The organism is Deinococcus rubellus, from assembly GCF_025244745.1.
Lineage (GTDB): Bacteria > Deinococcota > Deinococci > Deinococcales > Deinococcaceae > Deinococcus > Deinococcus rubellus.
Genome location: NZ_CP104213.1, coordinates 1953850 through 2179447, shown reverse-complemented (window position 1 = coordinate 2179447; position 225598 = coordinate 1953850). Strand labels below are relative to the sequence as shown.

The window sequence follows — 225598 nt, the reverse complement described above, 5'->3', positions numbered from 1 at the left end:
GCATGGACATCGCGGTGCATGTCCAGTCCGCAGTTGGCACACAGGTAGGCATGGCCGATTTTAATTTTCTGGCGATGCCCACACTGGTGACAGTCCTGACTCGTATATTTCGGGTCAACCCCGAGAACTCTCCGACCAGCGTTCGCAGCTTTGAGGGAGAGGATGTTGATGAAGCTGGCCCAACCCGCGTCCAGTACACCTTTGGCGGTACGGGAACGGGCCAGCCCGATGATGTTGAGGTCTTCGTGAAACACGGTGTCGTGGTGATTCACCAGAGTGCGGGCCGTCTTGTGGTGGAAGTCCCGGCGACGATTGGCGACCCGGCGATGCTCAGCAGCGACCTGACGCTTCAGCGCCTTGTGGCGGCGGCTGCCCCGCTTCCTCTTGCTGGCGGCCCGCTGAAGCAGGCCAATTTTGCGCTCCGACTTCTTGAAGTGACGGGGAGCCGGAACGAACTCGCCGTCCGACGTGATGAGGAAGTTTGGATTCGTGCCGAGGTCAATCCCAATCACGTCACCCGTCGCGGGGAGGGGTGCAGCTTCGACCTCGCAGGCAAACACGATGAACCACTTGTCACCCTCCCGCTTGACGGTGGCCGTCTTGACCTGCCCTTCAAGCGGACGGTGGAACGTGCAGCGCACGTTCCCAATCTTGGAGAGGTCGACCTTCCCAGAATCTTCCAGGGGCATCGCCCCCGTCTTACCCGCTTGCGGGTAAGTAAAGGAGTCGTAGTGGTTGCGCCCTTTGAACCTCGGATACCCGGCAGTCTGTTTTGCCTTGACCCGCCGAAAGAATCCCTTGAAGGATTTGTCCAGCCGCTCTATGACGTCCTGCAACACCTGGGAGTGGATTCCCTTGTACTCCGGCAGGTCGGCCTTGATTTCAGTCAGGGCGCGTTTCTGTTCGTAGTAGCGGACCGAGACGCCGCTTTTCTTGTAGGCTCCCCTGCGTTCCTCAAGGGCCGCGTTGTACAACTGGCGGCACAGGTACAGCGTGGTATCCAACGCCTTCTCCTGCGTGACGTTCGGGAAAAGCCTATATTTCATGGCCTTAAACCCCATCGTCTTCCACCTGCCCTTTGCGCTGCCCTTCGATGTACCGCTGAATCACCTCGGCGGAGATGTTGCCCGCCGACCCGACGTAGTAGGCATTCGTCCACAGGTGGCCGCGCCGCTTCAGCTCGGGGAACTCCTGAAGGAGAAGCCGAGCTGAGACGCCCTTCAGAATCTTGGCGATGTCGGACGGTGCCCATTTCGGCGGGCAGGACACGAACACATGCACGTGGTCCGGCATGACCTCCATGCCCCGGATGAGCCAATCCCGTTCAGCGCAGGTAGCCGTGAAAATCTCCATCAGGCGGTCACGGGACGGGCCGAAGAACGAACGACGGCGGTACTTCGGCGTGAACACCAGATGGTAGTTCAAATTGAAGTGTGCATGTCGTGTTGAACGCTCTCCGGCCATATGCACATGGTAGCAGATAAACCACTAGATTTCTAGCCCGTGCGGTGCTTTAGCTTTGCGGCACCTGCGGTGCCGAGGGCTTATATCCCCGCCCTCAAGGACGGGGATATAAGCCCTTTTCTCTAAAACGACTTGAACGCAGTGTCTCAGGCGACAGGGACAACAATGTGCCCGAGCCACGCACCGACATCACCAAGCTCAAGAGCGACGTTGCCAGCGTGGATACCGCCGCCTCTGACCGCCTGGATACCATTGAGCAGACCAGCCGGATTCAGGCGGCAAGGCAGGAGGGGCAGATGAACGTCATCACATATCTGGGCGGCGGCTCACCTGTTTCACTCATTGCGCTGATTTTGACCATCTTCAAGCCCACGACTGGACAGCACCCATGAGTTTGCATGATGCCTGGGTGGGTTGCGCTTTTTTTGTAGGTGTGTGTCGGTGCTAATGGGCTTGCTGGCCTCGCAACCTTGCAGAGCAGCATCTGGCGGCCCTCACCGTTCAGCTACACCGCTAGCGTGTACTTGCCGACTAAGCCGGAGGGTTGCCCAGGTGGGGTGGTGACGTGGCAGCCGCGCTTGATTGTTCGCAAGACCCCTATGCGGCTGATGGTGGCGCGTACCCTCTGGGACGTCTGAGAGGGCCGACACTCAAGCCGGACGTTGACCCCAAGTATTTCATCTGGACGCGCAACTCGGTCAGACGCGTAATAGCACGTTTGGGCAGTATCCGTCGCCTGCCGATTTGGAGCTGGACTTCCTCTATCGTATCAAGCACCCCAAAGAAGTGGCACTGATATATCCGATCGGCAGGACAGAGTCATCAACAGACCGATTTTGCTCTATTTCAGAGTACAGATATGGTAGAGAATAGTTGGAGAAGTAGCACTGGTATCATAAAATGTCTTCATGAAGAGATTGTTCCCTGAGGAAGTGCCGTAAAATTGATAGGTTAAGCCATCCTGGGAAAGCTTTTCCTTGATGATATTGAATCCTGGTTGATGAATGGCTTGCTGTCCGCCTTGGATGAATATTTTGGCGAACTCCAAGCTGAGTACAGTTTTTTTCTTGACAATATAATCGGTAGTGCAGCTCTTCCCTGAAAAATCCCTGGCCTCGCCAGTGATCTGTTGTTTAAGAGCGGTTGTCACTGTGAGGTTTTCTGCGGCAGCCAGGCCGCCAAGCAGCACACAAGTTGCCAGGAATTTGGAATTCATGGTCTCTAGCTTACGTCACCGAGGCGCTTGGCGGGGTCGGCGGGTAGCTCGCGTTCCTCACATTGGCTCCTCAGGTGCAGGATGATCATTTTCACGATGCCACCTCATCCAGCAGTGCATTCACTGACGAAGTCCCTACCCTGGCTGATGCCGGAAGCGGGGGCTTCGCGTCATCCTGCACTCGCTCAGGTAATCTTCCGGCTCAATACCTTCCATCACGAGGGCGATCTCCTCACTGATCTCAGCGCGCAGCACCTCAGCCCGCTTCTTCTCCGGCTTCCAGTTCTCGAAACGGATTCTCGCCTGACGCGACATGGCGATCCTCATCTCGAGATCTGGATACTTGTTTCCCGCCCACATATCCAGACCTTCTTACAGAAACGCGGCGCTCTTCTCGCTATCCCATTCCCGAACATGGGTAGTTGCCGTGCCGGTTTTGACCTTGATTAGGTGTGGGCAGAACAAAACGGATCAACATATTTCTGGGCATGACTTAATGGCAATAGGCTGACTGGAGAAGGGGACATGCGTAGTTCATGCGTAAAAGGTTCGCCGCCTTCCAACTTTCAGCGAATACTACAGAACTTCTTTTTTCGTGTCTTGCCCTCCCAGACGGCGAAAAAGTAACCAGAGACTCCCGGGAGTCATGTGGCGTAACTGAGATGTTGCAGTTTACGTTAGAAGCCCCAAATCTGCGTCCTGGACGGCATGAATTCGATTGGTCTCTCGATAAAGTTCAGAAAGCCGCACATAGCTGAAGAATTTCCACCTCACCTGCTGAGCAAGTGTGCCCCAATCTGGCCAAGTGGGATCGCCCGGATCCGGGCGATCCCACCATTCGAAATGGCAGAGCAGGAAGCTCAGCAGACTCAGACAGAGATACCGACGCACGCCAAGTTTCTTGGGCAGAACGGACGCCCTTGAGGACGCCTGCCCGCTTGCTGTATTGGCCGAATTTTGCGAAGCCAAAACGACTCTTGAGGGTCTTGAAGAGTGCTTCGATTTTCCAGCGCCGTCTTCCCGTTCGCTTGATGACTGGTCCGGTGCGCGGCACCGTAGAGACAATGAAGCGCTGTTCCTGAGCATCGCCCTTTCTGGCAGGCAGCCAGATCCAGCTCACCCACAACGGCACACCAGGCAAGTCGTGAAGCTCAATTCTTCGCCCTGGAGTCGTAATGTCTCGAAGATGCTGCCCGGTCGTCGTTTTGCGGTCACCGCGCATCCCGACAAAGCCAGCGAAATTCAGCGCGATGACGCCCTGAAGAAAGTCTTTGCTACTGAACCCGCCATCGGCCAAGAGATGAATCGTTTTGCTGCTGGTTCGGACTTCCCATGGAAGTCCGTGAAGGAGTTTCAGCGCCAATTGCGTTGGGGAGGGCTCCCCTTTGCCCCGCCAGATCAAGAACGACCAGGGAAGCCGCAGGTCACCACAGCAGATGTACAGCAGGACGACGTGGACGCCACGCACACCATTTAAGGTATGCATCCAGTCGCCCAGCCCAGCAAAGTTGCCCTCTTTCCCAAGCGAAGTCAGATCAATGATCAATTCGACACGCGGAGGACGGCCTCGGCACGTCTTCCGAGACTTCCGGAATTCGCGCAGGGCATGGCCTCGCATCACTCGGATCAAGGCCTTGAGACTCCAGATATACTGGTTTAGAAAACGGCTGAGGGCAGCGGGAGACTTGACGGTCGCTAAGCTTGGATGGGGCTTCCCCAGCGCGGCAAGGAATAAACACAGCAGCACCTGGACACTGTCCAGGTGCTGCTTACGCGTGAAGACTTTGAGGGTGTCAGCGTAAAGCTGTCCAGTACGGGATTCTTTTGAGTTCATACCCCCATATTGAAGTGCAAACCCGTGCTGGACAGCCTTTTTACAAACTGCAACATCTCAGGTAACAAGCATGACTCCACTTTACATGCGGCGAGTCGGGGGTTCGAATTCCTCACCGTCCACCACGAAAAAGCCTCGCCTTAGAGCGGGGATTTTTTGTTGCCTCGCCCAGCTTCAGGGCCGCAGCAGGTACATCAGCATCAGGAGCCAGCCCAGGCAGCACATCAGCAGCCAGGTGGGAATCAGGTAGGGTCTGGAGCGGTAGCCGGTCTGGACATGCTCACAAAACCCCAGCGTACCCCCCACAGAAAGCAGGACGAGACCGAGACTTCCCAGGACGTCCACACTTCAAAGTATTCGATAGATCTTTGAGAAACCTCTACACAGTTCTCATAAGGCGTCTTAACCCGCTGGGGGGAGAACACTTATTTGGTGCCGTGAAGTTGAATGGCGTCAATCTCCTCATAAGCACTCATGTTGTGGTTGGGGTCAATGACCACCTTTACTGCCTTGACCAGATAAGTGGTTTTTGGAAAGGTGGCGATGAAGTTCACAGTGTAGTTTGGTTGTGTTTTGTCCTGTCCGGCCCAAACCTGGTGCAGCGCACCCGCCGTATCGATGGCAAAAATCCTGGTGACGAAGCCGTTTCCGAAGGTCTCACGCACCAGCACCGCGCTGGCGTAGACCGGTTCCTTGAAGCTGACCGTGATGGACTGCGCCACGCCGTTCTGTGTGGCCGAGGCCCAGGCTGTGCCGTTGTCGCCGTAGGTCATGGTATTGGGTTCGCCGAGTACCTGCTTGGCCGCCCAGCTGTCCGCACCATATTCCGAACTACGGGTCACGACGGCGCTGGCCCACTGCTTGAGCAGGGTGTCCTGGGCGGAGGCTGAGCTGAACAGGGTACTGAGGAGGATGGCAAGTATCGGACGGTTCACGGCTCTCCTTTTGATGCGGGGGATGAGATCATCCGCACGGTAAAAGAAGAGCCGTCAAAGTGGCGTCAAACTTTTTCGATCTATACTTTGGCCTCAGCGTCCGCGCGGGTCGAACACGTCACGCAACCCGTCGCCGATCAGGTTGAAGGCCAGTACCGTCAGCAAGATGGCGACGGCGGGCGCACTCGACGCCCAGGGAGCCTGCGAGATGTAGTTGCGCGTCTCGGAGACCATCGCGCCCCACTCGGGGGTGGGCGGCTGCGCGCCGAAGCCGATAAAGCCCAGGCCCGCCGCTGTCAGGATGGCGCTGCCGACATCGAAGCTGCCCTGCACCAGTAGCGGGGCCAGCGAGTTGGGCAGCAGGTGCCGCAGCGCCACCCGTCCCTGTGAGCTGCCCAGGGCGCGGGCCGCCTCCACGAACTCGCGCTCGCGTAAGGCCAGTACCTGGGCGCGAATCAGGCGGGCGTAGGTCGGCCACGACACCAGCGCCACCGCGATCATCACGTTGGTGAGACTCGGCCCCAGCGCCGCTGAGATCGCCATCGCCAGAATAAGGCTGGGAAACGCCAGAAAGACGTCAGTGACGCGCATCAGCACCTCGTCCCACCAGCCGCCCAGCAGCCCGGCCAGCAAGCCGATCAGCGAACCCGACACCAGCGAGGCCAGCATCACGCCGACGCCCAGACTCAGCGAGATGCGTGCGCCGTTCAGCACGCGGGTCAGCACGTCGCGGCCCAGTTGGTCGGTGCCGAGCCAGTGTGCGGCGGACGGCGGCGAGAGCCGGACAGCCAGGTCCTGCGCGCCGGGACTGCCCAGAAACAGTGGGCCAATCAGTGCGGCGACGAGCAAAAAGAGGAGCAGAACGAAGCCCAGCATGGCCCCGCTGTTGCGCCTGAGCCGCCGGAGCGAGACGTTCTCGCTGCGTTTTGGAACGCGTTCCAGGGTTGTGGTCATGAGAAGCTGATCCTGGGATCAAAGGATGCGTAAGCGAGGTCCACCAGCAGATTGACCAGCGAGTAGGCCAGTCCCGCCACCAGCGTCACGCCCATCACGGCCGGGAAGTCGAGGCTGATGGCCGAGGTGGTGGCGTAGCTGCCGATGCCCGGCCAGGAGAAGATGGTTTCGGTCAGTACCGCGCCGGTCAGCAGGCTGCCGAACAGGCTGCCCAGCACTGTCAGCAGCGGCAGGGCGGCATTCTTGAGGGCGTGTTTGATGATGACTTTGTTCTGCGCCAGCCCCTTGGCGCGGGCGGTGCGAATGTAGTCTTGCGAGAGGACTTCTAAGAGCGCGCTGCGTGTCATGCGGGTCAGCAGCGCTGCCGAGAACGCGCCCAGTACCAGCCCCGGTAAGATCAGGTGGCGCAGGGCGTCCACGAAGACTTGCGGGTCACGGGCGATGATGGCGTCAATGGTGACCAGCCCGGTGTGGACCGGCGGCGGGAGGCTGTAGGCGTCCAGTCGCCCCGGCCCCGGTAGCCAGCCGAGGCGCTCGTGGAAGATGTTGAGCGCCAGAATCGCCAGCCAGTAGACTGGGGTGGCCCCGCCCAGGAGCGCGAAAATGCGGGCCAGCAAGTCCGGGGCTTTGCCGTGTTGAAGGGCAGCCAGGATACCCAGCGGCAGCCCGATGATGAGCGAAAAGACCACCGCGCCGAGGGTCAGTTCCAGGGTCGCCGGAAAAAACTGCTGGAGGTCGGCGGTGATGCTGTTCTGGGTTCTGAGCGAGGTGCCGAGGTCGCCGTGCAGCAGTCTTCCCATGTACACGCCGTACTGCACTGGCAAAGGTCTGTCGAGGCCGTTCTTGACCCGGAATTCCTGAAGCTGCTCCTCACGGGCATTGTTGCCCAGCGCGGCGGCAGCGGGGTCCGCTGGGAGGGCGTGCGAGATGAGGAAGGCCGCCAGCGTGACGCCCCACAGCACAAAGACCATCAGCGCCAGTCGCCGGAGAATGTAGATCAGCAAAGGGATCTCCTTGGGCTATGGCCCGTGAGCGAAGGATAAGAATACACATCAATACGAAAGCGGCGAACTCCGAGATGGGCGCTCTGAAGAAGCCCACACCCCAAAGCCCGCCGCTCAGAGCGACCTGATTACTTCTTGCTGACCTTCTCGAAGCGCACGTCACCGTTGGCGTTGCGGCCAAAGCCCACCACGCTGGCGCTGAGTACCACTGGCTTGTAAGGCTGGTACAAGATGACGTAAGGGCCGTCTTTGGCCACCAGGTCAGTGAGCTGCTTGTAGAGGTTGATTCGCTTGGCCGGGTCGGTTTCGATGGCCGCCGACTGGGCCAATTTACTGGCCTGGTCGTTTTGCCAGCTGTTGCGCCAGGCCAGCGACTTGGCGTTGTAATCGGCCAGTGGAGTGCCGTTGCCGTCGGCGTCGGCATAGTCGGGACTCCAGGCCACCTGAATCAGCGGGGCTTTCTGGGCACGGTAGGTGGTCAGGAGTTCGGAGTTGACCATCTGTCTGATGTTGGCCTTGATACCGACCTTGGCCAAATCCGATTGGATTTTGGCGGCAAGGTCTTGACAGGGCACGCCGCCCGAGCAAGAGCCGGTGCTGACCAGAAAATCCACGCTGAAGCCGTTTGGCTTCCCTGCTGCCGTCAGCAGCTCCTTGGCTTTGGCCGGGTTGTAGGTATACGGTAAGGCACTGTTGGACCCGGTCAGTCCAATGGGGATGATGGTCTGGGTTTTGCGCCCCAGGCCTTGCAGCAAGCTCTTGATGATGCCGTCCTGATCGATGGCGTAGCGCATCGCCTCACGCACGCGGGGGTCTTCAAAGGGTGAACCTTTGGCCGAGTTCATCCCGAGGTAAGCCAACTGGAAGGTGCCGGTCTTGAGGCCCTTGAGCTTGGGATTGCTGAGTGCGGCCTTGAAGGCGTCGGGGGTGTAGTCCCAGGCCACGTCGATCTCACCGGAGTTGAGGGCCGACTGCTGGGCCGAGGATTCCAGCATGTAGCGCATGATGACCCGTTTGATGTTTGGCGATTTCCTGAATGCGTTGGTATTGACGTCCAGCGCCACCTGCGCGCTGCGGTCCCAGCGGTTGAGCATGAACGGCCCCGACCCCGCCGAGTGGTCCTTGAGCCAGCCGGTGCCGAAGTCGCCGCTCTGCTCATGTGCTTTGGCTTCAGTCGAGTCAATCACGCCGCCCACGTTGAAGGTCAGCAGCGCCAGTACGATGTTCGGGTTGGCGGTCTTGGGAATGTCCATGACCACCGTTCTGGCATCCGGGGCCGTCACCGAGCCGACTTTGATGTTTGCCACATCGGTCAGCAGGAAGCTCGACGGCGTCTTGAGCTGAATGACCCGGTTGAGCGAGTACACCACGTCGGCAGCCGTCACGGGCCGCCCGGTACTGAATTTGGCGTCGCGCAGCTTGAAGGTGAGGCGCGACCCGCTGGCGGTGGGAGTCACGGTCCAGCTTGATGCCAGACGTGGCCGCAGGGTGGTCAGGTTGTTGCCCTCGTAGGCGACCAGGGTGTCATACAAATTGCCTGCGACCAGCGAGCCGGTGAACTCGTACGAGACGCCAGGATCGAGCGTGATCAGATCCGAGAAGTCGCCGCCCAGGACCAGGGTACTTTCGCGCCCCTGAGCGGCGGCCAGCGGCAAGCTGAGAGCGAGGGCGAGCGCCAGGGCGTGGCGAAAGGGGCGTCTTTCTTTGGCTGGGTGCATGTCGGGTCCTCCCTGAGAACGGTGAATCGGTGAACGTGGCACGAAGGAGCAAAGAAATGAGGGGAACGGTCCAGAACCACCGGCCCGCCCCACCGAACTCCGGGCAGCCTGCGCCCGGTTGCGCCTCATTGTGCCACTCTTCACCAATCCGATGTTCAGTTCTGGTCAACACCGACAGTCGGCGGCCCGGCCCCGGCGTAAACTGAGCGGCGAGATGACCCAGGTGCCTGCCGTTCCCGCTTCAGCGCTGAATTTCCCGCCGCCCGGCGGCGAGCTGCGCGTGCTTCACCTCGAAGACAACATTCTCGATCAGGAACTGGTCGCCATTACCCTGGAGACTGCCGACCTGCCGTGGGTGCCACTGCTGCGCCAGGTCGAGACGCCCGAAGCGTACCTGGAGGCCCTGAGCGAATTCAGGCCGCATCTGGTCTTGTCGGACTTCTCACTGCCCGGCTACGACGGTCTGTCGGCCTTCGAGGCGGCCCGGCAGGACACGGCCTACCTGCCCTTCATCATCGTGACCGGCGCGATGGGCGAGGAGGTGGCCGTCGATACGCTGCGCCGGGGCGTCACCGACTACGTGCTCAAGCAGCGCCTGGAGCGGCTCGCGCCCGCTGTGCGCCGGGCCATCGGCGAGGCTGTCGAGCGCTCGCGGCGCGAACTGGCCGAGGGAGAGATCCGGGCGCTCAACGCCGCCCTGCAAATTCGCTTGCGGGAAGTTGAGCATCTCAACAAGGTGGCCGAGGAGGGCCGGGTCAAGCTCGAAGACACCGCCCAGCAGCTCGAGGAAGCACTCAAGCTCCAGAAGACCTTTCTGGCTGAGACCAGCCACGAACTCCGCACGCCGCTGACGGCCCTGCTGGGCTACCTGCGCCGGGTGGAGCGTGAGTTCGCAGTGGCGGGCGCAGCCCCCAGCCAGACGCTGAGTGACGCCCAGCGGGTGGCCGAGAACATGACCCGGCTGGTCAACGATCTCTTGCAGCTCTCGCGCGGCGAACTGGTGCAGAGCATCGAGCCGCATTTCGTGAATCTGGGCGAACTCCTGAAGGCGGTGGGGCGTGACTACAACGTCGCCGTCAGCACGCCGGAACTGGAGATCGTGGGCGATCCGGGGCGGCTGACCCAGGTGTTCGTCAATCTGGTGACCAACGCCGTGCGGGTCAGTGGCGGGGCCGGGCAGGTGGGCCTGGAAGCGCGCGAGGAAGACGGTCAGATCAAGGTCTGCGTCATCGATCACGGTCCCGGTATCAGTGACGAGATCAAGCCGCGCATCTTCGACAAGTTCTTCCGGGGCAAAGAGGCCGGGTCGGCGGGCCTGGGCCTGACCATCGCCCAGCAGGTCATCACCGCGCATGGCGGTGTCATTGGGGTGCGTGATACGCCCGGCGGCGGGGCCACCTTCGAGGTCTGCCTGCCCTCGCTCGACGACGACGAGGACTGGGACGGCCACTGGGCTGAGGTCTCCTGGGACGACGCGGCCTCGCCGGACGAAGTCGGGCAGGATGGAGCTCGACAGGGTGAAGACGTGCCAGAAGGCGAACCGGATGCTGGTTAAACTGGCCGCAGCGGCGCTAGGCTGAGGCCATGACCGCATCCTCCAAGAGTCCGGCTGAGCTGGCCGCCAAAGTGGTTCCAAACAAGACCATGCAGATTACCTGGCTGGGTGAACAGCGCTACCTGGGCGTGTCGGCCTCAGGTCACCAACTGCTGATCGACAACAGCCCGGTCAAGATCGGGGTCAGTCCGATGGAAGCGCTGCTCGGCGCGCTGGCGACCTGCACCGCCTACGACGTGGTCGAGATCATGAACAAGCGCCGCACGCCGCTGTCGCACTACCGCATCGAGGTGGAGGGCGAGCGGGCGCAGAGCGACCCCAAGCGCTACACCCGCATCACCGTGCGCCACATCGCCGCCGGGGCCGGGGTCAGCGAGGAGCAGTTGGTGCGTGCTGCGGCACTCAGCCACGAGAAATACTGCTCGGTGGCGGCCAGCCTGAGCAGTGAGATCGTGGTGGAGGCCCGGCTCGGGGAGGCTTCCGAGTTGGGCTAATCACCGGGGCATTGCTCTGGCCAACGTGCCGCCAACCTAAACCCGCTGCGCTAAACTGCACCGCAATGAACGGTGTTCGGCTTTTTCGTTTTTCGTTTTTCCGGCGCTTTGTCCGCCGCACCTCTACGGACTCTACGGACGTGGGCGCTTGACCGGCGGCGCGTCCCTGCCTGCCGTCAGCCCGGCCAGCACCCGCGAGCGCCTTCTGTCGGAGGGTGCGCAGCTCTTTGTGGCGCGCGGCTATCACGGCGTGAGCATGCGCGAGGTGGCAGCGGCGGTGGGTGTCACCAAACCGGCCCTCTACCACCACTACGCCGACAAGGAAGCGCTGTTTCTGGCGATTCTCGACGGTGCACTGGCAGGGCTGTCGGGCGTCGTCGAGCGTGCCCGGCAGCCGCGCGAGCTGCGTGGGCAACTCCAGACGCTGATCTACGAACTGCTGATCAGCGCTCCGCAGCAGCGGGTGGGTCTGCAACTCGCCTCCGAACTCAAGCACGTGTCAAGGGAGCGCCGGGCCGACTTCGAACAGCGCTACCGGGCGGTCTGGATGGGCGGCCTGGGCCGCTTGATGGAGGAAGCTGCCGTGCGCGGCGAGCTGAGAAGCGACCTCTCCGGCCCGCTGCTGACGCGGGCGCTGCTGGGGCTGCTGTACCCGCTGGTCAGTGGCCCGCCCGCCCCTGACCCGGACGCGACGGCGCGGGCGCTGGTGAGCTTGTTTCTGGACGGTGCCGGGCAGGGCTGAGTCGCTCAGAAAGACGGTGATCTGCTCGACTCTGAGGTCCTTCGGTTTGCGCTGACTACTCGGCCTTCTGCTTACGACTCCTGCGCCCGCTCGCCGCTTTGTTGACGGCTTCGTTCAGAAATATGCCTGCCGACGGACACAGCCCACTCAGCACACACGCCTCGCAGCGGGGCCGCTGGGCCTTGCAGGTTTCGCGCCCGTGCCGGATGGCAGCCACGTGAAAGGTGTAGCGTGCCTGCCAGGTGCGCGGCAGCACCTCGTCGAACCACTTCTCCACCTTCACCGCGTTCCAGGTGCCGGGCGTGAGTTCCAGCCGCCGACTGATGCGCCAGATGTGGGTGTCCACCGGCATGGCGGGCCGCGCCAGATCGAACAGCAGCACGCACGAGGCGGTTTTCATGCCCACACCTGGCAGGCTCTCCAGCAGGGCGCGTACCTGGGCGTCGTCCATCTCGCGGGTGTCCTTGAGGCTCAGCGTGCCGCGCGTGTTCTCCAGCCGCTCAAGCACCTGAAAGATGTAATGCGACTTGACGCGCGACAGTCCGCCGCCCGCCGCCTTCAGCACCGCCTCGATGCCGTCCGGACCGTCGGCCAGGGCCGCTTCCCAGATCGGGTAGGCCGCCTTGAGCGCGTCGAACTGCCGCCGGGTGATGGCAGCCGTGTTCTGCTGTGAGAGGATGGTGCCGATCAGGCCGTCTGTCGGCTCGGCGGCGCGTCTGGGCACGGGCGGGGTGGGCAGGTAGCGCTCGGCCAGGCGGCGGGCGATTTCTGGCAGGCTGTCCGGTGGGGGAGCCTGCTCGGCCAGCGTGGGGCACGGTTTGGTCGGGCGTGGTGGGGCTGGATGGGAGGGAGCTGGGGCGGGCACGCCTCACGCTAACAAGCTGGCCCGCCAGGATAGGCGCTGCCGGACACGATTGTGGCCGGGTGTGCAGGCTCAATGTTCCGTGCCCGTTCTACCTCGCCCGCAGGTTCGTCACGTTGCCCGCGCCGTCTTTGGCCTGAATGTCGGCGTACTCGCCGCTGGTCTCGGCATAGAACTCGGTGCTGGTGCCGGGGGTGGTGTTGATCACGCTGCCGTCCACCGACACTTGGGCCACGCTGGCGTTGTCGGTCACGACGCCGCTTACCCGGATGACCTTGCCGTCGCGCTCCAAGCTGGTCACCCGGATGACAGGCGGGGTGGTGTCGATTCTCAGCGGCAAATCGAGCGTGGTCTTGTTGCCAGAACTGTCGAGCGCCACCAGGCTGAGGGTGCTGGCGTTGCCCTTGAGGCTGGTCTGGTAGGTAAACGGCGCGATCTTGCTGCCCGCCTTGATCGGCACCTTCTCGCCCTGGACCAGCAGCAGGGCGACGGCGCGGTCATCGAGCACGTAGCCCTTGAGGGTAAAGCTCTTGTTGGCACTGATTGCGCCGCCCTCGGGACTGATGATGATGATGTGCGGCTTGAACTGATCGACCTCGCGGGCGCAGCCGATCAGCAGCAGCGGCAGGGCGGCGAGAAGCAGGGAAGGGCGCAGCATTGAGAAGCACTATAGAGCAGGTGAATGAGGACGCCCGGCCCCGGCGGGGCGGCGCTATCATGCCCGGCGATGCTTTGGACGCTCCGTTTTGATCCTTCACTTTCCTGTGCCCGGCCATGCCAGATGAAACCAGCCCAGATGAAACCAACCCAGATGAGACCGGCCCAGTGACCCTCCCCGAAGGCACCCGCGACGTGCTGCCGCCCGAATGGGCCTGGCGCGAATATCTACGCGCCCAGCTCTCGGGCCACTTCGCCCGGCACGGCTACCGGGGCGTGGACGTGCCGACCCTGGAATTTCAGGACGCCGCGCACCCGCAGGACGCCGCCGCCTTCAAGCTGATCGATGTGGGCGGCTCGGTGCTGGCCCTGCGAAGCGAATTCACCACCGCCATTGTCCAGCTGGCCCGCAGGCGCTTTCCTGAGGGACCGTTTCCGCTGCGGCTGCAATACGCGGGGCGGTTGTGGCTGCGTGCCCAGGCCAGCGAACTCGGTCACCTGCGCGAGTTTACCCAGGTGGGAGCCGAACTGATCGGGGTCCGCAGCCCGCAGGCCGACGCCGAACTGCTGGAGGTGGCCGAGTCGGCGCTGCGGGCCGTCGGCGTGGCCGCGCAACTGGAAGTCGGTCATCCCGGTTTCGTGGACGGCCTGCTGGAAGACGCGGGCATCATCGGCGCGGCGCGCGACGCTCTGCACGACGCGGTGGACCGCAAGAGCGGCCCCGATCTGGCGGCGGGACTCAAGGCGCACAACCTCAATGCCGACCTCGGCCACACCCTGCACGCGGTGATGGACCTCTACGGCGGCCCCGAGGTGCTGGCGATGGCCCGCGCCCTGCCGCTGGGCGCTCGGGCGACGGCGGCGCTGGACGACCTGGCGGCGATTGCCCAGGTGTTCGGCCCCAACAGACTGCTGTTTGACCTCGGCATGAGCCGCCGTTACGGCTATTACAGCGGCTACACCTTCCGGGCCTACGCGGCGGGTCATCCTCAGTCGCTGCTGGGTGGTGGGCGCTACGGCGGGCGGGCGGGCGGGTGGCCGGGCGCGGGCTTCGCGGTGGGTCTGGAGCGGCTGACCGAGGTGGCGGCCCGCCATCTGCCGCCCGAGCGTGAGGCGGTGCTGGCGCTCGACGAGGCCGGGGTGCGCCACGCCCAGGCGCTGGGCTTGGTGGCCGAGCGGGCCTGGACCGATGACGCAGCGGAGTTGCGGCGCTACGCGGCGGCGCGGGGACTCCGGCGGATGGTGCGCGGTGAGTCGTTTTCTTCAGTCGAGGAAGAAGCGTGAATCCTGCGCCCACATTCAACCCGGCGGGGCTGACGCTGGCCCTGCCCAAAGGCCGCATCTTCGAGGAGGCCATTGACCTGCTCGCCCGCGCCGGGTTACCCCTCTACCTGCCCGAAAAGAGCCGCGCCCTGAGATTTGACATGAACGGCGTGCAGGTTCTGGAACTCCGCAATCAGGATGTGCCGGTGTACGTGGACCTGGGGGTGGCCGACGCGGGTGTGGTCGGCAAGGATGTGCTGGCCGAGAGCGGCAGAAGCGTCTACGAACCGGTGGATCTGGGGTTCAGCGCCTGCCGCCTGAGCCTGATCCGCGAGGTGGGAGTCTTGGGGCCGATCAACCGGGTCGCCAGCAAATATCCGCGCCTGACCCGCGAGTATCTGGCCCGCCGGGGTCTGAGCGCCGAAGTCGTCAAGCTCAGCGGCAACATCGAACTCGCCTGCCTCACCGGGCTGGCCGACGCGGTGGTCGATCTGGTGCAGACCGGCAGCACCCTGGTCGCCAACAATCTGGAGGAACGCGAGGTGGTGATGCACTCCACTGCCCGCTTCGTGGTCAACCGCACGGCGCTCAAGCTCAAGCGCGAGATGCTGCGCCCCCTGATCGCGCGGCTGCGGGAATTGACAGAGGCGTGATTCCGGGCGAGGTCACCGCCCTGCTCACCGAGCTTCTGGCCGGGCAACAAGCCGTCCTCGGCGCGAACCTGCTGGGCCTGTATCTGCGCGGCTCGCTCGTCACAGGCGACTTTGACCCGCTGACCAGTGACGTGGACGCGCTGTGCGTCACCGAAACAGCCCTGAGTGCTGCCGAATTGGAAGCGCTGGCGGCGATGCACCTGCGTCTGGCTGCCTCGTCCAACCGTTACGCCCGTGAACTTGAACTCGCGTACTGGCCCCGCGCTGCCGCCCGGCGCTGGACGCCGGATGAGCGCTGGTCGACGCTCTACCGGGGCAGCGGTGTGCTTGAGGCGCAGCCGCACGGCGAAAACTGGGTGCTGGAACGCTGGGCGATGTTGAATGGTGAGAGCACAGTTCATGGCCCGCCGCCAGAAACGCTGTTTGAGCCGGTCAGCGCCGGGCAGGTGCGACGCGCCGTGCTGGGCCGTCTGCGCGACTGGCACGCCTTTGCCACCACGCTGGACGATCCGGGCTGGTCACACCGGGGCCACGCGGCCTACGCCGTGGAAACCATCTGCCGCATGCTGAACACCCTGCAAACCGGCCAACTGGGCAGCAAACCTGCCGCCGTGCGCTGGGCGCTGCTTAACCTGCCCGAACCCTGGCGCGAGCTGGTGGCGCGTTCAGCCGCCTGGAAAAACGACGCTGGAGTTGACCCCGAAACCAACACCGAGGTTCAGGGCTTCACTGTCTGGGCGTCACAGCTCGGAGAAGTTGGAGTCAATCGTTCCAGCCCCTGACGTCTACCCCGCCGAACACCACCTGACGCAATCCCGCCGAGAAGAAGTCCAGCCCCGGTGAGCTGACCGTGTTGAGCGTCTCCAATTGCGGCGGCGTCAGATTGATCTCCAGCGCAGCCAGGTTGTCCTCAAGCTGCGAGACTTTGCTGGCCCCGATGAGTGTGGACGCGATGCCAGGCTGCGCCACTGCCCAGGCCAGCGCCACCTGCGCAGGGGGTCGCCCGATTTCCTCGGCGACGGTGCGCAGGGCGTCCAGAATCTGCCAGTTGCGCTCGGTGAATTTGGTAAACGGTCCCGAAAATGGATTGCTCCCGCTCAGACGGCCCCGCTTGCCGTTGTCCTCGCCCTGCCTGTATTTTCCGGCGAGAAAACCGCCCGCCAGTGGACTCCACGGCACAATACCCAGACCGCCTTCGCGGGCGGCGGGGCGGTGTTCGCCCTCAATCTGGCGGGCCACCAGTGAGTATTCCATCTGCATGGCAACCGGGCCGGGGACGCCCCGCACCTGCGCCAGCGTCGCTGCTTTGATGGCGTACCAGGCGGGCATGTCCGAGAAGCCGAAGTAGCGGACGCGCCCTGAGCGCACCAGATCGCCCAGCGTGTGCAGCACCTCCTCCACGGGCGTCACCATGTCGTAGACGTGCAACCAGTAGAGGTCAACATAATCGGTGCCGAGGCGCTTCAAAGAGCCTTCCAGCGCCCGGTAGATCTGTTTGCGCCCGTTGCCGCCCGCGTGAGGATTGCCTTTCTCGGCGTTGAAGCCGAATTTGGTCGCCAGCACCACCCGGTCACGTGCGCTGCGCCCGGCAATGAGCTGGCCGACGAGTTCCTCACTGCGACCGCCGGAATACACATCGGCAGTGTCAATAAAATTGCCGCCCGCATCCAGGTAAGTGTTAAAAATCTGCTCGGATACGGCGTCGGACGATCCCCAGCTTTGGTTGCCGAAGGTCATGGTACCGAGGGCCAGTGGGCTGACGATCAGTCCACTTCGGCCCAATGTGCGGTAGTCGGTCAGGTTCATGGGTTCTCCTCTAGGGCTGCATTCCTCGAAACCACTTTCCCTTTCGGTGGTTGGTTGGCTCTCAGGGCATCGATCTCGGCCTTCGGCCTGACCAGAATAGACCTGAGCGCCGGCCTTCCTGAGCATTCGTGCGGCTGCTCGGTCAGATCGTCTTCATGAGGGCAAGCTAGCCTGCCGCCATGCGCCGCTCGTCTGCCCTGCTCCCTGCCTTGCTGCTTCCCGCCCTGACGCTGGCCGCCTGCGTCCCCACCCAGAGCCGAGGCCCGGACTACTCGGCGCTATCGGGCAACTATGTGGGCACCGCCAGTCTGGGACCGATTCCCGCGCCGTATCAGTTGCTGCTCAACGTCAACGGACGCACCGGGCGGGCCGACGGTGTGCTGACGCGCACCAGCAACGGCAACGTCTACTCGGCCAGCGGCACCTTCCGTCCCTTCGATGCCAACAGCGGCATGATCGATCTCAAGCTCTTCAGCACCAGCCGCCAGGCCGGAACACTGAGTGCCCGCGTGCAGGGCGACAAGCTTGACGGCTTTCTCAAGACCGGCGTGCTGACCTTCACTGTCAAACTGAGCCGCAGCCGCCCGCCCCAACCCAATCAGACCCAGCCCAACCAGACTGTGCCCGTTTCTGGCAATACGGGCACGCGATCCGTGCCGACGCCGAGCAGCAGCGTCACCGTGGAAACCACCCAGACCGAGACGACCACCTCGGTGCCGGTCTACGTGATTCCCACGCCGGTCACGCCGCCGCATCCCTGAGCGGGCAACAGCAAACAGCGCGCAAACGGTCCTGGCCCGGTTCGCTCAACACTGAATGCTGCTGTCACTGGCGTGGGCAAAATTACTGGGAGCGCCCCCGCACCCTCCGGAAGGCGAGCCAAAGAAAGCTACCGAAAAGAGCGGCCATGATGAGCGCGCCGACGAAGGTGTTGGCGGCCGGTTGAAGCCTGGCAGGCAGACGCCCCACGGTGAGGAGCAGGGCGAAGATGACGGCCCACAAGACCAGATAAAGGACGGACGGACTGCGCCAGCTGAAGTTGTAAACGCGCACCCGCCGGATCTGCGCCCTGGTGTGTGGGCTGAGTTTGCGTACCCGGTAGAGCGTGCGAGCCCAGACGCCCAGCGCCGCAACAGGCACCAGAATCACGGCCTGGGGAATGATCACTACGCGCCAGGCTGGAGAGCGCTGGGAAAACGGAAACGGCAGGTAATCGTGGACCAGCGTTTTGAAATGCTCCTGTGCCCCGGCGTTGGCGGGATCGACCCTGACGGCTGCCAGCGCCGCCGTGAAGGCTTCCTCGGCGCGGCCCCGCCTTAAGCTGACCCGCGAGAGCAGGTGCAGCGCCGGGACGAAGTTTGGATCATTGAGGAGGAGCGTGCGCAGAATCTCCTCGGCTGCCCCGAGTTGCCGGAGGTCCAGCAGCGCCTGGGCCAGAAAAATCTGGGCCATGCGGTGCTGCGGTTCAAGCTGCAAGGCGGCGGTGGCGTGCGCCTGGGCCAGTTTGGGCTGATTCATCATCAGGTGCAGTTGCGAGAGCGAGGCGAGGGCGTCGGCGTTGTCGGGGTCGAGCCTGAGCGCTTCACGCATTGCCGCCAGCGCCGGTTCAGCGGCTTTCCATGCGCCCGACCAACGCCGGAAGCGTCCAAAGGTCAACCCCCGCACTTGGGCGTTCCAGAGTGAGAGGCCCAGGGTCAGGTACGAGTGACTGTCGGTGGGACCAAGGCGAACCGCGCGCTGCGCGGCTTCGAGCGCCTGCGGGTAGTCGTTCAGATCGGCGTAAATCTGGCTGAGCAGTCGCCACAACAGGGCGTCGTCGGGAGTGTGGGCCAGCGCTCTGGTGGTCTCGGCGGCAGCCTCGCGGGGGCGGCCCAGATCCAGCAGCGCCAGAATGCGTGGCCAGGCCTGCTCCGTACTGCTGAGTGTTTCGGGGGCGTCGAATTGGGTCACGGCTCAGGCCTCAGCGCCCGCTCGGTTTGCCGCGCAGGTGTGCCAGCAGGTCGTCGTACTCGCCGTCCTCGTTGGCGAACTGGGCGGCGTTCCTGGCGGTTTCGAACCAGGTGCGGGTGCTGGGCCGCACTTCTTTCAAAGCACGGATGAAGTCGGCCTGGCGAATGGGCCGCACTTTTCCCTGCCGGATGGCGTCCTGCATCGCCAGCTCGGTGGCCGAACTGACCAGATGGCTCAGGTCCGCACCGGAAAACTCCCCGGTTCTGGCGGCGATGGCGGGCAAATCCAGCGCCTCGGTGGGCCGCGAGCGCAGTTCGAGTTCCAGCAGGTGCCGCCGCGCCTCCAGGTCCGGCGGCAAGACCAGCAGGGTGCGGTCGAATCTCCCCGGACGCCTCAGCGCGGGGTCAACGTCCCAGGGGCTGTTGGTGGCGGCCAGCACGAACACGCCCTCGTTGCTGGCCTTGGCTCCGTCCAGCTCTGAGAGCAGTTGCCCCACCACGTTGGCGGCGCTGTGGCGCATTTGAGAACGGCGGCGGCCCAGCGCGTCCACCTCGTCCAGAAACAGCACGCAGGGTGCGCGGCGGCGGGCCAGCGCGAACACGTCACTCAGGTTGCGCTCGCTCTGGCCCAGATACATGTCCAGCACGTCCGACAGGCCCACGTTGATAAATCTGGCGTTCAGCTCACCGGCCACTGCCCGCGCGATAAACGTCTTGCCGCAGCCGGGTGGGCCGTAGAGCAGCAGTCCGCCGCGCAGGGCCGATCCGTACATCTTGAGCAGTTCGGGGTTACGAAGCGGCGCGAGCAGGGCGAGTTCCAGCCGCTGTTTGACTGCCTGCATGCCCGACACATCTGCGAGCGTCACGCGGGGCGTCTGCAAGTCCCAGCGCTGATCGGCGGCGTTTTGCTCGGCAGCGCTGCCGGGTTCCGGTTCGTTCGCCGGATCAGGGAAGACCTCGGCCCGCAGCGGCGTGTTCACAGGCGCGGCCACGCCCTGCGCCGTGCCCTGCACTACGCCGGTCAAGGCGTCGTGGAGGCGGTGGTAGCGCTGGGCGGCGTCGGTTTCGCCCGCCTCGTCGGCGGCCCAGGCGGCCAGGCGGAGCGCCCTCACATTGTCGGGTTCGCGGTTCAGGGCCGCTCGGGCCTGCTCAAGCGCGGCCTCTGCTTTCCCGGCTTGCAGCAGCAGATCGGCCAGGTGCAGACGCAACTCGGGATTGCCGGGGTCCTGCTCGGCGGCGAGTCTGAGGGCCGCGATCACGCTGTCATGCACCATGCCGCCCAGTTTAGAGGGTGACCAGTCTAGAGGGTGCCTGACCTGCTGCTGCTGGCCTCGCCCACTCAGACGCCGCCCCGGCAATCCGCTAAAGTGGAGGAATGATTGCTATTGTGACCGACTCGACGAGCGACCTCTCGGCGGAGTTGAGAGAGCGCCACCACATCATCAGCGTGCCGCTGTACGTCCTGTTTGGCGGTGAGATGCACCGTGACGGCATCGACATCAAGCTCGGTCAGCTCTTCAAGGGGGTCAAGGAAGGCCAGAAAATTCCTTCCACCAGCCAGCCCAGTCCTGCCGAGTTCGCTGCTGTCTACACCGAGGCCCTCAAAACGGCGGACGAGGTGCTGAGCCTGCACATCAGCGGCCAGCTCTCCGGTACGGTGGGCAGTGCCCGGCTGGCGGCCCAGGACTTCGGTGGCAAGGTCACAGTGCTGGATACCCACACCACCAGTATGGCGCTGGGCATGCTGGCGATTCGCGCCGCTGAGATGGCCCAGGCGGGCTGCAGCATGGCCGAAATCGTGGCGACCATAGAGCAGATCAGCGCCAAGGGCTACATCGTCTTTACCGTCGAAACGCTGGAGTTTTTGCGCCGCAACGGGCGGATCGGCGGTGCACAGGCCCTGCTCGGCGGCCTGCTCAACATCAAGCCGATCCTGTCGGTCAAGGGCGGACGGGTGGAATCGTCAGGGCGTGAGCGGGGTCAGAAAAAAGCCACCGCCAACCTGGTCGGTCAGGCCCGCGACTACATCAGCAAATTCGGCCCCTCGCGCTTTGCCTTCGTGATGACGCCCGGCGGTGACAGCAACGTCGCGGAGCTGCGCTCGGGGCTGGTCGGCGCGGACTATGAGGACAGGGGCACGTTTGATTTCGGCGCGGTGGTCGGCACCCATCTCGGGCCGGGCAGCTACGGCATCGTGATGGAACCTCTCAACCCTTAAATCGGTTATGACCCTTAAAGTTGGTCGCTACCTCTTGCTGGTGGGCGCGCTTGGTCTCGGTTACTCGGCGCTGCGCTGGAACGAGGCCCAGTCGGTGGCTTCTACCGCGCCCACCCTCGCCAGCGCCCAGATTCCCGCAACCCCGCTGGGCCGACCTTCTGTCCAATCTGCGGTAGATCAGACGCCGACCAGCCAGACAGCGGCGGAGCCGCCGCTCGCCGGGTGCCCGACGGCTCCGCCCGCCCTAAGAGCGCCACCGCCGCCCGCCGCGCTCAATGGTCAATTGGGGCTGTATGTGGCCGTGATTGATCCGCAAACCTTGCAGCCACTCCGGGCCGTCTCGTATTCGCCTGACAGTGAGTTTCCGCTGGCGAGTACCTACAAACAGGCGGTGCTGTGGGCGCTGCTGCGACAGGTGGATGCGGGCAAGCTCGACCTCAACGAGAAGTTCAGCGTGACCAGGCAAACCCAGAGCCTCGGTGCGTACCCCTTCGATGGCAGCACCGCCCGCCAACTGGCCGAGCGGATGATTCAGTTTTCCGACAACACCGCCACCGATCTGCTACACCGCACCGTCGGCTTGCAGAATGTGCAGAACGTGGCCGATGATCTGGGCCTGTGCCGCACCCGCCTGATTTTGCCGACCAAGGACTGGTGGGCAGCGCAGGCGGGCCTGTCGCAGACCTTCGACGGCACGAAACTGTGGGCCAGCGCCACCGGCAAGAAGCGGGAAGAACTCGCCCAGCTCATCGATGCCGACGCCCAGAAGTACCGGGCCGATTATGTGCAGCGCAAACTCAATGATTATTTCGATCAGCGCTACGACAGCGCCGACGACCTCAAGGTCCACAATTTCAGCACGCCTTATGAACTCGCCACCCTGATCGCCCACGAGTTTTTGCGCTCCGGCCTCAGCCCGCACTCGCAGGACATTCAGCGCAAGCTGATGGCGCTGGGCTTCGGCAAATCGGCCCTGCTGCCCATTCCCATTGCCGAATGGGGCGGCAAGGGCGGCAACGGCTGGAAGATTCTGACCTTCAGTGGTTCCTTCAAGACAAAAGGTGGTGAGCATGTGGTGTACGCCTTCATGCTGCACGGCTCGGCCCAGACCTACACCATGCCGCTGACCCGCCACGCCTTCGCCTGGATTCGCTCGGCGCTGGGTGAGATTCTGGTGGCGGGAGACGGGGGCAAGCCAGTTCAGGCGTCAGCAGTTCAGCCCTGAAACCAGGTGGCTCAGGGCTGAAGCATCACGGGGCTTATTTATTGGCGCTTATTTCTTGAAGGCCACGCCCTCGCGGCCAAACAGTCGGCTGGCGATGAGGGTCAGCAGGGCTGCCAGCAGCACGTTGCCGCCCAGACTCAGCAGCAGGTGGGGGCCGCTCAGGGCACCCTTGACCGTGTCGAGGATGACCAGCATGCTGCCGATCAGCGGCGCGGCATAGATGGCGTTACTGGTTTTGAGGAAATCGGCAAATTGCAGCAGGGTGGCGGGCAAGATGATCAGCAGGGTCAGCGGCGCGATGTAGGTCTGGGCCTCCTTCACCGAGCGGGCAAACAGGGATAAGGTCAGCAGCAGGGCGCTGATCAGCAGGGCCGCCGACGCCGCCGTGATCAGCACCGCGCCCAGCCCGCCGAGGCCCAGCGCCAGCGAGCCGCCGAAGGCCTGCTGGGTGGCGCTCTGCGCCGTGCTCTGCCCAGCAGGTGTGACCAGCAGGGCAATTGGGGCGCTGAGACTCAGGCCCAGCACGCTGAAGCCCGCCGCGATCAGGGCGGTGAGGGTGGTCGCCACCAGTTTGCCCATCAGCAGCGTGGAGCGCGGTGCGGGCGTGGCGAGCAGGGCTTCCAGGGTGCCGCGTTCGCGCTCTCCGGCGGTGGAGTCGGTGGCGGTGGCGGTGGCCCCGGCCAGAATGAACTGGAGCAAAAAGAGCGGGATGATAAAGGCCAGCTGTCCGCTGCCCGCTTCTGCCGCGTTGCTGGCGTCGACGGTGCTGAGGGCAATGGGGGTCAGAAGCGCTGGGCTGAGGTTGAGTTCGGCCAGCTTTTTGCCAACCAGACCTTTGTTGTAGTTTGATACCGCCGACCTGACCTTGCCAGCCGCGCCGCTCTCAGCCTTGAGGTTGCCGACCTTGTAGAACAGTTGCAGCTGGCCGCTGGTTCCCGCCTGGCTGGGCAGCGCCGACTGCACGTTGAGGGCCGCGTCCACGTCTCCGTTTCTCACGGCGGCGGTGGGATCGGTGACGGCAATCAGGCGCACGCCTTTTTCTTCCTTGCTGTCCTGGGTGAGCTGGCTCCTGAGCGCGGGCGGCAACGTGCCGACGACGCCCACCGTCTGCCGGGTCTGGGCCTGGCCGCCGAACAGGGTGCCGAACAGCAGCGGCAGCCCCACTGTGAACAGCGGAATCATGATCAGCGGTACCAGAATGGTGCTGGTCAGGGTGCGCCGGTCTCGCAAGGTGGTCAGCAGTTCCTGCTTGGCGACGGTCCAGACGCTAGCCACGCACAACCCCTTTCTTTTGTGCTGGGAGCAACTTCTGCTCAGACAAGAGCCGGAAGAAGGCCCGCTCCAGATTGCTCTCGCCCGAATCCTGTACCAGTTCGTTCACCGTGCCCACCTTCAGCACTTCGCCGCCGGAAATGACGGCCACCCGGTCACACAGTTCCTCCACCTCGCTCATGACGTGGGTACTGTAAACAATCAGGCGCTCCTGGCTGTGCAGGGCCGTCACCAGATCGAGCAGGGTGCGCCGCGCCAGCACGTCCAGGCCGCTGGCAGCCTCATCGAGCAGCAGCACGGGCGGGTCGTGAACCAGGGCGCGGGCCACCACGATCTTCTGTTTCATGCCGGTGGAAAAGCCGCCCGCCCGGATGTCGAGCAGGTCTTTCAAGTCGAGCTGCTGATTCAGCGTTTCAATGCGCTCCTCGGTGCGCCCGGCGCTCAGGCCGTAGAGCGAGGCGAAATACTTCAACGTCTCTCGCCCGGTCAGGCGGTCATGTAGACCCATTCCGCCGCTGACCAGGCCGATACTGGCCCGCACCTGCTGGGCCTGCCGCACGATATCGAAGCCGTTGACGCTGGCCGAGCCGGAGGTGGGGGAGAGCAGGGTGGCAAGTGTCCGCAGCAACGTGGTCTTGCCCGCGCCGTTGGCCCCCAGCAGCCCGAAGACCTCGCCGCTGCTGGCCTCCAGCGTAACGCTCTTGAGGGCCTGAAAATCGCCGTAAGTCTTGCCGAGCTGGTTGATCTTGAGCATCAAATTGCCGCCTCGTCGCTGAAAATGTCTTCTATCTTCATTCCGAACAGCCGCGCCAGTTTGAAGGCCAGGGGCAAACTCGGATCGTACTTGCCGGTTTCCAGGGCGTTGACCGTTTGCCGTGACACGTCCAGCTTGTCGGCCAGATCAGCCTGGGTCAGGTTGTGCTCGGCCCGCAGCACCTTGATGCGGTTTTTCATCTGGGGCCACACCAGCATGGGCGAGTCATTCATACGCCCCCTTACTGGAGTTGAGCGTGTTGAAGGTGGCGGAGAAGGCCAGCGACCAGGCAGCCGACAGCCAGAACAGGCTGAGCCAGTTAATCTCCAGGCGGCCCAGCAAGCTGAGGGCCAGCAGCAGCAGGAGGCCGGAGGAGAGGGTCAGTCCTGCAACGGCGTGCGCCTTGAGCAGGTTCAGGCGGCTGTATTCGTCGCTGACCCGGTACTGATACCCGGCCAGAAAGAGTTGCAGCGGCAGGAGCAAAAGCGCGTAGCTGCCGCCGACCTGGGCCAGACTCAGCGGCGTGGCGAAGTAGACGGTGATGAACGGGAACGACAGCACGGTGGGCAAGAGAACTTCGAGCCACTGGTAGCGCCTGATTCTGGTGGTGTGGGTTTCACGGGCCTGCATCATGCCTGCCCGCCCTTCGCCAGCACCGCGCCGCGCACCACGGCCGCCGTGTACACCAGCATGCCGAACACGTACACGGCCCATAACGGAATCACGGTGTTGGTAAACGAGGCCACCGCAAAGGCCACCATCACGACCATCATCGTCAGCAGGAAGGCGAAGGCGCAGGCCCGCTCCTGCTGGCGCTGAGCGAACTCGTCCATCTGGCGGTAAGCACGCCACAGCAGGTAGCCCATGCCCACTGGCAGGGTAGAGAGCAGGCCCAGCGACATGCCGTTGAGGAAGCTGTAGGCGCTGCCCTCAGCGCGGGACTTGAGCAGCGCCACGACGATGGCGACGGCAGCGATCAATACGCCGGCGGCTAACATGCTCCACATGCTCTGCCAGACGCGGCGCTCACGGTTGGAGGTTCTGGGTTTTTTCTGCTCGGTCATCATGTCATCTCTCCTTGTCCTGATGTCTAGTTCGCTTGACTTAAAGTAGGCCAAGCGAGACCAAAAGTCAAGCATGGTTGACAGGGAAGAACAAAAAAGCCCCAGCGCAGGGCCGGGGCGATGTGGGGCGAACGATCAGTCGTCCAGTGCCTCAAACCCCTTCAGCCCGTCAAACAGGCCGCGCAGCGGGAAGGTGGGCAGGCTGGTGCGCGTGCCACCAATCGAAAAGCCCTCGCTGCCGAGCATCCGCTTTTCCATCTCGCCGCGCTCCTCCTGCGACATCTGCCCCATGCGGCTGTTCGGGCCGGTCTGTGAACCGTGTGCCACCAGCGCGGCTTTCTTGCGCTCGGCCTGCGCCGACACGTCCATCTTCACGGCGACGGTGCTCTCGCTCACGCCGTAGATGTTGGGGTCGAGGTCTTGCCCCATGCGTGCCAGTCCTTTGGCCGCCTCCACGCCCAGGGCCGTGAAATACATCCGCATCAGCCCGCCGTCCCCGAGATTGCCACTGCTGAAAAAAGCGGCGGCGGCGGCCCGGTGAATAATCAGGTGGTCAATGTGCCCGTAGCCGCCGTGCGGGTCGAAGGTGATCAGGATGTCGGGCTTGGTTGAATCGATCAAATCGCGGATTTTCAGCTCGGCGGCAAACGGGTTGACATTCATCAGCGCCAGTTCGTCGTCGTAACGGGTGCGCTCGTAGCGGCCCGAATCGTGGTAATCCAGAAACACCGGGTCGGGAATGCCCAGCGCGGCGGTGGCCCGCCTGAGTTCGTCCTCGCGGTGCTGGCCGAGATCGGTGATGGTCATGCTGGGGTCAGTGATCTTGCCTGCCTCGCCGCGTGTGGCGCAGGCCAGCACCACCTTCACACCTTTCTGGGCGTAGTGGGCCAGCGTGCCGCCCACGCTGAAAGCTTCGTCGTCGGGGTGGGCGAAGACGGCGAGAATGGTCGGCTGCGTCGGTGTCATGGCTGGGATTCTAACGCGGACGCCCGCTGAGCTGGCCGCATCTGGCCCCTATTGCCCTGACATGCCCCGCGTATAATCCGCTCCCATGTCGATGCTGATGCCCAGAATTTCCCTGCCCGACGGCCCGCCGACGGACCCGAGCCAACTGAAAATCGCTGTGCTGTGTCACTCCGGCGCGGGCGGCTCGGGGGTGGTCGCTACCGAACTGGGGCTGGAGGTGGCGCGGGCCGGAAACGAGGTCCACTTCGTCGGCAACGCCGTGCCGTTCCGGTTGCAGGGCATGGGCGGCGCGAACGGGCCTTACTTTCACCAGGCCAGCTCGTTCGCCTACGCCCTGTTCGACCAGCCGTTTCCCGAACTCACCGCCGCCAACGCGCTGACCGAGGTGATCGAGGAGTACGGCGTGCAGCTCACCCACGCCCACTACGCCATTCCGCACGCCACCGCCGCTTTGCACGCCCGCAGCATCACCGGCAAAACCAGAGTGATTACTACCCTGCACGGCACTGACGTCACGCTGGTCGGCGCGGAACCGGCCTTTCGCCACACCACCCGCCACGCCATCCAGCAGTCCGATGCGGTCACAGCGGTGTCGCAGTTTCTGGCTGACCTGACCCGCGAAACCCTCAAGGTGGACGTGCCGATCGAGGTCATTCCCAACTTCGTGGATACCCAGCGCTTTGTGCGCGTCACCGACCCCACCATCCGCGCCCGTTTCGCCCACCCCGAGGAAGCGCTGCTGCTGCACGTCTCCAACTTCCGGCCCGTCAAGCGCGTCGAGGACGTGGTGGAGGTGTTCGCCAGGGTCGCCTCGGAGATTCCGGCACGGCTGCTGATGGTCGGCGACGGCCCCGAGCGCACCCGCGCCTTCGAGCTGGCCCAGCAGCTTGGCGTGATTGGCCGCGTTCACTTCCTCGGCTCGTTTCCTGACGTGCAAACCGTGATGGGCATCGCTGACCTGTTCCTGCTGCCCAGCAACAAGGAGAGCTTCGGGCTGGCGGCGCTGGAGGCCATGAGCTGCGAGGTGCCGGTGGTGGCCGCCCGCGCCGGGGGCATTCCCGAGGTGGTCGAGGACGGCGTGACGGGCCGCCTGGCCGAGGTCGGCGACGTGGACGCGATGGCCCACGCCGCCCTGGAAATCCTGAAGAACCGGGACGTGTATCTCAGCATGGGGCAGGCCGGACGCCGCGCCGCGCTGGAAAAGTTCCACCCCAGCTTGATTGTGCCGCAGTATCTGGCCGCCTACCGCCGGGTGCTGGGGCAGGTCGCGGCGGAGCGCTGAACTGTCTGTCGGGAAGCTGATTTTGGCGCAGTGGGCAACCCTTTCGCCCAATTTTGGAATTCAGTATACTTTTCTATATGAAGACTGTCGGGCCATTCGTGGCCGCCCGCTCGCTGGACACTGGCTTTTCCGGCGCGGCGCAGCCGGTCAAGGTCCTGCATGCGCTCGACCGTCTGACGGGTCTGCCCGCGCTGGTGTATCTGCTGCCGCAGGCGGCGGCGCTGCCCGAACTCCCAGAGACGCCCTCGCTGCTGCCCTACATCGAGGCCGGAATTCAGGGCGAGCAGGCGTATGTGGCCTGTGAACTGCCGCCGCACGCTGGGCTGGCCAGCGACCCGCTGCAAACCGCGCTGGGCGGTCTGCGGGCGCTGAATGCGCTGCACGAGGCGGGCCTGGTTCACGGCGGGGTGGGGCCACATCAGCTCTGGGAGTGGGACGGCGAAGTGCGGCTGGCCGGGGCTGCCCTGCCGTGGGGCGAGGCGCAGGGAGCGCTGGCCGCGCCGGAAGGCGGTGTCAGTCCCGCTGCTGACCTCTACGCCCTGGGCGTGACGCTGCTGCGGATGGGACCGTTGCCAGCGGGCCTGAGTGATCTGCTCAGCCCCTACCCAGCCCAGCGCCCCAGCGCCCGCGACGCCCTGGCCCGCTTCAACGCCGGACCGCCGCTGCCCACGCCGCCTGCGCCGCTGATGGTGCAAGCGCCGCTGCACCCGCGAGAAGTGCGCTCTGCCCCCCCGCCGGAAGCCCCGCTGCCGCTGATCGCTGACCCCGAGCAGCGCATCGCCCCACTGCCGTCTTCCTTGCTGCCGCCTGCTTTGGGTGCGGCTGAACTTCTGCCGGACGACCAAGCGGCGGCCGACTCCGCTGGACTGCCGGTGTTCGACTGGGGAGAAGTGGAAGCTGGAGAGCCGCCGCAGACTGTTGAGGCGGGTGCGGTTCCCACCGTTCAGGTCGCCCTCACCCAGTCGGACGCCCCTTCACCCGTTCCAGCCCAACCGGACGCCACCGAGTCGGAGATGCTGGACTTCCTGGCGGCCTTTCCCACTGACGACGCGCAGGCTGTCTCGGTGGAGGCTGAGCTTGTGGCCCCGTCTGCTGACGAGCTGCCTGCGCCTGGAGGCGAGCCTGCCGGGCAGCTTCTCGCCAGCGCCGACCCTACGCCGGGCCCGGTCCTATCCGTTCCATCACCTGTGGCGCAGCCCGCCGAGCCTGAGACCCAGGAGCTTCAGAGCGGTGAAGTGCAGGTTGACAAAGCTACGGGCGAAGAGACTCAGGTACTGGTGTTTTCGAGTGCCGTACCCGAGTCGGTCATCACCGCTGGGGAGGCTGCTCAGGTTCGGCCAGACCCGAGTGGCTCAGAGACGGCCCGACCGGATGTACAGCCGCCGAGCACACCCGCTCCGGAAGCGGCTCCTTCGGCTTCTTCCCGGCAACTCAAGTCGGTCAAAATCGGCTGGAGCCAGGACGGCGCATGGCAGGTCAAGAAGGGAAGTGAGGATGTTGCCGCAGTGGGAGCGCATACGCCCAGCCCGGCGGACGGACTGCTCCCGTTGGCGCGCCCGACGACCCGTGTGCCCAGCTCGCCTCACCGCCCCAGTGCCAACCGCTTCAATCCGCTGTGGCTGTTGGTGCTGGTGCTGGCCGCCGTACTGGTGATGCTGCTGGCCCAGCGCGCCTTTCGTTCGAGTGGCCCGGCGCTGAGCGCTGCCGCCTGTTGCACCGTCACGGCCCAGCTGGTGGGCAGCTCCGGCCAGAGTCTCAGCGCGCCGGTCAAGGTGAGTGTCGTCAGTGCTCCTGCTGCCAGCCGTCTCAAGGTCGGGGCGCTGATTGGTCAGGCTCCTGGCCCGCTGGCCCTGGATACGCCCGGCAATTATGCCCTGAATGTGGTCGGCGACGGCTACGCTGCCCAGACGGTGAACGTGACGGTCCCGACGGCACAGCCCCTGGTGATCAAGCTGAAGTAAGGGCGAGGGTTGACGACGGTTGGCCCAGGAACTGTTCAATCAAGCGGTCATTCCAGCCGCAGCGCCCGCACTTTCAGGTGTTCGGCCCCTGGATAGTCCTCGCCCGCGCCGAAGCGGGCCGTGAAGGACATGGCCCGGCCCGCCTGCACCGCGCCCGCGCCGAGGAGGCGCTCGAAGACGGCGGCGCTGACTCCGGCGTGGTTGATCAGCGCCAGCACCTGTCCACCCGGCGCGGTGACGGCGGCAGCCTGTGCCAGCAGCCGGGCATAGTTGCGCTCGCTGCGCCACACGCCTGCCTTCGAGCGCGCGAAACTCGGCGGATCGAGAATGACCAGTTCGAACAGCTCGCCGCGTTTGCCGAGCCGCCGCAGCCACTCGAACACGTCGCCGTACAGAAAGTCGGCATCGGGAGCGTTCAGACCACTCAGGGCGTAGTTTTCCTGCCCCCAGGCCAGTACCTTTCGTGACAGATCGAGATTCTTGACGCTGGCAGCCCCAGCGAGCGCAGCATTCAGGCCAAAGCCGCAGGTGTAGGCGAAGGTGTTGAGCACCCGGCCCGCAGGCGGCGTATGCTGCCGGACCCAGGTGCGGGCGCGCCGGGCGTCACTGAACAGCCCGATGCTGAGGTCCGCACTGGGGCGGATCAGGTACGGCACGCCGTCTTCCAGGGCCACCACCTCGGGCCGCCTCTCACCCCAGATTGGCTCCGGCGGCGAGAGGCGGCCCCGCTCCACATTGGCCGCATGCTGCGCTTCCGGGGGGCGGCGCTTGAGATAGATGCTTTCCAGGCCCGTCTCGCCGCAGGCGGCCGCGAGGCGCTGCTCCTGCTCGGCGCTCAGATCGGCGTACAGGCTCAGCACGCCCACCGGCCCGGCCCGGTCCAGCGCGAACAGCCCGGCGGTTTCGGTGGTGTGAACCATCCGGTAAAAAGTCGTCCCGGCGGTGGAAAGCTGGGCGCGCCGGGCACTCAGGCGCAGCAGGGTCGGGGTCAGGTCGGCGGGCAGATCGGGCACAGGGGCAGTCTAGTGCGCTCTGGGCTGCCAGCGAGAAATCGGAGAGAAGAAGGTGAAGCGCTTTTCTTTTCGGCAGCAGGGCTTAAACTCTTGGGGAAGAACCGGCGCTGGAGATGCTGAAGCCTGTGCCGGACCAAGCCGCCCGACTGCCACTCTTCTGGAGGACACTGACTTCTGTGAAAAGCCTGATGACCACCGAACAACTGCTGCAAGGTCTCAAACACTACCGCCGGATTGCCCGGCAAGACCTTCTGCGCGCCCCCGAAACGCCCTACCCCGACGCCTTTCGCACCCATGCCGAGGCGCGGCGTGCGGTCTACGGCGAACTCGAAGTCTATGCCGCCCAGCACGCTTCCGAGGACGTGATCGAGTACGCCCTGTCGCTCTACCGCAGCCTGCCGTTTTCCAGCGGCACGCCAGAAAACGAGTACGCCGAGATCAAGGGCCGCGAGAATGGCCTGGAGAACTTCTTTCTGATGGTGGCGCTCGATCCGCGCACCCGCCGCGAGGCCCGCAGCCAGCGGCCCAAACTCGGCGCGCTGCTCGCGGGCGCGGCCCCAGCCCAGGGCGTGTCTTCTGAAGCGTGAGCGCTGAGAGTGAGTGTTGCCCGTGAGTGATGACAGTGCCGACGCGGCCCAGCTCGCCGCCCTCGCGGTCCAGAACAGAGCCTGTCATGCCTGCGATCTGCGCCCCGGTTGCACCCAGGTCGTCGTCAGCGACGGCAACCCCGAGGCCCGGCTGGTCATCATCGGTGAGGGACCGGGCGGCGATGAGGACCGCACCGGGCGGCCCTTCGTGGGGCGCGGCGGGCAACTCCTCGACCAGATTCTGAAGGCGGTGCAGCTTGGCCGCAGCGACGTGTACATCACCAACATCGTCAAATGCCGCCCGCCCGGCAACCGCACACCGCTGCCGCTGGAAACCGAGACCTGCACGGCGCTGTGGTTGGAGCCGCAACTGGCCCTGCTGCGCCCGCGCGTCATCCTGGCCCTCGGCAACACGCCCACCCGGTACCTGCTCCAGACCAGCGCGGGCATCACCCGGCTGCGCGGCGTCTGGCACCACTATCAGCAGCAGGACGGCCTGTACTCGGCTTATCTGATGCCGATGTTTCACCCAGCCTACTTGCTGCGCAACGACACCCGCGCTCCCGGCGGTCCCAAAAGCCTCACCTGGAAGGACATTCAGGAAGTGCGCGCCGTGCTGAATGGCAAAACGCCCGAGGGCCTGGGCGGTGAGCGGGTTGATCCGGGGCAGGAGGCGTTGTTCTGAAGTAGGACATACCTGAACTTGCCTTCTAATGGTTTATTTGTTAAACTGATTTACATAACGAGCCTGCTCTGATTGAGCAGCGGAGGTAAATCATGTCCAACCCTGTCGTCACCACCGTTCCCTTCGAACTCGGCCTCTACAGTTTCGGCGAGCGCACGCCCGATCCCCAAACCGGCCTCACAGTCAGCGCCGAGCAGCGCTTCAAGGACCTGCTGGAAGAAATCGAGCTGGCCGACCAACTGGGCCTGGACGTGTACGGCATCGGTGAGCACCACCGGCCCGACTACACGGTGTCTTCGCCCGCTCTGGTGCTGGCGGCAGCGGCGGCGCGCACCAAGACCATCCGACTGACCAGCGCCGTGACCGTGCTGGGCACCGAGGACCCGGTGCGGGTATTTCAGGCCTTCTCCACACTCGATCTGATTTCTGGAGGCCGGGCCGAGATCATGGCCGGGCGCGGCAGCTTTTCCGAATCGTTTCCGATTTTCATCGGCGGTATGCCCCGCGACTACGACGAGCTGTTTGCAGAGAAGCTGGACCTGCTGCTGAAATTACGCGACTCGGAACGGGTGTCTTGGTCGGGCAAGTACCGCCCCAGTTTGCAGGACGTGGGTATCTACCCGCGCCCGGCGCAGGCCGAGTTGCCGATCTGGCTGGCAGTGGGCGGCACCCCGGGCTCGGCAGTGCGGGCCGGGCAACTGGGGTTGCCTTTGGCGCTGGCGATCATCGGCGGCCTGCCGGAGCAGTTCAGGGGCTTCACCGACCTCTACCGTGCCTCGGCGGCTGAGGCTGGGCACGGTCCGGCGAGTCTGCGGCTGGGCATCAACTCGCACGGCTATATCGCCGCCACCTCGCAGGCGGCCAGGGACGAGTCGTTTCCGGCCACCGCCGCCGCCATGTACGCCATCGGCAAGGAGCGTGGCTGGAGCAAGATGACCCGAGCCCAGTACGACGCGGCCAGCACCCTGCGCGGCGTATACTTCGTGGGCGACCCTGAAGAAGTGGCCGAGAAGATCCTCTATCAGCACCAGATTTTTGATCACCACCGCTTCCTGATGCAGATGAGCGTCGGTACCCAGCCCCACGCCCAGATCATGAACTCCATCGAACTGTACGGCACGCGGGTCGCGCCGCTGGTGCGGGCGGAAGTGGCCAGGCGGCAAGCGCCGACCCCCGTTCCAGCCTGAGTATTCCTGAGTATTGGGCCAGATCAGGCTATCTACGCCGCCGGCTGACCGCTGGCCTGCGGCAGACATCATCACCGCTGCCTTGCTAGCATGCCTCTCATGGCAAATCCCGAATTCCTGGGCCTGATCCACTCCTTGCAGGCCACCGCCGAGGCGGCGCTCGGCGACATCAACGCGGCCACCGCTTCGGCCAACCGTGACGGCCTGCTGGCCTCGGACCGTGCCCACCAGACCGCCGAGCGGAGTCTGAAACTGCTGACCATGCTGGCCGAGAAGACGCGCGGCAACCTCGACATGACCGAGGCCGAGGTGCTGGGCAATGCCGTGAACGCGCTGCGCCAGCGGCTGGGCAATTAGGGATGGAAAACTAGAGTGCGGGTCGTCGTTCAGCGCGTCACGCGGGCGAGTTGTGAGGTGGAGGGTGAACTGACCGGGCAGATCGGCGCGGGTCTGGTGGTGCTGCTGGGCGTGGCTCCAGCCGATACGCCCGACACTGCCCGCAGTCTCGCGGCCAGGCTGGTCAAGCTGCGCATCTTCAATGACGACGCCGGAAAGATGAACCGCTCGCTGGCTGATGTCGGCGGCGGGGTGCTGAGTATTTCCCAATTCACCCTGTTCGCTGACACGTCCAGGGGCAACCGGCCCAGCTTCCTGGGAGCCGCGCCGCCGGAGCAGGGAAGAGCACTCTATGCCGAGTTCAACGCGGCGCTGCGTGCGCTGGGCATAACGGTGGGCGAGGGCGTTTTCGGCGCGCACATGGTCATCTCGCTGGTCAACGACGGCCCGGTGACGCTGACGCTCGATACGGCCTGACCCGTCTCATGCTGCTGGGGGCGGGCTCGTCTGACCTGGCTCGTCTGGCTCCGCTCATCTGGCCCGACTAAACTCACATGATGAAGGCCACCCCGTTCGCCCTGGCACTCTCGCTCTCGCTGCTGGGCCTGAGCGGCGCGTACACCGTCCAGAAGGGCGATACGCTCTACAGCCTGGCCCGCGCCAACAACCTCAAGGTCGAGGACCTGCGCCGCCTGAACAACCTCAGTTCTGACTCTCTGGCGGTGGGTCAGGTGCTGCGCCTGAGCGCCAGCGAGGCTTTGCCCCCAGCGGCTCCGAATCCAGGCACCCCGGTCCCGGTTCTCCCGAAGACGTCTGCGCCGAAGTCTTCGACCCAGCCACCTGCGACCCGGCAGCCGACAAAACCGCCGCCCGCTCCTTCCGGCTTCACACTGACCCTGCCGTCTGCTTTTAGTCCTGTGCCCAGTCCGGCAATCCCTGCACCGCCCAAACCGGCCCCGGCCAGCGCCGCTCCGGAGTCGCCGCCCCGCCCTCCGGTCATGGTGCGGGTGGGCAGCAGCTTCGAGGTCGGTGGAGTCAGGGTCACGCTGCCGGAGCAGCTCAGCATGGGCGACGCCTTCAGCGTCAAACTGACCGGTAAGGGTGCCCAGGGTGCTGCCGTGCGCTTTCCCAGCGAACTCGGCGAGGACGTGCGCCAGCCAGATGAAACGCTCACCCCTTACGGCGCGGCGGGCGTCTATGTGGTGCCGGGCCGGGTGGTGCTGGGCAAGACCACCCCGGTCATCGTTGAGATCGTGGTGGGCGGTGAGGTGGTGCGCGGCATCATCCCGCTGCGCCCGAAGCCCGGTGGCCCGGTGGTGCAGCTTCACCTCTCGCCCAGGGTAGCAGCCAAGCTGACCGATCCCGGCAAGGCCGCCGAGGACGCGATGGTCAACAAGGCGTACCTCAGCCGGGGCCTGCCGATCTGGACCAAGCCGTTTGCCGCCGCCGTGCCGAACCCGCCGATTCCTGGCTCGTTCGGCCAGAGCCGCACCTACACCCCCGGTAGCCCGGTGACGTATCACTACGGTGCAGACTATCCAGCCAAGCTCGGCACGCCCATTCGCGCGGTCAACGACGGCACGGTGGTCATCGCTGGACTGTACCCGGTGCGCGGCGGGCTGGTCATGATCGACCACGGCGGCGGCGTCAGCAGCCTGTACTTTCACCAGTCCAAGATTCTGGTCAAGGTGGGGCAATCGGTCAAGCGCGGCGACGTGATCGGGCAGGTCGGCACCACCGGCATCTCCGAGGGACCGCACCTGCACCTGGAGATCCGGGTGCGCGGCGAGGCCACCCAGCCCGCCGACTGGATCAACCGTCTGTGGCCCTGAAGCTAGACTGAGGGTATGACCGATCGACTCACCGAGCAGCAAAAGCCCCTCTCCGAGACCCCCGATCTGGCCGAGATCAATGCCCGCAGCCAGGGCCGATTGCCGGGACTGCTGGGCATCGAATTCACCCACGCCGGGCGTGGCCTGATGCGCGCCCACCTCGATATCCGCCCCGAACTGCTGGCTCCCAACGGCTTTCTGCACGCCGCCAGCGTGGTGGGGCTGGCCGACACCGCCTGCGGTTACGGCACCATCCTGGCGCTGCCAGCGGGCGCGCAGAACTTTACCACCATCGAACTCAAGAGTAACCACCTCGCCACCGCCCGCGCCGGGCGCATCGAGGTCGAGGCCCGGCTGCTGCACGGCGGGCGCACCACCCAGGTCTGGGACGCGGTAGTGAGTGCTGAGGGCAAGACGCTGGCGCTGTTTCGCTGCACCCAGGTTATCTTGTACCCGCGCTGACTCTACTTACGCTGAGCCGGACTGAATGGGTGGGGGAGGGGATGTGAAGTTTTCGACCTTGCGATTCCGGGGGGGTTGGGGGGCGAAGGCTACCCTGAAGTTCGGCCCAGGGCTTACCTTGGTGGTGTGCCCACCGCCGCCGTGATGCTCAACCATCCCGATCCCCTCACCCGCGAGGTGGCGCGCGGCTACGCGGGCGGCGGATTCCTGATGGACAACGGGCGCGGCCTGGAGTGGTATTCCAGCACCCGCCGCGCCCTGGTGCCGCTGGGCGAGGTGCTGCACATTCCGCACAGCCTCAAGAAGCACCTGAGCCGCTTCGAGGTGCGCCTCAACGCCGACTTTCCCGGTGTGCTGGCCGGGTGCATGGCCCGCTCGGAAACCTGGATCAGCCCCGAGCTGGCCGGAATTTACCTGCACCTCAACAAGACCGGCCTGCTCCACAGTTTCGAGACCTGGCAAGGTGGACACCTGGCTGGGGGCGTGCTGGGCCTCTCGCTGGGCGGCGCGTTCGTCGGCGAGACGATGTTCCACGCCGTCACACACGGCAGTAAGGTGGCGCTGGTGCGGCTCTCACAGCACCTGACCCGGCGCGGCTTTGTGCTGCTCGACGCCCAGCTTCAGAATTCCCACCTCCAGCAGTTTGGTACCTACGAGATCACCCCTGCCGAGTACGCCGTTCAACTGCGCCGGGCGCTGGGCAAGGACGCTGACCTGTCGCTGCTGGACGGGGAGTGGCCCGAACCCGAACGGTCCAACCAGATTCAATCCAGCCACAAATAGTCCTGCCGCCGAGTGCTGCTTTCAGCTCCGGCAACACTCCAGACACAGACAACCCGCTGCCCTGAAGCCACGCACCGCAGTACCCTGAACCCTATGACCGCCTCCGCGCCCCAGACCGACCAGGCCGCCCATGACCCCACCACCGCCGCGCCGAAACGGGTGCTGATCTGCGACGAGATGAACCCCGGCAACCTCGACTTTCCCGGCTTCGAACTCGAATACGAGGGCAACCTGCCGCGCGAGGAAATTCTGCGCCGTCTGCCCGACTTCGACGCCCTGATCACCCGCAGCCGCACCAAGGTGGACCGCGAACTCATCGACGCTGCCGGGCCGCGCCTGAAGGTCATCGGGCGCGGTGGCGTGGGCGTCGACAACATCGACCTCGACTACGCCTCGCTGCGTGGTCTGCTGGTCCTCAATGCCCCCGAGAGCAACAACGTTTCGGCAGCCGAACTGGCGATCATGCACCTGATGGCCGCCGCGCGGGGCCTGACCCGCAGCGACGCCAAGACCCGTGCGGGCGACTGGGACCGCAAGTTCCTGGGCCTTGAACTCAAGGACCGCACCCTGGGCATCATCGGACTGGGGCGCATCGGCAGCATGGTGGCGGACCGGGCCCAGGGCATCAGGATGAACGTGGTCGCCTATGATCCCTACGTGCCGGAGAGCAAGTTCGAGCGCCTCGGCGTCAAGCGGGCTGCCACCCTGGACGAACTGCTCGCGCAGGTGGACGCCGTGACGGTGCACACCCCGTTGACCGACGAGACGCGCGGCATGCTGGGTGAGGCCGAACTCGCCAAACTGAAACCCGGCTCGATTGCCGTGAACGCGGCACGCGGCGGCATCATCGACGAGCAGGCGCTGGTGGCTGCCCTGAACAGTGGGCACCTCTTCGCGGCAGGCATCGACGTGTTTGTGGACGAGCCGCCCACCCCCGACCATATCTTCCTGCACGCTAAGAACCTCGGCATCACTGCCCACCTGGGGGCCAACACAGTGGAAGCCCAGGAGCGGGTCGGTGCGGAGATCGTGGACCGGGTGCTGGCCGCTCTGCAAGGCGACGTGAGCAAGGGAGCGGTGAACGCCCCCGCCCTCGACCCCAAGACCATGGAGGCGCTGGGCGGCTACCTGACCCTGGGCGAGAAGCTGGGGCGCATCCTGGCGCAACTGCTGCCGGGGGCCAGCGACATTGAGGTGACGTTCAGGGGCGACTTTCCCGCCGACCCCACCCCGGTGCTGACCAGCGTACTGGTGGGCTACCTGTCGGGCAGCACCGACGAGCGCCCCAACATGATCAACGCCCGCGCGCTGGCCAAGGAGCGCGGCCTCTCGGTGGCGGTGCGCGAGCAGACCGACAGTCCCGATTACCAGACCGAGGTGATCGTCAAGGTGACGGAGCACGGCGCAAAGGAGCGCACCCGCACGGTGGGCGGCACCGTCTTCGGCAAGTCGCCGCGCCTGACCCGGCTGCGCGACTTCCGGGTGGAGCTGGAGCCGGAAGGCTACATCCTGATCGCCAGCAACGAGGACAAGCCGGGCGCGGTGGCCAAACTCAGCAACCTGCTGGGCACCTGGGGCATCAACATCGCCGGAATGGCGCTGGGCCGCGCTCAGAAAGGCGGTCAGGCGCTCTTTACCCTGACCCTGGACGACGCCCTCAGCCCCGAGCAGCTCGAAGCGGTGCGGGCGCTGGACGTGATCGAGTCGGCTTATCTGGTTAAGGTGTAGAGGCCCGGTGGGCTGGGTGGGGCGCGTTCATGTCGGCGGTGTGCCTTCAGCGTCCCGTCCTCTGAAAAGTAGTGCCCTGAAGATGCCCAGGTGACCTGTGACGGCGGACTGGTCACTTCCCCGCACCGTTTCTCTGCTCTGGTATCATGCGGTTGACCGCTCGGCTCCTTCCTTCGCCCTTTGGGGCAGCCAGCATCGTTTCTCGGGTGAGGAGCGTCAAGCATGATCTGGATCACACTGCTGGGGCGCGGCGAACTGCGGGTTGGGGAAGAGAGTGTCCGCTTCCCGACCCGCCGCGCCCTGGCGTTGTGCGCTTACCTGGTGCTGGAGGGCGCGACGCTGCGCTCCCGGCTGGCGGCGCTGCTGTGGCCGGACCACGAGGAGTCCTCGGCCCGCGTCAATCTGCGCCAGGAACTGCGCCGCCTGCGGGCCACGCCGCTGGGCGCACAGCTGCACGCGTCGGGTGACATTCTGGCGCTGAGCGCCGACGTGATGTCCGACGCCGGGCTGTTCGAGCTGCTCAGCGGCCAGGGTGACTTTGCCGCCGCGCTGCCGCACTACGGCGGGCGGCTACTCGACGGCACCGAATTTTTCGACGCGCCGGACCTGGGTGACTGGCTCGAAGCCCAGCGCGAGCGGCTGCACACCCTCTGGACGGCAGCGCTGGCGGCCCAGGCGCAGGCGCTGGAAGAGGGCGGGCAACTGACGGAGGCGTTGGCACTGTGGCAGCGGCTGCTGCGAACCGACGAGCTGCGCGAACGCTGGCATGCCGAAACCATGCGGCTGCACCTGCGACTGGGTGAGCGCGAGGCGGCCCTGCGCCAGTTCGCCCGCTGCCAGGCGATGCTGAAAGACGAACTCGGCCTGACGCCGCTGCCCGAAACGCTGGCGCTGGCCGAGCAGGCCCGCCGCGCCGTGCCCGCACCCCACCTCAGCGTGCCGCCCAGACCGGCCCCGCCGCTGCCGCCGCTGCTGGTGGGCCGCGCCGACACTTACGAAGCGCTGCGGCAACGCCTGGGCACGCTGATCGTGGGTGAGCCGGGGATCGGCAAGAGCGCGCTGGCCCGCGCTGCCTGCGGCCAGGTCAAGGTGTTGATCCTGAGCGGCCACGAAGCCGGGCGGCACACCCCCTTTTCTCCGGCGACGGCGGCCCTGGAGCGCCACTTTGCGGGCCTCAGCGGCGAGGAGCAGGCCATCCTCGTGCCGATGCTGCCGGGCCGCCACCTGCCGCCGGACCCGGCGCTGCGGGCGGGCTTTCGCCGGGCGGTGGCGAAAATCATGGAGCAGCGCCTGGGCCGTGATGGGGTGCTGCTGCTCGAAGACCTGCACTGGTTCGATTCGGCGTCGTGCGAGGTGCTCGGCGGCGTGCTGGAGCGCTGCGCCGAGGTGGGCACCTGGGTGCTGGCCACCGCCCGGCCCCACGAACTGTCGCAAAATCCCGCCGCCCTGCGCCTGAGTGCGCCCCTGACGCGCCTGAACCTCGGCCCGCTGGGTCAGGCAGATTTGGCGGAACTGACCCGCGCCTGGACCCATGCCGCGCCGGACCCGAATTTTCTCATCTGGTTGCACGACGCCACTGCCGGGAATCCGCTGGCGGTGCGCGAAACCCTGCGGCGGCTGCGCGACACCCAGGGCGAGGGGCCGCTAAAGGTGCCGCCGGAAAGCGAGGCCGCTCCGGTGCGGGCGCTGATCTTGCAGCGCGCCCTGCGGCTGGGGGTGCAGGCGCAGCGGGTCTTGGAGGCGGCCAGCGTGTGCAGCCCGGCGTTCTCGGTGCGCCAGTTGGCCCGATGCACGGCGCTGGACGAGTGGACCTGCCTCGACCTGCTCGAAGATGCCCAGCAGGCGGGGCTGCTCGATGTCGAAGATCAGCAGTTTCGTTTCTCGCACGACCTGATCCGGCGGGCCATTCTCTCGTCGCTGAGTCCGGTGCGCGCTGCCCTGCTCCACCGCCACATGGCCGCCGAACTGGAGCGCGGCGGCGCGCCCGAGCAGGTGGCCCAGCACCTCGAAGCGGCGGGCGAGGACGCGTCCGGGTGGTGGTGGAAGGCCGCCTGCGCCGCCGAGCGGGTCTATGCCTACCCGCAGGCGCTCGCGCACTCGGAGCGGGCACTGGCGGGCCAGTTAACCCCGGAGACACGCCTGGCCTGCCACCGCCGCCGCCTGCTGTGGTGGCGCACGGTTGACGACCGCCCCGGCTGGAAAACCGAAGTCGAGCGCCTGGAGGCCCTGGCCTACCGCGAGGGTGAGGCGGGCTGGTGGCTGGAGGCGAGATTGGCGCGGCTGGAATGGCTCTTTCACGGCGGACGCTACCGTGAGGTGCTCGATCTGGGGCAGCAGGTGGTGGCCGACCCCAACGCCACGCCGGAGCAGCACGCCCGTGCCCTGCTCGAATACGCCAACGCTCAGGTGTATCTGGGCCAATACCACGAGGCCCAGCGGCATCTGCACGGGGCGCTGGACGTTCCCGGTGTGACGCTGGCCGAACTGCCGGAACTCTACGGACGGCTTCACCACTCGCTGACCGCCAGCGCCCTGGAAACCGGCGACCTGAAGATGGCCGCCGAACACGCCGAACTCGCGCGCCGGGGTTTCGAGCGGGCGGGCAGCCGGATGGGGCAACTGCGGTCACTGTTCAACAGCTTTGCGATTGCTGACCGCTCCGGTGAACTGGAGGCGGCGCGGGAAGCGGGCCTCCTGGCGCTGAATCTGGCGCGCGAGATGGAGGACCGACAAAGCGAACGGCTGGCCCTCTTCAATCTCACTTCGCTGGCCATCAAGGCCGAATCTGTGGAACTCGCCCAGAGTCTGATGGTGGAAGTGGAACTGATGACTGAGGGTGAGGCCGATCCGCGTACCGTTCAGTGGGCCAACCTCAACCGTGCCGAGATTTGCCGTCTGAACGGCGACCTGGGCGGGTCGGTGGCTTTCCTTCAATTGGTGCTGGCTCAGGCCGAAGCGGTGGGCGACACCCTCCACCAACTGGAGGCGACGCACATCATTGCCGAATTGCTGCTGGAATTGAGGCTCTTTCAGGAAGCCAGGCGCGTGATAGGACGACGTGAATTGCACGGTGACACTGAATCGCCAACGCGGCAGATGATCGAAGCGCGAATGCTGGGTTTCGAGGGTCATCCCTATGAAGAAGCTGTCGCTCTGGGGCACATACTGCACCGTAATGATCTCGACGGTTCCAGAAGCCGTGACCGGCTCGTTCTCCACCTCGCCAGAGCGCTGATCAACGCGGGGCATGGCCTGGATGCTCGGCAGTTGCTGGCGGAGGCGAAACTGGGTCTCACGCCTTCTGTTCAGGCGCGGAGAGTTGCGCTGGGTCTCTGGTTAGAAGCTGATCAAGGCACGGTTGATGCTGCCCGGCGTGTTCTGGCCGCCGGAAATATTCCGCCGATTGAGCGCCTTGAGCTGCTGGAGGCTCTTTCTACCGTCCACCAACCCTATCTCGGTCAGGCGCAGGAGCTGAGACGTTCGCTGATGGCCTCGCTGCTTCCGGCACTGGAAGTGGGATGGCCAGGGGGTCGGGCGTAGATCGCGGGAGCTGCGAAGAATAGACTGAGAAGTCGGGCAACGAAGGAGATTTATGGCTGCAAAGGGAAGGCTCGTCGGACTCCTCGGTATTCTTGTGACGGCTCAGGGCCTGGCGTTCGCGCAGCCTGCTACCGGAGTCACCCTGCGTTGCGTGCCGATCAGCAGGTGTGTCGCCACCTTGCGTGATCCCAGAATCGGCACCAACATCCGCCCCACTCTTGAACGTTTCGTGCTTCAACTGCCCGTGGACAGGACGCGCCGCATCCTCAACGTGCAGGTTATCGCCGACCGGGCCGGAAGGATCGATCTCAACACGCCCGAAGTGATCGTGCTCAATTCCCGGCGCTTCGGCCAGAGCGCCAGCCGTATGAAGTCGCTGATCGATTACCGCTGCCTGCGCGGTACCTCGAAAGGCGGAGCGACGGAATATTTCTGCCGGATGGTGAAGTAGGGCTCAGGCCGGGGTGTTCTCTCTGGGCAACCTCGCAGCTTTGCTGGCCTGGCCTGCCGCCACCAGCAGCACGTCCCAGACGCTGGAAAAGGGTGGGGCATAGCTCAGGTCCACCTCGGCCAGATCGTGCACCTTGCCGCGTGAATGCAGCAGCGCGGCAATCACGTCGATGCGCTTGACACTGCCAGGATGCCCCAGAATCTGCGCGCCCAGGAGTCTTCCCGTGCCGCGTTCGGCGGTCAGGCGCACATAAATCGGGGCGGCGTCGAAGTAGTACCCGGCGTGGTCGGTGCTCTCCACGTCCACGCTTACGGCGTCCAGTCCCAGGGCGTCGGCCTCGTGCTGGGTGAGGCCGGTGCGGGCCACGCCCAGACCAAAGGTCTTGAAGATGCCGCTGCCGACGATGCCGGGAAACTGGGCCTCGCCGCCTGCCATGTTGATCCCCGCGACCCGGCCCATCCTGTTGGCGGTGAGGCCCAGCGGTACATGGACCTTGCGCCGGGTGACGCGCTGGACGCTCTCGGTATTGTCGCCCGCCGCGTAGACATGCTCCACGTTGGTCTGCTGCCGGTTGTTGACGCGAACCGCGCCTGTTTTGCCGAGCCGTGCACCCGCTGCCTGGGCCAGCGCCACGTTGGGCCGCACACCGACGGCCACCATCACCAGATCGCAGCGCAGGAGGCCGCTACTCGTCTGCACACCGGTCACCCGTCCGTTTTTGGCGGTCAGGGACTCCACGGTCACGCCGCATCGCACGTCCACCCCGTTCTTTTCCAGCTCGTGGCGCACCTGCCGCTGATAGCCGAGATCGAGGATGCGTCCGGCCACCCCCGGACCGCGTTCGAGCAGCACCACGCTCAGGCCGCGTGAGCGCAGTGCTTCGGCCAGTTCCAGCCCGATGTAGCCGCCGCCCACGATGATGGCCCGCTTTGCGCCTTTCAGGCTGGCTTCTATGGCCTGTCCATCGGGGATGTCGCGCAGCACGTGAACGCCCGATGCCCCGGTGCTGGCCCAAGCAGGACTGGCCCAGTCGGGGCGCACTGGGGAGACCCCAGTGGCCAGCAGCAGGCGGTCATACGGCTCGGTGTGGGTCGCCCCACCGTTTTCGCGCACGGTGAGGGTCTGGGCCTTGCTGTCCACCCCGATGACCTCGTGGCGCAGCCGCACGCCGACGCCCTCGCCGCGCATCCGCTCGGGTGTGCGGGCGATCAGCTTGTCGAAGCCCTCGACTTCGCCGCCGATGACGTAGGGCAGTCCGCACGCGCCATAACTGATGTACTCGCCCCGCTCGAAGACCACCACTTCGGCTTCCGGGTTCTGGCGTTTGGCACGGGTGGCCGCGCTCATGCCCGCTGCCACACCGCCCACGATGACTATTCGCATGCGGGTAGAGTAACGCCCAGCGCGAACTTCACGCGGCGTGAGAACCCCAATCCTGCTGACGTGGCCCGGCGTGAAGAGCCTCCGGGTTCAGTATTTTTCGGGGCGACGGTGGAGTGCACCTGTCGACTGTCACTTGCCCAGCCTTCTGTCCGCCCTCGCGCACCAAACGCGCCACAATACCCTATGACCCCTCCTCCCCACATCCCGCTCAACCGCCCCCGCCTGATTGCGCCCGGTCCGGTGGAAGTCTCGCCCGCGACCCTGCTGGCGCTGGCCCAACCGCAGATGCACCACCGCTCCCCCGAGGGCCGCGCCAAGTTTCTGGAAACGCGCGGCAAACTCAGCCGGCTGCTGGGCGACGCGTTCGAGGCGGTGATCGTCACCGGCAGTGGCACGGCGGCCTTCGAGGGCGCACTGGTCAGCAGCGTTCCGGCGGGAGCGAAAGTGGTCAACGCTTCGGCGGGCAAGTTCAGCGAGCGCTGGGGCGAGATGGCGGCTCGGCTGGGCTACGACGTGACGAGCGTGCAAAAGCCCTGGGGCGAACTGCTCGACGCGGGCGAGGTGGCCGAGGCCTGCAAGGACGCCTTCGCGCTCACCATCACCCATTCCGAAACCAGCACCGGGGCGCTGCACGATTTGCAGGCCATCGCGGCGGCGGCCAGGGCGGTCAACCCTGATTTGCTGATCATCGTGGACGCGGTGACCAGTTATGGCGTGGCCGAACTGCGGGCGGCGGACTGGAATGTGGACATCATCGTTTCGGGGTCGCAGAAGGCCACCGCCACCCCGCCGGGCCTGGGCTTCGTGCTGTTCAGCCCGCAGGCCGAGGCCCGGCTGATCAAGGACACGCCCAAGGGCTTTTACCTTGATCTGGAGCGCGAACTGCGCGGCCAGAAGCAGGCCAACACCCCCCAGACGCCCGCCATCAATCTGGTGCACGCGCTGGACGCCTCGCTCGACCGGCTACTGAGCGTGCCGCTGGAGGTGCTGTGGGCCGAGAAGAAGCGCCAGAACGACGCCCTGATCGCGGCGGGCGAGGCGCTGGGATGCCGCTCATGGGCCAGCCGTCCGTCGCCAGCGGTGGCGGTGCTGGTGCCGCCGGAAGGCCTGGGCGGTCTACAGGTTGCCGCGCAGCTCGCCAGCATGAACCAGCGGGCGCTGCCGGGTCAGGCTCCCCACGAGGACACCGTGTTCCGCATCTCGACGCTAGGCTACGCCGACCGCTACGACGCCCTCTCGGTGGCGGGCATTCTGGAAGACGCCTTCACGGCGCTGGGCGCGAAATTCGAGCGCGGCGCGGCGGTGGCGGCGGCCTGGCAGGTTATTTCGAGTTGAGCGTGGATTGCCCCAGCACCGCTGCAAAGGCCCGCTCCAGCTTGCCGAGCAGCTCTCCGGCCTGAGCGTCGGTGAGGCTCAGCGGCGGCCCGAGCAGCAGGTGGTCGCCGCGCACGCTGTCGTCTGCGCCGCTGCCGGGGTAAACGATCAGGCCTGCCTCAAAGGCCGCTGCGCCGAGTCGGGCGGCCAGTCCCGGCGTCTCGAAGCTCTGCTTGGTTTGCGGGTCGCCCAGCACCAGACCCAGCATCAGGCCCGTGCCGCGCACCGTCAGGATGTGGGGAAAGCGGGTTTGCAACTCGCGCAGGCCCGCGAGTAGCCGTGCGCCGAGTTCGCTCGCCCGCGCCGTCAGCTGCTCACGCTCCAGAATGTCCAGCACGCTCAGGCCCGCCGCCAGGCTGATCGGATGCCCGGCGTAGGTAAAGCCGTGCTTGAAGGCCCCCGAGCCGGCCATCACTGCGGCGTACACCTCCGGTGATGCCAGCACCCCGGCCAGCGGCGCGTACCCGGCGGCCAGTCCCTTGCCCAACACCGTGATGTCGGCGCGGGTGTGCCACAACTCCAGCGCCAGCGGTGAGCCGCAGCGGCCCATGCCGCTCATGACCTCGTCGCTGATCAGCAGCACGCCAAACTCGTCGCAGATTTGCCGAATGCGTTGGTAGTACCCGGCGTTGGGCGAGAGTGCCGCGTCGGACGCGCCCACCACCGGTTCGGCCATGAAGGCGGCCACCGTTTCCGGCCCTTCGCTTTCCAGCACGGTCCGCAGGCGCGCAGCGTCGGCTTCACCACTCAAACTGGTGTCAGGTTTGGGCATCTTCGGCCAGGCACTTTCATTCATCAGCGGGGTATACAGTTCGCGCCGCGCCCCCATGCCGCTGGCCGCCAGGCTGCCCAGGCTGGCTCCGTGGTAGCTGGGCCGCCGGGTGACGATCTTGAAGCGCCCCGGCTGGCCGCGCTCCACCTGAACTTGCCGGGCCAGCTTGATGGCGCTCTCGGTGGCCTCGGAGCCGCCCGACACCGCCCACAACCGAAACTCCGGCAACCCGCAGAACTGGGTGAGCCGCGCCGCGTATTCCTCCAGCACCGGGCTGGAAAACTGCGAGCCGTGAACGAAGGCCAGCGTCCGCGCCTGCCCGGCCATCGCCTCCGCCACCTCCCCGCGTCCCTGGCCGATGTTGGCGACGAGTGCGCCCGACGAGCCGTCGAGGTACTGCTTGCCCGCCGCGTCCCACAGATAGGGTCCCTCGGCCCGCACGGCGACGGGATAGGTTTTGGATGAACGATAAAAGACGCTGGACGCGGCTTCTAGAGGAGTTGGCTTCACCATGTGTCACCTCCTCCTGGTGGGGGCCAGGCCCCGATGAGCTGGCGTACCACGATGATCTGCCCGAAGTGGTGGGCGGTGTGCAGGGCGAAGTCGGCCAGCAACTCCCCGATGGTCTCGTCGTGGTTGACCGGATTCTGGAGGTCGGGCCGCGCCGCGTGGCCGTCGATGCGGCTGAGCAGGTCGTAGAACTCGGTCTTGAGGTTGTCCCAGCTCTCAGCCTTCGTGGTGGGCCAGGTTTCGTTGGCGTGCTTGGGATACGGCACGGGCGCGCCAGTCTCGATGATGTCCAGCATCCAGCGGTTCCACCAGTTGATGTGCGCCAGCAGGTTCGCGACGCTGTGCGGCACACCATTCGGCACGGTCACGGCCTGGGCCGCCGTCAGGCCCGATAAGGTGGCTTCGACGCCCACGTAGGCCTGACCGCCCCGGTAGAGGCGCGGCAGCAGTCGGGCGAGGGTGGAGACGGGTGGGGGAGTGGTCATGGCCTTTAGTGTTGCAAAATAAAGCGGCGAGGTGGTCACTGTTTATGACAGCTCAACCGAACATCAAAAGTATGGGCGAACTGGGGTTGCGGGTAGACACGCTGGCCGACATACCTGATCTGATCGGCACGGCCTTCAGCGTGGACGGTCTGATCCTGACGGAAGCCGACCTCGGCCCCGAGTTCTTCCGGCTGGGCAGCGGCGTGGCGGGTGAGCTGTTTCAGAAGTTTGTCAACTACCGCATCCCGGTGGCGCTGGTGCTGGAAGATTTCTCGGCTTATGGCGAGCGCTTCTCCGAACTCGCCTACGAGCATTCGCGTCACCCGGCAGTGCGCTTCGTGACCTCGGAGGCGGCGGCGCGGGCGTGGCTGGGCCGCCGCCTCTCTCAGTAGTCACACTGCCCATTAGCCACACTGTTCAGTAGCGCTGCGCCGTCGTTTTGGTCTGCAAAAACCAGAACAGGTAATCCGGCCCGCCGACCTTGGCGTTGGTGCCGCTCATGCCGTAGCCGCCGAAGGCGTGGGTGCCCGACAGCGCCCCGGTGCATTTGCGGTTGACATACAGGTTGCCGACGTGAAAGCGGCGGCGGGCCTCGCTGATCTTGGCCGGGTCACGGCTGTAGAAACTCCCGGTCAGGCCGTAGTCCGAGTCGTTGGCGAGTTCGATGGCGTGCTGCCAGTCCCGCGCCCGCGTGAAGCTCAGCACCGGGCCGAAAATCTCTTCCTGAAACAGCGGGTCGGTGCTCGCCACGTCTCCGAAGATGGTCGGCGGCACCTTGTCGCCCTCCCACTCGCCGCCCAGCAGCAACGTGGCCGACGCTTTGCCCGCATCCACGTAGCCCCGGATGCGCTCGGCGCTGCCCACGTGAATGACCGGGCCGTAATCGGCGTCGTCTTCCGGTAATCCCGCTTTCAGCTTCCGGGCGTGGGCCAGCACCTTCTCCAGCACCTCGTCGTAGACGCTCTCCTCCACGATGGCGCGGCTACAGGCGCTGCACTTCTGGCCCGAGTAACCGAAGGCGGCCTGCGCGATCCCGGTGGCGGCGGCGTCCAGATCGGCGTCGGCGCAGACCACCGTGGCGTCCTTACCGCCCATCTCGGCCATGACCCGCTTGAGCCACTTCTGCCCTGGCTGGACTTTGGCGGCCCGCTCATAGATGCGGCACCCGATCTCGCGGCTGCCGGTGAAGGCGATCATCCGCACGTCTTTATGATCGACGAGAGGGTCGCCCAGCACGTCGTCCTGGCCGGTCAGAAACTGAATGGCGGCGCGCGGCAATCCAGCCTCGAACAGCAGCTCCACCATCAGCCAGCTGCTCAGCGGGGTCTCGCTGGCAGGCTTCCAGATGACCGTGTTGCCCGCTGCCAGTGCGCCCAGGCCCATGCCCAGCGGAATGGCGCTTGGAAAGTTCCAGGGGCTGATGGTGACGACCACGCCCAGCGGCTCATAGTGCGTCGTGACGTGCTCGTCCGGCATCGGGTAGACAGGTTTGCCCTCGGCCCAGCGCAGGGTTTCGCGGGCGAACACCTCGAAGTGATCCACGCTCTCGGCCACCTCGCCGTCGGCCTCAGCCCAGTTCTTGCCGTTTTCCAGGGTCATCACGGCATTGAATTCCAGGCGTCTGGCCCGCAGCAATTCCGCCGCCCGCTTGAAAATGCTGGCACGCTGAAACGGGTCGGAGTGCTGCCAGCTTTCAAACGCGGTTTTGGCCGCCTGGATGGCCGCGTCGCGCTGCCCGGCGGTGGCGTTCTGGAATTGCCAGAGGGCTTCTCCGTTGGCTGGATTGTGTACGGTGAATGTCTCGCCGCCCGTCACTTCTTGCCCGTCGATCAGCAGCGGAAAAACTTGTCCGACGTACTTTTTGCGCACATCGGCAAAGGCGGCACGCTGTTCGGCGGCCACCGTTTCGTCTTTGAAGTTGTGGTACGGCTCGTGCTCGAACGGCAAAAAGCCCTGGCTGAGGGTGCTGGTCACGGTGACGCTCCTTTGGAAGGGTGAGAAGGCAGACGGGTGTGGAGGTGAGAGGCTGTTTGAAGCCTACGGGATAGCAAATTCGCTAAGCTGCCCTGATGGATCGTCCGCTTTATCCCAGCGACCTCACAGATGCCCAGTGGAAACTCATTGAACCACTTTTGCCGCCGATAGGCGAGAGCACCTTCTGTGAAACCGTTCCCAGACGGGAAATCGTCAACGGGATTCGGTACGTTCTGCGAGGCGGCGTCCAGTGGCGAATGATGCCCCACGATCTGCCCAAGTGGGAAACGGTGTACTACCACCACAATCTCTGGTCGAAAACAGGCGTGTGGAAGGCCATCAATGCAGCGTTGGTGAAGATCGAGCGTGAACGCAAAGGGCGGAAGGCTCAGCCTTCCGCCGCTGTCGGTGATTCCCAGAGCGTCAAGACGACGCAAAAAAAGGGGATCGCGGCTGGGACGGCAACAAAAAGGTCAAAGGCCGCAAGCGCCACATCACGACGGATACGGACGGCAACCTGCTCGGTTGCCGCGTGACGACCGCGAACGTTGATGACCGTGAAGGTCTCAAGCTCGTCCTCAATACGTTCAAAGCGGACGCACCCTTCGTCAAAAAGCTCTACCTGGACGGAGGATACGGGGGTGGGCCTTTTAAAGCCTGGGCGAAAACCACCACTGGGATTGAGGTTGAAGTGGTTCGTCGCCCCGATGAGGGCATCACCCTCATCGGGGGCATCGCCCAGTTGCCCACCAACACACCGACTGAAGAGCAGTTTCGATTGGCTGCGGAGATGGCACGGCGAGGCGAGAAGGGGTTCAAGGTGGTTCGCAAACGCTGGGTGGTGGAGCGAACCTTTGCCTGGCTCCTCACCTTCAGACGACTGAAGGTGGATTACGAGGAGTGTATGCCAATCTCCGAGGGCTTCATTTATGCGGCTGGGAGCTGTATTTTACTGAATAGGTTGTGCGCTTGATGACGGGCGACGCACACGGTCATACCCCTAGAATCGGGCTTCAAACAGCCTCTGAGGCTAACACGCCGCCTCCGGGCCGTAAAGTGCGTTCTCAAGCGCAAAAAAGCGTTGCTCTCTGCACGTCTGTCGCTAGAGTGTTGGTGACAAAAACTTGTCAAATGCCAAGGTGGGCTTTCACAATGCCAGGTCTAGCCCAGGTCTGTGAGCCACCAGCGCAGAAAGTCTGGCAGCCGGGAGCGCCACGCCGGTTCGTCGTGCCAGTGGGCCATCCCGATCTGCAAATTAACCTGGTGCACGAAGGAAGCGCTGCGGGCGGCGAACCACTGCGTTTGCCGGACGGCGGCGGCAGCGTCCTCCACGAACAGGCCCTCGTGCGTGCCCATGTCCACATACAAGCGCAGTTCACGCGTGGGGTGATGCCCGGCGAAGTCCATCAGTGCGCCGTCCTGCACCCACAGGCTGGGGCTGAACACGCCGCAAGTGCCCCACACGTCCGGGTGGCTCAGCGTGCCGTAGAGCGAGGCCACGCCGCCAAAGCTGCTGCCCGCCTGCGCGGTGTGCTGCCGTTCTGGGCGGGTGCGGTAGCGGGCATCTATGTGCGGTTTGAGCGTCTGGGCCAGAAAGGTCTGGTAGGCGGGTGCGGTGGACTTGAAGTCGTTGTGCCGAATTGGAAACGGAACGTAATCGCTGGCCCGGTGCTTCTCTCTGACCGATACAGCCACCAGGATGCAAGGTAAACCCTCAGCTGCCAGCTGGCTTGCTGCAATATCCGCCCCCCACGTTTCACCTGCGAAACTGGTCGCCGCGTCAAAGACATTCTGCCCGTCGTGCAGGTACAGAACGGGCAGATGCTCGGTGCTCCCGGCGTACTCCGGCGGCGTCCAGACCAGCACCGTGAAGTCGTCGTCTAGCTCTGGGTTGTGAACCTTCAGTGTTTCGATGCCCGCCGCGAGCGTGGACGGTCGGCCCGCGCCGCTGTGCAAGTCCTGCCAACTCTCAATCCTGAGATGGTGGGTGGCCGCGCCCTCGACGATTGTGCGGCGCTCCGGCCTGCGTTCACCCCATTGATCGCCTTCCTCGCTCTCAGCGCTGCCCCGTGTGACCTTGTAAGTCAACAGTGCTCCCAGCGGAAATTCGGCCCGCAGCATCCCATTCACAAAGCGGTACTCCGGCCGGGCAGGCGCGTAGCCGGAGAGATTGGTCTGCAAGAAAAATTCGGCGTCGGCGGGCGTATCTGCTGGGACGTCCAGCACGAACATCTGTTCGGCAGTGGGCATGAAGAGGGCAAAGGGCATGGAGTGAGTTTAGGCGGGATAGGTTCAGGGCGCGGCCCGGCACGCCTGGTCCACCCGTTTGAGGAGCGTGGGCAGGCGGTGTGGCCCGGCCATCTGCCGAATAAAGCTTGCGGCCTGGGCTGGTTCGAGCCCAGCCGCCGTGACGAACAGCGGGCGCTGACTCTGCCCCCGCTCCACCGGCAGGGCGTGGGCCGAACCCTGAAAGGCAGTTTTGGCGACCCCGATCACCGCCACCCGCTGCCCCAGCGCCCTGAACAGATGCCAGCCCAGACCGGGCCGTCCGGCAGCGTCCAGGGTCACGTAACCGTCGATAATGACAACTTCAAGCTGGTCTGCCAGCGGTTCCAGCGCGGCCAGTAGACAGGGCAGTTCGCGCAGATAGAAAGCCCTCGGCTGGTAAGCGGCCACCTGCGGCGAGGTGTGAAGGATTGCCCTGGCTTCCCGTGCGTCTGACCAGTTGCCGAACAGCAGGGCGGCGGTGCGGGCGCTGCCGTCCGGGTGGTAATCCACGTCAGTGCAGGCCAGCTCCGGCAATGTCACTCCGATACGGTCACTTGGGCAGCGTCAGGCGTTTGCCTTCCAGCGGAGTGCTCAGCACGATGGAAGTGTCGCAGGTAAAGCCCATCTGGATCAGGTCACCCAGCAACTGCTCCAGTGCCGCCACATCCGGCAAGGCCACCTTGAGGATGCAGGAGTTGTCGCCCGTGACCGAGTGGCATTCCAGCACGCCGTCGTTGTTTTGCGCCCAGCGAACGAGTTCGGGGTCGCGCTTGCCGCTGCCCTGCACCCCCACGAAGGCGGTGATGGCGCGGCCCAGCGGCTTGCTCGCCACCTTCGCGCCGTAGCCCAGGATCACGCCGCTGTCTTCCAGCCGCCGCACCCGCTCGGTGACGGCGGGGGCCGACAGCCCGACCCGCCGCCCCAGTTCACGCATCGAGAGCCGGGCGTCTTCCTGCACTTCCTGCAAAATCCGCTGGTCGAGCGAATCGAGGGCGCTGCCAAAGACCTTCACTGTGAACCCCGCTGGCCTGCCGCCCGCACCCTGCCCGCCTCTGCCCCGCTCATGGCCGCCCCGTCATGACCGTCAGTTTAGCGCATCCCCTTTCAAATGCAAAGCCCAGCGTGCCGTTTGCCAGGGATTTGCAGTCCTTTTCCCCCCATTCGGAGTGCCGACGCGCCTTCCAAAAGTGGGCCGGGACGCTTAATCTGGAGAGCAAGAATTAAGAGGATTGGCGTCTCAGACGGCTCTGAGCGCCCATGATGTGCCGCTTTCGAGCAGGGCGGCAGAGGTGAACCGTATGCAATCAGCCCGACTCCACCCCCAGGCCACCACCGATTCGCAAGTGATGCTTCCACGCGGCCACCGCGCTGCCAAATGGCGAGATGTACCCGACGCCCAGTGGTTCGATTGGAAATGGCAACTCAAGAACCGCATCAACACCGTCTCGGAGCTGGAAGAGGTGCTGACGCTGACCGAATCCGAGCGGGCCGGTGCCAGTGCCGAGGGCATCTTCCGGCTGGATATCACGCCGTATTTCGCCTCGCTGATGCACCCCACCGACCCGACCTGCCCGGTGCGCCGTCAGGTGATTCCCACGCACCACGAGTTGGAGCCGTTCACGTCCATGATGGAAGACTCGCTGGCCGAGGACAAGCACAGCCCAGTGCCGGGCCTGGTTCACCGCTACCCCGACCGGGTGCTGATGCTGGTGACGACCCAGTGCGCCAGCTACTGCCGCTACTGCACCCGCTCGCGCATCGTGGGCGACCCCACCGAGACCTTCAACCCCGCCGAGTTCGAGGCCCAGCTCAATTACCTGCGCAACACCCCGCAGGTCCGTGACGTGCTGCTGTCGGGCGGTGACCCGCTGACCCTCGCGCCCAAGGTGCTGGGCCGTCTGCTGAGCGAACTTCGCGCCATTCCGCATATCGAGATCATCCGCATCGGCACCCGCGTTCCGGTCTTCATGCCAATGCGCGTTACTGATGAGCTGTGTCAGGTGCTGTCCGACCACCACCCGCTGTGGATGAACATTCATGTCAACCACCCCAAAGAGATCACCCCGGAAGTGGCCGACGCCTGCGACAAGCTGACCCGCGCCGGGATTCCGCTGGGCAACCAGAGCGTGCTCTTGCGCGGCATCAACGATCACCCGGTCATCATGCAGAAGCTGCTGCGCGAACTGGTCAAGATCCGGGTGCGGCCCTACTACATCTACCAGTGCGACCTCGTGCACGGAGCGGGCCACCTGCGCACCACCGTCAGCAAGGGTCTTGAGATCATGGAGAGCCTGCGCGGCCACACGTCGGGCTACAGCATCCCGACCTACGTGGTGGACGCGCCCGGCGGCGGCGGCAAGATTCCGGTCGCGCCCAATTACGTGCTCTCGCAGGGCGGCGACAAGCTGATTCTCCGCAACTTTGAGGGCTACATCGCTGCCTACACCGAACCCACCGACTACACGGGCCCCGACATGGCCGTGCCTGCCGAGTGGAAGCGCTCGGAACCCGGCCAGAGCGGCATCTTCGGCTTGATGGAAGGTGAGCGCCTCAGCATTGAGCCTGCCGGATTCAGCGAAACGCATCACCGCCCCGGCGAGACCCAGCACCGCCTGAATAGCCGGGAAGACAAGTGGGCGGCGTATGGGGTGGGAGTCAGCGACACGGTCCCGGACGGCCAGAGCAGCGGGCCAGTGCTGGTGCAGAGCGGGGACTGAGGCATCATCACTCCGTTACTCACTTCCCGCCTTTGTTTCAATCTCTAGGAGTTGCTATGACCACCCTTCTTCAGCCCCAGACCAAGCCCCGCCAGCCCGTCCTCGCCACCGCCCTCCCCGGCCCCAAAACTGCCGAGATCATGCAGCGCGACGCCGCCGAACTCTCCACCTCTTACATGCGTCCTTACCCCTTCGTGCCCGATCACGGTGAGGGTGTGTGGCTCACCGATCCGGACGGCAACACCATGCTCGACTTCTTCGCGGGCATCGCGGTGAGTACCACCGGCTACGCCCACCCGCATGTGGTGGACGCCGTGACCGCCCAGATGAAGAAGTTCGCCCACGTCTGCCTGACCGATTATCCACAGGAGATCACGACCCGGCTGGCCGAGCGGCTGGTTAAGCACATCGAGAAGCCGGGCGAGAAGTGGCGCGTCTTCTTCGGCAACTCCGGCGCGGAAGCCGTCGAGGCGGCCATCAAACTGGCCCGCAACCACACCGGGCGCAGCCACATCATCAGCACGCTGGGCAGCTTTCACGGGCGCACTTACGGCGCGATCACCCTGACCGGCAGCAAGACCAAATACAAGGCTGGATTCGGGCCGCTGCTGCCCAATGTGACGCACATTCCCTACCCCAATCCCTTCCGCCCGCCGCTGGGCAGCACGCCGGAAGCTTGCGGCGACGCGGTGCTGGCTTACCTGGAAACCCTGTTCAAGACGGTCATTCCGCCGAGCGAAGTCGCCGCTTTCATCATCGAGCCGATGCAGGGCGAGGGCGGGTACATCGTGCCGCCCGCCGGATTTCTCACCAAGCTGCGCCAGATGGCCGACCGGTACGGCTTTTTGCTGATCTATGACGAGGTGCAGGCGGGTACGGGCCGCACCGGGAAAATGTTCAGCTTTCAGCAGTTTACCGCCCAGGGTGAAGACTGCCAGCCCGACATCGTGACGCTCGCTAAAGGTATCGCCTCGGGCCTGCCATTGAGCGCCATGCTGGCCAAGGAAAGCGTGATGACCTGGGCGGCTGGCTCACACGGCTCGACTTTCGGCGGCAACCCGGTGGCGGCGGCAGCGGCCCATGCCACGCTCGACCTGCTGGAAGGTGTGGTCAAGCACCCCGGCTGCGGCGACTCGCTGATGCACAACGCCGCTGAGGTGGGCAGCTACATTCTGGCCGAGCTCAAGAAGATGCAGGCCGAGTTTGCCTTCCTGGGCGACGTGCGCGGCGAGGGGCTGTTTATCGGCATCGAGTTTGTCAAGCCCGACGGCAGTCCTGACGGCAAGTTGCGTGACGCGGCCAGCATGGCGATGTTCGAGCGCGGCCTGCTCAATCTCGACTGCGGCGAGAGCGTCATTCGGGTCAGCCCGCCGCTGATCCTGACCCGCGAGGACGCCCAGACCGGGCTGGAAATCATGCGGGCGGCGCTGCACAGTCTGAGCTGAGAATACAAAAAGCGAGACCGGGGCCAATACTTGCGGCCCCGGTCTCGTTCATTGCTCCAGTGCTATTCCAGCGTCACCAGATAGTCGTACAGATCTGGCCCGCCCGCGTGGGTCTCCACTTCCGAGTCGGGGAAGGCCTCGCGGATGCGCCCGGCCAGCGTGTCCAGATCGGCCTGGGTTTTCTGCGGCCCACCGAACACGGTCACGATCTCCTGGCCCTGGTGGCCCTGGATCAGCATCTCCAGCACGGCATCCTCGGGGCTGCCGCCCGAGTGCACCAGCTCGTCGTCTTGCAGGCCGATCACGTCGTTGTCGGCAATGTGCAGCTCCTTGCCCGCCGCCGTGGTGAGGGTGGTGGCCCGGCTGGCCCGCGTGACCTCGAAGGTGGTCACCGCTTTGGACGCCTCCTCCATCTGTACGGCCAGCTCATTCGCGTCCTGATCGGCTTGGAAGCTGAGCGCCGCGCCCATGCCCTGCCCCAGCGTGCGCGTCGGGATGATCACGGCGCGGCCCTCCAGCAACTCGGCAGCTTTCTGGGCGGCCATCAGCACATTCTTGTTGTTGGGCAGCACGATCACTTTCTCGGCGCTCACGCTGCGCACCGCGTCCACGATGTCCTGCACGCTGGGGTTGGCGGTCTGCCCGCCGGAGACGATGCGCGCCCCCAGCGACCGGAACAGCTTGACCAGTCCGTAGCCGCTGGCCACCGCCACCAGGCCCGAGGGCGGCACTTCCTCCTCGGCCCTGGCCGCCGCGCCCGCCATGCCCAGAATCTCAGTGTGCTGCTCGGCCATGTCTTCCACTTTGGTCTTGAGCATCTTGCCGTATCGGCCCACCGCCGCCAGCAGTTCGTCGGGCTGGTTGGTGTGGATGTGGCCCTTGACATAGCCCTCCGCGCCGACCACCAGCAGACTGTCGCCAAATGGCGAGACCAGTTCACGGATCATCTCGATCGGCTGGGTCGCCTCACTCATCAGAAACTCGGTGCAGTAGCCGAACGCCTCGTTCTCGAACTGCTGCTGGGCGTAGCTGCTGACCTCAGGCGCGGGCGGCAACTCGTCGCCCCGGAGCTGGCCGAGCATCCCCTCGATCAGGTACAGGTATCCTTGCCCGCCACTGTCGACCACGCCCGCCTGCTTGAGCGCTGGGAGCATGTCGGGCGTTCTGTCGAGCATGCCCTGTCCGGCGAGGAGGGCCTGCTCCAGCACCTGATCGGGCGTCTCGCCTTTCGCGCCCTCGGCCACGCCGCGCGCCACCGTCAGGATGGTGCCCTCCACCGGCTTCATCACGGCCCCGTAGCCGCTTTTCTGGGCGGCTTGAAGGGCGGCGATCAATGTCCTGGCGTCCACTTTGGCGGTGTCCTTGATGGTCTCGGCAAAGCCCTTGAGGAGTTGCGAGAGAATCACGCCGCTGTTGCCGCGCGCGCCCAGCAGCGCGCCGTAGCTGATGGCTCGGGCCACGCTGGGCATGCTGGTGGTGTCGCAGGTGTCGAGTTCGCGGCGCACCGACTGCATGGTGAGGTGCATGTTGGTGCCGGTGTCGCCGTCGGGCACCGGGTAGACATTCAGGGCGTTGACCTGTTCGCGGTAGACGCCCAGCCAGTCGGTGGCCCGGCGCAGCATGGCGGCCAGGTCGGCGGGCGAAAGGGCACTCTTGACCGAATTGGAATTGGCGCTCTCAGACACGGCGCACCCCCACGGCGTGCACGCGGGTGGCGCTCAGCTCGAAGCCCGCCTGGGTTTTCACGGTGTGCTCGACCCGCTCGGCGATGTTCTGGGCCACCGCCGGGATATTGACCCCGTAGGCCATCACCACGTAGAGATCGGCGCTGGTCTGGGCACCTTCCTTGACGATCACCACGCCGTCGCGGGCCTGGGCGCGCCCCAGCACGCGCTGGAGGCCCTCCTTGAGATTGGCTGGGGCCATGCCCACCACGCCGGGAATTTCATGGGCGGTCAGGCCGATTAAAGAGGCGAGGGCCGCCTCGCTGATTTGAATGGTTCCGTTCACGGTGCAGGCAGTATACGGGAGGAGCCGCTTGAAGGCGGACCAGACCCCTTGCTGGCATTTTCTTGCCCGCCGCCGCCCGAGTGGAGTAGACTGGCGGCTGTTGCCGAAGCGGCGCTTGGCAGTGCTGCGCGCCCCGGCTTAAGGAGTCCCCAACAGATGATCAGCGTAACAGACCTCAGAAACGGCACCAAAGTGGAGATGGACGGCGGCTTGTGGGAGTGCCTCGATTACTCGCACCTCAAGATGGGGCGCGGCGGCGCGAAAGTCGTCACCAAGTTTCGCAATATGGAAACCGGCAGCATCGTGGACCGCACCTTCAACAGCACCGAAAAGTTGCAGGACATCTACGTGGAAGGCAAGCCCATGCAGTACCTCTACAAAGACGGCCAGGACTACATGTTCATGGACATGCAGACCTTTGAGCAGATTCACCTGTCGCCGGTGCTGGCCGGTGACGCCGCCAAGTTCATGAAAGAGAACATGGAGATGGAAGTCACCATGTACGGTGACAAGCCCCTCAAGATCACCCTGCCCAACCAGGTCATCTTGCAGATCGTCGAGACTGACCCCGGCGTGCGCGGCGACACGGTGTCGGGCGGCACCAAGCCCGCCAAGCTGGAGAGCGGCGCAACCGTGCAGGTGCCGCTGTTCGTCGAGAACGGCACCTCGGTCAAGGTCGACACCCGCACCGGGGAATACCTCAGCCGCGCTTAAAGCCTTTTTCAATTCCGGTGCGGTCAGGCGGCGATTTTCGCACGCCTGGCCGCCTTCTTTGGGTGCGACCGGGTCGTCTATGCCGCACACGGTCTTCTCGCCGCTGCGACACTTGCGGGCCGCCACACCTTACAATCCGGTCTGAACCCCACCCGCCCCCACGTCGCCAAGCGGCGCTGCTCTGGGCGCTCCCTTTTTCTGGAGGCACATAACCATGAATCCCGAAGACCTGAAAAAAATACTGGACGCCCTGAGCGCCGCCGACGTGCGCGAGTTCGCCCTCAAGACCGGGGAATTTGATCTCAGTCTGCGCCGAGGCCCGCAGGCCATGCAGGGCGGCGCGGCCCTGCCGAGTGCCAGTTCTGGCAGCGCGGCTCCGGCAGCCAATCCCGTGACCAGTCACACGGTCAGCAGCCCGGCAGCCAGCGGCGAGTCGGTTCAGGCTGCACCCACATCGGCAGCCCCGGCGAGCGAAGCGTCCACGCCGCCCGCTTCTGTCCCGGCAGCTCCCGTCAAGGCGTCCGGCACTCCGCTCAAAGCCCCCATCGTGGGCACTTTTTACGCCAGCAGCAGCCCCGACGCCGCCGCCTACGTCAAGGTGGGCGATACGGTGGCTGCCGGACAGGTGCTGTGCATCATCGAGGCCATGAAGCTGATGAACGAGATCGAGGCTGAGACCGGCGGCGTGGTCCGCGAAATTCTGGTGAAGAACGCCGAGCCGGTAGAGTACGGGCAGACCCTGTTTTTGATTGAATAAATCCTGAGTAGAAGTGAGTTCTCAGTACTTCCCTTCCCACCTCCGAAGGAAAACCATGTTCAAGAAAATACTCATTGCCAACCGGGGCGAGATCGCCCTCAGGATCATGCGGACGGCCCGCGAGATGGGCATTCAGACCGTCGTGGTCTACTCGCAGGCCGACGAGGCCAGCCTGCCGGTGCTGCTGGCCGACGAGTCGGTGTGTGTCGGTCCCGCCGCCTCCAGCGCCTCCTACCTCAACATTCCCAATATCCTCTCGGCGGCGCTGATGACCGGGGCCGAGGCCATTCACCCCGGCTACGGCTTCATGGCCGAGAACCCTGATTTCGCCGAGATGTGCCGCGAGCACGGCATCGTCTTTATCGGTCCCACCCCCGAGAGCATGCGGGCGCTGGGGTCAAAAGCGGGTGGACGCGAAATTGCAGCGCTGAGTAATGTGCCAGTGGTGCCGGGGACGGGTGTGCTGGAAGGCACCGACGCGGCGCTGCTGGCGGCCAAGCAGATCGGCTACCCGGTGCTGCTCAAGGCCAGCGCGGGCGGCGGCGGGCGCGGCCAGAAAATCGTGCGCACCCAGGACGAGCTCAAGTCCGCCTTCGCCCAAGCGCAGGAAGAAGCGCGGCTGTATTTCAGCGACCCGGCCATTATCATGGAGAAGTTTCTGGAAGAATTCCGGCACGTCGAGGTGCAGGTGATGGGCGACGGACAGGGCCACGTCATCCACATCGGCGAGCGTGACTGCTCGATTCAGCGCCGCAACCAGAAACTCATTGAGGAAGCGCCCAGTAACCTGCCCGCCACCCTGCGCCAGGAGATTCTGGACGCGGGTGTGCGCCTCGCCAAGCATGTCAACTACGCTGGGGCTGGGACGCTGGAATTCATCGTGGACCGTGACGGCGGCTTTTACTTCATGGAGATGAACACCCGTATTCAGGTTGAGCACTGCGTTTCCGAGATGATCTCGGGCCTGGATTTCGTGAAGATGCAGCTTCAGATCGCGGCGGGCGAGGGGCTGGCGCTGACGCAGGACGACATCGTGCTGCGCGGCCACGCCATCGAGTGCCGCCTCAACGCCGAGGACCCCGACAAGGATTTTCGCCCGGCGGCGGGCAAGATCGAGGAGGTCTACTTTCCCGGCGGCCCCGGCGTGCGGGTCGATAGCCACATCTACGAGGGCTACGTCATTCCGCCGCACTACGACTCGCTGATCGGCAAATTGATCGTGTGGCACGAGACCCGCGAGCAGGCCATTCCCAGAATGAAACGCGCCCTGCAAGAAGCGGTGATCGGCGGCCCCAAAACCACCATTCCGCTGTATATCCGCATCATGGATAACCCCTTCTACAAGCGCGGTGCGGTGATGACCAACTTCCTTAAAACCCGCATGGACATGTGAACAGGGGCGAAATCACCGGGTCTTGAAGTTTTGTTGACCTGGCCTTGGTTCTGCTCAATTCATGCTTAAGGAGGAGGGACACCTTCCCTTCTGGGATCAGTGGGCACGGCAATCTGTCCCTGAGTTCGTTGGCCGCCCTATTCTTTGTGGGCAACAAAGAATAGGGCGAACTGAATGAAAGTATCTAATGTATTTTACATTCTGGACTTCGTTTCTATCATTATGTCGGACACCAACTGCATCAAGGGCAAGTCAGGCGGCAAAAGAGATGTGAGCGAGCAGGAAAAGCAGTTTGATGGGTTGTTCACCGGCCACTTGGCACTTACATTCTTCATTCTGGGCAAGACCGTAGAAGACCGCGAGGACAAGAACAAGTCGCTGGTCACCGGCGGCTGAGAAATGGGCCAGATAGAGAGATTGCGGGCGCTTCGGCACTCTTTTTTTGGTTCTATCCTGAACACAATGAACGCCCGTGATGCCCTGCTCTCCCGTGCCTGTGGTCAAAATTGGCCGTTTGGTCCGCTTTTAGCAGCTCTCAACCTCCCGGCCACCGCTGCGGTGCTCGACATCGGCGCAGGCGAAGGCGAGCTGCTCAAAAACCTGCGGCGGCGGGGCCACACCGGACCGTTGGTCGGCCTCGATGTGCATCCAGGGCCGGGTGTGCAATCAGGAGGAGCCGAGGCGCTGCTGTTTGCAGATGCTCACTTCGACGCGACGCTTCTGGTCCGAACGCTCCTGCATGTCACCAATCCCCAGCGGGCAGTAGCGCAAGCCATTCGGGTCCTGAACCCCGGTGGAATGCTGGTGGTGGCCGCGCAGGGTGCAGCGCATCTGGCGGGATTCTGGGCGCTCTTCGACCCGCCTGCGGCAGAATCGGCGGATACGCTTACCGAGCGGCTGCTCGTCCCGTGGCCGTGTGAGCGCCTGGACCTGGTGATTCCCGCAGTGCTGGAGCCGGAAATGGTCCGCTTATTGGCAGCGAGTTACGACCTGCCCGCCGTCAACGTATCGGCGGCCCTGCCTGACCGCTTACATCTGGCCGTGTTCCGGCTCATCTGTTGAACTGCGTTGAAGAACCACTCACACAGATAAAACAAACAAAAGGGCCCGGCTTCTCACCGGACCCCTTGGCGCTCTGCTGAACTTTACCCCTGACCGCTCTGGCCGTTGCCTCCCCGGCGACCCCGGCGGCGGCGGCGGTGGCGGGCCTCATCGGCAGCGCTGCTCTCCGCACTGGGCGCGGGTGCGGCGGCCTGGGGGGCAGCTGGTCGGGGGCGCTGGCCCTGGGCTTCGCCGCGTGGGCGCTCGCTGCGCCCCTGCCCGCCGCGCTGAGCCTGCCCCGAGTTCTGGCTGCGGCCCCGGAACGTTGGCTGGTTGCTCCGGTAGTTGCCCGATTCACGGCCCGGGCCTTCTTCCGGCGGCATATTATCGAGCGTCCAGTCGCCGAAGTACATGCGCTGCACCGTCACGTTGACCGGGCGCAGGTGCTCGTTGCGGGGCCGGTCCAGCGTCACCACCCGGCGACGAAAACCGCCGCTGGGCCTCTCATTGGGCCGCTCGCTGGAACGCTGGGTGCTGGTCTGGGTGGTGCTGCCCTGCGTGCTTCCGCGTGTGCCCTGAGTGCTTCGGCCCTCGCTGCGTGCTGGAGCCTCGCGGCGCACACTGTTGCCAGTACCGCTACTGCTGCTGGAGCTGTTGACGGGGCGCTGGAGTTGCTGGCCCTGCTGCTCGGGCGCAGCAGTATTTCCCTCGGCGCTGCTTTCCTCGGGGTCGCCCGGCTTGCGGGGCAGGAAACTGCTGAGTTTCTCGCGTTTTTGCGTCTCGCGGTCTTCGCGGCGGCGGGCGCGGGGGCGGGGGTCGTTGCCGTCCATACTGTTCTCCTGATTCTGATCAAACTGAGTGAAGTCAATCTGGCGGGCCAGCGGGTTGACGCCGCTGATGGTCACGTCCAGCGACTCGCCGATGCGGTAGATGCGGCCATTGGTGCGGCCCTTGAGGATGCTGGCGTCTTCGATGTAGAAGTAGTAGTCGTCGCCCAGGTTGGAGATGTGCAGGCGGCCTTCCACTCCGTTTTCGAGCGAGACGAACAGGCCCGAGGCGATGACGCCCGAGACCCGGCCCTCGAAGCTCTCGCCGAGATGTTCCTGCGCCCACTTGGCCTGGTAGTACTTGGTCAGGTCGCGCTCAGCGTCGCTGGCAGTGCGCTCACGCTCGGAGGTGTGGTGGCCCTGCTCGGTCAGTGGCGTGCCCAGTTCAGCACGCACCCGGTCCGAAACGGGGCCGCTCAGCGCCGCCTTGAGTGCCCTGTGCACCAGCAGATCGGGGTAGCGGCGAATCGGCGAGGTGAAGTGCAGATACTCGGCAAACGCCAGCCCGAAGTGCCCCAGGTTTTCCCCGGCGTACTTGGCCTGCTGCATGCTTCTGAGCAGCAAGGTGTTGACGGCGCTTTCCTGTCCGGTGCCGCGCACCGCCTTGAGCACCGCCTGGTACGCCTGCGGGGTCGGCTGGCCGCCGGGGAAACTCAGCCCCATACGGCCAATCGCCCCGGTCACGTCCTGAAAGCGGGCCAGCGTCGGTTCCTCGTGAATGCGGAAGAGGGTCGGCACATTCTTTTCGAGCAGGAAGTGGGCCACGGCCTTGTTGGCCAGCAGCATCAAATCCTCGATCATGCCGCGCGCGGTTTCCTCGCGGATGGGAATGAGCTGCATGTGGCCGTTCTTGTCCACATCCACCTTGACCTCGCGCAGCTTGAAGTCGAGACTGCCCTCACGCAGCCGTTTCTGACGCAGCTTGGCGGTGATTTTCAGGAGCAGATGCAGGTCGCCTTCCAGCACGCGGGCGTCACCCTGCAAGGTGGCCACCGCTTCCGAGTAGGCCTGCACCTCGTCGTAGGTAAGCCGGGCCTTGCTGCGAATCACGCTGGGCGTGAAGGTGGTGCTGAGGATCTCGCCGTCGCCGGACAGCTCCATCATGGCGCTCATGGTAAGGCGGTCCTCGCCAGGCACCAGGCTGCACACCCCGTTGCTGAGGTGCTCGGGCAGCATGGGCAGCACCTTGCCCGGCAAATAGACGCTGGTGGCGCGGGCATACGCCTCGTCGTCGAGCGCGGTGCCGGGGCTGACATAGTGGCTCACGTCAGCAATGTGAACGCCCACCACGAAGGTGCCTTCCGGGGTCGCCTGAATGTGAATGGCGTCGTCGAAATCCTTGGAATCGCTGCCGTCCACCGTGAAAATATGGTAATCGCGCAAATCGAGTCGGCCGCTCAGGGCGTCGTCGGGCAGGCGGGTGGGAATGGTGTCGGCCTCGTGCAGTACCTCCGGCGGAAACTCGTCGCGCAGGCCGTATTTGACGATGACCGCCTGAGTTTCGGTGGCCGGATCATCTTCATGGCCCAGCACCCGCACGATCTCGCCGTACACTTCGTCCTCGCCGGTATGCTCGGGCCAGAACAGCTGGGTGACCACCCGCGCTCCGTTGGGCAGCCCCTCGGTGCCGCCGGGCATCAGCATGATGCGGTGGCGGGCGCGGTGGTCGTCGGGCTTGAGAAAAGCGTAGGTCTGCTGGTGGTCGAGCGAGCCGACCAGCTGCGAGTAGGCCCGGTTGACGATCCGCACGACGGCGGCGCGCGGAGAATCGTTGCGGCGGTTGCCGCTGCGTCCGCGCTCGTTGTAGCGCTCGGTGCCGCCGCTGCTGCCTTCCGGGCGGATCAGCACGATATCGCCGTTCCAGGCTTCGAGCGTCTCACCCTCGCGGATATAGAAGTCGTCGCCGCCCGAATCGGGGATGACGAAGCCGAAGCCGCCGCTCGACGCCTGAAAGCGCCCGCGCACCAGATTCATGGCCTCGGGCAGACCGTAGGTGTGGCGGCGGGTGCGGATCACGTCGCCGCTGCGGGTCAGGTCTTCGAGCAGTCCGGCCAGATCGCGCCGAACGCCCAGCTTCTCGCGGCCCTGGCGGGTAAAGGTGCGCTCGAAATCGCGGACATGGACCGGGCGGCCCAGCTTGCGAAGCTGCGCGGTGATCAGCTCTCTGGCCTCGGCGCTGACGCCGTGCGTGCCGTTCTGATCGACATTGTTCTGATTGCTGCTGGAAGCTTCAGCACTGTCCTGATCGTCGTCCGCTTCATCCACCCGCTGCGTTTCCAATGGTTCGGCGGGGGTCAGCTCATCCAGCTCCTGAACCGCTGCTTTCGTCCGCGTTCCGCTGACGAGTCGCTGGCCCCTGGGCGGGCGTCCACGCCGGGGTGACGGGGCGGGCTGAACTCCAGCGTCCGCAGGCTCGGCACCGCTGCTCAGGTCCGCCGCCGCCTCGCCGGACTGGGAATCCGTGAGCATGGTCACGGTGAGATTCAGATCGGCGTGATCTGGCGCGGCACGCTCCGGCACAATTTTAGGCGGGCGACCCCGGCGCGGGCTGACCCGTTTGGGAGCACTAATCGACTCGGCGCTCGGGTTGGCTGACGCGGACAGTGGTTCGGCGGCGACTGGGTCCAACTGTGGGGCCAACTGGACGGGCTCCAGCGCTTCCGAAACAGGCAGTTCAGGCGTCGGTCTCACTTTTCTGGGCCGACCTGGGCCGCGTTTGACTGGGGTCGCGGGCACGGCGGCCTCGCTGACCTGAACTGGCTGGGGAGCCGGTACGGGTGCTTCCGGCAAGGTGCCTTCCAATAAGGCCACTTCCGGTTCAGTGCTCTGGATCAGTTTTTTGCGGCGTCCCGGCCTCGTCATTTCAGCGGTCGTGGGGGCCGCGTCAGGTGTGGGGGCGGCAGTGCTGGCGCTTCGTCTGCCGCGCCGGACGGCTGTGGCAGGCTCGGTGGGCAACTCAGTTGCGGCGACGGGCGGCTCAGCAATAGCCAGTTCGGTGATCGCCAGTTCAGTGATTTGCATCTTGCTGCGGCGGGTCTGACGCGGTGCCCTGGCAGCGGGCAGCTTGGTCGTCGGGGAGGCGGCCTGCGGCTCGGTGGCCTCGGCAGCGTCGGGTTTCTTGCGGCGGGGGGTGGTGGGTTTGTTCGTGATCGTGGCCTTGGAGAGCTTCACGCTCTGGGGGGTGGGGGCGGCGGGGGTCACTTCATCACTCACCGGATCAGTCCAGCTGGGCGAGGAAGCGGCGTTGCGGCGCGGCGCGGCCCGCTGACCATTGCGGCCCTGGCGGGGCGCAGACGGCTGTGGCGGTTGGAGCGCTTGTTCCTGCGCTGAGGCAACGTCGGTGGCGGTGGGCGCTGGGCGCTCCTGTTTCTTTCTCGGCACTTTGCACCTGTTTCAGGACTAGGGGCGCAGCCTCGGTGCAGTGTGACGCCTTCAGGGGGCGTCTGCGTTGCGGCGGTCTGCGCGGTCGTTTCGCTTGTCTGGGGCATTGCGCTCATGCGCGTCCTGTGCCCGGAAGCTCCCGCAGTTTAGCACACTGCTCCTCGCCTGGAGTGTTGACCTGCCTGGGGGCGGACGGTTTACCCGGGCTTGCGTCTGGGCCGCTGGGTCAGCGGGGCCGGGCTCAGTGTGGCTGGACTGACTGGGCCTGAACCGGTTGGGTCTGAGTTGAATGAAGCCGGGGCGAGGGCGGAGGGTGCGAACGGATTCTGGGCAAACGACTTCTCCACCGACTGAATTACGCTTCGCAACTCGGCAGGCGAGATCAGGCCCATTGCCATCGCGTGAAAAGCGGCGGCCAGCGAGTCGCGGGTCAGGACCAGTTCAGTGCCCGCCTTCTGCACCTCAACGCGCAGCTGCTGCACACCCTCGTCGCGGGCCGCGCCGGTCACCTTGCGGATGTAGACGGCCAGCACCCGCCCCGGATTGCGCCGGACCACCTCGGCGTAGATTTCGGGGTCCTGCTCGCCGCTGTCGCCGATCAGTACGAAGGGCAGCGCCGGGTAAGTTCGCATCAGCCTCTCAATAATGGTGTGCTTGTGGTGGCTGCCGCCGGAAAACAGCTCCGCGCCCCAGTCGCGCAGAAAAATCGGCCCCAGCGGCAGGCGGCGGTACTTGAGAAAGGTCCACAGCAGATCGTAGAAGTTCCAGGGACTGCTCGACACGTAAAAGATCGGATTGGCCCCGACCTTCTCGCGCACCAGCGCCCGGTAAAGCGCGCTCACGCCGGGAAACGGCAATCGGGTGCGGGCGTTGCCGGTCAGGACTGTGCCGAGCATCTGCGGTAGGCTGGTCACGTCCGACTTGAGCACCGTGTCGTCGAGGTCGCTGATGATACCGAATCTCGGCTGACGCACGACCCGGATCGGTGCGAAGGTGGTTTTGCTGCGGCCCTCGATGTAGAGCGAGGCTTCCAGCCAGCCGCCCATATCGGCCGCCACAGTCGTGGTTACTGCCTGGGCGCGCTCCCAGATCAGCGTGAAGTAGCCGCCGATGTCCGACACGGCGCTGACGGTGTGGCCTTCCAAGACGCCGTGAACGGTGACGCCGCCGACCTCGCGCGAGAGCAGCCGCCGCAGGATGCCGACGAAGTTGCGCCACCTCGGATCGCCGCGTTTCGGGGCCGCCAGGGTGCGCGGCAGCAGGACCCGCCCGGTGAGTTCGAGATGCTGCGGGGTCCCCCAGCCGGTGTACGGTGTGATGATGATGTCGCCCCTGCGGCGGCGCGGCTGGATGAAGGCCGAGAAGCGGGTGTCGGCGAGGGCCAGCAGCCGCTCGAAGGTGGGTTGCAAAAGCCTGCCGAGCTGCTTGAGGCTGAGTTGCCGCCGCACAAACTGCCCCAGCCGGGAGAGCAGCCGCGTTTGTCTGAGCGGCCCTGACCCCTGGTCTGAAGCGTGCTGGCCTGAATCCATGTCGCCAGTCTAGAGAGTCGGGTGCGGCTGAACGTAAGCAAAACGTCCAGAGAAGGCGGCAGTCCGTCAGCGGTAGCGCCGGGCCTGGATCAGGGGCACGACCTGGTCCACGATGCCAGGAAAAAGGGTGTCGAGCAAGGCGGGAACCCGGTACCAGCCGGGCACCACCACCTCGCGCCGGGGCCGCTCCAGCACGTCTGCGATGGCGCGGGCCACGATGTCCGGCCCCGGCATCGGCAGGCGGGCGCGGGCTGTCAGTTCGGTTCTGACAAAGCCCGGCGAGACGAGCGACACGTTCACGCCGCTGCCCAGCAGTTCGCGCCGCAGGGCCAGAGAGAAGCCGCGCAGCCCGAACTTGCTGGCGCTGTACAGGCCCTGAAAGGCGATGAGGCCCGCCACCGAGGCCACGTTGACCACCGCGCCTTGCCTGCGGGCGCGCATGGCCGGCAGCACCAGCCGGGTCAGCTCGATGGGCGCGTCGAGGTTGGTTCGCAGCACCCGCAGCGGGTCAGGGTCGTCCCACCAGGGGCCGGAGGCGATGCTCACGCCCGCGTTGTTGATCAGGGCGTCCACGTGCCCGAAGCGCAAGGTGGCCTGCCCGATCAGCCGCCGCCGGTCCGTGTCGTCGGTCACGTCGGCCTGCACTGCCAGTGAGTGCTCACCGCCGGGATCGAGTCGCTGGCAGAGCGCTTCGAGTTTGTCCAGTCGGCGGGCGGCCAGCACCAGCGCGTAACCCCGGCGAGCCAGTTCGGCGGCAGTGGCCTCGCCGATGCCGCTCGACGCGCCGGTCAGCACCGCCACCGGGCGGGGGGTGCAGTGGGAAGATGGGGGAGTCACGGCCCCAGCATACCCACAACCGTTCAATCATAAAGACCCACTTCAGCCGCCCGTCAGTCGCGTCCCTCAGACTGAAGTATGATCCGCCCCATTCGTTCGCTGGCCCGCCTGTCCTGCGCGCTGCTGCTCGGCACACTGCCCTGGCCGGGGCTGGCACACGCCAGTGTGCCTGCCGCGCCGCCCGCATCAATGGCCCCGGTCAGCCCACCCACCCGCGCCGCCCTGCCGGAACTCCAGCCGCTGCCCGCTGCGCCGAGCGTGTCCGCGCCGCTGGTGCCGTTCGCCACTCCAAAGCAAACGGTCCCGCGACAAACGTTACCGAAACCAGCTTCGACGCTGCCGCTCTCGACGCCGGTCAGCGCCGCTGTGCCAGGCGATCCGCTCTATTCGCAGCAGTGGAACCTGGCTGCCATCAACATGCCCGCTGGCTGGGCCGTGACGCCCGGCGAGGCCGTCACGGTGGCGGTGCTGGATACCGGCTATGTCAACGACCCGGAACTGGCCGGTCGGCTCACGAGCGGCTACGACTTCGTGTCGGACCCGGCCCGCTCCGGCGACGGCGATGGGCGCGATGCGGACGCCTCAGGCGTGGGGCAGTTTCGCTATCACGGCGAGGGGGTTGCCAACATCATCGCGGCGGCGCACGACTCACTCGGCATGGCGGGCATCAACCCGCGCGCACGTATCGTCGCCGTGCGGGTGGCGGGCGAGGACGGGTTGATCGCTCCGCAGGATCTGATCGACGGGCTGCGCTGGGCGGCGGGGCTGCGGGTCATCGGCGCGCCGCTCAACCTGCGCCCGGCCAGAATCATCAATCTCAGCCTCTACGCTGACTTCGTCGCCCTGACCGGCTGCGATGCTGGCGTGCAGCGGGCGGTGGACGAGTTGATGGCCAAAGGCGTGCTGATCGTCGCTGGGGCCGCCAACGACGCCGCCGACGCGGGTGGCTACAGTCCAGCAGGTTGCCGGGGCGTGCTGACGGTGGCCGCCACCAACCGGGCCGGGCGGCGGGCCAGCTATTCCAACTTCGGCGCGTCGGTGGCCCTTGCGGCTCCCGGCGGCGAGCAGAGTGGGCCACTCGTCTTCAGTTCGGTGGAGGGTGAGCAGCGCCGCAGCGGCACCAGCTTCGCCGCGCCGCAGGTGACGGGCGTGGCCAGCCTGATCATGGGCCTGAACCCAAAGCTGACGCCTGCCCAGGTCATCACTTTGCTCAGACGCACTGCCCAGCCGTTTGTCGGCGGCCGGTGCGATGCCGACCCGGCCAAGAGCTGCGGCGCGGGACTGCTTGACGCGGGCGCGGCGCTCAGGGCGGCGAAAGCCTCGTCAAGCGTTCCTGCCGGGCGATGAGGGCGGCGATCTGCCGGGCTTCTCCGGCGATGGCGTGCAGCATTCCGGTGGCCGCCACCCGGTAGCCGCAGGCGTGAACGTCGGCCGTAGCCGCCAGCGCCCGCGTGTAAGGGGCGGCGGGCCGGTAGCCGGTGGCGAGAATCACGGCGTCGATGTCGAGGGTTTCGCCGCTCGCCAGTTTCACCTGCCGCGCCCCGAACCCGGCGACGTCTCCCACGACCCTCACCGCGCCGGAGAGCACGGCACAGACGATGCCGGTGTCGATGATCGGCACGCGCCCGGTCTGCTCGATCTGCTGAAACGGCCCGAACGGCAGTAGGCGGAGGCCGTGACGGGGGAGGTCGCGGCACAGCCACCAGCGCAGCGGAAAGGTCAGTGCGTCGCGCAGCCGGGCCGGGAGCCAGTCGAGGGCCAGCGCGACGCTCAGGAGCGGCAGCCCCAGCGGGTCGCGCGGAATCACGTTGACCGGTCCCCGCACCGACCAGGTGACCTTCGCGCCGCAGCGCTGCAAGGCCAGGGCAATCTCATGCCCGGAGTTGCCTGCGCCGATCACCAGCACCTGTGCGCCCCGGAACGCCAGGCCGCTGCGCCAACGTGAACTGTGCATCACTGTGCCCACGAACTGCTCCAGACCAGGCCACTCGGGCATGACCGGCGTTGCGGCGTTGCCCGTTGCCAGCACCAGATGCCGGGCGCGGTACTCGCCCCGGTTGGTCTGCACGCGCCACACGCCTCCTTCCTCCCTGACGACGCGGCGGACCTCGGTGCCGAACTGCGGACTGAGCCGAAGGCGGCGCGCGTAGGTTTCCAGGTAAACCACCACCTGATCCCGGCTGGGATAGCGCCCGGTGGTTGCCGGGAAGTGGAGGTACGGCAGTGCCGAGTGGGCCTTGTCGGTGTGGAGCTGCAACGTATCGGAGTGTCGCCGCCAAGTCGCGGCGAGGTTTGGTTCGCGCTCAAGCAGCAGGGCGTTCACACCGCGCCGCTTCAGGCAGGCCGCCGCTGCCAGCCCGGCTGGTCCTGCCCCCACGATGACGGCAGGCCAGACGGTGGCCTGAGAGGAGGGCGAAGCGGCTGGAGACTCGGGCATAAAAATGACCTCCCCGGTACGGGCAAAACGGCGCGGCACTGCTGAAGTTGCAGTTTAGCAGTGCCGCGCGGCCCGGCCTGACCCGTTCATGGAAGCCCACTACACTGGGGCCCATGAAGTCCAATTCCTTCAATGTGTGGCTGACGGTGGCGCTGTGTGCCGGGTGGGCCATCTTGCTGATCCGGTTTGTAAGCCTTGCCCAGTGGCCGCTGGCGGCCCTCAGCGCCGTGCTGCTGATCGCTTACGGCGTGCGACTCTACAACCTGACCAAGCGGCCATAATTCAGACACCGACCGGTCTGAGCCATACCCTCAGCAGCGCCGGAACACCCCAGACGGCCACCAGCACCAGCAGGAAGTAGCGCAGGGCGCGGGCGGCTCCGCTCAGTGCGCTGGGCAGCAACCCGGCCAGGGCACTCAGACCCAGGTACACCCCGATCACGATGACCAGCCCGATCACGGCCACGCCGATGCGCCCGGCCCAGTGACTCGGTGGCAGGTAGCGCGGCTCGGCCAGCCAGAACCCGGCCAGCATCCCCAGGCCCCGGCTGTACTCCTCCGGCAAGCGGGTGGGCAGCAGACAGGCGATGACCAGCACCAGGGCAGGGAGCCACACCTTCGGTGCGAGGAGGCCGTGCCGCCAGTCGAGGGTCGCCAGCGCTGCGAAGAGGACCCCCAGCAGCAGGCCCACCAGCACATCGGATGGGTAGTGGACGTGCAGGGCCAGCCGCGAATACGACACCAGCCCGACCAGCAGGCCCAGCACACCCCACACCCAGGGCCGCCGGAGTTGCGCCGCGATCCCGCCCCACAGCGTCATGCTCATCTGGGCGTGGCCGCTGGGCAGACCGGGACCGCCCGCCGTGGCTTTGGCGACCGCGCTGGCCGCGCCCGGATCATTGGTAAAGGGGCGCGGCAGGTTCAGCCCGTACTTGAGCAGCGAATTGACGAGGTAGCTCAGCGCGAAGGCCACGCCCAGCGCCCGCAGCCCCGCGGGCCGCACCAGCCAGCCGTAGAGGGTCAGCACCGCGATGAAGACCAGGTCGGCACCGAATGCCGTGAAGGCCAGCCAGAAGGAATCCATGTGCCGCCCATCTTAACGGCGCGTGAACTCCTGCTCTCAACTGGCGGCTTCATTCTCCGGCGCTAGACTGCGGCCATGACCCAGCGCGCCGCTGACCTCGCCCACGAACACCGCTCGCCCTACGCTCTGGAGTTGCGAAACATCACCAAACGCTTTCCGCTGGTGCTGGCCAACGACAACATCTCCATGGAAGTCAAATGGGGCAGCGTCCATGCCCTGTGCGGTGAGAACGGCGCAGGCAAGTCGACGCTGGTGAAAATCGTCTACGGTGCGCAGCCGCCCACCTCCGGTGAGATCGCGGTGGACGGACAGGTGGTGAACCTCAAAGACCCCGCTGACGCCATCAAGCTCGGCATTGGGATGGTGTTTCAGCACTTCATGCTGGTCGAGCCGCTGACCGTCACCGAGAACGTGATTCTGGGCAGCGAACCCACCAGAGGCGGGGCCATCGACTATGCCCGGGCGCGCCGGAAGGTGGCCGAACTCATCAAGCAGTTCAACTTCGGCCTCGATCCCGATGCCCGCATCGAGGACCTGCCGGTGGGCATGCAGCAGAAAGTCGAGATTCTCAAGACGCTCTACCGGGGTGCGCGCATCCTGATTCTGGACGAGCCGACGGCGGTGCTCACCCCCTCGGAGACCGACGAGCTGTTCGAGTTTCTCAAGGGCCAGTACGCGGCGGCGGGCAACAGTGTGGTGTTCATCTCGCACAAGCTCCACGAGGTGCTGCACATCTCCGACACCATCTCGGTGATCCGCGACGGCAAGATGATCGGCACCATTCCGGCGCGCGGAGCCACCACCGAAACATTGGCGAACATGATGGTGGGCCGCGAGGTGGTGCTGAAGGTAGACAAGGAACCGGCCCAGCCCGGCGAGGTGGCGCTGGATATTCAGGACGTGGTCGTGGTCAACGAGAACCGCAAGAACGTCGTCGACCACGTGTCGTTTCAGGTGCGCCGGGGCGAGATCGTGGGCATCGCGGGGGTGGAGGGCAACGGCCAGAGCCAGCTCGTCGAGGCCATCACCGGCCTGATTCAGCCCCAGAGCGGCAAGATCACCTACGACGGTGTCATTGCCCACGGAGCCAAAGCGGTGGGACAGGCGGGCGTCTCGCACATTCCGGAAGATCGCAACGAGCGCGGCCTGGTGCTGGAGATGACCACCGCCGAGAACTTCATTCTGGGTGAGCAGGACCAGAAACCCTTCGCCGGGCCGCTGGGCCTCCTCAACCTCGACCTGATCGAGCAGAATGCCCGCGACCTCAGCGAAGCCTACGATGTGCGCCCGCGCTCGGCGGCCTTGCAGGCAGGTCGCTACTCCGGCGGCAACGCCCAGAAGATCATTGTGGCCCGCGAGATGCGCAAGAACCCCAAGATTCTGGTCGCCAGTCAGCCGACGCGCGGGGTGGACATCGGGGCCATCGAATTCATTCACGCGCAGATCGTGCTGGCCCGCGACAAGGGGCTCGCGGTGCTGCTGATCAGCGCCGATCTGGGCGAGGTGATGAACCTGTCCGACCGCATCCTGGTGATGTACGAGGGCAAGGTCGTGGGCGAGATGCCCGCCAGTGAGGCGACCGAGACGCAGCTCGGCCTGATGATGACGGGAAGTACTTTGGCAAAGTGAGGGGAGGGAAGTCAAACCTTCAATGGGCCGCGTGCCACAACCTGAAGAGCAATAAAAGCAGAGCGTTGAGGGCCGTCACCAGGGCAAGCAAGTGGTTGTTGAGCTGCTGGGCAGCAAGCGCTTCGGCGGCGGTGATCTTGGGTCTGCGCCAGACCAACGTGCCTTGAAGGGCAGGTTCGGGTGGCGTAGAGAGTAAGAATTTTTTGTAATTTACCCAGAGGCTCAGCGGCTGGACACTATAAACTGAAATGCGGACGAAACGCTGCCAAGAAAAAAATTCGTCTGCAATGGTGTTTTTGGATGTGCCTTGAGCCTTGTCCAGGGGAGACGTTGCATAGTCATCTGCTCTGATCTGAAGGCATATCGCCGTTCCCAACACCAGCTGTCCAGGGGTTTCGCTGGCTCACGGCCAAAATGAAGTCCTGGAGCCGCTTTCTGGGGACTGAATATGCAGACTTTCGTCCGCGTTTCAGTATAAATGGCCAGGAACGGCGTGACCGAGGCAGCGGGGGCAGGTCGAGTCAGTTTGGCCGTGTCATTGAGGGGCTGGGTGCTTGGAAGGAGTTTGCTGGCCGCCGGGCGGGGTTGAGTTATGACCATCTGCAAGGGGATATACGGTTTTCTCTAATTGGTTCCCGTTTCGTGCTGACCGGAAGTGTACTGGTACGGCGGGGGGGTACTCTGGTACGCGCCGCCCGGAAAGGAGCGATTCGGTCACTTCTATCCTGCCTGGATGCTCTACGCTGACCGGCGTGCCGGACTTCCCTGATTGGCCCACTTCCGACTGGCCGCGCCCCGAGGTGCAGCACCTGACTGCCCGCGCTGCGCAGGCCATCACCACCCACCTTGCCGAGTGCGAGGCCGCCCAGGACGTGACGCCTGAAGCCGCCGCCGCATTGAAGGCGAGCGGCTACGCGGCGCTGTGCGTGCCGCCGCAGCTTGAGGGCGATCCGCTGGGCGGCCTGGGCGCGACTTTGAGCGAGTTCGCCTGGGTGCAGGAGCAGCTCGGCGCAGCGGGCGCGTCGCTGGCACTGGTGCTGGCGATGACCGGGCAGGTGCTGGGCAGCGCTTTTGCCGCCCGCAGCCTGCCGCCGGAACTGCTGCTGAAGGTGGGCCGGGCCGCCGTCATTCGGGGCGCGCTGATCAACGCGGTGGCCAGCGAGCCGGGCCTGGGATCGCCCTCGCGGGGTGGCTTGCCGCAGACGGCCCTCACGCCGGACGCGGACGGATTCCGGCTCAGCGGCCACAAGACCTGGGCCACCGGGGCGCGGGCGCTCGACTTCGCACTCGTCACGGCCCGCACCCCCGACGACCAGATCGCCCGCGCGCTGACCCCGCTGCACGCGCCGGGCGTGAGTATCGAAACCACCTGGGGCGGCTCGCTCTCGCTGCGCGGCAGCGGTTCGCAGGACATCTTCCTGGACAGGGTGCGGGTGGAGTGCGGCGACGTGGTGCCGCCGCAGCCGCAGCACCCGGCCCACCCAGCCTGGTTCTGGACAGCGCTGGCCGGAACCTACCTGGGCGTGGGCACGGCGACCCTGGCGGCCCTGACCACCTACGTCCGCGAGCGGGTGCCCACCGCGCTGGGCCAGCCGCTGTCCAGCTTGCCGCGTGTGCGCGAGGCGACGGGGCGGATCAGTGCCGAACTCGCCGCCGCCCGCGCCCTGCTGCAGGAAGCCACCCGGCAGTTCGGGGCCGACCCCAGCGTCGCCCGCCTGCCGCTGCTGGCCGCCGCAAAGGCGCTGTGCACCAACGCCGCCGTGGGCGCTGCCGATCAGGCGGCCCGCGTGGTGGGCGGCGCGGCGCTCTCGCCCCAGCTGCCGTTCGAGCGCCTGCTGCGCGACGCCCGCGCGGGCCTGACCCACCCGCCCACCGACGCCGAAGCTTTCGAGCGCCTGGGCGGAGCACTGCTCGACGCCGAGCGCCGGGAAACGCAGGTGCCGTGAACGTAAAAAGGGCAGCCGTTGGGGGCTACCCGAAGGTGCGAGCGTCCTGAAACTTCAGTGAAAGAGGGTCTTGCTGGAATTGGTCTTGAGGCTGAGCGGCGTGGCCGACGCGGGACCAGCGGCCCAGCGAGGCGGTGACTTGCCGTTGGCGAAGCTGATGGTTCTATTGGTCGTGCCGCCCGAATTCTTTTTTAGAACCAGGGTCTGGTTGATGGTGTTGTAGCCTGCTTTGAGATTGATGTCATAGGTCGAAACCAGGGTGGAGCCGTTCTCGATGCACTGCTGCTGGCCGCTGAGGGTGGTGACCGAATCTGAGTAGATCAGCAGCGTGTCCACCTCCGTGGACTGACCGCTCCCGTCCGCATTGACACTCACCTCTACATCAATTGGCGCGGCAAATCGGCTGCTGGCCGCCGTGACCAGCTGAAAATCGACCACTGCGGTCAGGGCGGCCTGGTTGCTGATAATGAGCGCCCCCGCACAGTGGGCGCTCCCCAGGTCCAGCTTGGCGGTATTAAAGGAGTTGAGATCACTGTCCGGGAGGGTGGCGGGCAGGGTCAGGCTGAAACTGCCGCTGCCGTCAACTGTTCCTGTGGAAAGAACGCTCTTGCCGATGACGGCCTGCATCGTGCCTGCCCCGCCAGTCCAGGGCGTAAACACCTGGGCGGTGGTTGTGGCCGAGGGGTTGAGGCCGGTCAGGGTGCCGCTGACGCTGTAGAGGCTGGGCGCAGGCGTGGCCTGGCGACCCTGACAGGCCGCCAGCAGCAGCGGCAAGCCGAGGGCAACAGCGAAGAGCCTGGTGGAGCTTGGCAAAGATGAAATCACGACGAAACTGTAACAGACCCGGCGGCGCATAAGGGGCGCGACGCTGCTTCACTCCAGGGTCGCCAGCCCTACCTTGAGCGCGTACAGTGCCGCCTGGGTCCGGCTTTCAAGTTCCAGTTTGCTCAGAATGCGCGAAACGTGGGTCTTGACGGTGGGTTCGCCCACACCCAGTTCCTCGGCCATGCGCCGGTTGCTGTGGCCGCGCGCAATGAGTTGCAAGATCAGCACCTCTCGGGCCGTCAGGTGCTCGCGCATCTCGGGGCTGCGAAAGTCGCGCACCAGCCGGGCGGCGGCCTCGGGGTGGAGGTAGACTTCGCCCCTGGAAGCGTGGTGAATGGCCGTGAGCAGCATCTCACTGGAGGCGTCCTTGAGCAGGTAGCCGGTGGCCCCAGCCTGGACGGCAGCGTTGACGTTGTGCTCCTCCAGGGCGCTGGTGAGGGCCAGCACCTCCACGTCCGGCTGGGCCGCGCGAATCAGCCGGATGGCCTCCACACCGCCCATCACCGGCATCATCAGGTCCATGATCACCACGTCGGGACAGAGCAGGGCGGACTGCTCCACCGCCTCCTGGCCGTTGCGGGCCTCGCCCACGATTTCCAGAGTCTCGTCGAGCGAGAGAAACATCTTGAGGCCCTGGCGCACCACGTCGTGGTCGTCGACCAGCAGCAGGCGAATCGGGGCAGCATCAAGTTGGGCGGGACCGGGCAGGGGCAGGGTCATGGGGACACTCCGTTGGCGTTCAGGGCATTGACGGTCAGCGAACCGTTCGTGAGATCGAGGCGGGCGGTGAGGATGGGGCCAGTGGGTCGGCCCGGCTGAAGGTAGCGCCGACTCTGGCGGCTTGGGGCGCTCAGCGGCTGAAAGCTGGCGGGCAAAGTCACATCGGCAGACGAGGACGGGCCGCTGAACTGCACGGTCAGACTCACTCGCGCAGAGGGCGGCACATTCAGCGTGACGTTGCCGCTGGTGCTGTGGGCGTCCAGCGTGGTGTGGGCGTCGCCGGGCGGCAGGGTCAGGTTCAGGTCGCCGCTGGTGCTGCGGACGCTGAGCTGCGGTGTGCCGTGTTGAGGCAGGGTGGCCCGCAATTGGCCCTTGTCGCTGACGAAGTTCAATCGCTCCAGGCTCAGCGTCCGCAAATCGAGGTCGCTGTCGTCTGCCGGTCGCTGGAGCATCAGGGTCAGGGGCAGACGCTGGGGCAGGCTGAGGGTTAGCGTGCCGGACAGACTGCTCTGTCCGCCGAGCTGAATTATCAGCGGCCACTCGCGCAGGCGGCGGCTGAGCTTCAGCGCCAGACTGCTGGGCGGGTCACGGTACACAGCGCCGAACGCAGTGCCGGACAGCAGCGGAGCTCGCTGGAGGCGCAGTTCGTCCTCGTGGCTGGCGCTGAGCTGGGCGTGCAGGCTGCCCGAGCCGCTGCCGCTGAGCTGCAGGCTGTGGCTGAGCTGGGGCGAGAGTGTCAGGGTCAGGTGACGCACCCCGGTCAGTGGGTGCTGGACGTGTGAGGACTGGATCTTGAGGCCGCCGAGGTCGCTGCGCTGCACGCTGGTGACGAACAGCGCCCCCAGCACCACCAGCGCCCCCAGCGTGACCGACACCCGCAGCAGCGCCGCAGGTAGCGACCACCTCGGAAACGGCGAACTTCGCAGGCGGGGCGGCGTCACGGTTGTGCCGACGACTCGGCTGGCGCGGGCCGCGCCTTCACACTCAGGGTCAGGGTGGTGCCTGCGCCGGGCGCGCTTTCCAGGTCGAGCTGGCCGCCGATCAGCGCCGCGCGCTCGCGCATGCTCTTGAGGCCCAGGCTGCCGGGCCGGGTATGGGCGGGGTCGAAGCCCAGGCCGTCGTCACGGATTCGCAGTGTCCAGCCCGCGCTGCTGGGCAACAGGCTCAGGCTGAGCTGCCGGGCGCGGGCGTGCTTGACGGCGTTGTGGGTGGCCTCTTGCGCCACCCGGTAGAGCGTGCCCTTGATCTCGCTGCCCAGCGGCGGCTCGGCGGGCGCGTCGAACTGCACTGCGAGCTGGTAGCGCAGCCGCAGCATCTCGGCGAGGCGCGATAAGGCAGGCACCAGTCCACCTTCCTCCAGCGCGTCGGGGCGCAGGGCGAACAGCAGGGCGCGCATCTCGGCGCTGGCTCCGTCTGCGAGATTCAGGGCAAAGTCGAGGCTCTCGGCGGCCCGAACCGGATTCTTGTCGATCAGTGCGCGGGCGCTGCGGGCGGCCAGCGACACCCCGTAGAGCGCCTGGGCCACGCTGTCGTGCAGTTCACGGGCCAGCCGCGCACGCTCCTGCTCACTGCCCTGAAGCTGGGCCTGATCGATCAGGCGGGCGGTGTCGGCGGCACTGGCGGCCTGATCGGTCACGGCGGCCCAGAACTGGATCTCTCGGTTGCCTGGCGGCGCGTCGTAAAGGGCGTGCAATGTGCCCAGTACCTCGCCGCGCGCCGCCACCGCCAGCGACAGCACCTGCTGGCTGCCGACCCGGCTGAGGGTGTCACGCCCGCTGAGCGGCGGCTCACCCACCTGCCCACTGCCTGGCCCACTGTTCATCTGCCCAGCGGGCCAAGCGCCCAGTTCCGCCGTCACCCGCCCCACCGTGATACGGACGCTCTGGGCCGAGGTGGCGCTCAGCGAGATCCGCAGCAACTCGCTGAGCGTTTCTTCCAGGCTGCCCGCGAAGGCGACGGTGGCCGCGCCCGCCCGCAGGGCCGCCACCTCGCGCACCGCCGAGGCGTGTTCGCCGTACTCGGTCAGCAGGCCGTAACTGACGATCATCCAGGCGCGCGCCAGCAGATTCAGGCTGCTGACGCCCAGCATCACCACGAAAAAGCCGCAGCAGGCCAGCAACAACGTGGAGGCGCGGCCCAATACGTACCCCTGGTTTCCCAGCGCCACCGGGAGATTGAGTTCGGGAAAGAAATGCAGCGCGGCGGGCAGCGCCATCAACCCCAGGCCGCCCAGCAAGGTCAGTCCCAGCCAGGCGCTGCTGAGAACGGTAAACGGCAGCTTCAGCACGCTGTAGAGCAGCACCTTGTAGGTGTTGGCCTCGGTCAGGCGGGCGCGAAGCCAGGGCCACCAGCCGGGCGGACGCAGCGGCGCGGCGCGGCTGAGGTTCACGTCCAGCAGGGCGCTGCCGAGTGCCCGGTCCAGGTTGGCCAGCCTGCCCAGTGCCCAGCCGCCCAGCACCAGCAGCGGCACGCCCAGCAGGAGCGGCGAGAGGGCCGCGCCCAGGAGTGCTGCCGTCAGCGCCAGGGCGGTGACCACGCTCAGCAGTGTTGCCACCACGAAGTAGAGCAGGTGGCGGTAGGTGGCGGCCCCGAACAGTTCGGAGAAGTAGCCGCCGCCCTGACCATGCTCCTGAACCGTGCCCATGCCCCCAGCTTAGAGGACCGGCGCGGGGGCAGGCATCCTCAAAAAGGTGGAGCGTTAGATCTCCTGCAACTCGCGCTCGGCCAGCCACGCGGGTACGTCTTCAGGCTGGTAGGTCTCGAAGTACAGGTGCAGCAGCGAGATCAGCGGGTAGCCTTCGAGCGCACCCTCCTGCCTGCGCCGGTCCACGATGCAGGCCAGGCCCAGGCAGGTTGCGCCGTAGCTCTCAGCGGCCCGCACCGCCTTCAGCACGCTGCCGCCAGTGGTCAGCACGTCCTCCACCGCCACGAAGGTCTGCCCCGGCCTGACGCTGAAGGCCTCACGGATTTTCATGCCGCCTGCACCGTCTTTCTCGGCAAACAGCGCCCGCGTGCCGAGCTGCTTGGCGACCTCGTAGGCCAGCACCACGCCGCCCATGGCCGGGCCGATGACGAAATCCGGGGTCAGTTTGGCCGCCCGCAGTTTGTCGGCCAGCGCCGCGCCGAGCCGGGCGGTGTACTGGGGGTATTGCAGCAAGGTGGTGGACTGGAGAAAGTAAGGCGAGTGCCGCCCCGACGCCAGCAGAAAGCGGCCCTCGTGCAGCGCCCCGGCGTCCTTGTAGAGCGCCAGCACGTCGAGTGGGGGAGAGGATTCAGACATGAAGGGAGTATAGCCGCGCGTTAGAGTTGTGCTGATGATGCGGCGCGTGATGATTGTCGGGAGCCCCGGCGCGGGGAAAAGCACCTTCGCTCAGCGGCTCGCGCATACGACAGGTCTGCCGCTGGTTCACCTTGATGATCTGTACTGGTTGCCGGGCTGGGTCAGGCCGGGGCAGGCGGCCTGGCAAGCCCAGATGCGGGCCGCCACTGCGCCGGAGCGCTGGATTTTGGACGGAAACTACGCGGGCACGCTGAACATCCGCGCCGAACGGGCCGACACTGCCGTCATACTGATGTATTCGCGCGGGCTGTGCCTCTTTCGCGCCGTCACCCGCGCCCTGCTGCGCTGCCGACCCGACGCCAAGCACCTCGGCAAAGAGCCGCTGGATTGGGCATTTTTACGTTTTATCTGGAACTTTCCCAAGCTGGGCGCGCAGCAGCTTGAGCAGCTCAGAGAGACGCCGCAACTCAGGGTCATCGTGCTGAGAAGTGACCGGGCCGCCAGGGAGTTTTTGGAACGATCGCCTTCCTAGGCCGACCCATTCCCCGCCAAAGAAAGTCGCCCCCAACCCGGCGGGCGACTTCTTTCATCTCGTTCGTTCCCACACCCCTTACTTCAGCAGCTCATCCTCGCTGAAAAACAGCTTCAGCTCGCGCTCGGCGCTGTCACTGCTGTCGGAACCGTGTGTCACGTTCTCGCCAGTGGTCGTGGCGAGGTCGGCGCGGACGGTGCCGGGAGCGGCGTTGGCCGGATTGGTCGCGCCCATCATGCCGCGCCAGCCGAGAATGGCGTTCTCGCCTTCCAGGGCCATAGCCACCACCGGGCCGCCAGTGATGAAGCTGACCAGCTCACCGAAGAAAGGGCGATCCTTGTGCTCGGCGTAGTGGCTCTCGGCGGTTTCGTGGCTGATCATCATCTGCTTGAGGCCGACCACGCGGTAGCCTTTGCGCTGAATGCGGGTGAGGATTTCGGGCGTCAGGCCCCGGCGTACACCGTCGGGCTTGATCATGGCAAAGGTTCGTTCCATAGCCGCAGCAGTGTAGCAGGTGAGGACCGCACGGTGAAAGGCGGTGCACCTGACATTTGCTGGGAACGGCCCCTAGAATGGGCCAATGTCTGAATCTGTGAGGCCCTCACCGTTGGCAGCGCGGCTGAGCCTGATTTTCATCGTGCTGGCGCTCGTCGGTCTGTTTCTGTTTCCCTACGGCACGCTCAGCCGCAACTTCAACGCCCAGTCGCTGTTGCAACGCTTTCCTGGTGGCCTGACCAACTTCGTCGGCTCGCCCTTCGAGAACCTGCCGAATGTCAGTGCGGCCCTGCTGCTCGGCTGGGGCACGTTGCTGCTGCTGGCCCTCAGCCTGTTCGCGGCGCTGCGGCGGACCAGCTGGCTGTGGATCGCCGGGCTGCTCACGATGCTGCTCGGCGTGGCGGCCATCATCGTCTTTAACTCGGCGCTGAGTGCAGCAGTGGCTGAGCTGGTCGCCAAAGGTGTGCGCGCCCGGCGAATTCCCTGGACGGCGGGAGGCATGCATCTGGGCCTCTTTTTGCCGCTCCTGGCCGGGGGAGTCAGCTTGTTCGCGGGCCTGAGCATGTGGCCGAGCTGGTGGGAGCGTCTCAACCGGTTGCGCGGCCTGCTGGTGCCGCTCGCCGCCATTACACTGGCCATCGCGGTGGGGGCACTGGTGGTGGTGGTGGTGCAACCGGTGCCCAACGGCCTGAACCGCGCCCTCTCGTTCGGCGAACTGCTGACCGGCAAGCTGGACGTGGTGTGGTACGTCTACACCACCCTGTTTGCCCCGGTCACCAGTCTCAACGGGCTGTTCGACTCGCTCAAGCTCGCCACCCCGCTGATCTTCGCCGGGCTGGGGGTGGCCTTCGGTTTCCGGGCGGGCCTGTTCAATATCGGCGGCCCCGGCCAGCTCACGGCGGGCGGTATCGGAGCCATGCTGGTGGGTGTCTACGCGCCGCTGCCCACTTTCCTGCTGCTGCCCGCCACGGTGCTGGCAGCGGCGCTCGGCGGGGCCATCTGGGGCGCGATTCCGGGTCTGCTCAAGGCCCGCTTCGGCTCCAGCGAAGTCATCAACACCATCATGCTCAATTACATCGCCTCGGCCATCTTCATCTTCCTGATCGGCTCGTCTACGTTTCCCCTGCTGGGTAAGACCTACACGCTGCCCTTCAAGGCCCCTGGTTTCGAGGCCAAGAGCGCCGAGTTCCAGCCGGGCGCGCGCCTGGCCTCCATTGCTGACCTGATCAGCTTCAACCGGGGAGAGGCCGCCTACTTCTCGCTGGGGCCGGTGCTGGCGCTACTGGTGTTCGCGGCCCTGTATTACGGCCTGCGCCGTGTCAAGGCGCGGCTGTGGATCGCTCTGGCCGCCGCCGTTGTCGTGGGTTTCATCACCTGGAAGACGGTGGGTATTCCGGTCGTCGGCAGCTTCAGCGCCAGCCGCCTCAACACCTCCTTCCTGATCGGATTGGTCTGCGCCGTGCTGATGGGCGTGCTGCTGTGGCGCACCTCGGCGGGCTACGCACTGAGGGCGGTGGGCCTCAGCCCGGCGGCAGCGGAGTACGGCGGCATCAGCGTCGGCAAGAACGTGATTCTGGCCATGACTCTGTCGGGCGCGCTGATCGGCCTGGGAGCCACCCACTACACCATGGGCGGCGCACTCGACGAGTTCCGGCTCAAGGCCAATATGCCGGTCAACGTGGGCTTTGACGGCATCGCGGTGGCCCTGATGGGTCAGAGCACGCCCGGCGGGGTGGTGGCCGCCGCCATCCTGTTCGGCACTGTTGATACCGGCGGCGTGAACGTGGACCGGGTGCTCGACAAGGTCAACAAGGACATCGTGACGGTGCTCAAGGCCCTGATCGTGCTGTTTATCGCGGCCGGGGGCTTCCTGAGTCGCCGCATCACCGATCCGCCGCCGCCGCAGCTTGTCAAGGCGGTGGACGCTGCGGGCAGTGACGCCAGCGCCCACCTGACGCCTGGCGAGGCGGCCCGTGAGGCGGCGACCCCGGTGCCCAATGTGGGCCGCAGCAGCGAGGTCATCTCGCAGGACGTGCTCGGCGGCGACGTGGTGGCCGAAGAGAATCTTGAGAAGGAGAAGAAATCGTGAGCGCCTTTTTTGCCGCGCTGCTGAGCGTGACCTTTGCCGGAATCTTCATCCGCTCCACCGTCCCGCTGCTGCTGACCGCGCTGGGCGGGCTGTATTCCGAGCGCAGCGGGGTGGTCAACATCGCGCTGGAGGGCCTGATCATCTTCGGCGCGTTGGCCGGGGCGATCATCACCAAGGAATTCGATACGTCCCTGGGAGCCGCCGCGCCGTGGGTCGGCTGGCTCGGCGGCATGGTCGTGGGCGGCTTCATCGCCTGGATTCACGCCGTTCTCAGCATCAAGTACCGCGCCGATCAGGTTATTTCCGGCACCGCCATCAACCTGCTGGCGACTGGGGTGCCGCCGGTAGTGCTGACCGCCCTTTACAACACCAGTACCGAGAGTCCCGCCGTGGACCATCCGCTGCCGCTGTGGGGCATGGGCGATCTCAAGTTCAGCCCGCCGGTGTATTTTTCGCTGATCGCCGTGGCCGTCACCTGGTACGTCATCTACCGCACCCCCTACGGTCTGCGGCTGCGGGCCAGCGGCGAGCATCCCGGCGCGGCGTCGAGTATGGGCGTCAACGTCAAAGCTATGCGCTACAGCGCTGTCATTCTGTCGGGCGTGCTGGCCGGAACGGCAGGGGTCTTTCTCAGCATCGGCAACCTGGAAGCGTATGTCCGCAATATCAGCGCGGGTGCCGGATTTATCGCCCTGGCCGCCCTGATTTTCGGGCAATGGAAGCCGCTGGGCGTGCTGGCGGCCACCCTGCTGTTCGGGTTTTTGCAGGCCCTCTCGATTCAGCTGGGCGGCAGCAATCTGCTGCCCAGTAGTCTGGTGCAGGCCCTGCCGTACCTGATCACCGTGCTGGCGCTGATCTTCACGGGCCGCAGCCGCGCGCCCAGGGCGGTGGGTAAGCCGCTCGACTGAACGTGCAGACCAGGCCGGAGGGCAGCCCAGCGCTGTTCTCCAGTTTTTTATCGGCTCCGATGTTTCACTGGCCCCGGACTTTCACGGGTCCACCCCTGGTTGGTCTGTGCCGGGTTCAAATCCCCTGTTGCCACCGCTGGGTGGCCTCGGCTGGCCTCAGCGCCGGGGCGAACAGAAAGCCCTGGCCCACCGAGCACCCCAGCGCCAGCAAGCTGAGGCGCTGGCGCTCGGTTTCCACACCCTCGGCGATGACCGTGAGTTTGAGCGCCTCGGCCAGCGCCAGAATCGCCTGCACGACGCTGTGGTTGCTCTGGGCGCGGCCCAGGTTGTCCACGAAGTGGCGGTCAATCTTCAGGGCCGTCAGATCGAAGCGGTGCAGCGAGGCCAGTGACGAGTAGCCGGTGCCGAAATCGTCGACCTGTACGCCCACGCCCAGCTCGCGCAGCGCCGAGATGGTCTGGGCAGCGCTGCTCTGCAACATGGCTCCCTCGGTGATCTCCAGATTGAGGCCGCTTGCCTGAGCGCCACTCTTGTGGATGGCCCGACGCACCTGCCGGACCAGATCGGTCTGCTGAAACTGCGGCGGCGAGAGGTTGACGTTGAGGCTGACGGCGCTGCCGGGCTGGAGGCGCTGCCACTCGCTGAGCTGGGTGCAGGCGGTTTCCAGCACCCACTGGCCCAGCGGCCAGATCAGCCCGGTCTCCTCGGCCACGCTCAGAAACTCGCCCGGCTTGATCTCGCCCAGCTCCGGGTGAAACCATCTGGCCAGCGCCTCGAAGCCCAGCAACTTCCTGTCTGAGAGCCGCACCACCGGCTGATAGAAGAGTTGCAACTGGCGCTTCTCCAGGGCCAGTCGCAGTTCGGACTCGATGTGCAGCCGCCGCAGGGCACGCTCGTGCAGGCTGCGGTCAAAGACCCGGTAGGCCGAACTCGCCCGCGTCTTCTGGCGGTGCTTACTCTCGTACATGCCCAGGTCGGCGTCGCGCAGCACGTCACCGGTTTCGGCGTAGTCGGGGTGCCCCAGCGCGATGCCGATACTGATACTCAGCTGCAACTGATAGGTGCCGACCTCCAGCGGCGTGTTGAGCGCCTTGATCAGTCGCCGGGCCAGTTGCTCGGCCTCGGCGGCGCTGCCGCGCAGCAACACCGCGAATTCGTCGCCGCCCATGCGGGCCAGCAGCGCTCCTGTCGGCACGTTGGCGGTCAGTCGCCTGGCCAGCTCGATCAGAAGCTGATCGCCGACCCGGTGGCCCAGGCTGTCGTTGATGATCTTGAAGCGGTCCACGTCGAGAAAGAGCACGGCGTAGGCGGACGGTCCCCGGCGCTGCGCCCGGTCCAAGCAGTCTTGCAACCGGCGCTCGAAGAGGCTGCGGTTGGCCAGACCGGTCAATGGATCGTGCTGGGCCTCGAAGGCCAGGCGCTGCTCGATCAGCCAGCGCTCGCCGATGTCGCGGGACGTGGATTGCCAGTGGCCCTGGCCGGAGGGAACCGGGGCGCTGCTGGTCTCGAACCACAGCCACTGGCCTCCAAGGTGGCGCAGCCGCAGCCGGAAGCGCTCCTGCTGGTCGGGCCGCTGCCAGCGCCGCAGGGTACTTTCCAGCTTGACCCGGTCGTCCGGGTGAACGAGGTCGCGCGGAAACGTCCCCAGCATCGCTGCCGGTGCGTAGCCCAGCAGCGCCGTCACCGAGGGACTGACGTAGGTCACCTGTCCGTCCGGGGCGTGCAGGCACACCAGATCGGTCATGCTCTCGGCCAGCAGGCGGTAGCGCGCCTCGCTCAGGCGGGCGGTTTCGAGAAGCTGGGCACGCTCCAGCGCCTGCCCCAGTTGCGCGGCCACCTCGGTCATCAGTTCCAGGTCACGCGCCAGCAGCCCCATGCCGTCCACACTCTCCACATTCAGCGTGCCGACCACCTGGCCCTGGACGCGCAGCGGCACCGTTACCTCGCTGGTGATGTTCTCGATGGCTCCCACGAAAGCGCTCTCCAGCTGCACGTCCGCGATCAGCTCGGCCTGGCCGCTGCGGACGACCCGGCCCATGACGCCCTGCGAGGTGGGTACCCGGTCAAGCACCTCTCGGTAGCCGATCTGGTGTTGCAGGACCAGGCAGGCTTCAGTGTCTGCCTCGGCCCTGCTGATCTGCTCGGTGAACGGCGGCCCGCCGTAGGGCCTGTCGAGCAAATAGACGCTGACCTGGGTGTAGCCGAACGCCTGGACGATGGCCGCATTGACCGACCTGATGATGTCGTCAATCGCCACGTCGCGGCTCAGGGTATTGCGGACCTGGTGGAGCAGCGCCAGTTCGCGGGCTTGCCGGGCGATCTCGGCGTAGAGCTGCTGGTCTCGCGCGTGGGTGGCAGCCGCTTCGGCGTCCAGCCTGACCCGCCCAAGGGCGCTGTCGAGGTGCTGGCAGAGAATCTGCATCAGACGCAGGTCTTCTTCGTCCAGCATGACGGCGGTGGTTTCAATATTGAGAAGTCCTCCCACCCGCCCGTCGTCGTGCAGAGGCAAGCAGAGCTGACTGACGACGCCTTGCCGGTACACCTGATAGTCCGGGTCCTGGCCCACGTCGCTGACCAGCGCCGCCTCGCCGCTGCGGGCCACCCGGCCGAGAATCCCGAAGTCGAGTGGGTAGGTCATTCCCCCCGTACTGTAGCGGCCCTCGCCCGCATACCCGAAGCTGACCTGCGGCTTGATCTGGCCGTTCTCGATCAGCAGGAGGCTGACCAGCGGATATCCGAAGACCTGCTGAATGGCCGCCGTAATGTCGTGAAACAGCTCCGGCAGCGCTGAAGTTCGGGCCAGCGTTTCCCTGATCCTGCCGAGAAATACGAGTGCCCGTTCCTGAGGCCCGCCGCTGTCCGCCGGAGGCGCAGGCGGCGGCGGAGTGCTGGGCGATGGCTGGAGGTCGGGCGACGGCTTCACTGGCGCTCAGTATAAACCCGGTGTCTCACAGCCTTCTGATCGTGTGGACTGGTGGGGTTGTCTGTCACGTCTGGCCCCGGATACGCCGAACCGTACTAGACTTTTCATATCAGTACTAGACTCACCGTGAGTAAGGTGTGTAAGATGCAACAGAGAAAACGTGCCGGTAAGGATTGCTTCGAACTGATTTCTCGCTGATCCGGGTGTTGCCTTCCTCTTTTCCCCGCTCTGCTCGCCTCCCTCCGCTTCAACTCCGGCCTCTGCGGGCCGTTTAAAAAGGACACTTCATGCTGCAAGTCACTCCCCTGCATATCACCGGTGGCCGCTCCCTCAGCGGCGAATTCGCGGTTCAACCCAGCAAGAACGCCGCGCTGCCGATTATCGTGGCGGCGCTGCTGAGCCGGGAGCCGGTGACCCTGCACGGGATTCCGCGTCTGTCCGACATCTACACCATTCTGGACATCGTGGGCCACCTCGGCGCGCAGCACGCCTGGGTCGGGCCGAACAGCGTGACCCTGCACACCCCGGAAATTCTCAATACCACCGCGCCCTACGCTCTGGTCAGCAAGATGCGCGCCAGCTTCATCGTGATGGGGTCCCTGATCGCCCGCGCCGGGGAAGCCACCGTCAGCATGCCCGGCGGCTGCGCCTTCGGCTACCGCCCCGTCGACCAGCATGTCAAGGCGTTTCAGGCGCTGGGCGTGGCCATGAACGAGGAGGGCGGCAACTTCACGGCGCAGCGCCCCCGCCCGCTTGGCGGCTCGTACATCTTCGAGATGCTGACGGTGGGCGCGACCCAGAATGCCATTCTGGCGGCCACGCTGGGCAGCGGCCAGGTGACGCTGGAAAACGCCAGCATCGACACCGACGTCGTGGACATGATCAATTTCCTCAACTCGCTGGGGGCCGACATTCGCGGGGCGGGCACCAACCTCATCACGGTGCAGGGCGTCGGGTCGCTGCGCGGCGGCGAGTACACCATCATTCCTGACCGCATCGAGGCCGGAACCATCATGCTGGCCGCCGCCGCCACCCGCAGCAACATCACCCTGACCGGCGTGCGCCCCGCCCACCTGCGGGCCGTCAGCATGAAGCTCATGGAGATGGGCGTGTATATCACCGAGTCCGACGACATCATGACGGTGGACGCCACCCGCGCTGTGCTGCGCGCCACCAACGTCACCGCCCTGGAATTTCCAGGCTTTCCCACCGATGTGCAGCCGCAGATGAGCGCCTTACTGGCGACGGTGCCCGGCACCAGCGTGATGGTGGACAAGATCTACCCTGACCGCCTGACCCATGTGGTCGAACTCAAGCGCATGGGCGCGCAGATTACCGTCAGTGAGCACACCCAGATCATTCAGGGTGGGCACGGGCACATGCACGGCGCACCCGTCAAGGCCGCCGACATCCGTGCCGGGGGCGCGCTGGTGGTCGCCGCGCTGGCCGCCGAGGGTGAAACCATCATTGACGGGATGCAGTACATCAACCGGGGTTACGAGCGCTTCGCCGAGCGCCTGCGCGGCCTGGGGGCGCAGGCCACCCAGTCGGAACTGACCCTCGCCAGCGCCATGGACTGAAGCGGGTTTGAGCGGAGGCCGAAGGGTCCAGGGATGAGTCCTTGGGCCCTTCAGCTTTGGGCCAGTTAGACTGCCAAGTCATGTTGCCGTCTGCCGTCCAGAACCTGCTCGACTATTACCGTCCGCTCTGCACCTTCTCGCACGGCTGGGCAGGCGGCGAATCGCTGCTGGCCCCCGGCACCAACCTGCTGGGCGCGAACGCGGCCTATCTATCTGAAGACGCGGACGAAAGCGTGATGGCAGCCGCCCGCGACTGGGCCGAGCAACACGACCTGCCGCCGCTGCGGGTGCGCCTTGGGTCGGCGGGCGACGCAGGCACGTTGCGGGTGGGCGCATGGCGAGCAGCAGCTGGGCCGAGTGCCATTCAAGTCGAGCAGACCTCGCGCCTGCACCTGCCGCGCTGGGCGGATGTGCTGGCCGAGGCCTACGGGCAGGCCGAGTGGGCCGCGCCGATCGCCCGGCACCTGGCTGCCCGCCTGGAAGGCTTGCCCGACGCCGTACTCCTGCTGGCTTATGCGGGCAGTGAGCCGGTGGGCGCGCTGTTGTGGCAGCCGTGCGGAGCGCATCTGTGGGGCACCCTCGATGAGGCGGTGGACGCGCCGCTGCTGAGCGCCGCCGCTGACCTGGGCGGGGGAGAGCTGAGCGTCAGCCTGCCGGATTCGTCTCCCCTGAGTGTCACGGACGGGCAGACGGTGGGCTTTGGGCGGATGCTCTGAATCTTCCCCGCCCAGGTCAGCGGCGGCGCTTGATGAGGACTGCCCAAGCGCCCCGGTCATCCGCCCGTCACCTGCATTCGTCAGACTGACCTTATGACCCGTTCACGTTTGCTGCTGCCCCTGCTGGCCCTGGCCCTCGGTACGTCCAGCCCGCTGTCATCCAGTCTGGCCCAGACGGCCACGCCGGTGACCCAGCCCGGCACCTTCACGCCGCCCACCACTGCCGCGCCCGACAACAGCGTGCCGATTGGCGGCTACAGCCTGGTATCGCTCACCGAGAACGGCCAGACGACCCGGCCCGGCAGCGCTGCCCAGCGCCCGACCCTCAGCTTCGACGGCAAGCGGGTGACGGGGTCGAGCGGCTGCAACAACTTCGGCGGCTCCTATGTGGCCCGCCAGAACGTGCTGCGCTTCGGCAATCTGGCGTCCACCCTGCGCGCCTGCCCCGATTATCAGGACGGCCTGGAAGCCCAGTACCTCAAGCTGCTGCGCCGGGTCAACCGCTTCGAGATCATCGGCACGCCCGGCAACCAGACCCTGACCCTGTTTTCTGGCAGTGCCGACCGCTTGACCTTCGGGCAGAATGTGGGCACCGGCGAGGTGGCAACTGTGGGCATTCGCAGCAAGTACGACGGCACCTGGCTGCTGACCGGCGTACCTGCCGGGCTGAGCCTCTCGCCCGACACCCGCGCCACCCAGTTTACCCTGCGCGGCATCGAGATCAGCGGCTTCGACGGCTGCAACCAGTTCAGTGCCAAGGCCAACACCTCCAGTGGTCGCCTGACGTTCGCCGGGCCGGTGATGTCCACTAAAATCGCCTGCCCGCCGCAGTTTGCCAATCTCACGCCACTGCTGACTGCTGGAGCCGCTGCCACTGTGCAGGGCGCAACCCTGACGTTGACCGGAGCGGGCGGCGAGCAGTGGGTGTTCAGCAGGCAATAAGCCTCCAGACAAGGCACGGGGCCGGGGCAACTTGCCGCCCGCCCCTGCTGCTTCATCATGCCTTTACCTCCAGAATGTAAACTGGGTTATGATTCCTGACCTGCCCAATCCGGCGGAGATCGACGGCGAAGCCAAGAGCGGCATGAACTACCGGATTTTCGGCACTGTCCAGCCGACCCTGATCGTGGATATCGACACCCGGCACGGGATGTTCAGCGACGCGGGTGGGATGTCGTGGATGAGTGCCACCGTCGAGATGAATACCGGCATGAACAGCGGTGGTGGGGGCGGCGGGCTGCTCTCCGGCTTGGCCCGGATGGTGGGCGGCGGGACGCTTTTTCTGGTCAATTTCGCCACCCGCAGCGAGGGCCAGATCGCCTTTGCCACCGACTTCCCCGGCAAGATCGTGCCGCTCGACTTGGGCGCGGGCGAGAGCATCATCATGCACAAGCACGCTTTTCTGGCGGCGGAAGCGGGTGTGACGCTGGCTGTGACCTTTACCCGCCGTTTCGGAGCCGGGCTGGTCGGCGGCGACGGCTTCGTGCTGCAGAGCGTGACCGGCCCCGGCATGGCCTTCGCCGAACTCGACGGAGACGCCATCGAATACCACCTCAACGCGGGCGAAACGCTGCTGGTCGAACCCGGCCACGTCGCCATGTTCGAGCAGAGTGTGACCTTCGACGTGCAGATGATGAAGGGGCTTCGCAACATCATCTTCTCCGGCGAGGCGCTGTTTTTTGCCCGCCTCTCGGGGCCGGGGCGGGTGTGGCTCAACAGCATGTCGGCCAGCAAGGTGGCCCACCGCATCGGGGAGTACCTGCCCAAAGGCAGTTGAGGGCGGCTCCACTGCTCGTTGCCGCAGCTTGCGCGGCGGCGGCGGCGAGGATTAGGATGCTGGGCGGTGAAGGCCACCGACTTTTTCGGCAGGCCGCACCGCGTCGTCTGCGCCCTGCTTTCATTTTACGGCGTTCCCTGCCTCCTGGCCCGTTCCTTTTTGAGAACGTCCCCTTTGGAGAACCATGCATTACGTTGTTCACAAACCCAGAATCGGTCTGTTTATAGATACCCAGAACCTCTACCACTCGGCCCGCGATCTGGCCGACCGCACTGTCAATTTCGAGACGCTGCTCAATATTGCCCAGAAAGACCGTGAACTCATTCACGCCATCGCTTACACCGTTGAAAAGGACGGCGAGAGCACCTCGCGTCCCTTTATCTACAAGCTCTCGGCGCTGGGCTACAAGGTGCGGCGCATGACCCTGGCCCTGCACCACGTCACCGACAGCGGCAAGGCCATCTGGGAAGGCAACTGGGACATGGGCATGGTGGCCGACATGGTGCGGTTGATGGACCACCTGGACATTGTCGTGCTGGGCAGCGGCGACGGCGACTTTACCGACATCGTTGAACTCTTGCAGGAGCGTGGCAAGCGGGTGGAAGTGATCGCCTTCCGCGAACACACTGCCCAGAAACTCATCGACGCCGCCGACAAGTTCACCCATCTGCCGGACGTGGACGAGGCCCTGATGCCTGCCCGCGTCCCAAAGCCCGCGCCGGTCTGAGCCGCGTGGGTGCTTCCGAATCTGCTGACGCGGTCCTGACGCGGCTGAACTTCGAGCTGCCCGAAGCCCGGATTGCCCAGACGGGGGCCGAGCCGCGCGACAGCAGCAAGCTGATGGTGGTGAGAGAGAGCGTTCAGCACCGCATTTTCAATGAACTGCCCGGCCTGTTGCGCCCCGGCGACTTGCTGGTGTTCAACCAGTCGCGTGTAATTCCGGCCCGCGTGATGGCCCGCAAGCCAGTCAGGGGCGGGCAGGGCGGCGGAATGATCGAGGTGCTGCTGCTGCGCGAGGAGGAGGCGAATGTATGGAGCGCCTACCTCAAGCCCGCCCGCCGCGCTGGCAACGAACTGTGGCTGGGCGAGCACCGAGCCGAAGTCGTCGGCGTGCTGGACGACGGAGCGCGCCTGCTGCGTTTCGAGGCCGACATCAAGCTGTATCTGGACGGGATCGGGCGTTTGCCGCTGCCGCCCTATATCGCCGCCGGGGACGATGACCGGGTGTGGCGTGAGCGCTACCAGACGGTCTATGCCCGTGACGACGGCAGCGTGGCCGCGCCCACGGCTGGGCTGCATTTCACGCCGGAACTGCTGAGCAGATTAGACGAGCGTGGCATCGAACGCGCTTCCGTCACCCTGCACGTCGGGGCCGGAACCTTCAAGCCGGTTCAGGGCAGCGTCGCCGATCATGTCATGCATGCCGAGCGCTATTCGGTGACTCCTGAAACGGCGACGGCCATCAACCGGGCCAGAGCTGATGGCCGGCGCGTCGTGGCCGTCGGCACCACCACTGTTCGCACCCTGGAGAGCGCCTGGGACGGCTCAGTGGTGCAGCCGGGCGAGGGCGACACCCGCATTTTCATCACGCCGGGGACGCCGGTCAACGTCCCCGATCTGCTGATCACCAACCTGCATCTGCCAGGAAGCACACTGATGCTGCTGGTCGCGGCCTTCGCGGGCGAGGCGAAGATCAAGGCGGCCTACGACGCGGCGCTGGCGGGGGAGTACCGCTTTTACAGTCTGGGGGACGCGATGCTGCTGGAAAATCAGCGCTGATTCAGGCTTCTCTTTCTCGTCGCAGCCCCACCCGCGCCCTCTCCCGCACGAAGCCCATCTGCTCGTTGATCGCCAACATCGCTGCGTTGTCGGTGTGGTTGCTGGTGTTGGCCGCCGCGTGACCCTGCGCTCTGGCCCGCGCCGCCGCCGTGAGTTTGAGTAGCCAGGCCCCGCCGAGGCCGCGCCACTCGCGCTGCACCCCGGTCAGGCCCTGGTGCAGTGTGCCGGGCCGCGCCGGATCAGGCCGGTAGAGTTCACAGATGCCGGTCCATTCTCCCTGCGGGCTGAGCAGCACAAAAAAGCCGTCCGTGTCAAAGTCGGGTGCATTCAGAATTCGTTCTCGCCAGTTCTCAAAGGGCCAGGGTGTGACTGGCTCAGAGAACGGCACCTCAGAGAGCAGGTGAACCATCAGGGCGTAGAGACGGCGTTGCTGCTGTTCGCTCGTCAAATCGGCCACTTCCGAAAGTGGCGAGACACTGAGCCCAGCCGCCCGCGCCCGTTGGGTGTGCTGCTGAAATCTGTCCGGGTCGAAGGTCTGCAAATTCAGCGTGCTGGTCCACATCCGTTCGTGTTCGCTGAAGCCGTGTGCTTTCAAAAAAGGTATTTGATTAGCGGCCCCCAGCACCCCCGTCCAAGGACGGGGGTGCTGCCGTTAAGCTGTGGTGGATGACTGGGACGTTGAGGGAGCAGGAGCTGCTGGAGATTATCCGCCAGCAGGCTCAGCGGTTCGAGCGGCTGGAAGCCGAAAACCGCGCGCTCAAAGCTGAGAATGCACGCCTGAAGAAGCGCCTTGAAGACCTTGAGCGTAAGAGCCGCAAGTACGCGGCACCGCACAGTCGTGAAACCCGTAAAGCTGATCCCAAACCCCCAGGACGCCGTGCGGGAGAGGGGCTTTTCACGTACAAGCAGGCACCGACACCCGAACAGATCACTCAAGTGATCGAGGTCAGTGCGCCAAATACCTGCGCTGCTTGCGGATTCAGCGGCAAATTGCTCTTCAAGCGCCAGGACAAAGCTTGGATCACCGAACTCGCTGCTGAGCGCGCTCAGCAGCTCACGGAATATCACGTTCCGGTGATGGTGTGTCCTGCGTGTGGTGGCACGGTGCGCGGCGTGCATCCTGACCTGGCAGCAGATCAATATGGGGCAACGGCTCACCGCTGCGGACCACGCCTGAAGGCCAGCCTTCAGGTGCTGCACCATGAAATCGGCCTCCCACAGCGCCGGTTGCCACGGGTGCTCCAGTTGACGACCGGAATTCGCATCACGCAGGGCGCAGTGACCCAGGACGCACAGCGGCTGGCTGAGGATGCAGGCCCCCTGGCAGCCCATGTTCAGACCCTGGAAGCTGATCTGCGCGCGGCCGCGTTTGTGCATCATGACGATACCGGCTGGCGGATCAGCACCAGTCAAGCCTGGGTCAGCACCTTCCGTTGCGCCCAGACCGTGCTGTTCACCGCCAACCACCAGCACACCAACATCGAGCTTCGAAAGGTCCTGGGCGACGCCTTCCAAGGCATACTGGTCTGCGACCGATTCAAGGTTTATGACAGCAAGAACCTCGATCAGGTCAGGCAGCAGAAGTGCCTGGCGCATCTCATCCGCAACGCGGATGAGGTCGCTGCCGGAGAACAACAGCGGCCCGGTCGAGGACACGAATACGGCCTCCGACTGGCGCAGGTGTTCCGCGACGGGATCAAGCTCCATCGGCGCTATGACGAGGGATGGTGTACCCGGGAAGAATATCGGCAGCAGGGTGAGTCCCTCACCCTGCGCCTGGAAAAGGTGCTGATGCGTGCACCCTTGAAGACCAAGGCCAACGAGCGGCTGCGCCTGGGGATTCTAGAACAGCACCTTCGTGAAAGGGTGCTGCTGTTCCTGTCGGATCCGGAAATTCCACCGACCAACAATGCTGCCGAACGCAGTCTCAGAACCGTGGTCATGGCCAGGAAAGTCTCGCAGTGCAGTAAAAATGCACGGGGAGCCACCACGTACATGCGCATCAAGTCGACGGTGGAAACCGCCCGCCTGCGTGGTCAGGATCCCGTTGGTATGCTGATGTCCCTGCGCTGTTGAACCAGGACAACTCGCTAATCAGATACCAAAAAAGATTCCTGCCAGTCGCCCTCCATGACATTGCTCAGCACCACACGCCGATCTGAAGGCAGGTGCGATTCGGCGCGGCGCAGCAACTCTGCCGGCAGGTCGCTGCTCTGAAAATCGGGATGCACGCTGAGGTTCAGGGCGTACCAGCCAGGTCTGTCGTGCGACCTCGGCACCTGCGTTTCGGCCAGTCCGACGAATTGGTCGCCCAGGCGGGCCAGTGTCAGCGCGTGGTGCTGCCCGGCGGGGCGCTGTTCATCAAAGTGGCGCAGGTGCTCAGCACTTTCGGGCCTGTCTCCTGCCAGCGCGAGAAAGGCGGCCACCTCGTCGTAAAGCTCGCCGGTCAGGAGTGGCTGGGGGTGAAGCACTTGCCAGGTCAACGAAGAGGTCATGTTCCAATCTGCCTGCTACCGCTTATCCACTTCGCCTGCCGAATGGTCAGCTGCCTTCTAAGCCATCTGGCCTAGGCTGCGTCTTGAAGCACTTTTCACGGTCCTTCTCACTTTGGGTTTTTATACTTTCAGGCATGACCCAGACCGTTTCCGACCCCGTGACCAGCGGCAACCCTCTACTCAATTTGGGCTTCAAAATTCCCTTCGACCAGATTAAGCCGGAGCATGCCGAGAGCGCCGTGGACGCGCTGATCAAAAAAGGCCGCGCCGATCTGGACGTGCTGGCCCAGGCTCCCGAGCGCCAGTTCGAGGGCTTCTTGCAGGAGCTGGATATTCTCGGCCAGCAACTCGCGGCGGTGCAGACGGTCGTGGGGCACCTCAACGCGGTGGTGTCGAGTGACGCATGGCGGGCTGCCAACGAGGCCATCTTGCCCAAGGTCAGCACCTTCTTCACCGAGCTGGGGCTGCACCCCGGCCTCTGGGCGGCGCTCAAGAGCTTTCAAAAGACTGAAGCAGCGGCCACCCTCAGCCCCGAGTGGACCCGCTTCCTGACCCTGACGGTGGACGAGTTCCGGCGCGGCGGCGCAGACCTCGACGACGCGGGCAAGGCCCGGCTCACCGAGATCAACGTCAAGCTGGCCGAGCTGACCAACAAGTTCGGCAAGAATGTGATGGACGGCATCAAGGCCTACGAGCTGTACGTGAGTACCGAGCGGCTCTCGGGTGTGCCGCCGCGCCTGATCGGGGCCACTGCCGCCGACGCCGAGGCGCACGGGCATGCGGGCGAGCACCGTCTGACCCTGCACGGCCCGGTGCTGGGACCGGTCCTGACCTATGCCGACGACCGTTTGCTGCGCGAGGAACTCAGCCGCGCCAACAACCTGGTCGGCATTGGCGAGGGCTGTGACAACCGTGAGCTGCTGCCCGAGATTCTGCGCCTGCGCCGCGAGCGGGCCGCGCTGCTGGGGTTCGCCACCTTTGCCGATCTGGTGACCGTGGACCGGATGTCGGGCAGTGCCGGGGCAGCTTTAAGCTTCGAGCGCGACCTGGAAGCCCGCACCCGGCCCTTCTTCGAGCGGGAGAATCAGGAGTTGCTGGAGTTTTACCGCCAGCAGTCGGGTGAGGCTGCCCCCGATCTGGCTCCCTGGGACATCTCGTACTGGGCCGAGAAGCTGCGCCAGGAGCGCTACGACTTCGATGAGGAGGCCCTGCGCCCTTACTTCCCGATGGCCCAGGTCATGGCTGGCTTGTTCGAGATCACCCACCGGGTCTTCGGCATCACAGTAAAGGAGGCGCAGGCCCCCGGCTGGCATCCGGAAGTCAGGTATTACGACATCCAGAACGAGGCGGGCGAACACGTCGCCAGCTTCTACACCGACTGGTTTCCGCGCGACAGCAAGCGTGGCGGTGCGTGGATGAATGGCCTCTATACCGGCGGCCCCCGTGAGGACGGCTTCGCCCCGCACCTGGGCCTGATGTGCGGCAATCTCAACCCACCCTCGGGTGAGACTCCCTCTCTGCTGTCGGTGGGCGAGGTTGAGACGGTCTTTCACGAGTTCGGCCACCTGTTGCACCACGCCCTCTCGCGGGTGCTGGTGCAGTCGCTCAGCGGCACGCGGGTCGCCTGGGACTTCGTGGAGTTGCCCTCGCAGATCATGGAGAACTGGATCTGGACACCCGAGGGCCTGGCGCTGATCGCCCGCCATTACCAGACCGGTGAGACCCTGCCGGATGACCTCTACCAGAAGATGCTGGCCGCCCGCAACTTCCGCGCCGCTGCCACTGCCATGCGCCAGTACAGCTTCGGTACGGTGGATCTGTCGCTGCACGCCGAGTACGTCGAGACCGACGGCGACGTGCTGGCCTACGCCCGCAACGTGATCAGCCGCTACTCGCCGGTGCCGCCGCTGCCGGACAATGCCTTCATTGCCCAGTTTGGACACCTGTTCTCCAGCCCGGTGGGTTATGCGGGCGGTTACTACAGTTACAAATGGGCCGAGGTGCTCGACGCCGACGCTTTTTCCCGCTTCGAGGATGGGGGCGTCTTCAACCGTCAGACTGGGCGCGAATTCGTGGACCGGCTGCTCTCACGCGGAGGCTCGGTGGACGCGGGGCAGCTCTACCGTGACTTCATGGGCCGAAATCCCGATCCCGAGGCGCTGCTGCGCCGAAGCGGGCTGAGCGCGCCGCGCTGATCGCCATTCCTGAAGTGTTTGTCCCTGTTACTCTCTGCTCTCCGGGGAGCCGCTATGATGTGCGGCGATGGCGAATTCCGTGAAGCCAACTGTGCTGGTCGCGGCCTCCAACTCAGCGCGGGCAGTGGCCCTGGCCGGTTGCCTGCCGCAGGTGGACGTGGTGTATTGCCGCGACGGCGAGACGCTGCTGCGTGAATCGCGCCAGCAGGTGCCGGACGCGGTGGTGCTGTATACCGATCTGAGCGCCGCTGTGCCGCTGGGTGAACTGCTGAGTATTCTGCGGGGCCGTGAAGACCTCGGGACGACCCATTTTCTGGCGGTAGGCACCCAGGGTCTGGGCGCGCTGCTGAGTGCTGGGGCCGACGCCCTGATGAGCGACAGCACTGCGCCCGAAGCGCTGGCCCACCTGATCGGCACCCTGCTGGGCCGTGCCCGGCAGCAGCGCGAGCTTCAGGATAAGAACGCCGTGTTGCTCAAGAAGCTGGACAACTGGGAGCACGAGGAGCGGGTGCGCGACCAGCTGGTCCACATGCTGGTCCACGACCTCAAGAACCCCATCGCGGCGGTGCTGGGCCTGATGGAGATCGTCGAGGAAGATGAGCGCCTGCCCAAAGACCTGATCGAACTCGTTCGCCTGTCGCGCGAGGAAACCCAGCACCTGCTTCACCTGTCGGTCAATATGCTCGACGTACGAAAGATTCAGGCCGGAAAGATGAACCTGGACTTCGAGCTGATGTTCTCGCCGATGTTCCGCGAAGTCCTCGAACTGGCCCAGGGCGACGTGGGTGCAGGTTTGAGTGACCGCAAGCTCAACGTCGAGGTCGCGCCCAATCTGTCTCCGGCACGCGCCGACCCGGCCATCCTGCGCCGCATCTTCGCCAACCTGCTCAGCAACGCCATGAAACACACCAAAGCGGGCGGCCAGATCGACGTCAGCGTGCGCCAGGTCAATGACGACCTTCAGTTCAGCATGAGTGACGACGGCGAGGGCATCCCGGCAGACGACATTCCTAACCTGTTCGCCGCTTTCGAGCAGTCGCGCCTGACCTTGCATGGCCGCTTCGACACTGGCATGGGCCTGGCCTTTTGCAAGCTGGCCATTGAGGGCCACGGTGGGCGCATCTGGGTGGAGTCGGTGCGCGGTCACGGCTCGACGTTTACCTTTCTGCTGCCGCTGGCCCGCGACGAAGAAGATGACGATGATTTCGCCGAACTGGTGAGCTGAGTCGGTTGCTGATAAGGCCGCGTCCGGTGCTGGTGTGCTGGGCGCGCTTTCGTCGTACCGCTGGACGTTTGTTCAGATTGAACCGTGCTTGGGGCCAGTTTCCACAACGGCTTCGGGAGTGCAGATCAGCACCGGCCCGCCCGTCTCGCCCACACTGCCCGATGTCTGGCCCGGCGTCACCCTTTTTTCCGCTGTGCGTGGTAAAACTAAGGGTGTAAGCACAACTGTTTCGGCAACTCTTCGCTGCTGCTTCCCGGTGTTCTCCGCTCGCCCTACCCAACCATCCGTATTCGCCTTGTGTTTTCAGCTCGTGAAAAACGGCACAAGTTAGGGTGGGGCGGATGAGACTGGGTGGACGTGGTCAGCCAGGAGAAGGAGGACTATGAGTGAATTCGCGCACCTGATTGTAATGCTGCTGATCGCAGGCGGCATTGGCGTGCTGGCAGTGATAGTCAGCATTCTGCTGGGGCCAAAGAAACCAAGCGCCAGCAAGCTGATGCCCTACGAGAGCGGCAACGACCCCGAAGGCACGGGCCGCGAGCGCTTCCCGGTGCATTTTTACCTCGTCGCCATGCTGTTTATCGTCTTCGATATCGAGACGGCTTTTTTCTATCCGCTGGCGGTGGCTTACCAGAAAGTTGGCGCGTTTGCCTTCTGGGAAATGGTGACCTTCGTGATTCTGGTGCTGGTGGGCTACTTCTATATCCTCAAAAAAGGGGTGCTCGAATGGAATTGAACGCCTTCTCTTTCCCTATGCCCCGTACCCTAGATCCCGTATCTCGTCCTTCCGCAGGAGGAAATGATGCCCCTTAAAGAACTCTTTGAACGCGACTGGCAGGAACTGGAATCGGAAGGCATTCTCTTCTCCAGCCTGGAGAAACTGGTGGCCTGGGGGCGCAGCAACTCGCTGTGGCCCGCCACCTTTGGCCTGGCCTGCTGCGCCATCGAGATGATGAGCGCCACTGATGGGCGCAACGATCTGGCCCGCTTCGGCTCGGAGGTGTTTCGCGCCTCGCCGCGCCAGGCCGACGTGATGATCGTGGCCGGACGCCTCAGCAAGAAGATGGCTCCGATCATGCGCCGCGTCTACGACCAGATGCCGGACCCCAAATGGGTCATCAGTATGGGGGCCTGCGCGAGTTCGGGCGGCATGTTCAACAACTACGCCATCGTGCAAAACGTGGACAGCGTGGTGCCGGTGGACATCTTCGTGCCGGGCTGCCCACCCAGGCCCGAGGCCCTCATCTTCGCGGTGATGCAGCTTCAGAAAAAAGTGCGCGGCGAGGCCTTTGATCAGCTCGGCAACCAACTGCCGATGGTGGACGCATGGACGCGTTAGGCGGCAAGGATAAGGCCGTGTTCACGGTGGGAACCGGTGAAGTCGAGAACAAGGTCGAGATGCCGACCCCGCAGCCGCTGGACCGGCTCGGGCAGCTCATTGAGTCCCTGGGCCTGAAGGCCGAGGACGCTGCCGAGCCGACGGCGGTCATCGTTGTCGGTGACTTGGAGACCGTCGCCGGGCGGCTCAAGGCGGAGGGCTTCATGCTGATGGACATCGTCGGCGTGGATTACGGCGCGTATGTGCAGCCGCGTCCGCAGCGCTTCAGCGTGCTGTACAACGTCTACCATCCCTATGACCACCGCCGCCTGTTCCTGCGGGTCTGGCTCAGAGACGGCGAGTCGCTGCCGAGCCTGTTTCCGGTATGGAAGTCGGCCAACTACCTGGAGCGCGAGGTCTACGACCTGATGGGTGTGGTGTTTGATGGCCACCCCGATCTGCGCAAAGTCCTGACGCCCGACGACCTGGAAGGCCATCCGCTCCGTAAGGATTTCCCGATAGAGGAGACCCCCACCCTGTTTCGCGATGGGCGTTTCCTCGACCCCGCTGCCTTCCGGGCGGGCATGACCGGTCAGAGCGCCGGGCTGACCGGCTGGCGCGGCAGCCTGCGCAAGGGCGGTACGGGTGAGATGGAGCCGCCGGTAATGCCGGAGGGGGGGCCGAAATGAAGCATTTGGAGCAAGGCGGCGCACTGGTCGGGGGTATTCGTTGCTGGACTGAGGTGACATCATGAGTCTCAAAGACCGTCCGCCCGTGGACAAACAGAGCGGCACCCTGCCGAGAAGCGAGATGCAGCCCGACCATCAGGAGAGCACCCGTCCGGAACGGGTCGGGTCGCTGACGGCGCAGCAAGGCTCGCTGATGCACACCGAGATCATGAGTCTCAATGTGGGGCCGCAGCACCCCAGCACGCACGGTGTGTTGCGGCTGGTGGTGGACATGGACGGCGAGTACGTCATCAAGGTGACGCCGCACATGGGCTACCTGCACACCGGCTTCGAGAAGACCTTCGAGCACCGCACCTACCAGCAGGGCGTGACCTACGCGCCGCGTACCGATTACCTGCACTCCTTTGGACATGAGCTGGCCTACGTGCTGGGCGTGGAAAAATTGATGCAGGCCGAGGTGCCCGAGCGGGCCACCACCGTGCGCGTTATTTTGCACGAGCTGGGGCGCATCCACTCGCATCTGGTCTTCTTGGGCACGGCCTTGATGGACCTGGGCGCGATTACGCTGTTCTTCTACTGCTTCCGCGAGAAGGAAGCGGTGCAAGACCTCTTCGAGGAAGTCTGCGGCTACCGCATGAACCAGGGCTACTTCCGGGTGGGCGGGTTGTCGCGTGACATTCCCGACGGCTGGACGGACAACGTTCAAAAGTTCGTGGATACTTTCGACAAGCATGTGGACGAGTACGCCAGTATGTTCGCCACCAATCCGATTTTTCTGGATAGGGCGGTGGGCGTGGGCGTCATCCCGGCAGACGTGGCCATCGACCTGGGCCTGACCGGGCCGAATCTGCGGGCCTCGGGCGTGCCGCTGGACCACCGCAAGGCCAATCCGTACTGCGGCTTTGAGACGTATGACTTCAATGTGCCAGTCAGCCAGGCCGGGGACTCGCAGGCCCGCTTCGTGCTGCGGCTCGACGAGCTGCGCGAGAGTGCCAAGATCGTGCGGCAGGCGCTCAAGCGGCTCAAGCCGGGGCCGGTCAAGGACCCCAACCGCAAGATCAGTCTGCCGCCGCGTCAGGAACTGGAAACCAGCATGGAAGCGGTGATTCACCATTTCAAACTGGTCACCGAGGGCTTCCACCCGCCGATTGGCGAGGTCTATGTGCCCGTTGAGACCGCGCGCGGCGAGGTCGGTTACTACATCATCTCCGACGGCGGCTCCATGCCGTACCGGGTCAAGATTCGGGCTCCGAGTTTCGTCAACCTTCAGGCCCTGGAATATGCCTGCGTGGGTGGGCAATTTGCCGACCTGATTACTGTGCTGGCGACGATTGATCCGGTGCTGGGAGACGTGGATCGGTGAGTGTACCTGAACTGATTCTGGAATCCTTCCGGCGTAACGCCAGGGTCAATACTGCCGTGCTGGACCACCTCTCCGACGCCGATCTGAACATCTCCTACGGGCAGGGCGGCATGAGCGTCGCTGCGCAACTGGCACACATGGCGGGCTTCCGCAAGGACTGGCTAAGTGAAATCTCACCTGCCCACGCCGACGCGATTGACTTCGAGCTGGGGCCGAACAATACGCTGGTCACCCGTGATCTCGCCGAACTGCGCCGGGCCTTCACCGAGAGTGACGCCGCTGTGCTGGCCGCTGTAGAGGCTGCGCTCAGCGAACACCGGGCGTTTGTGGGCCAGTACGAGAGCCATCCGGTTCACTTTTTGCAGCACACCCTCGTTCACGACGCCCACCACCGGGGCCAGCTCATGACGCTGCTGAGGCAGGGCGGGCACAGCGCCGAGCAGATGGCCGCGCTGGAAAGGGCCACCTGGCCGATCTGGAGAGAATGACGTGACCCAAATTGACCGCAACTACTTTGACGACAAGCCCGAACTGGTGGCCGACATTTTCAGCCGCTACCCCGACTCACCGCAGGGCAAGCGCTCGGCGTTGATGCCGCTGCTGCGCGAGGTGCAGGACGCCGAGGGCTTCATCCACGAATCAAGGATGAACGAAGTCGCCGTGCTGATCGGCACCACCGCCACCGAAGTCCGCAGCGTCATGAGCTTTTATTCCACCTACCACACCCTCCCCACTGGCAAGTACCACCTTCAGGTCTGCTCCACGCTGATGTGTGCCCTGGCCGGAAGTGACGAACTGTGGGACTATCTCGTCGAGACGCTGGATGTGCAGCCGGGCGAGGTCACGCCGGGCGGAATGTTCAGTGTGCAGAAGGTGGAGTGCCTGGGCAGTTGCGGCACTGCGCCTGTGATTCAGCTCAACGATGAAGGCTACTACGAGGAGATCAGCCGCGCCCGCTGCGACACGCTGATCGCCGCTATGCGGGCGGGCCAGCCCCTCGCGCCCGACCATCATCCGGTGCCAGTGATGGTGTCCGGAGACGGGCATCAATACCTCTCTAGCGGCGAGTCGGCGGGCGGCAGCACCGATGTTCTCTACCCGCTGACCACTCAAGCACCGTCGAACGGGAACCCATCATGACCATCGCTCCCCCCAGGCCGATCATCAGCGCCAAGGACCCACGTTTTGCGCCCACCCTGTATGCCAACGTCGGGCAACTGGAAAGCTGGACACTCAGTACCTACCTGCGCTCCGGCGGCTACCAGGCAGTGCAGCGGGCCTTTGCCATCGGCAACGACGCGGTCATTGATGAGGTTAAGAAATCTGGCCTGCGTGGACGCGGCGGGGCTGGGTTTGCCACCGGCCTCAAGTGGTCGTTCATGCCGCTCAACGATGGCAAGCCGCACCTGATTCTGTGCAATGCCGACGAGTCGGAACCCGGCACCTTCAAAGACCGATATTTGATGTCCGAAGACCCCCACCAACTGATTGAAGGCATGATCATCGGCGGTTTCGCCATGCGGGCCAGCCTCGGCTATATCTATATCCGGGGCGAGTACGTGCTGGCCGCCGAGCGCATCTGGGCCGCCATTCACGAAGCGCGGGCGCAGGGCTTTCTCGGCAAAAATATTCTGGGCAGCGGCTTTGACTTTGATCTTCAAGTTCATACAGGCGCGGGCGCATACATCTGCGGCGAGGAAACCGCGCTGATGAATAGTCTGGAAGGATTGCGGGCCAATCCGCGCCTCAAGCCGCCGTTCCCCGCCGCTTCGGGCCTCTACGGACTGCCCACCACCATCAACAACGTGGAGACCTTCTGCGCCGCCACCCAGATTCTGAAATACGGCTGGGAGTGGCACGCGGGCATGGGCACCGAGAAATCCAAGGGCACCAAGCTCTTTCAGATTTCCGGTCCCGTGGCCCGGCCCGGCATCTACGAATTGCCGCTGGGAACGCCCTTCCGTGAGCTGATCTACGACTGGGCAGGCGGCCCCACCGAAGCGATCAAGGCCATCATTCCTGGCGGCGTGAGCTGCAATATGCTGCCCTGGACCGAGGCCATTCTGGATACTGGGATGGACTACGAGGCGCTGGCCGCCGCTGGCAGTTCGCTGGGTACTGGGGGCGTCACACTGATTCCGAAGGCCGACTGCATCGTGGACGCGACCTGGAACATCGTGCGCTTCTACGCCCACGAATCCTGCGGCAAGTGCACGCCCTGCCGCGAGGGCATCGGCAGTTGGATGGTCCGCATGTACGAAAAACAGGTGCGCGGTCAGGGTCAGCCCGGTGACGTGCAACTGATTCTGGACATGTGCGACAACATCGGCGGGCGCTCGTTCTGCGCGCTGGCTGACGCCTGTCTGAGTTCGGTCATGAGCAGCATCAAGCTCTTCCGCGACGAGTATGACGCGCTGGCCAACACCGGCAAGCCGATTTATCCGGCCCGCAAAAGGTGGCGGCAAGCGTGAGGAGCAACCAGAACAGCTTCACCACACCCGCCGCCGGAGGCACCCCATGAAAGTCACCGTTGACGGCCACTCCTTAGACCTCCCCGCTGGAACCTCCGCCATTGACGCGGTGTTTCAGGCGGGCAAGGACGTGCCGTATTTCTGCGCCCATCCTTACCTCTCACCTGTCGGCGCGTGCCGGATGTGCCTGATCGAGTCCGGCAGCCCGCGCAAGAACCCGGACGGCAGCTTCATCATGGAAGGTGAGGGCGACGCGGCCACCCCCAAAATCTTCTGGTTCCCCAAGCCGATGGCTGCCTGCACCATGATGGCCACCGAGGGCATGCAGATCAAAACTGCCGCCACGTCCGAAGTGGTCGCCAAGTCGCAGGCGGGCATGATGGAGTTCACGCTGCTCAATCACCCGCTGGATTGTCCGACGTGCGACAAGGGCGGGGCCTGTGAATTGCAAGACCGTGCCTTTGAATACGGCTACGGCGCGTCCCGCTTCGGCTTTGATCGACGCCACGCCGAGAAGCACTATCCCTTGTCCGATTACGTGATTCTTGATCAGGAACGCTGCATTCACTGCAAGCGCTGCGTTCGTTACTTCGAGGAAGTCCCTGGCCAGGAAGTTCTGGACTTCATTGAGCGCAGCAGCTATACCTTTATTGATACGGCGGAGGGCGGCCTGCCCCTCGGCTTTCAGGGCAACATCACCGATATCTGCCCGGTGGGAGCGCTCCTCGACAACGTGGCCCGCTTCCGGGGCCGCAACTGGGAATACGACCACACCCACACCACCTGCACGCTGTGCCCGGTGGGCTGCTCCATCACGGTGGACGCCCGCAACGGCAGCCTGGAGCGCATCGTGGCCGGTGAAAACCGCGAGGTCAACGAGGCCTGGATCTGCGACGCGGGCCGCTTCGGGCACGTTTTTGCCTCCGAGAACCGTCTGACCACGCCGATGATTCGCAACGAAGACGGCCAACTCGTGACCGCCACCTGGGATCAGGCGGTGGACGCCATTCGTGCTGGGATGGCTGGCCTGGACGCCTACGACCTCGCCGTCTTTCTCAATGCCGATTCCACCCTGGAAGAGGGCATTGCCGCCGAGGCCTTCGCGGGCCTGGCTGGACTGGCGAGCGTGGATCACTGGCCGCGCCAGCCGGGCTACGGGGCCGATACGCCGACCCTGACCGAAGTCGCGCAGTCGGACGGCGTGGTGGTGCTGGGTGCCGATCTGGGCGAGGAAGCGCCGATTCTGGAACTCCGCATTCTGGAAATGTTGCGCGGCGGCATTCTGCCCGCTGAATTTCATCACGGCACCGCGATTGCCGATCTCAGATTGGTGGAGCGCCCCGCCCGCAAGCGCGAGAAGCTGGCGGTCATCTCCAGCAAACCCAGCCGTCTCAGCGAGCAGGCCGGGTTTTCAGCCCAGCTGGACGCCGCCACCGCCTTGGCCGGACTGACGGGCAGCTCAGATAACGCCGCTGTCAAAGCTGCCGCTGACCTGCTGAACAAGGCCGAGCGCCCGGTCCTGATTCTGGGAGCGGAAGCTCTGGCGAGTCTCAGCGGCGCGGCCCGCAGCGCCCTGCAAACCCTCACCCAGCGCACCAAAACGAAGGTGCTGGCCTTGCCTGCTGGAGCCAACGCGCGTGGACTGGCCTCGCTGAATCTGGTGCCGCGTTCGGGTGGCCTGCGCTACGACCAGCTCTCACAGGCGCGGGTGGCACTGGTCAGCCGCCTTGATCCGATTGCTGAAGGACAGACCCGCCCACGCTTCCTTATTGCCCACGACACCCACCTGACCGCCACCGCGCAGCAGGCCGACGTGGTGCTGCCCGCCGTCACCAACTACGAGAAGCGCGGCACGACGGTCAATCTGGAAGGCCGCCTGCTGCCGCTGCGTCCGGCGGCCCTGAAGAACGGCGAGGCTGCCGACCTGATCCGCGCTCTGGGCATCGTGGCCGAGGCGCTGGACGTGAAGCTCGGCATTCGCGGTGTTCGCAGCGCCCAGACCCTGCTCAGCGAGCGGCTGGGCGTGAACGTGGCCGAGTTGCCCATTCATGGCCTGATCGCCCCGTTGGGCATGCGCTACGACGCCCCCGCCGCTCCGTACACCCCGCAACTCTGGAAGGAAGGCATGAAACGCAGCGACCCTGTCTACAGCGCCGGAATGATTGAACTGCCGATGGCCTCCCCGTTTGTGGCGGGTGACGACTGATGCCCGACACTGCCTGGTGGCTCGATCTGCTGTGGACGGTGGTGAAGGGCGTGCTGGTGGCCCTGGCCCTGCTGACCACCTTCGCCTACATGACCCTGGTCGAGCGCCGACTGCTGGCCCGCATGCAGATTCGCTGGGGTCCCAACCGCGTCGGGCCGCTGGGCCTGCTGCAACCGCTGGCTGACGCCATCAAGAGCATCTTCAAGGAAGACTTGCGCATCACCAAGGCCGATCAGATGGTCTACACCCTCGCGCCGCTGATCGCCATCACCTGCGCCCTGACCGCCTTCGGGGGCATTCCGGCTGGTCCCGCCGGGAGTTTCTTCGGCCTCGATCCCTGGGTCTATAGCCTGGACGTGGGCGTGATCGGTCTGCTGGCGATCACCAGCATGGGCGTCTACGGCATCTTTCTGGGTGGCTGGGCTTCGGGGTCCAAGTACCCGCTGCTGGGCGGCCTCCGCAGCGCGGCGCAGATCATCTCCTACGAACTTGGCATGGGCCTGAGCATCCTCGGCCTGCTGATGCTGGTGGGCAGCGCCTCGTTTCAGTCTATTGTCGGCTGGCAGGCCACCAACGGCTGGCTGATCGTCTTCCAGATCTTCGCCTTCGCCACCTTTCTGGTCAGCAGCTTTGCCGAGGTCAACCGCACCCCCTTCGACCTTCCCGAAGCCGAGCAGGAACTGGTGGCAGGCTACCTGACCGAGTACTCGGCGATCAAATGGGCGCTCTTTCAGATGGCCGAGTACGTCAACATGATCACGGCCTCAGCACTGATGAGTACCCTCTTTTTCGGCGGCTACAAGGGGCCGGTCTTTCTGGAAGGGATCATCCCCGGCATTTCCAACTGGCCGTTCATCTGGCTGATTCTCAAGATCGCCTTCTTCCTGTTTCTGTTCATCTGGGTGCGGGCCACCCTGCCCCGGCTGCGCTACGACCAACTGATGCGCTTCGGCTGGAAGCTGATCTTCCCTCTGGCGCTGACCAACACCATCATCACCGGCTTTTACCTGACGTACTTCCGGGGTGCGGGCCTGTGGCCGCTGGCGATTCTGGGGGTCATCGGTCTGGTGCTGCTGGTTATGCTGAGTGACCGCGCCCGCCGCCTCTGGAACACGCCCACGCACAGGCCAGAAGCGGAGAATCCGACGGCACCCCGACCCCGGATCGCGGGGGGGGACTGAATGCCCTGCATCGACTGCTCGACGATCAACGCTCAAATCCCCACCGGAGGTTCCCAATGGGCGTTCTAGAACTCGCCAAAGGCATGGGCGTCACGCTCGGCAAGCTGTTTACCAAGCCCGTTACCGTCAGTTACCCGGAGCAGCGGGCCTCCATCAAGCCGCGCTTCCGGGGGCGGCACGTCCTGACCCGTCATCCCGGCACTGGCCTGGAGAAGTGTATCGGCTGCTCACTGTGCGCCGCCGCCTGCCCTTCTTACGCCATCTACGTGGAGGCCGCCGAGAACGATCCGGCCCATCCGACCTCACCCGGCGAGCGCTACGCCAGCGTCTACGAGATCAACATGCTCAGGTGCATCTTCTGCGGGATGTGCGAGGAGGCTTGCCCGACCGGCGCGGTGGTCATGGGCAACGAATTCGAGATGGCCGATTACCGCTACCGCGACTTCGTGTACGCCAAGGAAGACATGCTGGTGGGCGTGGACGGCTCCATTCCGCAGCGCCGCGAAGCTGCACAAAAAAACCAACCCGTGCGGGTGGGCTTCAAGGTGGCAGGCGGGCCGCGTGCCGAGCTGGAAGGAGTCAAGTACCCGACATGAAGAAGCTCGTGACTTGTGAATTGCGATGTGTGGCAGGCAGGCAGGCAGGTTATTTGAATAGAGGTCGAGCGTGCTGACCTTTCTCGTTCTCGCTGTTCTGACCCTGGTTGGCGGCATCATCACCATCTCGGCCCGAAATGCGGTTCACGCCTCGTTGGGGCTGGTCGGCACCCTGCTGACGGTGGCGGGCATCTACGCCACCCTCAACGCTTCGTTTCTGGCGGCCACCCAGGTCATCGTCTACGCGGGCGCGGTGATGGTGTTGTTTCTCTTCGTCATCATGCTGCTGGACGCCAACCGTCCGGTGGAGGAGGCCAACCCGCTGCCCTTCATCGCGCCGCTGGCGGGCGTGGGCGGCGCGGTGCTGGCGGGCGCGTTTGCGATTCTGGCCTTCACTTACAAGGCCCCGCAGCCGCTGGCCGAGAGTTCGGCGGCCTTGCTCAACGGCGCACCCGGCCCGGTGGGCGAAACCCTGCTGACCCGCTTCCTGCTGCCGTTTGAAGCGGTCAGCATTCTGCTCCTGGTCGCGGTGGTCGGCTCGGTGGCCCTGGTGCAGCGGCCCGCTGTGCAGGCTGACCCTGAGCAGCAACCCGAACTGGCCCCGCTGGAAGGGGAGGTGGCCTGACATGGAGCTGGTCCCCACCTCTTATTACATCGCCCTGTCCGGCATTCTGTTTGCCCTGGGCATGATCGGCGTGCTGACGCGGCGCACCGCCATCATGGTCTTTCTGTCGGTGGAACTGATGCTCAACGCCGCCAACCTCTCTCTGGTGGCGTTTGCCCGCGCCTGGGGTGATCTGGTCGGCCAGACTGCCGTGTTCATCGTGATGACGCTGGCCGCCGCCGAGGTCGCCATCGGGCTGGCGATCATCGTGGCTATTTTCCGCAAACGCGAAACCACCAATGTGGACGATCTGGCGTCCCTCAAGGGGTAATCGATGGCTTTATATTGGCTTCCCCTCCTTCCCTTAATCGGCTTCTTGCTGCTGATCTGCGGTGGCCGCTTTTTTAAGGGCACCTCCGGCGGCTGGCTCGGCTCTGGCCTGATCGGCGCGGCCTTCGTCGTGGCGCTCGTCCGCTTCTTCGGCCTGACTGACGTTCCGGCCCACGAAACCCTCTGGACCTGGCTGCCCAACATGGCGCTCGGTACCGGGGGCATCTCGGCCAACCTCAAGGTCGGCTTTTATTTGGATCAACTCTCGTCGATCATGACCCTGGTCATTACTGGCGTCGGCTTCCTGATTCACGTTTATTCCATCAGCTATATGCGCGAGGACGCCCGGTTCACCCGCTTCTTCGCCTTCATGAATTTCTTTGTCGCCATGATGCTGATTCTGGTGCTGGCCGACTCCTACCCGCTGATGTTCGTCGGCTGGGAAGGTGTGGGCGTGGCCAGTTACCTGCTGATCGGCTTCTGGTTCGCCGGTCACAGGGACCACAACGCCGCTGAGGGTGTCAACAACTCCAATGCGGCCCGCAAGGCTTTCATCATGAACCGCATCGGCGATCTGGGGTTCATGCTGGGCATGTTCCTGATCTACAAGGTGTTCGGTACGCTGGTGATTCCCGAACTGGCCGGGCAGGAAGGCACGCTGGCGGTCACGTCGCGGCCCCTGATTGAGCTGATCTGCCTGTTCCTGCTGGTCGGCGCGGTGGGCAAGAGCGGTCAATTGCCGCTCACCACCTGGCTGCCCGACGCGATGGCTGGCCCCACGCCGGTCTCGGCGCTCATTCACGCAGCCACGATGGTCACGGCGGGCGTGTACCTGATTGCCCGCAGCAACTTCTTCTACGATCTGGCCCCCGGCGCATCCATGTGGGTGGCCTGGGCAGGCGGACTGACGGCCCTCTACGGCGCACTCTCGGCGCTCAACCAGACCGACATCAAGAAGATTCTGGCGTACTCCACCGTCTCGCAGCTCGGCTACATGTTTCTGGCGGTGGGCCTGCACAGCTACACGGCGGCGATTTTCCACCTCGTCACCCACGCCTTCTTCAAGGCGCTGCTATTCCTGGCGGCGGGCGCGGTCATTCACGCGCTGCACGAGGAGCAGGACGTGCGCAAGATGGGCGGCTTGGCAAAGAGTATGCCGTTCACCCACATCGTCAGCTTGATCGGCGTGCTGGCGATTTCCGGCATCCCGATCTTCGCGGGCTTCTTCTCCAAGGACGGCATCCTGGCCTCGGCCTTCGCCCAGAACATCCCGCTGTATCTGATCGGGCTGTTCGTGGCCTTTCTGACTGCCTTTTACATGGGCCGCTGGTATTTTTTGGTGTGGCGCGGCGAGTACCGGGGCGACACCAAGCTGTACCCGCATGACGGCGACGCGGTGCTGAGCGCTCCGCTGGGTATTCTGGCGGCGCTGGCGACGGTGGGGGGCTTCCTCAACGTGCCCACGTTCCTGGGCGGCGGACACGTCCTCGACAACTTCCTGGGCCGCGCCATTCCAGTGCACGAACATGCGATCCCGGCGAGTACCGAGTGGATCGCCACCCTGATCGCCGTGGCTGTCGCGCTGGCTGGACTCGGCTGGGCCTTCTACGGGCACCGCCGCCAGGCGCTGCAAGTCGGGCCGCTGGGCCAGTTCAGTTTTCAGGCGCTCTACCTGGACCGGTTCTATAACGCGGTCGTCGGCAACGGCAGTAAGTTCATTTCACGCGGGCTGGACACGGTGGACAACGGCGTGGACGGGGCCATGAACGGCATCGTCAGCAACGTCGGCGCTCCCGGCTGGCTTGTGACCATCTGGCAAAGCGGCTTCGTGCGCGCCTACGCCCTGAGCATGCTGCTTGGCACCGCCCTGATTGTCGGCTACTGGGCACTGAGAGCCATCGGAGACGGCCTGTGATTCACTTTTTCATCTTTTTGCCGGTCCTCGCCAGCTTGCTGATTTTCCTGGTGCCGGTGCGCTGGCGTGAGGAGTTCGCGGGCGCGGCGGCGGGGCTGACCCTGGCGGGCGGCCTGTGGTCGTGGTCGGTGGGTGGTCTGTCCGCCTACAGCATCAACTGGATTCCGGCCATCGGCGTCACCTACAGCGTGCAGATGGACGGCGTGAGTCTGCTGCTCGGCATCGTCACCGCCTTCATGACCCTGATTGCCGTGATTTACGCCGGGAAGCGCATCCCCAATCCCGGCACCATGCTCTCGCTGATTCTGATGATGGAAACCGGGCTGCTGGGCATCTACGCCGCCCGCGACCTGGTGCTGTTCTACGTGTTCTTCGAAGACGCCCTGATTCCGGCGCTGCTGATGCTGGCCATCTACGGCAAGGCGCACCGGATGGCCGCCCTGATCAAATTCGCGGCCTACACGCTGTTCGGCAGCTTGCTGATGCTGATCTCTATCATCGGACTGAAGTATTACGGCGGCAGCCCCACCTTCGCGCTGGCCGATTTGCAGGCCCATCCGGTGACGGGCAGTGTCCAGACCTGGCTGTTTCTGGGGTTCCTGGCGGCGATGGCAGTCAAGTTGCCGCTCTTCCCGATGCACGCCTGGCTCCCCGATTTCCATGCCCAGAACCATGACAGCGGCGTGGCCGACGTGATGGGCACGCTCTATAAGGTCGGCGCGTATGGCCTGTTCCGCTTCGGGATCATCCTGTTTCCCGACGCCATGCTGGAGCTCCGGCCCATTCTGATGGCGCTGGCGGCCTTCACTGCCCTCTATGCCGCCTGGATCGCCTTCTCGCAGACCGACTGGAAGCGCCTGCTGGCCTATGCGGGGCTCTCGCACATGGGGCTGGTCGGGCTGGGCATCTTCTCCATGAACGAGACGGCCATGATCGGTGCACTCTTCCTGCTGGCCTTCCAGAACGTCTACACCGGGGCGCTGTTCCTGGCCGCTGGGATGCTTCAGGAGCGGGTCGGCAGCCTCAGCACCAAGGTCGGCGGCATCATGACCCAGGCTGGAGCACTGAGCGGCCTGACCATGACCCTGTGGTTTGCCTCCATCGCCGTGCCGGGACTGGCGGGGTTCATCGGGGAGTTCAGCATTCTGCTCGGCGCATATCAGGTCTACCCCTGGCTGGCGTTCCTGGCGGGGTTGTCCACCATCGCTGCCGCCGCTTACGCCCTCACCGCCTACCAGACAACCTACTGGCAGGTTCGGCCCGCCGGAGCGGTGCTGGCCCATGATCTACGCGACCTCGACTGGCTGATTCTGGGCGCTCCAGTGGCCGTCGCCATCTTCTTCGGCATCTATAGCGGCCCGGCACTCGCCCTGGTGCAGCCGGTGGTGCGGGCCTGGATGAACGGACTCGGGGGAGGCATATGAGCTGCCAAACGCTGGACTTCAGCTTTTGCCGCGTACCGACCGAAAGGGGCCTCTCTTGAATACTGCTCTCGTTTTGCCCGATGTGGCCCTCGCGCCTCTCTTGCCCATCGCCATCACTCTGCTCGGCGCGATTCTTGCCACGGTGCTGGGCTTTTTCCTGCCCCGGAGATCTATTACGCTGATCAGCATGGCGACGCTGGTGGTGGCGGGCATCAGGATGGTGATGCTGTGGGACAGCAATCTCAGCACCTTTGGCGGCAGTTTGCAGGCTGATAACGTGGCCCTTTCTATCGGCCTGATCATTCTGCTCGGCTCGCTGATGACCTTACTGGTCAGCTACGACAGCGCGGCCCGCGCCAAACTGGCCTTTCCCGAATTTGACGCCATGCTGATGTACGCCGTCACCGGCACGTTGCTGATCGCCTTTTCCGGCGACCTGGTGACCATGCTGATCGGGTTGGAGATCATGAGCTTGTCGGGCTATGTCATCTCCACCTTGCAGGACAGCCGTCGCGCTGAGGAAGCGGGTATGAAGTATTTCCTGCTCGGCGCAGTGGGCAGCGCCATCCTGATCTACGGCATCGCGCTGGTCTACGGCGCAACTGGCACCCTCAATTACGTCGGCATCCGCGACGCCACTGCCGGGCTACAAGTCCAGAACGTCGGTTTGCTGGTCGTCGGTGCCCTGATGCTGCTGTGCGGCTTCGGCTTCAAGGTGGCGCTGGCTCCCTTTCACCAGTGGACCCCCGACCTGTATTCGGGTGCGCCCACCACCGTCGGCCTGTTTCTGAGCACGGTGGTCAAGGTGGCGGCCTTCGCGGGGATGCTGCGGGTCTTCGGCGGGGCCATGCAGAATGTCCCGGCCTGGGCAGCGGTGCTGCAAGTATTGATCGTCGCCACTATCGTGGTCGGTAACCTCGGTGCACTCTTCCAGACCAATTTCAAGCGCCTGATGGCTTACTCGGCGGTGGCCCACACCGGCTTTCTGGCGCTGGCACTCCTGGGTAATCCAGCGACGGGCGGCCCGGCCCTGACCTACTACCTGCTGGTCTACACCCTGATGACGGCGGGCGCGTTTGCGGTGATGGGGGCGTTGCAACGCAGTGAGGTGGCCTTCTCGCTCGACGACATGCGCGGCCTGTTTTACCGCCATCCAGCCTACGCGGTGGCGCTGGCGGTCTGCCTTGGCTCGCTGGCGGGCCTGCCGCCGTTCGCGGGCTTCATGGGCAAATATCTGGCGTTTCAGGTGGCGTTTCAGGCTGGGTACGTGGGCCTCACCATCATCGCGGCGATGGGCAGCGTGGCGGCGCTCATCTATTACCTGCGCCCTGCCATGCTGATGTTCATGCCCGACCGTACCCCCGCCCGCGAGTACCCCGGCGAACGCACGCCCACCACCGCCGCCGTCGTTATCAGCGTGGTCGGCGTGACGGTACTGGGCATTCTGCCGAACTTGGCATATGGACTGGTGGCGAATCCGGCCATCTGGACGGTGCTGGCAGGGCGTTGAAGCAACGCTGAGCGCTGTGAGGGTAGGGCCTTCGTCTGTGGTTGAGACGGGGGCCTTGTCTTTGCTTTGGCTCAACAGCTTGCGGCGCTGCTTGTTCAGTTCAGCCGCTCCCCTGCACTTATGGCCACTTCCCGCCTCCGCGCCGTCATTCTTGACCTCGACGGCATCCTGATCGACGGCAGCGACGTGCACACCCGCGCCTGGGTCACTTCCTTCCGGCAGCGCGGCTTTGACGTTTTCTTTGGGCAGGTGCGCCCCCCCCATCGGCATGGGCGGTGACAAGGTGATTCCCAGGCTGACGGGCCTAGATGCCGAGAGCGAGCAGGGCCAGGCCCTGACAAAAGGTTGGGAGGAGGCGTTCAAACCCATGCTTCCCGACCTTCAGGCCACGCCTGGCGCAGCCAAACTGGTGGCGAGCCCACGCGACCTCGGTTTCAATCTCATGCTCGGCAGCAGCGGCGAGGATGAGATCGTGGAATAGGAGCTGGGATATATCGGCCTGGAAAGCCTGGACGGTGCCCGCGTGACCTCCAGTGAGGTGGGGCCAGCAAGCCCGATGCCGACAGCATCGCGGAGGCGCTGAAGAAGCTCGGCATGGCAGCGGAGGAGACATTGATGATGGGCGACACCGAATATGACGCGGAGGCGGCCCGGAAAGCAGGCGTTCGCTGTGTGCTGCTCCGCTGCGGCGGCAATGAAGAATTGCCGGGCGTGAATTTGCCGGGTGAAGTTTGTGATGATCCGGCGGCGCTGCTGGTGGTCCTGGAGCGCGGCGACCTGGCCTGAAGTGCGAAGATTTGACTTCTTCAGCATTAAGAAGACGTATGGGCAGTGAGCTGGCGGAGTGTTTCATACTGCTTTTTATGAATAAGACCCTGCTCAAAGTGACGACGCTGGTCCTGGCATCAGCTTCTATGGCCTCGGCGGCCAATTATATCGGCGGCTCCGTCGGTTCCGGTCTGTCCGTGCATTACAAGAGCGATTTGACCGACACCTCTGCCGTGCGCTACGGCCTCAATCTCGACGCCCTGAACTTCAACTTCGGCCAGGTTTCGGTGGGCGGCACGGTGGATTACCTCAGCGATATCAGCAGCCAGAACTTTGGCGGCCTGTCGCCCTACTACGGCTTCGGCCTGGGCGCGGGCGTGGGGCTGGGCAGCTTCACCGGCGTCTCGATCTACCCCCACGCACTGGCGGGCCTGAAGTACAACATCGTCGGCGGCCCTCTGAGCGTATTTGGCGAGGTGAACGCGGGCATCCGGGTTTCCGTCGGCTCGGGTACGGGTGTCGGTATTGGCACTGGCGTGCGCATCGGCCTGGATTACCAGTTGCCCTGAACGCTCTTTTCCCTCATGGCCCCTGCCTGATGGTGGGGGCTTTTTTGTGCTTATCTCGATGCCGCGTTTCTGCCTGCCCATTCTTTTTTCTGGACACGCCTTTGTCTGGACGCCGCCGCCGGGCTGTGGGGCCCCAAAGCGCAGACTGAAGGTATGCCCAGCTTGCATGCCCGCACCCGCCTGTCCGCCGAGAGCATCTTTTCCCGCATGAGTCGCCTGGCGGCCCAGCGCGGCGCAGTCAATCTGGGCCAGGGTTTTCCCAGCACGCCGCCGCCTGCCTTCTTGCTGGAGGCCGCCCGCCGCGCGGTGGGCACGGTGGACCAGTACTCACCGCCGATTGGCCTGCCCGCGCTGCGCGAGGCGGTGGCCCAGGATCTGGAGGTTCAGCCGGAACAGGTTGTGATCACCTGCGGGGCCACCGAGGCGATGTTCGCGCTGGCGCAGACGCTGTATGGTCCCAATCCCGGCGGCCAGCCCGACGAGTTGATCGCCTTCGAGCCGGTCTTCGACATTTACCTGCCCCAGACGGTCATGGTGGGCGCAACGTTCGTCGGCGTGCCGCTGAACTTGTCGGCAGAGGGCTGGCGACTGGATATTGATGCACTGTGCCGGGCGGTGACGCCGCGCACCAAAGCATTGATCGTCAACAGTCCTTTTAATCCCACTGGGAGCGTGTTCACGCGGGCCGAGTTGCAGGCAATCGCGGACCTGGCCCGTGAGCACGATTTCTGGCTGATCAGCGACGAAGTTTACGACGAGCTGTATTACGACGTGCGACCCGTCTCGCTGCGGACCCTGGCCCCGGAGCGCACCTTCACCGTGGGCAGCGCGGGCAAGCGGCTCGATGCCACGGGCTGGCGGGTCGGCTGGATCGTAACGCCTGAGGGTGCTGCGCCGGAAGTGGCGGGCTTACATCAGTGGACGACCTTTTGCGCCCCAGCTCCTTTGCAGGCGGCGGTGGCTGAGGCCCTCGGCATAGCGCGGACAAGCGGGTTTTATGATGGGCTGCGCCGCAGCTACCTCAAGAGGATGCAGCTGCTTGCCGCTGGCCTGCGGGACCTCGGCGCGGAGGTGTTCACGCCGCAGGGCACATATTTTCTGACCGCCCGTTTGCCGGGCGTGGACGCTGAGCGACTCGTGACCGAGGGCGGTGTGGCGGTTATTCCACTGGAAGCCTTCTACCGCACCCAGCCCGCGCCGCCGGAGATGCTGCGTCTGGCTTTCTGCAAATCGGAAGCCGAGATCGAAGAAGCGCTGCGACGGTTGAAGGGCTTTTTAAGTCGTTGACATCCGAGAGCGTGCTGCTATTTGATAGTCAGTGTGCCCAGCTGTTTTTTCACAGTCATGTTGACTTTGTACTGGGCACTGTCGTAGTTGGCCGTCTGGTAAGTGCCGTCAAATTTGAGGCCGGCTGCCACTGTTTTCCCATTCATGATCAATGTGCCCTGGGTGAACTGCTTGGCGTTCAGGCGTAAGCCTACATTGGGCGGCAAAGTAATGGTACCGTCGCCCTGCGATTGAGTGAGGGAGACATTTAAATTGGCGGCGGGCAGCATCAGCGTCAGGGTACCGAGTTGCTGTGTGATGGTGAGCGCCGAGAGTTGCAGTGGGCGCAGATCAAGGACGGCGTCGCCCTGCTGGCTCATGACCGTCAAGCTGATGGGCAATTTGGGACTCAGGCCGATGGCCCAGTCACCCAGCGAGTGAGACGCGCTCACGTAGGCCACGCCATTCTTGATGGTGGGTTTGCTGATACCCATGACCGGAGAGGCCCTGGTATTGCCACCGAGCGATAAGTTGCCCAACTCCTGTTTGAGCGTGACATTGACGCTGCTGTAGGGCGTTGCAGCGAGCGCTGAAGTGGTGTTGAGCAGCAGTGCGAGTATCGACAGGTTAAAGATAGGATGAAATGCCATACGGCCCACCTTACTGGACTGAAGTGAAGATGACATCAGCTCGATATGCGAACCTGCCCATGCCGTCGTGTTCACTTGCATAGCTATGCGTTTAAGGCGTATAACCATACGTAGAGAATGCCGACCCCCCCCACCCGACGCTGACCTGCCTGCCCCGCTTTCCGTGAAGCGGGTGGCAAGATCAGGGCCGGGTGATGTGCTGTGGTTTTCAGAAGAATCCGCCTCTTTTCACCGTGCTGTCTGGGAGAATACGAACATGACGCCAACCGAGCAGAAGCCCGAAACGAACGCCGCCAAGCCCAGGATCGTACTGGCTTACTCTGGCGGGCTGGACACCTCCATCATTCTCAAGTGGCTGCAAACAGAGCGCGGCTACGACGTGGTGTGCTTTACTGCCGATCTGGGCCAGGGCGACGAGGTGGAGGAGGCCCGCCTCAAGGCCCTCAGAACCGGCGCGGTGGCCGCTTATGCGCTGGACCTGAAAGAGGAGTTCGTGCGCGACTACGTCTTCCCGATGTTTCGCAGCTCGGCGCTGTATGAGGGCTATTACCTGCTCGGCACCAGTATTGCCCGCCCGCTGATCGCCAAGAAGATGGTGGAAATCGCCGAGAAAGAGGGGGCAGTGGCCGTGTCGCACGGGGCAACGGGTAAGGGCAACGATCAGGTCAGATTCGAGATGACCGCCTACGCCCTCAAACCCGACATCGTGACGGTGGCCCCCTGGCGCGACTGGGATTTTCAGGGCCGCGCCGACCTGGAAGCCTTTGCCCATGAGAATGACATTCCGGTGCCGACCACCAAGAAAGACCCCTGGAGCACCGACGCCAACATGCTGCACATCTCTTACGAGGGCGGCATTCTGGAAGACCCCTGGACTGAGCCGCCCGCCCACATGTTCAAGCTGACTGTTTCGCCTGAAGACGCGCCCGACCAGGCCGAATACGTGGAAGTGGACTTCGTGAACGGCGATCCGGTGAGCATCAACGGCGAGAAGCTGTCACCCGCCGCGCTGTTGACCAAAGCCAATGAAATTGGCGGACGCAACGGCGTGGGCCGGATCGACCTTGTGGAGAACCGCTTTGTGGGTATGAAATCGCGTGGCGTGTACGAGACGCCCGGCGGTACTGTCCTGTACCACGCCCGCCGCGCCGTGGAGAGCCTGACCCTGGACCGGGAAGTGCTTCACCAGCGCGACGCACTGGGCGTCAAGTACGCCGAACTGGTCTACAACGGATTCTGGTTTGCTCCGGAACGCGAGGCCTTGCAGGTTTATATCGACCACGTGGCGCAGAGCGTGACCGGTACGGCCCGCCTGAAGCTGTATAAGGGCAACTGCGATGTGGTGGGCCGCAAAGCGCCGCGCAGCCTGTACGACAAAGACCTGGTGAGCTTCGAGGCGGGCGGCGACTACAACCAGCACGACGCGGGCGCGTTCATCAAGCTCAACGCCCTGCGGATGCGGGTGCAGGCACGGGTCGAGGCGAAGGCCAAGAAGGATTGAATGAAGCACCGGCTGAACCGAATCTGGGTGCCGGTGGGCGGATGGGCTTGCCGAAAGGGTACACATTCTGTGTTGCCCGTCATGAAGACGCCGCGCTCCTGGCCCGTTTCCGCGCCGCCATGTTCAGTGACATGGGTGCACCGCTGGAAGACGGCTGGAAAGCGTGCTGGACGGCTTATTTTGGAGCAGCAGTGATGGATAGGCGGTACTGGTCGGTTCTTGCCGAAGTGGAGGGTGTGCCTGTCTCCTGCGCGGGCCTGATGTTTTTCCCGATGGTGCCCGTGCCGAGCGATCCTGGCGGCCTGCGTGCCCATGTGCAGGGCGTCTATACCGTGCCGGAGCAGCGTGGGCGCGGGCTGGGAGAAGCGCTGACACGAGAGGTTTTGGCTGAGGCCCAGCGGCGGGGTGTGAAATCGGCCAACTTGAATGCTGCCGTGATGGGCCGCCCGATGTACAAACGAATGGGATTTGAAGAAGCCAAAGCGCCCGAGATGCGCCTGAATCTGGGAGCGTGGACGGAGTGAGCCTGCCTGACGGCTTTACCCTGCGCTCTGCCACGCTGGTAGACGCTGAAACCATCCAGGCCCAGCGCGACGCCATGTTCGCTGATATCGGCAGCGGGTTGGAGCAGATTCAGGCCGTTTCAGCCTCCAGTCTGACCTGGCTGCGCCGAACCCTCGCCAGCGGTGCGTATCACGGTCTGCTGCTGGAACACGGCGGGCAGATCGTGGCCGGAGCGGGCGCACAGTGGCAGGAGTTCCAACCCAGCCCCAAGTCGCCTTCCTCAGTGCGGGCTTACCTCGACAACGTGTACGTTGCTCCCCAGCAGCGTGGGCAGGGACTGGCTGGACAGCTGGTGCGGGCGCTGCTGGCCGAGTGTCTGGCGCGGGGGGTGGATCTGGTCAGCCTGCACGCCTCCGATGCGGGGCGGGCCACCTATACCAGACTTGGATTCAAGCCGACGCCCGAACTGCGTTTGCTTTTTGCCGAGGCTGGGCTATGACCTTACCCAAAGGCTTTACCCTGCGCCCTGCCACGCTGGCAGACGCTGAAACCATTCAGAAGCAGCGCGACGCCCTCTTCACGGACACTGGCAGTGATCCAGGGCGGGTGCAGGCAGCCTCTGCTCCTGGTCGGGGATGGTTACGCGGAGCACTGGAAAGAGGAATCTACTTCGGCGTCCTGATTGAAGCTGAGGGGCAAGTGGTGGCCGGTGCGGGTGTCATCTGGCAGGATTTGCCGCCCAGCCCGCGTAACCTTGCTCCAGTACGGGCTTACATCCTGAACGTCTATGTGGCTCCGTCTCAGCGCGGGCAGGGTTTGGCCCAGCATTTGCTGCGAGTTCTGCTGGCCGAGTGTGCTTCTCGCGGTCTGGAACAGGTCAGCCTGCACGCCTCCGACGCGGGGAAACCCACTTACATCAAGCTGGGGTTTGTACCCACCAATGAAATGCGTCTGATTTTTTCTGGGGCCGGACCATGACCTTCACCCTCCGTCCGGCTTTTTCTACTGACGCTGCGGCCTTTCACGCCGTGATGATGGCCGCTGGCATGGATCCGCGCTCAAGCTGGACCCGCACGACGGTTGGGGACATTGCCCGCAGTCTTTCCCTGGGTGGCGGCTTCCTGGCCTGTATAGGGGAGACGGCAGTGGGCTGCGTCAGCTTTCGCCCGGACGGTGTGGAGACACTGACGCTGAACAAACTCGCCACCTTGCCGGACGTGCGCGGGCAGGGCATCGGCGCGGCGCTGGTGCAGGCGGTGGAACAGGTGGCCGCCGAGCGTGGCTACAAGCTGGTACTGCTGGCGGTGTCGCAATACAACCTGGATGCGTTGCCGTTTTACGGGCGGCTGGGGTACGTGGTAGACGCAGCTGCCGAATATTCGTTTCGGAGTCCGACGAGTCCGAGGCCGGTGGTGCTGGTGAAAGCGGTGCCGAATCCTCTCACAAAGGCTGTGACATGACCAATCAAATGAAAGACAAGAAACTCTGGGGTGGCCGTTTCGCTGAAGCCACCGATGGCCTGGTGGAACTCTTCAACGCTTCCGTCGGCTTCGATCAGCGTCTTGCTGAGCAGGATATTCGCGGCTCACTGGCACATGTGCAGATGCTGGGGCAGGTCGGCATTCTCAGCGCTGAGGAAGTCCAGCAGATTCGGGGTGGCCTGAACGATGTACTGGCCGACATCCGCGCCGAAACGTTTGAATGGCGGCAGGACCGCGAAGATGTGCATATGAACGTGGAGGCTGCCCTGCGTGACCGCATCGGCCCGGTGGCGGGCAAGCTCCACACCGCCCGCAGCCGCAACGATCAGGTGGCAGTGGATTTCCGGCTGTTTACCAAAGAAGCCGCGCTCGACCTCGCGGACAAAACGCGGGCGCTGCGGGCGGTGATGCTGGCCGAGGCCGAGAAGCATCTGACCTCCGACAATGGGGAGGGCGTGATTCTGCCCGGCTACACGCACTTGCAGGTGGCCCAGCCCATCTTGCTCAGCCACTGGTTCATGGCGTATGTCGCCATGCTGGAGCGCGATGAGGGCCGCTTCCGCGACGCCGCCGAGCGCATGGACGAATCTCCTCTCGGCTCCTCGGCGCTGGCTGGAACGCCCTGGCCGATTGACCGGCACGCGACGGCGGCGGCGCTGGGGTTCGCCCGTCCCACCGCCAACAGCCTGGACGGTGTGGGCAGCCGGGATTTCGCGCTGGAGTTTTTGAGCGCCTGCGCCATTCTGAGCGCCCATCTGTCGCGCCTCTCGGAAGAATTGATTCTGTACTCCACCTTCGAATTCGGCTTCCTGACCCTGCCAGACAGTCATACCACCGGATCGAGCATCATGCCGCAGAAGAAAAACCCCGACGTGTCCGAGCTGGCACGCGGCAAGGCGGGGCGCGTCTTCGGCAACCTGATGGGCCTGCTGACCGTCGTGAAGGGCACGCCGCTGGCCTACAACAAGGACTTGCAGGAAGACAAGGAGGGCGTGTTCGACAGTTACGACACCCTGTCTATCGTGCTGCGCCTCTACGCTGAGATGCTCCCCAAGACCGTCTGGCACGCCGACAGAACGAAGACTGCCGCCGCGCGTGGCTACTCCACCGCCACCGATGTCGCCGACTTCCTGGCGCGTCAGGGTGTGCCGTTCCGCGAGGCGCACGAAGTTGTGGGCGGGCTGGTCGGGGTGGCTTCCCGCAGTGGCCGCCAGCTCTGGGAACTCACGGACGCCGAATTGAAATCGGCCCACCCGCTGCTGAGCGCCGAGGTTGCCCGGAGCCTGACGGTGGAGGAGAGCGTCAAGAATCGCCTCAGTTACGGCGGCACCGCGCCTGTGCGGGTGCAAGAGGCGGTGAAAGCGGCGAAAGCGGAGGAGAGGGAACGACGAAAACCGTAACCGGCACTCACTACCTCCGCTGCTCCCTCGCGCCTTGCGGGAGAGGGCCGGGGTGAGGGGAAGAGTGAAGCGATTGCCTGTATCAAGCCTTTCCCGCCGAGGTCCTGCCTATGACTGCTGCCCATGACGCTTACAGCTCCCTCCACATTGACCTTCGCCGGGCCGAAACTAAAGACCTGGACACCATCCGCGACCTCATTCTGACAGTGCGCCTCAGCAGTGAGCGCAGCGCCATCACCGCCACGCTGGAGGGCTGCACCTACTGGATTGCCGATCTCAACGGCGTTCCGGCAGGTTGCATCGGCCTGGAGCACGGAGAGGGCGTCAGTCTGCTCAGATCGGCCAGCGTTTTGCCCGCTGCGCGCCGTCAGGGGCTGGGGCGGGCGCTGGCGCTGAGCGCCCTGACCTATTCCAGCTTGCGCGGCGACCGGGCGCTGTACCTGTTTTCCAGCGACGCCGGGCCGTTCTGGCAGCCGTTCGGCTTTGTGCCGGTGGATGTGACCGAGGTCTGCGCCGCGCTGCCTGAGGCTCCGCAGGTTGTCAGCGGTCTGAGTCGCGGCTGGATTCACGGCGAGTCGGCCTGGCAACGGGCGGTGGGCGCATGAATCCCGGCTTGAGCATGTTCCGGTCAAATTTTCAAGTGCTAGACGAATGGGCGACTAAGGGTGCAGACTACGCTTATTCCCCGCGCTGTTGCTCCTTCAATCCACTTCACCGCTTCTTTCTCAGGAGGAATCCACATGACCCAGTCCACCAGCTTGCAAGGCCAGCTCCGGCTCGCCACCCCCAACGATTACGCCGCCGTCGTCAAAGTGATGCAGGACGCGGGACTCTCGCCCGACGCCGTGATGGTGGTCGGCACGACCTACTGGCTGCTGGAGCAGGGCGGTCAGCCGGTGGGAGCCATCGGCCTGGAACACGGCGACAAAGCCTCACTGCTGCGCGGTGCCGCCGTGGTGCCCTCGGCGCGCGGGCAGGGGCTGGGCCGTCAGTTGGTGCAGAGTGCCGTGGAGCATGCCCGCGAGCACGGCGACACGGTGCTGTACATGTTTTCTACCGGCGGCGACTGGACCAGCTTCGACTTTCAGCAGGTGCCGCTGGCCGTCGTGATGGGCGACCTGCCCGACGCCCCACAGGTGGCCCACTACCGCGCGGCGGGCACCCGGCCCGGCGGCACCACCTGGATGCGGAAACTGAACTGAAGCTGGCAGGGTGTGGGGCAGGCTACGCCGAAATGACGTTCACTGGGCTCCATGCCCTGCACACGGCTTTCCAGGTTCCGGCATGACCCTGGCCCTCGATTCCATCATACTGCCGGACATTCACCCGGACGCGCCCATCACGGTTCGTAAGGCCAAACTCTCGGACATCGACGCCATTCACGCCCTGATCGGCTACTGGGCGGCGCGCGGTCAGATGTTGGTGAGGTCGCGCACCCTGCTCTCAGAGAACATCCGCGACTTTCAGCTGGCGCTGGCCGGGCCGCTAGAAGAGATGCCCGGCGGACTGGCTGGCGTCTGCGGCCTGCACATGCTGGCTCCCGATCTGGCCGAGGTGCGCGGGCTGGCCATCCACCCGGCCATGCAGGGACGCGGCCTGGGCAAAACCCTGGTCGAAGCCTGCGAGCGTGAGGCCCGCGAGATTGATCTGCCAGCTTTATTTGCCTGGACCTACCAGCAGGGCTTTTTCGAGAAATGCGGTTTTACGCGCATCGAGAAGACCAACCTGCACCCCAAAGTCTGGAGCGAGTGCCAGCGCTGCGCCTTCTTCGAGAACTGTAACGAGATCGCCATGTACCGAACGTTGGACTGAGCACAGGCACAGGATCGAAGCCAAAAATCTGCGGTCGGTGCGGCTCACTTGTCTTAGAATCTTCTTATGAAGAAACTGCTGACCCTCACACTTCTGCTGACCTCCGTGAATGCTGGTGCCCAATCGGCCCGACTGGCCGACCAACTGCCCGCTGGAGCACTGCTGACTCTGGAAACGCACGACGCGGGCGGGGCGCTTGACCGCTTCGCCGGACTGCTCACCAGCGTGATGAAGAATGTCGGCAGCCCGCAGGAGAGCCAGGGCATGTTGACCGATCTGGGCGGTATGCAGCAGATCCTCAAAAGCTCGATTGGCAAGGAAGCGGTGCTGGGCGTGTTCAGCGTGGGCGCGGCCCAGCAGACGTTCGAGCCGCAATTGCTGGCCGTCACGCGGGTTGATGAGTTCTCCAGTGAATTCTTCCGCTCCATGATCACCAAGAAGCCGGGAGCCAAAGTGGGCCTTTATCCCTTCGTGCGCCAGGACGGGCTGTTCGTGGGGCAGGCGCGGGAGCTGGTCTACCTGTCGAGCGACAAGACCCTGCTGATGAACTACCTGGCGCGGCTCAGCGGCAAGGTGGCTCCGCGCCTGAACCGCTCGGCGACCTACTCGGTGCCGATGCAGGCCACTGGCCCGCAGGAACTCTCGCTCTTTTTCAACTTTTCAGGGATGGCCAAGCTGGCCCGCACGCAGCTCGCGCGTGTTCTGCTGCCGCGCCTGCTCTCGCCGGTGGTGGACGCCCTCGACACGCTGGGGCAGTACGCGGCGGGCTTCTCGACCACGCCTGGCGGCCTTACGGCCCAGTCGGCCCATGCTGCCAATCCCTACGGTAAAGACACGCCGCTCTACCGTATCCTCACCCACCGCAGCGACTTCGGCGTGCAGGCGCTGATTCCGGCCAGCGCCGAGAGCGTGGTGGCCCGCGCCTGCGCGCCGGAGCAGAATGCCTACACCGCCCGCTGGCTGACCCGCATCGATCTGTTCGACCCCTTCGGCTTCCTGACCGACAGCCAGCTCGCCAGCCATCTGGAGCAGTCCTCGCGCTACCTCGGTGACGAGTGCGCCCAGGTGTCGCTGGCGGGGGGTATGGCAGCGGCCATTGACGGCAGCGACCCGCTCAAGTCGTTCGATTACAGCGTGACATACCAGAAAGTCAGCGACATGCAGGCGGCCCGGGCAGCCATGCCCGAATACGCCGCCTCGCTCAACCAGGCCATCGCGGCCCTGCCCAAGTCGCTGGGCGCTTTGATGAAGAGCGCCAACGCGGCCAGCTTGCAGGGGCTGGCTGAGGAAGGCGGAATGTCGGCCCTGACCTTCGGCGCGGCCACCTCGGGCCTGGCCCAGAGTATGCAGCAGATTGACGCGCTGCTGGGCCGCCTGAAGCTGGTCTACGCCTTCAAGGACGGTTACCTGATCACCGCTTACAGCCCCGCAGCGCTGGCAGCGGCTCTGGCGGACAACGTGGCCCGGCTGGCCGATGCTGCCGACTTTCAGGCGGCCAACCTCAACCTGGGTGCCTCGGCAGGCTGGCAGTACGCCCGCGCTCCCCAGAAAGTTACCAGCGCTCAACTGATGAAGCTCTTCACCAGAAACCTGCCTGCCAATTCGAGCAGCCGCGACCAGCAGGAGATGAACAGCGTGTTCAAGCCCGTCGCCAGCGCGGCGAGCGACCTGATCAACCGCTACGGCGGCATGTCCTCCCAGAGCAGCGTCATGAACAATCTGGTCACCAGTCAGTCCAGCGTGGTGTACCGCTGGGGCAAGTAAGGCCGGGACCACTTTATTCAATAAGTGTGCAACTCCATGCACTTATCGAGGGTGGCGCATAGATCAGCAATTCAAGAAAGACTGCCCAGCATGCTGAAAGCGGCTGGGCCGGTTTTTTGTGATGCTTGGATTGGTGCATAAGAAGTCAGCTCGTGTATACTTCCAGCAGCAAGCGGGTCGCCTCGCACAGAACACGGTTGGGCGGAGCGCAGCCCGCTATCATGGCCGCTGCACCATCAAAGGCGTCCTGCGAGGCGCATATGGAGGAGAAAGTATGGGAGCAGCAGCATGATTCGCAAGGAACGCGCCGTGCTGGCGCTGGAAGACGGAACGGTCTACCGGGGCTACGCCTTCGGGCACCGGGGCGAGACAGTCGGTGAAGTGGTCTTCAACACTTCCATGACCGGCTATCAGGAGATCATGACCGATCCGAGCTACAACGGCCAGATCGTTACCATGACCTACCCGCACATCGGCAACTACGGTGTCGCCATCTACGATATGGAGAGCAACAAGCCGTTCGTGCGCGGCTTCATCGGGCGCGAATTCAGTGACGGCTTTTCCAACTACCGCGCCCAGGAATCGCTGGAATCGTTCATGAAAGGGCACGGCGTGGTCAGCATCCAGGGCATCGACACCCGCGCCTTGGTGCGGCGGCTGCGCGAGGGCGGCGTGGTCAAGGGTGTGGTGGCCCACCGCAGCCACACCCACCCCGAGGACGCCTACGGCGAATTCAGTGTGGAGGAGGAACAGGTGCTGGTGGCCCGTGCCCGTGCCCACGAGGACATCGATGGGCGCGACATGACCCAGGAGGTCACCACCTCCCTGCCCTACGCCTTTCCCACGCTGCGGCACGGCAAACGGGTGGTCCTGATGGACTTCGGCATCAAGCACACCATCGTCGAGCGCCTGGCGGAAGTCGGGATCGAACCGATCGTGGTTCCGGCCCAGACCACCGCCGCACAAGTGATGGCCCTCCAGCCGCACGGCCTGTTTCTCTCCAACGGTCCTGGCGACCCGGCGGCTCCCACCTATGCCCACCGCACCGCCTGGGAGCTGATGGGCTTACTTCCCACCTTCGGCATCTGCCTGGGCCACCAGATTCTTGGCCTGGCGGCGGGCGGACAGACCTTCAAGATGAAGTTCGGCCACCGGGGCGGCAACCAGCCGGTCAAGAACCTGCTGACCGGCAATGTCGAGATCACGGCCCAGAATCACGGCTACGCGGTGGACCTGGAGAGCATTCCCAACGGCGAGTTCGTCGCCACCCACCTCAACCTCAACGATCAGACGCTGGAAGGCATGGCCCACAGCCGTTACCCGGTGTTCAGTGTGCAGTACCACCCTGAAGCCTCGCCCGGCCCGCACGACAGCCGCTACCTGTTCGAGCGCTTCATTGAGGAGATCAACCTGTTCGATGGAGCCACCGGCACGCCCGTCGAGAAGGTGTCAGCGGGGCGGTACGGCGTCTAGGGAAGCGGTGAGGCTGCTGGGTCCGGAGAGCACTCACTTCCTGCTTCAAGGCACTCAATGTATAACTGGTAAAGACCCAACGGCCCCTGCATGGCCGTCAAGTCAGGTAGGTCCAGAAACGAGCGAGGGCGGGTGGCATTTTTTAGCCGCTCGCCGCTCTTTTTGGCCAAGGTCCGGATTTCTGACGGCGCTGTCGCCCTCACCCGCCGCTCGACTGACGACGCTCAGTGGAAGCATTGGGGAGAGAAAGGGGGTCTCAGCGGCCCAGTTTCTTCCTGGTCAGACCTGAATGCCTACGCTGGCGAGGACATTAGGTACACTCTCCCAAGTGGCATGGGTCCAGTACCCGGCCTTCGCCGCCGCCGTGATATTGCTCCGCAAGGTCACCAACGGCGTCACCCCCTGTTTGATCATCAGCGGCCCAGTGCGGGTTGTGGCTTTCCAGCAGAGCTTCGGCGTCCGCTTCCGTGCCACCATCGACTGACCTGCTCAGCGCTCAAACGAAAGCACCTGTCTTGTTTCCGGGCAGGCACTTTCGTCCGGACGTGGCGTCAGTACAGTTTGTCCAGCACCTCATCCTTGATGATGAAGCTGTTTTCTTTCGCCGGAAATACCTTGCTCCGCACGTCGTCGGCGTAGGTTCTGAGCGCCTCGGTGGCAAGCTGTCCGAGTTCGGCGTAGCGCTTGGCGATCTTCTTGTCCTGATCGGAGACGCCCAGCACGTCGTGGTAGACCAGCACCTGACCGTCGCAGTGCGGCCCCGCGCCGATGCCGATGGTGGGAATCCCAGCCCGCTCGGTGATCAGCCGGGCCAGCCGCGCCGGGATGACTTCCAGCACCACTGCGAAGGCCCCGGCGTCCTCCACCGCCCGCGCCGCTTCCAGAATCTTCTGCGCGCCTGCCTCGTCGCGGCCCTGCACCTTGCGCCCGCCCAGCGACACCTCGGTCTGGGGGGTCAGGCCGAGGTGGGCCATCACCGGGATGCCGTTGCGGCTCAGCACCTTGATGGCCTCCAGCACTTCCGGTGACGCGCCCTCAAGCTTCACGGCGTCGGCCCCGGTATCCTGAATGATCTTGACGGCGGCACGCATGGCGTCTTGCAGGCCGGTGTGGTAGGTGCCGAACGGCAGGTCGGCCACCAGAAAGGTGTCTGGCGCGCCCCGGCGCACGGCGCGGGCGTGGTGGATGATGTCGCCGAGCGTGACCGGTGCGGTGCTGTCGTAACCCAGCACGACGTTGCCGAGGCTGTCACCGACCAGAATCAGGTCCATTCCGGCCCGTTCGGCCTGCTGCGCGCCGGGGTAATCGTAGGCCGTGACCATCACCAGCGGGGTCTCGCGGCGCAGTTCGGGGAGGGTGAGTTTCATGTCAGGTAGGCTAACAGAGCGGCGCTAAAAAGGCCCACCGCGTCTCAGCGCAAGCTGAGCTGCCCGAAGCGGTCGAGCACCAGGTAGATGATCCAGCCGGTGACGGCCACGTACAGCCACACCGGCACCGTCCAGCGGGTCCATTTCCGGTGGGTGTCGAAGGCTGCGCGGGCGACGGGCACCTCGTCCACGCGGCTGAGACTGCCTGCCGCCTGGATGCCCCGGTAGGCCCAGTAGAGTGCGCCCAGCGCCAGCGGCACATTCAGTGCGGCCATGAAGATGTGGGTGATCAGCAGGGTGTAGTAGGCCGAGCGCCACTGCTCCGGGCCGACGTATTTCTTTTCGTAGCCGAGGCCCAGCCGGGTCAGGTAAAGGATCAGAAACAAAGTCGCCAGGGCGCTGGCCAGCAGCATGAAGCGCATGTGCATGGCGCGGTTGCCCCGGCGAATAAACGTCACCCCGATAATCAGCGCGACGCCGCTGAGGACGATGCAGATGACGGCCCACTGGTTGATGATTGAAGCCATTTGGGCATTCTAAGGACGCGGGGCCGGGCCGCCCAGGGTCATTTGCTGGACTGCCGCCGGATAGCCTTGCAGAAATGACCTGCTGTGATGCTAAATTCAACGTCCCAGCGCAGCTTTTTTGAACCTGGGCCGAGGACAATTGTACCCACCCTGGGCCTGCTCCTTCTCTTAAACTGTGGTGAACGGGTGATGAAGCATTCAACCCTGCGCGTACCCTGAATGGGTACAGTGGCGCGGGAACCGGGCAGTCAAGGAAGGGGTGAGGGGTTTGAGAAAGGTTCTGGAACGGGGGGCTGAACCCAGCGTGAGGGCGGTGCGGGTACTGACCGGCCTGAGCTGGACCGCGCTGGCTTACAACATTCTGGTGATCTTGTGGGGCGCGTATGTGCGGATCAGCGGCTCCGGGGCCGGGTGCGGCGACCACTGGCCACTGTGTGACGGTCAGGTCATTCCACGCTCGTTTACCCTGGAGCGGATCGTGGAATTCAGTCACCGGGGCAGCAGCAGCCTCAGCGGCTTGCTGGCCATCGCGGTGGTGGTGCTGGCCTTCGTGGTCACCAAGCGGGGCCACCCGGCCCGGCTTGGTGCGACCTGGTCGCTGGGCCTGATTCTGTTCGAGGGCGTCATCGGCGGCGTGCAGGTGCTGCTGGGCCTGACTGCCAACAGCACCGACCCGGCGCGCGGCTTTGTGCAGGGCCTGCACCTGGCCAACACCTTCGCGCTGCTGGGCGCGCTGCTGCTCACCGCGCTGTGGGCGGGCGGCGCACCGCGCTTTACTTTGCGTGCCCAGGGCTGGCTGGGCTGGGGCAGTCCGCTGGCCGCCGTGCTGATGCTGCTGCTCGGCATGGCGGGCGCGGTCACGGCGCTGGGCGACAAGCTGTTCGTTCCGGCTCCCGGCACCCCGCTCGATACCGTCAAGCGCGATTTTGGGGCCACCGCGTCCATCATCGAGAATCTGCGGGTCATTCACCCGGCGCTGGCCCTGATCGTCTGCGCCTACCTCGTCTGGTTCGCTGCACGGGTGCTGCGCGAACGGCCCGGTTTGCTTACCCGTCGCTGGAGTTACGCCCTCTACAGCGTCATCGGTGCGCAGATTCTGATCGGGGTGATGAACGTGGCACTCAAGGCTCCCGGCTGGATGCAGATCATTCATCTGCTGTTTGCGTGCATCATGTGGCTTGTGACGGTAATGCTGATTTACTCCGCGCTGGTGGCCCGGCCCAGGCCGCAGCCCGCGCCCAGGGCGGTGGCCGCGTGACCGCCGTACCGACCAAGCCCACCGCGCGCGCCACCTGGCGCGACTACCTCTCGCTGACCAAGCCCAAGGTCATCAGCTTGCTGTTGTGGACCACCCTGGCGGCCATGTTCATGGCGGCGCGCGGCTGGCCGGGCCTGTGGCCGCTGCTGCTGGTCGGCGTCTGCGGCTTCATGTCGGCGGGGTCGGCGGGCGTCTTCAACATGATCATCGACCGCGACATCGACCTGAAGATGGCCCGCACCGCCAAGCGGCCCACCACCAGCGGCCTGATCTCCAGCCGCAGCGCCTTCATCTTCGGCCTGAGCCTGCAGGTCATCTCGTTCGTTGCCCTGTGGGCCTGGGCGAGCCCGGTGGCGGCGCTGATGAGCCTGGCAGGGTTCGTCACCTACGTGTTCGTCTACACCATGTGGCTTAAGCGCACCACCTGGCACAACATCGTGCTGGGCGGCGCGGCGGGTGCGTTTCCGCCGCTGGTCGGCTGGGCCGCCGTCACGGGCGACCTCAACCTGTTCGCCTGGTTTCTGTTCGCCATCATCTTTTTCTGGACCCCGGTGCATTTTTGGGCGCTGGCACTGATGATCAAGGACGAGTACCGGGCGGTGGGCATTCCGATGCTGCCGGTGGTTCACGGTGACCGTCTGACCGTCGAGCAGATTTTTCTGTATGCCATCTACACTCTGGTTTTGTCGCTGATGCCGCTGCTGCTGCGTGAGGTGTCGTGGATCTACGGCGTCTCAGCGCTGTTGCTGGGCAGCTGGCAGTTGTGGCTGGCCTGGAAGCTGCGAATTCATGTGGTGGCCGGGCGCAAGATCGAGCGCAAGGTAACGTTGCCGCTCTACCTCTTCTCAATGCTCTATCTGGCGCTTTTGTTTCTGGCTGCCGCGCTGGACCGGGTGATCTTCGTGTGAAGGCTGAAGAAGGCTTTATGCTGGGCGTGAACGCTCCAACCGGGCCACCCAGGCCGTCAGGGACGCGGCCACCTCCGGCGCTCGGCCCTTCCCGACCCACCCGCGCTGCTTTACACTGCACCAAGATGAAAGGAGTGATGTTGAATATGCTACCCGGTCTCCCCGCGCCGCCGCGCCGCCGCGCATTGAGTCTCGCCGCGCTGCTGGCCCTGACCAGTCTGGTGCTGGGCAGCTCGTCGCTGGCCCAGCAGGTCAACCAGACGGTGTCCATTCTCGATACGTCGTCCGGCTACAACCGGGAGATGAACGTTCTGGTGTTCTGGGCACTGGCCTTCGCAGTCATCATCTTCATCGGTGTGTCGGCGGCGCTGTTCTACACCGTCCAGAAATTCCGCGAGGATAAGAACGACGCCGCCCCGGCCCAGTTTCACGGCAACAACCGCCTGGAAGTGACGCTGGTGGCGGTGCCCGTGGTGATCGTCATTTTCCTGGCGCTGCTGACGGTGCGGGCGATGGCGCGGCTCAACCCCACCCCGGCAGGCGCATACCCGGTCAATGCGGTGGCCGCTCAGTTCTACTGGAATTTCGAATATCCCAACCTCAAGGTCAACCCGGCGGCGGGCAACGGACTGGTCACCAACGGTAACGAGATCATCGTGCCGACCCAGACCAAGATCGCCATGACCGCTACTGCCAGAGACGTCATCCACGGTTTCTGGGCACCCAACCTCGGCGGCCAGCGCGACGCCATTCCCGGCGTCAAGAAGACCTGGCAGATTGACACCGACAAGGCAGGCGTGTATCAGGGCAACTGCACGCTGCTGTGCGGCGCGTCACACGCCAACATGCGCTTTAAGGTGATCGCGCTGCCGAAGGCCGACTACGATCAATTCGCCAGCGCGGCCCAGGCCTACAAGGCTCCGGCAGCGGCGGCAGGCACCCCGGCGGCAGCGGGCTACGCCATCTTCATGCAGGGCAAGGGCGGCTCGGGTGCGTGCGCCGCCTGCCACCGCATCCAGGGCACCGCCGCCGCTGGGCAGGCTGGCCCCGACCTGAGCTTCTTCGGCTCCCGGCGCACGCTGGGCGCGGGCGCGTGGGAAGGCGCGGACGTGGACACCCACCTGCACCAGTGGATCAAGGCGTCGAGTAGCATCAAGCCCGGCAGCCTCATGCCGCACTACGACGGCTCCACGCCCAACTACCCGACCCTCACCGATCAGGACCTGACGGACCTGGAAGCTTACCTCAAGACCCTGCAGCTCCCGGCTGAAGGCAACTACTGGACCAAGATCGCGGCGCTGGTGCCCGGCGCGCCCGTTCCCGCCGCCCAGAGTCCGACCCCGTCCAGCGTGAACGCGACCACCTCGGCCAGCACGGCCATGAACGGAGGCAACTAAGCATGGCTGTTCAAGTTCCCCGCCAGTCGGCGGAAAAATCCGGTTTCGGGGCGGTGCTGTGGGATTACATGACCACCACCGATCACAAAAAAATCGGCACGCTGTATATCGGCACCTCGGTGGTTGGGTTTGCTGTCGCGGGCATTCTGGCGGTGCTCCTGCGACTACAGCTGGCGGTGCCCAACAACACGCTGCTGGTGGGTAACACCTACAACCAGGTGCTGACTGCCCACGCGGCCATCATGATCTTTTTCTTCCTGATTCCCATTGGCCTGTTCGGCTTCGGCAACTGGTTTGTGCCGCTGCAACTCGGGGTGCGTGACGTGGCGCTGCCGAGGCTCAACAACTTTGCGGTGTGGCTCTTTATCTTCAGCATGATCCTGATCCTGAGTGCCATGTTTCACGGCGGTATGCCCGGCGTCGGTTGGACCTTTTATTACCCGCTTTCAGTGGACGCCAACCAGACCGGCGTGAGCGTCCTGATGATCGCGCTGATTCTCAACGGCATCGCCTCGCTGCTGGGATCGGCCAACTTCGCGGCCACCATCGTCAACATGCGCGCGCCCGGCATGAGCCTGTGGAAAATGCCGATCTTCGTCTGGAGCATCTTTTCCACCTCTATCTTGCAGCTCGTCTCGCTGGGTGGCCTGACCGCCGCCGCGCTGGTCACTTTCCTCGACCTCAAGATGGGCCTGAGCATGTTCAACCCTGGCATCAACGGCGTGCCGGTGCTGATGCAGCAGTTCTTCTGGTTCTACTCGCACCCCGCCGTGTACGTGATGCTGCTGCCCTACCTCGGCATCGGCGCGGAAATCGCCTCGACGATGGCCCGCAAGCCGATGTTCGGCTACCGCGTGATGGTGTACTCGCTGCTGGGCATCACCATGGTGTCGCTGCTGGTGTGGCTGCACCACATGTTTGCCCTGGGCATTCCCGAAACCTGGCAAATCGCCTTTATGGTCGCCACGATGGTGGTCGCGGTGCCCACCGGCGTCAAGATCTTCAACCTGATCGGCACCCTCTGGGGCGGGCGGATCATCATGAAGACGCCCACCTACTGGCTGATCGGCTTCATCTTCAATTTCCTGATCGGCGGCATCACCGGCGTCACGCTGGGCCTGATTCCCTTCGATTATCAGGTCACCATGAGCTACTACGTGGTCGCCCACTTCCACAACGTGATGATGTTCGGCACGGCCTTCCTGGCGATGGGCGGCCTGTACTACTGGTGGCCCAAGATGACCGGGCGTTTCATGAACGAGAAGCTGGGGTTGTGGCACTTCTGGCTGTTCATGGTCGGCAGCTGGATGACCTTCATGCCGCAGTACATCCTGGGTCTGCTGGGTATGCCCCGGCGCTACTACACCTACCCGGCGGGCAACTTCGCCTGGAGCGAACTCAACTTCATCTCGACGCTCGGCGCACTGGTGCTGCTGGTCGGCGGCATCGTGTGGGTCTGGAACATGTACCAGAGTGTGCGTCGTCCGGCCACCGCTTCGGCCAACCCCTGGGGCGGTTTCACGCTGGAGTGGACTGCTGACAGCCCTCCCAAGTCCTACGACTTCGCGCACGACTTCCCCACCACCTTCCCCACCGAGCGCCCCCTGTATGACTGGGAAAAGAGCGGTGCGAAGCTGATTCCGGTTGATCCAAGCAGCATTCACCTGCCGCAGAGCACGGTGTGGCCGTTCATGAGCGCCATCGGCCTGGCCCTGATCGGCTACGGCCTCTCGTTCGGCTGGTTTTCGAGCTGGAGTCCCTCGGTGGCCGAAACGCCCAACCAGCTCGCCAGCATCATCCTGTATATCAGCATTCCGTTTTTCCTGTACTCAGTGTTCAAGTGGGCCGGAACACCCGAATATGACGTGCCGGTGGAGCACCATACCCTCACCAAGTACAGCAACGGCTTCATGGGCATGGCCTGGTTCATCATCTCGGAAATCAGTCTCTTTGGCGTGCTGATCGGCGGGTACGTCTACCTGCGGGTTGCTGGCAACGCGGTGCCGCCCGTGACCCGTCCGAGCATCTGGCTGGCGGCGCTCAACACCCTGATCCTGGTCAGCAGCTCGTTCGTGATCCACAAGGCCGAGCAGGACCTGCACCACCACCGCGTCAGCCGTGGCCGTCTGGGGCTGCTGATTACCCTGATTCTGGGTGCCTTCTTCATGATCTTCCAGATCTACGAGTTCTCGCTGTTCGGCACCGAGAGCAACTGGATGCAAAATCTCTGGCAGACCTGCTTTTTCATCATCGTCGGGCTGCACGGCCTGCACATCATCATCGGCGGTGTGGGCGTGGCCCTGCCGTACTACCAGTACATGACCGGCAAGATCGACAAGACCAACCACGGCTCCCTGGTGCCCGCCAGCATGTACTGGCACCTGGTGGACGTGGTGTGGCTGTTTATCGTGGCGATCTTCTACGCCTGGTAGAGACGACGCATCAAAAAGAGGCGGCTCCTGAGTGGGCCGCCTCTTTATTGTTTGCGCGCTCAGCTCACGCCCACTTTTTTGCGTAGGCGTCGGCGTCGAATTTGCGTTTTAGACCGCTGGCGACCATGTAGCGGACCGTGCCGAAAATGGGTCGGCGTGCCCATGGGCGGTCATGGTTGCCGAAAATCCAGTTGATGCCCGCGTAGCTGTTGGCATTGCGCCCGTCCGTTTCGTACTTGTTGTTGAGGTAGACCAGCACGGCGTAAGCCTCCTGCGGCGTGGCCGACCATTCCAGCACCTTCTTGCCCCAGTACATCCGCAGGTAGTTGTGCATCCGCCCAGTGCGGACCATCTGGTGCTGTGCAGCGTTCCAATAGGAGTCGTGGGTCTGGGCCGCCTCCAGCTCGGCGCGGGTGTACAGGTGTTCGCGCTTATCATCTGCGTGTTCGGCCAGCGTCTTGCGGCACCAGTCGGGCAGGCCAGCGTACTGGTCATACTGCGGGTTGTAGAAGCACAGATTGAAGCTCAGTTCGCGCCGAACGACCAGCTCTTCGGTGAAAGCGTCCAGGCCCGCGCCGCCCGCTTCACGCGCCTGCAAAATGACGTCGATGGGGGAAAGGTGCCCGAAGTGCAGGTAAGCCGAGAGCCTGGATGCGCCGTCCACCAAAGGGTTGTTGCGTCGCTCGTCGTAGTGGCTCAGACCCTCCTTGACGAACCCGCTCAGCCGCGCCTGGGCGTTGTCCTCGCCGCCGCGCTCCTCGCCGGGCGGCACGCTGCGGTCAATGTCCAGTCCTTTCAGGATGTGCTGTGGGTCGCTCGCGTCCACCCCGTCCAGCAGGCCGAGCGACTTCACCTTGACTCTGCGCGGCTCCAGTGGCACCAGAAAGTCGTCCATCCGCTTGTGAATCTTGGGCCGGATGGTGCGGGCGGCCCATTCCAACTTGCCGGAGGTGGTCTCGATGGGCACCACCGCGTCGGTCTCCACCTGGATCAGCGGTATATCTAGGCGCTCGGCCAGCCAGGTACGCCAGCTCCGCGACGGGTCGAGGTAGGCCCGGTCGGTGACGACCAGACTGGCCTGCCTCGCCAACTCCAGCATCACCTCGGGCGGGTGGCCCAGCCGCAGCACGAAGCCGATGCCGCGCCCGTTCAGGTTGCGTTGCACGTCTCTGAGCCCTTCAAGTAAAAACAGATAGCTGCGCTCATTGGCTTCCGGGTAGCCGGGCGTCAGGCCGAAGGCGACGATCAGCGGCAACTTGAGGTCGTTGGCCTGCTCGGCGGCATATTCCAGCGCGTGATTGAAGCGGGTGCGGACCGACGCCTGCATCCAGTAGAGGACATAGTCGCCGCTGCCCGGCTGACCGCCTTTGAGGGTCTGTATCCGCTCATGCTGAATCATATTCTCTGTTTTAGCGGCCCGTCCCGTTGCTGACCGTGCGATTCGGCGCGGTTGCCAGTGGGCCGATTGATAGTGGACCGCTAAACTGCCCATATGAAACGCCTGCTTCTGGCCGTCCTCGCCTGCACCCTCGCCGGTTGCGCTCCGCGCCTGAGCGCCGCGCCGTCTGCCCTCAACTGCACTGGCCTGCGCTCCGGCACGCTGACGGGTGTACCGTTCAAGCTCTCGGCCAATATCGATATGCGTACCAACGAGGTGGCGGGCGTGTTGACTGAGGGCGGCGACAAATCGTTCTGGGTCTACGGGCGGCGCATCGCTGACGGTCCCGACTTCAACCTGATTCTCAGCGTCACCGACCACACCGAGAGCTATGCAGGCGTTGATCTGATTTTCAAGAAGGCGCGGCTGGGCTACTTCTCCAACTCGCAGAGCACCCTGTCGGGCACCCTCAGCGGTGAGAAGTTCATGGGGCGGCAGAAGGCGGGCCTGAACAACTACGCCGTGACGATGGAGTGCCGCTCAAGCTAGGTGCGGCTGCCCCTGCACGCCCAGCACCCCCACCGTGTGGCCCTCCCGCGAGAGGCGCAGGCAGGTGAAGCCGGTGTCGCCAAACTTGGACCATGCACGGCCATTTCCGGTCAGCTCGCGCAGCACCGGGTTAAGAAAGCCGCCGTGCGAGACGACCAGTATGTTTGACACTGGCATGGCGCACAGGTCACGCAGGGCCGTCAGCGCCCGCGCCCTGATCTTGGGCCTGTGACTCGCCGCCGTCAGCAGTAAAAGGGGAGAGGACGTGGCAGAAAGCGCGTGTGGGATAGCGTTTCTCTGCCTCCTCATGTCCCATCCCGGCCAGCGGCCCGTTGTCTCATTCGCGCCAAAAATCACTCACTCGCGGCGTGATATTCAGCGGCCCGCAAACGATCTGCGCCGTCTCACGGGCACGGCTGAGGCTGGAACAGATCATCGTCTGGCAGCCCGGCGGGTGGGTCTGCCAGTACGCGGCCAGCTTCCGCATCTGCGCCCGCCCGATCTCAGTGAGCTTCGAGTCGTAGCGGCCTTCATGGACATTCTCGTCAGTCGGAGCAGAGTCAGGTGAAGGTGGGTGGTCACGCTTGAGTCTCCTGCAAAAGTTGAAGGTAGGCCGCTTTAGCGCTCCAGATCTTCGATACCATTCTCACTGTGTGAAGCCGCTTGGCCACCCGCACCGCGTCCGGCATTGCCGCTTCAAAACGCTCACGAAATGGGCCGCTAAAGTTTCCAGTCTTCAATTCAGACAGCAGATGAAGCACCTGCACCGACAGCGCCAACCCACCTGGCCCCCGCGATACCTTCACCCCCTTGCTCACCATGTACGCATTCTCGGTAAAGAGGGAAGCGCAGCCTGCCCAGGGATCGGCGGCAGCGTAGCTCAGGCGACGCACCTGACCCATGACCAGCGTTCCAGCGCACTGCGGGCAAGGTTCCAGTGTGGTCAGCAGCGTCAGGGCATAGCCCTCCTCGCGGGTAACGTTGGGCAGACTGAGCAGGGCATTGATCTCGGCATGGGCCAGGTCGAACCCTGAAATCACTCCGTCCACCCGCCGCGCCTCCCGCGTGCGGTTGCGCCCTGCTGCCAGCACCTCGCCTGCTTCATTCACGATGGCCCCGCCCACCGGCACATTCCCAGTGCGGTACGCTTCCCAACCCTGTGTCCAGGCGACTTGCCAGCCGGGGGAGAGGTCGGCCCAGATGGTCACAGGGCCCCCCGGTTCTTCTCGATCAGGTCGTCCAGCGCTTCCCGCAGCAAGCTCGCCTCAGTGCGGCCCAGAGCCGAGGCCAATTTGGCGAGGCGCTCCAGCTGGCTTTTGGGATAGTAGTTGCTTTTGAGTACCATCTTGGATTCCACGTAGATGCAGGCCCGCCCCCGCCCTTCACGCTTGGCCCGCAGCAGCGCCTCGTCGGCGGCCCGCTGCAAATCGAAGCTGCTCTCGGCGTGCGCCGGGCGGCCCGCCAGCCCCACCGACAGCCCCAGTGCGCGTGGCCAGTCGCTCTCGCGGTTGATCTGAAAATGCTTGATGATCTCGTCGAAGAGAATCAGGGCTGTCTCGGCGGCGCTTTCCGGCAAAATCACGGCGTACTCGTCGCCGCCCAGCCGGGCCACATGGCTGCCTGCTGGAAGGCTGCCTGACAGCAGGCGCTCGACCTGCCGCAGCACCCGGTCGCCCTCGGCATGACCGAGCAGGTCGTTGAGCTGCTTGAAGTGGTCGAGGTCAACCAGAGCCAGTGTGAGCGGCACCTTGACGAGGTCCTGCATGGTCCTTTCGAACTCGGCGCGGCTCAGAATCGGTGGGCGGGCCATTCGTACCTCCCTGAGATGTATCTGGCATTAACATATATATGTTGTGCATACTTGTCAATCATCGGTATATGCCTACCTTAAGGCCCACGCAGCCGTAACTTGAGCGTTTCTCACTCAGATTCTCGCACTCTCGGGGTTGACACTTGGCTGAGTCCGGTGCTAAGGTCTGCACTGTCGGATGGGCGCTGGGACGGTAAAAATTGTGAGTCTTACCTCAAGACCACTGCCGCCTCTCCCGCGCTGCACATCACATCAACTTATGGAGGAACACATGCTGAAACCTTTAGGCGACCGAGTTCTCGTGGAAGTTATCGAAGAAACCGAGCAGAAGACCGCTGGTGGCCTGTTCGTGCCGGATACCGCCAAGCAGAAAAGCCAGCGCGGCAAAGTCATCGCGGTGGGCAGCGGCAAGACGCTCGACAACGGCACCAAAGTTCCTGTTGAAGTCTCAGTGGGCGACACGGTTCACTTTGCCAAGTACGGCGGTACCGAGGTCACGCTGGCAGGCAAAGAGTACAGTCTTTTCGCCGAGCGTGACTTGCTTGCCATTGAAAACTGAGCAGGCCTGTCCCGACTTATTACCGCTGAATAATCCAAACTTTGCCGACATCTCCACCGTTTTCTGAAGGAGTAACACAACATGGCCAAACAACTGATTTTTGATGAATCTGCCCGTCGCAGCTTAGAGCGTGGCGTCAATGCCGTCGCCAACGCCGTCAAAGTGACCCTTGGGCCCCGTGGCCGCAACGTGGTCATCGAGAAGAAATTCGGCAGCCCCACGATCACCAAGGACGGCGTGACCGTCGCCAAGGAAATCGAGCTGGAAGACAAGCTCGAGAACATCGGCGCTCAGCTGCTCAAGGAAGTCGCCAGCAAGACCAACGACATCACGGGCGACGGCACCACCACCGCCACCGTGCTGGGCCAGGCCATCGTCAAGGAAGGTCTGCGCAACGTGGCCGCCGGTGCCAACCCGCTGGCCCTCAAGCGCGGCATTGATAAAGCCGTTGCTGTGGCCATTGAAGAGATCAAGAAGCTGGCCGTGCCGATTGAAGACTCCGAGGCCATCAAGAAAGTCGCGGGCATCAGCGCCAACGACGAAACTGTCGGCCAGGAAATCGCCAACGCGATGGACAAGGTCGGCAAGGAAGGCGTCATCACCATCGAAGAGAGCAAGGGCTTCGACACCGAAGTGGACGTCGTCGAGGGTATGCAGTTCGATAAGGGCTTCATCAACCCCTACTTCGTGACCAATGCCGAGAAGATGGAAGCGGTCCTGGAAGACCCCTACATCCTGATCAACGAGAAGAAGATCAGCAACCTCAAGGACCTGCTGCCGGTGCTGGAGAAAGTTGCCCAGACGGGTCGCCCGCTGCTGATCATCGCTGAAGACGTGGAAGGCGAGGCGCTCGCCACCCTGGTCGTCAACAAGTTGCGCGGCACGCTGAACATCGCTGCCGTCAAGGCCCCCGGCTTTGGGGACCGCCGTAAGGAAATGCTGCGTGACATCGCCGCCGTGACCGGTGGGCAGCTCGTGACCGAAGACCTCGGCTACAAGCTGGAGAACACCACCCTGGAGATGCTGGGCAGCGCCAAGCGCGTCCGCATTACCAAGGACGAGACCACCATCATCGACGGTTCGGGCGACCAGAGCGAGATCGAGGCCCGCGTCAACGCCATCAAGGGCGAGCTGGAAGGCACCGACAGCGACTATGCCCGCGAGAAGCTTCAGGAGCGCCTCGCCAAACTGTCCGGCGGCGTGGCCGTGATCCGGGTTGGGGCCGCCACCGAGACCGAACTCAAGGAAAAGAAGCACCGCTACGAGGACGCCCTCTCCACTGCCCGCTCGGCTGTGGAAGAAGGCATCGTGGCTGGCGGCGGCACCACCCTGCTGCGCGTGATTCCTGCGGTTCGTAAGGCTGCCGAGAGCCTGATCGGCGACGAGGCCACCGGCGCGCGTATCCTGATCCGCGCCCTGGAAGAACCCGCCCGCCAGATCGCCATCAATGCGGGCGAGGAAGGCAGCGTCATCGTCAACGCCGTCATCAACAGCGACAAGCCCCGCTACGGCTTCAACGCTGCGACGGGCGAGTACGTGGACGACATGGTGGCTGCTGGCATCGTTGACCCGGCCAAGGTCACCCGCACCGCCCTCCAGAACGCGGCCAGCATCGGCGCGCTGATCCTGACCACCGAGGCCATCGTGGCCGACAAGCCCGATAAGCCCCAGCAGGGCGGCCAGGGTGGCGGCGGCATGGGCGGCGGCGACATGGGCGGCATGGACTTCTAAGCACAAACAAACCCAACCGTTTGGAGGAGTCGGAGGCGAAAGCTTCCGGCTCTTTTTTGGTCTGATACTGATTCCTCTTAATTTCAGTACACCCCGTAAAAAGCGCGGGATGCACTTTCATAACGCAGAACCAGTATCTTTTCCTCCTCCCGTTGGTCGGATTAGATCGTGTCCAGCACACAGACGCTGAACACGATCTAATCGGAATCCGCATCAGTCACGCTTACACTGGGTTTGATGCTCATTGTTTTCAGCGGCCTGCCTGGGACCGGAAAATCTACGCTGGCCCGTCAGCTTGCACGAAAACTCAAATCAACTTATCTTCGTCTGGATACGTTGGAAGCTGTTCTCCTCAGTGCAGGTTTTCAGGCGACGGTGGAAGGCTACACGGCTCTTTACAATCTCGCCGAAGACAACCTGCGGCTGGGTCAGACGGTGGTGGTGGACTGTGTCAATCCCCTGCTTGTGACGCGTGAAACGTGGCATGAAGTGGCGCGGCGCTGCTCGAGTCGGTGCGTGGACATTGAAATTATCTGCTCGGACAGGGCTGAACATCAGCGGCGGGTCGAGACGCGGCGGGAGGACGAAACCACCCACGCCGGAGAGTGGAGGCCGCCCACCTGGCCGGGCGTTCAGGCCAGCGATTACCAGCCCTGGACGACGCCACACTTACGGCTGGATACAGCACAGGGGACGCCGCAGGAGAATGTTGAGGCGCTGACTCAGTTGTCCGGAATGCACGGGGTTTTTGAGCGCTGAGGCTCGGCAGTCTGTAACCCGGCTGCACTCACGGTGTCTCGACCTGCCCCAGCAGATGCCCAAGCGCTCCACCACAGCGACTGAGTTTATGCCTGGAGCGGCAGTGCTCAAGTCATCCTTTACAGTGGAGCCAATGAAAACTGAACCTGCTCCTCAGTCGCCCGATCAACTCAAGGTCGGCTTGGTGCAGATGGCTCCGGTATGGCTCGACCGCGTGGCGACACTGCAAAAAGTTGAAGGCTTTATCGAGGAAGCGGCGTTCAGTGGCTGTCAGCTTGTCGTGTTCGGTGAAGCGCTGGTGCCAGGCTACCCGTTCTGGCTAGAACTCACGGGCGGCGCAAAGTTTAACGATCCGGCCCAGAAGCGGATGTATGCCCACTACCTCAATCAAGGCGTGACCATCGAGCGCGGCGACCTCGCTGGGGTGTGCCGGTTGGCGGCCCAGCACCAGTTGGCGGTGTATCTGGGCATCATGGAGCGTGCGCCCGACCGGGGCGGCCACAGCCTGTACTGCTCGCTGGTTTACGTTAACGAGCGCGGCAAGGTCGCTTCAGTTCACCGCAAAACCCAGCCCACCTACGAGGAGCGCCTGGTCTGGGCGACGGGCGACGGCCACGGCCTGCGGGTGCATCCGCTGAGAGCTTTCCAGGTCGGCGGCCTCAACTGCTACGAAAACTGGGTGCCGCTGCTGCGAACGGCGCTCTACGCCCAGGGGTCTGATCTGCACGTGGCGGTCTGGCCGGGTGGAATGCACAACACGCCCGACATCACCCGCTTTATCGCCTTGGAAAGCCGCTCGTATGTGGTGTCGGTCAGCGGCCTGCTGCGCCCCGAAGACATTCCAGCGGGCACGCCGTTTCAGCGGGAACTGCTAGCCACACACCGTCCCTTTTTTGGCAATGGAGGCAGCGCTGTCGCCGCGCCGGACGGCAGCTGGCTGCTGGAGCCGGTGGCTGAGCAGGAGGGCCTTTTTGTCGTCACCCTCGACCACGCCCGTGTGCGTGAGGAGCGCCAGAACTTCGACCCCGCCGGACATTATGGCCGCCCGGACGTGGCCCAACTGCGGGTCAACCGGGCCCGTCAGGCCATCGCCCGCTTCGACGACACTGACGATGACGATACAGAAACCCATCCTTAAGGTTTCACAAGTCCAGCCACGCGCCGCTGGCGTGCCAGAGTGTATCCATGCGCCGCCGAACGCTGCTGTTTCGTACCGCTTTCGCCTTCGCGCCTGAGAAATGGCGGCCCGGCACGGCGACGCGCTGCGCCCTGGGGGTGGCGATTCCAATCGGGCTGGCCTCGCTGACCGGGCACGCCGCCTGGGGCATTCTGGCGTCCATCGGAGCGCTCAACGCTGGGCTGGCCTCGTTCAGTGGGGTCTACCGCAGTCGCCTGCGCCTCATGCTGAGTGCCAGCGCCGTGATGGGCGCGGTCACGTTGCTGGCCCTGCTGCTTGGCCCGTACCTCTGGCTGCTGGTACTGGCCGTCACGCTGCTGAGTTTCGGGCTGGCGGTTTACGGGGCGTCCAATGCGGCGGCCACCACCATCGGTATTCAGGGCACCATGATTTTCATCGTGCTCTCGGGGCTGAACCTGCCTCCCGCGCTGGCCCTGCCCGGCGGCCTGCTGGTGCTGTCGGGCGGGCTGCTCCAGACCGTGCTACTCGGCGTGATCTGGCCGCTGAGTCCGCGTCATCCCGAGCGGCAGGCGGTGGCGCGGGTTTACCGCCAACTCTCGGCGCTGATCGCCCGTTTGCCGCAGCCGGGCGATCAGTTGGCCGACCCCGCCGCCTTTCAGGATGCCTGGACGGTGCTGGACCAGGCCCGCCAACTGGCCTGGCGCAGCGAGCATGCCGAGTTGCGCCGCTCGCTGCGGGTGGCCGAGGGCCTGCGGGCCGCGCTGGTCGGTTACGCCCGTGCGGACTGGACAGCGCGTCAACGTGGCCCGGCAGCGAGCCGGGCGGCCCAGCAGATGAGCCAGGCGCTGCTGACGGCCCTGCGGGCGCTGGAAAACGGGCTGGTTCACGGTCAACCCCACCTGACGCTGGAGGCCCGCGCCGCGCTGAACGCCACTTTGCAGCGTCTGGTTCCAACTGGCGAACCTGACCTCAATGAATGGGCCAGCTTGGTGGTGCGGCTGCTGACTGATCTGGCTGCCGAAGATTCAGATGAACCAGCCATTGCTGGGCCAACCGCCCCCGGTCGACCGCCCGCCCAGCCCGAAAGCGCGCTGGCCCAGTGGTGGCGCAGCGCCTCGCCGCGCGGCAGCCTGGGCCGTCACGCCCTCAAATATGCCCTGACGCTGGGTCTGGTAACGCTGCTGACCCGGCTGTTCAGTGTGCCGCACGGCTACTGGCTGGCCCTGACGGTGGGCGTGGTGCTGCGCCAGGATTACCTCAGCACCCTGACGCGGGGGCTGGCCCGTTTCGGCGGCACGCTGGCGGGAGTGCTGCTGGCCTCGCTGCTCATCTGGGCACTGCATCCTGGCCCGGTAGCGTTGGGACTGCTCAGCCTGGGCGCGGCCTGGCTGGTGTACGCGCTGTTTCCCACCAGTTATGCGGCCTTTTCGGCAGCCATCACGCTGTATGTGGTGTTCTCGGTGTCGGCCTCGGGCCTGCCGGAGCGTCTGGTCGTCGAGCAGCGCATCTCACTGACCCTGCTGGGCGGGCTGGTCGCGCTGGCGGTGTATCTGCTGTGGCCCGAGTGGCCCTCGGCGCAGTTACGGGGAGCCCTGCAGCGGGCCGCCGAGGCGCAGCAGCGCTATGTTCAGGCGGTGGCGGTTTTCCGGCGTGGCGGCGATCCCGAGCAGGCCAGCACCGAGCGCCGCGCCGCCCGTGCCCTGCGGCTTCAGGCCGAGCAACTGGCCCAGGCCGCCCGATTGGAGCCGCCCTGGGGCCATGCCCGCAGTGATCTGACGCCCGCCGAGGCGGACACCGCCCTGATGCAGCTCCACGCCAACGCGGCGCTGAGCCTCTCGCTGCACGCCCGCAGTCTGCTCCCGGCGAACACGGAGGTGGCTGACCGTTCGGCAGATCAGCGTTCGCAGATGGAGCAGGAACTGGCTGAAGCCGCGCAGGCTGCCGAGCGGCTGGGCCGTCAGCTCGGCGGTGCTCCATAACCTCAGCTCAGGTTTGACGCCGTGCTGAGGTCAAATCACAAGATTTGCTCAACCTGGCCGTGCGCCGAACATATGGTTCCCGATTAGCGCTTCCGGCAGATGGGCAGTGCCGCTCCCGACGCCAGCAAGTTTCACACCTTCGACGCTCTCAAAAATCTGCAGTTCCGTGTGCTATGGCTGGCTTTGCTTCTCTCTGTTGTCGGCACCTGAAGGCAGATCGTGACCCTTACATCGGCGCTACTGGGCATCCTGACCCTGACCCAGCATATCGGTGTGTGGAGCATCATCGCCCTGTCGGTGGTCTCCAGCGCGGTGCTGAGCATTGATCAGCCCACAGGCGGGGCGCTGGTGCCGCTGCGCTGGTGCCCAGGGAACTTCTGACCAACGCGGTGGCGCTGCAAGCGGTGGCCTGGCCTTCAGCTCGGCGGCCATCGGCCCGGCTGGGCACGCGCTCGAAGCTGCCTGAACTCTAAATATCTCCTTGTAAGGCTTTGGCTCTACCGAGCGGAGCAAGCGAGGAAGAAAGTACGTCATTGCTCCCATTTCGGGCTTCCACGAAAAGCGCTCCGTCCCTATCGTCGTGAACGGACTATCGTCATGGGCAGCACCTGTAGAGGGCCATTCCTCCCCTTGAGGACGCTACTCCTGCACTCTCGTCAGGACGTACTTGGCTTGCTAGACTGCTCCATGATTTCCCCTGCTGACCGCTTTCCCATCGGCCCGCTGCCCCAGCTTCCCGCTGCTGAGCGCGTGCCCGCCACCCTGGAGCACTTCGCCGTCTCGCTGGAACAATCAGTGGCTGACTGGCGCGGTCTGGTGGGTGCCCGCACCACTTCCGAACTGGCCCGGACCTACCGCGAGGGAAGCTGGAACGTGCGCCAGCTCGCCCACCACGCCGCCGAGGCGCACCTGCACGGCCTGAGCCGCTTGAAAGGCGGTCTGACGCAGGACGAATACATCATTCAGCCGTTCGATCAGGACGCCGCCATCCTGCTGCCTGATACGGGTTTGCCGGTGGCGGCGGCCCTGGAACTGCTGGAGAGCCTCAATCTGCGCTGGCTGGCCCTGCTGCGCGGCGTGGAGAGCGCCCAGTTCGCCCGCGAGATCGTTCACCCTGTAGAGGGGCGGCAGGATCTGTGGCAGCTCGTGACCAAGCACGACTGGCACCTGCGGCATCATCTGGCGCAGGCACGGCTGGCCCTGAAAGCGTAAGCGGAATTTCTATCCGTACCGTGCTCGGCTGTCTGGCTCCGCTGCCGTGCGTGGGACTGGGAACGATGCTGTTGCCCCGTGTCCGGGCACAGGGCAACACCCTGGGGGGCTGGTCTTGATCTTCGGGGTGCTGCTGGCGCTGAATTTTGTCGATCCGTCGCCCCGTGCTTCTCACTGATCTGGGCAATCTGAAGCCTGACAGGCTGAACGAACCTGTCTGCGACCCCACTCAGTTCAGCGTTCTCCCTTTTCCCGCGCCCATCAGCGTCTCGGCTTTGCTGAGGTGGTCTTGCAAGGTGCCGTGCCAGTCGTCGCTGGCCTCGGTATGCTCTAAGGCTTGCTGGGCGTGGGCGTAGGCTGCCGCTGGGTCGGGAAAGCCCTGCTGGGCCATCACGTCGGCGGCCATCTGGTGCCCGGTGATCCAGTCGCGGCTGCCGGGAGCAGCCTCACGGACGACCCGCTGGTAGTGCTCCAGGGCGTCGTCGAGGTGGTAGTAGTCGAGCGCCACGCTGCCCAGCACCAGGCTGGCCGGAATGGTCGCGCCCTGGGCGAGCGCCTGCTCGGCTTCCTGCTGGGCTTCCGGCAATCGGCCCAGGCGGTAGTCGCACTCGGCCACGTCGGCCAGCACCTCGGCCAGAAACGGATAATCCGCCGTGCCCAGCACCGCTTCAAGCTTCTCGCGGGCGTCCACCGGGCGGTCGAGGTCGAGCAGGGCCACACCGAGTTCGTGCAGGGCGTAGGGCCGGTCCTCGTCCTCAGCGTGCGTCAGCGCCTGCTCGAAGAGAGGCAGGGCTTCTTCCGGCTGGCCCCGGCTGGTCAGAATCTGGCCCCATACCAGTGCCACGCCGTAGCTGGCCTCATTCTGTGAGGCTTCCAGTCGGGCGGCTTCCTGAATGCTGGCGAGGGCCGCGTCCAGCTCGTTCTGGTGCATCTCGAACTGGGCTTGGAGGTAATGCCAGCTGGCCAGGTGCAACGTGTCTTCTTCCGGCAGCGGTTTGCGGTAGAGGGGCCTGGCGCGCTCCAGCGCCGCGCCTGCCTCATCGGTGCGGCCCAGTTGCAGCAGCAGGGCGGCCTGTTCCTGCCACATCACCGCTTTGTTGACGCCCAGGGCCAGGTGCGCCGCCTCGCCGTAGAGGGCGACGGCGTCCTCGCTGTGGCCGAGCTGCTCCTCGGCGTCGGCCTGCCAGCTTCGCAGCCGCCATCTCAGGTGAACGGGCAACTCCGGCGCAGGCGGCGCGACCTGTAAGGCGGCTTCCGGCTGCTCGCCCAGGCTCAGGGCGCAGGCGGCGTGGTAGCGGGTCAGGGCGTCGAGTGCGTGCTGGGCTTCCGGGCGCGGCGGCTGGGCGTCGGGGCCGCGCGTGCGGGCATCGAGTTCGGCGCTGAGGGCCAGGTACAGTGGGTCGGCCCGCAGCGAGGCGTCGAAGGTGCGCGCCTCGGTCAGCCCCCGGCGCATGTCCTCACTGCCCGAGTCGCCGTACAAACTGCTCAGGCTCACCAGATACAGCGCCAAGCGGGCGCGGGCCGGGCGCGCGGCTTCGGTGTAGGCCGCTTCCAGAATCTGGTAGGCAGCGTCGTAGTCGTCACTGGACAGCGCTTCGCAGGCTTGCTGCCAGGTGAGGGCGGGATCAATCATTCTGCCCAGCATACCCTGAGTGCCCAGGATCGGCGTGGGAAGCAGTGCGGGCTGCTCCAGCGCAGGATGTGAGAATCTCAAGGCCCGGTTAAAGGAGTCCTCAGTGCTGAGCGGGACGAAGCGTACATACCTCCATCTTGAGTCTGATACACTCAGATTCAATGGGTGCGCCCCTTGCAGATGATGCCTTCGTCTCGTTCAGGTTAACGTGTCCCACACACCCTTTTCGTTCTTTTTTGGAGGAAGTGCCTTGAAGCGTTTAAATCCGTGGCTGATCTTGCTGTTCGTGGTGGCCCTGTACCTGATGTTCACCAACGCGCCCATTGGGGGCCGCGCCACAGTGGACTACAGCACCTTCAAAACCCTGCTAAGCCAGGGACAGGTGCAGCAGGTCGTCTCGACGGGCGACGTGGCCAACGTCACCCTCAAAAACCCGGCTCAGGTGCCTGCCAACACCGCCAGCGGCACCCAGAGCGTCAAGGAGTTTCAGGTGCGGCTGCCCAACTCCTCCGCCACCCCCGACACCGAGTTGACGGCGCAGCTGCAAAAGCAAAACGTCAACTACAGCTACGCCGCGCCCAGCCAGTGGCTGAGCCTGCTGGCCACCTTCCTGCCGATCCTGCTGCTGTTCGGCATGATGTACTTCTTCTTCATGCGTGCCCAGGGCGGCCAGAACGGCGTGATGCAGTTCGGGCAGAGCAAGGCCAAGCGCTACGGCAAGGAAAACAAGGTCAGCACCAAGTTTACCGACGTGGCCGGACACGAGGAAGCCAAGCGCGAACTCATCGAGGTCGTGGACTTCCTGAAGAACCCCGGCAAGTACCACCAGATCGGCGCGGAGATTCCCAAGGGCGTGCTGCTGGTCGGCCCTCCCGGCACTGGCAAGACCCTGCTGGCCCGCGCCGTCTCCGGCGAGGCCGAGGTGCCGTTTTTCTCGGTGAGCGCGTCCGAATTCATGGAGATGTTTGTGGGCGTGGGCGCGAGCCGCGTGCGGACCCTGTTCGAGGACGCCCGCAAGAGTGCTCCGGCCATCATCTTCATCGACGAGATCGACTCCATCGGCCGCAAGCGCGGTGCGGGCATCGGCGGCGGCCACGACGAGCGTGAGCAGACCCTCAACCAGATTCTTTCTGAGATGGACGGCTTCGAGAAGAACGCCTCGGTGATCGTGCTGGGGGCCACCAACCGCCCCGACGTGCTCGACTCGGCGCTGCTGCGCCCCGGACGCTTCGACCGTCAGGTGACGATTGATCTTCCCAACCTCAAAGAGCGTCAGGCTATCCTCAAGGTCCACATGCGCAACAAGCCGCTGTCCGGCGGCGTGGACGTGGAAGAGATTGCCAAGAGCACCCCGTACTTCTCCGGCGCGGACCTCAAGAACGTGGTCAACGAGGCGGCCCTGGAAGCGGCCCGCATTGCCAAGACCCAGATCGACATGAGTGACTTTTACCGGGCGCTCGACAAGATCACCCTGGGCCTGGAAAACTCCTCACTCACCATCAGCGACGCTGAGAAGAAAGCGATTGCCTACCACGAGGCTGGGCACGCCGTGACCGCCGCCGTGATTCCGGGGTCTGATAAATTGCAGAAAGTCAGCATCATCCCGCGTGGCCGGGCGCTGGGCGCAGCGTTTTACCTGCCGGAAGAGCAGGTGCTGATGAGCAAGGAGCGGCTGGAAAATCAGCTGGTCGTGGCGCTGGGTGGCCGCGCTGCCGAGGAAGTCTTCATGGGCAGCGTGACCTCGGGGGCTGCCGACGACTTCCGCAAGAGCACCAACATCGCCCGGCGGATGGTACTGGAGTGGGGCATGGGCGAGAACTTCAAGAACATGGCGCTTACCACCGATTCCGGCCCGGTGTTTCTGGGCGAGGACATGGCCAAGCCCAAGGCCTTCTCCGAGCACACCTCGCAACTGGTCGACGAGGATATCAAGCGCATCTTGCAGGCCGCCTATGAGCGCAGCCGGCAGATTGTCAGCGAGTACGCCCAGGCGATGCACGACGTGGCGTCCGAATTGCTCAGCAAGGAACTCATCACCGGCGACGTGGTGCGTGAGGCGGTGGCCCGCGTCAATCCCGATCTCAGAGCGCCGGTGTCGCTCGGCAAGAACTGATCCTTTCTCCTCCTGACTGGCCCCGCCATCACCGGCTGGGGTCAGTTTTTTGTGGCCCTTGCCGGGTGGGCTACCGTTTTCGCCCCCAGGCGGTAGACTGCCCAGAATGAATGCCAAGGTAATTGTGGTGACAAGTGGTAAGGGTGGGGTCGGGAAGACCACCACCACTGCCAATATCGGTGTCGGGCTGGCCAAGCTCGGGGAAAAAGTGGCCGTGATCGATGTGGACGTGGGCCTGCGCAATCTCGACGTGGTGATGGGTTTGGAGAGCCGGGTGGTCTTCGACCTGATTGACGTGATCGAGGGCAAGTGCCGTCTTCAGCAAGCACTGATCCGCGACAAACGCGTCGAGAACCTGTATCTGCTTCCCGCCTCGCAGACCCGTGACAAGGACTCGCTCGACCCCGAGGTGTTCAAGGCGGCGGTCAAGCAACTCATCGAGGAAGAGCAGTTTGACCGGGTACTGATCGACTCGCCCGCCGGAATCGAGTCGGGCTTCAGAACGGCGGTGGCCCCGGCCCAGGGTGCCCTGGTGGTCGTCAATCCGGAAGTGTCGAGCGTGCGCGACGCCGACCGCATCATCGGTCTCCTTGAAGCCCAGCAGATCAGCGAGATCAACCTGGTCATCAACCGCCTGCGGCCCAAGATGGTCGCCAGCGGCAACATGCTCTCCGAGGCCGATGTGCTGGAGATTCTGGGTGTCAAGCCGATCGGCATTATTCCTGAGGACGAGGGCATCCTGGTATCCACCAACATCGGAGAACCGGCGGTACTGGGTCAGTCGGTGGCCGGGCAAGCCTTCATGGCCACCGCACGGCGGTTGCGCGGCGAGGACCTGGCGTTCCCCAAACTGGAGGAAGACCGGGGATTCATGGCTGTGCTGCGCCGACTGTTTGGGGGGAAGTGAGATGGCTTCTATTTTTGAGCGCTTGGGCTTTAACCGCAAGGGCAGCAAGGACACCCTCAAGGACCGCCTGGAACTCGTGCTTGCCTACGACCGGGCCAAGATCGCGCCGGGCAAAGTGGACGCCCTGAGGCAAGACCTTCTCGAAGTGGTCAGGAAGTACTTCCCCACCGAGGGCAGCAATATCGAGGTCGAGCAGCGCGGCGACACCATCATGCTGGTCGCCCACATTCCGCTGGAGAAGGAAGGCGGGCCGGGCAAACGCTGAACGTCTCAGTCCGTTCGGAAGCCGTTCCTGTGGGAGCGGCTTTTTTCGTTGGTCCCCTCCGATCATATGGCGGCGTGAGAGCGGCTCCGTGAAGTTGATCGGCCTCGATCTGGCCTGGTCGGCCCGCAACCCCAGCGGTGTGGCAGTGCTGGAAGGCAACCGGGACGGCGCTCGGTTGACGTTCTCCGGTGTGCTGGGTGATGACGCCGGGCTTCTGGCTTTTCTGGACAGCCAGCTCTGCGGCCCCAGTATCGTCGCCATCGATGCGCCGTTGAGCGTGCCCAACCTGACGGGCCAGCGCCCCGCCGAGGCGCAACTGGCCGCCGTCTTCGGGCGGTTCCAGGCAGGCGCACACCCGGCCAACCGGACCCTGCTGGGCCGCTACAACGGTGGCGTGCTGCGTGGCGAGTGGCTCAGAGCGGCCCTGGAAGAACGCGGTTTCGCTGATGACCCACATCACCTGGCCGACCCCGACGTAAGGGCAATGGTCGAGGTCTACCCTCACGCGGCGATGGTGGCGCTGTTCGGGCTGGGCCGGACCCTCAAGTACAAACAGAAGGGCCAGGGCCGGGAAGCGCTGGACGCGGCCTGGGCCGAGTATCACCGCCATCTGGCGAATCTGGAGCAAGCTGGGCCGCCGTTGACCGGCCTGGAAGTGTTGCTGGCCGCCGATCCGTCTACCCTCAAAGGCAGGGTACTCAAGAGTCACGAGGACGAGGCCGACGCGGTCATGTGCGCTTACACTGCTCTCTACGCCCACTGTTTTCCAGAAAGGTGCGAGGTGTTCGGTAGCGTGGGGGAAGGCTACATCCTGACGCCGACGCTGCCGCAGCGCTGGAAACGGGTCTGAGCCTTAACCTTGCCTTATTGCCTCAAACCTGCCCAGTGCTTTAAGAGTTAAAGTAGCAGTCATGGAATATCGCAATTTGGGCAGGAGTGGTCTGAAGGTCTCAGAAGTCGCGCTGGGAGGTTGGGAGACCTACGGCGTCAACGTCAACGAAAACCAGATGGTGCGCGACATCGTCATGAAGGCCTACGAGGAAGGCGTCAACTACTTCGACGAGGCCGACATCTACGCGCGCGGCAAGTCCGAGGAGCTGATGGGCGCGGTGCTGGGCGAGTTGCCCCGCCAGAATCTGGTGATCGCCTCCAAGGTCTTCTGGCCGATGAGCGACAACGTCAATGACCGGGGTTTGTCGCGCAAGCACGTGCTGGAGAGCATTCGCGGCACCTTGAAGCGTCTGGGCACCGATTACCTCGACATCTACTTCGCCCACCGCTACGACCCCGAAGTGCCGATGGAAGAAATCGTGATGGCCTTCGACCAGATCATCCGTAACGGGCAGTCGCTCTACTGGGGCACCAGCATGTGGCCTGCCGCGCGAATCGCCCAGGCCGTCGAGTTTGCCAGGGCCAACGGCCTGCACGCCCCGGTGGTCGAGCAGCCTGAATACAGCATGATCCGCCGCGAGCGGGTGGAGGGCGAGATCTTGCCGTACACCGAGTCGGCGGGCGTGGGCCTGGTCGTCTGGAGTCCGCTGGCGATGGGCCTGCTGACCGGCAAGTACGACGACGGCAAACCCGCCGGAGCGCGCCTCACGGAGAAGGAAAACTGGGGCAAGTCGATCCTGACCGACGAGAACGTGCAGAAGGTCCGCGACCTCAGGCCGGTGGCCGACGATCTGGGTCTGACCCGGGCCCAGCTCGCCCTGGCCTGGATTCTGCGCCAGAAGGGCGTCAGCAGCGTGATCACCGGAGCCACCAAGGTCAGTCAGATCGAGGACACGGTGAAGGCGGCAGGCGTCAACCTGAGTGAAGAAGTGGTGGGCCGCATCGAGGACATTCTCTCGCCTCGCTAAGACGGATAGAAACGTTCGCTGGGGGCCTTGTGCCCCTTTTTTGCTGCCTCACCGGCATCAACCGCAAGCCAACAGACAGCCCCGCTCATAGGCGGGCGCTACCTTTTGGTGGACGCTCTCATGAAGGGCTGGTGCCAAGCTGGCCAGGTACCGGGCCGCAAAGAGAACGATAAAGGAAGACATGACTCTAGCTATTCAGACCCAACACCTCCGTAAAGAATACAAAGGCCGCGCCGTCGTTCAGGGTCTCGACCTCGAAGTGGGGGAGGGCGAGGTGTTCGGCTTCCTCGGCCCCAACGGCGCGGGCAAATCCACCACCGTCAAGATGCTGCTGGGCCTGGTGCGCCCGACGTCCGGCAGCGTCAAGGTGCTGGGCGGCTCGCCCGACGACCCCGCTGTGCGCGCCCGCCTCGGCTTTTTGCCGGAGCAGTTCCGCTTCCAGACCTGGATGACGGCCCACGAGTTTCTGAACTTTCATGGCCAGCTCGCGGGCCTCAAGGCTGAAGAACTCAGAACCCGTATTCCTGCCGTGCTGAAGCGGGTCGGGCTGGACGGACGCGGCAACGAGGCGCTGGGCGGCTACAGCAAGGGGATGCTCCAGCGGGCTGGCCTGGCCGGAGCGATTCTGGCCCACCCCCGGCTGGTCTTTCTCGACGAGCCGACCTCGGCGCTCGATCCGGTGGGCCGGGTGGAGGTGCGCGAGATCATTCAGGAATTGCGCCGCGAGGGCGTCACGGTGTTTCTCAACTCGCACCTGCTCAGCGAGGTCGAGCAGGTCTCGGACCGGGTGGCCTTCGTCAAGGCGGGCGAGGTGGTGCGCGCCGGGACCCTGAACGAGTTGCTGGGCGGCGCGCTGCCGGTGATGATCAAGGTGGACCGCTTCACGCCGGACCTGCTGGCTGACTTGGGACGCCTCGGCCATCTGGAGCAGCAGGGCGCGCAGCAGGTCAGTGTGACTGTCAGTGGGGAAGAGGCGATTCCCGCTCTGGCAAACGCCGTATCCGCGTCTGGGGTACAGCTCTACGCCCTGACGCCGCAGCGACACGATCTCGAAGACCTGTTTCTGGAACTGGTGGGTACAAGCGGCGATACCGGGCAGTCGGCTCTCACGGGACGGGTCGCGTGAGCAACGTCCTCTTGATGGCCCGGCTCTCGCTGAGTGAAGCGCTGCGCAAGAAACTGATTGTGGTGCTGCTGGTGCTCACCGCCGCATTCCTCGGCTTTTACCTCTACGGCGTATTGCGGCTGGAGCAGAATCTGACCGAGCGCGCCGCCGACGCGGGGCTGAGTGCTGGCCCGCGTCGGGGCCTCGGGGCGCTGCCGGTGGTGTACTCCGGCGTCTTTGGCATGTATCTGGTCTACTTTCTCGGCTCACTGATGGCGGTGCTGTCCACAGTGGCCTCGGTCAGCGGCGACATCGAGAGCGGGGTGATGCAGTCGGTGATTGCCCGTCCGGTGACCCGCGCTCAGGTGGTGCTGGGGCGCTGGCTCGGCTTTACGGGCATGAACGTGCTGTACGTCTTGCTGGTGTCGGTGGCACTGTTGACCGGGCTTTACCTGATCACCGGCTACCTGCCGCCCGCACCCGCCGCAGCGGTGGCCCAGATCCTGCTGGGCATCGTGCTGATCACCAGCCTGACGGTGCTGGGCAGCACGCTGTTTGCCACCCTCGCCAACGGCATTGCGGTGTTTGTCCTCTACGGTCTCGGCTCGGCGGGCGGCATCCTCAAATCTATCGGGGCGCTCGCCAACTCGCCGACAATGGAAAGCCTCGGCAATGCTGCCAACATCGTGATGCCCACCAACGCCCTGTGGCTGGGGGCCAGTTACAACCTCCAGACCGAGGGCGCACTGCAACTCGCCCAGGTGGCGCGCGGAGCCAATCCGTTCGCTTCCACCACCCCGATTGAGCCGGGCATCCTGATCTGGGCCGCTGTCTACACGGCGCTGGCGGTGCTGTTGGCGATGTGGCGCTTCTCGCGGCGTGATCTGTAAGAGGGACTGTTGAGTTTCAGAGTTGCGGCTGCCAGTACATCAGGCGGTCTGTTTCTGGGTCTGCTGCTTCAAAGCCTAGGCGTTCATAAAAGGTAGGGTTTCGTGCGCCATCAATGAGATAGATGCCCAGGAACCTATTTCCTGACCAGTCCAGCAACAACTGGATGATCTGTGTCGCCACGCCATGCTTTCTGAACGCAGGAGTAGTCATCACATCCAGAAGCTGTGCGGTGTAGGCGTCGCCCAACATCCTGCCGAAGCCGATTAGTTCGCCCCCAGACCTGGCCGTTGCGTAAGCCGCCGACGTTTCCAGGATACTGACCGTTCTATCCTCGGTTCGCTGATTTGAATTGTTCCAGCCGATCAGGGTGTAGAGCGTGTTGATCTCGTGCGCCTCCACGGTCTTGTCATTCAGTTGAAAGATAATCTCATTCATTCAAACTCCTACATGGGAAACGCAGTTGGCCTCAACGTATGCCGACTGCGTTTCGTTTCGCACTCTCAAAACTTCACCCCTCCTCGTACTCCAGGTAGGTGTAGCCGAGTAGCTCTTCGCCGTAGTCCTCAAGCATCTCAGTTTCCTGCTCGTCGGTCAGTAGACCTTCCTTGATGGCCTCGTCGGCCTGGTCCTCGATGCTGTCGCGCAGCATGCCTTCCTCGTAGCCCATCGACTCGATCATCCGCCGGGCCTTCTGACCGCGCACGAACAGATCGATGTGGTAGCGGCCACCGGGCCGGGCCGTCACGTGTGCCTCGCTGACCTTGCCGAACAGGTTATGGGAGCTGCCCAGCACGTCTTGGTAGGCCCCCGACAAAAAGATACCCAGGTAGTAGGGCTTGCCGTTCGGCTCGTGCAGCGGCAGGGTGGCTTTCACGTCGCGCAGATCGATGAACTTCTCGATCTTGCCGTCCGAGTCGCAGGTGATGTCCACCAGGGTGCCCTGGCGGGTGGGCTGCTCATCGAGGCGTGCGAGCGGCACAATCGGAAAGAGCGCCTGAATGGCCCAGTTGTCCGGCAGGCTCTGGAACAGTGAGAAGTTGCAGATGTACTTGTCGGCCAGCACCTTCTGCAAGTCTTCCAGCTCGTCAGGCACGTACTTCTCGCCCGCGATCAGCTTGCTGATTTTCCTCAGGATGGCGTTAAAGAGGGCTTCGCCGCGCGCCCGGTCGCTCAGGGTCACGTAGCCCAGATCGAACAGATTGTGCAGCGTCTGCTTGTCGCCCACCGCGTCGTTGTACATCTCGCGGTAGTTGCGCGCTGAGATGGTGTCCAGAATTTCTTCCATATCCTTGACGATCTGGTGGGTGTTCTCGCCCGCCTCGGGAATGTCTTGGAGGTCACGGGTCGGCCCGGTCACGTCGACCACCGGCACCACCAGCACCGAGTGGTGGGCGGTGAGCGCCCGGCCCGATTCCGAGACGATCACCGGTTCCGGCACGCCGCGCGCCTTGCAGACTTCCTGCACGGTGTAGACGATGTCGGCGGCGTACTCGGCCAGGGTGTAGTTCATGCTGGCGTAGAAGGTGGTCTTGGAGCCGTCGTAATCGACGCCCAGGCCGCCGCCCACGTTGAGGTACTTCAGCTCTGCGCCCGCCGCGATCAATCCCGCGTAGGTCTGGGTCGCTTCCCGCACCGCCACTTTAATGCGCCGGATGTCGGTGATCTGCGAGCCGATGTGGGTGTGTAGCATCACCAGACTGTCGAGCATCCCCTCCTCGCGCAGCTTTTCCACGACCCGCAGCAGTTCGTAGGCGTTGAGCCCAAACTTGGCCTGGTCGCCGCCCGACTCCTCCCACTGCCCCGAGCCGCGTGCGTGCAGCTTGAAGCGCACGCCGATGGCGGGTTTGACGCCCAGCGCTCTGGCCTGCTTGAGAATCCGGTCCAGTTCGCTGTATTTCTCCAGTGTGATGACCACGTTCTTGCCCAGTGTGCGGCCCCACAGGGCCAGCTTGATGAAGCCGTCGTCCTTGAAGCCGTTGCAGCACAGCAGCGCGTCGGGGTTCAACTTCTGGGCCAGGCAGAGGGCCAGCTCGGCCTTGCTGCCCGCTTCCAGGCCGTGCGCGTAGCTGTAGCCCGCCTGGGCGATGGTCTCGACGACGAGTCGGCGCTGGTTGACCTTGATGGGAAAGACGCCCTGGTACGCGCCCTTGTAGTTGTACTCGGCCATCGCTTTGTGAAAGGCCTCGTTGAGCTGCTTGACCCGGCCAGTCAGTACCTGCGGAAACCGCAAGATGACCGGCAGGCTCTCGCCGCGCTCCAAGACGCTGTCCACCACGTCCTGAATAACCACGTGCAGGCCGGGCGAGGGGGTGACTTCCATCATGCCGTCGTCGTTGACCCTGAACCACCCGCCGCTCCAGTTGGGGACCAGGTAGGTTTCGGCGGCGTCGGCGATCGAATATTTCGTGCTGGTTTTCAAAGTAGGGGCGTCCTCCAGAGTGACAAACTGAGGCTCGCCGTGCGCGGGGCAGTGGCCGGACTGTCCGTGCTCTGTCCGGCAACCACGCCGTGCGAAACCGGGGGACATGATAGCGGCAAGGCGGCGCTCAGAGGTCAAGCCGGATGACATTTCGCCGCGCGGCGACGCTTGTTCATCTCAGTCAGCCTGACCAAGGCTGCTCAGGCAAACATAAAAAAAGAAGCAAGGCTTTCAAACCTTGCTTCTCGTTGGCGGTCCGGACGGGATTTGAACCCGCGACCTTCTGCGTGACAGGCAGATATGCTAACCGCTACACTACCAGACCCCACCAATGCCTCTTCGTACTCATGGCCGTTTCACGGGCGGGTTAAAGGATAGCCGCCGCCTGCGGGCTTGTCAACCTCGCCCCCTTCCAGAACCCAGCCAGGGTTTGCTACACTGGCGAGGTTGCACGGTTGCCGCGCGCCAGCCTGCGTACCGAGACACTACAAAGCGGGACACGGGAAAGCGGCGCAGCGGCAAACCCGCCAAGAGGGAGAAAGACCAATGGAACTGAAAGCCACCCAGAGAAACACCCAGGACAAGCTGGCGGAGGGAATGCTTCCCGCCGTCGCCTACAACAAAGACCACAACGTTTCGTTCACCGTTGACCGCAAGGCATTTGACCGGGCCTTTCGCGCCCAGGGCACGGCGGGACTGTTCGACATCAGCATCGAGGGCGGCGAGAGCTTTCCGGCGCTGGTCAAGGCTGTGCAGATGGACAAGCGTCGCCGCATCCCGCAGCACGTCGATTTCTTCATGGTGACCTACGGCCAGCCTATCGAGGCCACCGTGCCGGTGCACATCAAGGGCAAGAGCCAGGGCGAGATCATGGGCGGCCTGGTGGATATCGTGCTGCACAGCATCAGCATCATCGCTCCCGGCCCGCGCCGGATTCCCCAGGAAATCATGGTGGACGTGAGCAAGCTCAACATCGGTGACCACGTCACGGCGGGCAACCTCAAACTGCCCGAGGGCGTCAAGCTGAATGTGGATGAGAGCATCACCGTGGTCAGCGTGCTGCCGCCGCGCCTGAGCGCCGAGGAAGCCGAGGCCGAGACCCAGGCGGCCCAGGTCGCCGGAATGGTCGCGTCGGGCGAACTCAGCGAGGCCGCTGCCGAGGCGGTGCTGGAAGGCGAAGTCAGCCTGGAAGATGCCAAGACCGAGGGCAGCGAGGCGATGGCCAAGGAAGAAGCCGAGGGCGACGGCTCGGGCAAGCCCGCCCAAGAGTAAGCTTCGGCGTCAAATATCAGCTCAGCAGCGCGGTTCCCAGATCGGGGCCGCGCTGCTGTTTGTGGGTTGAGAACCGGATCCACGCCTGGCCGGGAAGCAGTATCGCTCAGGCGGGAGGACGGACCAAGACGCCCTGCATCAGAAAACTCAGGGTCAGGCGCATCTCCTCGGCCAGCGAGCGCTCGGTGCCGTAGGCGCTCCACCGCAGGGCGATGATCAGGTAGGTGTCGGCGATCAGGTTGCTCATGCGCTGCAAGCTGAGATCGCTTCTGAGTTGCCCGGCCTGCTGCATCGGACTCAGGATCAGCCCGATGACCCGGCTCAGCGGCAGCGCCTCGTAGGCCGTGCGGGCGCGGTCGGGGCTAGGGTTCATGACCTCGTAGGCCAGCGGCGGAATCAGGTCGCGTTCCTGACCGCTCTCCTCGGCCAGCCGCTCCCAGACTTCGGCCAGCACCTGCTGCGGGTCGTGCCCCTCGCGCAGCCGGGTCTCGGCCAGATCGCGTAGCCGGGCCATGATCTGCGAGCCGTAATCGAGCAGGACCGCTTCCTTGTAAGGGTAGTAATTAAAAAAGGTGCCGCGTGAGACGTTGGAGGCTTTGGCGATGTCGGTGGCGGTGGTGGTCTGAAAGCCCCCGCGCTTGAACAGGTCGATGGCCACGTTGTAAATGCGGGTGCGGCGCTTTTCTTTCTGGCGTTCGCGCAGCGAGAGTGAATCCATAATGCCTCAAAATACTGTATCGAAGTCCAAATTTGTACGGGGTATAGCGAAGTTGTCTTCGGTCAGCGGCTTTCAGCTCAAGGCTCGAAGCTGTCCTGAAAGGCGTAGCGGTCACCGCGCACCCAGTAGTTGACATACGAGACCCGTTTGGTGCCGCTGTAGGTGGTGCGCCGCAGCAAGAAGGCCGCCGTGCCCACTGGCACCCGCAGCAGATCGGCTTCCTCCTGGCGCAGGTTGACCGCCTCGAGCGCCTGCTCCACGCGGGTCAGCGGCACGCCCATTGCCACCATCACCTCATGGATGCTCTCGGCGGCCAGGTTCTGGGCCAGCAGATCGCCGACGAGCGCCGCGTTGATGTAGCGCTTCTCGATCACCAGCGCTTCGTCTCCAGCGGTGCGCAGGCGGTGAATGAAGACCACCGGGTCGTGAAGCTGCACCTGCAAGACGATGGCGATTTCCGGCGTGGCCTGAATCTGCATGGCGTGCAGCACCCCGGTGCGGTGGTCGGGGTGGCGCGCCCACTCCTTGAACGGCCTGATCCGGAAGGTGCCCTGGCGAAAGCGTTTGCCGGTGGGAAAGGTGCCCGCGCCCTGCACCCGGTAGACGTACCCCTCGCGCTCCAGTTCGTCGATGGCCCGCCGGGCCGTCATCCGCGAGACCTCGAACTCGCGGGCCAGTTGCGGCTCGCTGGGCAGCGGCAAGCCCTCCTGGTAATGGCCGCCCAGCAAGCGGTCTTTGAGGGTGGACTTGATCAGTGGATATTTGGCCATTCAGCCCTCCGGTGCACTCACAGCGTCGAACCTGGTTCACTTCGCACAGCGAACTTCAGGGCACAGCAACGTCAGGTGTAATGGCAGTCCCCGACAACAGCACCTGGGCGAGACGAATACCGAAACGCCCCCATCTTAACCTGATTTGTGTACTCCGCACACCTGTTCTTTGCAGCGTGACGCACTGGGGCCGTCTGACAAGCCCGGACCGGGCGAAATCGCTCAACCGCCGATGTGTGACATCTCGATTTTCTGTCCCTGCTGCCGGGCGGCGCTGAGTTCGCCGCGCTCCTCGCTGTACCGGTCACGGCGCACGCTCCAGATCCCACCGATCAGGTCGAGCAACGCGTCGTCGCTGGCCCCGGCCCGCAGCGGGGCGCGCAGATCGCTGCCCTGGGTCGCGAACAGGCAGGTATAGAGCTGGCCCACCGCCGAGAGCCGTGCCCGTGAGCAGTCGCCGCAAAATGGCGCGGTGACGCTGCTGATGACCCCGGCCTCGAAGCCCTCGGCGTCGGCGTAGCGGGCGGCCACCTCGCCCTGGTAGTGGGCGTCCAGCGGGCGCAGCGGCTCGCCGCCGTCAGCCAGGCGGGCGATGACCTCGCGCGAGGGCACGACCTGGCTCATGTTCCAGCCGTTGTGGTTGCCCACGTCCATGAACTCGATGAAGCGCACCACCGCCTTGCCGCGAAGCGCCCTCCACAGCTCAAGGAGCGCCCCATCATTGACACCGCGCTGCACCACTGTATTGATCTTGACGCCCAGGCCCACCGTGAGCGCTGCCTCGATGCCCGCCATCACCCGCTCCGGTTGCACGCCCAGCCCGTTCATCTGCCCGAACACCTGGGGGTCGAGGGCGTCCAGGCTCACCGTGACGCGCTGCAATCCTGCTGCCTTGAGGCTCGCCGCCAGGCGCGGCAGCAGCAGGCCGTTGGTGGTCATGGCGATGTCGTGCACGCCCTCAATGCGGCTGAGCTGCTCGATCAGTTGCGGCAGGTCACGCCTGAGCAGTGGTTCGCCCCCAGTAAGGCGCAGCTTTTGCACACTCAGCCGCACAAACAGGCGGGCCAGCCGCTCGATTTCCTCGAAGCTGAGCAGTTCCTCTCGCGGCAGGAAAGCGTAGTCCGCACCGAAGATCTCGCCGGGCATGCAGTAGGTGCAGCGCAGGTTGCAGCGGTCGGTCACGCTGATCCGCAGGTCGCGCAGGGGTCGGCCCAGCGCGTCGGTGAGAAAAGGGGATGGAGTGGCAGGCGGCATTACTTCATAGGATACGCTGTGCGCCGGGCGGTAAAGGCGGACTGAGACGGATTCTGGGGAGAATTAGGGACGCCGCGAAGACTTCGGACGAGCTGAGGAGTGGTGCAGGAGCCGATTTCTTTCGCAGCATTTTGCTGTCCTGCTCCGTCTACACCATCCCAAGGCCCGCGAATTTGGTCGTCTGGGCCGCGAGCCGCAGCAATGACCTTGGCCTGCTGTCCGGCAGTTTCATTCCCTATCGTGCTGGGCCTGGTCGCCAGAGATCAGAACGTGGCCTTTCTGGTCGCTCTGGCCTTTACCACCTTAGCCAGCGCCAATCTGCTGGTCAGCTTCTTCACGCCGTTCTGTCTGATACTGATCGCCGTGAGTTCCAACATCATGGGCGTCAACGCTCTGGAAAAACTCTCTCGCCATCTTCCCATCCAGGCTGCGCCGCTGTTCCCACTGGAAAACCCCGGCCTGCTCAGCATTCCTGCTGGCTGTCGTCGGCACCTTTATCGGGCTGGGTCGCCGCAACGAGGGCGAGGACAGGCAGGTCTTCGAGGGTATCTGATTAGCGAGTTGTCCTGGTTCAACAGCGCAGGGACATCAGCATACCAACGGGATCCTGACCACGCAGGCGGGCGGTTTCCACCGTCGACTTGATGCGCATGTACGTGGTGGCTCCCCGTGCATTTTTACTGCACTGCGAGACTTTCCTGGCCATGACCACGGTTCTGAGACTGCGTTCGGCAGCATTGTTGGTCGGTGGAATTTCCGGATCCGACAGGAACAGCAGCACCCTTTCACGAAGGTGCTGTTCTAGAATCCCCAGGCGCAGCCGCTCGTTGGCCTTGGTCTTCAAGGGTGCACGCATCAGCACCTTTTCCAGGCGCAGGGTGAGGGACTCACCCTGCTGCCGATATTCTTCCCGGGTACACCATCCCTCGTCATAGCGCCGATGGAGCTTGATCCCGTCGCGGAACACCTGCGCCAGTCGGAGGCCGTATTCGTGTCCTCGACCGGGCCGCTGTTGTTCTCCGGCAGCGACCTCATCCGCGTTGCGGATGAGATGCGCCAGGCACTTCTGCTGCCTGACCTGATCGAGGTTCTTGCTGTCATAAACCTTGAATCGGTCGCAGACCAGTATGCCTTGGAAGGCGTCGCCCAGGACCTTTCGAAGCTCGATGTTGGTGTGCTGGTGGTTGGCGGTGAACAGCACGGTCTGGGCGCAACGGAAGGTGCTGACCCAGGCTTGACTGGTGCTGATCCGCCAGCCGGTATCGTCATGATGCACAAACGCGGCCGCGCGCAGATCAGCTTCCAGGGTCTGAACATGGGCTGCCAGGGGGCCTGCATCCTCAGCCAGCCGCTGTGCGTCCTGGGTCACTGCGCCCTGCGTGATGCGAATTCCGGTCGTCAACTGGAGCACCCGTGGCAACCGGCGCTGTGGGAGGCCGATTTCATGGTGCAGCACCTGAAGGCTGGCCTTCAGGCGTGGTCCGCAGCGGTGAGCCGTTGCCCCATATTGATCTGCTGCCAGGTCAGGATGCACGCCGCGCACCGTGCCACCACACGCAGGACACACCATCACCGGAACGTGATATTCCGTGAGCTGCTGAGCGCGCTCAGCAGCGAGTTCGGTGATCCAAGCTTTGTCCTGGCGCTTGAAGAGCAATTTGCCGCTGAATCCGCAAGCAGCGCAGGTATTTGGCGCACTGACCTCGATCACTTGAGTGATCTGTTCGGGTGTCGGTGCCTGCTTGTACGTGAAAAGCCCCTCTCCCGCACGGCGTCCTGGGGGTTTGGGATCAGCTTTACGGGTTTCACGACTGTGCGGTGCCGCGTACTTGCGGCTCTTACGCTCAAGGTCTTCAAGGCGCTTCTTCAGGCGTGCATTCTCAGCTTTGAGCGCGCGGTTTTCGGCTTCCAGCCGCTCGAACCGCTGAGCCTGCTGGCGGATAATCTCCAGCAGCTCCTGCTCCCTCAACGTCCCAGTCATCCACCACAGCTTAACGGCAGCACCCCCGTCCTTGGACGGGTGTGCTGGGGGCCGCTAATCAAATACTCAAATACCTTCGAGGAAACGCAGTTCCGGGCTTCCACTGGAGCGGACACCGGCGGCTCCGTGGCCGGACATGACTGGATTCCCCAGCCCTCCGGCCTCCCCCCAGCTTGAGGGCCGAGGTGGGGGTTTTGTTTTGAGCGCACTGGCTTTCAAGTGGGCTGGGATTTGAGCGCTACAGTAAACAGACCACGGTTCGACAGACCACAACTCAGTAGTGCCTGATTTCACCCGTCTTCGGAGGCTTCATGACCAGCCACACCACGTCCAGCAACATTGACAACGTTCTCCACGAAACCCGAGTGATCGAGCCGCCCGCCCAGTTTGCCGCCGCCGCCAATCTCAGCCGCGAGGACTATGAGCGTCTCTACCGCCAGAGCCTTGACGATCCCGACACCTTCTGGGCCGAGGTGGCGGGTGAGCTGACCTGGATGCAGCCCTGGACGCAGGTTCTCGACTGGCAGGAGCCGCACGTGAAATGGTTCGTGGGTGGCCAGACCAACATCGCTTATAACGCCCTGGACCGTCAGGTGGCGCTGGGGCGCGGCGACAAACGGGCCTTCATCTGGGAAGGTGAGGACGGCGAGGTGAGGACCTTCACCTATGCTGAACTGCTGCGCGAGGTCAAGCGGGCGGCCAATATGCTGATCTCGCTGGGGGTGCAATCCGGCGACCGGGTCACGCTGTACCTGCCGCTGATTCCCGAAGCGGCGATTGCCATGCTGGCCTGCGCCCGCATCGGGGCGGTGCACAGCGTGGTGTTCGGGGGCTTCTCGGTCTCGGCGCTGTCGGACCGGCTCAACGACGCCCAGAGCAAGCTGCTGATCACGGCGGACGCGGGCTACCGCAAGGGCGCGCTGGTGCCGCTCAAGGCCAACGCCGACGCGGCGGCCCAGAACGTGCCCAGTCTGGAACATATGCTGGTGGTCTGCCGTGCCGATTGCGACGCTGCTATGCAGCCGGGGCGGGACGTGTGGTGGCACGATGCCCTGGCCGCCGCCAGTGACGGGCACCAGGCCGCCTCTCTGGACAGTGAGCATCCGCTGTTTATCCTCTACACCTCCGGCAGCACCGGCAAGCCCAAAGGTGTGCTGCACACGACGGGCGGCTACATGGTCGCCGCGTCCATGACCATGCAGACGGCCTTTGACCTCAAGGAAGACGACGTGTTCTGGTGTACGGCGGACGTGGGCTGGGTCACCGGCCACAGCTACACCGTTTACGGCCCGCTGCTGCGCGGCGCGACGGCCGTGATGTACGAGGGCGCGCCCAACCATCCGGACTGGGGCCGCTTCTGGCAGATCGTCGAGAAGCACAAGGTCAGCATCCTCTACACCGCGCCCACCGCCATCCGCTCGTTCATGCGCCAGGGGGACGGGTACCCCAACCGCTCCGACCTCTCCAGCTTGCGCCTGCTGGGCAGCGTGGGCGAGCCGATCAACCCGGAGGCCTGGATGTGGTACTTCCGCGTCATCGGCGGCGAGCGCTGCCCGGTCATCGACACCTGGTGGCAGACTGAAACCGGCACCATCATGCTGACCACCCTGCCCGGCGCATTTCCCGGCAAGCCCGGCAGCGCAGGTCTTCCGATGTTCGGTGTCGAACCCGCCATCGTGACCCGCGAGGGAACCGAACTCGGTCCCGACGAGGGCGGCTACCTGATCATCAAGCGGCCCTGGCCCAGCATGCTCCGCACCGTCTACGGCGACGACGAGCGCTACCGCAAGACCTACTGGGGCGAAATTCCGCACGTGTACTTTGCCGGGGACGGTGCGCGCCGGGACGCCGACGGCTACATCACCGTGGTGGGCCGGGTGGACGATGTGCTGAACGTGTCGGGTCACCGCCTGGGCACCATGGAGATCGAATCGGTGCTGGTGGCCCATCCCAGCGTGTCCGAGGCCGCTGTGGTGGGCCGCCCCGACGACCTCAAAGGCGAGGGCGTGGTGGCCTTCGTGACCCCCCAGAGCGGCTACGTCCTCGACCCGGCAGCGATCCGCGCCCACATCACCAGGGAAATCGGCGCGCTGGCCCGCCCCGACGCCATCGTCGTGGCCGACGCGCTGCCCAAGACCCGCAGCGGCAAGATCATGCGCCGCTTCCTGCGCCAGATCGCGGCAGGAAAGGAAATTCAGGGCGACACCAGCACCCTGGAAGATCCGAGCGTGCTGGAGCGGCTCCAGGCGGCCGACCTGCTTTGATGATGTGCCGGGGAGAAGCGGAGTTAAGTCAGCTCGACCTCGCTGGCGTCCGACAGGGTAAGTTTCAGGGTGCGGGGGATGCGCCGCCCGCCACTGACCCTGGCGCGCACGCCGAGCAGGCAGTCTTGTAGCCGGATATCCACATTCTCGATCTGTGCCAGCGCTTCGATGACGCTGTGCTCTACCTCGGCGTTGCGAATGAGACTGCCGCGCCCGATGCTGGTGAACGGCCCCACGTAGGCGTTCTCGATGGTCACGTCCTCACCGATCAGCACCGGGCCGACGATCTTACTGTTGATCACGCGGGCTGAGGCAGGAAGTTGCACCCGCCCACTCAGGCGTGAGTTGACGACCTGGCCCTCGATGTGCGTTTCGAGCCGCTCCAGCAGCAAGCGGTTGGCGTCGAGCAGGTCTATGGGCTTGCCGGTATCCTTCCACCAGCCTTGCACCCGCTGCCCCAGTACCACGCCGCCCTCGGTGATCAGACGCTGAATGGCGTCGGTGATCTCGTACTCGCCGCGTGGTGAGGGCGGCAGATCGCTGAGCGCCTCGAAAATTCGGTTCGAGAAGAAGTAAGCCCCGGCCACTGCCAGGTTGCTGACTGGCGTTTTGGGCTTCTCGATCAGCTCGACGATCCGCTCGCCGTCCAGCCGCGCCACCCCGAAGGCGCTGGGGTCGGCCACCTCGACCAGCGCGATCAATGCGTCGGGCCGCTCGGCTTCAAATTGCCGGGCGAAACTGCCAACCCCGAATTCAAAAAGGTTGTCTCCCAGATACACGCAGACGCTCTCGCCGTTGGCCCAGTTGCGTGCCATGCTGACCGCGTGGCCCAGCCCAAGCTGCTGGTGCTGGTCGATCAATGTCAAATCTGGTCCGCTGAGGTCCTTGAGGGTGTATTCGATCTCGGTGCGGGTCAGATCCGAGACGATCACTGCGATCTCGTCAATGCCTGCCGCCCGCAGTGTTTCGATGGCGTGAATGATGATCGGTTTGCCCGCCACGTTGAGGACGGGTTTGGGCCGGGTAAACGTCAGGGGCCGCAGCCGTGTGCCCAGGCCCGCTGCTGGAATGATGCCTTTCATGTGGGCTGAGTGTAGAGCCTGAGAGAATAATCCACGCCGACTTGAGCTTAAGCTTCAGTCATCTGACGCCAGAATGAGAAATTCACCCAGGACCCGTTCAATTCATGAGTGTTCTACTCTTTGGAGCATGATAAGGTACTCCTGATTGCCGTTGTGGTGAAGAGGGGTTAATGTCAGATGACCATCCACAAAGTGGTCCGGCAACTCAGGGGCCATCCCGAACTGGAGCGATTCGTGTGAGTGATCGGTATACCGAGGAATGTGACAGACAGAGGGAAGACACTGAACGACGGCGTGGACAGCGAGATCGAGTTGAGCGTGCTGTAGGAGGGATTCGCCGCCGCCAGCCCACTATTCTGTTGGCCATCTTGCTTGTCGGGGTCACCACGTCAACGGGGTACTCTCAATCATGGCGTTGGGCCAGGTCATATTTCAGGTGGTCAAACATGATGATGCGCCGCGCCTGGAAAGCGGGCGTGCCGATGATCGGTGAAGTGTCTCAGTTGGACCAGAGAGGTTATGGTCAGACCTGTAATTTCAGCTGCCGCTTGCTTGAGGGAACTTGAGTATGGGCCTGCACACGCCGAGCGCGCCCACTGTCCCGACCTCAAGCCGTGGCGTGACGCTGGTGCGGCGCGGTCTATCACAGGGGTTGGCGCTTGTGCTCAGCGATATCCTTAGTGCCGGACTGTGCTTCGGAATCGGCCATTTTTTGCTCGGGCTGTTCGGTATTGCTGGTGCAAGGAAGGAAACTCTGGCGATCTGGTTGTGCGTCTGGCTGGCTTGGCGGTTCTACCAGGGCCTTTATCCTGGCTATGGGAGGTCACCGCAGACTGAACTCCGTCTCCATACCGTGAGTACCATCCAGGTGATGTTGGTGCAACTGGCAGGTGCATTGGCGCTCGAACGGCTGACGATCAGTGTCAGTGGCGTGGTCGTTGTGTGGTTACTGATTTTGCTGATGGCTCTGCCGCTGCGCTACGGCACGAGAGAACTGCTGGTGAGATCGGGGAACTTCGGACGGCCGATCAGTATTATTGGTGCGGGGCAGACGGCCACCCTGATCATCGCCCACCTTCAGGCCCATCCGGCGTTTGGCCTGAATCCACTCGCTGCCTACGACGACAACCCAGCGCTCCACGGCAACGAATTGCATGGCGTACCCGTTCTCGGTCCTATAGAGCAGGCGCTGACCGACCCGCTGACTGAACAGGCATTGATCTCGATTCCTGGTGCCCGCGCCGAGGTTCAGCAGAAACTAGTCAATACGGTTTATGCTGCTTTTCCTGTCACTTGGGTCATTCCCGATCTGTTCGGTGTGCCCAATCAGGCGCTCGAACTGCACAACATTGGCACAATGGCCACGCTGGAGATTCGGAATAATTTGCGAAGCCAGAGGGCCAGGGCAGTCAAACGCAGCATCGATTTGCTGATGTCTGTGGTGGGAACAATTGCTATTTTCCCAATTCTGCTGCTCATCGCTGTAACCATTAAACTCGACAGTCCGGGTCCAGCCATGTACCGGGCGCGCCGCCTGGGGCGTAATGGCAAGCTCTTCGACTGCTTCAAGTTCAGGAGTATGTACCGTGATGCAGATGTCAGGCTAAAAGGGGTGCTGGATGCTGATCCAGTTCTCAGGGCTGAATTTGAAGCCACCCATAAAATCAAGGACGATCCACGGGTAACAAGGGTCGGCAGCTTTCTGCGGAAGACGAGTCTGGATGAATTTCCGCAGCTTCTCAATGTTATTATGGGACAAATGAGTCTGGTCGGGCCGCGTCCTATTGTTGAGGCTGAGGTAGTGAAGTATGGTGCAGTTTATGGCGTGTACAGGCAGGTCCGACCTGGTATAACCGGATACTGGCAAGTCAGTGGCAGAAGCGATACTAGTTATAGAGAGCGAGTGAACATGGACAATTTCTACATAACGAACTGGACACCTTGGCTAGATATAGTCATCTTGATGCAGACAATTCGGGTTGTATTGATAGGAGAGGGCGCATATTGAAAAATATATTTTTCAAGAATTTATTTTGGAATTCTATGGGACAATTTACTAATTTAGTGATTCCGCTCATCGGATTTCCAATTCTTGTAAGAAAATTAGGTCTACAGTCGTACGGCGAAATGATTATCCATTTATTGATCTGGCAGAGTGTTTGTATGATATTGGACTATAATTACAACAGCTTAGGTGTTCAGAAAGTTTTAGCATGTGATGGCAATGAGCGCCGGATAGTTAGCCTGAATCTTTTTTTGTCTAAGATATATTTATTCTCATTAGGTATTATTATATTTCTATTAGCAAGTGTCTTTTATTTCTATAATGAAGAGAAATTATTTATAGTATTTGGAATAGCTTATCTGTTTGGATACTTGATGACTAATCAAATGTGGTTTTCTGTGAACGAGAAATTCTATCTTCTGGCATTCATAAATTTTATCTCTAAATTTGTATTTCTAATTGGAATTTTCGCGTTTATTTCTGATCTGCGCTCTGTTCTGATGATTCAAGCATTATCTTTATTAATATCTGGATTCCTATCTGTTTTTATCACCAAATATCCGAGAGAATTTTCTATTAGTGACACTATGTACAGAGACGGTTTTCTGTTTTTAAAAGAGACATATCCTGCCTTTTCAGCTAACTTCTCTGGTTATATTCTATCCAATGTCCCTCTCTATTTGGGGCCTATGCTGCTCAGTCCTTCTAATTTTGGAATCTATTCGCTTATAGATAGAATTGTCAGAGTTTTTTTAGCCGTTTATTCTGCTATCAATCAAGTTTTGTTTCGTAAAACTCTATCGATGGTATTGTTGGGAATATCTCAATTGAGAGAGTATATTTTGAGAATTTTGGTATTAATTGTTCCTTTATATATTTTAATTTGTGGTTTTGGTATTTTAGTCTCAATTTACGTGTCTCCCTTGTTATTCCATGTTAACCTAAAAAATTATCTACCCTATTTTGTGCAATTATCTGCTTGGTCTATTTTTTCTGTAGTAAATAGCATTTTGGGCTATCATTATCTGCAATCCCTGCAGAAATACAGAGAATACGGTAATATAATGGCAGTTTCTTTGATTCTGACGATTTTGTTCACCTATTTATTTGGAAAATTATACGCAATAGGAGGAATGGTTTCTGGGATGGTTTTATCTGAAGTAATCATTCTATTCATTCTACTGCATATATACGTGACTAAGAGGGGAATATGAAAATATTGTACATAATGCATGTAGAATGGGGATGGATCAAGCAGAGGCCGCATTTTATCGCTGAAGAATTGAGTAAAAGTCATCACGTGCGAGTATATTATCAGAAAATGTATTCACGATTTAAAAGAAGTGAAAATGTGTCTGGAATAAAAAGGTCAGCCTTTTTTACAATACCTAAAAAATCGAACATTTTTTTGGGTATTGTAAATAATGTCATCCTTAAAATTTTTTTTTATACTATTATCAAACTTGGGAAATATAACTTTATATATGTCACACATCCAGATCAACTAATGTACCTGCCTGAACTCACGATACCTGTAATATATGACTGTATGGACGATCACAGTTCATTTGGAGATCTTGGCAAAGATGGTGATTTGAAGAGAAATGAAATCGAATTATTTTCAAAAGCTGATTTAGTATTATTTAGTAGTTTTTATCTAAAAGAAAAGAATGAAATGTATGTTGATCAGAAGAAGACGGAGCTTCTGTTCAATGGTATATCAGAAAGACTTAAAGAGATTATGAGAGATAATAAAGGGGAAAAGATTTTATTAATAAAAAACATATTTTATATAGGAACGATAGCGGAGTGGTTTGATTTCTCAGCCATAGAACTTATCCTTGAAAGGTGTCCGTCTGTAAGATTTACGATCATTGGGCCTGCTGACATCAAATTGCCAGATTTAGGAGATCGAGTGTTATATATGGGTCCTGTAGATCACTCTCAATTGAATAAAATTGTGGAGGATGCAGATGTGTTCATCATGCCTTTCGTATTGAATGAACTTATACGTTCAGTTGACCCTGTGAAAATGTATGAATATATATCATTTTGCAGGCCTATAATTTCTATACACTATGAAGAATTGGATAAGTTTTCCGGTTTCGTCAATTTTTATAAAGATAGAGACCAGCTTGCTATTATATGCGATTTGATAAATAGTTCTTCGCTTGAAGGTTATAGTAGAGAACAAGCGGGGAGTTTCATATCTAAATCTACGTGGGCGAAAAGAGTGGAGAGAAGATTAGGTGTTTACATAAAGAATAAGAGGTTTTATGAGTAAAGGTTATAATATAGTATTGGCTGGTTTCTACAATCCTTTTATCCTAATTACCCTCTCTTTGCTTTCGGCTGTAGTATTTTTATGGGACTCCTCCAATTATAAATTCTATTCTTTTATATTCACTCCATATATTCTTTATCTGATAGTCTATTTATTTTTAAATCGTATCAAATTTGTGAATCGCCGAGTAATTATACCTGATAACGTGCAAAAAATATGCATGCTATTTATATTTTTTGGAATTATGATTAACCTATCTCTACTATATCAAATATATAAGCTTTATGGAGACGCATATAATATATTTCACTATGGAGGATCTACTTTTTATACACAGAGTATTCAAGAAAAATCCCTTCAGTATATCAATATTCTCGCTAAATTTAATTATATTGCGCCGAATTTTTTAATTCCCCTTATATTTAAATTTGAGAAACGTTTTTTATTTGTCATCATGCCCTTCTTGATTCTTCAGGGTGCTTTTGCCGTTCTATATGGAACTAGGATAGTGATAATGACGACAATTCTCACTATTTTGATAGCATATACGTATCGTATAAAAATAGATTTAAAAAATGCGACACTGATTTTTGCTACTTTACTTTTGGTCGGAGTTGCAGTCATCTCAGGGCAATCTATACGTCAAAATGTAAGCTTCGGTTCAGGATTAACCGAAGTTAAGAGATATTATTCAACATCTCTTAATAATGGCTCTAGTGTGATAGAAAATAATTTAATAACTCAGAAGCTGTTCTGGACTCTGCGTCCTGTCTTAAGCATCCCCTTTCTGCCAAAGGCTACTGGTTTTATTAATATGTATGAGAAACTATTTGGAAAATTGCAGATCCGAAATAGAAAAGAAGATTTTTCTTATGCAGCTAAATTAGGATTTGACCCGGCATATAATACTTTTTCGAGTTTTGGATATGCATATTTAGATTTAGGACGAGGCGGCATATTCCTCCTATTATTGGGCTGGTTGACAATACAGTATATTTATATAAGAGCTAGGAGTGGTCAAATTCTGTATCTAATTATATTTCCAGCGTTTTATATTTCCATGTTGGATCAATTGAGAACTTATTGGTTTTTTTCAGAAAGTAATATGTATTCACTCCTCTCTGGAATTTTCATCCTCAGTCTAATCAAGCTGGCGAGTCTACATTCAAAGAATAAAATTTACGACCAGGAAAAAGATATTTGATGAGTAAAATAGATATTATTATAGCGACCTTTAATGGTGAAAATTATCTAAGGGAACAACTTGACAGCATCATCAATCAATCGATCCACGATTTTAAGATATACGTGAATGATGATCAATCTTCCGATGGAACTGGAAAATTGCTTAAAGAATATGAAAGTTCGATTGAATCTACCAGTTATATTAAATGCGGCGGCGCAAAAGAAAATTTCTCCCACCTATTGAATTTATCGACTGGTGACTATGTTCTCTGTTCGGATCAAGACGATATCTGGCTGGAAAACAGAATAGAAAAATTGATCAAGTATATAAAATTTTATGAAAACGTATTTGGAGAAGATATGCCTTTACTAGTGCACACAGATCTAATACTTATTAACCATGCGGGAGAAAAAATCTCTCCCTCTTTATGGAGATATCAAAATTTAAATCCTACCTGGGGAGACTCATTTAACTTATTGATTACACAGAATGTTATAACGGGTTGTGCCATGGTGGTTAACCGTGCTCTTTTAGATAAAGCCCTTCCTATACCAAGCGATGCGGTAATGCATGATTGGTGGCTCGGATTGGTAGCTTGCAGTTTTGGCAAGATTATATGGGTAGATGAACCAAGTGTATTCTATAGACAACATGGGTATAATGAAATTGGAGCTAAAGAATTCAATACAAAATATCTATTTAGGCAATTAATAATGAATAAAAGGCATTTTTTGCACAGGAAATCACTAATCTCTAAACAGGCATTGGCTTTTTCGGAGCGCTATAAAGATGAACCTCAAGCGGAGATAGCTTACACTTTCTCTCAATTACAACACATGTCTTATACTAAGCGCATTACATGTATACTGAATGAGGGGTTCTTGAAGATTGGCCTATTTCGTAACTTAGCATGGATAATAAGAAAATGAAAAGATCTATTATTATTCCGATATTAAATCCAGATTCATATGTAGAGCAATTGTTGTTAAAAATGCAGAGAGTTTATGAGTCCGAAAACCCAATATTTTTAGATTCCTCATCCAAGAACAGAAGCTTGCTAGATTTAATGCCAAGAGATACGATGATCCATAAAATTGAGAGAAAAGATTTTAACCATGGTGCAACGCGTAACTTGGGTGCGCGTTTAGCCGCAGAACAAAGCGCAGAGATTCTTGTCTTCATGACTCAGGACGCTCTGCCTGCCAACGAACGCTGGCTAGAGGAACTCACGGCTCCCATTGTTTCCGGCGAGTCGGTTGCCACCTTCGCCCGGCAGTTGCCCAGGCCCGGCGCTTCTCTACTGGAACAGTTCTCGCGCTATTTCAATTATCCGGAGAGTAGCCGCTTACGAAGCCAGTCCGATATAGAGCGGCTGGGGGTTAAGGCATTCTTCTTCTCCAATGTCTGTTCAGCCGTGCGGGCTGATGTGTTCTGGGAAGTGGGTGGATTTCCCGAAGACGTCATCATGAACGAAGATATGACCCTGGCCGCTAAACTGCTGCGCGCGGGACATACCATCAAATATGTAGCCGAATCGGAAGTGATTCATTCGCACGATTACACCCTCAAGCAACAGTTTCGTCGCAACTTCGATGTTGGCGCTTTTTTTGCCGACGCCGGTACATTGCTGGCTGGCGCGCATGTTGGCAGCGAAGGTCTGCGCTTCGTGCGCGAGCAGATGCGCTACGTGTTGCAGCATGGCAGGGCTGAGCTGCTCGGGTTGGTGGTCCTGGAAGCGGCCACCAAGTTCACGGCTTTTCAACTGGGCAAGCGCCATGCCCTCTTGCCGCTTCGTGTCAAAAAGAAATTGAGTATGCACAGTTATCATTGGGACCAGCACAGGGAGACTCTATGACCCGACCCCACCCCACCAATCTGCTCGTGACCGGCGGCTGCGGCTTTATCGGCAGCAACTTCGTGCGCTACTGGCTCGCCCAGCACCCCGAGAGCAAAGTCGTCGTCTACGACAAGCTGACCTACGCGGGCCGCAAGGAAAACCTGGATGATCTCTGGGACAGCCCCAACCTCAGCTTGGTGGTGGGCGATATCGGTGACATGGACGCCGTGCGCCGCGCCTGCCAGGAAAATAAGATTGACCTGATCGTCAACTTCGCTGCCGAAACCCATGTGGATCAGAGCATTCTCGGGCCACTGGTCTTCACCGACACCAATGTGCGCGGCACCCATGTGCTGCTGGAAGTGGCCCGCGAACTCGGCATCCGGCTGCACCACATCAGTACCGACGAGGTGTACGGCCACATCAAAGACGATCATCAGAGCGTCGAGACGGACGAACTTGCGCCGCGTAGCCCCTACGCCGCCAGCAAGGCCGCTGCCGATCAGCTGGTGCAGGCCTACGCCATCACCTACGGCCTGCCAGTGACCATCACTCGCGGAGCCAACAACGTGGGGCCGTACCAGTACCCCGAAAAGGCTGTGCCTCTGTTTTCCACCAACGCCATTCTGGGCGAGGTTATCCCGGTCTACGGCGACGGTCTGCAAATGCGCGACTACGCCCATGTCTTTGATCACTGCACCGGCATCGAAACCGTCTTTCTGCGCGGCACCACCGGCGAGGTCTACAACGTCGGCACCGGGCGCGAGATGACTAACCTGGAAATGGTCGATATCGTGCTGGACACGCTGGGCAAGGACCACAGTCTGGTGCGGCACGTCACGGACCGGCCTGGCCACGACCGCCGCTACAGCATGAATGTGGATAAATTGAAGGCGCTTGGCTGGCAGCCCAAGTATGACCCTAAACAGGCGGTGGCCGAGGCCGCCCGGTGGTACGCCGAGAATCAGTCCTGGTGGGAGCCGATCCGCAGCGGCGAGTTCCGCGCGTACTACGACAGGCAGTACGCCGAGCGCCTGGCCGGAGCCATTCAGTGACATCGAACGCTTTAAAGCGCCGGGGCATCATCCTGGCGGGCGGCAGCGGCACCCGGCTGTATCCGGCGACGCTGGCCGTCAGCAAGCAGCTCCTCCCCATCTACGACAAGCCGATGATCTACTATCCGCTGACCACCTTGATGCTCGGCGGCATCCGCGAAATACTGATTATCTCGACGCCGGAAGACACCCCGCGCTTCCAGCAACTCCTCGGCGACGGCTCGCAGTGGGGCATCCAGCTGGAATACGCCGTACAGCCCAGGCCCGAGGGACTCGCCCAGGCGTTTCTGATCGGCGAGGACTTCACTCGTGGCCATCACAGCGCCCTGATTCTGGGCGACAACATCTTCTACGGTAACGACCTCTCCGATTTGATGGAGTCGGCCAACCGGAAAACCGAGGGGGCCACCGTCTTCGCCTACCAGGTGGGCGATCCGGAGCGCTACGGTGTGGTGGAGTTCGACGGCGCGGGCAAGGCCGTCTCGCTGGAGGAAAAGCCCGCCAAGCCCAAATCGGACTTCGCGGTCACGGGCCTGTATTTCTACGACCAGAACATCGTGGACGTGGTCAAGGGAATCAGGCCATCGGCGCGTGGCGAACTGGAAATCACCGACGTGAACATCCAGTACCTCAACGCCGGGCTGCTCGACGTGCAGACGATGCGCCGGGGTTTTGCCTGGCTCGACACCGGCACCCACGAGAGCATGCTGGAAGCCAGCAGTTTCATCCAGACCATCGAGCACCGCCAGGGCCTTAAGGTGGCCGCACCTGAGGAAATCGCCTGGCGCAACCACTGGATCAGCACCGAGCAACTCATCGAGCAGGCGCAGAAGTTCGCCAAGAACCAGTACGGCAAGTACCTGCTCAAACTCAGCACCGAGCAGCGGAGCCACCCATGATCCCCACCCTCAAGATCAAACTGGCCAGCGAGTACGCCGACGTGCTCGCCTTCGAAACCTACCCCGCCGCGCCGCAGATTGAGGGCGTCTGGATTCAGGCGCTCAGGAAAAACCGCAGCGAGAACGGCGCGTTCATGGAATACTTGCGTCTGGACGAACAGGGCGTTCAGGGATTGCCAGGCCAGCTCGTGCCGCGCCAGATCAGCGTCTCGTGGGCAGCAGCAGGGCGAATCAACGCCTTTCACATTCACGTCAAAGATGAGCAGAACGAGATCTGGTGCGTGCTGTCGGGCCAGCTGATGATCTGGCTCATCGATTGCCGTGAGGGTAGCCCGACCCTGGGCGTCAAGCGCAAGCTGGTCTTCAGTGGCGAGCAGCCGATGCTGGTGCACATTCCCAGCGGTGTGGCACACGGCTATCAGGCAGGGGAGGCCGGAGCCACCCTGATCTACACCATGGACGCCCAGTTCAATTTGAGTGATCCCAACGAGGGAAGATTGCCCTGGAACTTCTTCGGCGACGATCTGTGGGCCGAGGATATGGGGTGAAGGTGCTGATCACGGGCGGCAGCGGGCGGCTGGGTACGGAGCTGCGTACCCTGCTGCCTGAGTTAATCGCGCCGAGCAGCGCCGAGCTGAACCTCACTGACGCAGGGAGCGTCTCAAAGGTTATCGGGCGAGAGCAGCCGGACATCATCGTCCACGCCGCCGCCTACACCAATGTGGGCGGCGCGCAGAGGGAGCGGTCGCGCTGCTGGGCCGTTAATGTGGAGGGCACCCGGCACATCGCGCGGGCAGCCAACGCGGTCGGCGCGAAACTGGTTCACATCAGCACCGATTACGTGTTCGACGGCCAGACCGGCAATTACCGCGAGGACGACACGCCGGGGCCAGTCGTCAATTACTACTCGCTGACCAAGCTGGTGGCCGAGGAAGCTGCCCGGGCCGCCACCAGGCACCTGATTATCCGAACCAGCTTCCGGCCCCGAGAGTTCGCTTATCCGGTGGCCTTCAGCGACGTGTTTACTGGCCAGGATTATGTGGACATCATCGCGCCGGAGATTGCTCTGGCAGTGAGGCACGCAGGCGAGATCAGCGCCGAGGTGCTACATATCGCCACTGAGCGCAAGAGTGTCTACGAGCTGGCCTGCCGCCGCAAGCCGGACGTGCGCGAGGGCACGCGGGCCGAGGCGGGTGTGGCGTTGCCGGGCGACGTGAGCCTGAACACCGAGCGGTGGGCAGCGCTGAAGATACACTTGAACAAAGATGCCATTCAGCAACCCTGAACAAACGACCACCGACCTGAGTACCCAGATTCCGCTGGGCTGGAGCATGTTGGGCTTCTCCGCATCCGCATCGGACGGTGTGAATCCTTACCGGGTGCCGCAGCCGGTCAGCGAGATTTGGTTCAGCACGCCGGGGCCACGTTATGTCAGCTTCACCTATCAGTTGTATTCACCGCAGCAGTCGGTGCAGGCCAGCGTGGCGCTCGACGGCCAGCCGCTGGGCCGTTACGTCTTCCCAGCAGGTCAGTTCGTCACCGTACTTCCCAGTGGACTTGTCGAGGCTGGGCAGCATGTGCTGCATTTCGAGCAGGGGTGTGCCTCTGCCTGTCCAATCAATCAGTACTATGCGGGGGTCAAGCTGATTGATGCGCCGCCCTTACGCCAGAGCGTGGGCCTGGGCGCGGTGCAGTGGGCACTCGACAGTGCGAAGTCTCCATTTTCGAGTTCTGGACTCTCGGTAGTCCAGTTCGACGGAGCCAATCTGTTCAGGAGCCTGAGCGATCTGCAAGCGGCCACGTTCACGCTCCCCAAAGGCGTGCAGGCCAGCGATCTGCGAACCTTCTCGGTCTCAGATGCGGGCGCTTACCGTTTGCGCTGGACTTCGGACGGCAGTCAGGCGCTCTCGCCGCGTACGGAGCGCTCCACCGCCTTCTGGCCGAAAAGTCAGCTCACCGAACAGAGCCTGCCGCTGATTGGCCGCTCGACGAACGGGCTGAGTGTCCAGGTGGAATGCGCGGCGGGCGGCGCGACCTGCCTGCCTGTCCGGTTGTACTGGACCGAGCTGACCAGCCTGGCTCCCGGTCCGGGCCTGGGTCAGCTCAGCCCGTTGAAGCTGGCGGGATCAGTTCTGCTGTCGCTGGTTCTGCTGGCCGTGTTTGCTCTGCTGCTGCGCCCTGAGCGCGCCACACGCTGATGCCCAGCGCCACCCACCACAGCTCGGCGAAGTGTGGGCTGGGCACGGCGATCACCACGTCCACGAAGTTCATGGCGGTGTAGCCGAACAGTACGGCGATCAGCAGTGGGTCGCGGCTCTTGACCGCTGCCCACAGCCCGTAGGCGTAGACGACCAGCAGCCCGCTCAGGCCCATCACGCCGGTTTCCAGCAGCCAGTGGAGCCAGGCGTTGTGGGCGGTCATCCAGATGCCGTCCAGCAGGGAGCAGACCGGCGTATCGGCAATCAGGGTGGGCAGCAGCGCGCAGCCGTCCTTGAACAGCGAGGTCAGGTAAGGCCCGCCCTGATAAGCGCCCACGCCGCCCAGCGCAGAGGTCTGCCAGGCGGCGTAGGCGTCGGCCCAGACAAAATTGCGCCCGCTGGTCTGGTCATCGAGCAGGCGCAGGATGGGCGCGAACTTGAGTTGCAGGGCGCTGACCACCAGGATGATAATGGCCACCACGCCCAGCGGCACCACCACCCAGCGGCGGCTGCCCCGGTGACCGGCCAGTAGCAGGGCCGCTACGCTGCCCAGCGTCAGCGCCAGCATCGGTCCCCGGCTGCCTGCCGCCAGCAGTGTGGCGACGACGACCAGGCCCGCCAGAATGCGCCACCAGGCTGCGCCACCGCGCCAGAACATCACCAGCCAGAGCGCCACTACCGCCACCAGGCCCAGAGATACCGGGTAGTAATAAGGGTGATTGAGCCGCGCCTCGACACCCGCGACGCCCTGGGTCAGTAGAGTGTAGCTCCAGGCCCAAACGAAGATGATGAGTTGCCCCCACAGCAGCGGGCGCAGATGGCGGCTGTCTTGCAGATACACGCCTGCCGAGATCATCGCCAGGATCAGCAGTGTGCGGACGCCGCCGAAGGCCAGCGAGAGCAGCGGATTGGGTGTTAGCAGGGCGGCCAGCACCTGTGAGGCCGCAAAATAGAACAGCACCCAGCGGGCCACTCGCGGCAGCCGCCGCAGCGATCCCAGCGCCCCGAAAGCGGCCAGATAGAAAAACGGCAGCACCGGAACGGCAGCAATCAGCCAGGGGAGCCAGCGCGGTGGTGTGAACGGTACTTGGGCCGAAATGGGAACAGACATGGAGGCAGATGGAACGGCGGGCAACGGCACGCCCAGCAGTATTTCACGAAGATGCGGGCCAGGGTGAGCTGCTATATGGCAAAAAAAGACCTCCGCCCTGCATGCAGCAGAAACGGAGGCAGTGGTGGTGACCCCAACGGGATTCGAACCCGTATCGCTACCTTGAAAGGGTAGTGTCCTAACCGTTAGACGATGGGGCCACACCTGTCGGGTCAAAAAACCGGGGAAGGTTCTGATCGCCGCCCTTTCAAGGGGTGCTTTTCAGCACGGATGGAATGATAGTGGGGAAAGGGGTGACTGTCAACACTGCCTGTGCCTGCTGCGCAGGAAGCGCGGGGAGTAATGGGAACATTTGCCAGGCTGTGGGACAGCAGTACTTTCGCTCTGGAGAACCCAGTAGGCCCATCAAATTCGGAACTGACGGCTGGCGTGAAACTATTGCAGAAGACTTTACGTGCGCCAATCCGCGTCTAGGGTCTGTCTGGCTGAGTTTTCAGAGCCAGAGGACAATGCACGCAACGTGTACAACGGCTAAAAACTGATGTCCACGTTTTTCGTAGCGGGTGGCGAGTGCTCTAAAATCCTTGAGCCGATTGATGTTGCATTCCACCACCTGGCGGCCCTTGTCGGCTTCAGCGTCGAATTTCGGGGGCCGACCTCCACGACTGCCCTTCTTCAACCGCGCTTTCTTGGCATCCTTGCGTTCAGGACAAACACAGACGATCTTGCGGCTCCGCAGTTGCTGACGGTACTTCCGTGCACCGTACGCACGATCTACGCGCACCATCGGCGGACGCTTCCGAGGGCGGCCCGGACCGGGCCGCCGGATGCAGACCTCGTCAAGGAGGGGAAGCAGGTAGGTCGGGTCGCTGGCCTGACCCTCCGACACCAGCACGGCCAACGGGCGGCGTTTTCCCTCGGTCAGCACGTGGATCTTGCTGTTTCGTCCTCCACGGCTGATGCCGAGCCACTCATCGTTGAGTGCCCCCTTTTTTCCAGCTTAGCTGGCTGTTTTCGTGCGCCCACCGCAGCGCGGTGGGCTTTACAACTGGTGCTATCCAGGGACGCGCCGTCCCAATCAATCTTTCCCTGAGCATCTTCCTTGACCTGGAGGGCCACGAGGACGCGTTTCCAGGTGCCATCGCGTGACCAGCGGGTGAAGCGATCCCAACACGTTTCCCAGGGGCCATACCGTTCTGGGATGTCCCGCCACGGTGCTCCCGTCTTCAGCCGCCAGAGAATGCCATTGATGACCGGCAGATGCGGCTTGTAGGCATGTCCGTGCCGGGGGTTACCTGGCCATTCAGGCTCCAGTTTTGCCCATTGTTCCGGCGTGAGATCTGTTCTGCCCATGACAGACGACTCTATCAAACTTAGCCAGACAGACCCTAGTCGCGCAAGCCCACCTCAGGCGGCAACTCGGTGGTGGTGGGTTTCGATCCCTGCTTTCAGAGCCGTAATTTTGCCCGCATCGTGGCTGAGACGATGATGCGCCTTGACATCTGGCTGGCCGGGGCGTACCTGCCGACGCCTGCCCTCTCGTTTGCGGCCCTGTATTTGGGTGCGGCGGGTGGCGTTGTGATCACCGCCTCACACAACCCACCCGTCTACAACGGCTACAAACTCAAGGGACCGTATGGCGGCAGCGCCACGCCCGAGATGGTGGCGCGGGTGGAGGCGGAGCTGCTCATCTGTGAGACGGGGTAGACCTTCGCTGCCGTGACGGACGGCGACGCGGACCGGGTGGGCGCGGTCACGGCGGGCGGGCGGTTTTTCGATAGCCATCAGATTTTTTCGGTGTTTATCAAGCATCTGTACGGGCGCGGGCTGCGGGGCCTGGTCGTCAAGACGGTGCCGAGTCGCCGCCTCATCGAGCTGCTGACCCGGCAACTGGGCCTGGAACTTCTGGAAACGCCTGTCAGTTTCAAGTACATCGCTGACGCCTTTCTGAAGGGCAGGCCGACCCTGCCAGGGTCGTGATGATCGGCGGCGAGGAGTCCGGCGGGCTGTCGTCGCGCGGGCATATTCCCGAGCGTGACGGCCTGCTCAACAGCCTGCTACTGATAGAAGCGGTGGCGATGAGCGGCCACAGCCTCGGCGAGCTGTCTGCCGGGATCGAGGCGAATGTCGGCTTCAAGCACATCTATGACCAGGCCGATCTGCACCTCAGCGCCGACTTTGACAAGGTCCGGCTGCTGGGTGAGGCGGCGACCTACCGCGATGTGGCCGGGTACGCCGTGGAAGGTGTCAACACCCGCGACGGCATGAAACTCGATCTGGTGGGCGGCGCGTCGGCCATGTTCCGCGCGTCCGGCACCGAGCCGGTGTTGCGTGGCTACGTGGAGGTCCAGAGCGAAGCAGACGTGCGTGCCCTCTTGGATGGGGCGATTCGGCGGGTACGGGTGCTCGACGCCTAGATTCTTTAAACAGCAAAGCGGGCCGCTTCAACTTGAGGCGGCCCGCTTCTGGCTGTGCTGGCGGAACGGGAGGGATTCGAACCCTCGATAAGCTTGCACCTATACACGCTTTCCAGGCGTGCTCCTTCAACCACTCGGACACCGTTCCAGCGGCGACCAAGTTAGCGCGTCCAGTGGCCCGGATGCAAGTCTGCTCGGCTGCGAATCAGGTATAGGGGTCTTGCAGGTAGCGGCGCATCACCTCCAGCGGCCCGAAAGACTGGGCGTGCAGGGCGGACACGACGCCGTCGGCCTCGGCCCAGGCAAAGGCGTGCTGCTGCGGCGTGACCCGACCCGACTGGAGCGCCTCTTCCAACTCGTTCTGGTCGATCACCTCGGTAGCCGTCACCTGCCAGCGTCCGTCCGGCTGCACATCGACAAGACCCACCACGTCCAGATAGAGGTCGTCCATCCAGGGCAGGCCGTCCGCGCCAATGCCGCTGGCCTCGCCCACATCCACATAAAGTTGCTGGACCCGGTCCGATGCGTCGAGCTGCACGGTGAGGGCGTGCGTCGCCCCGCTGGGCGCGTAGTGGACCCAGCGGTAGCCGGAATCCAGGATGCACAGCGCCCGGCCCGCGACGCTCACCCACTTGGGCGCGGTGACCTCGCCCGCCCGGTAGTCCACGATCAGGCCGCCGGGCAGATTCAGGGCTGTCTGCTCGCCGCTGATAGCGCGGGGCCAGATACGGCGGTCGAATACCTTGCGCTTCATGTCACGGCCTCAGCCAATTTCTGTAGAGCGGCGATCATCAGCGGCCCCTCGGTGGCCTGTACGCGGGCGCGCAGGGTCGCCACCGTATCGCCTGGCAGCACGGCAACCCGCGACTGGGCCACCACCGTGCCCTCGTCGATGCCCGCCTCCACCTGATGCACCGTCGCGCCGCTGACGGTCTCGTCTGCGGCCAGCACCGCTGCGTGGACCAGGTCACCGTACATGCCGCGCCCGCCGTAGAGCGGCAGCAAGCTGGGATGCACGTTGAGCATGCGCCCCCGGTAGGCGGTCAGCGTGCGTGTCCCCAGCGCCTTCATGTAACCGCTCAGCACCACCGCGTCAATCTGGTGGGCGCGCAGGGCGGCCACGATGGCGGCGTCCAGCTCATCGGGGTCGGGGTAAGCGGCGCGGCTGAGGTGCAGGCGGGGTAGCCCAATTTCCCCAGCCCACTGCATCACGGGGGACGCGCTGTTGTTGCTGATCAGCAGGGCGGGCGTGGCGGCCAGCTCGCCCCGAGTGCAGGCTACTGTCACCGCCCGCGCCGTGCTGCCGCCGTGCGAGGAGAGAAAGCCCAAACGCATCAAGCCCAGTTGCATCAAGTCCAGTCGCATCGCCCGAATTTCACTCAGCCTGTGCCAGCGCCTGTAGCAGGTAAGCGCTGGTCAGAATGCCGTTGTGGTAGTCCACCAAGGCGAAACTCTCGTTGGGGCTGTGCGGGGCGTCCTCGTTGAGACCGAAATCCACCAGCACGACGGGGACTTTAAGGATGTCCCGGAAGGCCGCCACAATCGGAATCGAGCCGCCGCCGCGTGTGAAGGCCGGGGCCTTGCCGTAGACCTGTTCCAGCGCTTTGCCTGCCGCCCGCACGTAGGGGTTGTCCAGGTCGATCTTGACCGGCTGGCCACCGTGCAGCCCCTTGACCTCCACCTTGACGCCATCGGGGGCCAGGGTGGGAATGTACGCCTGAATCAGCCTGGTGATGTTCTCGGGATCCTGCCCCGGCACCAGGCGCATGCTGATCTTGGCTCCGGCCTTGGCCGCGATCACGGTTTTGCTGCCCTCGCCCTGGTAGCCGCCCCAGATGCCGTTCACGTCCAGCGTGGGACGTGCCCACAACCGCTCCAGGGTGGTGTAACCCGCCTCGCCCGGCAGCCCGGCAGCCCCGATACTTCCGGCGAAGGCCGCGTCGTCGTGCGGCAGCCCTGCCCACATGTCGCGCTCCTCCTGGGTGATCTCGTCGATGCCGTCGTAGAAACCGGGAATGGTAATGCGGCCCTGGTCATCCTTGAGCTGGCTGATGATCTGGCACAGGGCATTGATCGGGTTGGGCGCGGACCCGCCGTAGCTGCCGCTGTGAAGGTCGCGGTTGGCACCCTGCACGTGCACTTCCACGTAGCTCAGGCCGCGCAGCCCGTAGGTCACGGTGGGCACGTCCGGCGCGAAGCGTGAGCCGTCGGAAATGACGATCACGTCGCACTTAAGCTGATCGGCATGCTCACGTAGATACGGCTCCAGATTTTTGCTGCCGACCTCCTCCTCGCCTTCCAGTAGAAACTTGACGTTGAGCGGCAATTCGCCCGACTTGAGCAGCAGCTCCGCGCCGCGCAGGTGGGCGTAGGCCTGCCCCTTGTCGTCGGTGGAGCCGCGCGCGTAGATGCGGCCCTCCCGCACGGTCGGCTCGAAGGGCGGGGTCAGCCACTCTTCGAGCGGGGCCTCAGGCTGCACATCGTAGTGGCCGTAGATCAGCACGGTGGGCCGGGCCGGGTCGCTCAGGCGCTCGGCGTAGACCACCGGGTGCCCGGCGGTGGCCTCCACGCGGGCGGTGAAGCCCAGCGACGCCAGTTTGGCCTGCAAGAAGTCGGCGGCGCGGCGCATGTCGGGCGCGTGCGAGGGGTCGGCGCTGACGCTGGGAATCCTGAGCAGGTCGAACAGTTCGGCGTTGGCGCTGGCTTGGTCGGCGTCGGTCAGGGACAGATTCTGAAGTTGGCTCATGCTCGCGATTCTACGCCGGGCCGCCCACATAAGCAGGGGAGAGGCTCAGCGCCGCTGTGTGGCCTTCGGCTTCGCCGTCCGTTCATTGCCGCGCCGATAATTCCCGGTGGCACGGGCCAGCAGATGTTGCCGGGCGTCTTCGTTGGCGGCGGCCTGAAGCGCCCCCAGCAGCTTCCCGGCCCGCTGGCCGCCCAGCGTCATGACCACTTTCGCGCCGCGCGAAATCCGCAGCAGTCCGTCTCTGGTCGGCTGATAGTTGAAGGGATCGTCCGCGAGGCCCATAGGTGGAGGCCAGTCTAGCCGCGCTACCGCTCCTATCATGTACCCTGACCGCACGTCTTACCTCAGTCAGAACGGTGCGAACCGTCGTGGACTGCCCGCCCAGCAGCGTCCATCCGCGCTGGCCCGACTTGATATGTACCCGGTCAACTCCGGCGAGCTGACCGGCACGCTGGGTGGCGACGGTCATGCTGTGCAGCGACAATAGCGAGGAAAAACTGATCGTGGTGTGGTCTTGTAACGTCTGGACCGGGGCAAAACTCTGGAGCACTGGCCAGTTTCAGGAGCGGTTCTTTGCTTCCCGGCTGGTTACACTGCCCCATGACTTCTGAGATTGATCCGCCCTTCACCCTGATCACCGGAGCCACTGGTGGTATCGGCAAGGCGCTGGCTGAAGCCTGCCGTGACCACCGCCTGATCTTGCAGGGCCGCGACAGAGCCAGGCTGGACATCCTCTGTGACGGGTTGCCCGATGCCTGCCCACTGGTTCTCGATCTGACCCGCCCCGAGACCTTCGCAGCCGCACTTGAAGGCTTACGGCCACTGACCAATCTGATTCACAATGCCGGAACCGTCGAACTCGGTCCGGTGGCTGAGCAGTCCCACGAGGTCTGGACGCAGACGCTCGCCGTCAACGTGGTGGCCCCCGCCGAACTGACCCGCTTGCTGCTGCCAGGGCTGAGGCAAAGTCGCGGATGCGTGGTGTTTATCAACTCCGGGGCGGGCCTGTCGGCCAGTGCCGGGTGGAGCAGCTACGCCGCCAGCAAGTTCGCCCTGCGCGCGCTGGCTGACGCTCTGCGGGCTGAGGAGGGCGCATCGGGCGTGCGCGTCACCAGTGTGTATCCGGGCCGCACCGCCACGGCCATGCAGGAGAAAGTCCGGGGGCAGGAGGGAGCGGATTTCGAGCCTGGCAAGTATATTCAACCCTCAACCCTGGCCGGGGCGGTGCGCTTCGTGCTCGACACGCCCCGCGACGCGCAGATTCTCGACTTGACTTTGCGCTCCGGCGTCTGATGGGATTCAAAGCTGGACGATTTCGGCGACCGGCGTAAGAGAGGACGTCTTCGCGGCACTGGTGGCCGAGTACCGGCTCCCGCACACGTCTGATGCCCTGTTCGCCGATTTCAGGCGTCATAAACTGCCCGCCGTCAAATTGATGGCCGATGCCCACGAAGTGTTGGCTGAGCGGCGGCGGCGCGGTCTCCGGCTCTCGGTGCTGACCAATGGCCGCATTGAGATGCAGTCTGCGGTGACAGAGCGCCTCGGCCTGCTGCCGCTGATCGACGACTTGATCATCAGCGAGGCCGCCGGAATCGCCAAGCCCGATCCGCGCATTTACGATCTGGCGCTGGAGCGGCTGGACGTCTCGGCTCCGGCGACGCTGTTTGTTGGCGACTCACCCGCCAACGATATCGCTGGGCCGCAGGCGGCAGGGATGCGGGCGGCTTACCTGCCTACTGGCCGTCCACTGCCGCCGGATGTGCGCCCCGACTTCGTTCTGCGCGGTCTGGCCGATGTGCTGCGGCTGGTGTCTCCGGCTACCGATCCGGAGCCATACAAAAAACCGCCCACCTGACTGGAGGTGGGCGGCGCGGGTCGGGTGCGACTCAGGGAGCGGGGGGCGCGTCGGTGGGTGCCGCGTCCGTCGGGGCACCATCGGCAGGGGCAGGCGTGCTGTTGTCCTGCGGGGCCGGGGCAGGCGCGGCGGGCAGGCGATCTGCGTAGACCGTCAGGTTCAGGCGCTTGATCTGGGCGTCTACATACTTCTGGGCAGCCTCGGCGGCGAGCTGGTCGCGGATCTGGGGGGCCACCTCGCTCAGTGGGGCGAGGCCCGCGTCGGTGCGCTTGGTCACGACCAGCACGTGGTAGCCGAACTGGGACTTGACCGTCTGGACCTGATTCAGCGGTCCCTCGAAGCTGGCCTTGTCGAACTCCGGCACGGTGTCGCCGGGCGCGAGGCAGCCGAGATCGCCGCCCTTCTCGGCGCTGCCGGGGTCCTTGGACTTCGCCTTGGCAATCGCCGCGAAATCGCCGCCCGCTGCCAGGTCCTTGACGATCTGGGTGGCCTCGGCCTCGGTGGGCACCAGGATGTGCTTGACGCAGGCCTGGGCCTGACGGGTGAAGCTGGCCTTGTTGAGGCTGTAGAACCCGGCCACGACGGCGTCACTGAATTTGAAGCGGGTGGACAGGGCCTTGAGGTAGGCGCTGGTGATCTGCTGCTCTTGCAGCGACAGGCGGTAGTCGGCCTCGTCGGCAAAGCCGCTGCCCTGAAGCGCGGCGATAAATTCCTCGTCGCTCTGGAACTGGCCCCGGTCCGCCTTGAGCTGGGTGTCGATGGCGGCGTCGTCACTGGTGTACTGGCCCTTCTCGGCCAGCTGCAACACGGCCTGCTGGCGCGCGAAGGTATTCAGGAACTGCGGGCGGTACTGGGCGAATCCCGCTTCCATGTCGTTGCTGTAGGGCATGCCCTGGGCGTTGGCGCTGCGGGCCACCGCCATCCGGAAGGACCGATCGAACTCGGCCAGGGTGTAGTTGGTGCCGCCCACCGAGGCGATGACAGTGGTGGGGTCGGCTTCCGGCATGGACTTATCACTGGCCGGGGCCGCCGTGTCACTGGCCGGGGCCGCCGTGTCACTCGCTGGCGCAGCGGGGTCTGCCGGAGCAGGGGCCGTCTGGACTGGAGTCGTCTGGGCGGGCACGGGGTCGGTGGTGGCGGGGGCAGCGGTCTGGGCCGCCGCCAGCGAAGTCAGGGCCAACAGGGCCGTCAGGAGGTGGAGTTTCACCCCTCTACTCTAGCGTCCAAAATCGCCCGCGTGCCAGGGAAACCGCAAAGTCGAATCGGTCAGCTACGTGGACGTGCCCACCTCACGGGATTGACCTGGACCTGCCTGCCATGATGGAGCCTCTCGAGCAGTTGGACGACCCACACGGTCCACGCGGGGTCCGACATCGGCTGGCGGACATCACCGTGATCAGCGTGCTGGTCATTATCTGTGGGACGAAGACGTACTTGCTGATGCACACCTTTGGGATTAACCGGCTCGGGTGGCTCCGAAGGGCTTTTCCGCCCAAGCACGGCATTCCCAGCCAGGACACCTTCGAACGGATTTTTGTGATTCTGAGTCCTGCCGCCTGGCAACGGATCTTCCTCGACTGGCCTGCACCATTGCCCTTGCTGGCGCTCTATACCGTGGGAGTGTACAGCGTGCAGCACAACGCTGGCGGGTGTCCCGGAGAAAGCTAATAAAATCACTTGCATTGGGGCATAGAGACTGGACGGCATTGGCGTCTGGACCTCGTCTTCCATGACGACGCCTCCAAAATCAAAAAAGCTGTGGCCGCTCGCCAAAACTGGGTGTCTTTGTGCCACTTTGCCCTGGTTCTTTTGCGCTGACCCGGTGCTGAAACCGGCAATCTTCAGACCAAACGCTTCAAAGCTGCACTCGACCCTCCCTGCTCAATCTCCTGACTTTGCGCTGGCCCTGCATCTTCGACCACACCGGTCCTGCGCCGCGCCGGGTACAAACCCTCAAGTCCAGATGAAAGGTGGGGGTCGGTGTATTCAGGTCTGAGCGACAGCTTCAGGCGGTATAACCCTGGGTATGAATCCTGCCTCACCCGACAGTCTTTTCGGCCTTGAGTTTCCCTCCGATCCGCAGCTCTCGCCGGACGGGCAGTCGGTGGCCTACGTGTTGGGCCGGGTGGAGGAGGACAACTTGGCGAAGGTGGACGCTGCCTGGCCCAAGCCCCGTTACCGCAGCCAGATCGTGCTGGCGGACGCGACCGGGCCGCGTCTGCTGACTGCCGGAACGGGCCGTGACACTGCACCGCGCTGGTCACCGGACGGCCAGTCGCTGGCTTTTGTCTCGGACCGGGCCGGGAAGCCGCAGCTTTACCACATCCCCGTGAACGGCGGCGAGGCCCGTGCCCTGAGCACGGCGGCGCAGTTCCCGCAGGGCGTTTCGGCGGCGCAGTGGAGTCCCGACGGGTGCTTCCTGGCATTTCTGGCTCCCGAGGGCGAGGCTGACCCCGGTTCTGAGCGTGGAGCCGCCCGCGTCGTGACCCGGCTGAAGTACCGCGCCAACGGGGCCGATTTTCTGCCGGACGTGCCCACCGTGCTGTGGCGCTGCGACGTGGCCAGCGGCGAGATCACGCCCTGGCTGAGGCCGCCGCAGCCGATCACCGAGTTTGCCTGGTGGCCCGACTCGCGCGGCGTGCTGTATGTCAGTAGCCTTGACGAGGTGGCGGGCGCGCTGTGGCAGCAGGAGGCCTATGACCTGCGGCTGGGCGGCTCAGCGAGCCAGCTCACCGATTGGGCCGCGCCGATCTCGCAGCTCGCCCCGCACCCGGACGGGGTGCGCTTCGCCGCCCAGTCCCGCAGACACACCGAGCGCAACGACACCGATCCGCACCTGTATCTGTTCGGCAAGGGGGCAGAGGTTCATCGCCTGGATACCCACGACTTCCCGGCGGGAAGCAGCGTGTCGGGCGATCTACATGTGGGAGCCTTTCCGAACCGGCCCTGCTGGCTCAGCAGCACCCGGCTGGCCTTCCTGGCGACGGTGGGCGGCGCGAGCGGGGTGTTCGTGGCCGACCTTGACGGGACGGTAGAGCCGCACACCTTCGACCCGGCCCGCGTGGTGGCCGCCTTCGGCGCGAATGCCCAGGGGGCCGCCTGGCTGTCCGAGAGTGCCGCCAAGGTACCGCAGGTGATGCTCAACGGCGTTCAGGTGAGCGAGTGCCCCGCGCCCGACTTCGTCCTCAGCCCGCCGGAGCGCCTTACCTTCCAGAACGAACTCGGCGAGGGCGAGGGCTGGGTGCTGCGGCCCGCCAGTTCGGAGCCCTCGCCGCCCGCCCTGCTGAGCATTCACGGCGGCCCGCACGCCACCTATGGGCACGGTTTCATGCACGAGTTCCAGCTCCTCGCGGCACGGGGCTACGCCGTCTGTTACAGCAACCCGCGCGGCTCGGTGGGCTACGGTCAGGCCTGGTCGTCCGACATCTTCGGGCGCTGGGGCAGCGTGGACGTCGAGGACCTGCTCAACTTCTTCGACATTTGCCTGGACCGCCTGCCGCTCGACCGCAACCGCATCGGAGTGATGGGCGGCAGCTACGGCGGCTACATGACCAACTGGCTCACCTCGCACACGAACCGCTTTCAGGTGGCCGTCACCGACCGAAGCATCTGTAACCTGATCTCGTTCGGCGGCACCTCCGACATCGGCATGCGTTTCTGGGACGACGAACTCGGCGGCAACTTCCACCGCAGCGCCGACCTGGACAAATTGTGGGCCATGAGTCCACTGAGGTACGTGGAGAACGTCAAGACGCCGACCCTGATCGTGCACAGCGTCCTCGACCACCGCTGCCCCATCGAGCAGGCCGAGCAGTGGTTCGTGGCCCTCAAACTGCACGGCACCCCGGTGCGCTTCGTGCGCTTCCCCGACGAGGACCACGAACTCAGCCGCGCTGGACGCCCGGACCGCCGGGCCGCCCGGCTGAATGAGTACCTGGACTGGTTGGATGGGGTTTTGCTGCCGTCCGGTGAGAAGGTGAGCGACCAGATGCAGGAGCAGCTCGGCCAGGGCTGATTGACTAGGGTGGATTGACCGGGGCTGAGCGCCCCAATACTGCCGCCCCGCCTCGCCTAGAATGCCCGCATGCTGTTTCTATCGTTCCTGCTGCTGGCCCTCGCCTACCTGATCGGCAGCTTGCCGCTGGGTCACTGGCTGCTTTCTCGGCGCGGCTTCGAGTCGCGCCTGCACAACGCCTACAACCTGGGCGTGGAAAATGTGGTGCGGCGGGTTGGGCTGGGCGCGGCGCTGGGCAGTGCAGGGCTGGACGCGGCCAAGGGCTTCGTGGCGGTGCTGATCGCCTCCTCGCTGGGCCAGCCGGAGCTGTGCGTGCTGGCGGGGTTGGCGGCCTACCTGGGCCACCTTAACCCGCCCCGCCAACTCTTCGGGCAGATGCCGCCACGTGGCCGGGGCAACCTGGTGCTGCTGGGCGTGTTCGCGGCGCTCAGCGTGGCGGGGCAACTCAGCCTGTGGCTGACCGTACCGCCGCTGATCGTCTACGCCGCCGTGCTGGGCTTCGGCGGCTACGTCAGCCTGGCGACGGTGGCAGGCCTGGTCGTATTCGCTGTCCTGATCGGCCTTTCGCCGCTGGAGATTCAGGCCAAGCTGGGGGCGCTGGCGCTGCTGCTCTCGGCGCTGTGGCGCTTCAAAGAGAACCTGGGCCGCATCCTCGACGGTACCGAGCCGCGCCTGGGCGACGATGTGCCGATGGTGGGCAAGCGCGACGACGAGGTGCTGGCCGCCTTCATGATCCACCCGCTGACCCTGGAGGACTTCTGGCAGACCCGCCGCTTCGCCTGGATGCGCCCGCTGGTCGAGCGCGGCGTGCTGAGCGAGGCCACTGTCCGCAACGTCGCCAGCAGCCTGCGGCCCATGAAGGTGGGTGAACTCCACGGCATCAAGACCAACGACGGCAAGCGCATCCGGGCTTACCTGCTCAGCAGCCCGCTGCTGCCCGAGGTGTTCCGTGACGACCCTGAGCTGGCGACCCGGCGGGCCATCGAGGGCGCGCGGCTGGCCCAGGAACTCGGCGCGGAGGTGTTCGGGCTGGGGGCCTTCTGGAGCGTGGTGGGCAACAAGGGCCTGGACGTGCAGGAAGCCGTGCCGGGCATCACCGTCACCAACGGCGGGGCCTACACTTCCGGCACCATCAAGGCGGCCATTCCCGGCATCCTCAAGCACTTCGCCTCGGAGGGCCGCGACCTCTCGGGGGCGACGGCGGCGGTGGTGGGTGCAAATGGCGTGGTGGCCTTCGGTATCGCGCGCACCATCGCGCCGCAGGTCGGCAAGCTCATCATGGTGGGCCGCGACCTTGAGCGTCTGGAGCGCAGTGCGGCGACCCTGCGCCGGGCCAACAAGACCGCCGAGATCGTCACGACCACCGACTATGCCGCCCTTCGGGAAGCTGATTTGATCTTCACCGCCACCAGCGACCCCAACCCGGTCATCTTCCCCGAACACGTCAAGCCGGGCACCTGGATTTTCGACGAGGGCCGCCCCGCCGACGTGGCCGAGTCGGTGGCGCTCCTGCCGGGGGTGCGGGTCATTCCCGGCGGCGTGGTGCGCCCGCCCGGCGGCATGACCACCAGCGTGGACCTGCATTTCGGCGAGGGAGCGGTGCCCGCTTGCCTGGCTGAAACCCTGATCATCACGGCCACCGGCGAACACGGGCGCAAGAGTCTGGGGCCACAGACGCTCACCGAGAACATCAATTTCTTCGTAGAGCAGGCGGGAAAGCTGGGCTTCGAGGTGGTCGACTGAACTGATCTGGCAGCTGCTTTACAGCCCCGCCGGGTCGAGCACCAGTGGGTCCTCGCTCTCGAAGGCCTCACAGTAGCGCGCCCGGCCCAGGGTGCCCCAGTACATCATCCGGGCCTTACGCCGCTCCACAATCTCCGGCGTGACCGTCTCGCTGATGGCGGCCCCGGTGAACTGACTGACGTGTGCCCTCACGGCTGCTTCCCAGGTGGGCAGCTCGGCCTCCACGTCCACCAGGATGTTGGCGGCGATATCGGCGTTGCCCTGGTACATCAGCAGCCGCGAGATGCGCCAGGGGGTGCCCGGCACGTCGGCGCGGGCCAGCGCGGCCAGATGCACCGCCCGCTTGGCGAGGTGGTAGGCCCCGAAGTGGTCGGGATGGCGGTCACGGTGATGCGGCACCGCCAGCACACGCGGACGCACCAGTCGCAGGGCAATCGCCAGGGCGCGGGCCTGTTCGGGCGTCTCCATCAGACCGCCGTCGGGCAAGCCGAGCTGACCACGCCAGGCCAGCCCCAGCAATCGGGCGGCTTCCACGCACTCGGCCTCACGGATTTCGGGGTCGCCCTGGGTGCCGCCCTCGCCGCGCGTGAGTTCCAGAATGCCCACCGGATGCCCGCCGCGCGCGAGCCTCGCCAGCGTGCCGCCCGCGCCGATCTCGGCGTCGTCGGGGTGGGGGGCCAGCACCAGCCAGGTAAGAGGTTTGGGTATGCCGTAGGTCGTGTACATGCCACCCAAGGTAGCGCCGGAGTGGTGTTCAGGAAGCGTGTTCCGGCGCTGGAAGCCTGACCCGGCGCACCCACAGCCAGCCGTCCAGTCCCCACCATCCGGCCACCGCAGCCGCTGCAAAAATCAGGAGGCTGAGCGTCAGCATCAGCGGATTGAGACCCAGCGACCCGGACAGCAGAAAGTTCAGGTTGAGCAGCGCCCCGATGAGCGCGGCCAGCCCAGTGAGCAGGCCAAGAATCAGGAGCGTGCCCACCGTCACCTCGGCCACCGGAATCAGGTAGGTGAGCAGGCCCGCGCTGGGCTGGGCACCAGCCGGTCACGGTGGTATCTGGTCCCTGAGCGCTGGCAATGGCCTTGCTGAAGAAGGTGCGGATGGCCTTCCCCGCGTTTGCGCCCACCCAGGCCGAATCACCGAATTTCTCGATACTGGACGTGAGCCAGTTGTAGCCCAGCCGCAGCCGCCACAGCGGAGCTGTGCGGGGGTCGGTGAACAGTGGACTGGCCCGCAGCGAGTGCACAGGGTTCATGGGCCCACGCTGCCAGGCTCCGCTCAGTTAGGGAGGAAGAAATCCCGCCATCTCAAGGCCTGCTCAACTTTACTTCAAGGCTGGAATCCTCAGCCCGCCGCGCCCGTCCCACCCTTGAAAAGCGTAGAAGCGCCCCGGCTGGCCAGTATTGAGGTAATCAGTCAGCGGCTCGCGCATCGGCGGGCTGTCGAGCTTGGCGAGCGCTTCCTCGGGCGTGTAAAAGCGGGCTTCCACGATCAGGCCGTCGGGGTCGTCGGGGTTGAGCAGCCCCTCCCAGGTGGCGTCGAACACGATGGCGATGGCCCGCTCGCTGCGCCGGGCGTCCTCGATATGCACGGTGTAGGCCATGTGCCGGATGCTGGTCAGTTTGAGGCCGGTCTCCTCATAGATTTCGCGGTAGACCGCTTCGGGGGCCGTCTCGCCGGGTTCGACCATGCCGCCCGGCAGGGTGTAGCGCACCCGGCCCTGTCCCTGCCAGTCGTTGCCCACCAGCAGCACCCGCCCGTGCGCGTCACGCAGGATGGCCGCCGTCACCAGCAAGTCACGCCGGGGCATGCGTCACCTGCGGAAGCTGGAGGAAGGGGAGACGGGCAGCGCGAAGCTTAAGCCGCGCCATCGGTCATGCTGGCCAGCAGCGCCTCGCGCTCAAGCCGGGTCAGGGCGTCCAGAACACCGCCAAGCGAGCCGTTCATCACGCTGTCGAGGGCGAAATTCTTGTCCTCACCGCTGAGACGGTGGTCGGTGACCCGGTTTTGTGGGTAGTTGTAGGTGCGGACCTTCTCGCTGCGGTCACCGCTGCCCACCTGGGCGGCGCGGCTCTCGCTGCGGCTGGCCTCGAAGGTTTCGCGCTCGCGCTCGGCCAGGCGGGTTCGCAGCACGTCCAGCGCCTTCTCGCGGTTCTTGATCTGCGACCGGGTTTCCTGGCAGACCACCATGATCTCGTCGGGTGTGCCGCCCTTGTAGACGGCCCGCACCGCCGAGTCGGTGGTGTTGACGCTCTGTCCGCCTGCGCCCTGCGAGCGGTACACGTCGATGCGCACGTCTGAGAGGTCGAGTTGCACGTCGCTCGGCTCGGCCACTGGCAGCACCGCCACCGTCACGGTGCTGGTGTGAATGCGGCCCTGCGTCTCGGTGGTGGGAATGCGCTGCACCCTGTGCACGCCGCGCTCGAACTTGAGGGTGCGGTAGGCATAACTGCCGCTCACCTCGGCCATCACCTTGGAAAACCCGCCCAGGCTGCTGGTGCTCTCATCGAGAATGCTGAGCTTGAAGCCGCGCTCAGAAAGGTAGCGCTCGTACAGGCGCAGCAGGTCGGCGGCAAACAGCCCCGCCTCGTCACCGCCCGCCCCGGCCCGGATCTCCAGAATCACGTCCTTGGCGTCGTCGGGGTCGGTGGGGAGCAGCAGCACTTCCAGCTCGTCGGCAACGGCGCTGCGGCGCGCCCGGCTCTCTCTCAACTCGGCCTCGGCCAGTTCGCGCATCTCGGGGTCGGCCAGCAGCTCGCGGGCCTGCGCCTCGCTTCGTTCCAGGGCCAGGTCCTCGGCGTAGAGCGAGGTGATGGGTTCCAGCTCGCGCTGGCGGCGGGTCAGTTTGATGAGTTGCGAAGAATCGGCCAGCACCTGGGGGTCGGCCAGCTGGCGCAGGGTCAGGTCGTATTCGTGGGCCAGTTCCGAGAGTCGGGCGCTGAGACTGGGCCTTAGCATGGCGGGCCTGCCGGGCAGTGATGCAGGTGAGGGCGGCAAACGGTGAACACGGGAGTCATGCACTTAGTCTAGCGCGGCGCTTCTTTCGCAAATCCCTCTTTCCGTATACTTTGGCCCATATGACCGCTTTTCTGTCTGCCCAGCCTGCCCCGGCCCTTCCTGAGGCCCCGCGCGCCGGGCTGCGAACCGTGACCATCGGCCTGCTCGGCTGCGGCACGGTGGGTCAGGCCGTCTTGCAGCTTCTGCAGCGCCGGGAAGCCATCTTCGCCGACCTGGGGGTGCAGCTCTCGGTCTGCGGCGTGCTGGTACGTGACCTGACCCAGGCCCGCGACGTGCCTGCCGGAACACCATTCACGGGCGACCCCGCCTTCCTGGGCGAGTGCAGCATCGTGGTGGAACTGATGGGCGGAGTGGACCGGCCGCTGGGACTGCTGGCCCCGGTGCTGCGCTCGAAGCGGCCCGTCGTGACTGCCAACAAGGCCATGCTGGCCGAGCGTTGGGACACGCTGCGCGAGTACGCTCTGGGCGGCCAGCTCTACTACGAATCTGCTGTGATGGCCGGAACCCCCATCATCGGGCCGATGAGCACGGTACTGCGGGCCAGCCGCTTCGTGCGCCTTCAGGCGGTGCTCAACGGCACCTGCGCCTACATCCTGAGCCAGATGGAAAGCGGCAAACCCTACGTCCAGGCGCTCGCCGAGGCGCAGGCCCTGGGCTACGCCGAGACGCCGCCCACCCTGGATGTCGGCGGCTTCGACACCGCCCACAAACTGGCGGTGCTGGCCCGCTTCTGTGCCGACGGCGATTTCCGTTACGGGGACGTCAAGGTGACGGGCATCGAGGGGGTCACGCTGGACGACATCGCGGCGGCTAAAGCGGCGGGCGAGAAGATCAAGCTGGTCGCCACCCTGGAGCGTGACGGCGACGGCTGGCGCGCCGAGGTCGCTCCCACCCGCCTGCCGGATAGCCACCCCATCTGCACGGCGGGCGAGGGGCGCAACGCGATGGTCTACCAGGGCGAGGAGTGCGGAGAGCTGGTCTTCGCGGGTGGCGGGGCGGGCGGTCTGGTGACGGCCAGCGCCGTGGTGGGTGACATCATGGACTGCGTGCTGGGCTTCCCCGGCCACGTGCCGCTGCACTGAGCAACCTTCAGGCTGGCTGGGTCAATCGCCTGGCCGCCGCCGCGTATAGCCGCACGCCGTGTTCCAGGGCGCGCTCGTCCACCGTGAAGCGCGGATGGTGGTGCGGCGCGGCATCGGGGCCACCCGCGCCGATCACGATGAAGGTGCCGGGCGCTCTGGTCAGGTAGGCGCTGAAATCCTCGCCGCCCATGTTGGGCTGGCCCTCGACGATCTGAATGTCCGGCCCGAGGGTCTCCCGCGTCACTTCCCGCAGAATTTCGGTGGTCTGCGGGTCGTTGTGCAGGGCGCGGTAGCCGCGCTGGTAGTTAAAGGTATACGAGGCTCCGTAGCCCTCGGTGATGCCCTTCAGGAGCTGCTCCATGCGCTGCGGCATCAGGTCGCGCAGCGCGGCATCGAAGGTGCGCACCGTGCCGCCGAGCGTCACGCTGCCCGGAATGACGTTGTGGGCGCTGCCGCCGTGAATCTGGGTCACGCTCAGCACGGCGGGTTCCAGCGGGTCGCGGTGGCGCGAGACGATGCTCTGGAAGGCCAGCACGACCTGGGCGGCGATGACCACCGGGTCCACCGTCTGGTGCGGGCTGGCCGCGTGGCCGCCGCGTCCCTCGATCACGATCTCGAAAGCGTCGGAGGCGGCCAGCAGCGGACCGTCGCGCAGCACGATCACGCCGGTCGGTACTGGACTCATCAGGTGGGTGCCGACGGCCACGTCCACGCCGTCCATCACGCCCGCGTCCACGATCTGCTGCGCGCCGCCGGGAAACAGTTCCTCAGCGTGCTGGAAGATCATCCTGACCTCGCCGTGGAGCGTCTCGGGCCGGGCCGCGAGCAGCTTGGCCGCGCCCAGCAGCATGGCGGTGTGGCCGTCGTGCCCGCAGGCGTGCATCACGCCGGGATTCTGCGAGGCGAATTCCAGTCCGGTGTCTTCCTGAATGGGTAGGGCGTCCATGTCGGCGCGCAGCAGTACCGTGCGCCCTGGCCCGGCCTGGCCTTTCAGTACCGCCAGCACGCTGGTCGGGGTGGGGCGGCTGAGCACGAGGTTGGGCATCTTACGCAGCTCGCCTTCCACGAAGTCGGCAGTCTTGAATTCGTGAAACGACAGCTCAGGGTGCTGGTGCAGGTGGCGTCGCCAGTCGGTAACCTGCTGGAGGTCGGCGGGTGTGGGCTGATCGGTGCTGGCCGTCTGGGTCATGGGGAACCTCGCTGAGCTGAATCGGAGAAATTGAGACGGGTGGGGTGAGCGCGGCGAATGCACGCATGCTCACCCCGCCGCCCTTTTACTTCTTGCCCTCGATGGTGATGTCCTCGAACGGCGTCAGCGCTGAGGGGCCGGGCAGCCAGCCCTTGACGTAGCTGCGGGCGGCCCCCAGCGGGCGCGAGTGGACGATGGGCAGCCGGATATTGGCGTCGTAGGTGATCTGCCCGATCTGGGCGTAGGCCTTGGCGCTCACCGCGCGTGAGCTGCTGCCCACTGCCGTGCTGAGCAGCTCGAACAATTTGGGGTTGGCGTAGCCAGTGTCGGCGGGCGAGGACTCGCCGTAGTAGGTGTTGTAGAAGTTGTAGGGACTGGCATACGGCCCGGTCCAGCCGATCATGTACATGTCGAAGCCGGGCGCAGTATTGCGGTCTTCGAGGTACTTGGCCCAGTCCTCGGTCTTAAGGTTCACCTTGATGCCGATGCCCGCGAGGTCGGCGGCCATCGCCTCGGCAATCGGCTTGGGCGTCGGGAAGTACGGGCGGCTGACCGGCATGTACCACAGATCCAGGCTGATGCCGTTGGGGTAGCCTGCCTCGGTCAGCAGTTTCTTGGCGGCGGCCGGGTCGTAGGTGTAGTCGGCGGGCACCGTCTTCGGATTGGCCCAGGCCAGCGCCGGGGGCAGGAAGCTGGCGTCGGAGACACCCAGGCCGTTCCAGAAGGCGTCCACGATGGCCTTCTTGTTGATCGCCATGCTGATCGCCTGGCGCACCTTGTCGTTCTTGAGGTATTGATTGCGGATGTTCAGGCTCAGGGTGCCCACGTTGAATGACGGCACGATGACCGCTGTCAGGGTCGGGTCGGCCTTGACCGCGCCGAGCTGATCGGGGTTGAGGTCGGAGGTGAAGTCGATGGTTCCGGCTTTGAGTTCGTTGAGCCGGGCGCTGGGGTCCTTGATGGAGCGCAGCACCAGGCTGTCGTACTTGGCCTTCTTGCCCCAGTGGGTCTTGTTGGGCGTCAGCACGATCCGGTCGCCGGTCTGCCACGACTGCATCACGAACGGTCCAGTACCGACGGGCAAGGCAGCGGGCGTGCCGTACTTGGCCCCGGCCTTCTTGATGGCGGCGGGCGAGGCGATGCCGAAGAAGGTGGTCGCCAGCGACTCGGGAAACGGCGCGAAGGGGTGGCTCAGCGTGAAGATCACCTTGTCGGGGCCGTCAGCGCGCACACTTTTCAGGAAACTGTTCTTGTCGCTCTTGAAGCCGCCGAAGATGAATTGCCAGGACGTGAAGGTCTTGCCCTGGGCCGCCGCGCCCTCGGGGGCCGCCGTATCCCACCAGCGGTTGACGTTGTAGACCACCGCATCGGCGTTAAAGGGTGTGCCGTCGCTGAACTTGACGTTCTTGCGAAGGGTGAAGGTCCACTCGGTGGCGTCCTTGTTGGCGGTCCAGCGGGTCGCCAGCCCCGGCGTAATGGTGGTGGTGCCTTTCTTGAAGCGCACCAGCATGTCGTAGACCAGAGACTGCACCAGTGACGAGTTGCCGTCGGTGATGGTACCGGGATCGAGTGACACCGGATCGCCGCCCATGCCGTAGACCAGGCTGGCGGCGCTGGCGGGGCCGGCGAGGGCCAGGCTGGTCAGCAGGGCCAGGGTCAGGGCAGGCCTCAGCCGGGATCGGGCCCGGACGCGGCGGTGGTCGGTGGCGGGCAGAGAAAGCTTCGACATGGTGTCCTCCGAAAGATGGGCAAAACCAGAATGGGACGGGGAAGCCGCAGGGCAGGGAGTGGAAAGGGCAGGGAGTGGAAATGGATTGGTGCTGAAAATCATCATACGGTCTTTCGTGATCTGGCCCACCCTGGGCGGACGTTTCGTCCCCGCCGTGCCCCCTATACTGCTGGGCATGACCGCTCCCAGCGCTGTGCCGATGCCCGACTTCGAGGCCCGACTCCGCGAGGTGCTGCGCTCGAAAGTGGAGTTCATCGAGCTGATCGGGGAGGATCTGGTGGCAGCAGGCGGCAAGCGGGTGCGTCCGGCCATCACCTCCCTGGCCTCCAAGGTGCTGGGCGGCGGCGAGGCGCACCCGGCCGACACTGATCTGGCGGTATGCGTGGAGCTGCTGCACTCGGCCTCTCTCTTGCACGACGACCTGATCGACGACTCCGACACCCGTCGCGGGCGCGAGACGGCTTTTCGCAAGTTCGGCAACGTGGTCAGCGTGATGAGCGGGGATTTCATGCTCAGCCGCCTGCTGGTGCTGCTCTCGGACATGCCCCAGAGCCTGACCCGCGCCTTCGGCCTGGCCGCCAGCGCCGTGTGCGAGGGCGAGGTGCTGCAATTTCAGGTGGCGGCCTACGGCGACTACTCACTCGACAATTACCTTCAGGTCATCTACGGCAAGACGGCGGCGGTATTCGAACTGGCCGCCTGCGCCCCGGCCCTGCGGCGCGGCGCGCCTCCGGAAACTGAGGCGGCGCTCTCGACCTACGGGCGTGAGTACGGCCTGGCCTTCCAGATGCAAGACGACCTGCTTGATCTGATGGGCGATGAGGCCACCATCGGCAAGCCGGTGGGCGGCGATCTGCGCGAGGGCAAGGCCACCCTGCCGGTGCTGTACCTGCTGGAAGGAGAGAGCGGGGACGAGGTGCGCGGCATTCTGGAGCGCCGGGCCGCCGAGCCGGGTGACGTGATGCGGGTGCGCGAACTGGTCTCGGCCCAGGGCATCTACGAGCGCACCCGCGCCGAGATCGTGCGCCGCGCCCATCTGGCGATTGCCGCGCTGCATCAGTTGCCGCCCAGCCCCGACCGTGACCGGCTGGAAGCCTACGCTGCCCACGAGGCCCAGCGGGTGCGTTAACGCCGTCCAGAGGCCCCTCTCAGGCTTTGCAAATGCCAGGCCCATTGGATACAATCTGGCAGAAACACAGTCGGTCAGAAACGTAACGAGGCAGCTTCCAGGGTGCCGCCGCCGCTCTCGGTCCGTTGGCGCGGTGCTCTGGAGCTGCCGGGAGGATTCAAGTGCGAGCATCTGGACTCAACTGGCAGGGCCTACTCGAACAACTCGAACAGGCGCTGCCCTTCACCACCGCCGACGAGCGGAGCCTGGCGTATTTCAAGTTTCCCAAACGCACGGTCAGTCTCAGCTTGCCGCTGCGAATGGACGACGGCCACGTCCGGATGTTCCGGGGCTACCGCACCGTTCACAGCATCACGCGCGGCCCGGCGATGGGCGGCGTGCGCTACAAGGAGGGCCTGAGCAGCCACGAATGCGAGGTGCTGGCCGCCATCATGACCCTCAAGAACGCGGTGGCCGATCTGCCGCTGGGCGGGGCGAAGGGCGGCATCAACGTGGACCCTGAGACGCTCAGCGCGGGCGAACTCGAGCGCCTGACCCGCCGTTACACCTCCGAACTGATCGACCTGATCGGCCACCAGAGCGACGTGCTGGCCCCCGACGTGGGTACTGACGAGCAGATCATGGCCTGGATGCTCGACACCCACAACGAGAACCTGGGCACGACGTCGAGCGGCATGGTGGTGGGCAAGCCCGTGCCGCTGGGCGGCTCGCTGGGCAGCAAGGGCGCGCGCGGACGCGGGGCGGCCATCGTCACCGCACGGGTGCTGGAAGACCGGGGCGAGACGCTGGAAAACCGCAGCGTGGTCGTTCACGGCTACGGCGACGCGGGGCGGGCGGCGGCGGAATACCTGGCGGCCAGGGGCGCGCGGATCATTGGGGTGGCCGATGCGGGCGGGGCAGCCTACGCCTCGTCGGGCCTCGATCTGGCGGCCCTGCATGCCCACCGCGAAGCCTCGGGCAGCGTGACCGGCTTCGGCACCGCCCTGGACACCGAGGAAGCCCTCTCACTCAACGCCGACGTTCTGGTGCTGGGCCACGACCACGGCAGCATCTATGCCGGAAACGCCGCCAGCATCCGCGCGCCGGTTGTCATCGAGGCCAGCAACCGCGCCGTGCTGCCCGAGGCCGAGCGCTACCTCAAGGCGCAGGGCATCGTGGTGGTGCCGGACCTGCTCGCCAGCATCGGCGGGGTGATTTCCAACTACCTGGAATGGGTGCAGGACGCCAGCAATTTCTTCTGGCTGGAAGACGAGATCTTCGCGGCCCTCGACAGGCGCGTCAATGCCGCTGTGGACGAGGTGATGGCCTTCGCCCGCGAGCACGCCGCACCCGATCTGCGAACCGCCGCCTACGCCATTGCCCTCAACAGGCTTCACGGCGCGTCGGTGCTGCGCGGCGTGTACCCCTGAGCGCTTCCCGCGTTCAGGTTCCAGAACTATTTTTCTCATTTACCCTCCAGCCCCTCCCAATTTTCCACCCGTCAAGGAGCTTGCATGACCACCCTGCCGCCCGACCCCACGCCCCGCGCCCTGCACGGCGTTCCCTCGTACCTCGACAAAAATAACCTCGGCCCCTGGGAGATCTATTTGGAGCAGGTGGACCGGGTCACGCCCTACCTCGGCAAGCTGAGTTACTGGGCCGAGACCCTCAAGCGGCCCAAGCGCATCCTGATCGTGGACGTGCCGATTCACCTCGACGACGGCACGGTGGCGCACTTCGAGGGCTACCGGATCCAGCACAACACCTCGCGTGGCCCGGCCAAGGGCGGCGTGCGCTTCCACCAGGACGTGACGCTGAGCGAGGTGATGGCTTTATCTGCCTGGATGACCATCAAGAACGCTGCCGTGAATTTGCCCTACGGCGGCGGCAAGGGCGGCGTCCGCATCGACCCGCGCAACTATTCGCAGGGTGAACTCGAGCGCCTGACCCGCCGCTACACCACCGAGATCGGGCTGGTCATCGGGCCGGAGAAGGACATTCCTGCGCCGGACGTGAACACCAACCCGCAGACGATGGCCTGGATGATGGACACCTACTCGATGAACGTGGGCCGCACCGCGACGGGCGTGGTGACCGGCAAGCCGGTGCAGCTCGGCGGCTCGCTGGGCCGCGCCGACGCCACCGGGCGCGGGGTGTTCGTGGCGGGCGCGCAGGCGCTCATCAAGCTGGGGCTGGCCCTCGAAGGCGTGAAGGTCGCCGTGCAGGGCTTCGGCAACGTGGGCTACGCGGCGGCTCGAATTTTTCACGATCACGGCGCGCGGGTGGTCGCCATTCAGGATGTGTCCGGCACTATCTTCAGCGCGGGCGGCCTCGATCCGTACGCGGTGCAGGCGCACCTTCAGGCCACCGGCAGCGTCACCGGCTTCGCAGGCAGCGATACGCTCAAGGGGGCCGAGTTCTGGCAAGTCCCCTGCGACATTCTCATTCCCGCCGCGCTGGAAAAGCAGATCACGGCGGACAATGCGGGCCAGATTCAGGCGCGCGTCGTCGTGGAGGGCGCGAACGGCCCAACCACCCCTGCCGCCGACGACATCCTGCGTGCACGCGGCGTGACGGTGGTGCCCGACGTGCTGGCCAACGCGGGCGGCGTGACCGTCAGCTATTTCGAGTGGGTGCAGGACTTCTCCAGCTTCTTCTGGACCGAGGACGAGATCAACGCCCGCCTGGACAGGATCATGAGCGAAGCCTTCAATAGCCTCTGGGACGTGGCCGAGCGCCACAGCGTGACCCTGCGCACAGCGGCCTATATCGTGGCCTGCACGCGGGTGCTCGAAGCGCGGGCGCTGCGCGGGCTTTATCCTTAAGGGCGGTTAGAATGCCCCGGTGACTTCGCCTGACCCCCACACCGTTGACCGCGCCCGCAAACTGCTCTCGCTGTGGCGCGGCGCGGTGGGCGGTGAAAAAAGCAAGGCGCGCGGTGCCCTGATGCGCGTGCTGGAGGGCGCGGACCTGACCCTGCGCGACCTGGAAGCGGGCCTGCCGCCGGGCCGCGACCCGGAAGACACCCTGATGTTGCGCGAGGCCGACACTTTGCTGGCTGCCCTGGACGGCACCCCGGCAGAGCGTGACGCCGCCCTGAGCCGCCTGGCCGATCTGCCCGGCCTGAGCGTGGCCGAGCGGGAAAAGGTGCTGCGCTTTCTGGACGTGGGCCGATTGGTGGCCTCGCGCGCCGAGGGCTGGGTGCAGGTCCAGGCGGACGGCGAACTCAGCGCCGAGGCCCAGGCGCAGGCGGGTCGTCAGCTCAGCGAATCGGAAGTGGCCCGCCACCCCGGCGCGACCCTGGCCGACTCGGCCCGCGATCTGAGCTTGCTGCGCGCTGCCCTGCTGGTCCGGCCCGAGCGAACCCTCAAGGCGGTGGACGGGTACGAGGCGGCCTTCCTGGCGGCCCTCTGCGCGGCGCTGAGCCGGGTGCCCGCCAGCGCCAGCGGCCCCGACGCCCAGGGCCAGTATCAGGTCACGGCGCACCTGAGCGTCAACGAACTCTCGCAGGTACGCGCCCGGCTGTCGCGTGAGGCGGCGGGCCTGCGCCGTGAATTGCTGCGGGCCGCTCGCCTGTATGGCCGTGAGGTGGGCGAGCAACCGCTCTAAGGATCTCCTTGTTAAAGCTTTGGCTTTACCGAGCGGAGCGAGCGAGGAAGAAAGGACGTCCTGGCGAGAGTGGAGGAATGGCGTCCTCAAGAGGAGGAATGGCCCTATCCAGGTGCTGCTTATGAAGATAAGGAGGGAGCGCTTTTTGCGGGCAGGCCCGATAGGTGCGACCAAGCGTCGTCATCGGCGCTGTTTTGGTCAAGAAGCCGCTCCGCCCAAAACGCGGAAGCCCGAAACGGGAGCAAGGACGTACTCAGCCGTGCGATCGGCCTAGAATGCCGGGAAGTCCGGTTTTATTCGACCTCACCTTCTCTTCCCAACCCCTTCCCAATAAGGAGCCTTCCTCTTGCCCGACCAAGCCAAATCCACGACTGCCAACTCCAGCACAAAGAAAGCCAGAAAAGACCAGACTGCCGCCGAACTGCTCGCACACTGGCAAGCGGCCCCAGCAGGCTCCAAGCACGTCGTCAGCGTCTCACTCGGGTCGAGCCAGCGCGACGCCCGGGAAGAAACCGAACTGCTCGGCCAGAAGTTCGTGCTGGAGCGCCTGGGTACCGACGGCGACATGAAAAAGCTGCGCGAGATGCTGCTTCTGCTCGACGGCAGGGTGGACGCCTTCGGGCTGGGCGGCACCGACATCTATATTGTGGCAGGCGAGAAGCGCTACACCTTCCGCGAGATCGCGCCGCTGGTGGCGGGCCTCAAGACCCCGGTGGTGGACGGCTCCGGCCTCAAGCACACCCTTGAGCGCGAGGCCATCGAGCAGCTTGAGCCGCTGATTCACTGGAAAGGCTGCCGCACCCTGCTGGTGTCGAGCGTGGACCGCTTCGGGATGGCCGAGGCCTTATCGGACGCTGGAGCGGACGTCCTCTACGGCGACATCGTGTTCGGCCTGAATATGAACGTGCCGCTGCGGACCATGAACAGCATCCGCAAGGTGGCGCGGGTCATCTTGCCTGTCCTGACCTTTTTGCCGTTCAAGTGGTTTTACCCGACGGGCGAGAAGCAGGAACAGAGCGTCAAGGGCGTGGGCACCCGCTACTACGACTGGGCCGAGGTCATCGCCGGGGACACCCACTACGTCAAGCGTTACGCCCCCGATCAGCTCACCGGCAAGACCATCCTGACCCAGACCATCACCGAGGCGGACCGCGAGTGGGCGCGGGCACACGGCCTCAAGCGCCTGATCACGACCACGCCGCGCATCGGCAGCCGGAATTTTGCCACCAACGTGATGGAAGCCATGTTCGTCGCCTATCAGGGCGCGGACGCGGCCCTCAGCGAAGCGCAGTACCGCGACCTGATCGTGCGAATGGACTTCAGGCCGCAGGTGACGGAGTTCTGAGCCTCCCTCCAGCGGCTTCTTGCCCGGTGCAGGCGTGACGTCTCCTCCCCAGCGGCCCGCGCCTGCGCTGGGCTGGCGGGTCTGGTGGGCCGTGCTGGTACCGCTCTACGTACTGTCGCCACTGGCCCTGCTGGCTCTGCCGCAACTTCGCCGTCTGCCCCGCCCGCTGTGGTGGGTGCTGGGCGGCTACGCGCTCAGTCAGCAACTTCCGGCATTGCTGTCCCCCGAGCCGCTGCTGGCCAGTTTCCTGGCCCTGGCCCGCACGCTGCTGATGTTCGGCCTGATTGGGGCCGGGCTGGCGCTGTCAGGCACGCCCTGGCTCCGGGGTCTGGCCTGCGGGCTGGCGGCGGTCTACGCCACGGCCCTGCTCTACAGCGGTCTGGGCACGCCGGAGCTGACCCAGCAGCGGCTTTTCCACCCCTACATGACCTCGATTACCCTGGGACTGACGGGAGCCTTCGGCCTCTGGTGGGCGCTGTTCGCGGGGGGGCGCTGGTGGTGGCGTGTGCCGCTGGGCGTGGCTGCCATCTCCATCGTGCTGCTCTCGGGCAGTCGGGGCGGACTGGCAGCGGCGGGTCTGGGCGCAGTGCTGGGCTACCTGGTGCGGCTGCGCTGGCAGATCGCGCTCAGCCTGCTCCTGGCCCTGGGGCTGCTGGGCGGTGGCTTGTACGCGGCCCAGCGCTTTGACGTCCCGTCAGTGACACGACTGCTGAGTACCGACACCTCGGGGCGCGACGTGGTGTGGTGGAACGCCATCTCGGTGATTCAGAGCGCGCCGCTCTCAGGCGTGGGCAGTTACCGCCTGGGCGCACGTTTCGCGCCGCCGGGGGGGCAGTGCCTGCTGTGGCCTGCGCCTGACAACAGTGCCGGTGCGCCGTGTCCGGACCTGATCAGCCGCCTGGGGTACCCCTGGCTGATCGCCCACAACGTGACCTTGCAGCAGTTGGCCGAAACCGGCCCGCTGGGCTTGCTGGGGTTGTTCGCCCTGCTCGGTGTGGTGGGGGTGGCCGCCGTGTGGGTGCGCGATCCGCTGGGCGTGGCGGTGCTCTCAGGGCTGCTGCTGGCGACCGCTACCGACAACACCCTGCTGGTGCCGAGTCCGGGTGTGGCTGAAGTTTTCTGGGTCATGGTCGGAGCGGTGCTGGCCCAGTTGCCCGGTGATGTTCCGGCGGCCCGCTGGCCGCTGCTGGGCTGGCCAGCGGGCCTGGCGGCGGCGGGCTTGATGCTGGCCCTATCGCTGCCGCTGTTGGCTTCCCTGAAGATGCCGCCACCTAGTCCGGCCTACAAGCTGGCCACCCTGATCGCGCCCACCACCGTCAAAACGACCCAGAAATACAGCGTGTATGTTCAATTTGATTTGCCGCCTGGACGTTACCGGACGGAGCTGCGGACCTGCCTCAAGAGTTGCACCTACCTTGTATTGACCTCCCCATTTAATGTTGTCAGTGGGCAACAAGCACCTGTATTGAACTTGACTGCCGACCTCTACCCTCAGTCACGTCAGCGTCTGGAACTGCTGCTGTATCCCGGCGACTCGACGCTGCGCCCGGTGCCTCTGGCTGAGCGGAGCTGGACCGTGGAGTGGCGGCCATGAGGCTGTGGAGTAAGGCGCTACTGGTTGGTCTGCCTCTTGTCACGGCAGGTGTGATGGGTGCCCTGGCCCAGCGGCTGTCTCCTCAGTCGCTCCCGATAGCCCTGCCTTCAACGTTGCACTGCACCGAGCCGCCAAAATTCGAGGTGGGCTATCAGGGCGGCGAGAATTACCTCGTCGTGCAAAATGATACTTACCGTTTCCAGAGCACTTCCTGGCTGCAAGCCGACCTCTGTTTGGCGGGAACGTTGGAAATGACTGCCCACGGCGAGCTGGCCGGTGATGAATCGCCCAGACTGGTCGCGGCCCTCGATGGCCAGGTCCTTGATACCCAGCCCTTCACCCAGGAGCGTACCTGGAAGTTGAACGTTCCGGCGTCAGGCCGCTTGATCCTGGGTTATTTCAACGACTACTACCTGGCAGATGTCCGGGTGGCGACCTTATCGCGCTTCCGGGTTAGCGGCCCGGCCTGTCAGGCGGTGCCTCAGATAGATGTGCCACTTGCCACTGGGGGGAAGTGGTATCCGGCAGCGAACGTGGCCACCCTGGTGCGCGGCCCGGCGCTCACGGCGGTCCCCTGCGGCCCCGGCCAGCTCACCTTCACCCTGGTGGGACGTGAAGGCAACCACGCTTTTCCCCAGCTCAGCATCGTGCAGGCGGGCAAGGTGCTGGCCCAGCCAGTCAGCCAGGCGCAGCCACAAATGGTCAGTCTGAAGGTAGGTGCCTCGCCCATCACCATGACCCTCACGAACCCCTACGGCAAAACCCTGGCCGACCGGAACCTGATTGTCACCCGGTTGGTGTTTTCGCCTCGCTGAAGGCCATTTTTGAGGGTGAAGCCGGACCCCCAACCATCCCAGAGCCAGTCCATTTCGCTGACGTTTTCCTTTCACACCTGGGCTTGCAGCCTTCAAAGCCCACGCCTGTCTCTTCCTGTTTTCTCTGACGGTGGCCTATTACCACGATGCACAGCGCCGGTTGGTGAAGGGACGTTACATTTTTCAAGGCGCTGCACTGGACCACGGTGTATCTTCACCCACTGGGGGAAGACGTGCAGAACCGGATTTTAAAGTATGCCATTGATCTGTCAATCTGGACACTCGCCGTGCCGCTCGCTTTCGCCCTGCGGCTGAACGTCGAGCGTCTGCCCGAGCGCCTGAACGTGATTCTGATCTACACCCTCGTCGGCTTGCTGATCAATGCGCTGGTGCTGGGCCTGTCGAAGCCTTATCTGCGAATCTGGCACCGCGTCAGTCTGACCGATTTGCAGCATCTCGCGCGGATGGTGGCGCTGGTCGGGCTGCTGATGCTATTCGTCACCTTCCTGCTGCCAATCAGCCTTGATATTCCCCGCAGTATCCCGGTGATCTCCACTGCCCTGGCGCTGATCGGCATGTCCGCTGTGCGGGTGCTGGCACGAACCTATGTGGGCCCAGACCAGAAACAGCAGGGTGAAGGCTTCAGGAAGCGGACCCTGATCGTGGGGGCGGGCGAGGCGGGCACGATGCTGGCCAGGGAAATGCTCAACAACGCCGCCGCCGGGTTCGCGCCGGTCGGTTTTCTGGATGACGACCCGGTCAAGGCGGGCCGCCTGCTGCTCGGGCTGCCCATTCACGGGCCGCTGTCGACGCTGGCGCAGGTCGCCCAGCAACTCGGCGTGCAGGAAGTGGTGATTGCCATGCCGTCGGTACAGGGCGCGCTGGTGCGTCAACTGACCCGTGCGGCCAGGGCGGCCCATTTGCACTACCGCATTCTGCCGAGCCTGGGGGAGATCTTGCAGGGCCAGGACGCCATCCTGCAACTGCGCGACGTCAACGTCGAAGACCTGCTGCGCCGCGCGCCGGTGCACCTCGACATGGACAGTATTGCCCGCTACGTCGAGGACCGCACAGTGCTGGTGACGGGTGCAGGCGGCTCGATCGGCTCGGAGATCGTGCGGCAGGTGGCGCGTTTTCGTCCGCGCCAGATCGTGCTGCTGGGGCGTGGCGAGAACAGTATTTTCAGCATTCAGCAGGAACTCAAGATGAACTGGCCCGAGGTGGCAACGGTGGCGATCATCGCAGACGTGCGGCGGCGTGACCGGCTGCGCCAGGTGTTTGCCGAGTACCGGCCAGAGGTCGTGTACCATGCGGCGGCAAACAAGCACGTGCCGCTGATGGAGGCGCAGCCCGGCGAGGCGGTGCTTAATAACGTCTTCGGTACCCAGAATATCGCCGAGCTGTGCCTCGACTTCCAGGTGCAGCGCCTCGTCAATATTTCCACCGACAAGGCCGTCAACCCAAGTTCGGTGATGGGTTCGACCAAGCGGCTGGCGGAAATGGTCGTGTCGGCGGCGGCGCAGCGGGCCGAGCCGGGCCAGGCGTTCATGTCGGTGCGCTTCGGCAATGTGCTGGGCAGCCGGGGCAGCGTGGTGCCGACCTTCATGGCGCAGATCCGGGCGGGCGGCCCGGTGGCAGTGACCCACCCGGACATGGTGCGCTTCTTCATGACCATTCCTGAGGCGGCCCGGCTGGTGCTGCAAGCGGGGGGGCTGGCCAGCAACAACAACGTCTATGTGCTGGACATGGGACAGCCGGTGAAAATCGTGGACCTGGCGCGCGACATGGTGCAGCTCTCCGGGGCCAGGGACGTTGAGATCGTCTTTACCGGCACGCGGCCTGGTGAGAAGCTCTACGAGGAACTGCTGACGGCAGGCGAACAGGTCAGCAGAACCGCACACAAGGACATCATGGTGGCGGCACTGGCGCAGCCTCACCCTGAGCGCTTCGCCGAGCAGTTGGCCGTCATCGAGTGTCAGGCGCTGGAAGGCGACGGTGAGGGCGTGCGCCGCACCATCCGACGCCTGCTGCCGGAAAGTACTGTCAAAGTCAATCCCGATCCAGCGCTCACACAGAACTGAGAGCACTGGTCGGCAGTAGTGTTTATTGGCAGTGCCCGGCAGCTCAGCGGGTGGCGGCTCCGACCACCTCGGCCACCACATCGGCCACTGCCTGCATATCGGCGGCAGTCAATGTGGGGTGGACGAGAAACGTCAGCGAGGTCTCGCCGAGTTCGCGGGCCACCGGTAGCCGCTCCTTCGGGCCAAGTCCAGCCTGTACGAACGCCTGTTCCAGATAGATTTCCGAGCAGCTTCCGCTGAAGCAGGGTACGCCACGGCTGGTGAGTTCGTTCATGATCCGGTCGCGGCTCCAGCCCTCGCGTAAGGACTCGGGGCGCACATAAGCATAGAACTTGTACTCGGCGTGAACGCTGTAAGCAGGCACCTCGGGCACCCGCAGCGCCTTCAGGGCCGCGAGGCGCTCCTGCAAGACCCCAGCGTTTTCGCGGCGGCGGCGCGTCCATTCCGGCAATTTGCGGAGCTGAAGCCGCCCGATGGCCGCCTGAACTTCCAGCATCCGCCAGTTGGTGCCGAACGACTCGTGCAGCCAGCGAAATCCCGGCACGTGGTCGCGGTGGTAGACGGCGTCGTAGCTCTTGCCGTGATCCTTGAAGGCCCAGGCTTTCTTCCAGACCGCCTCGTCGTTGGTGACCAGCAGGCCGCCCTCGCCGCCAGTGGTCATGATCTTGTCCTGGCAGAAGGAAAAGCAGCCGATGTCGCCGATGCTGCCGACGGGTCGTTCCCTGTACATGGCCCCGTGTGCCTGGGCGCAGTCCTCGATCACCAACAGGCCATGTTCGCGGGCGAGCGCCATGATCTCGTCCATCTCGCAGGGCCAGCCCGCCAGATGCACTGCGATGATCGCCTTGCTGCGCGGGGTGATCACGGCCCGGATGGTCTCTGCCGTGATGTTGCCGCTGTTGCGGTCAATCTCGGCCATCACGGGCACGGCCCCGCGCATGACAGCGGCGCTGGCCGAGGCGATGAAGGTGCGCGGCGTGGTGATAACCTCGTCGCCCTCGCCCACACCCAGGGCGTACAGCGCCAACTCCAGCGCCTGCGTGCCGTTGTGCAGCGCCACCGCATAGGTGACGCCCAACGCGGCGGCGTACTCTTTCTCGAACTCGCGTCCCTCAGTGCCGGTCCAGTAGTTGACCTTGCCGGAGCGCATCACTTCGGAGACGGCCTCAATCTCGTCAGGTTCGAAATGGGGCCAGGGGGCGAGGGTCCGGTCAAGTTTCGTCAGGATGGTCATGGTTGGTCCTTGGCCTGTCTGGGCCGCGCCGGTACACCCACGGCGACACAATGGGGGGGAAGGTCTCGTATGACTACGCTGCCCGCGCCGACGGTGGCCCACGCTCCCACCCGGACGCCAGGAGCTGCCGCGCTGCCGATGCCGAGGAAAGCGCCCTGCTCAAGTCGAACCTGCCCGGCCAGGTGGGTGCCCGGCGCGATATGCACGTAATCTTCCAGCACACAATCATGATCCACTGTGGCAGCAGTATTGACAATGACATGGTTTCCTATGGTGGTGTCCGGCTGCACCACCGCGCCTGCGAAGATTACGCTGCCCGCACCGAGCCTGACCGATGAATGAACCACCGAGTTCGGATGAACGGCGCTGACCCACGCCATCTCTGGGTACCGTTCGCTGAGGGTCTGACGTACCCGGTTGTTGCCGATGGCGAGAATGGCCCGTGAATCTGGCTTTTCCAGCTGCTCCAGGCTGCCCAGTACCGGATACCCCAGTACCATGCTTCCCCAGCGGCTGGGCTGATCGTCCAGCAGGCCCTCGACGGTTTCCCCAGCCGCCAGCAGGGTGGCAATCACCACCTTGGCGTGTCCGCCCGCACCCACGACCAGTATTCCGCTCATGTCTCGCTCTGGGCCGTGCCGCTGAATACTGGCATGGTCGCCTCGCCCACTGCGTTGATGCCCTCGCGCTTGAAGACCTTCAGGACCGTCAGCCACAGAATCTTCAGGTCGAGCGCGAAGCTGCGGTTGTCCACATACCACACGTCCAGGTTGAATTTCTCTTCCCAGGAAATGGCGTTGCGCCCGTTGACCTGCGCCCAGCCGGTGATACCGGGACGGACCTCGTGCCGCCGCGCCTGCTGGGGCGTGTAGCGGGGGAGATATTCCATCAGCAGCGGGCGCGGCCCGACCAGACTCATGTCACCGCGTAGCACGTTAAACAGTTCAGGCAATTCGTCCAGCGAGGATGAGCGCAGGAAGCGGCCCAGTGGGGTCAGACGTTCGCTGTCCGGTAAGGGCTGGCCCTGGGTGTCCGTCGCGTCGCGCATGGTGCGGAACTTGTACATGGTGAAGGGCTTGCCGCGCAGGCCGGGGCGTTGCTGACTGAAGAAAATGGGGGAGCCGAGCTTGAAGCGTACCAGTAGTGTGAGGGTCAATATGGGAATAGCTAGAATAATAAGCCCCGCTGCCGATGCCGTAATGTCTAGTGTTCTCTTGAGTCTGTTACCTCGCCTGATTTCTCTCTCAAGTAGCAACTCTTGATATAGGCCCTCTAATGCTTGCCAGATTGCCTGAGGTTGAAAATCTCTTATAACACGTTTCTGACCAGCCTTTCCCAGTCGCAGAGCTAGATCTTTGTCTTCAAGTAAGCAGCGAAGTGCGTCTGATAATGCTGCTGCATCACCCATCGGAATTGTAAGACCAGTCATGCCATTGATGACAGCGTCTTTTGCTCCCGTCGCATTTGAAGCGACAACGGGTTTTCCGGCAGATGCGGCTTCTAAAGGAGTAAGAGGATAACCTTCGCGGTAAGTAGGGAATGCTAACACGTCCATTAAATGGTAGTAAGGTGCAGTATCGTTGACAAATCCAGCACGAATAATGCCAGGATGGGTATCAATATTTTGGCGCAATTCGAGTGGTATGGGATCTCCTTCCTCATAATCTCCCACGAGCAGTAAGCGTGTATCAGGTGCTACTGTATATAAAGAATTGAAAGCATCTAATAATTCGACTATTCCTTTGTCTTTTACGAAACGTCCAACAAAACCCACCGTCGGCGTTTCTATTGGTAAATTCAATTCTTCTCGCAATTTCTTGACTTCTGATGAAATTCTTGAGGAAGCTACGAACCGTTCCGACTCGATACCGTTGCATGTTCCGGAACCAAGTATCACCGCTTTAGAAGCTGGAAGTAGCTTAAGTTCGATAGCTCGCTCCATCAGACTGGGACTAACACATATGACACGGTGGGCACAAAAACAGGCCAGACGTTCCGTTATTTGGAGAATACAGCGCTTGAAACCATATGTCGTTTCGAGACGTAAGCCATGTAGGGTATAGACCCTAACAGGTACCTGTGCTAATGCTGCTGCAACCATACCAAGTAGTCCTGCTTTAGGTGTGCCAGCATTCACAATTTTCGGCTTCAGATGCCTGATAAGTTGTACTGTTTGAAGTAGGGCCATACAATCACGCAGTGGTGAAATTTCGCGTTGCATCTCTAAAAAGTGAGGTACTGCATGCTCATCTTGTGCGAATTTTTCAAGATCTTCACGTGGCTGAGGTGATGTTGCCAGATGAACATCCCAGCCTGCTAAATAAAAAAAAGCCAATTGTTTTCTTAAAAAAGCTCCAGCACTGAGTGGAATAGTCAGCATGTAAATTATGGATTTTTCTTCCGGCATTTTTACCCCCTTACTATGGTTTATAGATTTGTATCGGAATCCCTATATCGGTAAGCGCTTATGAAATATGAGAGAGGCAGTCTATGCTATAAAAATCTCATTCTTAATCCTAAAATTGATAACTTTATGATACGTTTATGTAAAATAGATTCTAAATTTTGAACAATTAGGAAAGACTTCGATCACCCACATTCCTCTGAATCGCCAAAAACATCCAGAAAAGCGTAAAAGATGTATATTGGTAAGGAGTCGCAGATACGGAATTGACGATTAGAACAACGGTCATCAAGCCCAGTACAGCATTTCGGTCTTTATTCCTTTGAAACATCCATATATAAAGATTTTTCGACCAAACAATCAGAGGAATTGTTGATAAGATTAATAAAAAGATGCCTCCTTGCAAATAATTATACATATATTGATTATCTGGCGCAAAACTCACGACCGTTTGAGGCGGAGACAAGGTTCCAAACGGCCTTGCATTGACATACCGAACTATCTCATCCCAGACTTGAGTGCGCGTCTCAAAACTTAAATCTGCATTCACTCCAGTTGTTAAAATAGAAGCCGCACTACCATATCTGTCAAATCCTACATAGTCTCCTAGATCTTTAATAATGATTGCAAATTGTGAATACGCCAATACAAGTATAGAGGTCAGAATGGAAAGTGCAATCAAGTAAAATGCTCTGTTTGTTATCCTAAAATTTTTTGAGTCGAGTATTTTTTTTATCAGCAGCAATACCAAAATAACCAAAACTGCCGAAACTGAGCCACGAGATTGGCTATTAATTAACGAAATTACACTAGAAGTGATCAACGCGTTTTTGTAAAAGCTTTTCCTTTCGTATATTCCCCAACACAAGCAAAGTGCGGCCCACAGTCCTAGTTCGTTTGGATTGATGAAACCTCCTGTGCCTCGCCCATAAAGAACATAAGAACTCGAGTATAGAGCTTGAATGTTTTTGTCCCAAATCAAAAGCTCTCTAAAAATGCTCGGTGCGTTCTCAGGCAATTTATAGAATACCTGTATACTCGACCATATGGCATGCAAAATCGCCACAAAGACGATAACCTTAGTTAAATTCTCTGATTTAGATAGATTATAAGAATGATTGACTAAGATATAGAAAAAAATGGGGAAAATGACTTGAGTGAAGCCGTAAATTACTCCTACTGAAACCTGACTGAAAAATGTCGATATACACAGGTAAAACAATACACACAATGCATAGATTGTCCAATAGTAGAATCCTTCGGGTTTAGAAAATTTGTTTGTCCGAAAAACTGTTAACAGAGCTAAAATAGTGATTAACCACTGCAAAACTAATACCGCGTTGCCATTATATAGAAAAATAATTCTCTCGCCTAGGAGTAGGAAGATTCCAATCAATACAGGGATGATATAATTATAGTACATTTTAGTCAGCTTTTTGAGACAAAATTTTTAGGATGGCAAAATGTGTGTCAAGCGCCCTATTCATCCAAGAATGTTCCATTACTACTATTTTTTGACCCCTCTTACCCATAAGATTCGCTTCTTCTATGTTTTTTGACAGAAAATTTACCGCTTCGGCGAGTGAGTCTGGATCGTTCTCCGGAATAACAATACCGCACTCGTTTTGATCCACCAAATCAGCCATTCCTTTGTGCCTAGTCACTATTACGGGCCTTCCACAGGCTAGGGACTCAAAAAGCTTCAGAGGGAACAAGCCAGTGTCAGCCCTACCATGAATATTCTTTTGAGGACTTAAAGAAGCGAGACTATTAGAGATAAGGTGAGCTAAAGTTTGTTGATCCACCACTCCGATATAGTCTACTCTCGAACTGACGTTAGCTACCAATTCAACCTGTCCTCTGTATTCTCCGTCGCCAGCGATGATCACCTTTATGTTTTCAGGCCAAATATGAGAAAGTGTAGCTTCAAGGATTGTATCCACTCCTTGCCATTTTGCTAAAGCCCCAAAAAATACGACATATCTATCATCTTCGCTGAATAAATTATTGATTCGTGTCGATCTGAATATACTTGTGTTCGCGCCATTTGGAACGACGACAAGACTTGCAGAAGGAGCTATATTTGCCACCCATTTAGCAAGATCTGGCGTAACTGTAATTAGCAAGGCAGACCATTTGTATTGTGTGGCCCAAAAATAATCGATAATATTGCTAAATCTGGTCAATTTTGGCCATGCTATGTAAGCATCTACAAATTTACCGTTAATCTCACACACGATGGGAATCTGAAAAATTTTGGCCCAGACTGTAGCTATTAAAGCAGCAAAGTGTGACCTAACGTATAGTACATCTGGCAGGCCATATTTGATAAGTCGCAATTGAGTGAAGGTAAATGAAATCATTCTAGCCAAAGGCGACCTATTTACAGATTTGTATTTCGGTTCAAATAGAGTAACATCCCACCCCAAGGCTTCTAATCCACTTATAATCTCTCTAACGTGAGAATAGGATGCTTGGCCTTCTTTTGTCTCCTGTAAACATAGATAGCTGATTCTCATATATTTAGTTCACTCAAAATATTTTTGGCAAAAAAACGCTCATTCCCTCTTTGTCTAACTACGTTTACACCCTCATCGTTAAATTTGAATCCTGATGTGTCAAGTTTGCTTCTTTCTTCGTCCAAAATTTTTATGAAATTGTTTGTATCTCCAAACTTCACCTCTATTACTCCTTCTACGGCCCTAGTATAGATAACTTGTCTTCCAAACCATAGGCCTTCCAATACGGTCGCGCCTAAAGAATCATGTTGAACCAATCTGGCAACGTGAGTAGACTTTATATAATACTCTCTGGGATTCTCAACCCAACCAACAAACTGAAGATTTTCGATGCTCTCCTTCAGCCAACTTCCTTCTCCACCCATCACTATAAATTCTATTTCGGGTAGCGCTTTTGCCGCTCCAAAAATCATTTCTCCGCCATAAAATTCGTGGCGAAAATCAGGTATATAGGTTAAAACTGTCATTCTTTTGCCACCCCAACTTCTTTCAATTCCACTTAACTCTGGTGGAAATTTTAAAGGTATAGGTAAAGTAGTAGAATTTATTCCAATAATCTTGAGCTCATCTGTAAGATTTGTTCCACCTGATATATGTCTATGCTTAATGAGTAATTTAAAAAAGATTGTATTTTTTTCCTCTCTAGCATCATTAATAGCATCAGTAACGTCAGTTCCTATCCAATAAAAGAATAACTTTAATCGAGGTTTAGTAAACATAATACACGAAGTTAAGAGATCTATTAATCTCCCTCTAAATGATGGGCTTCCTGGACGAAAACCAACCCTTACTAGTATATCTCCGACTATCGCAAATTTAATTAATCTCAGCAATGAAATTGGGCCTATAATTACGCAATTTTCAATCTGATTGTCAGTGTATGGTGAAACCGATTTTGATATTTTTTCTGCCCAGGCCTGTCCAAAAAAGATTATTTTTTTCTTCTTCATATTGCACCTCTATATTTACTAGACTAGATCTGATAATAGATATATGCAGAACACGAAAAGAGCTGGGGGCAGCATAGTAGTCATGATCGTCTTTATAGTAGTTATGGGGTCTATACCTATCGATCCTGAGGATCTGAATATTGTGGTCACGTATAGCATAAGCGAAACTGCAGATATGGCATATGCAGTAAATATGAATGGAAGTTTAGCGAGGACATATATACTTAGGAACTTGCTAGCGACTTCAAAAATAGCCAACTTAAGAGTAGTATTCTGACGTCCAGCCATCACTAATGTACCACTGAGTGAGCTTGCTGGTGTCCAGAAGATTGCTGAAATGCACAGTGGTATCATTAAACTACTCTCTGGAGACCAGTTTGTACCTATGATCAGATTCACAAAATATTCCCTGAAAAGGATTAAAAGTAGACAAAATATTGTGGATATAAATAGAATGCTTTTTAAATTTTTGATGTATTTGTTTTTGATTTCATCCGGTCTTAGTCTAGATAGCCCCCCGTAATAAACCTGCGAAGCGGAAGAGGCCAACAAAGATAATGGAGCTGTAATAATACGACTGATCAAAAAGTAAGCAGCAGCATCTTTGGAGGAATTCATAACCGGAATCATGAAAAACGGAAGTTGCTGAGCGAGAGCGCCGATAAGGGATGCTATTGAAAGGATGAAGGTATAATTTCTGTTTTTTAATAGGAAGTATTTTGTGAATTTCCAAGGGATATACTTATATCTTCTGAGTTTTAGAACTGTATGCAACGATAGAACTCCACTGAATCTACCAAACATATCGCCGGCCACAAGACCTAGAGAGTGAAGAGGTAATGTACTCAGTAGAATCTGAAATACAGAAGTTGAAGAGGTTTGGAGAAATCTGTCTCTAGATAATCTATTAAAATCTTCTGTATTCGTTCTAATAGCTACCCCAACTTGAAATACTGAAGCTATATAAAAAGAAATTCCAACTAACAGAAAATATTTTAAATCGAACCTATACTTTGCGGAGATTGCGAATATGAATATCAATGAAGATATTAAACAGATCAAAATTGGTATTCTCAGAGCCAGTGCAATCAGAATATTTGTTCTGAAATGGCTTTTAGAAAATATAACAGCTTGGTCTAATTTTAAGGAAGATACGGAAAGCGTTACAGTGAATAGAGAAGTGTAAATGCTGAATATTGCGAATTGATCTGGACTATAAACACGAGAGGTGATACTAATAGATAAAAAGGCGATGCCCTGAGCCACTAATGATGTGATTATTAAGACGAGAATAGGATAGGATCTAAAGGAAAATTTGGAAAACTTATTAAATTTGTACACTAAAATTTTCCAAGGATGATATAATTCTATTAATGTCATCTTTTTTAACAGTTATTGGCAAACTTAGTACCGCCTTTGAAGTTAACTTACTTTCTTCGAACAGCCGGTACTGCCCCCTATAAATCGGCAATTCGTCCTGCGGAATCGGGTAATAAATCATCGTTCCAATTCCTTGCTTGGCCAGTCTCTGCTGTAACTCATCGCGCCTGCCATTCTGCACGCGAATGGTGTACTGATGAAAGACGTGGCCCTCAGTCAGCTTAGGTATCACGATGCCATCTATTGTTTTCAAGCCCTCGTTATACTGCCGTGCTACTTCACGGCGTTGAGTATTCCACCTTTCAATATGCGGCAATTTCACGCGCAAAATGGCGGCCTGAATGGTATCCAGGCGGCTGTTGTACCCCACTACTTCATTGTGGTACTTTTTGCGGCTGCCGTGAACACGCAACATCTGGGCAGCGTCGGCTAGAGCGTCATCGTTGGTGGCCAGCAGCCCACCATCGCCATACGCCCCCAGGTTTTTGCTGGGAAAAAAGGAGTATGCGCCAAAGTCCCCGATGGTGCCGGTCTGCTGCTCGCGCCAGCGTGCGCCGAAGCTCTGGGCGCAGTCCTCCACCACTTTCAGCCCATGCTGATTGGCAATCTCCATCACACGGGTCATATCCACCGGGTTGCCGTACAGGTGAACCGGCATGATGGCGCGGGTGCGCTCGGTAATGGCCGCCTCAATTAACTCCGGATTTAGGTTGAATGTGGCCGGGTCGATGTCCACGAAGATCGGCTTCGCGCCCACCATGCTGATGCTCTCGGCGGTGGCGAAGAAGGTAAACGGCGTGGTGATGACCTCGTCGCCGGGGCTAATGCCCAGGGCGCGCAGGGCGATCACCAGCGCGTCGGTGCCGCTGTTGACACCGATGGCATGCTTCACACCCAGATACGCGGCGACCTCCTGCTCAAACAGGTGAACGTCCTCGCCCATGATGAAATCGGTGCGGTCCAGCACGCGCCCGATGGCCGCCATGATCTCGGGGCGCAACTCGTCGATTTCGGGCTTCAGGTCAAGAATAGGAATCTGTGGTGTTGCCGTCGCCGTCATGAGAGCCTCCTGACTTCGGTGTCGTTCAATTTTTGGTAAGTGTGCCCTGCCGAATCGGTCACGGTGTCGCCCTGGGCAAAGTCCAGGCGGTCCCCGCTGGCGCTCATGAAGCCGATGGACCGGGCAGGCACCCCGGCCACGATGGTAAAGGCCGGAATGTCGCGCGTAACGACTGCGCCCGCCGCGACAAAGGCCCCCTCATGTAGCGTCACGCCAGTCACGACGGTGGCGTTCGCGCCGATGCTGGCCCCCCGACCCACCCGCGTTACCGTGTAGTCGGCGCTGGTGTTGCGCGGAAACTCACTGCGCGGTGTGCGGACATTGGTAAAGACCATGCTGGGGCCGCAGAAGGCGTAATCCTCCAGCACGACGCCCTCGTACACGCTGACATTGTTCTGAATCTTGACGCCCTTGCCGATAACCACACCGTTCGCCACGTAGACGTTTTGCCCCAGCGAACAGCCCTCACCGACCACCGCGCCGCCCATCACATGGCTGAAATGCCAGATCTTGGTGCCCTCGCCAATCTGTGCACCGTCGTCCACATAGGCGCTGTCGTGCTTCCACCATCCTTTCTGCGGGGTCATCTCAGTTCCTCAGAAAGCGGTGGCGCGTGTCGGGCAAGGCGGTTACGATGGGCTGGCTGCGAATTTTTGCCACGGTGGCAATCGCCTGATAGGTGTCGTCGAGGCTGAAGCCCTGGCCCGCCAGCGTGCGGCGGTAGACCTCGGTGTGCAGGTCCGTGAAGCCCTCACTGAACTCGACTTCCTGGCCGTCAATGGTGATCGAGCGGTAAGTGCGCTGCCCCCTGGCCTTCTGCTCATCGGGCAGATAGCTGGGGTCAATCGACAGGAACCAGCGCACGCGGGCGCGTTCCAGTTCCAGATATCCGGCACACACGGTCTCGCTGCGTTGATGCACCTCGACATGCTCGATGTCACCGAACAGCCAGGCCAGCATGTCGAAGAAATGCACGCCGATATTGGTCGCCAGGCCGCCACTCTCCTCGGTGCGGCCCTTCCAGCTCCGCAGATACCACGTTCCCCGACTGGTCATATACGACAGATCCACGTCGTACTTGTCACCGCTGCTGGGGTTCAGTTCGGCCTTGACCTTTTCGAGTGCGGCGTGGGCGCGCAGTTGCAGGATGGTCCAGACCCGCCGCCCGGTTTCCTCCTCGACTTCTTTCAACGCTGTGATGTCTTCCGGGTTCAGCACGATGGGTTTCTCGCACAGTGCATCCGCCCCAGCACGTAGGGCTATGCGGATGTGCGAATCATGCAGATGGTTGGGGCTGCAAATGCCAACGTAATTCACGTCTTGCCCCTGGCGGCGCGCGTCGTAGAGGTAGCGCTCAAAGATTTCAGGCTGCGTGAAGAATTCCGCTTCGGGAAAGTACGAGTCTATGATGCCCACCGAATCGAAGGGATCGAGGGCCACCGTCAGCACATTCCCAGTGTCTTTGATGGCCTTCAGGTGCCGGGGCGCGATATACCCGGAAACTCCAGTCAGGCCGAATCGCTTCTGATTGGCGTTTGGGGACGTCATAGCAGAGTCACCTTCTCGCTACTGATTCCGCGTGTGGCGTAGCGGGTGTCCAGCACCGCCTGGGCCTGCTCAACCACGTTGGCGTAATCCACGTTGCTGTGCTTGGTCGTGATGATCACCAGATCAGCGTCCTGCAACACCTGATCCGTCAGGTCAATGCCTTTGGCCTGAACGCCGTGTTCATTGACCTCCGGCGTCCATGAATCGTGAAATGAAACTTCCGCTCCAGCTTCTTTCAGCAGGCGGTAGACGTTCAGCGCTGGGGACTCACGGTAATCGTCCAGATCGCTCTTGTAGGCCATGCCCAGCAGCAGCACCTTCGAGCCGTTCAGCGACTTGCGTGCCCCGTTCAGCACGCGGGTAGCCTTATCCACCACGAATTCAGGCATCTTGCGGTTGGTTTCGCCTGCCAGCGCGATGAAATGGGTCTGGAAGTTGTACTCGCGTGCCTTCCACTCCAGGTAGTGAGGGTCCAGCGGGATGCAGTGGCCTCCCACGCCGGGACCAGGGTAAAACGGCATGATCCCGAAAGGCTTGGTAAAAGCAGCATCGAGAACTTCCCAGACATTGATGCCCATTCGGTCGCACAGCAAGGTCAATTCGTTGGCCAGCGCGATATTGACGGCCCTGAAGGTATTCTCGTAGACCTTGACCATTTCGGCTGCCCTCGCACTGCTGACAGCGACGACGTGTTCAATAGTCTGCTGATAAAAGGCCAGAGCGACCTTCAAACTGGTGGGATCGTTGCCACCCACCACTTTATTGGTGTTCTTGGTCGTGTAGCGTGCGTTGCCCGGATCGACCCGCTCAGGTGAATGCGCCAGAAAAAAATCCTGACCCGCCTTGAGGCCGCCCGCTTCCAGAATTGGCTTCATCACCTCTTCGGTGGTGCCGGGGTAGGTGGTGCTTTCCAGGCTGATGAGCTGGCCGGGGCGCAGGTGGCGGGCAATCTCACCAGTCACGCTCCGCACGTAGCTGAGGTCCGGGCTGAGGTTGCGGTCCAGCGGCGTGGGCACACAGATGACGATCACGTCGAGGTCGGCCACCGCTTTGAAGTCGGTGGTGGTGGTCACCAGACCTTGCTCGACAATTTTTCTCAGGTCCTCGTCGCGCACGTCGCCGATGTAGTTCTTGCCTCGGGCCACCATCTCGGCCCGGCGTTCGTTGCGGTCGATGCCGACCACCTGAAAACCGACCTTGGCCTTCTCGACCAGAAAGGGCAGACCGACATACCCCAGTCCGACCACGCCGATGCGGGCAGTACGCTGCTGTACCTTCTCGATCAACTGAGCAGAAACACTGGCTTCTGAATTTATTTCGGCGACGTTTTCCATGAAAGCTCCATTCATTCCTGCAGTGTTCACTTCTGCGGCAACTCCGCGTAGTTGTACCCGTAGTAATAGCTCTGCTCCGAGCGCGGCACCTTGTTGATGACCGTGCCGAGCAGCTTGACTCCGTTTTGCTGGGCGATCTGCTGCACCCGCTCCAGCTCGTCCAGGCTGGTTTCGCCCGACTCGACCACCAGAATCACGCCGTCGGTGCCGATGGCCAGTTTGAGGGTTTCGGCCAGCGCCAGAATCGGCGGTGTGTCGATGATGACCAGATCGTAGGCGCTGGCCCAGTGGTGCAGGAGTCCGGCCAGGTCGGGGCGGTTGAGCAGTTGCTGGCTTTGCCGCCCCACCTGACCGGCGGGCAGCAGATCGATGTTGGGATGGGCAGGATCATGTACTGCGCAGGCCAGGTCCGGGTGCTGCAAGGCGAAGGGAAGGGTGGCCTGCGCCGCGCTCAGATCGGCCTGCGCGCCTGGCAGTGCCACGACCTGGGTGCTGGCCATGTTCCAGATCCGGTGCTGGGTGGGGCGGTGCAGATCGGCGTCGATCAGCAGCACCTTCTTGCCTTCCTCGGCGAAGCTGGCGCTCAGGGTGGCCGCCAGGCTGCTTTTGCCCGCGCCGGGGCGGCTGCTGGTGATCGCCAGAATCCTGATGTTCTCGCCGCCCACGCTGCTGAGGTTGATTCGCAAAAAGCCCAGTGACTCGTACATCCGGCCCGCGCGGCTGGCCCGCAGCATGCCGCCGCTCAGGTCGCGCCGACCCATCAGCGGCACCTGACCCAGCAGCGGTAGTCCCAGCGGCACCAGATCGGCGGCGCTGTTGACCCGTCCGCGCAGCGAGCTGAGCAGCAGAGTCAAGCCGCTGGCGGCAAACAAAGTCAGCAGGGCCGCCAGCGCCGCATTGCGGGTGGGTCGGGGCGCGACGGGCGTCACCGGGTCGCTGGGGTCGGCTCCCGGCGAGAGCGTGCCGCTGGAGGTCTGTTCCAGCACCGCCACCTGCGAGAGGTTTTGCAGCAGGGTTCCGCGTGCCGCCGTCAGGCTCAGGCCATCGGGGCTGCCCACCGGCACGCTGGCAATCCGGATGTCGAGGGCCTTGAGCTGCGCGTCGATGTTGCGCCGGGCGTTGGCCACCCCGCGCTGGGCACGCGCGCCGTCCCAGCCCAGCAGGGCGTTCACGGTGGCCCCGGCCAGCACGCGGGCGGCCCTGGGCGTCCCGGCCTGGGCCACGATCTCGTAGACGCCGCGCTGCTGGGTATCGAGGCGCGAATTCACCTTGATCATGCTGGTGTTGCCGGTGTTGAGACTCGCCTTCAAGCCCGCCTGAATCTGTTCGGTGGGTTTGGGGCCGAGCTGGGCCGCCGTCACACTCTGCATGATCGCCTTCGTCACGCTGCCGGAGCGCAGTGCCTCGTCGAGTGCGCCCTGCGGCAGTGGCGGGGCCGTGACCAGGGTGTTGTTGACCACCTGGTTGCCCACGTTGCTGAACAGACTGATGATGCTGCTGCGCGACTCGTAGATGGGCGCTTGCGAACGCGACACCAGATAAGTGCCCGCGCCGATCAGCACCGTCGCCCCCAGAATCGGCAGCAGGCTGCGGCGCAGGGTGCTGAACACCTGCAAGAGATTGATGTCGTCGGTGGCTTTGGTCATTGAAACCTCTGAGAGAAGATCGGACAGTGGGCTGACATGAGGAGTGCCCAGAGGGAGGGCGTTCTCAGGGCCGTCCCGTGCCAACCCGCTTTCCTGGAAGCCGCGTGGCCATTGGTCTGGAAGCATGCCGCGTCTTCGGTCGTGATCACCATATAAAACTCTGCATCCCAACAAAAAGCGGAGAGAAAAGCAGGTGTCCGGCTAAGCTACACTCGCCCCATGAGGAACTGCCCGTGACCCCCGCCCTGTCCACCACCACCTTTTTCGTCGGTCCCGTCGGCCAGGACGTCGGCCTGACCAGCGTGGCGCTGGGACTGGCCCGCGCCCTGTCGCGCAGCGGGGCCAGGGTCGCCTTTCTCAAGCCCGTCGCCCAGGACCACACGGCCCCGGACCGCAGCACCGTCTTCGCCCGCACCTTTCTGGCGAGCGTGCCCGACCCCTTGCCGCGCGCCCACGCCGAGACGCTGCTGGGCCGCGAGAACAGTGACGACCTGCTCGAGGAGGTGGTGGCCCTGGCCGAGCAGGCCCGGCAGGGCGCGGACGTGCTGGTGGTGGAAGGCCTGAACCTGGCCGGGGGTTCGAGCTACGCGGGCAACCTCAACGCCCTGATCTCGCGCACCCTGGGAGCCGAGGCGGTGCTGGTGGCCTCGCTTCGTCCGGCTGAGGCAGGCGCGGGCACGCTGGGTGACAGTCTGGAAATCACCGCCCGCGACTACGACCGCTCGGATGGAGGCGGGCTGGCCGGGCTGATTCTCAACCACGTGCCGCTCGGCACCGACTTCGGCGCGGCGCTGGCCGAGTTGCGCCGCCACGCGCCCAGCCTGGCCGGGGGCAAGTTACCGCTGCTGGGCGTCATCGGTGAGCAGACCGACCTCTACGCCCCGCGCACCGGGGATGTGGCCCGGTTGCTGGGGGCCACCGTGCTCAATGAGGGCGAACTCAACACCCGGCGCGTCGTCAGCACCGTCGTCTCGGCCCGCAGCGCCCCCTACGTGGCCGATCTGCTGCGCCCCGGCGCGCTGGTGGTGGCCCCCGGTGACCGTGAGGACATCGTGATGGCCGCCAGCCTGGCCCACCTCTCGGGCGTGCCGCTGGCCGGGCTGCTGCTCACCGCTGGCAGCGTCCCCGACGACTCGATTGCCCGGCTGTGCCGAGCGGCCCTGAGCGGCTCGATGCCAGTCTTGCAGGTGGCCGCCAACACCTACACCACCGCCGGACGCCTGACCCAGATGGAGCGCAAGATTCCGCTCGATGACCTGGAGAGACTGGAGCGCACCCTGGAATTCATCGCTGACCGCCTCGACGTGCAGCCGCTGCGGGGCCTGCTGAGTGCCGCCGCCCCGCGCGAGCGCCGCATGACCCCGCCCGCCTTCCGCCACTACCTGATCGAGCAGGCGCGGGCAGCAGGCAAGCGTGTGGTGCTGCCGGAGGGCGACGAGCCGCGCACCATCAAGGCCGCCGTCATCTGCCACGAAAAAGGCATTGCCCGCTGCGTGCTGCTGGCCCCCCCTGAGCGGGTGCGGGCAGTGGCCGAGGCGCAGGGCATCAAGTTGCCGCCCGAGCTGGAAATCCTCGACCCCGAGGCGGTGCGGGGCCGCTACGTCGAGCCGATGGTGGAACTGCGAAAAAGCAAGGGCCTGACTGGGCCGATGGCCGAGGCCCAGCTGGAAGACAGCGTGGTGCTGGGCACCATGATGCTGGCCCTCGGCGAGGTCGACGGGCTGGTGTCGGGCGCGGTCCACACCACGGCCAACACCGTGCGCCCGGCC

At 63.2% G+C, this 225598-nt stretch carries 220 protein-coding genes and 3 tRNA genes (2 of these 223 running past the window's edge); 133 read left to right on the top strand and 90 right to left on the bottom strand.

Translation table 11 applies throughout. From position 1 onward, the window contains the following. Positions 1–1046 carry the 5' portion of an RNA-guided endonuclease InsQ/TnpB family protein gene (locus N0D28_RS11175; RefSeq protein WP_260559597.1) on the bottom strand. 94 nt of this gene lie to the left of the window's left edge, so only the first 1046 of its 1140 coding nucleotides appear in the window; it begins with the start codon at positions 1044–1046; its stop codon lies beyond the left edge, outside the window. Positions 1047–1050: 4 nt separating this feature from the next. Beyond that, positions 1051–1470 carry an IS200/IS605 family transposase gene (gene tnpA, locus N0D28_RS11170; RefSeq protein WP_446681958.1) on the bottom strand — a complete coding sequence of 140 codons (420 nt, stop codon included), beginning with the start codon at positions 1468–1470 and terminating at the stop codon, positions 1051–1053. A 161-nt stretch (positions 1471–1631) separates the two neighbouring features. Here tnpA and N0D28_RS11165 point away from each other — a divergent pair, with 161 nt between their 5' ends. Beyond that, on the top strand, positions 1632–1856 hold the full coding sequence (locus N0D28_RS11165) for a hypothetical protein (protein ID WP_260559595.1): 225 nt from the start codon (positions 1632–1634) through the stop codon (positions 1854–1856). Between the two features lie 449 nt (positions 1857–2305). On the opposite strand, the gene N0D28_RS11160 is transcribed toward N0D28_RS11165, so the two are convergent. The 8 genes from N0D28_RS11160 to N0D28_RS11125 form a co-directional block, all read right to left on the bottom strand. Continuing rightward, complete coding sequence (locus N0D28_RS11160; protein WP_260559594.1) at positions 2306–2680, bottom strand: hypothetical protein; 375 nt, start codon at positions 2678–2680, stop codon at positions 2306–2308. A gap of 135 nt (positions 2681–2815) precedes the next feature. Then, positions 2816–2995, bottom strand: a complete 180-nt coding sequence (locus N0D28_RS11155; protein WP_260559593.1) for a hypothetical protein — start codon at positions 2993–2995, stop codon at positions 2816–2818. A gap of 421 nt (positions 2996–3416) precedes the next feature. Then, on the bottom strand, positions 3417–4514 hold the full coding sequence (locus N0D28_RS11150) for a transposase (protein WP_260559592.1): 1098 nt from the start codon (positions 4512–4514) through the stop codon (positions 3417–3419). A 174-nt stretch (positions 4515–4688) separates the two neighbouring features. Further along, complete coding sequence (locus tag N0D28_RS11145) at positions 4689–4859, bottom strand: hypothetical protein (protein WP_260559591.1); 171 nt, start codon at positions 4857–4859, stop codon at positions 4689–4691. An 80-nt stretch (positions 4860–4939) separates the two neighbouring features. Then, positions 4940–5449, bottom strand: a complete 510-nt coding sequence (locus tag N0D28_RS11140; RefSeq protein ID WP_260559590.1) for a hypothetical protein — start codon at positions 5447–5449, stop codon at positions 4940–4942. A 93-nt stretch (positions 5450–5542) separates the two neighbouring features. Next, positions 5543–6403, bottom strand: a complete 861-nt coding sequence (gene nikC / locus N0D28_RS11135) for a nickel transporter permease (RefSeq protein WP_260559589.1) — start codon at positions 6401–6403, stop codon at positions 5543–5545. Beyond that, entirely contained in the window at positions 6400–7407 is a 1008-nt protein-coding gene (locus N0D28_RS11130) for an ABC transporter permease (protein ID WP_260559588.1), read from the bottom strand. Before N0D28_RS11130 ends, nikC begins: the two co-directional genes overlap by 4 nt. Before the next feature lie 128 nt (positions 7408–7535). Continuing rightward, on the bottom strand, positions 7536–9125 hold the full coding sequence (locus tag N0D28_RS11125; protein ID WP_260559587.1) for an ABC transporter substrate-binding protein: 1590 nt from the start codon (positions 9123–9125) through the stop codon (positions 7536–7538). Between the two features lie 214 nt (positions 9126–9339). Between N0D28_RS11125 and N0D28_RS11120 the strand changes: the two genes are divergently transcribed. The 3 genes from N0D28_RS11120 (at position 9340) to N0D28_RS11110 (ending at position 11916) form a co-directional block, all read left to right on the top strand. Then, the gene (locus N0D28_RS11120; RefSeq protein WP_260559586.1) at positions 9340–10680 is read left to right on the top strand and encodes an ATP-binding response regulator; all 1341 of its coding nucleotides are present in this window, start codon (positions 9340–9342) and stop codon (positions 10678–10680) included. Between the two features lie 29 nt (positions 10681–10709). Next, a complete protein-coding gene (locus N0D28_RS11115) occupies positions 10710–11174 on the top strand; it encodes an OsmC family protein (RefSeq protein WP_260559585.1) in 465 nt (154 codons plus the stop codon). Positions 11175–11322: 148 nt separating this feature from the next. Then, positions 11323–11916: a TetR/AcrR family transcriptional regulator gene (locus N0D28_RS11110; RefSeq protein ID WP_260559584.1), complete on the top strand. Its 594-nt coding sequence runs from the start codon at positions 11323–11325 to the stop codon at positions 11914–11916. Between the two features lie 55 nt (positions 11917–11971). On the opposite strand, the gene N0D28_RS11105 is transcribed toward N0D28_RS11110, so the two are convergent. Next, positions 11972–12781: an endonuclease III domain-containing protein gene (locus N0D28_RS11105; RefSeq protein ID WP_260559583.1), complete on the bottom strand. Its 810-nt coding sequence runs from the start codon at positions 12779–12781 to the stop codon at positions 11972–11974. Between the two features lie 88 nt (positions 12782–12869). Further along, complete coding sequence (locus N0D28_RS11100) at positions 12870–13436, bottom strand: hypothetical protein (RefSeq protein ID WP_260559582.1); 567 nt, start codon at positions 13434–13436, stop codon at positions 12870–12872. 167 nt (positions 13437–13603) lie between these two features. Here N0D28_RS11100 and N0D28_RS11095 point away from each other — a divergent pair, with 167 nt between their 5' ends. The 3 genes from N0D28_RS11095 to N0D28_RS11085 are packed head-to-tail and all read left to right on the top strand — an operon-like array spanning position 13604 to position 16133. Then, positions 13604–14719: an ATP phosphoribosyltransferase regulatory subunit gene (locus N0D28_RS11095; RefSeq protein ID WP_260559581.1), complete on the top strand. Its 1116-nt coding sequence runs from the start codon at positions 13604–13606 to the stop codon at positions 14717–14719. Then, the gene (hisG, locus tag N0D28_RS11090; RefSeq protein ID WP_260559580.1) at positions 14716–15351 is read left to right on the top strand and encodes an ATP phosphoribosyltransferase; all 636 of its coding nucleotides are present in this window, start codon (positions 14716–14718) and stop codon (positions 15349–15351) included. The genes N0D28_RS11095 and hisG overlap by 4 nt, the downstream gene beginning before the upstream one ends. Beyond that, the gene (locus tag N0D28_RS11085) at positions 15348–16133 is read left to right on the top strand and encodes an aminoglycoside adenylyltransferase domain-containing protein (RefSeq protein WP_260559579.1); all 786 of its coding nucleotides are present in this window, start codon (positions 15348–15350) and stop codon (positions 16131–16133) included. Before hisG ends, N0D28_RS11085 begins: the two co-directional genes overlap by 4 nt. On the opposite strand, the gene N0D28_RS11080 is transcribed toward N0D28_RS11085, so the two are convergent. Next, positions 16114–17157 carry an aldo/keto reductase gene (locus N0D28_RS11080; RefSeq protein ID WP_260559578.1) on the bottom strand — a complete coding sequence of 348 codons (1044 nt, stop codon included), beginning with the start codon at positions 17155–17157 and terminating at the stop codon, positions 16114–16116. The genes N0D28_RS11085 and N0D28_RS11080 overlap by 20 nt on opposite strands. Before the next feature lie 179 nt (positions 17158–17336). Between N0D28_RS11080 and N0D28_RS11075 the strand changes: the two genes are divergently transcribed. Then, positions 17337–17918 carry a hypothetical protein gene (locus N0D28_RS11075; RefSeq protein WP_260559577.1) on the top strand — a complete coding sequence of 194 codons (582 nt, stop codon included), beginning with the start codon at positions 17337–17339 and terminating at the stop codon, positions 17916–17918. Between the two features lie 82 nt (positions 17919–18000). Here the strand turns inward: N0D28_RS11075 and N0D28_RS11070 are convergent, their stop codons facing one another. Continuing rightward, the gene (locus N0D28_RS11070; RefSeq protein WP_260559576.1) at positions 18001–19107 is read right to left on the bottom strand and encodes a tetratricopeptide repeat protein; all 1107 of its coding nucleotides are present in this window, start codon (positions 19105–19107) and stop codon (positions 18001–18003) included. A 10-nt stretch (positions 19108–19117) separates the two neighbouring features. After that, positions 19118–20380, bottom strand: a complete 1263-nt coding sequence (locus N0D28_RS11065) for an ATP-binding protein (protein ID WP_260559575.1) — start codon at positions 20378–20380, stop codon at positions 19118–19120. Positions 20381–20481: 101 nt separating this feature from the next. Between N0D28_RS11065 and N0D28_RS11060 the strand changes: the two genes are divergently transcribed. Then, on the top strand, positions 20482–21324 hold the full coding sequence (locus tag N0D28_RS11060; protein ID WP_260559574.1) for a DegV family protein: 843 nt from the start codon (positions 20482–20484) through the stop codon (positions 21322–21324). 7 nt (positions 21325–21331) lie between these two features. Beyond that, positions 21332–22549, top strand: a complete 1218-nt coding sequence (locus tag N0D28_RS11055; RefSeq protein WP_260559573.1) for a serine hydrolase — start codon at positions 21332–21334, stop codon at positions 22547–22549. Between the two features lie 48 nt (positions 22550–22597). Here the strand turns inward: N0D28_RS11055 and N0D28_RS11050 are convergent, their stop codons facing one another. The 6 genes from N0D28_RS11050 to N0D28_RS11025 form a co-directional block, all read right to left on the bottom strand. After that, the gene (locus tag N0D28_RS11050; protein ID WP_312846405.1) at positions 22598–23824 is read right to left on the bottom strand and encodes an ABC transporter permease; all 1227 of its coding nucleotides are present in this window, start codon (positions 23822–23824) and stop codon (positions 22598–22600) included. Next, positions 23817–24575, bottom strand: a complete 759-nt coding sequence (locus tag N0D28_RS11045; protein WP_260559571.1) for an ABC transporter ATP-binding protein — start codon at positions 24573–24575, stop codon at positions 23817–23819. Before N0D28_RS11045 ends, N0D28_RS11050 begins: the two co-directional genes overlap by 8 nt. After that, positions 24575–24775: a helix-turn-helix transcriptional regulator gene (locus N0D28_RS11040; protein WP_260561885.1), complete on the bottom strand. Its 201-nt coding sequence runs from the start codon at positions 24773–24775 to the stop codon at positions 24575–24577. Before N0D28_RS11040 ends, N0D28_RS11045 begins: the two co-directional genes overlap by 1 nt. Before the next feature lie 25 nt (positions 24776–24800). After that, positions 24801–25208 (bottom strand): hypothetical protein, encoded by a 408-nt coding sequence (locus N0D28_RS11035; RefSeq protein WP_260559570.1) that lies wholly within the window; start codon positions 25206–25208, stop codon positions 24801–24803. Then, positions 25205–25642, bottom strand: a complete 438-nt coding sequence (locus N0D28_RS11030; RefSeq protein WP_260559569.1) for a hypothetical protein — start codon at positions 25640–25642, stop codon at positions 25205–25207. The genes N0D28_RS11035 and N0D28_RS11030 overlap by 4 nt, the downstream gene beginning before the upstream one ends. Before the next feature lie 132 nt (positions 25643–25774). Next, positions 25775–26605: a PIG-L deacetylase family protein gene (locus N0D28_RS11025; protein ID WP_260559568.1), complete on the bottom strand. Its 831-nt coding sequence runs from the start codon at positions 26603–26605 to the stop codon at positions 25775–25777. Positions 26606–26696: 91 nt separating this feature from the next. Between N0D28_RS11025 and bshA the strand changes: the two genes are divergently transcribed. Together bshA and N0D28_RS11015 are read left to right on the top strand one after the other, a co-directional pair. Further along, the gene (gene bshA / locus N0D28_RS11020; protein ID WP_260561884.1) at positions 26697–27887 is read left to right on the top strand and encodes an N-acetyl-alpha-D-glucosaminyl L-malate synthase BshA; all 1191 of its coding nucleotides are present in this window, start codon (positions 26697–26699) and stop codon (positions 27885–27887) included. 77 nt (positions 27888–27964) lie between these two features. Beyond that, positions 27965–29848, top strand: a complete 1884-nt coding sequence (locus tag N0D28_RS11015; RefSeq protein WP_260559567.1) for a hypothetical protein — start codon at positions 27965–27967, stop codon at positions 29846–29848. Between the two features lie 47 nt (positions 29849–29895). Here the strand turns inward: N0D28_RS11015 and N0D28_RS11010 are convergent, their stop codons facing one another. Continuing rightward, entirely contained in the window at positions 29896–30861 is a 966-nt protein-coding gene (locus N0D28_RS11010) for a class I SAM-dependent methyltransferase (RefSeq protein WP_260559566.1), read from the bottom strand. Positions 30862–31037: 176 nt separating this feature from the next. Between N0D28_RS11010 and N0D28_RS11005 the strand changes: the two genes are divergently transcribed. The 11 genes from N0D28_RS11005 (at position 31038) to N0D28_RS10955 (ending at position 42452) form a co-directional block, all read left to right on the top strand. Continuing rightward, on the top strand, positions 31038–31448 hold the full coding sequence (locus tag N0D28_RS11005; RefSeq protein WP_260559565.1) for a hypothetical protein: 411 nt from the start codon (positions 31038–31040) through the stop codon (positions 31446–31448). Between the two features lie 22 nt (positions 31449–31470). Beyond that, positions 31471–32133: a uracil-DNA glycosylase gene (locus tag N0D28_RS11000; RefSeq protein ID WP_260559564.1), complete on the top strand. Its 663-nt coding sequence runs from the start codon at positions 31471–31473 to the stop codon at positions 32131–32133. Between the two features lie 92 nt (positions 32134–32225). Beyond that, positions 32226–33320: an Atu2307/SP_0267 family LLM class monooxygenase gene (locus tag N0D28_RS10995; RefSeq protein ID WP_260559563.1), complete on the top strand. Its 1095-nt coding sequence runs from the start codon at positions 32226–32228 to the stop codon at positions 33318–33320. Between the two features lie 99 nt (positions 33321–33419). Further along, on the top strand, positions 33420–33677 hold the full coding sequence (locus tag N0D28_RS10990; protein ID WP_260559562.1) for a DUF1844 domain-containing protein: 258 nt from the start codon (positions 33420–33422) through the stop codon (positions 33675–33677). Positions 33678–33692: 15 nt separating this feature from the next. Continuing rightward, positions 33693–34133, top strand: coding sequence for a D-aminoacyl-tRNA deacylase (gene dtd, locus N0D28_RS10985; protein WP_260559561.1), 441 nt, complete (start codon positions 33693–33695; stop codon positions 34131–34133). 80 nt (positions 34134–34213) lie between these two features. Beyond that, entirely contained in the window at positions 34214–35488 is a 1275-nt protein-coding gene (locus N0D28_RS10980) for a LysM peptidoglycan-binding domain-containing M23 family metallopeptidase (RefSeq protein ID WP_260559560.1), read from the top strand. A 15-nt stretch (positions 35489–35503) separates the two neighbouring features. Continuing rightward, a complete protein-coding gene (locus tag N0D28_RS10975) occupies positions 35504–35950 on the top strand; it encodes a PaaI family thioesterase (protein ID WP_260559559.1) in 447 nt (148 codons plus the stop codon). Between the two features lie 126 nt (positions 35951–36076). After that, complete coding sequence (aat, locus tag N0D28_RS10970; protein WP_260559558.1) at positions 36077–36733, top strand: leucyl/phenylalanyl-tRNA--protein transferase; 657 nt, start codon at positions 36077–36079, stop codon at positions 36731–36733. A 93-nt stretch (positions 36734–36826) separates the two neighbouring features. Continuing rightward, positions 36827–38461, top strand: a complete 1635-nt coding sequence (gene serA, locus N0D28_RS10965; RefSeq protein WP_260559557.1) for a phosphoglycerate dehydrogenase — start codon at positions 36827–36829, stop codon at positions 38459–38461. A 222-nt stretch (positions 38462–38683) separates the two neighbouring features. Beyond that, positions 38684–42001, top strand: coding sequence for an ATP-binding protein (locus tag N0D28_RS10960; protein WP_260559556.1), 3318 nt, complete (start codon positions 38684–38686; stop codon positions 41999–42001). A gap of 52 nt (positions 42002–42053) precedes the next feature. Then, positions 42054–42452: a hypothetical protein gene (locus tag N0D28_RS10955; RefSeq protein WP_260559555.1), complete on the top strand. Its 399-nt coding sequence runs from the start codon at positions 42054–42056 to the stop codon at positions 42450–42452. A gap of 3 nt (positions 42453–42455) precedes the next feature. Here N0D28_RS10955 and N0D28_RS10950 read toward each other — a convergent pair whose 3' ends face one another. Continuing rightward, the gene (locus N0D28_RS10950; RefSeq protein ID WP_260559554.1) at positions 42456–43835 is read right to left on the bottom strand and encodes an FAD-dependent oxidoreductase; all 1380 of its coding nucleotides are present in this window, start codon (positions 43833–43835) and stop codon (positions 42456–42458) included. A 183-nt stretch (positions 43836–44018) separates the two neighbouring features. Here N0D28_RS10950 and N0D28_RS10945 point away from each other — a divergent pair, with 183 nt between their 5' ends. Then, positions 44019–45170, top strand: coding sequence for an aminotransferase class V-fold PLP-dependent enzyme (locus N0D28_RS10945; RefSeq protein WP_260559553.1), 1152 nt, complete (start codon positions 44019–44021; stop codon positions 45168–45170). Here N0D28_RS10945 and N0D28_RS10940 read toward each other — a convergent pair. Both N0D28_RS10940 and N0D28_RS10935 read right to left on the bottom strand, forming a co-directional pair. Continuing rightward, positions 45157–46494, bottom strand: a complete 1338-nt coding sequence (locus N0D28_RS10940) for an aminotransferase family protein (RefSeq protein WP_260559552.1) — start codon at positions 46492–46494, stop codon at positions 45157–45159. The two genes, N0D28_RS10945 and N0D28_RS10940, sit on opposite strands and share 14 nt — an antisense overlap. Beyond that, positions 46488–46976 carry a DinB family protein gene (locus N0D28_RS10935; RefSeq protein WP_260559551.1) on the bottom strand — a complete coding sequence of 163 codons (489 nt, stop codon included), beginning with the start codon at positions 46974–46976 and terminating at the stop codon, positions 46488–46490. Before N0D28_RS10935 ends, N0D28_RS10940 begins: the two co-directional genes overlap by 7 nt. A 44-nt stretch (positions 46977–47020) precedes the next feature. Between N0D28_RS10935 and N0D28_RS10930 the strand changes: the two genes are divergently transcribed. Further along, complete coding sequence (locus tag N0D28_RS10930) at positions 47021–47368, top strand: DUF4180 domain-containing protein (RefSeq protein ID WP_260559550.1); 348 nt, start codon at positions 47021–47023, stop codon at positions 47366–47368. A gap of 25 nt (positions 47369–47393) precedes the next feature. Here the strand turns inward: N0D28_RS10930 and N0D28_RS10925 are convergent, their stop codons facing one another. After that, entirely contained in the window at positions 47394–48950 is a 1557-nt protein-coding gene (locus N0D28_RS10925; RefSeq protein WP_260559549.1) for an L-glutamate gamma-semialdehyde dehydrogenase, read from the bottom strand. A 95-nt stretch (positions 48951–49045) separates the two neighbouring features. Between N0D28_RS10925 and N0D28_RS10920 the strand changes: the two genes are divergently transcribed. Next, on the top strand, positions 49046–49486 hold the full coding sequence (locus N0D28_RS10920) for an IS5 family transposase (RefSeq protein WP_260559548.1): 441 nt from the start codon (positions 49046–49048) through the stop codon (positions 49484–49486). Next, positions 49444–49923: a transposase gene (locus tag N0D28_RS10915; protein ID WP_260561831.1), complete on the top strand. Its 480-nt coding sequence runs from the start codon at positions 49444–49446 to the stop codon at positions 49921–49923. Before N0D28_RS10920 ends, N0D28_RS10915 begins: the two co-directional genes overlap by 43 nt. 188 nt (positions 49924–50111) lie before the next feature. Here N0D28_RS10915 and N0D28_RS10910 read toward each other — a convergent pair whose 3' ends face one another. Genes N0D28_RS10910 through N0D28_RS10900 form a run of 3 tightly spaced genes read right to left on the bottom strand, consistent with a single transcriptional unit; the run spans position 50112 to position 52230 of the window. Further along, the gene (locus N0D28_RS10910) at positions 50112–51218 is read right to left on the bottom strand and encodes an alpha/beta hydrolase (RefSeq protein WP_260559547.1); all 1107 of its coding nucleotides are present in this window, start codon (positions 51216–51218) and stop codon (positions 50112–50114) included. Positions 51219–51242: 24 nt separating this feature from the next. Further along, a complete protein-coding gene (locus tag N0D28_RS10905) occupies positions 51243–51758 on the bottom strand; it encodes an endonuclease V (RefSeq protein WP_260559546.1) in 516 nt (171 codons plus the stop codon). A 10-nt stretch (positions 51759–51768) separates the two neighbouring features. Next, complete coding sequence (locus N0D28_RS10900; protein ID WP_260559545.1) at positions 51769–52230, bottom strand: Lrp/AsnC family transcriptional regulator; 462 nt, start codon at positions 52228–52230, stop codon at positions 51769–51771. 286 nt (positions 52231–52516) lie between these two features. Between N0D28_RS10900 and N0D28_RS10895 the strand changes: the two genes are divergently transcribed. Both N0D28_RS10895 and N0D28_RS10890 read left to right on the top strand, forming a co-directional pair. Continuing rightward, positions 52517–53935: a KamA family radical SAM protein gene (locus N0D28_RS10895; RefSeq protein WP_260559544.1), complete on the top strand. Its 1419-nt coding sequence runs from the start codon at positions 52517–52519 to the stop codon at positions 53933–53935. A 56-nt stretch (positions 53936–53991) separates the two neighbouring features. After that, the gene (locus N0D28_RS10890) at positions 53992–55380 is read left to right on the top strand and encodes an acetyl ornithine aminotransferase family protein (protein ID WP_260559543.1); all 1389 of its coding nucleotides are present in this window, start codon (positions 53992–53994) and stop codon (positions 55378–55380) included. A gap of 62 nt (positions 55381–55442) precedes the next feature. Here the strand turns inward: N0D28_RS10890 and N0D28_RS10885 are convergent, their stop codons facing one another. Together N0D28_RS10885 and N0D28_RS10880 are read right to left on the bottom strand one after the other, a co-directional pair. Beyond that, positions 55443–57002: a fatty acid kinase ATP-binding subunit FakA gene (locus N0D28_RS10885; protein ID WP_260561883.1), complete on the bottom strand. Its 1560-nt coding sequence runs from the start codon at positions 57000–57002 to the stop codon at positions 55443–55445. A 55-nt stretch (positions 57003–57057) separates the two neighbouring features. Continuing rightward, positions 57058–57390: an Asp23/Gls24 family envelope stress response protein gene (locus N0D28_RS10880; protein ID WP_260559542.1), complete on the bottom strand. Its 333-nt coding sequence runs from the start codon at positions 57388–57390 to the stop codon at positions 57058–57060. Positions 57391–57546: 156 nt separating this feature from the next. Here N0D28_RS10880 and efp point away from each other — a divergent pair, with 156 nt between their 5' ends. The 5 genes from efp (at position 57547) to N0D28_RS10855 (ending at position 61316) form a co-directional block, all read left to right on the top strand. Further along, positions 57547–58104, top strand: a complete 558-nt coding sequence (gene efp / locus N0D28_RS10875; protein ID WP_260559541.1) for an elongation factor P — start codon at positions 57547–57549, stop codon at positions 58102–58104. A 214-nt stretch (positions 58105–58318) separates the two neighbouring features. Then, positions 58319–58861, top strand: a complete 543-nt coding sequence (gene accB, locus N0D28_RS10870) for an acetyl-CoA carboxylase biotin carboxyl carrier protein (protein ID WP_260559540.1) — start codon at positions 58319–58321, stop codon at positions 58859–58861. 55 nt (positions 58862–58916) lie between these two features. Continuing rightward, the gene (gene accC, locus N0D28_RS10865) at positions 58917–60254 is read left to right on the top strand and encodes an acetyl-CoA carboxylase biotin carboxylase subunit (RefSeq protein ID WP_260559539.1); all 1338 of its coding nucleotides are present in this window, start codon (positions 58917–58919) and stop codon (positions 60252–60254) included. Between the two features lie 222 nt (positions 60255–60476). After that, complete coding sequence (locus N0D28_RS10860; protein ID WP_260559538.1) at positions 60477–60650, top strand: hypothetical protein; 174 nt, start codon at positions 60477–60479, stop codon at positions 60648–60650. Between the two features lie 66 nt (positions 60651–60716). After that, positions 60717–61316 carry a class I SAM-dependent methyltransferase gene (locus tag N0D28_RS10855; protein ID WP_260559537.1) on the top strand — a complete coding sequence of 200 codons (600 nt, stop codon included), beginning with the start codon at positions 60717–60719 and terminating at the stop codon, positions 61314–61316. Positions 61317–61399: 83 nt separating this feature from the next. On the opposite strand, the gene rnr is transcribed toward N0D28_RS10855, so the two are convergent. From rnr to N0D28_RS10840, 3 genes are all read right to left on the bottom strand, one after another. After that, positions 61400–65503, bottom strand: a complete 4104-nt coding sequence (gene rnr, locus N0D28_RS10850) for a ribonuclease R (protein ID WP_260559536.1) — start codon at positions 65501–65503, stop codon at positions 61400–61402. Between the two features lie 197 nt (positions 65504–65700). Further along, on the bottom strand, positions 65701–67032 hold the full coding sequence (locus tag N0D28_RS10845; protein WP_260559535.1) for an App1 family protein phosphatidate phosphatase: 1332 nt from the start codon (positions 67030–67032) through the stop codon (positions 65701–65703). 66 nt (positions 67033–67098) lie between these two features. Beyond that, the gene (locus N0D28_RS10840) at positions 67099–67869 is read right to left on the bottom strand and encodes an SDR family NAD(P)-dependent oxidoreductase (RefSeq protein WP_260559534.1); all 771 of its coding nucleotides are present in this window, start codon (positions 67867–67869) and stop codon (positions 67099–67101) included. 78 nt (positions 67870–67947) lie between these two features. Between N0D28_RS10840 and N0D28_RS10835 the strand changes: the two genes are divergently transcribed. Further along, on the top strand, positions 67948–69216 hold the full coding sequence (locus tag N0D28_RS10835) for a S8 family serine peptidase (RefSeq protein WP_260559533.1): 1269 nt from the start codon (positions 67948–67950) through the stop codon (positions 69214–69216). On the opposite strand, the gene N0D28_RS10830 is transcribed toward N0D28_RS10835, so the two are convergent. Further along, positions 69173–70306 carry a flavin-containing monooxygenase gene (locus N0D28_RS10830; protein ID WP_260559532.1) on the bottom strand — a complete coding sequence of 378 codons (1134 nt, stop codon included), beginning with the start codon at positions 70304–70306 and terminating at the stop codon, positions 69173–69175. The two genes, N0D28_RS10835 and N0D28_RS10830, sit on opposite strands and share 44 nt — an antisense overlap. A gap of 113 nt (positions 70307–70419) precedes the next feature. On the opposite strand from N0D28_RS10830, the gene N0D28_RS10825 reads away from it, so the two are divergent. Further along, positions 70420–70587: a hypothetical protein gene (locus N0D28_RS10825; RefSeq protein WP_260559531.1), complete on the top strand. Its 168-nt coding sequence runs from the start codon at positions 70420–70422 to the stop codon at positions 70585–70587. A gap of 1 nt (position 70588) precedes the next feature. Here N0D28_RS10825 and N0D28_RS10820 read toward each other — a convergent pair whose 3' ends face one another. Next, on the bottom strand, positions 70589–71389 hold the full coding sequence (locus tag N0D28_RS10820; RefSeq protein WP_260559530.1) for a phosphatase PAP2 family protein: 801 nt from the start codon (positions 71387–71389) through the stop codon (positions 70589–70591). Between the two features lie 75 nt (positions 71390–71464). On the opposite strand from N0D28_RS10820, the gene N0D28_RS10815 reads away from it, so the two are divergent. Continuing rightward, the gene (locus tag N0D28_RS10815; RefSeq protein ID WP_260559529.1) at positions 71465–73018 is read left to right on the top strand and encodes an ABC transporter ATP-binding protein; all 1554 of its coding nucleotides are present in this window, start codon (positions 71465–71467) and stop codon (positions 73016–73018) included. A 19-nt stretch (positions 73019–73037) separates the two neighbouring features. Here the strand turns inward: N0D28_RS10815 and N0D28_RS10810 are convergent, their stop codons facing one another. Then, positions 73038–73397 carry a hypothetical protein gene (locus N0D28_RS10810; protein ID WP_260559528.1) on the bottom strand — a complete coding sequence of 120 codons (360 nt, stop codon included), beginning with the start codon at positions 73395–73397 and terminating at the stop codon, positions 73038–73040. A gap of 373 nt (positions 73398–73770) precedes the next feature. Here N0D28_RS10810 and N0D28_RS10805 point away from each other — a divergent pair, with 373 nt between their 5' ends. Further along, on the top strand, positions 73771–74964 hold the full coding sequence (locus N0D28_RS10805) for an acyl-CoA dehydrogenase family protein (protein ID WP_260559527.1): 1194 nt from the start codon (positions 73771–73773) through the stop codon (positions 74962–74964). A 54-nt stretch (positions 74965–75018) separates the two neighbouring features. Here the strand turns inward: N0D28_RS10805 and N0D28_RS10800 are convergent, their stop codons facing one another. Genes N0D28_RS10800 through pyrE form a run of 5 tightly spaced genes read right to left on the bottom strand, consistent with a single transcriptional unit; the run spans position 75019 to position 79789 of the window. Beyond that, a complete protein-coding gene (locus N0D28_RS10800) occupies positions 75019–75789 on the bottom strand; it encodes a hypothetical protein (protein ID WP_260559526.1) in 771 nt (256 codons plus the stop codon). A gap of 48 nt (positions 75790–75837) precedes the next feature. Continuing rightward, positions 75838–76509, bottom strand: a complete 672-nt coding sequence (locus N0D28_RS10795; protein ID WP_260559525.1) for a response regulator — start codon at positions 76507–76509, stop codon at positions 75838–75840. Continuing rightward, positions 76506–77450, bottom strand: coding sequence for a DUF4097 family beta strand repeat-containing protein (locus N0D28_RS10790; protein WP_260559524.1), 945 nt, complete (start codon positions 77448–77450; stop codon positions 76506–76508). Before N0D28_RS10790 ends, N0D28_RS10795 begins: the two co-directional genes overlap by 4 nt. Continuing rightward, a complete protein-coding gene (locus tag N0D28_RS10785; protein ID WP_260559523.1) occupies positions 77447–79153 on the bottom strand; it encodes a sensor histidine kinase in 1707 nt (568 codons plus the stop codon). The genes N0D28_RS10790 and N0D28_RS10785 overlap by 4 nt, the downstream gene beginning before the upstream one ends. A gap of 54 nt (positions 79154–79207) precedes the next feature. Beyond that, positions 79208–79789, bottom strand: a complete 582-nt coding sequence (gene pyrE / locus N0D28_RS10780) for an orotate phosphoribosyltransferase (RefSeq protein ID WP_260559522.1) — start codon at positions 79787–79789, stop codon at positions 79208–79210. A gap of 34 nt (positions 79790–79823) precedes the next feature. Between pyrE and N0D28_RS10775 the strand changes: the two genes are divergently transcribed. Next, positions 79824–80321, top strand: coding sequence for a P-loop NTPase family protein (locus tag N0D28_RS10775; protein WP_260559521.1), 498 nt, complete (start codon positions 79824–79826; stop codon positions 80319–80321). Between the two features lie 78 nt (positions 80322–80399). Here the strand turns inward: N0D28_RS10775 and ndk are convergent, their stop codons facing one another. Next, positions 80400–80816, bottom strand: coding sequence for a nucleoside-diphosphate kinase (gene ndk / locus N0D28_RS10770; RefSeq protein ID WP_260559520.1), 417 nt, complete (start codon positions 80814–80816; stop codon positions 80400–80402). An 85-nt stretch (positions 80817–80901) separates the two neighbouring features. Here ndk and N0D28_RS10765 point away from each other — a divergent pair, with 85 nt between their 5' ends. Both N0D28_RS10765 and N0D28_RS10760 read left to right on the top strand, forming a co-directional pair. Continuing rightward, entirely contained in the window at positions 80902–82905 is a 2004-nt protein-coding gene (locus N0D28_RS10765) for an ABC transporter permease (RefSeq protein WP_260559519.1), read from the top strand. Continuing rightward, on the top strand, positions 82902–83813 hold the full coding sequence (locus N0D28_RS10760; RefSeq protein WP_260559518.1) for an ABC transporter permease: 912 nt from the start codon (positions 82902–82904) through the stop codon (positions 83811–83813). The genes N0D28_RS10765 and N0D28_RS10760 overlap by 4 nt, the downstream gene beginning before the upstream one ends. A 115-nt stretch (positions 83814–83928) precedes the next feature. Here N0D28_RS10760 and N0D28_RS10755 read toward each other — a convergent pair whose 3' ends face one another. Beyond that, positions 83929–86736 (bottom strand): EAL domain-containing protein, encoded by a 2808-nt coding sequence (locus tag N0D28_RS10755; protein WP_260559517.1) that lies wholly within the window; start codon positions 86734–86736, stop codon positions 83929–83931. Positions 86737–87026: 290 nt separating this feature from the next. Here N0D28_RS10755 and murA point away from each other — a divergent pair, with 290 nt between their 5' ends. The 6 genes from murA to queA all read left to right on the top strand — a co-directional run bounded on the left by murA (position 87027) and on the right by queA (position 92588). After that, the gene (gene murA / locus N0D28_RS10750) at positions 87027–88316 is read left to right on the top strand and encodes a UDP-N-acetylglucosamine 1-carboxyvinyltransferase (RefSeq protein WP_260561882.1); all 1290 of its coding nucleotides are present in this window, start codon (positions 87027–87029) and stop codon (positions 88314–88316) included. A gap of 80 nt (positions 88317–88396) precedes the next feature. Continuing rightward, complete coding sequence (locus tag N0D28_RS10745) at positions 88397–89032, top strand: hypothetical protein (protein ID WP_260559516.1); 636 nt, start codon at positions 88397–88399, stop codon at positions 89030–89032. Positions 89033–89125: 93 nt separating this feature from the next. Beyond that, on the top strand, positions 89126–89974 hold the full coding sequence (locus N0D28_RS10740) for an META domain-containing protein (RefSeq protein ID WP_260559515.1): 849 nt from the start codon (positions 89126–89128) through the stop codon (positions 89972–89974). Between the two features lie 88 nt (positions 89975–90062). Then, positions 90063–90809, top strand: a complete 747-nt coding sequence (locus N0D28_RS10735) for an AIM24 family protein (protein ID WP_260559514.1) — start codon at positions 90063–90065, stop codon at positions 90807–90809. Between the two features lie 184 nt (positions 90810–90993). Next, on the top strand, positions 90994–91536 hold the full coding sequence (locus tag N0D28_RS10730; protein ID WP_260559513.1) for a LabA-like NYN domain-containing protein: 543 nt from the start codon (positions 90994–90996) through the stop codon (positions 91534–91536). 5 nt (positions 91537–91541) lie between these two features. After that, positions 91542–92588: a tRNA preQ1(34) S-adenosylmethionine ribosyltransferase-isomerase QueA gene (gene queA, locus N0D28_RS10725; protein WP_260559512.1), complete on the top strand. Its 1047-nt coding sequence runs from the start codon at positions 91542–91544 to the stop codon at positions 92586–92588. Position 92589: 1 nt separating this feature from the next. Here the strand turns inward: queA and N0D28_RS10720 are convergent, their stop codons facing one another. Next, positions 92590–93183: a GNAT family N-acetyltransferase gene (locus N0D28_RS10720; protein WP_260559511.1), complete on the bottom strand. Its 594-nt coding sequence runs from the start codon at positions 93181–93183 to the stop codon at positions 92590–92592. Between the two features lie 71 nt (positions 93184–93254). On the opposite strand from N0D28_RS10720, the gene tnpC (N0D28_RS10715) reads away from it, so the two are divergent. After that, positions 93255–94664 carry an IS66 family transposase gene (tnpC, locus tag N0D28_RS10715; protein ID WP_260559392.1) on the top strand — a complete coding sequence of 470 codons (1410 nt, stop codon included), beginning with the start codon at positions 93255–93257 and terminating at the stop codon, positions 94662–94664. Between the two features lie 14 nt (positions 94665–94678). Here the strand turns inward: tnpC (N0D28_RS10715) and N0D28_RS10710 are convergent, their stop codons facing one another. After that, positions 94679–95083 carry a GNAT family N-acetyltransferase gene (locus N0D28_RS10710; RefSeq protein WP_260559510.1) on the bottom strand — a complete coding sequence of 135 codons (405 nt, stop codon included), beginning with the start codon at positions 95081–95083 and terminating at the stop codon, positions 94679–94681. A gap of 134 nt (positions 95084–95217) precedes the next feature. On the opposite strand from N0D28_RS10710, the gene N0D28_RS10705 reads away from it, so the two are divergent. The 22 genes from N0D28_RS10705 (at position 95218) to N0D28_RS10600 (ending at position 116734) form a co-directional block, all read left to right on the top strand. After that, the gene (locus N0D28_RS10705; protein ID WP_260559509.1) at positions 95218–97278 is read left to right on the top strand and encodes a M3 family metallopeptidase; all 2061 of its coding nucleotides are present in this window, start codon (positions 95218–95220) and stop codon (positions 97276–97278) included. 67 nt (positions 97279–97345) lie between these two features. Beyond that, on the top strand, positions 97346–98503 hold the full coding sequence (locus tag N0D28_RS10700) for an ATP-binding protein (protein WP_260559508.1): 1158 nt from the start codon (positions 97346–97348) through the stop codon (positions 98501–98503). Between the two features lie 409 nt (positions 98504–98912). Next, positions 98913–99239 carry an NADH-quinone oxidoreductase subunit A gene (locus N0D28_RS10695; protein WP_312846444.1) on the top strand — a complete coding sequence of 109 codons (327 nt, stop codon included), beginning with the start codon at positions 98913–98915 and terminating at the stop codon, positions 99237–99239. Positions 99240–99305: 66 nt separating this feature from the next. Next, a complete protein-coding gene (locus N0D28_RS10690; RefSeq protein WP_109826622.1) occupies positions 99306–99842 on the top strand; it encodes a NuoB/complex I 20 kDa subunit family protein in 537 nt (178 codons plus the stop codon). Continuing rightward, positions 99830–100510: an NADH-quinone oxidoreductase subunit C gene (locus N0D28_RS10685; RefSeq protein ID WP_312846404.1), complete on the top strand. Its 681-nt coding sequence runs from the start codon at positions 99830–99832 to the stop codon at positions 100508–100510. Before N0D28_RS10690 ends, N0D28_RS10685 begins: the two co-directional genes overlap by 13 nt. Positions 100511–100703: 193 nt before the next feature. Further along, positions 100704–101873 (top strand): NADH dehydrogenase (quinone) subunit D, encoded by a 1170-nt coding sequence (nuoD, locus tag N0D28_RS10680; protein WP_260561880.1) that lies wholly within the window; start codon positions 100704–100706, stop codon positions 101871–101873. Next, complete coding sequence (locus tag N0D28_RS10675; RefSeq protein ID WP_260559506.1) at positions 101870–102361, top strand: DinB family protein; 492 nt, start codon at positions 101870–101872, stop codon at positions 102359–102361. The genes nuoD and N0D28_RS10675 overlap by 4 nt, the downstream gene beginning before the upstream one ends. 1 nt (position 102362) lies before the next feature. Next, the gene (nuoE, locus tag N0D28_RS10670; protein WP_260559505.1) at positions 102363–103013 is read left to right on the top strand and encodes an NADH-quinone oxidoreductase subunit NuoE; all 651 of its coding nucleotides are present in this window, start codon (positions 102363–102365) and stop codon (positions 103011–103013) included. Beyond that, the gene (nuoF, locus tag N0D28_RS10665; RefSeq protein ID WP_260559504.1) at positions 103010–104344 is read left to right on the top strand and encodes an NADH-quinone oxidoreductase subunit NuoF; all 1335 of its coding nucleotides are present in this window, start codon (positions 103010–103012) and stop codon (positions 104342–104344) included. The genes nuoE and nuoF overlap by 4 nt, the downstream gene beginning before the upstream one ends. 46 nt (positions 104345–104390) lie before the next feature. Continuing rightward, positions 104391–106550 carry an NADH-quinone oxidoreductase subunit NuoG gene (gene nuoG / locus N0D28_RS10660; protein WP_260559503.1) on the top strand — a complete coding sequence of 720 codons (2160 nt, stop codon included), beginning with the start codon at positions 104391–104393 and terminating at the stop codon, positions 106548–106550. Then, positions 106550–107731 (top strand): NADH-quinone oxidoreductase subunit NuoH, encoded by a 1182-nt coding sequence (gene nuoH / locus N0D28_RS10655; RefSeq protein ID WP_260559502.1) that lies wholly within the window; start codon positions 106550–106552, stop codon positions 107729–107731. The genes nuoG and nuoH overlap by 1 nt, the downstream gene beginning before the upstream one ends. 56 nt (positions 107732–107787) lie before the next feature. Continuing rightward, positions 107788–108327 (top strand): NADH-quinone oxidoreductase subunit NuoI, encoded by a 540-nt coding sequence (gene nuoI, locus N0D28_RS10650; RefSeq protein ID WP_260559501.1) that lies wholly within the window; start codon positions 107788–107790, stop codon positions 108325–108327. Positions 108328–108397: 70 nt separating this feature from the next. Continuing rightward, entirely contained in the window at positions 108398–108952 is a 555-nt protein-coding gene (locus N0D28_RS10645) for an NADH-quinone oxidoreductase subunit J family protein (RefSeq protein ID WP_260559500.1), read from the top strand. A 7-nt stretch (positions 108953–108959) separates the two neighbouring features. Further along, a complete protein-coding gene (gene nuoK / locus N0D28_RS10640; protein ID WP_260561879.1) occupies positions 108960–109262 on the top strand; it encodes an NADH-quinone oxidoreductase subunit NuoK in 303 nt (100 codons plus the stop codon). A gap of 3 nt (positions 109263–109265) precedes the next feature. Beyond that, positions 109266–111176 carry an NADH-quinone oxidoreductase subunit L gene (gene nuoL / locus N0D28_RS10635; protein WP_260559499.1) on the top strand — a complete coding sequence of 637 codons (1911 nt, stop codon included), beginning with the start codon at positions 109266–109268 and terminating at the stop codon, positions 111174–111176. Then, a complete protein-coding gene (locus tag N0D28_RS10630; protein ID WP_260559498.1) occupies positions 111173–112600 on the top strand; it encodes an NADH-quinone oxidoreductase subunit M in 1428 nt (475 codons plus the stop codon). Before nuoL ends, N0D28_RS10630 begins: the two co-directional genes overlap by 4 nt. A 55-nt stretch (positions 112601–112655) precedes the next feature. Further along, on the top strand, positions 112656–114110 hold the full coding sequence (locus N0D28_RS10625; protein WP_260559497.1) for an NADH-quinone oxidoreductase subunit N: 1455 nt from the start codon (positions 112656–112658) through the stop codon (positions 114108–114110). 120 nt (positions 114111–114230) lie between these two features. Continuing rightward, on the top strand, positions 114231–114389 hold the full coding sequence (locus N0D28_RS10620) for a hypothetical protein (RefSeq protein ID WP_260559496.1): 159 nt from the start codon (positions 114231–114233) through the stop codon (positions 114387–114389). Positions 114390–114393: 4 nt separating this feature from the next. After that, positions 114394–114591: a hypothetical protein gene (locus N0D28_RS10615; RefSeq protein ID WP_260559495.1), complete on the top strand. Its 198-nt coding sequence runs from the start codon at positions 114394–114396 to the stop codon at positions 114589–114591. Positions 114592–114704: 113 nt separating this feature from the next. Then, a complete protein-coding gene (locus N0D28_RS10610) occupies positions 114705–114896 on the top strand; it encodes an HAD family hydrolase (RefSeq protein ID WP_260559494.1) in 192 nt (63 codons plus the stop codon). Between the two features lie 77 nt (positions 114897–114973). Continuing rightward, the gene (locus N0D28_RS10605; RefSeq protein WP_260559493.1) at positions 114974–115447 is read left to right on the top strand and encodes a hypothetical protein; all 474 of its coding nucleotides are present in this window, start codon (positions 114974–114976) and stop codon (positions 115445–115447) included. A gap of 153 nt (positions 115448–115600) precedes the next feature. Next, complete coding sequence (locus N0D28_RS10600; RefSeq protein WP_260559492.1) at positions 115601–116734, top strand: pyridoxal phosphate-dependent aminotransferase; 1134 nt, start codon at positions 115601–115603, stop codon at positions 116732–116734. A gap of 17 nt (positions 116735–116751) precedes the next feature. Here N0D28_RS10600 and N0D28_RS10595 read toward each other — a convergent pair whose 3' ends face one another. Next, positions 116752–117363 (bottom strand): toast rack family protein, encoded by a 612-nt coding sequence (locus N0D28_RS10595; protein WP_260559491.1) that lies wholly within the window; start codon positions 117361–117363, stop codon positions 116752–116754. 256 nt (positions 117364–117619) lie between these two features. Here N0D28_RS10595 and N0D28_RS10590 point away from each other — a divergent pair, with 256 nt between their 5' ends. The 12 genes from N0D28_RS10590 to N0D28_RS10535 all read left to right on the top strand — a co-directional run bounded on the left by N0D28_RS10590 (position 117620) and on the right by N0D28_RS10535 (position 127782). Further along, the gene (locus N0D28_RS10590; protein ID WP_260559490.1) at positions 117620–118864 is read left to right on the top strand and encodes an argininosuccinate synthase; all 1245 of its coding nucleotides are present in this window, start codon (positions 117620–117622) and stop codon (positions 118862–118864) included. Positions 118865–118905: 41 nt separating this feature from the next. Continuing rightward, complete coding sequence (locus tag N0D28_RS10585) at positions 118906–119388, top strand: GNAT family N-acetyltransferase (RefSeq protein WP_260559489.1); 483 nt, start codon at positions 118906–118908, stop codon at positions 119386–119388. After that, positions 119385–119867 (top strand): GNAT family N-acetyltransferase, encoded by a 483-nt coding sequence (locus N0D28_RS10580; RefSeq protein WP_260559488.1) that lies wholly within the window; start codon positions 119385–119387, stop codon positions 119865–119867. The genes N0D28_RS10585 and N0D28_RS10580 overlap by 4 nt, the downstream gene beginning before the upstream one ends. Further along, complete coding sequence (locus N0D28_RS10575; protein ID WP_260559487.1) at positions 119864–120346, top strand: GNAT family N-acetyltransferase; 483 nt, start codon at positions 119864–119866, stop codon at positions 120344–120346. Before N0D28_RS10580 ends, N0D28_RS10575 begins: the two co-directional genes overlap by 4 nt. After that, complete coding sequence (locus N0D28_RS10570) at positions 120343–120828, top strand: GNAT family N-acetyltransferase (protein WP_260559486.1); 486 nt, start codon at positions 120343–120345, stop codon at positions 120826–120828. Before N0D28_RS10575 ends, N0D28_RS10570 begins: the two co-directional genes overlap by 4 nt. Then, positions 120825–122249, top strand: coding sequence for an argininosuccinate lyase (gene argH / locus N0D28_RS10565; RefSeq protein WP_260559485.1), 1425 nt, complete (start codon positions 120825–120827; stop codon positions 122247–122249). Before N0D28_RS10570 ends, argH begins: the two co-directional genes overlap by 4 nt. Before the next feature lie 110 nt (positions 122250–122359). Further along, entirely contained in the window at positions 122360–122854 is a 495-nt protein-coding gene (locus N0D28_RS10560) for a GNAT family N-acetyltransferase (protein WP_260559484.1), read from the top strand. Between the two features lie 135 nt (positions 122855–122989). After that, positions 122990–123451 (top strand): GNAT family N-acetyltransferase, encoded by a 462-nt coding sequence (locus N0D28_RS10555; protein ID WP_260559483.1) that lies wholly within the window; start codon positions 122990–122992, stop codon positions 123449–123451. 82 nt (positions 123452–123533) lie between these two features. Beyond that, positions 123534–124061 carry an N-acetyltransferase gene (locus N0D28_RS10550; protein WP_260559482.1) on the top strand — a complete coding sequence of 176 codons (528 nt, stop codon included), beginning with the start codon at positions 123534–123536 and terminating at the stop codon, positions 124059–124061. 66 nt (positions 124062–124127) lie between these two features. After that, positions 124128–125825, top strand: coding sequence for a hypothetical protein (locus N0D28_RS10545; RefSeq protein ID WP_260559481.1), 1698 nt, complete (start codon positions 124128–124130; stop codon positions 125823–125825). A 288-nt stretch (positions 125826–126113) separates the two neighbouring features. After that, complete coding sequence (gene carA / locus N0D28_RS10540; RefSeq protein WP_260559480.1) at positions 126114–127298, top strand: glutamine-hydrolyzing carbamoyl-phosphate synthase small subunit; 1185 nt, start codon at positions 126114–126116, stop codon at positions 127296–127298. Between the two features lie 328 nt (positions 127299–127626). Continuing rightward, entirely contained in the window at positions 127627–127782 is a 156-nt protein-coding gene (locus tag N0D28_RS10535) for a hypothetical protein (RefSeq protein WP_260559479.1), read from the top strand. A gap of 67 nt (positions 127783–127849) precedes the next feature. On the opposite strand, the gene panB is transcribed toward N0D28_RS10535, so the two are convergent. Next, positions 127850–128665 carry a 3-methyl-2-oxobutanoate hydroxymethyltransferase gene (gene panB, locus N0D28_RS10530; protein ID WP_260559478.1) on the bottom strand — a complete coding sequence of 272 codons (816 nt, stop codon included), beginning with the start codon at positions 128663–128665 and terminating at the stop codon, positions 127850–127852. Between the two features lie 44 nt (positions 128666–128709). Beyond that, a complete protein-coding gene (locus N0D28_RS10525; protein WP_260559477.1) occupies positions 128710–129192 on the bottom strand; it encodes a DUF420 domain-containing protein in 483 nt (160 codons plus the stop codon). Between the two features lie 268 nt (positions 129193–129460). Between N0D28_RS10525 and N0D28_RS10520 the strand changes: the two genes are divergently transcribed. The 4 genes from N0D28_RS10520 to N0D28_RS10505 all read left to right on the top strand — a co-directional run bounded on the left by N0D28_RS10520 (position 129461) and on the right by N0D28_RS10505 (position 135187). Further along, the gene (locus tag N0D28_RS10520) at positions 129461–130450 is read left to right on the top strand and encodes a COX15/CtaA family protein (RefSeq protein ID WP_376777620.1); all 990 of its coding nucleotides are present in this window, start codon (positions 129461–129463) and stop codon (positions 130448–130450) included. Continuing rightward, complete coding sequence (locus tag N0D28_RS10515; RefSeq protein ID WP_260559476.1) at positions 130447–131358, top strand: heme o synthase; 912 nt, start codon at positions 130447–130449, stop codon at positions 131356–131358. Before N0D28_RS10520 ends, N0D28_RS10515 begins: the two co-directional genes overlap by 4 nt. Before the next feature lie 125 nt (positions 131359–131483). Next, positions 131484–132755 (top strand): cytochrome c oxidase subunit II, encoded by a 1272-nt coding sequence (coxB, locus tag N0D28_RS10510; protein WP_260559475.1) that lies wholly within the window; start codon positions 131484–131486, stop codon positions 132753–132755. 2 nt (positions 132756–132757) lie between these two features. Further along, a complete protein-coding gene (locus N0D28_RS10505; protein ID WP_260559474.1) occupies positions 132758–135187 on the top strand; it encodes a cbb3-type cytochrome c oxidase subunit I in 2430 nt (809 codons plus the stop codon). A gap of 64 nt (positions 135188–135251) precedes the next feature. On the opposite strand, the gene N0D28_RS10500 is transcribed toward N0D28_RS10505, so the two are convergent. Then, the gene (locus tag N0D28_RS10500; protein WP_260559473.1) at positions 135252–136586 is read right to left on the bottom strand and encodes a deoxyribodipyrimidine photo-lyase; all 1335 of its coding nucleotides are present in this window, start codon (positions 136584–136586) and stop codon (positions 135252–135254) included. A gap of 93 nt (positions 136587–136679) precedes the next feature. Here N0D28_RS10500 and N0D28_RS10495 point away from each other — a divergent pair, with 93 nt between their 5' ends. Then, the gene (locus N0D28_RS10495; RefSeq protein WP_260559472.1) at positions 136680–137114 is read left to right on the top strand and encodes a hypothetical protein; all 435 of its coding nucleotides are present in this window, start codon (positions 136680–136682) and stop codon (positions 137112–137114) included. Here N0D28_RS10495 and N0D28_RS15690 read toward each other — a convergent pair. The 4 genes from N0D28_RS15690 to N0D28_RS10475 all read right to left on the bottom strand — a co-directional run bounded on the left by N0D28_RS15690 (position 137106) and on the right by N0D28_RS10475 (position 138924). Next, positions 137106–137423, bottom strand: coding sequence for a histidine phosphatase family protein (locus tag N0D28_RS15690; RefSeq protein ID WP_376777619.1), 318 nt, complete (start codon positions 137421–137423; stop codon positions 137106–137108). The genes N0D28_RS10495 and N0D28_RS15690 overlap by 9 nt on opposite strands. A 28-nt stretch (positions 137424–137451) precedes the next feature. Next, positions 137452–137616: a histidine phosphatase family protein gene (locus N0D28_RS10485; protein ID WP_260561877.1), complete on the bottom strand. Its 165-nt coding sequence runs from the start codon at positions 137614–137616 to the stop codon at positions 137452–137454. 76 nt (positions 137617–137692) lie between these two features. Continuing rightward, positions 137693–138322 carry a nucleoside deaminase gene (locus tag N0D28_RS10480; RefSeq protein ID WP_260559470.1) on the bottom strand — a complete coding sequence of 210 codons (630 nt, stop codon included), beginning with the start codon at positions 138320–138322 and terminating at the stop codon, positions 137693–137695. Continuing rightward, a complete protein-coding gene (locus N0D28_RS10475) occupies positions 138319–138924 on the bottom strand; it encodes a GGDEF domain-containing protein (protein WP_260559469.1) in 606 nt (201 codons plus the stop codon). The genes N0D28_RS10480 and N0D28_RS10475 overlap by 4 nt, the downstream gene beginning before the upstream one ends. 271 nt (positions 138925–139195) lie before the next feature. Between N0D28_RS10475 and groES the strand changes: the two genes are divergently transcribed. The 7 genes from groES (at position 139196) to N0D28_RS10440 (ending at position 146302) form a co-directional block, all read left to right on the top strand. Beyond that, the gene (gene groES, locus N0D28_RS10470; protein ID WP_260559468.1) at positions 139196–139483 is read left to right on the top strand and encodes a co-chaperone GroES; all 288 of its coding nucleotides are present in this window, start codon (positions 139196–139198) and stop codon (positions 139481–139483) included. Positions 139484–139564: 81 nt separating this feature from the next. Next, complete coding sequence (gene groL, locus N0D28_RS10465) at positions 139565–141214, top strand: chaperonin GroEL (RefSeq protein WP_260559467.1); 1650 nt, start codon at positions 139565–139567, stop codon at positions 141212–141214. A 237-nt stretch (positions 141215–141451) separates the two neighbouring features. Beyond that, positions 141452–141973, top strand: coding sequence for a P-loop nucleotide/nucleoside kinase family protein (locus N0D28_RS10460; RefSeq protein ID WP_260559466.1), 522 nt, complete (start codon positions 141452–141454; stop codon positions 141971–141973). Positions 141974–142106: 133 nt separating this feature from the next. Beyond that, the gene (locus tag N0D28_RS10455; RefSeq protein WP_260559465.1) at positions 142107–143111 is read left to right on the top strand and encodes a carbon-nitrogen hydrolase family protein; all 1005 of its coding nucleotides are present in this window, start codon (positions 142107–142109) and stop codon (positions 143109–143111) included. 47 nt (positions 143112–143158) lie between these two features. Then, positions 143159–145090, top strand: a complete 1932-nt coding sequence (locus N0D28_RS10450; RefSeq protein WP_260559464.1) for an FUSC family protein — start codon at positions 143159–143161, stop codon at positions 145088–145090. Between the two features lie 219 nt (positions 145091–145309). Then, the gene (locus N0D28_RS10445) at positions 145310–145471 is read left to right on the top strand and encodes a hypothetical protein (protein ID WP_260559463.1); all 162 of its coding nucleotides are present in this window, start codon (positions 145310–145312) and stop codon (positions 145469–145471) included. A 306-nt stretch (positions 145472–145777) separates the two neighbouring features. Beyond that, a complete protein-coding gene (locus tag N0D28_RS10440) occupies positions 145778–146302 on the top strand; it encodes a DinB family protein (RefSeq protein WP_260559462.1) in 525 nt (174 codons plus the stop codon). Between the two features lie 229 nt (positions 146303–146531). Here N0D28_RS10440 and N0D28_RS10435 read toward each other — a convergent pair whose 3' ends face one another. Continuing rightward, positions 146532–147935 (bottom strand): tetratricopeptide repeat protein, encoded by a 1404-nt coding sequence (locus N0D28_RS10435; RefSeq protein WP_260559461.1) that lies wholly within the window; start codon positions 147933–147935, stop codon positions 146532–146534. A 250-nt stretch (positions 147936–148185) separates the two neighbouring features. Here N0D28_RS10435 and ftsH point away from each other — a divergent pair, with 250 nt between their 5' ends. From ftsH to N0D28_RS10400, 7 genes are all read left to right on the top strand, one after another. Then, positions 148186–150048 (top strand): ATP-dependent zinc metalloprotease FtsH, encoded by a 1863-nt coding sequence (gene ftsH / locus N0D28_RS10430; protein ID WP_260559460.1) that lies wholly within the window; start codon positions 148186–148188, stop codon positions 150046–150048. Positions 150049–150154: 106 nt separating this feature from the next. Then, positions 150155–150955: a septum site-determining protein MinD gene (minD, locus tag N0D28_RS10425; RefSeq protein WP_260559459.1), complete on the top strand. Its 801-nt coding sequence runs from the start codon at positions 150155–150157 to the stop codon at positions 150953–150955. A gap of 1 nt (position 150956) precedes the next feature. Further along, complete coding sequence (gene minE, locus N0D28_RS10420) at positions 150957–151220, top strand: cell division topological specificity factor MinE (RefSeq protein WP_260559458.1); 264 nt, start codon at positions 150957–150959, stop codon at positions 151218–151220. 88 nt (positions 151221–151308) lie between these two features. Beyond that, a complete protein-coding gene (locus N0D28_RS10415; protein WP_260559457.1) occupies positions 151309–152070 on the top strand; it encodes a DUF429 domain-containing protein in 762 nt (253 codons plus the stop codon). Positions 152071–152131: 61 nt separating this feature from the next. Beyond that, positions 152132–153079: an aldo/keto reductase family protein gene (locus N0D28_RS10410; RefSeq protein ID WP_260559456.1), complete on the top strand. Its 948-nt coding sequence runs from the start codon at positions 152132–152134 to the stop codon at positions 153077–153079. A 181-nt stretch (positions 153080–153260) separates the two neighbouring features. After that, positions 153261–154205 carry an ABC transporter ATP-binding protein gene (locus N0D28_RS10405; protein WP_260559455.1) on the top strand — a complete coding sequence of 315 codons (945 nt, stop codon included), beginning with the start codon at positions 153261–153263 and terminating at the stop codon, positions 154203–154205. Next, positions 154202–155074: an ABC transporter permease gene (locus N0D28_RS10400; RefSeq protein ID WP_260559454.1), complete on the top strand. Its 873-nt coding sequence runs from the start codon at positions 154202–154204 to the stop codon at positions 155072–155074. Before N0D28_RS10405 ends, N0D28_RS10400 begins: the two co-directional genes overlap by 4 nt. 16 nt (positions 155075–155090) lie before the next feature. Here the strand turns inward: N0D28_RS10400 and N0D28_RS10395 are convergent, their stop codons facing one another. The 3 genes from N0D28_RS10395 to N0D28_RS10385 all read right to left on the bottom strand — a co-directional run bounded on the left by N0D28_RS10395 (position 155091) and on the right by N0D28_RS10385 (position 157819). Further along, on the bottom strand, positions 155091–155510 hold the full coding sequence (locus tag N0D28_RS10395; RefSeq protein ID WP_260559453.1) for a GNAT family N-acetyltransferase: 420 nt from the start codon (positions 155508–155510) through the stop codon (positions 155091–155093). Positions 155511–155583: 73 nt separating this feature from the next. Then, positions 155584–157494, bottom strand: a complete 1911-nt coding sequence (speA, locus tag N0D28_RS10390; protein ID WP_260559452.1) for a biosynthetic arginine decarboxylase — start codon at positions 157492–157494, stop codon at positions 155584–155586. A 249-nt stretch (positions 157495–157743) separates the two neighbouring features. Further along, positions 157744–157819 (bottom strand) — tRNA-Asp (locus N0D28_RS10385). 221 nt (positions 157820–158040) lie between these two features. Here N0D28_RS10385 and N0D28_RS10380 point away from each other — a divergent pair. Then, positions 158041–158766 (top strand): 50S ribosomal protein L25/general stress protein Ctc, encoded by a 726-nt coding sequence (locus N0D28_RS10380; RefSeq protein WP_260559451.1) that lies wholly within the window; start codon positions 158041–158043, stop codon positions 158764–158766. Between the two features lie 106 nt (positions 158767–158872). Here the strand turns inward: N0D28_RS10380 and N0D28_RS10375 are convergent, their stop codons facing one another. The 4 genes from N0D28_RS10375 to tnpC (N0D28_RS10360) form a co-directional block, all read right to left on the bottom strand. Then, positions 158873–159484 (bottom strand): TetR/AcrR family transcriptional regulator, encoded by a 612-nt coding sequence (locus N0D28_RS10375; protein ID WP_260559450.1) that lies wholly within the window; start codon positions 159482–159484, stop codon positions 158873–158875. 77 nt (positions 159485–159561) lie between these two features. Continuing rightward, positions 159562–160254, bottom strand: coding sequence for a GntR family transcriptional regulator (locus N0D28_RS10370; RefSeq protein ID WP_260559449.1), 693 nt, complete (start codon positions 160252–160254; stop codon positions 159562–159564). Positions 160255–160476: 222 nt separating this feature from the next. Then, a complete protein-coding gene (gene moaA, locus N0D28_RS10365) occupies positions 160477–161508 on the bottom strand; it encodes a GTP 3',8-cyclase MoaA (protein WP_260559448.1) in 1032 nt (343 codons plus the stop codon). Positions 161509–162079: 571 nt separating this feature from the next. After that, on the bottom strand, positions 162080–163489 hold the full coding sequence (tnpC, locus tag N0D28_RS10360) for an IS66 family transposase (protein WP_260559392.1): 1410 nt from the start codon (positions 163487–163489) through the stop codon (positions 162080–162082). 311 nt (positions 163490–163800) lie between these two features. Between tnpC (N0D28_RS10360) and acs the strand changes: the two genes are divergently transcribed. Next, positions 163801–165753 (top strand): acetate--CoA ligase, encoded by a 1953-nt coding sequence (acs, locus tag N0D28_RS10355; RefSeq protein ID WP_260559447.1) that lies wholly within the window; start codon positions 163801–163803, stop codon positions 165751–165753. 23 nt (positions 165754–165776) lie between these two features. Here the strand turns inward: acs and N0D28_RS10350 are convergent, their stop codons facing one another. Further along, positions 165777–166835, bottom strand: a complete 1059-nt coding sequence (locus N0D28_RS10350; protein ID WP_260559446.1) for a glucose-1-phosphate thymidylyltransferase — start codon at positions 166833–166835, stop codon at positions 165777–165779. 568 nt (positions 166836–167403) lie between these two features. On the opposite strand from N0D28_RS10350, the gene wbaP reads away from it, so the two are divergent. From wbaP to N0D28_RS10295, 11 genes are all read left to right on the top strand, one after another. After that, complete coding sequence (gene wbaP, locus N0D28_RS10345) at positions 167404–168843, top strand: undecaprenyl-phosphate galactose phosphotransferase WbaP (protein ID WP_260561876.1); 1440 nt, start codon at positions 167404–167406, stop codon at positions 168841–168843. A 56-nt stretch (positions 168844–168899) separates the two neighbouring features. Next, positions 168900–170054, top strand: coding sequence for a lipopolysaccharide biosynthesis protein (locus N0D28_RS10340; RefSeq protein WP_260559445.1), 1155 nt, complete (start codon positions 168900–168902; stop codon positions 170052–170054). Next, positions 170051–171124 (top strand): glycosyltransferase, encoded by a 1074-nt coding sequence (locus N0D28_RS10335; RefSeq protein ID WP_260559444.1) that lies wholly within the window; start codon positions 170051–170053, stop codon positions 171122–171124. Before N0D28_RS10340 ends, N0D28_RS10335 begins: the two co-directional genes overlap by 4 nt. Positions 171125–171368: 244 nt before the next feature. Next, positions 171369–172328 (top strand): O-antigen polymerase, encoded by a 960-nt coding sequence (locus tag N0D28_RS10330; RefSeq protein ID WP_260559443.1) that lies wholly within the window; start codon positions 171369–171371, stop codon positions 172326–172328. After that, on the top strand, positions 172328–173239 hold the full coding sequence (locus N0D28_RS10325; protein WP_260559442.1) for a glycosyltransferase family 2 protein: 912 nt from the start codon (positions 172328–172330) through the stop codon (positions 173237–173239). Before N0D28_RS10330 ends, N0D28_RS10325 begins: the two co-directional genes overlap by 1 nt. Further along, entirely contained in the window at positions 173221–174165 is a 945-nt protein-coding gene (locus N0D28_RS10320; RefSeq protein WP_260559441.1) for a glycosyltransferase family 2 protein, read from the top strand. Before N0D28_RS10325 ends, N0D28_RS10320 begins: the two co-directional genes overlap by 19 nt. Further along, positions 174162–175202, top strand: coding sequence for a dTDP-glucose 4,6-dehydratase (gene rfbB, locus N0D28_RS10315; protein WP_260559440.1), 1041 nt, complete (start codon positions 174162–174164; stop codon positions 175200–175202). The genes N0D28_RS10320 and rfbB overlap by 4 nt, the downstream gene beginning before the upstream one ends. Beyond that, positions 175199–176101, top strand: a complete 903-nt coding sequence (rfbA, locus tag N0D28_RS10310) for a glucose-1-phosphate thymidylyltransferase RfbA (RefSeq protein ID WP_260559439.1) — start codon at positions 175199–175201, stop codon at positions 176099–176101. Before rfbB ends, rfbA begins: the two co-directional genes overlap by 4 nt. Then, a complete protein-coding gene (locus tag N0D28_RS10305) occupies positions 176098–176649 on the top strand; it encodes a dTDP-4-dehydrorhamnose 3,5-epimerase family protein (protein ID WP_260559438.1) in 552 nt (183 codons plus the stop codon). Before rfbA ends, N0D28_RS10305 begins: the two co-directional genes overlap by 4 nt. Beyond that, positions 176646–177386, top strand: coding sequence for an SDR family oxidoreductase (locus N0D28_RS10300; RefSeq protein WP_260559437.1), 741 nt, complete (start codon positions 176646–176648; stop codon positions 177384–177386). The genes N0D28_RS10305 and N0D28_RS10300 overlap by 4 nt, the downstream gene beginning before the upstream one ends. Next, positions 177367–178299, top strand: coding sequence for a hypothetical protein (locus N0D28_RS10295; protein ID WP_260559436.1), 933 nt, complete (start codon positions 177367–177369; stop codon positions 178297–178299). Before N0D28_RS10300 ends, N0D28_RS10295 begins: the two co-directional genes overlap by 20 nt. Here N0D28_RS10295 and N0D28_RS10290 read toward each other — a convergent pair. The 3 genes from N0D28_RS10290 to N0D28_RS10280 form a co-directional block, all read right to left on the bottom strand. Beyond that, complete coding sequence (locus N0D28_RS10290; protein ID WP_260559435.1) at positions 178205–179410, bottom strand: O-antigen ligase family protein; 1206 nt, start codon at positions 179408–179410, stop codon at positions 178205–178207. The two genes, N0D28_RS10295 and N0D28_RS10290, sit on opposite strands and share 95 nt — an antisense overlap. A gap of 125 nt (positions 179411–179535) precedes the next feature. Continuing rightward, positions 179536–179610 (bottom strand) — tRNA-Glu (locus N0D28_RS10285). Positions 179611–179903: 293 nt separating this feature from the next. Next, a protein-coding gene (locus N0D28_RS10280; protein ID WP_260559100.1) for an IS5 family transposase occupies positions 179904–180763 on the bottom strand; the annotation gives its coding sequence in 2 pieces (ribosomal slippage) (positions 179904–180406 and positions 180406–180763; 861 coding nt in all). Between the two features lie 69 nt (positions 180764–180832). On the opposite strand from N0D28_RS10280, the gene N0D28_RS10275 reads away from it, so the two are divergent. Genes N0D28_RS10275 through N0D28_RS10265 form a run of 3 tightly spaced genes read left to right on the top strand, consistent with a single transcriptional unit; the run spans position 180833 to position 181827 of the window. Continuing rightward, positions 180833–181117: a hypothetical protein gene (locus N0D28_RS10275; protein ID WP_312846403.1), complete on the top strand. Its 285-nt coding sequence runs from the start codon at positions 180833–180835 to the stop codon at positions 181115–181117. A 12-nt stretch (positions 181118–181129) separates the two neighbouring features. Continuing rightward, on the top strand, positions 181130–181390 hold the full coding sequence (locus tag N0D28_RS10270; RefSeq protein ID WP_260559433.1) for a hypothetical protein: 261 nt from the start codon (positions 181130–181132) through the stop codon (positions 181388–181390). After that, positions 181390–181827, top strand: coding sequence for a phosphohexomutase domain-containing protein (locus N0D28_RS10265; protein ID WP_260561875.1), 438 nt, complete (start codon positions 181390–181392; stop codon positions 181825–181827). The genes N0D28_RS10270 and N0D28_RS10265 overlap by 1 nt, the downstream gene beginning before the upstream one ends. Before the next feature lie 58 nt (positions 181828–181885). Here N0D28_RS10265 and N0D28_RS10260 read toward each other — a convergent pair. The 5 genes from N0D28_RS10260 to N0D28_RS10240 all read right to left on the bottom strand — a co-directional run bounded on the left by N0D28_RS10260 (position 181886) and on the right by N0D28_RS10240 (position 184855). After that, positions 181886–181975, bottom strand: a tRNA-Ser gene (locus N0D28_RS10260). A 57-nt stretch (positions 181976–182032) separates the two neighbouring features. Beyond that, complete coding sequence (locus N0D28_RS10255; RefSeq protein WP_260559432.1) at positions 182033–182581, bottom strand: ribonuclease FAU-1 family protein; 549 nt, start codon at positions 182579–182581, stop codon at positions 182033–182035. Beyond that, a complete protein-coding gene (gene purN / locus N0D28_RS10250; protein ID WP_260559431.1) occupies positions 182578–183192 on the bottom strand; it encodes a phosphoribosylglycinamide formyltransferase in 615 nt (204 codons plus the stop codon). Before purN ends, N0D28_RS10255 begins: the two co-directional genes overlap by 4 nt. A 10-nt stretch (positions 183193–183202) precedes the next feature. Beyond that, positions 183203–184573, bottom strand: a complete 1371-nt coding sequence (locus tag N0D28_RS10245; protein WP_260559430.1) for a dipeptidase — start codon at positions 184571–184573, stop codon at positions 183203–183205. Between the two features lie 45 nt (positions 184574–184618). After that, positions 184619–184855: a hypothetical protein gene (locus tag N0D28_RS10240; protein WP_260559429.1), complete on the bottom strand. Its 237-nt coding sequence runs from the start codon at positions 184853–184855 to the stop codon at positions 184619–184621. 37 nt (positions 184856–184892) lie between these two features. Between N0D28_RS10240 and N0D28_RS10235 the strand changes: the two genes are divergently transcribed. The 3 genes from N0D28_RS10235 (at position 184893) to N0D28_RS10225 (ending at position 186428) form a co-directional block, all read left to right on the top strand. Then, entirely contained in the window at positions 184893–185060 is a 168-nt protein-coding gene (locus N0D28_RS10235; protein ID WP_260559428.1) for a hypothetical protein, read from the top strand. A gap of 113 nt (positions 185061–185173) precedes the next feature. Further along, complete coding sequence (locus tag N0D28_RS10230; RefSeq protein ID WP_260559427.1) at positions 185174–185866, top strand: SDR family oxidoreductase; 693 nt, start codon at positions 185174–185176, stop codon at positions 185864–185866. A gap of 61 nt (positions 185867–185927) precedes the next feature. Next, the gene (locus N0D28_RS10225) at positions 185928–186428 is read left to right on the top strand and encodes an HAD family hydrolase (RefSeq protein ID WP_260559426.1); all 501 of its coding nucleotides are present in this window, start codon (positions 185928–185930) and stop codon (positions 186426–186428) included. Between the two features lie 31 nt (positions 186429–186459). Here N0D28_RS10225 and N0D28_RS10220 read toward each other — a convergent pair whose 3' ends face one another. After that, complete coding sequence (locus N0D28_RS10220) at positions 186460–187635, bottom strand: peptidylprolyl isomerase (RefSeq protein ID WP_260559425.1); 1176 nt, start codon at positions 187633–187635, stop codon at positions 186460–186462. 110 nt (positions 187636–187745) lie between these two features. On the opposite strand from N0D28_RS10220, the gene N0D28_RS10215 reads away from it, so the two are divergent. The 3 genes from N0D28_RS10215 (at position 187746) to N0D28_RS10205 (ending at position 192186) form a co-directional block, all read left to right on the top strand. Further along, entirely contained in the window at positions 187746–188096 is a 351-nt protein-coding gene (locus N0D28_RS10215) for a transposase family protein (RefSeq protein WP_260559424.1), read from the top strand. 358 nt (positions 188097–188454) lie between these two features. Continuing rightward, complete coding sequence (locus N0D28_RS10210) at positions 188455–190443, top strand: alpha/beta hydrolase family protein (protein WP_260559423.1); 1989 nt, start codon at positions 188455–188457, stop codon at positions 190441–190443. A gap of 69 nt (positions 190444–190512) precedes the next feature. Next, positions 190513–192186, top strand: a complete 1674-nt coding sequence (locus tag N0D28_RS10205; RefSeq protein ID WP_260559422.1) for a glycerol-3-phosphate acyltransferase — start codon at positions 190513–190515, stop codon at positions 192184–192186. 18 nt (positions 192187–192204) lie between these two features. Here N0D28_RS10205 and N0D28_RS10200 read toward each other — a convergent pair whose 3' ends face one another. The 4 genes from N0D28_RS10200 to prfA all read right to left on the bottom strand — a co-directional run bounded on the left by N0D28_RS10200 (position 192205) and on the right by prfA (position 195142). After that, positions 192205–192912: a PIG-L family deacetylase gene (locus N0D28_RS10200; protein WP_260559421.1), complete on the bottom strand. Its 708-nt coding sequence runs from the start codon at positions 192910–192912 to the stop codon at positions 192205–192207. Between the two features lie 28 nt (positions 192913–192940). Beyond that, a complete protein-coding gene (locus N0D28_RS10195) occupies positions 192941–193165 on the bottom strand; it encodes a hypothetical protein (RefSeq protein WP_260559420.1) in 225 nt (74 codons plus the stop codon). A gap of 343 nt (positions 193166–193508) precedes the next feature. Continuing rightward, positions 193509–193994: an NUDIX hydrolase gene (locus N0D28_RS10190; protein WP_260559419.1), complete on the bottom strand. Its 486-nt coding sequence runs from the start codon at positions 193992–193994 to the stop codon at positions 193509–193511. A 47-nt stretch (positions 193995–194041) separates the two neighbouring features. Next, a complete protein-coding gene (gene prfA / locus N0D28_RS10185) occupies positions 194042–195142 on the bottom strand; it encodes a peptide chain release factor 1 (RefSeq protein ID WP_260559418.1) in 1101 nt (366 codons plus the stop codon). A gap of 179 nt (positions 195143–195321) precedes the next feature. On the opposite strand from prfA, the gene N0D28_RS10180 reads away from it, so the two are divergent. Continuing rightward, positions 195322–196284, top strand: coding sequence for a homoserine dehydrogenase (locus N0D28_RS10180; RefSeq protein WP_260561874.1), 963 nt, complete (start codon positions 195322–195324; stop codon positions 196282–196284). Between the two features lie 7 nt (positions 196285–196291). Here N0D28_RS10180 and N0D28_RS10175 read toward each other — a convergent pair whose 3' ends face one another. After that, positions 196292–197473 carry an amidohydrolase gene (locus N0D28_RS10175; RefSeq protein ID WP_260559417.1) on the bottom strand — a complete coding sequence of 394 codons (1182 nt, stop codon included), beginning with the start codon at positions 197471–197473 and terminating at the stop codon, positions 196292–196294. Between the two features lie 85 nt (positions 197474–197558). Then, positions 197559–199202: an ABC transporter substrate-binding protein gene (locus N0D28_RS10170; protein WP_260559416.1), complete on the bottom strand. Its 1644-nt coding sequence runs from the start codon at positions 199200–199202 to the stop codon at positions 197559–197561. Between the two features lie 175 nt (positions 199203–199377). Between N0D28_RS10170 and N0D28_RS10165 the strand changes: the two genes are divergently transcribed. The 8 genes from N0D28_RS10165 to N0D28_RS10130 all read left to right on the top strand — a co-directional run bounded on the left by N0D28_RS10165 (position 199378) and on the right by N0D28_RS10130 (position 209754). Continuing rightward, positions 199378–200331 (top strand): polyprenyl synthetase family protein, encoded by a 954-nt coding sequence (locus N0D28_RS10165; RefSeq protein ID WP_260559415.1) that lies wholly within the window; start codon positions 199378–199380, stop codon positions 200329–200331. Positions 200332–200492: 161 nt separating this feature from the next. Continuing rightward, on the top strand, positions 200493–201740 hold the full coding sequence (locus tag N0D28_RS10160) for a Glu/Leu/Phe/Val family dehydrogenase (protein WP_260559414.1): 1248 nt from the start codon (positions 200493–200495) through the stop codon (positions 201738–201740). An 84-nt stretch (positions 201741–201824) separates the two neighbouring features. Beyond that, positions 201825–203135: a Glu/Leu/Phe/Val family dehydrogenase gene (locus N0D28_RS10155; RefSeq protein WP_260559413.1), complete on the top strand. Its 1311-nt coding sequence runs from the start codon at positions 201825–201827 to the stop codon at positions 203133–203135. A gap of 19 nt (positions 203136–203154) precedes the next feature. Beyond that, positions 203155–203919, top strand: coding sequence for a hypothetical protein (locus N0D28_RS10150; RefSeq protein ID WP_260559412.1), 765 nt, complete (start codon positions 203155–203157; stop codon positions 203917–203919). Positions 203920–204265: 346 nt separating this feature from the next. Continuing rightward, positions 204266–205264 (top strand): DUF8754 domain-containing protein, encoded by a 999-nt coding sequence (locus N0D28_RS10145; protein ID WP_260559411.1) that lies wholly within the window; start codon positions 204266–204268, stop codon positions 205262–205264. A 34-nt stretch (positions 205265–205298) separates the two neighbouring features. Continuing rightward, a complete protein-coding gene (locus N0D28_RS10140; protein WP_260559410.1) occupies positions 205299–206858 on the top strand; it encodes an O-antigen ligase family protein in 1560 nt (519 codons plus the stop codon). Next, a complete protein-coding gene (locus N0D28_RS10135; protein ID WP_260559409.1) occupies positions 206855–207673 on the top strand; it encodes a hypothetical protein in 819 nt (272 codons plus the stop codon). Before N0D28_RS10140 ends, N0D28_RS10135 begins: the two co-directional genes overlap by 4 nt. A 206-nt stretch (positions 207674–207879) precedes the next feature. Continuing rightward, positions 207880–209754 (top strand): polysaccharide biosynthesis protein, encoded by a 1875-nt coding sequence (locus tag N0D28_RS10130; protein ID WP_260559408.1) that lies wholly within the window; start codon positions 207880–207882, stop codon positions 209752–209754. A gap of 43 nt (positions 209755–209797) precedes the next feature. Here N0D28_RS10130 and N0D28_RS10125 read toward each other — a convergent pair whose 3' ends face one another. The 12 genes from N0D28_RS10125 to N0D28_RS10065 form a co-directional block, all read right to left on the bottom strand. Further along, on the bottom strand, positions 209798–210988 hold the full coding sequence (locus tag N0D28_RS10125; RefSeq protein WP_260559407.1) for a DegT/DnrJ/EryC1/StrS family aminotransferase: 1191 nt from the start codon (positions 210986–210988) through the stop codon (positions 209798–209800). Continuing rightward, the gene (locus N0D28_RS10120) at positions 210985–211608 is read right to left on the bottom strand and encodes an acetyltransferase (RefSeq protein WP_260559406.1); all 624 of its coding nucleotides are present in this window, start codon (positions 211606–211608) and stop codon (positions 210985–210987) included. The genes N0D28_RS10125 and N0D28_RS10120 overlap by 4 nt, the downstream gene beginning before the upstream one ends. Beyond that, on the bottom strand, positions 211605–213395 hold the full coding sequence (locus N0D28_RS15575; protein WP_312846402.1) for a sugar transferase: 1791 nt from the start codon (positions 213393–213395) through the stop codon (positions 211605–211607). The genes N0D28_RS10120 and N0D28_RS15575 overlap by 4 nt, the downstream gene beginning before the upstream one ends. 166 nt (positions 213396–213561) lie before the next feature. Further along, the gene (locus tag N0D28_RS10105) at positions 213562–214788 is read right to left on the bottom strand and encodes an O-antigen ligase family protein (RefSeq protein WP_260559405.1); all 1227 of its coding nucleotides are present in this window, start codon (positions 214786–214788) and stop codon (positions 213562–213564) included. Positions 214789–214816: 28 nt separating this feature from the next. Then, positions 214817–215911, bottom strand: coding sequence for a glycosyltransferase family 4 protein (locus tag N0D28_RS10100; RefSeq protein ID WP_260559404.1), 1095 nt, complete (start codon positions 215909–215911; stop codon positions 214817–214819). Then, a complete protein-coding gene (locus N0D28_RS10095) occupies positions 215908–216861 on the bottom strand; it encodes a hypothetical protein (RefSeq protein ID WP_260559403.1) in 954 nt (317 codons plus the stop codon). The genes N0D28_RS10100 and N0D28_RS10095 overlap by 4 nt, the downstream gene beginning before the upstream one ends. Positions 216862–216879: 18 nt before the next feature. Beyond that, on the bottom strand, positions 216880–218241 hold the full coding sequence (locus tag N0D28_RS15685; RefSeq protein ID WP_376777618.1) for an oligosaccharide flippase family protein: 1362 nt from the start codon (positions 218239–218241) through the stop codon (positions 216880–216882). Then, positions 218189–219301: a DegT/DnrJ/EryC1/StrS family aminotransferase gene (locus tag N0D28_RS10085; protein ID WP_260559401.1), complete on the bottom strand. Its 1113-nt coding sequence runs from the start codon at positions 219299–219301 to the stop codon at positions 218189–218191. Before N0D28_RS10085 ends, N0D28_RS15685 begins: the two co-directional genes overlap by 53 nt. Next, complete coding sequence (locus N0D28_RS10080; RefSeq protein ID WP_260559400.1) at positions 219298–219888, bottom strand: acyltransferase; 591 nt, start codon at positions 219886–219888, stop codon at positions 219298–219300. The genes N0D28_RS10085 and N0D28_RS10080 overlap by 4 nt, the downstream gene beginning before the upstream one ends. Before the next feature lies 1 nt (position 219889). Continuing rightward, positions 219890–220849 (bottom strand): Gfo/Idh/MocA family oxidoreductase, encoded by a 960-nt coding sequence (locus tag N0D28_RS10075; protein ID WP_260559399.1) that lies wholly within the window; start codon positions 220847–220849, stop codon positions 219890–219892. Beyond that, entirely contained in the window at positions 220846–222183 is a 1338-nt protein-coding gene (locus N0D28_RS10070) for a nucleotide sugar dehydrogenase (RefSeq protein WP_260559398.1), read from the bottom strand. The genes N0D28_RS10075 and N0D28_RS10070 overlap by 4 nt, the downstream gene beginning before the upstream one ends. 26 nt (positions 222184–222209) lie before the next feature. After that, positions 222210–223829, bottom strand: a complete 1620-nt coding sequence (locus tag N0D28_RS10065) for a tyrosine-protein kinase domain-containing protein (RefSeq protein ID WP_260559397.1) — start codon at positions 223827–223829, stop codon at positions 222210–222212. Positions 223830–224062: 233 nt separating this feature from the next. Here N0D28_RS10065 and pta point away from each other — a divergent pair, with 233 nt between their 5' ends. Continuing rightward, on the top strand, positions 224063–225598 hold the 5' portion of the coding sequence (pta, locus tag N0D28_RS10060) for a phosphate acetyltransferase (RefSeq protein WP_260559396.1). The gene runs 597 nt beyond the window's last position; only the first 1536 of its 2133 coding nucleotides appear in the window; the start codon lies at positions 224063–224065; its stop codon lies off the right edge, out of view.

Excerpts from the sequence above, each read along its gene's own strand:
- N0D28_RS11160 (WP_260559594.1), bottom strand. The coding sequence starts at position 2,680 with ATGAATTCCAAATTCCTGGCAACTTGTGTGCTGCTTGGCGGCCTGGCT.
- N0D28_RS11155 (WP_260559593.1), bottom strand. The coding sequence starts at position 2,995 with ATGTCGCGTCAGGCGAGAATCCGTTTCGAGAACTGGAAGCCGGAGAAG.
- N0D28_RS11150 (WP_260559592.1), bottom strand. The coding sequence starts at position 4,514 with ATGAACTCAAAAGAATCCCGTACTGGACAGCTTTACGCTGACACCCTC.
- nikC (WP_260559589.1), bottom strand. The coding sequence starts at position 6,403 with ATGACCACAACCCTGGAACGCGTTCCAAAACGCAGCGAGAACGTCTCG.
- N0D28_RS11125 (WP_260559587.1), bottom strand. The coding sequence starts at position 9,125 with ATGCACCCAGCCAAAGAAAGACGCCCCTTTCGCCACGCCCTGGCGCTC.
- N0D28_RS11120 (WP_260559586.1), top strand. The coding sequence starts at position 9,340 with ATGACCCAGGTGCCTGCCGTTCCCGCTTCAGCGCTGAATTTCCCGCCG.
- N0D28_RS11115 (WP_260559585.1), top strand. The coding sequence starts at position 10,710 with ATGACCGCATCCTCCAAGAGTCCGGCTGAGCTGGCCGCCAAAGTGGTT.
- N0D28_RS11100 (WP_260559582.1), bottom strand. The coding sequence starts at position 13,436 with ATGCTGCGCCCTTCCCTGCTTCTCGCCGCCCTGCCGCTGCTGCTGATC.
- N0D28_RS11080 (WP_260559578.1), bottom strand. The coding sequence starts at position 17,157 with ATGAACCTGACCGACTACCGCACATTGGGCCGAAGTGGACTGATCGTC.
- N0D28_RS11075 (WP_260559577.1), top strand. The coding sequence starts at position 17,337 with ATGCGCCGCTCGTCTGCCCTGCTCCCTGCCTTGCTGCTTCCCGCCCTG.
- N0D28_RS11065 (WP_260559575.1), bottom strand. The coding sequence starts at position 20,380 with ATGGTGCATGACAGCGTGATCGCGGCCCTCAGACTCGCCGCCGAGCAG.
- N0D28_RS11060 (WP_260559574.1), top strand. The coding sequence starts at position 20,482 with ATGATTGCTATTGTGACCGACTCGACGAGCGACCTCTCGGCGGAGTTG.
- N0D28_RS11055 (WP_260559573.1), top strand. The coding sequence starts at position 21,332 with ATGACCCTTAAAGTTGGTCGCTACCTCTTGCTGGTGGGCGCGCTTGGT.
- N0D28_RS11045 (WP_260559571.1), bottom strand. The coding sequence starts at position 24,575 with ATGCTCAAGATCAACCAGCTCGGCAAGACTTACGGCGATTTTCAGGCC.
- N0D28_RS11040 (WP_260561885.1), bottom strand. The coding sequence starts at position 24,775 with ATGAAAAACCGCATCAAGGTGCTGCGGGCCGAGCACAACCTGACCCAG.
- N0D28_RS11035 (WP_260559570.1), bottom strand. The coding sequence starts at position 25,208 with ATGATGCAGGCCCGTGAAACCCACACCACCAGAATCAGGCGCTACCAG.
- N0D28_RS11030 (WP_260559569.1), bottom strand. The coding sequence starts at position 25,642 with ATGATGACCGAGCAGAAAAAACCCAGAACCTCCAACCGTGAGCGCCGC.
- N0D28_RS11025 (WP_260559568.1), bottom strand. The coding sequence starts at position 26,605 with ATGACACCGACGCAGCCGACCATTCTCGCCGTCTTCGCCCACCCCGAC.
- bshA (WP_260561884.1), top strand. The coding sequence starts at position 26,697 with ATGCTGATGCCCAGAATTTCCCTGCCCGACGGCCCGCCGACGGACCCG.
- N0D28_RS11015 (WP_260559567.1), top strand. The coding sequence starts at position 27,965 with ATGAAGACTGTCGGGCCATTCGTGGCCGCCCGCTCGCTGGACACTGGC.
- N0D28_RS10995 (WP_260559563.1), top strand. The coding sequence starts at position 32,226 with ATGTCCAACCCTGTCGTCACCACCGTTCCCTTCGAACTCGGCCTCTAC.
- N0D28_RS10990 (WP_260559562.1), top strand. The coding sequence starts at position 33,420 with ATGGCAAATCCCGAATTCCTGGGCCTGATCCACTCCTTGCAGGCCACC.
- N0D28_RS10980 (WP_260559560.1), top strand. The coding sequence starts at position 34,214 with ATGAAGGCCACCCCGTTCGCCCTGGCACTCTCGCTCTCGCTGCTGGGC.
- N0D28_RS10975 (WP_260559559.1), top strand. The coding sequence starts at position 35,504 with ATGACCGATCGACTCACCGAGCAGCAAAAGCCCCTCTCCGAGACCCCC.
- serA (WP_260559557.1), top strand. The coding sequence starts at position 36,827 with ATGACCGCCTCCGCGCCCCAGACCGACCAGGCCGCCCATGACCCCACC.
- N0D28_RS10960 (WP_260559556.1), top strand. The coding sequence starts at position 38,684 with ATGATCTGGATCACACTGCTGGGGCGCGGCGAACTGCGGGTTGGGGAA.
- N0D28_RS10955 (WP_260559555.1), top strand. The coding sequence starts at position 42,054 with ATGGCTGCAAAGGGAAGGCTCGTCGGACTCCTCGGTATTCTTGTGACG.
- N0D28_RS10950 (WP_260559554.1), bottom strand. The coding sequence starts at position 43,835 with ATGCGAATAGTCATCGTGGGCGGTGTGGCAGCGGGCATGAGCGCGGCC.
- N0D28_RS10945 (WP_260559553.1), top strand. The coding sequence starts at position 44,019 with ATGACCCCTCCTCCCCACATCCCGCTCAACCGCCCCCGCCTGATTGCG.
- N0D28_RS10940 (WP_260559552.1), bottom strand. The coding sequence starts at position 46,494 with ATGGTGAAGCCAACTCCTCTAGAAGCCGCGTCCAGCGTCTTTTATCGT.
- N0D28_RS10935 (WP_260559551.1), bottom strand. The coding sequence starts at position 46,976 with ATGACCACTCCCCCACCCGTCTCCACCCTCGCCCGACTGCTGCCGCGC.
- N0D28_RS10930 (WP_260559550.1), top strand. The coding sequence starts at position 47,021 with ATGACAGCTCAACCGAACATCAAAAGTATGGGCGAACTGGGGTTGCGG.
- N0D28_RS10920 (WP_260559548.1), top strand. The coding sequence starts at position 49,046 with ATGGATCGTCCGCTTTATCCCAGCGACCTCACAGATGCCCAGTGGAAA.
- N0D28_RS10910 (WP_260559547.1), bottom strand. The coding sequence starts at position 51,218 with ATGCCCTTTGCCCTCTTCATGCCCACTGCCGAACAGATGTTCGTGCTG.
- N0D28_RS10895 (WP_260559544.1), top strand. The coding sequence starts at position 52,517 with ATGCAATCAGCCCGACTCCACCCCCAGGCCACCACCGATTCGCAAGTG.
- N0D28_RS10890 (WP_260559543.1), top strand. The coding sequence starts at position 53,992 with ATGACCACCCTTCTTCAGCCCCAGACCAAGCCCCGCCAGCCCGTCCTC.
- N0D28_RS10885 (WP_260561883.1), bottom strand. The coding sequence starts at position 57,002 with ATGCTGCGCCGGGCCACCGACTGGCTGGGCGTCTACCGCGAACAGGTC.
- efp (WP_260559541.1), top strand. The coding sequence starts at position 57,547 with ATGATCAGCGTAACAGACCTCAGAAACGGCACCAAAGTGGAGATGGAC.
- accB (WP_260559540.1), top strand. The coding sequence starts at position 58,319 with ATGAATCCCGAAGACCTGAAAAAAATACTGGACGCCCTGAGCGCCGCC.
- accC (WP_260559539.1), top strand. The coding sequence starts at position 58,917 with ATGTTCAAGAAAATACTCATTGCCAACCGGGGCGAGATCGCCCTCAGG.
- N0D28_RS10860 (WP_260559538.1), top strand. The coding sequence starts at position 60,477 with ATGTCGGACACCAACTGCATCAAGGGCAAGTCAGGCGGCAAAAGAGAT.
- N0D28_RS10855 (WP_260559537.1), top strand. The coding sequence starts at position 60,717 with ATGAACGCCCGTGATGCCCTGCTCTCCCGTGCCTGTGGTCAAAATTGG.
- N0D28_RS10845 (WP_260559535.1), bottom strand. The coding sequence starts at position 67,032 with ATGGATTCAGGCCAGCACGCTTCAGACCAGGGGTCAGGGCCGCTCAGA.
- N0D28_RS10835 (WP_260559533.1), top strand. The coding sequence starts at position 67,948 with ATGATCCGCCCCATTCGTTCGCTGGCCCGCCTGTCCTGCGCGCTGCTG.
- N0D28_RS10830 (WP_260559532.1), bottom strand. The coding sequence starts at position 70,306 with ATGCCCGAGTCTCCAGCCGCTTCGCCCTCCTCTCAGGCCACCGTCTGG.
- N0D28_RS10825 (WP_260559531.1), top strand. The coding sequence starts at position 70,420 with ATGAAGTCCAATTCCTTCAATGTGTGGCTGACGGTGGCGCTGTGTGCC.
- N0D28_RS10820 (WP_260559530.1), bottom strand. The coding sequence starts at position 71,389 with ATGGATTCCTTCTGGCTGGCCTTCACGGCATTCGGTGCCGACCTGGTC.
- N0D28_RS10815 (WP_260559529.1), top strand. The coding sequence starts at position 71,465 with ATGACCCAGCGCGCCGCTGACCTCGCCCACGAACACCGCTCGCCCTAC.
- N0D28_RS10795 (WP_260559525.1), bottom strand. The coding sequence starts at position 76,509 with ATGACCCTGCCCCTGCCCGGTCCCGCCCAACTTGATGCTGCCCCGATT.
- N0D28_RS10785 (WP_260559523.1), bottom strand. The coding sequence starts at position 79,153 with ATGGGCACGGTTCAGGAGCATGGTCAGGGCGGCGGCTACTTCTCCGAA.
- pyrE (WP_260559522.1), bottom strand. The coding sequence starts at position 79,789 with ATGTCTGAATCCTCTCCCCCACTCGACGTGCTGGCGCTCTACAAGGAC.
- N0D28_RS10775 (WP_260559521.1), top strand. The coding sequence starts at position 79,824 with ATGATGCGGCGCGTGATGATTGTCGGGAGCCCCGGCGCGGGGAAAAGC.
- ndk (WP_260559520.1), bottom strand. The coding sequence starts at position 80,816 with ATGGAACGAACCTTTGCCATGATCAAGCCCGACGGTGTACGCCGGGGC.
- N0D28_RS10765 (WP_260559519.1), top strand. The coding sequence starts at position 80,902 with ATGTCTGAATCTGTGAGGCCCTCACCGTTGGCAGCGCGGCTGAGCCTG.
- N0D28_RS10745 (WP_260559516.1), top strand. The coding sequence starts at position 88,397 with ATGTTGCCGTCTGCCGTCCAGAACCTGCTCGACTATTACCGTCCGCTC.
- N0D28_RS10740 (WP_260559515.1), top strand. The coding sequence starts at position 89,126 with ATGACCCGTTCACGTTTGCTGCTGCCCCTGCTGGCCCTGGCCCTCGGT.
- N0D28_RS10735 (WP_260559514.1), top strand. The coding sequence starts at position 90,063 with ATGATTCCTGACCTGCCCAATCCGGCGGAGATCGACGGCGAAGCCAAG.
- N0D28_RS10730 (WP_260559513.1), top strand. The coding sequence starts at position 90,994 with ATGCATTACGTTGTTCACAAACCCAGAATCGGTCTGTTTATAGATACC.
- tnpC (WP_260559392.1), top strand. The coding sequence starts at position 93,255 with ATGACTGGGACGTTGAGGGAGCAGGAGCTGCTGGAGATTATCCGCCAG.
- N0D28_RS10710 (WP_260559510.1), bottom strand. The coding sequence starts at position 95,083 with ATGACCTCTTCGTTGACCTGGCAAGTGCTTCACCCCCAGCCACTCCTG.
- N0D28_RS10705 (WP_260559509.1), top strand. The coding sequence starts at position 95,218 with ATGACCCAGACCGTTTCCGACCCCGTGACCAGCGGCAACCCTCTACTC.
- N0D28_RS10700 (WP_260559508.1), top strand. The coding sequence starts at position 97,346 with ATGGCGAATTCCGTGAAGCCAACTGTGCTGGTCGCGGCCTCCAACTCA.
- N0D28_RS10695 (WP_312846444.1), top strand. The coding sequence starts at position 98,913 with ATGCTGCTGATCGCAGGCGGCATTGGCGTGCTGGCAGTGATAGTCAGC.
- N0D28_RS10690 (WP_109826622.1), top strand. The coding sequence starts at position 99,306 with ATGCCCCTTAAAGAACTCTTTGAACGCGACTGGCAGGAACTGGAATCG.
- N0D28_RS10685 (WP_312846404.1), top strand. The coding sequence starts at position 99,830 with ATGGACGCGTTAGGCGGCAAGGATAAGGCCGTGTTCACGGTGGGAACC.
- nuoD (WP_260561880.1), top strand. The coding sequence starts at position 100,704 with ATGCACACCGAGATCATGAGTCTCAATGTGGGGCCGCAGCACCCCAGC.
- nuoF (WP_260559504.1), top strand. The coding sequence starts at position 103,010 with ATGACCATCGCTCCCCCCAGGCCGATCATCAGCGCCAAGGACCCACGT.
- nuoG (WP_260559503.1), top strand. The coding sequence starts at position 104,391 with ATGAAAGTCACCGTTGACGGCCACTCCTTAGACCTCCCCGCTGGAACC.
- nuoH (WP_260559502.1), top strand. The coding sequence starts at position 106,550 with ATGCCCGACACTGCCTGGTGGCTCGATCTGCTGTGGACGGTGGTGAAG.
- nuoI (WP_260559501.1), top strand. The coding sequence starts at position 107,788 with ATGGGCGTTCTAGAACTCGCCAAAGGCATGGGCGTCACGCTCGGCAAG.
- nuoL (WP_260559499.1), top strand. The coding sequence starts at position 109,266 with ATGGCTTTATATTGGCTTCCCCTCCTTCCCTTAATCGGCTTCTTGCTG.
- N0D28_RS10620 (WP_260559496.1), top strand. The coding sequence starts at position 114,231 with ATGGCCACTTCCCGCCTCCGCGCCGTCATTCTTGACCTCGACGGCATC.
- N0D28_RS10610 (WP_260559494.1), top strand. The coding sequence starts at position 114,705 with ATGGCAGCGGAGGAGACATTGATGATGGGCGACACCGAATATGACGCG.
- N0D28_RS10605 (WP_260559493.1), top strand. The coding sequence starts at position 114,974 with ATGAATAAGACCCTGCTCAAAGTGACGACGCTGGTCCTGGCATCAGCT.
- N0D28_RS10600 (WP_260559492.1), top strand. The coding sequence starts at position 115,601 with ATGCCCAGCTTGCATGCCCGCACCCGCCTGTCCGCCGAGAGCATCTTT.
- N0D28_RS10595 (WP_260559491.1), bottom strand. The coding sequence starts at position 117,363 with ATGGCATTTCATCCTATCTTTAACCTGTCGATACTCGCACTGCTGCTC.
- N0D28_RS10590 (WP_260559490.1), top strand. The coding sequence starts at position 117,620 with ATGACGCCAACCGAGCAGAAGCCCGAAACGAACGCCGCCAAGCCCAGG.
- N0D28_RS10585 (WP_260559489.1), top strand. The coding sequence starts at position 118,906 with ATGGGCTTGCCGAAAGGGTACACATTCTGTGTTGCCCGTCATGAAGAC.
- N0D28_RS10575 (WP_260559487.1), top strand. The coding sequence starts at position 119,864 with ATGACCTTACCCAAAGGCTTTACCCTGCGCCCTGCCACGCTGGCAGAC.
- N0D28_RS10570 (WP_260559486.1), top strand. The coding sequence starts at position 120,343 with ATGACCTTCACCCTCCGTCCGGCTTTTTCTACTGACGCTGCGGCCTTT.
- argH (WP_260559485.1), top strand. The coding sequence starts at position 120,825 with ATGACCAATCAAATGAAAGACAAGAAACTCTGGGGTGGCCGTTTCGCT.
- N0D28_RS10560 (WP_260559484.1), top strand. The coding sequence starts at position 122,360 with ATGACTGCTGCCCATGACGCTTACAGCTCCCTCCACATTGACCTTCGC.
- N0D28_RS10555 (WP_260559483.1), top strand. The coding sequence starts at position 122,990 with ATGACCCAGTCCACCAGCTTGCAAGGCCAGCTCCGGCTCGCCACCCCC.
- N0D28_RS10550 (WP_260559482.1), top strand. The coding sequence starts at position 123,534 with ATGACCCTGGCCCTCGATTCCATCATACTGCCGGACATTCACCCGGAC.
- N0D28_RS10545 (WP_260559481.1), top strand. The coding sequence starts at position 124,128 with ATGAAGAAACTGCTGACCCTCACACTTCTGCTGACCTCCGTGAATGCT.
- carA (WP_260559480.1), top strand. The coding sequence starts at position 126,114 with ATGATTCGCAAGGAACGCGCCGTGCTGGCGCTGGAAGACGGAACGGTC.
- panB (WP_260559478.1), bottom strand. The coding sequence starts at position 128,665 with ATGAAACTCACCCTCCCCGAACTGCGCCGCGAGACCCCGCTGGTGATG.
- N0D28_RS10525 (WP_260559477.1), bottom strand. The coding sequence starts at position 129,192 with ATGGCTTCAATCATCAACCAGTGGGCCGTCATCTGCATCGTCCTCAGC.
- coxB (WP_260559475.1), top strand. The coding sequence starts at position 131,484 with ATGAAAGGAGTGATGTTGAATATGCTACCCGGTCTCCCCGCGCCGCCG.
- N0D28_RS10505 (WP_260559474.1), top strand. The coding sequence starts at position 132,758 with ATGGCTGTTCAAGTTCCCCGCCAGTCGGCGGAAAAATCCGGTTTCGGG.
- N0D28_RS10500 (WP_260559473.1), bottom strand. The coding sequence starts at position 136,586 with ATGATTCAGCATGAGCGGATACAGACCCTCAAAGGCGGTCAGCCGGGC.
- N0D28_RS10495 (WP_260559472.1), top strand. The coding sequence starts at position 136,680 with ATGAAACGCCTGCTTCTGGCCGTCCTCGCCTGCACCCTCGCCGGTTGC.
- N0D28_RS15690 (WP_376777619.1), bottom strand. The coding sequence starts at position 137,423 with ATGAGGAGGCAGAGAAACGCTATCCCACACGCGCTTTCTGCCACGTCC.
- N0D28_RS10475 (WP_260559469.1), bottom strand. The coding sequence starts at position 138,924 with ATGGCCCGCCCACCGATTCTGAGCCGCGCCGAGTTCGAAAGGACCATG.
- groES (WP_260559468.1), top strand. The coding sequence starts at position 139,196 with ATGCTGAAACCTTTAGGCGACCGAGTTCTCGTGGAAGTTATCGAAGAA.
- groL (WP_260559467.1), top strand. The coding sequence starts at position 139,565 with ATGGCCAAACAACTGATTTTTGATGAATCTGCCCGTCGCAGCTTAGAG.
- N0D28_RS10460 (WP_260559466.1), top strand. The coding sequence starts at position 141,452 with ATGCTCATTGTTTTCAGCGGCCTGCCTGGGACCGGAAAATCTACGCTG.
- N0D28_RS10455 (WP_260559465.1), top strand. The coding sequence starts at position 142,107 with ATGAAAACTGAACCTGCTCCTCAGTCGCCCGATCAACTCAAGGTCGGC.
- N0D28_RS10450 (WP_260559464.1), top strand. The coding sequence starts at position 143,159 with ATGCGCCGCCGAACGCTGCTGTTTCGTACCGCTTTCGCCTTCGCGCCT.
- N0D28_RS10440 (WP_260559462.1), top strand. The coding sequence starts at position 145,778 with ATGATTTCCCCTGCTGACCGCTTTCCCATCGGCCCGCTGCCCCAGCTT.
- N0D28_RS10435 (WP_260559461.1), bottom strand. The coding sequence starts at position 147,935 with ATGATTGATCCCGCCCTCACCTGGCAGCAAGCCTGCGAAGCGCTGTCC.
- minD (WP_260559459.1), top strand. The coding sequence starts at position 150,155 with ATGAATGCCAAGGTAATTGTGGTGACAAGTGGTAAGGGTGGGGTCGGG.
- minE (WP_260559458.1), top strand. The coding sequence starts at position 150,957 with ATGGCTTCTATTTTTGAGCGCTTGGGCTTTAACCGCAAGGGCAGCAAG.
- N0D28_RS10410 (WP_260559456.1), top strand. The coding sequence starts at position 152,132 with ATGGAATATCGCAATTTGGGCAGGAGTGGTCTGAAGGTCTCAGAAGTC.
- N0D28_RS10405 (WP_260559455.1), top strand. The coding sequence starts at position 153,261 with ATGACTCTAGCTATTCAGACCCAACACCTCCGTAAAGAATACAAAGGC.
- N0D28_RS10395 (WP_260559453.1), bottom strand. The coding sequence starts at position 155,510 with ATGAATGAGATTATCTTTCAACTGAATGACAAGACCGTGGAGGCGCAC.
- N0D28_RS10380 (WP_260559451.1), top strand. The coding sequence starts at position 158,041 with ATGGAACTGAAAGCCACCCAGAGAAACACCCAGGACAAGCTGGCGGAG.
- N0D28_RS10375 (WP_260559450.1), bottom strand. The coding sequence starts at position 159,484 with ATGGATTCACTCTCGCTGCGCGAACGCCAGAAAGAAAAGCGCCGCACC.
- N0D28_RS10370 (WP_260559449.1), bottom strand. The coding sequence starts at position 160,254 with ATGGCCAAATATCCACTGATCAAGTCCACCCTCAAAGACCGCTTGCTG.
- moaA (WP_260559448.1), bottom strand. The coding sequence starts at position 161,508 with ATGCCGCCTGCCACTCCATCCCCTTTTCTCACCGACGCGCTGGGCCGA.
- tnpC (WP_260559392.1), bottom strand. The coding sequence starts at position 163,489 with ATGACTGGGACGTTGAGGGAGCAGGAGCTGCTGGAGATTATCCGCCAG.
- acs (WP_260559447.1), top strand. The coding sequence starts at position 163,801 with ATGACCAGCCACACCACGTCCAGCAACATTGACAACGTTCTCCACGAA.
- N0D28_RS10350 (WP_260559446.1), bottom strand. The coding sequence starts at position 166,835 with ATGAAAGGCATCATTCCAGCAGCGGGCCTGGGCACACGGCTGCGGCCC.
- wbaP (WP_260561876.1), top strand. The coding sequence starts at position 167,404 with ATGGGCCTGCACACGCCGAGCGCGCCCACTGTCCCGACCTCAAGCCGT.
- N0D28_RS10335 (WP_260559444.1), top strand. The coding sequence starts at position 170,051 with ATGAAAATATTGTACATAATGCATGTAGAATGGGGATGGATCAAGCAG.
- N0D28_RS10330 (WP_260559443.1), top strand. The coding sequence starts at position 171,369 with ATGATTAACCTATCTCTACTATATCAAATATATAAGCTTTATGGAGAC.
- N0D28_RS10325 (WP_260559442.1), top strand. The coding sequence starts at position 172,328 with ATGAGTAAAATAGATATTATTATAGCGACCTTTAATGGTGAAAATTAT.
- N0D28_RS10320 (WP_260559441.1), top strand. The coding sequence starts at position 173,221 with ATGGATAATAAGAAAATGAAAAGATCTATTATTATTCCGATATTAAAT.
- rfbB (WP_260559440.1), top strand. The coding sequence starts at position 174,162 with ATGACCCGACCCCACCCCACCAATCTGCTCGTGACCGGCGGCTGCGGC.
- N0D28_RS10305 (WP_260559438.1), top strand. The coding sequence starts at position 176,098 with ATGATCCCCACCCTCAAGATCAAACTGGCCAGCGAGTACGCCGACGTG.
- N0D28_RS10295 (WP_260559436.1), top strand. The coding sequence starts at position 177,367 with ATGCCATTCAGCAACCCTGAACAAACGACCACCGACCTGAGTACCCAG.
- N0D28_RS10290 (WP_260559435.1), bottom strand. The coding sequence starts at position 179,410 with ATGTCTGTTCCCATTTCGGCCCAAGTACCGTTCACACCACCGCGCTGG.
- N0D28_RS10265 (WP_260561875.1), top strand. The coding sequence starts at position 181,390 with ATGATCGGCGGCGAGGAGTCCGGCGGGCTGTCGTCGCGCGGGCATATT.
- N0D28_RS10255 (WP_260559432.1), bottom strand. The coding sequence starts at position 182,581 with ATGAAGCGCAAGGTATTCGACCGCCGTATCTGGCCCCGCGCTATCAGC.
- purN (WP_260559431.1), bottom strand. The coding sequence starts at position 183,192 with ATGCGACTGGACTTGATGCAACTGGGCTTGATGCGTTTGGGCTTTCTC.
- N0D28_RS10245 (WP_260559430.1), bottom strand. The coding sequence starts at position 184,573 with ATGAGCCAACTTCAGAATCTGTCCCTGACCGACGCCGACCAAGCCAGC.
- N0D28_RS10240 (WP_260559429.1), bottom strand. The coding sequence starts at position 184,855 with ATGGGCCTCGCGGACGATCCCTTCAACTATCAGCCGACCAGAGACGGA.
- N0D28_RS10235 (WP_260559428.1), top strand. The coding sequence starts at position 184,893 with ATGTACCCTGACCGCACGTCTTACCTCAGTCAGAACGGTGCGAACCGT.
- N0D28_RS10230 (WP_260559427.1), top strand. The coding sequence starts at position 185,174 with ATGACTTCTGAGATTGATCCGCCCTTCACCCTGATCACCGGAGCCACT.
- N0D28_RS10215 (WP_260559424.1), top strand. The coding sequence starts at position 187,746 with ATGATGGAGCCTCTCGAGCAGTTGGACGACCCACACGGTCCACGCGGG.
- N0D28_RS10210 (WP_260559423.1), top strand. The coding sequence starts at position 188,455 with ATGAATCCTGCCTCACCCGACAGTCTTTTCGGCCTTGAGTTTCCCTCC.
- N0D28_RS10205 (WP_260559422.1), top strand. The coding sequence starts at position 190,513 with ATGCTGTTTCTATCGTTCCTGCTGCTGGCCCTCGCCTACCTGATCGGC.
- N0D28_RS10200 (WP_260559421.1), bottom strand. The coding sequence starts at position 192,912 with ATGTACACGACCTACGGCATACCCAAACCTCTTACCTGGCTGGTGCTG.
- N0D28_RS10190 (WP_260559419.1), bottom strand. The coding sequence starts at position 193,994 with ATGCCCCGGCGTGACTTGCTGGTGACGGCGGCCATCCTGCGTGACGCG.
- prfA (WP_260559418.1), bottom strand. The coding sequence starts at position 195,142 with ATGCTAAGGCCCAGTCTCAGCGCCCGACTCTCGGAACTGGCCCACGAA.
- N0D28_RS10175 (WP_260559417.1), bottom strand. The coding sequence starts at position 197,473 with ATGACCCAGACGGCCAGCACCGATCAGCCCACACCCGCCGACCTCCAG.
- N0D28_RS10170 (WP_260559416.1), bottom strand. The coding sequence starts at position 199,202 with ATGTCGAAGCTTTCTCTGCCCGCCACCGACCACCGCCGCGTCCGGGCC.
- N0D28_RS10165 (WP_260559415.1), top strand. The coding sequence starts at position 199,378 with ATGACCGCTCCCAGCGCTGTGCCGATGCCCGACTTCGAGGCCCGACTC.
- N0D28_RS10155 (WP_260559413.1), top strand. The coding sequence starts at position 201,825 with ATGACCACCCTGCCGCCCGACCCCACGCCCCGCGCCCTGCACGGCGTT.
- N0D28_RS10135 (WP_260559409.1), top strand. The coding sequence starts at position 206,855 with ATGAGGCTGTGGAGTAAGGCGCTACTGGTTGGTCTGCCTCTTGTCACG.
- N0D28_RS10125 (WP_260559407.1), bottom strand. The coding sequence starts at position 210,988 with ATGACCATCCTGACGAAACTTGACCGGACCCTCGCCCCCTGGCCCCAT.
- N0D28_RS10120 (WP_260559406.1), bottom strand. The coding sequence starts at position 211,608 with ATGAGCGGAATACTGGTCGTGGGTGCGGGCGGACACGCCAAGGTGGTG.
- N0D28_RS15575 (WP_312846402.1), bottom strand. The coding sequence starts at position 213,395 with ATGCCGGAAGAAAAATCCATAATTTACATGCTGACTATTCCACTCAGT.
- N0D28_RS10100 (WP_260559404.1), bottom strand. The coding sequence starts at position 215,911 with ATGAGAATCAGCTATCTATGTTTACAGGAGACAAAAGAAGGCCAAGCA.
- N0D28_RS10095 (WP_260559403.1), bottom strand. The coding sequence starts at position 216,861 with ATGAAGAAGAAAAAAATAATCTTTTTTGGACAGGCCTGGGCAGAAAAA.
- N0D28_RS15685 (WP_376777618.1), bottom strand. The coding sequence starts at position 218,241 with ATGACATTAATAGAATTATATCATCCTTGGAAAATTTTAGTGTACAAA.
- N0D28_RS10085 (WP_260559401.1), bottom strand. The coding sequence starts at position 219,301 with ATGACGGCGACGGCAACACCACAGATTCCTATTCTTGACCTGAAGCCC.
- N0D28_RS10080 (WP_260559400.1), bottom strand. The coding sequence starts at position 219,888 with ATGACCCCGCAGAAAGGATGGTGGAAGCACGACAGCGCCTATGTGGAC.
- N0D28_RS10075 (WP_260559399.1), bottom strand. The coding sequence starts at position 220,849 with ATGACGTCCCCAAACGCCAATCAGAAGCGATTCGGCCTGACTGGAGTT.
- N0D28_RS10070 (WP_260559398.1), bottom strand. The coding sequence starts at position 222,183 with ATGGAAAACGTCGCCGAAATAAATTCAGAAGCCAGTGTTTCTGCTCAG.
- N0D28_RS10065 (WP_260559397.1), bottom strand. The coding sequence starts at position 223,829 with ATGACCAAAGCCACCGACGACATCAATCTCTTGCAGGTGTTCAGCACC.